We start from the raw sequence: 222804 nt of genomic DNA, 5'->3' as shown, positions 1-222804 counted from the left end.
CAGGCGATCCGATGCGCGTCGCCGAGCTCGGGGCGGCGGACGTCGCGATCGTCAAGGTGGCCCCGCTCGGCGGCGTCCGCGCGGTGCTGGAGGTGGCCGATGCGCTGAAAGCCGCTGCGGGCGTGCGGGTCACCGTCTCCTCTGCGCTCGACACGGCGGTCGGGCTCTCGGCCGGGATCGTCGCCGCGGCCTGTATCGAGGACGGCAACGCCGCGGGCCTCGGCACGGGCGGCTTCTTCACCGCCGACCTCGGCGAGCACCCGCTCGTGGACGGCGCACTGCGGGTGCGGACCGTCGCGCCGGCACCGGAGCGCCTGGCGGCGGTCGAGGTGACGGGGGAGCGGCGCGCCTGGTGGCTGGACCGCCTGCGCCGCTGCCACGCCCTGCTCCGGTAGCTACTTCCAGGGCGCGTGGGCCCAGCCGAGGAGGCGGTGCGGGCGCGGGTTCGGGGCGTCGATGACCTGGATCTGGCTGCCGTCGCCGTAGCCCCGCTTGAGCCCCTGCACGGCGCCGCTGAGGTACGTCCCGTCGCCCAGGGAGATGTCCACGTGATAGCCGTAGTCGCTCTGGGTGAAGACGAGAGCGCCCCGCGGCGCGGGCAGATCCGGGTGACCGAGGCCCTTGGCGGCCAGCGCCTCGTAGAACGAGCGGGCGTGGTCGCGCGGGATCCCGGTGGCGGTGGTCCTCCCGTACGCGAAGTCGACGAAGTCCTCGCAGCCGTACTCGCCGAAGGTGTCGGTGCCGACGAGCGTCATGCCCCGCGCGATCGCGGCCTCGACGTCGGCGGCCTGCGCCGGTGGCGCGCCGATCAGCGCGAGCATCAGCGCGGACAGGGCGGCCACCAGCGTGCGTCTCATCTTTTCTTTGTAGTCCCGGGTACGCCGTCCGCGGGGGATTTCGGGGTCCGCGTCCGTCGGGAGCGACCTGTCGGTGGCGCGCGCTAGGGTGCGGGGCATGGAGAACCTGATGACCGAGCTCGGCGCCGCGATGACGGGAGAGCCCTCGGAGCGCAAGCAGAAGCTCGAGGCGACCTGGGCGCGGATCGCGCCCGGTGACCACGCGGCGCGGTGCATCGCCGCGCACTACATCGCGGACGTCCAGGAGGAGCTGGACGCCGAGGTGGAGTGGGACGAGGTGGCCCTCGCGGAGTCCGCGCACGTTTCGGACGCGGAGCTGCAGGCCGTTCATCCGTCGCTCAGCGTCGCCGGGTTCATGCCGTCGTTGCACCTCAATCTCGCCGAGGGGTACCGGCGCCAGGGGCGGTTCACCGACGCCTCGGACCGGTTGCAGACCAGCCGCGAGTTCGACTTCGCGCTGGATTCGGCGATCGATCCGGCCTACGCGTCCGGGATCCGGGAGGCCCAGGAGCGGATGGCGGCGCGCATCGCGGCGCGGGACATCACGGGGACGCTCGCGCCGGACGCGGGCTAGCCGTCGCGCAGCGCGCGGGCCGCGTCCTCGTGGCCCTGCTCGAACAGCGCGCCGATCAGCATCGTGCGCAGGGCGCGCTGTTTGACCGCGATCTCGGTGGTCTCGGGCAGCGCCGACTCGATCATCGTGAAGCCGTTGATCAGTGCGACCGCGCCGCGGGCCGTCTCGGCGTCGATCCGCGCCCCCGCGAGCGCTGACGCCGCCTGCGCGAGCTTGTCGGCGGCCTCGACGTACTCCTGAACAACGACGCGGGCGCCAGGGTCGCGGGCGGCCCGCAGGTAGGCCTCGATGAGGGCGAGGGAGTCGGGCCGGCGTGCGCGGGCGGACTCGGCGAACGCCGCGATGACCTGGTCGGGGGTGGCGTCGGTGGTGTCGAGGTACGCCGCCAGCTGCTCGAGCCGGGCGAAATCCTCCGCCACGAAGACGCGCATGGCCTCCTGCGCCAGCTCGTCGATGGAGGAGAAGAAGTAGCCGATCGACGTGGTCGGCAGCCCGGCGCGGGCGGTGACGGCGCGGTGCGTCACGGACGCGTATCCCGATTCGCCGACGATCGCCACCGCCGCGTCGATCAGCGTGCGCTTGCGCTCCAGCGTGCTCTGCCGGTGTCTGCGCTCGTCCACGCCTCCCAGTCTAGGGCTCCCGCAAAGTCTGTACAAATTTGCAGACTCGGCCTATCGTCGATCTCTGTAAGTTTGTACAAACTCGGCGTCGAGCCGGGGAGAGGGACGGCCATGACCATCGACACCACCGACGACGCCACCCGCGTCCACGCGTACGCCGACGACGTGCTCGGCACGCTCGACGCCACTGGCGTCGCCGAGGCGATCGCCGCGGGGGAGTTCGCCTCACGCGAGGCCGCGGACGCCGCGACCGCGCGGATCCGCACCGTCGACCCCGAGGTTGCGGCGGTGCGCTGGTGGGCGCGCCCGGAGGCGGCACCGCCGGCACCGTCGAGCGCTGCGCTGTACGGCGTACCGTCGGCGATCAAGGAGAACGTCCCGTACGCGGGCCTGGCCACCACCGTGGGGTCGACGGCGTTCGGCACAACTCCGGCCAAGCGATCGAGTCCGGTCGCGGAGCAGCTGCAGGCCACGGGCCTGACGATCCTGGCGTCGACGAAGATGCCCGAGTTCGGGCTGACCGCCAGCGCGGAATTCGCGAGTGGGCGTGCGCCCGTGCGGAATCCGTGGAACATCGGGTACAGCGCGGGCGGCTCGTCCTCGGGGGCGGCGGCGCTGGTCGCGTCGGGCGCGCTGCCGATCGCGCACGGCAACGACGGCGGCGGGTCGATCCGGATCCCCGCCGCGCTGAACGGCCTTGTGGGGCTGAAGGTTACGCGCGGGCGGATGGTCGGCATGCCGGAGATGCGGGTACTGCCGGTCAACGTGGTGTGCGAGGGTGTGCTGACGCGCACCGTTCGCGACACGGCCCGGTACGTCGCCGCCGCGGAGCGGCACCACCGCAACCCGGCGCTCCCGCCCGTCGGTCACGTGCGCGGGGCCGGGCGGCGCCGGCGGATCGGGCTGGTCACGGAGTCGGTGACCGACTACGGCATCGCCGACGAGTGCATCGCGCCGGTCCGCGCCCTGGCCGACGAGCTCGCCGGGCAGGGGCACGAGATCGTCGAGCTGTCGATGCGCGACCTGCGGCTCGGTGACCTGCAGCTCGATGACGGATTCGTCGATGACTTCCTGCACTACCTCGATAGCGGATTCGTCGAGGACTTCCTGCACTACTGGGGCTTCCTCGCCGCGGCGGAGCTCGCGGCCTCGGCGGTCGCCGCGGGAGGCCGGATGTCCGTCGGCGACCTGGACCCCGTGACCCGCAGCCTGCTCCGGTCCGGGCGGGAGAGCATACCGTCGATGCCCGGGGCGATCCGTCGATTGCGGCGTGTGGCAGCCGGTTACGAGCGGGGGTTCGTCGAGCAGGGGGTGGACGCGATACTGTCGCCGACGATGACCCGCACCGCGCCGAAGATCGGCGTGCTCGATCCCGCGCTGCCGTTCGACGAGTTCATGTCCCGCACTATCGCGATGGTCGGCATCACCCCGCTCAACAACGTCTCCGGCGGCCCGGCGATCTCCGTGCCGTGCGGGTTCGACGGTGCCGGGCTCCCGCTGGGCGCCCAGTTCGCGGGCCCCGCGGGAATGGAGGCGACGCTGCTCGAGCTCGCCTACGAGGTGGAGGAACTGCGCCCCTTCGCGCGGATCGACGGGTAGCGGTCGGCGAAAGTCTCGTTCAGCCGGGCGGCGCGGCGATATACGCCGTGCCGCCCAGCTGACGTGGAAATCGTGGAACCGGAGCGACGGATCAGCGGCGGAACCACCCGCGCTTGGCGGGCTGCTCGGCGGGCGCGACGTGACCGTCGCACCAGTCCTCGGGGCGGACGGTCGCGCGGACGGCGTCGACGTGGGAGCCGCATCCCGTCCAGGTGGTCTTGCCGCACACGCGGCACGTGATCGCACTGCACATGGGCCGGACCTTACGCGCTCGGCTCGGCGACGATGCCGCGGTAGTCCCCGCGATCGTCAGTCATGCGCGAACCTGATGGCCGGCAGCGCGCGGGCCAGCCAGGCGGGACAGGCCCAGGCGCGGGCACCCAGGAGACGCAGTGCGACGGGGAGGAGCACCAGCCGGACCAGGAACGTGTCGAGCAGGACGGCGACGCCGAGGATGACGCCCATCTCCTTGGGCGGCAGAGGGCCCGACAGGGCGAAGGTGAAGAACACCGCGACCATGACGCCGCCCGCCGCGAAGATCACCCGGCCGGAGTGCGCGACGGCGCCGACCATCGCGTCGCGCGCATCGCCCGTCCGCTCCCAGTGCTCCTTCGCCGACGACAGCAGGAACACGGTGTAGTCCATGGCGATCGCGAAGATCATCGCGAAGAAGAACACGGGCGCCCAGGCGTCCAGGAATCCCTGCGACTCGAATCCGAGCAGGCCGGCCCCGATGCCGTCCTGGAAGATCAGGCGGGCCACGCCGAAGGCGGCCGCGGTCGACAGCAGGCTGACCGCGGTCCCGACGAGCGCGATGAGCGGAGCGCGCAGCGCCACGAGGAGCAGCAGGAACCCGAGGGCGAGCACCACGCCGATCACGAGCGGCGTCGACGCGTCGAGTTGGTCCTTCAGGTCGAGGTTCTCGACCGCGGCGCCGCCGACGAGGGCGCCGTCGGGCAGCCCGGACCGCAGCCGGTCGACGGTGTCCGCGAGCGCCGGGTCGGAGGGGTCGACGGTGGGGACGGCGGTGATCATCGCCAGGTCGCCGTCGACGGCGGAGACGGCCGCGGGCATCGCGGCGGCGATCCCCGGATCGGCGCCCACGAGGCGGGCGACGTCGTCGGCCGCCGACGTGGGCGCGATGATCTGGAGCGTTCCCGGCGCACCGGGCCCGAAGGCGGCCTTGACCTCGTTGTACCCGATGCGGGCGCTGGCGTCGGCGGGGAGCACGGCGATCGACGGCATCGCGGTCCTCAGGCCGACGAGCGGGATCGCGAGCGCGATCAGGGCGACGAGTGCGCCCGCGCCGAACGCCACCGGCCGGCGCCACAGGAGGGCGCCCCACCGGGCGAACGACGCCGACCGGGGCTCCGACGCCTTGGACCAGGGCAGCGCGAGGGCGTCGATCCGGCCGTTGAGCTTGACCAGCACCAGGGGCAGGAGGGTCAACGTCGCGGCGAGGACGAAGACGACGGACAGCATGATCCCGCCCGCCATCGAGCGGAACGAGGGCGAGGGGACGAGCATCACCGCGGACAGCGAGATGAGCACGGTGATTCCGGAGAGGAGCACCGCCTTGCCCGCGGTGTCCATGGTCTGCGCGATGGCCTCCTGCGGGGTGCGCGTCCCACCCGCCCGGGCGGCGCGGAAGCGGGCGACGAGGAACAGCGCGTAATCGATGCCGAGGGCGAGCGAGAACATCATCGCGAAGTTCATCGCCCAGATGGAGACCGGGACGAACTCGTTGATGAGGACCAGCGAACCGGCCGAGGCGATCAGGCCGGCGAGGGTGAGGAGCAGGGGGAGCCCGGCGGCGACCAGCGCCCCGAAGGCCACGACCAGGATGGCGAGGGTCACCGGCCACGACAGCATCTCCGAGGTCAGCATCGCCTCGAGGTTGGCCGCGTTGAAGTCCGACCAGAGCATCGACGAGCCCGTCGGGTGCACCGTGACCGATTCCGTGGAGAGGGCGCCGAGCGGCCCCTTGAGGTCGGTCGCGGCGCGCACCATCTCGTTGGTGTCGGCGCCGGCGCCGCCCAGGACGACGGCGGTGCGGCCGTCGGCGCTGAGGCTCGCACCGGGCTGTGGTGCGACCACCTGTGCGATACGGGGGTCGTCCCGCAGGATGCGGGTGACCTCGGCGAGGATCCGCGGCCCGTCGCCCTCGGTGAGTGCGGTGGTGTCGCTCCGGACCACGACCTGGACGGCGTGACTGGCGTTGCCGCCGAAGTTCCGCTCCGCGAGGTCGCGGACCTGCACCGACTCGGACCCGTCGGCCTGCCATCCCGCGCCGGACAGATTCTTCTCGACGAACGGCGCGAAGATCCCCAGGCTCACGACGACCGCGATCCAGGCGATCGCGACGATCCTGCCGTGCCCGGCGACCCAGACGCCGAGACGGCCCAGCGGGCCCGGGCGCCCGGTCGAGGTCGCGGCCGCGCCGGGCGGCGTCGTGTCGGTGGTCGATGGCATGCCGGCTCCTTCGGTGTAACCCCCAGGGGGGATGCTAACGGGCCGAAGCTAGCATCCCCCTGGGGGGTTATGCAATACTGGAGCGAACGGCGAAAGGATGGAATCCATGGCGGAATTCACGATGAGCGCGACGATCGACGCGCCGTACGACGAGGCGGTGGCGCGGGTGCGCGCGGGCCTCGCGGACGCCGGCTTCGGCGTGCTGACCGAGATCGACCTCCGGGCCACTCTCAAGGCGAAGCTCGACGTCGACGTGCCGCCGAAAGTGATCCTCGGGGCGTGCCGGCCGCAGCTGGCGCACGAGGCACTCGGCATCGACCCGCGCGTCGCCGCGCTGCTGCCGTGCAACGTCGTGGTCTCGGCGGACGATGCGGCGGCGGGGGCCTCGCTCGTGGAGGTCATGGATCCGAAGGTGATGCCCGACTTCACCGGCACCGCGGCGCTGTCGCCGGTCGCCGAGGACGCGCGGCAGCGCCTCGGCCGCATGCTCGAGGGGCTGGCCGCGTGAAGATCCCGGAGGAGGGCGCGAAGCCCATCGTGACGCGGCTCAAGCGGGCGCACGGCCATCTCGCGACGGTCATCCGCATGCTCGAGGAGGGGGAGGAGTGCGAGGACGTGCTCACCCAGCTCGCCGCCGTGAACAAGGCGCTCGGCCGCAGCGGCTACGCCCTCGTCGCCACCGGCCTGCAGCACTGCATCGTGACCGAGGGGCCCGAGAACGTGGATCAGAAGAAGCTGGAGAAGCTGTTCCTCGCCCTCGCCTGAGCGGGGGCTACGCCAGCTCGTCGACGGTGACGGTGAAGTTCTGCGCGCGCAGGCGATCCGCGAGCACGTCGCCCAGCGCGACGGCCGGCGTGAGGACGCCCGCCCGCTCGGGGAGCGGCGCGCCGCCGCGGGCGGTGTCGCCGTCGAGCGCCAGTGCCAGGCTGGACTCGCCGAGCATCACCGCGGTGCCGCTGTAGCCAGGGTCCAGGCGCGCGCCGATGGTCGACCGGTAGCGCCGGCCGCCCGTCGTGCGGGTGTAGACGTCGGCGATGAACGAGCCCTTGGCTTGGGACTTCTCGCTCGGCCCCTCGCCGGGCGACGGGAGGACCCGGTCGAGGACGGGGCGCAGCGGCTTGATCGCGAGCGCCGCCATGCCCACGGCGAGCGCGCCCTGCACGGCGCGGGCGGCCACCGCCGTGACGACGGGCGGGCCGGGCACGGCCATCGTCTCGCGGTACGTGAAGTCGGGGCCGTAGGCGAAATCGAGCAGGCCGTTGGAGCGGCGCACCACGCGGGTGTTGTAGCTGGCCATAAAGAACGGCGCCAGTTTCCCGGTCAGCGACGGGTCGACGGTCTTCGCGTCCACGACCGACAGATCGCCCGGCTGCTTCGGCGTCTCGCGGGTGTGGTCGACGCTCAGCGAGTGCGGGCGCCCGGCGACGCGTCGCGCGTCGCGGTCGGTGCTCACCTCGTCGGCCAGGCCGATCGCGGAGGCGATGGTGCCGCCGCTCGCGCCGCCGCGGATCGAGCGGATGACCAGCGTCGTGGCGCCGAGCGTGCCGGCATCGTCGGCCCGGGCCCTCTCGTAGAGGAGGAAGGTGCCGAGGTCGGACGGGATGGAGTCGAAACCGCAGGAGTGCACGATCTTGGTGCCGTTCGCGACGGCCTGCTCGTGGAACTTGTCGATCGAGCGGCGCGCGAAGAGGACCTCGCCGGTGAGGTCGGTGTAGTGCGTGCCCGCGTTGACGCACGCGCCCACGACCGTCTCGCCGTACAGCGCGTAGGGGCCGACGGTGCTGCACAGCACCGTCGTGCGGGCGACCATCTCGTCGAGGGTGGAGGGCTTGTCGACATCGGCGACGACGATGCCCCACTCCCGCGCCCGCTCGCCCAGCTCGGCGCGGACCTTCTCCAGCTTGGCCTGCGTGCGGCCCGCGAGCGCGATGCGCACCCCGTCGGGCGCGTGCTTGGCGAGATGGCGCGCCGTCAGCAGGCCGACGAAGCCCGTCGCGCCGAAGACGATGAGGTCGAACTCCCTGGTACCCGCAGTCATGCCGCGATGTTAGCAGTGTTCGCACGGTTGCGCTCGCGCGTCGCCCGCCATTTCTGGAAGGCGCGGGCGGCGGCGGGGGCGAGGAAGAGCATGAGCAGCACGCGGATGAGCTGCGCGGCGACGACGAACGTGATGTCGACGTTCGACGACGCGGCCACCGCGAGCACCGCGTAGATGCCGCCGGGCGTGGTCGCGAGATAGCCGTCCAGGGCGGAGACGCCGGTCACCGCCGAGAGCGCGAACCCCAGCCCGGCGCAGCCGATCCCGACCCCCACGATGAGCAGCGTCGCCCACGGCAGCAGCCGCGCCATCGCCGTCAGTGACTCCCGGGTGAAGCCGACCCCCGCCTGCCAACCGATCACCAGGTACCCGGCGAAGACGAGCGCGAAGGGCACCGTCGCCCCCGCGGCGACGCCCGACAGCGACAGTGCGGCGGAGGCGACCAGCGGGCCGAGCAGCCCGCCGGCGGGGAGCCGCGTCGCGAGCCCGACGGCCAGGCCACCGCCCACGCACAGCGCGGTGAAACCGAGGTCGAACCACCAGGCGCGCTCCGAGCCCGAGGCGACCGACGAGGAGCCCGGCGTGTGCGGGTACAGCGCCGCGACCAGCGGCAGCGAGACCGTCACCAGCCCGACGCGCAGGTACTGGATCACGGCGACCACCCGCTCGTCGCCGCCCAGTTCCCGCGCGATCGCGACGAGCCCGGACGCGCCGCCCGCGACCAGCGCGAGCGAGCCGGTGATCGAATCGGTGTCGCGGTGCCGGCCCAGCAGCGCCCCGGCGCCGACGGACAGCAGCAGCGTCGCGAACCCGACGAGCAGCGCCGCGGGCCACCGCGAACCCAGTGCCGCGACGGTGTGCGCCTGCATGAGCGTGCCGATGTACGCGCCGAGGACGCCCTGCGCGCCCAACTGCAGCGGCCGCGGGATGGGTCCCGGCGCCCGGCCCGCGAGCGCCGCGACCACGGCGCACGCCAGGGCCGCGAACAGTGGCGCGCTGGGCACGCCGGCGGCGCTCAGCGCGGCGGAGAGGGCGCAGGAGGCGACGATCAGGCCGGTCCACCGCGTCAGCTCGCTTCGCATGACTACAAGTATCTGCTTGTGGAACACGGCGTGCAACTCGCGAAATGCGCAAAAGTATGAAGTAAAATCTTGTTATGTCCGATGTCAGCGACCTCCGCTACGGCGTCCACTCCCTGAGCCGGGAGATCCGCGCGCACCGCCGCCCGGGCCCGCTCACCGAGACCCAGTACCTCATCCTCGGCAGCCTCGACCGCGGCGGACCGGCCACTCCCGCCGAGCTGGGGGAGGCGCACCACGTCCGCGCGCAGACCCTCACTCCCGCGCTCAACGCGCTCGCCGACGCCGGTCTCGTGCGCCGCCGCCGGGACGAGACCGACCGTCGCCGGCAGTACGTCGAGCTGACCGCGGCGGGCCGCGGCGTCATCGAGGAGGACCGGGAGATCCGCAACGCCTGGCTCGAGACGGCCATGGCCGAACGGCTCACCGACCTCGAGCGCGGCGTGCTCCTGCTCGCCGGTCCGGTCCTGGCGAAGCTGGCGGACGGGTGATGCGGTCGTAAGGTGGTCCGCATGCAGAAGCCGCCGAACCCGTCCACGCTCCAGGCGCGCGTGATCGTGGACGAGCTGGTCCGCGGCGGCGTCACCGACGTGGTGCTGTGCCCCGGCTCGCGCAACGCGCCGCTCGCGTTCGCCGTCCACGCGGCCGACGCGCGCGGGGAACTGCGGCTGCACGTGCGCATCGACGAGCGCACCGCGGGCTTCCTCGCCGTCGGCCTCGCCGCCGCGTCGCGGCGCCCCGTCCCCGTGATCATGACCTCCGGTACCGCGGTCGCGAACCTCTCGCCGGCGGTGTTCGAGGCCAACTACGCCCGCGTCCCGCTGCTGGTGGTGAGCGCGAACCGGCCCTACGAGCTGCTCGGCTCCGGCGCCAACCAGACCGTCGAGCAGTTCGGGATCTTCGGCACCCAGGTCCGCGCGTCGCTGTCCCTCGGGCTCGCCGAGCCCGGCCTCGACCGCAACTCCCAGTGGCGCAGCGCCGTGTGCCGCGCACTCTCGGCCGCCCGCGGCGCCCGCACCGGCAACGCCGGCCCCGTCCAGTTCGACATCCCGCTGCGCGAGCCCCTCGTCCCCGACGACCCGGCGCCCGAGTTCGCCCACGGCCGGCCCGACGGCGGACCGTGGACCGTCGCGCCCGTCGCCACCCTCGACGTGCCGCTGCCGATCGACCTGACCCCCGACACCGTCGTCATCTCCGGGCACGGCGCCGGCGAGAACCCCGCTCTCGCGGGGCTGCCCACCGTCGCCGAGCCGACCTCGCCGCAGGCGAGCAGTTCGGCAGAGGCCGGACCCCGAATGCTCCTGCACCCGTGGGCCCTGCCGGCCCTCAAACCGCGGCAGGCCATCATCTGCGGCCGCCCGACGCTGCACCGCGAGGTGAGCGCCCTGCTCGCCGACCCCGAGGTCACCGTCTACGCCGTGACGACGGGCCCGCGCTGGCCCGACGTCTCCGGCAACGTCGCCGCCACCGGCACGCGGGTGCTGCCCGTCGGCGAGCCCGACGACGCCTGGCTGCGCCGCTGCGCCGACGCCGACGCCGCCGCGCGGGCCGCCGTCACGGAGGGACTGCAGGGGGGCCTCGACCGCGGTTCCATCACCGGCCTGCACGTGGCCCGCGCCGTCTGCGCCGCGCTGCGCACCGGCGACCAGCTGGTGGTCGGCGCGTCCAACCCCGTCCGCGACGTCGCCCTCGCCGGCGAGGTGCCCACCGGCGTCCGCGTGCTGTCCAACCGGGGCGTCGCCGGGATCGACGGCACCGTGAGCACCGCCGTCGGCGCCGCGCTCGCCTTCCCGGACCGGCGCACCGTCGCGCTGATGGGCGACCTGACCTTCGTGCACGACGCCTCCGGCCTGCTCATCGGACCCCAGGAGCCGCGGCCGGCCAACCTCACCGTCGTCGTCGCCAACGACAACGGGGGCGGCATCTTCAACCTGCTCGAACAGGGCGAGGAGCGCTACTCCGGGGCGGAGTACGACGGTGCCGCCGCCCGCGTCTTCGGCACGCCGCACGGCACCGACATCGGCGCCCTCTGCGCCGCCTACGGCGTCGAGTACGTGCGCGCCGACCTGGGCGACCTCGCCGAGGCGGCCCGCGCCGACGGCCTCCGCGTCGTCGAAGTGCGCACCGAACGCACCGGCCTGCGCGCGCTGCACGCCGGGATGCGGGCGCGGATCAGCGCCGCAGCGGGCACGACACCGGGCGGGACGGCCGGCGGACCGTCGGGCTCGGAGGACCGCGGATGAGCCGGACGGCCCTGCGGCGCGTGCAGATCGTCCTGCTGAGCGCGGCCATCCTCATCACCGGACTGTGCGTGGTCCTCGTGGCGGCCGCCGTGCGCGACGACCGCACCATCGACGCCGACCGCGGCACCGCGACCGCCGAGGTGCTCTCCGCCGGACCGCGCCGCTCGACGATCAGCTTCTACACGACCGACGGCGTCAACCACAATCCTCCGCTCGGCGTCCTGTACCCCAGCGAACTCAACGTCGGCGACCGCATCCAGGTCGAGTACAGCCGCTCGGATCCGGAACTGGTGCGCGTCGCCGGACGGTCCGCCGTCGTCGCCATCCTGCCCGCCGCGTCCGTCGCCGCCGGGACGTGGCTGGTGGTGGGCGCGATCATGCTGCTCATCGCGGCCGGCTACCACCGGGGCGAGAGTTCACCTGACGTTCCGCGCACCGTCGACCGGTAGGGAACCTCACGGTCACCGCCCCGGGCGACACTGCTGACGTGCGTATCGCGATCGTGGCCGAGTCCTTCCTGCCGAACGTCAACGGGGTCACCAACTCGGTGCTCCGCGTCCTCGAGCACTGCCGCCGCACGGGCGCGGAGGCGATCGTCATCGCACCCGACAGCGTGCCGGGCGAGCCGCCCGCGTCGCTGGAACACCTCGGCTTCCCCGTGCACCGCGTGCCCGCACGGATGCTGCCGAAGATCTCCTCGCTGCCGATCGGCCAGCCGAACATGCGCATCGTCGAGGTGCTGCGCGAGTTCCGGCCCGACGTGGTGCACCTCGCCTCGCCCTACTTCCTCGGCGCGGGCGGCCTCGCCGCGGCGAAGCGCCTCGGCATCCCGACCGTCGCGATCTTCCAGACCGACGTCGCCGGATTCGCCGGCTCGTACGGGCTCGGGCCGCTCGAGCGCGCCGCCTGGTGGTGGACCCGGCAGATGCACAAGCAGTGCGACCTCACCCTCGCGCCGTCGTCGGCGTCGGTCGCCGACCTCGAGGCGCACCGCATCCCGCGGGTCAAGACGTGGGCGCGCGGCGTCGACGCGGAACGCTTCGCCCCGTCGCACCGCTCGGCCGCGCTGCGCGCATCCTGGCTGGGGGACCGGCCCGACCGGCTGATCGTCGGCTTCGTCGGGCGGCTCGCCGCCGAGAAGCACGTCGAGCGGCTCGCCGGCCTCGCGCACCGCGACGACGTGCAACTCGTCATCGTGGGCGACGGCCCCGAGCGGGCGCGGCTCGAGAAGCTGCTGCCCGGAGCGGTCTTCACCGGCCAGCTCGGCGGGGCGGACCTCGGCGCCGCCTACGCCTCGCTCGACGTCTTCGTGCACGCCGGCGAGCACGAGACGTTCTGCCAGGCCGTCCAGGAGGCGCTCGCCTCCGGCGTCCCGTCGATCGCGCCCGACCAGGGCGGGCCGCGCGACCTCGTCGCGCACTGCCGCAACGGCTACCTGCTGCCGACCGCCGAGTTCGCCGAGCTGCTGCCCGGCGTCATCGACACCCTGGCCGATCCCGCCCTGCGCGCCCGGTTCGGCGAGGCCGCCCGCAAGTCCGTCCTGGCCCGCACCTGGCCCGCCCTCTGCGACCAGCTGTTCGGCCACTACGCGAGCGTGATCGCCGGACCTCCCGGCTTCTCGATGGGCCGGGCCGTCTGAGACGTCGTGTAGCTTTCGGGACATGGCAAGGGCCTCCCTCGACAAGAAACCGGGCGACGTCGCGTCGATGTTCGACGGTGTCGCGCGCCGGTACGACCGGACCAACACGCTCATGACGGGCGGGCTGGACCGGTACTGGCGTGCCCGCACCCGGCGCGCGCTCGACCTCAAGCCGGGGGACCGCGTGCTCGACCTCGCCGCCGGCACCGGCGTCTCGACCGTCGACCTGGCCCGATCCGGCGCCTGGGTCGCGGCCTGCGACTTCTCGACGGGGATGCTGCAGGCCGGCGCGTTCCGGCGGGTGCCCATGGTCGCGGGCGACGCCATGGCGCTGCCGCTCGCCGACGCCTCCTTCGACGCCGCCACCATCTCCTTCGGCCTGCGCAACGTGCAGGACACCGTCGCGGGGCTGCGCGAGATGGCGCGCGTCGTGCGGCCCGGCGGCCGCCTCGTGGTGTGCGAGTTCTCCACCCCGACCAACGGCGCCTTCCGGGCGCTGTACGAGAACGTCGCGCTGGAGGCCATCCAGCTGGTGGCGAAGGGCTCGTCGAACCCCGAGGCCTACGAGTACCTCGCCGAGTCGATCCGCAACTGGCCGGCGCAGGCCGAGCTCGCGGAGCGGGTCCGGGAGGCCGGCTGGGGCGACGTGGCCTGGACGAACCTGACCGGCGGCATCGTCGCTCTGCACACCGCGACCCGCCCGCTAGGCTGAACACGTGGAGAAGACGGTAGCCGGGGTCTCGCTGGGATCCGACGAGTTCGCGGCGGGCATCCGCGCGGACCTCGCCCGCGTGGAGCAGGTCATCGCCGACGGCATCGCCGAGGCCGACGGATGCGTGATCGAGGAGGCCCTGCACCTGTTCCAGGCCGGCGGCAAGCGGTTCCGGCCCATGTTCACGATCCTCTCCGGCCGCATCGGCGGCACCCCGTCCGAGCAGGTCATCACCGCCGCCGCGGCGATGGAACTGACCCACCTCGCCACGCTGTACCACGACGACGTGATGGACGAGGCGGACACGCGCCGCGGCGCACCGTCGGCCAACGCGAAGTGGGGCAACTCGATCGCGATCCTCGCGGGCGACTACCTCTTCGCCCGCGCATCGGCGTACGGCGCCGACCTCGGCCCCCGCGCCGTCGGCGTCATCGCCACGTGCTTCGGCGAGCTGGTCACGGGCCAGATGCTGGAGTTGAAGGGGGCCGGCTCCGGGGACCCGGTGCAGCACTACCTCGACACGATCTGGGGCAAGACCGGCAGCCTCATCGCGACCTGCGGCCTGCTCGGCGCGCTGCACGGCGGCGGCGACGAGGAGACGGCGCAGCGGATGTACCGCATCGGTGCCGCGATCGGCATGGCCTTCCAGATCAGCGACGACATCATCGACATCAGCTCCGTCGCGCAGGAATCCGGCAAGACGCCCGGCACGGACCTGCGCGAGGGCGTGTTCACCCTGCCGGTGCTCTACGCCCTGCGCGACGAGGGACCGGACGCCGACCGGCTCCGGGAGATCCTCGTCGGTCCCGTCACCGACGATGCGCTCGTCGACGAGGCCATCGAGCTGCTGGGCCGCTCCGCGGGCATGAAGGAGGCGCAGGCCACGTTGGCCCGGTACGCCGACGACGCCCGCGCGGAGCTGGCCGAGCTGCCCGAATCCGAGCCGCGCGCCTCGCTCGAATCGCTGGTCACCTTCACGGTCGCCCGCCTGGGCTGAGGTTCGTCCGTGCAGGGCCTGGGGAGTAGGACCGGCAATCAGATCCGCACCGCGCTGCTGCTGGCGCTGGTCGCGGGCTTCCTGATGGCGACCGGTGCGGTCTTCGGGCAGACCGCGTTCGTGCTCTCGATCGTCCTCGCCGCCGGCGTGTGCGCCTACCTGTACGTCAGCGGGCCGTCGCTGCCACTGCGCGCGATGCACGCGCGGAGCGTCTCCGAACTGCAGCAACCCGCGCTGTTCCGGATGGTCCGCGAACTCTCGACGTCCGCCCGGCTGCCCATGCCCGCGATCTACGTCTCACCCACCGCGGCGCCCACCGCCTTCGCCACCGGTCACGGCCCCACCCACTCCGCGGTCTGCGTGACCATCGGTCTGCTGGAACTGCTCACCGAGGACGAGCTGCGAGCCGTCCTGGCCCACCAGCTCGCCCGGATCGGTTCCCGCGACACGCTGACCGCGTCGGTCGCGGGGGCGCTCGGCGCCGTGATCTGCGGTTTCGCCGGATTCGGCTACCTGCTCGGCTTCGGTGACGGCGGCGCGCGGCGCAGCCGGGTCGTCGACGCCATGCTCTCCGTGCTCGCGCCCATCGCCGGTGCGCTCATCCGTCTCGGCGTCTCGCGGACCGTCGACTACCGCGCCGACCACACCGGGGCGCTGCTGACCGGGGCCCCGTCGGCGCTGGTCAGTGCCCTGCAGAAGACGTCCGACGGTGCCGCCCGCGCGCCCCTGCCGCCCGAGCCCGAGATCGCGGTGCACGCCAACACCATGCTGGTGTGCCCCTTCCTGGACAGCGACCGCATGGGGCGCCTCTTCCGCACCCAGCCGCCCGTCGACAGCCGCGTCGAGCGCCTGCAGGCACTCACGTCGTAGCCCGACGGTCCGCCGCCCTCTCTCGATGTGAGGAAACACACAGCTGAGATCACCGATCCGCCGGCCACCGCCGGCCGCCGGGGCGACGGAGAACCGAACGAGGGACGAAGGGCGGCGATGCCGCCCTTCGGCCCGGCCGCACGGCACCGTCGCGCCGCCGCGGCGCGACGGTCACCGTCGGGCCAGGAGACCTAGCGGTAGTTGACGAACTGCACCGCGATGTCGAGGTCGGCGTTCTTGAGCAGCGCCTGGACGGCCTGCAGGTCGTCGCGCGACTTGCTGGAGACCCGCAGCTCGTCGCCCTGGATCTGCGCCTTCACGGACTTGGGGCCCTCGTCGCGGATCAGCTTGCTGATCTTCTTGGCGTTCTCGCTGGTGATGCCCTCGACCAGGGTGCCGGTGATCTTGTACGTCTTGCCGGAGGCGACGGGGTCGCCGGCGTCGAAGGCCTTCAGCGACAGGCCGCGCTTGATGAGCTTCTCCTGGAACACCTCGAGGCCGGCCTTGGCGCGCTCCTCGGCGTCCGAGGTGATGACGATCTTGTCCTCGCCGGACGCCTCCACGGTGGTGTTGGTGCCGCGGAAGTCGTACCGCTGGCTGAGCTCCTTCGAGGCCTGGTTGAGGGCGTTCGCGACCTCCTGGCGGTCGATCTTGCTCACGACATCGAACGACGAATCGGCCATCTCGGCTGGACTCCTAATCAGTTGACCTGCGGGTTTGCGCGCCCCCCACGGGGGCGTTGTAGTCTATCGTCCGCTGCCCTCACCGGCAGCGAAAGGCACGTTGCCCGAGCGGCCAATGGGAGCGGACTGTAAATCCGTCGGCTTTGCCTACGTAGGTTCGAATCCTACACGTGCCACCCGCTGCGGCCTCCGGCGTTCATTCGCCGGAGGCCGCAGTGATAACGAGCTGACCTGCGGATTTGGATGAACTCCGCCGCGGTGTGTAATCTCGTTGAGGCTCTTGGAGCGCCGGGAACGGCGGCCTGAGGCACGCCCCCTTAGCTCAGTCGGCAGAGCGTTTCCATGGTAAGGAAAAGGTCGACGGTTCGATTCCGTCAGGGGGCTCGCTAGACCAGTGCTAAGTGCTGATAGCTCAGGGCGGTGTAGCTCAGCTGGTTAGAGCGCACGACTCATAATCGTGAGGTCGGGGGATCGAGCCCCCCCACCGCTACAACAGACACAAGATCGCGAAAGAGGAACCGTCGTGGCTTCATCGACAGATGTTCGCCCCAAGATCACCTTGGCGTGCGAGGTGTGCAAGCACCGCAACTACATCACCAAGAAGAACCGTCGCAACGATCCCGATCGCCTCGAGCTGAAGAAGTTCTGCCCGAACTGCGGATCGCACCAGGCGCACCGAGAGTCGCGCTGACGTCAACGTCGACAAGGGGGAGGGCATCCGATGGGATGCCCTCCCTTTTGGCATACTGCCCTTCAGCCCATTCACGATAGGTAGGTTCGACACGTGAGCAAGGACATCGATGTGCCGGGTGGACCGGTCACCGAGCAGCTCAGCCCCGAAGAAGTCGCGGAGCGCACGCGCGCCGCTGTCGGTTACAACTACGAGTACTCCGAGAAGTACTACGTCAGCCGTGAGAAGGTGCGGGAGTTCGCGAACGCGTCGCAGCTGACCGATCCGGTGCATCACGACGTCGAGGCCGCCCGCGCGGCCGGGTACGCCGACATCGTGGCGCCCCCGATCATGTTCTCGCTGATCGGCATCATCGCCCACCGCCCGCTGTTCGAGAACGCGATCGTCGGCTACGGCCGCCGCCCCGTCGTGCAGTCGGCGCAGGAGGTCAAGTTCCACGCGCCGATCGTCGCGGGGATGACGCTGACCACGCACGTGCACTTCGACGCGTTCCGGCAGGCCGCGGGCGCCGACCTGATCGTGACCCGCAACGAGATCTCCGACCAGGACGGCAACCCCCTCGTCACGTCCTGGACCACCCTGGCCGGCCGGTCGGGCGAGGACGAGGACGCCGAGTTCGTCGGTGCAATGGAAAAGGTGATGATGTATGGCGCTTCGTAACTTCGCGGACGTGACGGTGGGCGAGGAGCTCCCGGAGCGCACCTTCGAGCTGACCCGCGGTGACCTGGTGAACTACGCCGGCGTCACCGGCGACCCCAACCCCATCCACTGGTCCGATCACATCGTGAAGCTGGCCGGCATGGAGGACGTCGTCGCGCAGGGCATGCTCACGATGAGCCTGGGCTCGAACTACATCACCGAGTGGCTGGGCGATCCGGGTGCGCTCAAGGAGTACAGCGTGCGCTTCACCGCGCCGGTGTTCGTCCCCGCCGACCAGAAGGCGGAGCTCCTGTACTCGGGCAAGATCAAGTCGCTCGACGCCGAGACCAAGACGGGTGTCGTCTTCCTGACGGTCAAGCAGGGCGAGCGCAAGATCTTCGGCAAGCCGGTCGCCACCGTCCAGTTCGCCTGACGGTCCGCGGCCCGTGCGGGCCGCATGACCGTGCGTTTTGAGGTGCGGCACCGATGTGCCGTACACTGAACTGTCCGCACAAAACGGCGGGCGTGCGAAAGCGCGCCCTCGAACGGTGTGGATGCGGGGCCGGAAGGTCCCGCAAAGGGGTGTAGCTCAGTTGGTAGAGCAGCGGTCTCCAAAACCGCAGGTCGCAGGTTCGAGTCCTGTCGCCCCTGCATAGGCGGGCCCCGGGCCCGGCTGTCGAAATCGGCGGGCCGACGCCCGCTGGAAGATCCAGCGGAGGGATGTGCGTGAGCGACGAGAAGGACGACGCGACCACCGGCGAGACCGCCGGCGACAGCGCCGCCGAAGACGCCCAGCAGGCCCGCCCTTCCGGTAAGCGCTCCAGCGGCCGTCGCAGCCGCACCGCGCTGGCCGAGGCTCCGGAGCCCGGTTCGGCGGTCGAGTCCGGCACCGCGAAGAAGTCCGCGGACGCGAAGCCCTCGCGCAACCCGTTCGCCGCCATCTGGCTGTTCATCCGCCAGGTCGTCGCGGAGCTGCGGAAGGTCATCTGGCCGACCCGGAGCCAGATGATCAACTACACGATCATCGTGCTGGTCTTCGTGGTGGTCCTCACCGCGATGATCAGCCTCCTCGACCTCGGCTTCGCGAAGCTGATGTTGTGGGCGTTCGGCAAATAGCCGGACCACACGAGTAGACGAGACGGAAGGAACTTCGGCGCTGTGAGCACCCCGGAGCACAACGAGGCAGAACTGGACTCCCCCGAGGGCGTGCAGGCCGATGACGCTGCCGTGGCGACCGAGGTCGAGTCGGCCGAGGACGAGGCGTTGATCGAGGTCGAGGAGAGCGTCCTCGGCGCGGACGAGCCCGGCGACGGTGCCGAGATCGTCGCGGAGGAGGCCGAGGAGGAGATCGACCCCGTCGAGGAGCTGAAGGCGCAGCTGCGCACCGCCCCCGGCGACTGGTACGTGATCCACACCTACGCGGGCTACGAGAACAAGGTCAAGGCCAACCTCGAGACCCGCGTCCAGAACCTCGACGTCGGCGACTACATCTTCCAGGTGGAGGTCCCCACCGAGGAGGTCACCGAGATCAAGAACGGCCAGCAGAAGCGGGTCAACCGCAAGGTGCTGCCGGGCTACATCCTGGTGCGCATGGACCTCAACGACGAGTCCTGGGGCGCGGTGCGCAACACCCCCGGCGTCACCGGCTTCGTCGGCCTGACCAGCAAGCCGTCGCCGCTCACGATGAACGAGGTCGTGAAGTTCCTGCTCCCCGAGAGCGCGCGGACCAAGCCCGCCAAGGACAAGGCCGGTGCCGCGTCCGACGGTGCCGCCGCCGCGTCCGGCGCGGCCGTCTCGCAGGGCCCCGCGGTCGAGGTCGACTTCGAGGTCGGCGAGTCGGTCACCGTCATGGACGGCCCGTTCGCCACCCTGCCCGCGTCCATCAGCGAGATCAACGCCGAGCAGCGCAAGCTCAAGGTGCTGGTGTCGATCTTCGGTCGTGAGACGCCCGTCGAGCTGGCCTTCAACCAGGTCGAGAAGATCTCCTAGCGAGACCCACATGCTTCCCGCGCCGGTGCAAGGGCGCGGGGTGAAGAAAAAGGAAACTGAGGATGCCCCCGAAGAAGAAGAAGGTCGCCGGGCTCATCAAGCTGCAGATCCAGGCCGGGCAGGCCAACCCTGCTCCGCCCGTGGGTCCCGCGCTTGGTCAGCACGGCGTCAACATCATGGAGTTCTGCAAGGCGTACAACGCCGCGACCGAGTCGCAGCGTGGCAACGTCATCCCCGTCGAGATCACGGTCTACGAGGACCGGTCCTTCGACTTCAAGCTGAAGACTCCTCCGGCCGCCAAGCTGCTGCTCAAGGCAGCCGGCGTGCAGAAGGGCTCGGGTGAGCCGCACAAGAACAAGGTCGCCAAGGTGACCTGGGATCAGGTGCGCGAGATCGCCGAGACCAAGAAGGAAGACCTGAACGCGAACGACATCGATCAGGCCGCGAAGATCATCGCCGGCACTGCTCGCTCGATGGGTATCACCGTCGAGTAGGTCGCCGGGACGCCTCTGCGCGTCCCGTGGGAGGGCCGGCTCGGCCCGCGGAACCACTCACTGCCCCTGAGCTGGGCAAGAAACGAAAGAGCTACACATGAGCAAGAACAGCAAGGCCTACAAGGCCGCTGCCGAGAAGGTCGACAAGGACAAGCTGTACAGCCCGCTCGAGGCCGTCACGCTCGCCAAGGAGACCTCCTCCACCAAGCAGGACGCCACCGTCGAGGTCGCCATGCGCCTCGGTGTCGACCCCCGCAAGGCCGATCAGATGGTGCGCGGCACCGTCAACCTGCCGAACGGCACCGGTAAGACGGCCCGCGTGATCGTCTTCGCCGTCGGCGACAAGGCCGAGGAGGCCAAGGCCGCGGGCGCCGACGAGGTGGGCGCCGAGGACCTGATCGAGAAGATCCAGGGCGGCTGGCTCGAGTTCGACGCCGCGATCGCCACCCCGGACCAGATGGCCAAGGTCGGTCGCATCGCTCGCGTGCTCGGCCCCCGTGGCCTGATGCCGAACCCGAAGACCGGCACCGTCACCCCCGACGTGACCAAGGCCGTGGGCGACATCAAGGGCGGCAAGATCACCTTCCGCGTCGACAAGGCCGCGAACCTGCACTTCGTGATCGGCAAGGCGTCCTTCGACGCCAAGCAGCTGGTGGAGAACTACGGCGCCGCGCTGGACGAGATCCTGCGCGCGAAGCCGTCGGCGGCCAAGGGCCGGTACCTGAAGAAGGTCACCGTCTCGACGACCACCGGACCGGGCATCCCGGTGGACCCGCAGCGCGTGAACAACCTCACCGAGGAAGAGGCGTAAGCCTCCCTCATCAGGGTCTGAACCACGAAGCCCCCGATCTCCGCGAGGAGGTCGGGGGCTTCGTCGTGCCCGGGGTCAGAGCAGCGAGCTGCCCGACGACGCGACGGCGAAGAAGAACAGCAGCATGGCGCCGTACGCCAGGAGCGCGAGCAGCGTGAGCCCCGTGAAGACGCCGCCGATGACCATGCCCACCGTGGCCAGGGTGTTCTTGTACCCGCGGTCCCGCGACTGCCGGTGCGCGATCCAGCTCACGATCAGGCCCACGGGGTAGCAGCCCAGGACCGACAGGACGAGCCCGACGATGCCCATCGCCTGGTCCGGGTCCTGCAGCTGCTGGGGCGGCGGGTAGCCGGGGTAGGGCTGGTGGGCGCCCGGGTAGGGCTGGGCGGGGTACGACGGTGGCTGCCCGTACGGGTCGTAACCGTACGGGTCGTATCCGGACGGATCGTTGGGCGTCGACATCGTGAACGCTCCCTTTGTCACTGCGGAGATCGGTGTGCGCCAAGCGTAGCCGAGCGCGGAGACGGGCGGTGTGCTGCGGACCGGGCTCAGAGGATCAGCAGGAGCCGGAGGAGGGTGGACACGAGCGCGGTCATCAGGAGCATCGTGCACAGGACCATGGTGATGATGGCGATCACGTTGGTGTGCCCGTGCCGCTTCGAGAGGGTGAAGGAGTGCACCGCGACGAACAGCGTCGATGTCGTCGCCGACAGGTAGAGCAGGGGACTCAGCTCGGCCACCGTGCCGAGCACGTAGATCGGCAGCGTGATGAGGAAGAACAACACCAGGCCGGCGATCGCGGTCATCGTTCCGGGATCGCGGGTGGGGTACGCCGCCCGGGGTGGGGTCGGGGCGTACGACCGGCCGTAGGGGTGGGGGAATCCTCCGCGGGGCACGAACGCCCGAGCGGGCTGCGGGTAGTGCGGGTAGTGCGGGTACTGCTGGTACGCACCGGGTGCGGGCGGGGGAACCGACACGGACGCCTCCTTCGACGTGGTTCCGGGGAACTGGCATCGACGGTAGGGCGCGGGGCCCGGTGATCCGCTTGGCGTTCGCTTGGACCGCCGCGGAACGACCGCGCAGCCCGTGGTGCCGGGCGCGGAAACGTGTCGGTCGGCGCCGGTAGTCTCGCCCCCATGGACGACGACAGGCTGCTCGCCCGCATCGGGGCCCTGCTGCGGCAGGCGGAGGGCACCGACAACGAGCACGAGGCGGCCACGTTCACGGAGGCGGCGCAGCGGCTCGCCACGGCCGCGTCGATCGACCTCGCCGTCGCCCGCGCGCACCAGCGCGGCGCCGAGCGGGCCCGCGCGGTGCCCGAGCAGCGGACCGTCCGGATCGGGGAGGCGGGCCGGCGCGGCCTGCGCACCTTCGTCGAGCTGTTCGTCGCCATCGCGCAGTCCAACGACGTGCGGTGCGACGTGGCCTCCAACTCCACCTTCGTCTTCGCCTACGGCTTCGCGGAGGACGTCGACGCGTGCGAGGCGTTGTACGCCTCCCTGGTGATCCAGATGGTCCGCGCGTCGGACGCCTACCTGCGGTCCGGCGCCTACAAGTCGGAGACGGTGCAACAGCTCTACGAGGACCGGCGGACCCGGCGCCGCTGGGTGGAGACGAAGCCGGTGGCGGCGGTCACCGCCCGGATCAACTTCCAGTCGGCGTTCGCAGCGCGCATCGGGGCGCGGCTCGCCGAGGCGCGGGCCGAGGCCACCGCGCAGGCCACCGAGCGGGATGAACCGGGTACCGCGCTCGCCCTGCGCGACAAGGAGGTCGAGCTCGCGTCGTTCTACCGCGAGGAGTCGACGGCGCGGGGCCGGTGGCGCGGTTCCACCGCCTCGGCCGGGTACTCCGACGGTGCCCGCCGTGCCGGCGATCGCGCGGGGCGGTCCGCGCGTCTGGGGGCCCACTCGGAGGTGGGCGGCAGCCGCGGGGCATTGGAGCAGGGCACGTCGTGAACCCGTACCCGCCGCCTCCGCAGGTCCCGCCGCCGCCACCGGCCCGCGGGAACGCGGGGCTGTGGTGGGCGATCGGGGGAGCGGTGCTCGTCGTCGTGCTGGTCGCGGTGCTCGCGGCGTTGCTGCTGGCGCGGGGATCCGCCGGCCCGTCGACGTCGGCCGGCCCTGCCGCCGCGGCTTCGTCGGGGAAGGCGAGTGCGTGCGGCCTGCCGGGCTCGGGCTCGACCACACCGATCACCGACCGCGTGGTCTCGGGGCCGGTGTCCTTCCCCGTCTCCGCGGCGCCGGGGTGGACGCCGCAGCGGTACCAGCTGTTCTCGCCCGGCGCGCAGGCGGCGGGATTGCGGACCGGGGTGCCCGGCCACTCGTGGGACGCGCACGTCGAGGTCGGGCTCACGACCTTCGCGCCGCGGGTCCCGGTCGCGGAGGCCGCGCGGCGCATCATCCCGTGCATCGTCGCGAGCAGCAGGTACGACGCGTACCGGCCCCGGCTCGACGGTGCGTCCGAGCCGGAGGCGCTGACCGTGGATGGGGTGCGTGCGGCGCGGGTCGTCGGCCGGATCCTCGTCAGCCGCGAGGGCCTCGCGATTCCCGGGGACGTGGTTACTGTTGTGGTGATCGACTCGGCTCCCCAGGCATACTTCGAGTCGGACACCCCGATCGGGGACACCGCCCTCGCGGCGGTGGCCCAGCAGGTCTTCGAGCAGCTCAAGGTGGCGAGGGACGTATGAGCAACCCGCAGGATCCGAACGGGCAGCAGCCCGACCCGTACGCGCAGCCGGACCCGTACGCGCAGGGCGGCTACCAGTACGGATACGGGCAGCAGACGAATCCGTACGGTCAGCAGCCGTACCAGCAGGGATACGGGCAGCAGGCGTTCCAGCAGGGCTACCAGTACCCGGGTCAGCAGTATCCGGGGCAGTACCCCGGCCAGGGGCAGCCGCCGCAGAAGCCGAACCGCACGGGCCTGTACGCCGCGATCGGGATCGCGGTGGTGCTCGTGATCGCCGTGGCGGTCGCCGCCGGCTTCCTCGTCCTGCGGTCGGGCTCCGACGAGGCCGATCGCACCGCGTCGCCGGACACCTCGGCGCAAGCGGGGTGCGGACTTCCGGGGACCGGCCAGGCGTCCCCGATCAGCGACCGCGTCGCGTCGGGTCCGCTGTCCTTCCCGGTGTCCGCAGCGCCGGGGTGGACCGCGGAGACGTACACGATGTACGCCGAGAGCATCGGCGCCGCCGGCCTGATCAAATCCCTGGCAGATGGCCAGCCCTGGCAGGCCAGCGTCGAGGTGGGGCAGACCAACTTCCAGCCGAAGGTGGAGCCGGCGGAGGCCGCCACTCGGATGATGCAGTGCATCGCCGACGGGCAGGGGTTCAAGAACGCATCGCCTCGGGTCGAGGGGCTGTCGAAGCCCGAAGCCATCACGGTGGACGGTGTGGCCGCGGCGAAGGTCACCGCGAAGATCATGGTCAGCAGGTCCGACATCACGGTTCCGGGCGACGAGATGACGGTGATCGTGGTCGCGTCGGCGCCGCAGACCTACCTGGCTGTCGACATCCCGATCGGCTATCCCGATCTGACGGCGGTCGGGCAGGCCGTGATCGCGCAGCTCAAGGTCGCCAAGGAGGTGTGACCGCGCTGGCGAGGGACGTGCAGCGGGCCGCGGTCTACCGTGCGGAGGAGATGGTCCGCGGCCTGTTCGAGCACGCCGGGGCGGGGCGCACCGTCGACGTGCTGGGCGTGCCGCTGACGCTGCCGCCCGAGGCGCGGTTCGCCTCCGTCGACGCGGTGCAGGCCTACGCCGATCGCGTGCTCGGCCCGCGCGCGGTGCGGGTGCGGGCCCGGGCGGGCGCCGCCGGCGCGCACTACGAGCGCGGCCCGGGCGGTCCGGTCGTCGCCGTCCCCGCCGGGCGCGACGGTGCCTGGGCCCTCCGCGAGCTGGTGATCCTGCACGAGCTCGCGCATCACGTCGTCGCCGAACAGGGCGCCGACGGCGCCGCCCACGGACCGTCGTTCACGCGCGCCTTCGTCGACCTCGCGGCGCAGGTCATGGGCCCCGAGGTGGGCCTTGCCCTGCGCATCGTCTACACCGAGTCCGGCGTCGCCGTCGGCTGACCCGGGCTGATCCGGCGCTGCGTGGGGGACAGCCGGCCCCGCCGTTTCGCTCCCACCGGGGAGCCGGCTGCCAGGGACACCCGCTCCCTGCAGGGAGCGGCGGGTGGCGGAGACCATCCGGCCCGGTGGAACGGCACCGTCGAACGACGATTTGGCGACGGACCGGTGCTCGCGTACTCTGGTCCCCTGGAATCCGGTGACAACCGGATCGTTCCACCGAAGACCGTCGGTCATCAGGCGCGAGCCTGATCGAAGGTCCGGCCCCGAGCCGGCGACCCACGCAGGAGGACGAGGATTCTTACAGGTTCCCCGTGCGCCCTGCGCCCGGGGATTTCGTCGTTTCAGGGCAAGGCCTCCCAAGACGGATGACACGTAGAGAGGAGGCGAAGTATGGCAAACGCCGAGAAGGTCGCAGCAGTCGCTGAGATCGCCGAGAAGTTCTCGAAGTCCACGGCCACCGTGGTCACCGAGTACCGCGGGCTGTCGGTCGGTTCCATCACCGAGCTGCGTCGTTCGCTCGGAGCTGGTGCCACCTACTCCGTCGCCAAGAACACCCTGGTCAAGCTCGCCGCCAAGGATGCTGGCGTCGAGGGCCTGGACGAGCTGTTCGAGGGCCCGACCGCCATCGCCTTCATCGAGGGTGAGCCGGTCGAGGCCGCCAAGGCGATCAAGAAGTTCGCCAAGGACAACAAGGCCCTGGTCATCAAGGGCGGCTACATGGACGGCAAGGCGCTGTCCGTGGCCGAGGTCGAGCGTATCGCCGATCTCGAGTCGCGCGAGGTGCTCCTGGCCAAGCTCGCCGGTGCCATGAAGGGCAACTTGGCGAAGGCCGCTGGCCTGTTCAACGCTCCCGCCTCGCAGGTGGCCCGCCTGGCCGCCGCGCTGCAGGAGAAGAAGGCCGCCGACGAGGCTGCCGCGTAAGACCGCTGATCCAGCGAACCCCCGCGCGCACCGCTCGCGGGAACCATCACCACCTTGCCTCGCGGATCAGCGAGCAAGACTGAACGGAAGGACGCCACCATGGCGAAGCTCACCACCGACGAGCTGCTTGATGCTTTCAAGGAGCTGACCCTGCTCGAGCTCAGCGAGTTCGTGAAGGCTTTCGAGGAGACCTTCGAGGTCACCGCTGCTGCTCCGGTCGCCGTCGCGGCTGCCGGTGCTGCCCCGGCTGCCGGCGGCGACGCCGGCGCGGCTGCCGACCAGGACGAGTTCGACGTCATCCTCGAGGGTGCCGGCGACAAGAAGATCCAGGTCATCAAGGTCGTCCGCGAGCTGGTTTCGGGCCTCGGCCTGAAGGAGGCGAAGGACCTCGTCGAGGGCGCCCCCAAGCCGATCCTGGAGAAGGTCGACAAGGAGGCCGCCGACGCCGCCAAGGCCAAGCTCGAGGAGGCCGGCGCTTCGGTTTCGGTCAAGTAATAGCCGAACCGCACGTCAGTGCTGTCAACCGCCCCGTCGCCCCGTGCGACGGGGCGGTTCTCGTTCTGCGACGGTGCCACCGGGTCCGAATAGAACAGGTCCGGTACCGCCACCAGCGGGTACTGGGGTACTGTGCTCCCAGCGGTCTGTGGCGCGAGCCACACCATGGAGTGCGACGAAAGGTCTCCGACAGTGGGTGTCGAAGTAACTACCAAGAACCTGACGAAGTCGTTCGGGTCCCAGAACATCTGGTCCGACGTCTCGCTGACCCTGCCCGCCGGCGAGGTCTCGGTTCTGCTCGGCCCGTCGGGTACCGGCAAGTCGGTGTTCCTGAAGTCGCTGATCGGTCTGCTGCGCCCCGAGGAGGGCGAGATCATCATCGACGGCACCGACATCCTCACCTGTACGTCGTCGGAGCTGTACGAGATCCGCAAGATGTTCGGCGTGCTGTTCCAGGACGGCGCCCTGTTCGGCTCGATGAACCTGTACGACAACACGGCCTTCCCGCTTCGTGAGCACACGAAGAAGAAGGAGAGCGAGATCCGTCAGATCACGATGGAGAAGCTCGAGATGGTCGGTCTGATTGGCGCGGAGGACAAGCTCCCCGGTGAGATCTCCGGCGGTATGCGTAAGCGCGCCGGCCTGGCCCGCGCCCTCGTGATGGACCCGCAGATCATGCTCGTCGACGAGCCGGACTCCGGTCTCGACCCCGTGCGTACCACCTACACCAGCCAGCTGCTGATGGACATCAACGCGCAGATCGACTGCACCACGCTGATCGTCTCGCACAACATCAACATCGCCCGCACGGTGCCCGACAACATGGGCATGCTCTTCCTCAAGCACCTCGTCATGTTCGGCCCCCGCGAGGTGCTCCTCACCTCCGAGGAGCCGGTGGTCAAGCAGTTCCTCTCGGGCTCGATGATCGGCCCGATCGGTATGTCGGAGGAGAAGGACTCGGCGCAGATGGAGGCCGAGATGGCACGCGTCGCCGCGGGCCACTCCGACGGTGGCGTCGACGTTCCGGACGAGATCGCGCCGCAGATGCAGCCCACGCCCGGCATGCCGCCCCGCAAGGGGGAGCAGCGGCGCAAGGCCCGCGTCCGCCAGATCCTCCCGACGCTGCCGGAGAAGGCGCAGATCGCCATCCGCAAGGACCTCGGCGACGATCCGGCGGACTACGCCACCACCGCGCCGGCGGTCGCTGCGCAGCAGCAGTACCAGCAGGCCCCGGAGACGGCTCCCGTCTCGATCCAGAAGGAGTACGCGGGCGACGAGTCCCCGACGTCGGCCTACGAGGTCACGCAGGCGGACGAGAATCCCACCGATCACCTGCCGAAGGTGGAGGACGGGCGCTGACCGCACCGTCGTCACACTGACCGAACACCGGCCCGGGAACCATTCCCGGGCCGGTGTCGTCGTCTCCGCGGGTGAGTCGTCTCCGATATTCGAAGGAAATCGGCGCTTTCGCTTGACGTTCGCGCGGATTCGGGTCAGAGTTATCGGCAGGACGCGATGTGCTCGTGTCCACGTGAGAGCATCCTCGGGTGCCTTCGGTCCGCACGGCAGCCAGCCCGCGGCCGGGGCTACGGCAGGGCCGACCGACGATGCCGGTGTTCGAAGAACGGCGCGCGTCATGCTTGCGCGCGAGCCCGGTGGGGCTTAGTCTGGACTGCCCCTTGCGGGGCGGTCATTCCTCTGTTAATGTTGGACGTTGCGCTGGCTGCCTCCTGCCCATCTGAATATTCGCCCTTCGTAGGGGCCGTACTCTGCGGGTTGCCGTCAGCACAGTTTTGGCAACGTTACTAGTCACAGCAGAGGACGCATCTTGGCAGTCTCCGTCTCCAGCCAGACTCAGAACGATCAGAACGACGCCGTGGTGCCCGGAGCGCCCAAGCGTGTGTCGTTCGCGAAGATCTCCGAGCCCCTTCCCGTGCCGGGCCTGCTCGACCTGCAGATCGACTCGTTCGAGTGGCTCGTCGGTACGCCCGCTTGGCGGGAGAAGGCCGCCGCGCGCGGCGAGGCACAGCCCACCGGCGGTCTGGAGGACATCCTCGCTGAGCTGTCGCCCATCGAGGACTTCTCGGGCTCGATGTCTCTCTCCTTCTCCGATCCGCGCTTCGACGAGGTCAAGGCCTCGATCGAGGAGTGCAAGGACAAGGACATGACGTACGCGGCGCCGCTGTTCGTCACCGCCGAGTTCATCAACAACAACACCGGCGAGATCAAGTCGCAGACCGTCTTCATGGGCGATTTCCCCATGATGACGGACAAGGGCACGTTCATCATCAACGGCACCGAGCGCGTCGTCGTCTCGCAGCTCGTCCGTAGCCCGGGCGTGTACTTCGACGAGACCATCGACAAGTCGACCGAGAAGCCGCTGCACAGCGTGAAGGTCATCCCGGCCCGCGGCGCGTGGCTCGAGTTCGACGTGGACAAGCGCGACACCGTCGGCGTCCGCATCGACCGCAAGCGTCGCCAGCCCGTCACCGTGCTGCTCAAGGCCCTCGGTTGGACCAGCGAGCAGATCCTCGAGCGCTTCGGCTTCTCGGAGATCATGCGGTCCACCCTGGAGAAGGACAACACCGCCGGCACCGACGAGGCGCTGCTCGACATCTACCGCAAGCTGCGCCCGGGCGAGCCGCCCACGAAGGAGTCGGCGCAGACCCTGCTGGAGAACCTGTTCTTCAAGGAGAAGCGCTACGACCTGGCCCGCGTCGGCCGGTACAAGCTGAACAAGAAGCTCGGTCTCCCGGCGAACTCCGACGGCACGCAGCCGCTGGTGCTCACCGAGGAGGACATCGTCGCGACGATCGAGTACCTCGTGCGCCTGCACGAGGCACCGTCGGAGCAGCTGACCTACATGACCGTCCCGGGCGGCGAGGAGGTGCCCGTCGAGGTCGACGACATCGACCACTTCGGCAACCGTCGCCTGCGCACCGTCGGCGAGCTGATCCAGAACCAGCTCCGCGTGGGCCTGTCCCGCATGGAGCGCGTCGTCCGCGAGCGCATGACCACGCAGGACGTCGAGGCGATCACCCCGCAGACCCTGATCAACATCCGCCCGGTCTCGGCGGCGATCAAGGAGTTCTTCGGCACCTCGCAGCTGTCGCAGTTCATGGACCAGAACAACCCGCTGTCGGGCCTGACGCACAAGCGTCGCCTCTCGGCGCTCGGCCCCGGCGGCCTGTCGCGTGAGCGCGCCGGCCTCGAGGTCCGCGACGTCCACCCGTCGCACTACGGCCGCATGTGCCCGATCGAGACCCCTGAGGGCCCCAACATCGGCCTGATCGGTTCGCTGTCGGTGTACGCGCGGGTCAACCCGTTCGGTTTCATCGAGACGCCGTACCGCAAGGTCGAGAACGGTCAGACCACCGACGAGATCGTCTACATGACGGCCGACGAGGAGGACCGCTACTACATCGCGCAGGCCAACGCGGCCACCGACGCGAACGGTCGCCTGACCGACGAGAAGGTGCTCGTGCGGAAGCGCGGCTCCGAGGTGGAGTTCGTCCCCGTCTCCGCCGTGGAGTACATGGACATCTCGCCGCGCCAGATGGTCTCGGTCGCGACCGCGATGATCCCGTTCCTCGAGCACGACGACGCCAACCGTGCCCTCATGGGCGCGAACATGCAGCGCCAGGCCGTGCCGCTGGTCCGTTCCGAGTCGCCGCTGGTCGGCACCGGTATGGAGCTGCGCGCCGCGGTCGACGCCGGTGACGTCGTCATCACCGAGAAGTCGGGCGTCGTGGAGGAGGTCTCGGCCGACTTCATCACGGTCATGGCCGACGAGGGCACGCGCAAGACCTACAAGCTGCGCAAGTTCGCGCGCAGCAACCAGGGCACCTGCGCCAACCAGCGTCCGATCGTGAACGCCGGCCAGCGGGTCGAGAGCGGCCAGGTCCTGGCCGACGGCCCCTGCACCGACAACGGTGAGATGGCGCTCGGCAAGAACCTGCTCGTGGCGATCATGCCGTGGGAGGGCCACAACTACGAGGACGCGATCATCCTCTCGCAGCGCCTGGTGGAGGAGGACGTGCTCACGTCCATCCACATCGAGGAGCACGAGATCGATGCCCGCGACACGAAGCTGGGCGCGGAGGAGATCACCCGGGACATCCCGAACGTCTCCGACGAGGTGCTGGCCGATCTCGACGAGCGCGGCATCATCCGCATCGGCGCCGAGGTCCGCGACGGCGACATCCTGGTCGGCAAGGTCACCCCGAAGGGCGAGACCGAGCTGACCCCGGAGGAGCGGCTGCTCCGCGCGATCTTCGGTGAGAAGGCGCGCGAGGTCCGCGACACCTCGCTCAAGGTGCCCCACGGCGAGACCGGCAAGGTCATCGGCGTCCGCGTCTTCTCGCGCGACGACGACGACGAGCTGGCCCCCGGCGTGAACGAGCTGGTCCGCGTGTACGTGGCCCAGAAGCGCAAGGTCCAGGACGGCGACAAGCTGGCCGGCCGCCACGGCAACAAGGGCGTCATCGGCAAGATCCTCCCCGCCGAGGACATGCCCTTCCTGCCCGACGGCACCCCGGTCGACATCATCCTGAACACGCACGGCGTGCCGCGTCGTATGAACATCGGCCAGATCCTGGAGACGCACCTCGGGTGGGTCGCCAAGACCGGCTGGGACGTGCGCGACGAGAACGGGAACATCCCCGAGTGGGCGGCGCAGCTGCCCGAGGAGATGTACAGCCAGCCGAAGGACACCAACACCGCCACCCCCGTCTTCGACGGTGCGCGGGACGAGGAGCTGGCCGGCCTGCTCGGCTCGACGCTCCCGAACCGCGACGGTGACGTGATGGTCCAGGCCGACGGCAAGGCGACCCTGTTCGACGGCCGCTCGGGCGAGCCCTTCCCGTACCCGGTGGCCATCGGCTACATGTACATCCTCAAGCTGCACCACCTGGTCGACGAGAAGATCCACGCCCGTTCGACCGGCCCGTACTCGATGATCACGCAGCAGCCGCTGGGTGGTAAGGCGCAGTTCGGTGGTCAGCGCTTCGGCGAGATGGAGTGCTGGGCCATGCAGGCCTACGGCGCCGCCTACACCCTGCAGGAGCTGCTCACCATCAAGTCGGACGACGTGGTCGGCCGCGTGAAGGTGTACGAGGCGATCGTCAAGGGCGAGAACATCCCCGAGCCCGGCATTCCCGAGTCGTTCAAGGTGCTCCTCAAGGAGCTCCAGTCGCTCTGCCTGAACGTGGAGGTGCTGTCGTCCGACGGTGCCGCCATCGAGATGGCGGACGGCGACGACGAGGATCTCGAGCGCGCTGCTGCCAACCTCGGCATCAACCTCTCGCGCAACGAGAACGCCTCCGCCGAAGACCTCGCCAACTAGTCCCCGCCAACCGAACGAATTAGGAGAGAAGTGCTCGACGTCAACTTCTTCGACGAACTGAAGATCGGTCTGGCGACCGCCGATGACATCCGTAACTGGAGCTACGGCGAGGTCAAGAAGCCCGAGACCATCAACTACCGCACGCTCAAGCCCGAGAAGGACGGCCTCTTCTGCGAGAAGATCTTCGGCCCGACCCGCGACTGGGAGTGCTACTGCGGTAAGTACAAGCGCGTCCGCTTCAAGGGCATCATCTGCGAGCGCTGCGGCGTCGAGGTCACTCGCGCCAAGGTGCGTCGTGAGCGGATGGGCCACATCGAGCTGGCCGCGCCCGTCACCCACATCTGGTACTTCAAGGGCGTCCCGTCGCGCCTCGGGTACCTGCTGGACCTGGCGCCCAAGGATCTCGAGAAGATCATCTACTTCGCCGCCTACGTGATCACGGAGGTCGACGAGGAGCAGCGCCACAACGAGCAGTCCACGCTCGAGGCCGAGATCGAGTCCGAGAAGAAGGTCATCGCCGACCAGCGCGACGTGGATCTCGAGAACCGCGCCAAGAAGCTGGAGGACGACCTGGCCGTCCTCGAGGCCGAGGGCGCCAAGGCCGACCAGCGCCGCAAGGTCAAGGACGGCGGCGAGCGCGAGATGCGGCAGATCCGCGACCGCGCGCAGCGTGCCATCGACGAGCTCGACGAGATCTGGTCGACCTTCGTCAAGCTGGCGCCGAAGGACATGATCGTCGACGAGAAGCTCTACCGTGAGCTGCAGGACCGCTACGGCGAGTACTTCAAGGGCGCGATGGGCGCCGAGGCGATCAAGAAGCTCATCGAGAACTTCGACATCGACGCCGAGGCCGAGTCGCTGCGCGAGACGATCCGTTCGGGCAAGGGACAGAAGAAGCTCCGGGCGCTGAAGCGACTCAAGGTCGTCGCGGCGTTCCAGCAGTCGGGCAACTCGCCGCTGGGCATGGTCCTCGACGCGGTGCCGGTGATCCCGCCGGAGCTGCGCCCGATGGTCCAGCTCGACGGTGGCCGGTTCGCCACGTCCGACCTGAACGACCTCTACCGTCGCGTGATCAACCGCAACAACCGCCTCAAGCGACTGATCGACCTCGGCGCGCCCGAGATCATCGTCAACAACGAGAAGCGGATGCTGCAGGAGTCCGTCGACGCGCTGTTCGACAACGGCCGCCGCGGCCGTCCGGTCACCGGACCGGGCAACCGCCCGCTGAAGTCGCTGTCGGATCTGCTCAAGGGCAAGCAGGGCCGGTTCCGCCAGAACCTGCTCGGCAAGCGCGTGGACTACTCGGGCCGTTCGGTCATCGTCGTGGGTCCGCAGCTCAAGCTGCACCAGTGCGGCCTGCCGAAGCTGATGGCGCTCGAGCTGTTCAAGCCGTTCGTGATGAAGCGCCTGGTGGATCTCAACCACGCGCAGAACATCAAGTCGGCCAAGCGCATGGTCGAGCGGCAGCGCCCGCAGGTGTGGGACGTCCTCGAAGAGGTCATCGCCGAGCACCCCGTGCTGCTCAACCGTGCGCCCACGCTGCACCGACTGGGCATCCAGGCGTTCGAGCCGCAGCTCGTCGAGGGCAAGGCGATCCAGCTGCACCCGCTCGTCTGTGAGGCCTTCAACGCCGACTTCGACGGTGACCAGATGGCCGTGCACCTGCCGCTGTCCGCGGAGGCGCAGGCCGAGGCCCGCATCCTGATGCTGTCCTCGAACAACATCCTGTCGCCGGCGTCGGGCCGTCCGCTCGCCATGCCCCGTCTGGACATGGTGACCGGCCTGTACCACCTGACGACCGAGAAGAAGGACGCCGTCGGGCACTACGAGCCCGCCGCGAAGGATCAGCCGGAGAAGGGCGTGTACTCGTCGCCGGCCGAGGCCATCATGGCGGTCGACCTGGGTGACCTGTCGATCCAGGCGCCGATCAAGGTGCGGCTCACGCAGCAGCGTCCGTCGGCCGAGATCGAGGCCGAGCAGTTCGACGGTGCGTGGGAGCGCGGTCAGGCCTGGACGGCCGAGACCACGCTGGGCCGCGTGCTGTTCAACGAGCTGCTCCCGGCGGACTACCCGTTCATCGACGAGCAGATGCCGAAGAAGCGTCAGGCCGTGATCATCAACGACCTGGCCGAGCGGTACCCGATGATCGTGGTCGCGCAGACCGTCGACAAGCTCAAGGACGCCGGCTTCTACTGGGCCACGCGGTCGGGTGTCACGGTCTCGATGTCCGACGTGCTCGTTCCGCCGAGCAAGAAGGAGATCCTCGACCGCTACGAGGAGCGCGCCGACGGCATCGAGCGCAAGTACGCCCGCGGTGCCCTCACCTCGGGTGAGCGGCGCGACGCGCTGGTGGAGATCTGGAAGCAGGCCACGGACGAGGTCGGTAAGGCGATCGACGACTTCTACCCGGCCGACAACCCGATCACGATGATCCCGAAGTCGGGTGCTACCGGCAACATGACCCAGGTGCGGAACCTGGCGGGCATGAAGGGTCTGGTGACGAACCCGAAGGGTGAGTTCATCCCGCGTCCGATCAAGTCCTCGTTCCGCGAGGGCCTGACGGTGCTGGAGTACTTCATCAACACCCACGGCGCGCGTAAGGGTCTGGCCGATACCGCTCTGCGTACCGCCGACTCGGGCTACCTGACCCGTCGTCTGGTCGACGTCTCGCAGGACGTCATCGTCCGCGAGACCGACTGCGGCACGAGCCGCGGCATCGTCGTCCCGCTGGCGGAGGTGCAGGCCGACGGCTCGCTCATCCGCGACGCGCACGTCGAGACCTCGGCCTACGCCCGTACCCTCGCCGAGGACGCGGTGGCCAAGGACGGCACCGTCGTCGTCGAGCGCGGTCACGACCTGGGCGACCCGCAGATCGAGGCGCTGCTCGAGGCCGGCATCGCCGAGGTGAAGGTGCGCTCCGTGCTCACCTGCACCACCGGCACCGGCGTCTGCGCCACCTGCTACGGCCGCTCGATGGCGACCGGCAAGCTCGTCGACATCGGCGAGGCCGTCGGTATCGTCGCCGCGCAGTCGATCGGTGAGCCCGGTACCCAGCTGACGATGCGTACCTTCCACCAGGGTGGCGTCGGTGACGACATCACCGGCGGTCTGCCGCGAGTCACCGAGCTGTTCGAGGCCCGTGTCCCCAAGGGCAAGGCCCCGATCGCCGAGGTCTCCGGCCGCATCCGCCTGGAGGACGACGACCGGTTCTACACGATCACCATCACGCCGGACGACGGCAGCGACGAGGTCGTGTACGACAAGATCAGCAAGCGCCAGCGTCTCCGCGTGTTCAAGCACGAGGACGGCAGCGAGCGCCTGCTGGCCGACGGTGACCACGTGCAGGTGGGCCAGCAGCTCCTCGAGGGCGCTGCCGATCCGCACGAGGTGCTGCGCGTCATGGGCCCGCGCCAGGTGCAGGTGCACCTGGTCAACGAGGTCCAGGAGGTGTACCGGTCGCAGGGTGTGTCGATCCACGACAAGCACATCGAGACGATCGTCCGGCAGATGCTGCGTCGCGTCACGATCATCGACTCGGGTTCGACGGAGTTCCTGCCCGGTTCGCTGACGGAGCGCTCGGAGTTCGAGGCGGAGAACCGTCGCGTCGTGGCCGAGGGCGGCGAGCCCGCGGCCGGCCGTCCGGTGCTCATGGGCATCACCAAGGCCTCGCTCGCGACCGACTCGTGGCTGTCGGCGGCCTCCTTCCAGGAGACCACCCGCGTGCTCACGGACGCCGCGATCAACACCCGCTCCGACAAGCTGGTGGGCCTCAAGGAGAACGTCATCATCGGTAAGCTCATCCCGGCCGGTACGGGCATCAACAAGTACCGGAACATCCAGGTGCAGCCGACCGAGGAGGCCCGCGCGGCCGCGTACTCGGTGCCGACGTTCGACGACCAGTACTACGGCCCGGAGGGTGCGTTCGGCGCCCCGTCCGGCGCTGCGGTGCCGCTCGACGACTACGGCTTCTCCGACGGTTACCGGTAAGCCCTGAACTCGGCCCCCGATCTGCGCAAGCAGGTCGGGGGCCGTTTTCATGTCCGACGGTGCGCCGGGCCGGGCGGCAATAGGCCCGCGACGCCGTCGACACACATCCCCTACGCTGCCGATTCTCTCGAGCGCTGCCGATCGTGCGGCCGGCGCTGCCGAAGTCCGCGAGCGCTGCCGGTACTCGGCAGCGCTCGTGGGCGTCGGCAGCGGGAATGCTTGGTGCGCCGTTCGCGGCGGTTGCGAGCGATGTCGGTGGCGTTGACCGGCGCCGCGCCGATTCCCCGCCGGACGCCACCCCCTTCACCACGACACGGCGCATTGACGCACCCGACCAGTCGTGTGTACGGTGTGAACATTACTGATGTTCACACCGTGAACACTGAGCCGAGGAGCTGTCATGACCGCCGCCACCGCCACGGATCCCACCGCCGAACCTCGCGCCGCCCGCTCGAAGTCCTGGATCGCGGGCATGGTCATCACCGTGCTGGTCTGGGCGTTCCTTGTCTTCGACGTCCTGGGCAAGCTGACGAAGCCGCAGGCGGTGATCGACGGCACCCTGAAGCTCGGCTTCCAGGAGAAGCACATCCTGGTCATCGGCGTCGTGCTGCTCGTCGGTGTCGTGTTGTGGACGATCCCGCGCACGGCGGTGATCGGCGCGATCTACCTCACCGGCTACCTCGGCGGCGCCGTCGCGATCAACCTCCGCGCCGAGCAGCCGATCGCCGGCTTCGTCCTCTCGGGCGTCTATGTGGGCGTGCTGATCTGGCTGGCGATGATCCTCCGACGCCCCGACCTGCGCCGCGCGATCCTCGGCCGCTGACCGGGACCGCTACGACGTGGGCACGATCTCCGAGCCCAGCGGCAGCAGCGACAGGCGGATCATCTTGAAGTTCGCGACGGCCATGGGGATGCCGATGATGGTCAGGCACAGCGCGATACCGGTCACGATGTGCCCGATCGCCAGCCAGATCCCCGCGACCAGCAACCAGATGATGTTGCCCAGCAGGGACGCGGCGCCGGCGCCGGGGCGATCCACGACGGTCCGCCCGAACGGCCACAGCGCGTAGTTGGCGATGCGGAACGAGGCCAGCCCGAAGGGGATCGTCACGATCAGGAGGCAGCAGATGATCCCTGCGACCGCGTAGCCCACGGCCATCCAGAACCCGCAGAACACCAGCCAGATGATGTTGAGGATCAGCTTCACCACCCCAGTATGCCGACGCGGCTACCGTGGTGGCATGAACCTGTTCCAGCGCTCCGCCAAGCTGTTCAACACCGCCTTCACGCCGTTGCTCTCGCTGCCGGTCATCGGACCCGCGCTGGGGAAGTCGATGGTCACGGTGAGTTACACCGGGCGCAAATCCGGCAAGCGGTTCTCCCTGCCGGTCGCGTACCGCCGCACGGGCGACGAGGTCGTCATCGGCGTCGCGATGCCGGAGCAGAAGCAGTGGTGGCGCAACTTCGCCGGCGAGGGCGCCGATCTCACGCTCCATTTCCCCGACGGTGACCGCACGGGCCGCGCCGTCGCCACGAGCGGGCCGGACGGCACCGTCGTCCGGGTCGCCCTCGCCTGATCAGGCTCCGAGCCGGTACACGCGTCGGGCGGTCCCGCCGAGCACGGCCTCGCGTTCGGTCGGCGACGCACCGTCGAGCAGGTCGACGGTGAGCGTGAGCACCTCGGTGTACGAGGCCTGCAGCAGGCAGACCGGCCAGTCGGAGCCGAACATGACCCGATCGGCGCCGAAGGACTCGAGCACGTGCCGTGCGTAGGGCTCGATGAGCTTCCTGCTCCACGGCCGGGGCGGGCACTCGGTGACCAGTCCCGACAGTTTGCAGGTGACGTTGGGGAGCGCGGCCATGTCCGTGATCCACGAGGCCCACGGCTCCCACTCGCCGGCGCCGATCGCGGGCTTCCCCGCGTGATCGATCACGAACGAGGTCCCGGGGGCGAGGCGCGCCGCTTCCAGGGCGGCGGGCCGTTGCGGCCCACGGACGAGGAGGTCGAAGGCGAGCCACCGGTCGGCGGCCGCGGCGAGCCCGCGGAGCACGGCCGGGCGCACGAGCCATCGCGGGTCCGGCTCGTCCTGTACCAGGTGACGCAGCCCGCGCAGCGTTCCGCCGCCGGGTGCGGCGGCCAGCTGGTCGAGCCGGGTGGCGCACCGGGAGGAGATCAGGTCCACCCACCCGACGACGGCGTCCGCGGGGCCGGAGGCCGCGAGCAGGTCGTGCGTCTCCGCGGAGGAGTTCAGCGCCTGGACCGCGACGGTCCTGGTGATCGGGCCGGCGACGGTACTCGCCGCCGTCCTGGCCGCGGCGAGGTCGGCGGGGGAGAAGTCGCGGCGGATGGCTTCGAGGCCGGGCGAGTCGAGCCAGCGGTGGTCGAGCCGCGCGCGGTCCCAGAGGTGGTGGTGGGCGTCGACGGTCATGCGGGGTCGAGGGGGAGGGCCCACACGAGGGGGATGCCGCGGTCGTCGCCGGAGTAGTCGTCGGGGACGTCGAGCAACTCCGCCATGCGGGCCTGCCAGGGCACGTTCGCGGGGTGGTCCGCGAGCCGCTTCCGCATGGCGCGGTAGTCGTCGACCTCGACGAGGTGGAAGAGCTCGCGCCCGTCGCGCCAGATCCGCCACGAACGGACCCCCGCCGCGCGGAGCGCGCCGTCGAGATCGGCGGGGATCGCGGCGTGCACCCGGTCGTACTCCGCCTCGGCTCCCGCCTTGAGGCGGGTGTGCAGGGCGATCGTCTCCGACACTATTCCTCCGATCACTTCTCGAACTCGTCCCACAGTCTAGGGTGGCTGTCCCTGTTGTGCAGCGTGTTGACCAACAGAGGTCCGATGTTTAGAGTCGGTGAGTGTGACTCATGACACGGCGTGAACCGCTGTGGCGGAGGTACCCGGGGCCGCTCCGGGTGGATCACTCTAGCGCGAGAGGACGTCGATGAGACTGCGACGAGTCGGAGAAGCGGGCGCGGAGCGGCCGATCGTGTCCCCGGGGGACGGGCGGTGGTACGACGCTTCCGCGGTGGTCTCCGACTACCACCCGGGCACAGTCGGCGACGCGCAGCGCCTGCTCGCGGAGGCCCTGCGCGCGGGGCGACTGCCGGCGTTCGATCCCGCGGGGCTCCGCGTCGGCGCTCCCGTCGCGCGGCCGGGCAAGGTCGTGTGCATCGGTGTGAACTACCTGGCTCACGCCGAGGAGACCCGGCACGAGAAGCCGGCCGAGCCCGTGATGTTCCTCAAGACGTCGGCGACGATCGTCGGCCCGTACGACGAGGTCCTGATCCCGCGGGGCTCCGTCGCCACCGACTACGAGGTGGAGCTGGCCGCCGTGATCGGCAGCACCGCACGCTATCTCGACGATGCGGAGCAGGGGCTCGCCTGCGTCGCCGGGTACACCGTCTCCGACGACGTCTCCGAGCGGGACTTCCAGATGAACCGCGGCGGCACGTGGGACAAGGGCAAGAACTGTGAGACCTTCAACCCGCTCGGCCCCGAGCTGGTCACCGCCGACGAGATCCCCGATCCGCAGCGGCTCGACATCCGGCTGTCGGTCAACGGCGAGATCCGGCAGCGAGCGAACACCGCGCAGATGATCTTCGGCGTCGGCGAGATCATCCGGTATCTCAGCCGGTTCATGGTTCTCGAGCCCGGTGACGTGGTGAACACCGGTACCCCGGCGGGCGTCGCCTTCGGGTACCCGGATCCGAAGCCCTACCTGCGCCGCGGCGATGTGATCGAGACGCACATCGAGCTGCTCGGCGGGCACCGATCCGTTCTCGGGGAGGCCTGAGATGTCCGGTGTCTTCACCGGGTTCCGCACCCTCGACGTGCGGTTCCCCACCTCCGCCGAACTCGACGGCTCGGATGCGATGAACGTCGATCCCGACTACTCGGCGGCCTACCTGATCCTGGAGACGGACGCGGGCGACGGGCTCGAGGGGCACGGCTTCGTCTTCACCATCGGCCGGGGCAACGACGTGCAGCGGGCCGCGATCGAGGCCCTCGCGCCGTACGTCCTCGGGCGCGACGTCGACGCGGTCCTCGCCGACCTCGGCGGAATGTGGCGCGAGCTGGTCTACGACGCCCAGCTGCGCTGGCTCGGGCCGGAGAAGGGCGTCATGCACATGGCGATCGGCGCGGTGGTCAACGCCCTGTGGGATCTGCGCGCCAAGCGGGCCGGACTGCCGCTGTGGCAGGTGCTCGCCGGGCTGAGCCCCCAGGAGATCGTGGATCTGGTCGACTTCCGGTACCTCACCGATGCCCTCACGCCCGACGAGGCCCTCGCCCTGCTCGAACGTGCGGCGCCGGGCCGGGCGGAGCGGGCCGCGGCGCTCCGGGCCGAGGGCTACCCGGCCTACACCACCTCGCCCGGCTGGCTCGGATACTCCGACGAGAAGCTGGTGCGGCTCGCGAAAGAAGCGGTCGCCGAGGGGTTCACGCAGATCAAGCTCAAGGTCGGCGCCGATATCGACGACGACGTCCGGCGCTTCGCGCTCGCGCGCTCGGCGGTCGGCGACGACGTGCGGATCGCCGTCGACGCGAACCAGCGGTGGGACGTCGACGACGCGGTCGCGGCGATCGACCGGCTCCGCGAGTTCGATCCGTGGTGGGTGGAGGAGCCGACCGCCCCCGACGACGTGCTCGCGCACGCGGCGATCCGGCGCCGGGCGACACCGGTCCGGATCGCCACGGGCGAACACGCCCACAGCCGGGTGCTGTTCAAGCAGCTCCTCCAGGCCGAGGCGCTCGACGTCCTGCAGCTCGACTCCACGCGCGTCGCGGGCGTCAACGAGAACATCGCGATCCTCCTGCTGGCGGCCAAGTTCGGGGTTCCGGTGTGCCCCCACGCGGGGGGAGTGGGACTGTGCGAGCTGGTGCAGCACCTCGCCATGTTCGACTTCGTGGCCGTCTCGGGAACGGTCGCCGACCGCACCATCGAGTACGTCGATCACCTCCACGAGCACTTCCTCGACCCGGTGCGCATCGAGAACGGCACCTACGCGGCGCCCGCCGCGCCCGGCTTCTCGGCGCAGATCCGGCCGGAGACGCTCGTGCGGTACGGCTTCCCGGACGGGGAGGCCTGGAAGGGAGCATCATGAGCAGCGCAGACGAATTCGCCGGATTCCGGGCCGTGGTGACGGGCGGCGCCTCGGGGATCGGGCGCCGGACGACGGAGGAGCTCATGGTGCGCGGAGCGGTCGTCGCCGTGCTCGACCTGCAGCCCGACGACGCCCCGACCGACTCCATGGGCATCGCGTGCGACGTCGCGGACGAGGAATCGGTCGCCGCGGCCGTCGCGACCGCCGCGGAGTACCTCGGCGGGATCGACGGCCTGGTGAACAATGCGGGGATCGGCGCGCAGGGCACCGTCGAATCGGGGACGCTCGACGATTGGCGGAAGGTGTTGGACGTGAACGTGCTCGGCACCGTGCGGGTGACCCGCGCGAGCCTGCCGCACCTGCGTCGGTCGCCCAATCCGGCCGTGGTCAACACCTGCTCGATCGCCGCGACGGCGGGCCTGCCCGGCCGCGCGTTGTACAGCGCCTCCAAGGGGGCGATCGAAGCGATGACCCGCGCGATGGCGGCCGACCATGTGCGCGAGGGCATCCGCGTCAACTGCGTCAACCCGGGCACCGTCGACACCCCCTGGGTGCGGCGCCTGCTGGACGCGGCCGCCGACCCCGAGGCGGAGGCCGAGTACCTGCGGCAGCGACAGCCCACCGGGCGACTGGTCACGGATGCCGAAGTGGCGGGGGCGATCTGCTACCTGCTCAGTCCTACCGCCTCCGCCACGACGGGCACTGCGCTGGCCGTCGACGGCGGCATGAGCGGCCTCCGCATGCCGCCCCCGAGGTGACCGTGGCGAACCTCGATCCCCTCGGTGGAACCCGCCCGGCGGCACGGCCGTTCGGCCGCGGCGGCCTGCGGGTGGCGCCGCTCGCCTTCGGTGCGGCGGCGATAGGGAACCTGTACACCGCCGTGGACGACGCGGAGGCGGTGGACGCCGTGCGCGCCGCGGCCGACGCGGGCGTCGACTACTTCGACACCGCCCCGCACTACGGCCTGGGACTGTCGGAACGCAGGCTCGGTGCTGCGCTGGCGGATCGACGGGGTGTGGTGCTCTCCACCAAGGTCGGCCGGATCCTGCGCCCCGCGCGCGTCTCCGCGGACGCCACGGACTCCGAGGGGTTCGCGGTCGCCGCGGACGTCGAGCGCGTGTGGGACTTCAGCCGCGACGGGGTGCTGCGCTCGCTCGAGGCCAGCCTGGAACGCCTGGGCCGCGACCGGATCGACGTCGTCTACGTCCACGATCCCGACGATCACGCGGCGGAGGCCTTGGACGGCGCGTTCCCGGCGCTGGACGAATTGCGCAGGCAGGGCGTCATCACGTCGTACGGCGCCGGAATGAACCAGTCGGCCATGCTCACCCGCTTCGTCCGGGAGACGGACCTCGACGTGGTCCTGGTCGCGGGGCGGTACACGATCCTCGACCGCAGCGCGGGCGAGGATCTGCTCCCGGCGTGCCTGGAGCGCGAGGTGTCCGTGGCGGCCGGCGGGGTCTTCAACTCCGGCATCACCGCCTCGACGGCACCGCGTCCGGGAGCGACCTACGACTACGCGCCCGCCGCACCCGACGTGCTCGACCGGGCGCGCCGGCTCGCGGCGGTGTGCCGCGAACACGGGACGACGCTGCCGCACGCCGCGGTGCACTTCCCCCTGCGCCACCCGGCGGTGCGGACGGTCCTGCTCGGCATGCGGTCCGCGGCCGAGGTCCGCGCCGACGCCGCCCTGCTGGCGGCACCTCCACCGGATGCTCTCTGGGCCGATCTCGAGGCGGCGTTGTGAGTCCCTCCGGGCCGGCGCGTCGGTACGATTGACCGATGTCGACCAACGAGGGTGCCGGGCGGATCTCGCGGACGGACGACGCGATCCTCAAGCTCAAGGCGATGATCACCGACGGGGAACTGCCCGCGGGGAGCCGCCTCCCGCGCGAGGCGGACCTCGCCGCGAGGCTCGGCCTGTCGCGCAACTCGTTGCGCGAAGCGATCCGCGCGCTCGCCATGCTGCGGATCCTGGACGTCCGGCAGGGCGACGGCACCTACGTGACGAGCCTCGAACCGACCCTGTTGCTCGACACGATGGGCTTCGTGGTCGACTTCCAGCAGGAGGACTCGGTGCTGCACTTCTTCGAGGTGCGCCGCATCCTGGAGCCGGCCGCCACGGCGATGGCGGCGGGGCGGATCACCCCGGAGAAGCTCGCGATCCTCGAGGAGACCCTGCCCCTCGGCGGCCCCGACGCGTCGATGGAGACCCTGGTGCAGCAGGACATCCTGTTCCACCAGACCATCGCCGAGGCGTCGGGCAATCCTGTACTGCGGGCACTCATCTCGGGCCTGTCGGCACCCACTCTGCGGGCCCGGATCTGGCGCGGCCTCGAGCAGGAGGACGCCCGCGCGCGGACCGCGGCCGAGCACCGTCAGATCTACGACGCCCTGGTCGCCGGGCAGGCGGACGTCGCGGAGGCCTGCGCGATCGTGCACATCGCCGGCGTCGAGAACTGGATCCGCCGCGCGATGGCCGAGGAGTCGTCCTAGGCGGTGCCGAGAGCCTCGGCGGCGTCGGCGAGGCGCGCGAGGAGAGCGGCGCGCACCGCGGGCGGCCCGAGCACCTCGACGTGCGGCAGTGCGCCCCACAGGGTCCAGACCGCGCGCCCGAGGTCGGTGAACCCGAGGGTGCCGGCACCGTCGGGCCCGGGCGGGGTGACGACCGTCCCGAACGAGCACAGCTTGGTCCAGCCGTACTCGTCGGCCCGCAGGTCGACCCGGACGCCGTCGTGCCCGGAGCGGAAGGACGCGCGGGACTCCTCGAACTCGGCCGCGAGGTCCACCTCGGCGGGCCGCCGGGCGGGCTCGGCCAGCACGGTGACGGCGGAGAACCGCGAGGTGCGGTAGGTGCGCCGGGAGCCGTCGCGCAGGGCCATGAGGTACCAGGCCTGCCCGGCGTGCACCAGGCCGACGGGATCGAGCACGCGCTCCGACGGTGCGCCTCCGCGCGCGGTGTAGGTGGCCCGCACCCGCAGCCCGTCGATGACGGCGCGCTGCAGCTCGCCGAGGTGCGGCTCCGGCTCGGGGACGCGGACGAATCCGTCGGGGCGCACGTGGATCCGTTGCGCGGCGGCCGCCGCTTCCCGACGGTGCGCCTCCGGCAGCGCCGCCGCCACCTTGCGCATGGCGCCCGCGAAGGCGGGGGAGTCGGGGGCGCCCGCGAGGAGCGCCTTCGCCTCGTCGAGGGTGAGGCCCGTGAGGTCGGTGCGGTAGCCGGGGAGCAGGCTGATGCCGCCGCCGCGGCCGCGGTCGGTGTAGACGGGGACGCCCGCGACCCCGAGCGCCTCGACGTCGCGGAGCACGGTCCGGGTGGAGACCTCGAGTTCCGCGGCGATCTGCGCGGCCGTCATGGTGCCGCGGTGGCGCAGCAGCATGAGGACGGACAGGAGACGGTCGGCGCGCATGGATCCGAGATTGCCAGACAAACATGACAGAAGGTGTCATGTTTGGCCGGTTGAATCGCTTCCATGACCAACACAGCCACTGACCCCCGCCCCGCCTACGCCGCCGTCACCGCCTGGGTGCAGTCCCTGCTCGCGAACGTGACGGAGGAGCAGCTCGCCCTGCCCACGCCGTGCGACGAGTTCGACGTCCGCGCCCTGGCCCAGCACATGAACGCCGTCGGCCTGCGCGCCGTCGCGCTGGCCGAATCCGCCACCGTCGAGGGCCAGCCCTTCCTCGCGGAGGACCACGACGCCGCCACCTACGGGGCCACCCGCGAGCGCGCCCTCGCCGCGTGGGACGCCGCCCCGCTCGAGCGGGAGGTCGCCGTGCCGTGGGGCGTCGTCCCCGGCTTCGCGGCGCTCGGCATGTACGTCAACGAGACCCTCGTGCACGGCTGGGACCTCGCCGTCGCCACCGGGCAGGATCCGGAGTTCGGCGACGCGGCGATCGTCGAGCGCGCCCTCGCCGTTGCCGAGGCGTCCATCCCCGCCGCGATCCGCGGCGCGGAGGGCGTCCCGTTCGGCCCCGTCGTCGAGCCCCGCGAGGGCGCCGGCCCCACCGAGCGCCTCGCGAACTGGAGCGGCCACCACTGGGCCGCAGCATGAGCACGGTTGCACTGTTCCACTCCGTGCTCGGCGTGCGCGAGGGCGTTCGTGACGCCGCGGCCCGCCTGCGCGCCGCCGGGCACGTGGTGCACGTCGTCGACCAGTACGACGGGCGGGTCTTCGAGTCCTATGACGAGGCCTCGGCCCATGTCGAGGGCATCGGCTTCCCGGCGCTCATGGCGTCGGCGCTCGCCGCGGTCGCGGGGCTGCCGGAGGATCTCGTGGTCATGGGCTTCTCCAACGGCGGTGGCATGGCGACGTACGTCGCGGGCAACCGGCCCGTCGCGCGGGCGGTGCTCTGTTCCGGCGCGCTGCCGCTGGACATGATCGGCCAGGATCACTGGCCGCAGGGTGTGCCGGCGCAGTTGCACTACGCGCTCGACGACCCGTTCCGGCAGCCCGGCTCGGTCGAATCGGTGCTGCGCTCGGTCGGGGAGGCGGGCGCGATCGGCGAGTTCCTCCAGTACCCCGGCGCCGGTCACCTGTTCACGGATCCGTCGCTCCCGGCGGAGTTCGACGGTGCCGCCACCGAGGCCTTCTGGACGGCGGTGCTGCGGTTCATCGGTGCCGCGAATCCGATCGTGAGCCGTTGACATGAACGCTGGTTGAGGTCCTAGCGTCGAGGCATGAGCATCGAACTGAACCACACCATCGTCGCCGCCTCCGACAACCTCGAGACCGCGCGGTTCCTCACCGAACTGCTCGGTCTCGAGGACCCGGTGGACATCGGCGGCGGGCACTTCCAGCAGGTCCGCCTTGCCAACGACGTCGTGCTCGACGTGATGACGGTGCCCGCGCCGATCCATCCGCAGCACTACGCGTTCCTGGTCTCCGAGAAGGAGTTCGACGAGATCTTCGCGCGGATCACCGAGCGGGGCCTGAGCTACCACGCCCACCCCGACGGTTCCGGCGTCGGCGAGATCAACCACCGCTTCGGCGGCCGCGGCGTCTACTTCCGCTCGCCCGACGGCCACGCCCTCGAGGCCCTCACCGCGGCCTGAGTCATCGCTCTCGCCCGGTCCTCAGTCCTCGAACAGCGCGCGGATGTCGGCGGCGGCGAGCCGGGCGTCGAAGCCGCCGTCGCCGCCCACGACGGACTCGAACAGCGCGGCCTTGCGCTCCTTGAGCGCCATGACCTTGTCCTCGATGGTGTCGGCGGAGACGAGCCGGTAGACCATCACGCTGCGGGTCTGGCCGATGCGGTGCGCGCGGTCGATGGCCTGCGCCTCCGCGGCGGGGTTCCACCACGGGTCCAGGAGGAAGCAGTAGTCGGCCTGCACCAGGTTCAGGCCGAAGCCGCCGGCCTTGAGCGAGATGAGGAAGACCTGCACGTCGCCGGAGGTGAACTTCTCGATCGCCGCGGCGCGGTCGGTGGTCGAGCCGTCGAGGTAGGCGTACTCCACGCCCTCCTCGTCGAGCCGCTCGGCCGCCTTGCGCAGGAAGCCCGTGAACTGGCTGAACACCAGCACCGCGTGCTGCTCCTCCAGTAGCTCGTCCAGCTTCTCCACCAGGTAGTCGAGCTTGGCGACGTCCTCGACCGCCAACTCCTCGTCCACCAGCGACGGGTCCAGCGCGAGCCGCCGCAGCATGGTCAGCGATCGCAGGATCTCGAAGCGGTTGCCCTCGAAGTCGTCCAGCAGGCCCAGCAGCTTCGCCCGCTGGTCGGCGAGCACGCGATCGTAGGTGTGCCGATGCTCCTCGGAGAGCTCCACCTGCACAACCGATTCCGTCTTCTCCGGCAGGTCCTTCGCGACGAGGTCCTTGGTCCGCCGCAGCATGAACGGGCGCACCCGGCGGCGCAGCCGCGCGAGCCGGTCGTCGTCGCCGCCGCGCTCGATGGGCCGCCGGTACTCCTCCGCGAACCACGACCGCCCGGGGAACAGGCCCGGCACCGTCAGCGCGGTGAGCGCCCACAGTTCCTCGAGATGGTTCTCCATCGGGGTGCCCGTCACGGCCAGCGTGAACGCGCGGTCCAGCAGCGAGACCGCCGCGAACGCCTTCGAGCGCGGGTTCTTCACGAACTGCGCCTCGTCGAGGATCACGCCCGCCCAGGAGACCGCCGCGTACTCCTCGGCGTCCAGCCGCAGCAGGGTGTACGACGTCAGCACCAGATCGGCGTCCGCGACCACCGAGGCGATCGACGAGCCGGACTTGCGCGCGGTCTCCGACACCACCGCCACGGTCAGGTGCGGCGCGAACCGCCGGCACTCCGCGGCCCAGTTGCCCACCACCGACGTCGGCGCGACCACGAGGAACGGGCCGGGCCGGGCCTCCGCGCGCTCGTGCGCGCGGCAGATCAGCGCGAGCGTCTGCACCGTCTTGCCGAGGCCCATGTCGTCGGCCAGGATGCCGCCGAAGTCGTTGTCGTACAGGAACGCCAGCCAGTCCAGGCCGTCGCGCTGGTAGGGCCGGAGCTCGGCCCGCAGGGTCGACGGTGCCTCCTGCCGCGCCAGGTCGCCCGCCGTCAGGGCACCCACGCGGCGGGACCAGTCACCGTCGAAATCGGTGGCGTCGGCGAGGTCCGCGAGGTCGTCGACGAGCCCCGCCTGGAATCGGCTGATACGCAGGCCGTCCCGGTCCGCGGAGCCCGGCGCGCCGCGGGAGGAGCGCTTGGCGCCGCGCGCCGGCAGGTCCCGCGCCTCGCCGATCAGCTCCCGCAGCCGGTCGAAGCGCTCACCGTCGATGCGGGCGAGCACGCCGCCGGGCGTGACGAGCGTGTCGTGGCCCGCGGCGACGGCGGTGAAGACGTCGCGGAACGGGACCTCCTCGCCGTCGACCTCCACGGCGACCTCGAGGTCGAACCAGTCCGTCGACGGGTTGTCGGACTCCGACCGGACCCGCACGGACACCGAGGCCGAGCTCTCCGCCCAGCGGAACCCGGGATCGTCGGTGACCTCGACGATCACCGACGGCACCGAGCGCAGCACCGGCGCGACCTCGGCCAACCACACCGCGGCCTCGGTGCCGCGGTAGAAGCCCTGCGAATGGTCCACGCCGACGGCGGCCTCGCGCAGCGCCACGGCCATCGCGCGGGTGATCCGCTGCTGCCCGACGGCGTCGGCCAGTCCGGCGGGCTCGCGGCCGAGCACGTAGTCGCGGGCCTCGTCCCCGACGGTGTAGCGCCACTTCCAGTCGACCTCGAGCTCCGCGGCCTCGGGGAAGTAGCGGGCGGTGCAGAGCAACTCGGGCCCGGAGACCTCCACCTCGCCGACCAGCTGGTCGGGGTCGCGCACCGGCGCCACCGCCGCGAGGTACGGCAGGTACTTCTCGCGCAGCTCCGGAACCGCGGCGGTCGGCACCCGGACCGGGGTGAACCGGCGCAGCGCGGTGGTGTGCTGCGGGGACAGCGGCGGATCGAGCGGCGCGAGCCGCAGCACGTCGCCGTCCTGCTGGAAGACGCCGAGGGCGCGGTGCGCGCCGAGCAGTCCGCCGGTGAACGGCCGCGGACCGTCGCCGAAATCGACCTCCCGGTCCAGCTCGACGGTCCCGTCCACCGAGCGGGTGACCAGGCCGAGCCGCGTGGGCGGGCCCAGGATCACGCTGCCGCGGGGTTTCTTGCTCAGCAGCGGCACGCCCGCGTCGCGGACGGCGCGCAGCTGGTCCCACAGCAACGGGGTGTCGACCATGCCGAGGTCGGCCCAGGCGTCCACCCCGTACAGCGACCAGGTGATGAGCTGCGCGAGCGGCGCGAGCACGTCGCGCTGCGCGGGCGCCACCCGCGGCGCGGTGGCGATGGTGCGCCACCGGACGTCGCCGGCCACCCACGAGCCCTCCCGCATGCCGGGCGTCGCGAGCCGTACCTGCAGGCGCTGCCCGGAGACGACACCGCGCTCGTCGACGTCGAACTGCAGCGCGACGGGCAGCACCGCGGCGCTGGTCCGCGGGGCCTCGGGCAGCAGGGCGGCGAGCTGCCGCTCCCAGGGATCCGGCTGCGGGACCTCGCTCTCCTCGACGTCCTCCGCGGTGAGCTCGAGCAGCAGCGCGGCACCGTGTTTGCAGTTGAGGGCGACCGGGCAGGTGCAGAGGCTGCGCACGGGACGCCAGCCGGAGCCGCCGGGCTCGATCCACACCTGGGTGTCGTACTCGCGGGTGCCGGCCACGACGCCCGTGACGAGGCGCTTCTCGTCGTCCCACTCGAGGTCGCCGATGAGGCCGCTGCCCACGTACTCGCCCGCGCGGCGCACGGTCGGCCCCCCGAAGAAACCGATCAGGTCCTCGGGGGTGAACGAGGGCCCTCCGCCGGCAGTCGATGCGCTCATGGTCAAGCGGACAGTCTAGCGCGGTGCGGTGTCGTCGCGCCTCCGCGGCGGGTGCGGCGGCGGTCGCGGTGGCGGTCCGGGGGCGGCGGTCGGTCGGCCGTCAGTCGAACGGCGCGGGCGGCAGCTTCACGACCTGCGCGGCGTAGCTCAGCCCGGCTCCGTAGCCGAGGAGCAGCGCGGTCTGCCCGGGCTTCGCCCGGCCGCTGGAGAGCAGGTCGTCCATCGCCAGCGGGATGGATGCGGCGGAGGTGTTGCCGGTGCGTTCGATGTCGTCGGCGATCACAGTGTGCTCGGGCAGGTGCAGGCTGCGGGCCAGGACCTCGTTGATCCGCGAGTTCGCCTGGTGCGGGACGAAGACGTCGACGTCGGCGGCGGTGACGCCCGCGGCGTCGAGCGCGCGCTGTGCCGCCTTGCCCATCTCGAACGCGGCCCAGCGGAACACCGCGGTGCCCTCCAGGCGCAGGTACGGGCGGTCCTCGTGGTCGTCGCCGTCGAGGTAGCTGATCCAGTCGATGTCCTGCCGGATCGCGTTGAACTGCGTGCCGTCGCTGCCCCACACCACGGGGCCGAGCTGCTGTTCCTCGGCCGGGCCGACCACGACCGCCCCCGCGCCGTCGCCGAAGATGAAGCAGTTCCCGCGATCGGTCATGTCCATGCTCACCGACAGTTGTTCGGCGCCGATCACCAGGACCCGCGTCGCACTGCCGCCGCGCACCATGTCCGACGCCAGGGCCATGGCGTAGCCGAAGCCCGCGCAGCCCACGGTGACGTCGAAGGCCGGGACACCGTTGGCGCCCAGCTCCGTCGCGACCTTCACGCCCGCGGCGGGGGTCTGCAGGTAGTGGGTGTTCGTCGCCACGATCACGGCGTCGATGTCCGCGCCGGTGAGGAGGGCGTTCGCGACGGCGCGACGGCCCGCCGCCGTCGCCATCTCCACGACGGTCTCGTCCCGGCGCGCGAACCGGCGCGATTTGATGCCGGTCCGGGTGAAGATCCACTCGTCGGAGGAGTCGATGCCCGCGCAGATCTCGTCGTTGGTGACCACCCGCTCCGGACGGTACGCCCCGATCCCCAACAGTCCGATGTTCCGCGTCCCGGTGGTCTCGGCGAGAACGGTCATGGGAACCCCCTTGTTCGGCACTGCGCGACGCGCGGTTTGCAATTCCACATTAGCCGTGGCGGAGGCTTCGCGGGCGGTGTCGGGGCAGCGGGGTGCAGCGCGCCGCGCGGGCGGTGTCGCTCAACCGTGGGGGATCGCGCCCAGGAGGACCGCCCGCATCGCCGCCACCTGCGCGCGCAGCGCGGTGACGACGGCGGCGACCTCGCGCCGCTGGGCCGCCTCCGGCCGCACCACCATCCAGTACTCGAGCTGCACGGAGACCTCGTCGGGGAGGACGCGCACGAGGTCGGGGCGGCTGTCGGCGAGGAAGCAGGGGAGCAGGCCCAGGCCGGCGCCCGCGCACGTGGCCTCGACGTGCACCAGCACGTTCGTCGAGCTGAGCCGGTCGGTCATGTCGGGCACGAGCACGCGGGCGAGGTCCAGGTCGTCGACGGTGAGCATCGAGTCGATGAAGTACACGAGGGGTCGGCCGGCGAGGTCGCGCGTGTGCTCGGGCGTCCCGTCGGTGGCGAGGTACTGCCGCGAGCCGTACAGGCCCAGCCGGTACGGCGCGAGGAGTTCCGGTTCCACCCGGTAGGTCTCCGGTCGGCCCACGACGACCTCGATGTCGACGCCCGAGCGGGTCGACGGTGCGCGGCGCGTCACCGTCAGCAGGTCGACGGACAGCCTCGGGTGCGCGCGCCCGAGTTCCGCGATCGCGGGCGCGACGACGCGGGCGCTGAAGCCGTCGGTCGCGGCGATGCGCACCGTGCCGTGCAGGTCGTGGGCGGTGTCCGCGTCGAGCCCGTGGAGCACCGCCTCGATCCGCTCTGCGGCGGCCGCGCCCGACCGGCCGAGTTCGGTGAGCTCCCAGCCCGCGGCGCCGCGGGCCAGCAGCGGCCCGCCGAGCGCCTGCTCCAGCGCGGCGACCCGGCGCGAGGCGGTGGTGTGGTTGATGCCCAGGAGGTCGGCCGCGGCGGTGTAGCGGCCGGTGCGCGCGACGGCCAGGAGTGTGAGCAGTCCGTCGGCGCTCGGCTCAGGAGTGTGCATGAACGCAGATCCGATCCGCAGATATGGGCATTGTGTGTGCGATTTTATCCATACATACTGCGGTGAGCATGGCGCGCGTCACACTCGATCGCGGCCGTGATCCGTCGCACAAGGAGTGGGTATGGCGCAGACCGACCAGGAGCAGTCCCTCGAACGCCCCGGGGGCCTCCGCAAGATCGTCGCCGCGTCGATGGCCGGCACGGTCGTCGAGTGGTACGAGTTCTTCCTCTACGGCATCGCCGCCACGGTGGTGTTCAACAAGATCTTCTTCAAGGCGGGCGCCAGCGAGTACGACGCCATCATCGCGGCGTTCGTGACCTACGCGGTGGGCTTCGCGGCCCGCCCGATCGGCGGCATCGTCTTCGGTCACCTGGGCGACAAGCTCGGCCGCAAGAAGCTGCTGCAGGTCTCGATCCTCATGGTCGGCGTCGCCACCTTCCTCATGGGCTGCCTGCCCACCTTCGACCAGATCGGCTACTGGGCGCCCTTCCTGCTCGTGGTGCTGCGCTTCATCCAGGGCTTCGCGGTGGGCGGCGAGTGGGGCGGCGCCGTACTGCTCGTCGCCGAGCACAGCCCGAACAAGTCCCGCGGCTTCTGGGCGTCGTGGCCGCAGGCCGGCGTGCCGGGCGGCAACCTCGCCGCCACCGTCGTGCTGCTGATCCTGACCAACGCGCTGTCCGAGGACGACTTCCTCGCGTGGGGCTGGCGCATCGCGTTCTGGCTGTCCGCGGTGATCGTGCTCGTGGGCTACTACATCCGCACGCAGGTCGACGAGTCGCCGATCTTCAAGGAGGCCCAGCAGCAGATCGAGCAGGAGAAGGCCGTCTCGTACGGCGTCGTCGAGGTGGTCAAGCGGTACCCGCGCGGCGTGCTCTCGGCGATGGGCCTGCGCTTCGGCGAGAACATCTTCTACTACCTCGTGGTCACCTTCTCGATCACGTACCTCAAGACCGTCGTGAAGATGGACACCTCGGACATCCTCATGTGGCTGCTCATCGCGCACGCCGTGCACTTCGCGGTGATGCCGTACGCGGGTGCGCTGACCGACCGCGTCGGCCGCAGGCCCGTCTACTGGGCGGGCGCCGCGCTCGCCGCGACGTGGGGCTTCTTCGCCTTCCCGATGTTCGACACCGGCCACGGCGCGGTCGTCGTCGCCGCGGTGACCATCGGCCTGGTCTTCCACGCGCTGATGTACGCGCCGCAGCCCGCGATCATGGCCGAGTCGTTCCCGACGCGCATGCGCTACTCGGGCGTCTCGCTGGCCGCGCAGGTCACGTCGATCGCCGCCGGTTCGCTCGCCCCGATCATCGCGACCAAGCTGCTCAAGGAGTTCGGCTCCGCCGTGCCCGTCGCCGTGTACCTGGCGATCGCGTGCGGCATCACCTTCCTCGCGGTCTTCTTCGTCCGGGAGACGAAGGGGATCGACCTCGCCACGATCGACGCGGAGGACCGGGCGATGCTGGACCGCGCAGCGCAGGACGTGCGCGCGTGAGGGCGATGGTGACCGGCGGCGCCGCGGGGATCGGGGCGGCCGTCGCGCGCCGCCTCGCCGCCGACGGTGCCGCCGTCACCGTCGTGGACCGGGACGGCGCCGCGGCCGCGGACCTGGCCGCGGAGATCGGCGGTACCGCGCTCGAGCTCGACCTCACCGACACCGCGGCGCTCGCGGACCTGCACCTCGACGTCGACGTGCTGGTCAACAACGCGGGCGTGCAGCACGTCGCGCCGATCGAGGAGTTCGACCCCGCGTGGTTCCACCGCATCCTCGCGCTGATGCTGGAGGCGCCCTTCCTGCTCACCCGCGCCGCCCTGCCCGGCATGTACCAACGCGGCTTCGGCCGGATCGTGCACGTCTCCTCGGTGCACGGGTTGCGCGCGTCCAAGTACAAGGCGGCCTACGTCGCGGCCAAGCACGGTGTGGAGGGCCTGTCCAAAGTGACCGCACTCGAGGGCGGGGAACACGGCGTCACCAGTAACTGCGTGAACCCCGGCTACGTGCGCACCGCGCTGGTGGCGCGGCAGATCGCCGAGCAGGCCGCGGCGCACGGCATCAGTGAGCAGCGCGTGACCGACGAGGTCTTCCTCGCCCGCCCGGCGATCAAGCGGCTCATCGAGCCCGAGGAGGTCGCGGGCCTGGTGGCGTGGCTGTGCAGCCCCGCCGCCGCGATGGTCACCGGGGCCTCGTACACGATGGACGGCGGCTGGACCGCCAACTGAGTTCGCGGTCCGGACGGTGCTGGATTCCCTGCGGTTTCGGAGAGCGCGACCTGCGATCTCGCCGCCGAAACCGCCGGCAACCCGCGCGCCGTCGTCTCCCGCGCGGCGGGTCTCTCGGCACGGTCGGGCGGGGGACGAGCCATGCGGGGCGCGCATTGCCCACCTGCTCACAACCTCTTCGGCCGCGGGACGGGCCGTGCGGGGCGTCCTGGCAGTCTCCTGGCAATGCGCGTCTGAGTTGGAGCGGCGCAGTCGCAACGGCTACCGTACGAAGGGCCTGTGACCAGGTATTGCTGTGCTGTAGTCAGGATTGTGATCAGTGGGTGTGGACCAGACGATGAGCGACCGCGGCGTCGAACCGACGCCTGAGCCCGTGGCGGTACCCGCGCCCGAGCAGCCCGTGCCCGATCGGCCCGTGCCCGCGACCGATGGGGCACCGTCGAAGCCCAAGCGCGGTGGCGGGCACCTCTACGAGCTCGACATCGTGCGGATCGTGACCTTCGCGGGCGTCATCTTCGACCACTGCGTCTCGGGCACCACGTTCCCGTTCAGCGTCGCGTCGAACGCGATCCAGACGATCTTCCACTACACCCGCAACGCCTTCTTCGCGCTCACCGGCTTCGTCCTGGTGTACCAGTACCGCGACCGGAAGCTGGACCCGATCGACTTCTGGCGCCGCCGGTACAAGGCGGTGGGCCTGCCCTTCCTGACCTGGAGCGTCTTCTACTGGCTCTACCACATGTACGTGATGTGGCCGCCGGCGTTCTCCAACGTCACGCGCACCTTCGAGACGTGGGAGTCGACGAAGGCGGCGCTCAAGGTGCTCGCCTACGACCTGCTCACCGGCGACGCCTGGTACCACCTCTACTTCGTCTTCGTGACGATGCAGGTGTACCTGATCTTCCCGTTCCTGCTGAAGTTCCTCCGCTGGACCATGGGGTACCACAAGTACATCCTGGCGGCGAGCTTCGTCTTCCACCTGGTCCTGCTGCACTACATGACCACCGCGCGCCCGGAGATGTTCAACTACGGGCTGCTCGCGAAGCTGTGGAACCACCTGCCGGCGACGATCTTCCCGTACCAGTTCTTCACCCTGCTCGGCTGCATCGCGGCCATGCACCTCGGCGAGGTCCGGGCGTGGTTCTCGCGTTTCCGCGGGCGGGTCATCACCGTCGCGATCGGCGTCGTGATCGTCACCCTGATCGCCTACGGGTACAAGGTGAGCATGGTCGGCCTGTTCCCGACCGACGCGGCGAACGTCTTCCGCCCCTACGCCGCGGTGATGTTCGTGATGATCATCATGGCGCTGTACGCGGCGGGGACCTACTGGTCCGACTACCGCACCGCCGGCTCGTTCTGGGACAAGTTCCTCACGACCGCCTCCGATCGCTCGTTCGGCATCTTCCTGGTGCACGCCTTCGCGCTGCAGGAGCTGGCGCCCACGATCCAGCGCTTCCGCTTCGACGTCTACGCCCCGATCCTCACCATCTGCACGTTCATCGTGACCGCGTTCTTCACCGTCGCGATCAGCGAGGTGCTGCGCCGCACGCCCGTGAGCCTGTGGACCACGGGCCGGAAGATGATCCCGATGGCCAAGCAGGACCTGACGGTCTCGGTGGGGATCGGCGTCGCGATGATCGTCGCCGGCGCGATCGCCTACTGGCCGCTCGACGTCCCCGCCGGCGCCGTCTCGGTGACCCTCGGCATCGTCCTGCTGGTCTGGCAGGGCCTGGGCCGGACGGTGTTCGCCGGCCCCGCGGGCGCCCGCCCCGCGATCAAGGTCTGACGGAGGCACAGCTCCCGGTCGGGGCGCATCACATGTCGTAGCCGCCGTTGACACCCCACACCTGACCGGTGATGTAGCCCGAGGCGTCGGACGCGAGGAAGTGAACGACGCGCGCGACCTCCGACGGGTCGGCGATGCGACCGACCGGGATCTGTTGACGCAGTTTCGCGATGACTCTGTCGGGCATGGAGTTGACCATCTCGGTGCCGACCATTCCAGGGCTCACGGTATTCACGGTGATGCCGATGTCGTTACCGTCCAGCTTGCCTAGGCGTGAGAGCGCGAACGCGGCCTCCCGGGCGAGTGTCTTGGTGAGGCCGAAGAGCCCGGACTTCGACGAGGCGTAATTCGCCTGGCCGACGTTGCCCGTTTCGCCGACGACGGACGACAGGTTGATGATCCGCCCCGTGCCCCTGTCGACCATGTGCGCGAGCGCTGCCTGTGCGATGTAGAAGGAGCCGGAGAGATTGACCCGGAGCACGGACTCCCAGTCCTCGTCGGTGAGGTCCAGGATCACCTTGTCCGCGGTGATCCCGGCGTTGTTGACGAGGATGTCGAGCCGGCCGTGCGTGTCGATCACCTCTGCCACGGTGCGGCGGCAGTCGTCGGCATTACCCACGTTGCCGACGTGCCCGGACGCGGTGGCGCCCGAGGCCGCCGTGAGGTCGCGCAGCTCGTCGATGAAGGCGTCGGCCTGGGTGCTCTCGCGGCTGTGCCCGACGGCGACGCTCGCGCCCTGTTCGGCGAGGCGCCGGGCGATCGCGGCACCGATGCCGCGGGTGCCTCCGGTCACGAAGGCGACCTGCCCGGTCAGGTCGTCGGTGCGGGTCGGGATGGCGGTGGTCATCGTGTTCTCCTAGGCCTCGGTGGTGTCGCTGATCGCCTGCGGGGAGCGGTGTCCCAGCTTCTTCAGCGCGCGGGTGGCGGCGTGGTAGCCGCACATGCCGTGTGCTGCGGGTCCCGGTGGTGTGGCGGCGGAGCAGATGTACATGCCGGAGACGCCGGCGTCGTAGGGGTGGGCGGTGATCCGGGGGCCGAAGACGAGTTGGAGGAGGTCCTTGGATCCGGTGTTGATATCGCCGCCGGTGAAGTTGGCGTTGTACCGCGACATCTCGGTGGTGGTGCAGACGGCGGTGCCGATGATGCGGTCGCGGAAGCCGGGGGCGAAGCGTTCGATCTGGGCGATGATGGCTTCGGTGGCGTCGCCCGTGTAGCCGTGGGGGACGTGGGCGTAGCTCCAGACGGGGTGGATGTCTCCCGCACTCCGCGACGGGTCGGCGAGATACTGCTGGCCGACGAGGACGAACGGCCGTCGCGGCATCCGGCCGGCGGCTATCTCCCGTTCTGTCGCGGCGACCTCGTCGTACTTGCCTCCGAGGTGGACGGTGCTGGATCGACGTGCGTCGGGGTTGACCCAGGGAACGCCGCCTTCGACGGCGAAGTCGACCTTGAAGGCGCCGGGTCCACGACGGAATCGATTGTAGGCACGGCGAATCCGGGACGGCATGCGGTCTCCGACGATTCGCGCGACCTGCGCCGGATCCAGGTCGAAGAGCACGGTGTCGCTCGGTGGCAGCTCCGCGAGGGACGTGATCCGCGCACCGGTCTCGATGTCGCCGCCCAGGCCTTCGAACTCGGCGGCGAGGGCCGTTGCGATCGCGCCCGACCCGCCCTCCGCCACCTTCCACCCGTACGCGTGCCCGGCAGACAGCAGGCCCAGGCCGATGGCCGAGGTCATCGGCTGGTGCAGGGGCCGGAAGGTATGGGCTGCAACGCCTCCCCACAGGGCGCGGGCCGCAGGGGTGCGGAACATCCGCGCCAGCGCGGAGGCGGGGAGCGGTGCCGGGGCGCCGAACCGGGCCAGTGCCAGCGGGTGCCGCGGTACCCGGACGAGCGACGAGAGGATCGCCGGGCCCACCTTGTCGATGTTCTCGACGGTGCTGCCGAACAGTCCCCGCCAGAGCGCACCGTCGGCCCCGAGGCCGGCGGCGGTGTCCGCGACGCCGCGCCGCAGCACGCCCGCGCTCCCGTCGTCGAGGGGGTGGACGCAGTCGATCTCGGCGTCCAACCAGTGCAGACCGTGCCGGCCGAGGTCCATCGAGTTCAGGAAGGGGGAGCCGACGGCCATCGGGTGGATCGCCGCGCAGTGGTCGTGGATCAGGCCGGGGATGATCGCTTCGAACGATCGGGTGCCACCGCCGACGGTGTCGGCCGCCTCGAGGAGCGTGACGTCGACTCCTGCGCGGGCCAGAGTGATCGCCGCGGCGAGGCCGTTGGGGCCGGCACCGACGACGGTGGCGGTGCTCATGCGTTCTCCCGCGTTCCGGTGCGGATCCGGGACCAGCTGACGGTGTGCTTCGCGGGGCCGTTGGGCAGCCACGGCTGGTGCTCGACCAGATCGGCGACCACCCAGGTGCCCTCCTCGACGACGCCCAGGGCGGCGTCGATCACCTTGTAGCGCTGGAAGTTCTTGTGCACAGGCTGGGACTCGGCCCAGACGATCAGGCACTCACCTGGCTCGAACTGCGCCTCCTCCTGGACGGCGGCGATCATGTCCTCGCGGTGCATGTGTCCATCGCCGAAGTTCCAGCCGAGGATCGAGTTGCACAGGAACTCGGCCTCGCGGACGTTGCGCCGATCGATGTCCGGGGCCACCGAGTGCATCACGGAGAACAGGCCACGGCCCTGGCTGTGCAGCGAGCGCCAGCCGATGGTCATCTGCAGGGTGATCTCCGCCCAGTCCGGCGGGTATCCGGCGGCGATGAACTGGTCGATCTGGTTGGGTGCGGAGCGGGTGACGCGGTTGAGCTTCTCCTCGGCTCCGGGCGCGAAGGCCCACAGGCCCGTGGCCCAGTTGCCGGCGTACTGCCGCATGGAGGGGAGGAAGGAGACGAGGTCGGGGCGGAAGTTGCCGAGGATCGGGAAGAACAGCAGTAGGGCGGCGACGATGATCGCGAGCCAGGCCGGGTTCATCTGCCACAGGGCGAATCCGTCGTTGGCGGGGAAGCCGAGGAACAGGATCGCGGTGGCGTAGGCGAAGATCAGGTTCCACTCGAGAGGCACGGCGAGCGGGAACGTGGAGATGATGAACAGGTGGTAGCCGATCATCAGCAGGCCGGCGGCCAGCGTGACGTACCAGTTGTTCGAGAACAGCAGCACGAGCGGTGCGACGATCTCGACGACGGCGCCCGGGCCGTGGGCCATGAACTTCGCCAGGCCCGAGGGGCGGACGTCGTCGGGGTAGTTCTTGTACATCGCCTTGCGGATCCCGGCGAACGGGTTGACCGGGGCGTTGCTCACCATCGGCGGAATGACCATGGTGAAATGCACGTTGAGCTTGGAGAATCCGGCGCCGACCCACACCACGCCGATGAGGATCTTCAGCGCGATGATCACGTTCGTGACCCCCGAGCCGTCGGGGGAGATCGTGGGCAGGAGGGCGAAGAACACGAGTGCGGGGAACCACTGCTCGCCGCGGGCGGCGAGGAAGATCACCTTGTCCCGCAGGCCCATGATCACCAGCAGGACGATCGGCGCGATCAGCAGCTTCGGATCGACCAGGCCGTGCGTGGATTCGACGCCGACCTTGGTCATCGCCTCGGTGAATCCGTTCACGTCGGTCGTACCGGGAAGCACCATCGGCACGACGTAGGACACCAGCAGGAGGACGTAGATCGCGATGTCGAACATCGTGCGCCGGTTGCCGGCGGTACCGGGCACCCACTTCCACGGGCGGAGCCGGATCGTGTTCGGCTTGATCCAGAACTGGATACCGCCGGTCATCGGCTTCGCCTTGCCCGCCAACGGACCCCAGGATCCGCCGATGCCGATGGTCTCGAGGAGGAGCGTCCAGAGGATGAGCTTCTCGTAGACGATCGGCTCACGCCACCACTCCGCGATGTTCCAGGGGCTCAGGCCCGAGGTCCAGGTCGCGATCATGACCCCGAACAGGCCGTAGAAGACGAAGAGCTTGACGATGTAGATGCAGTGGATAATGTACGGCGAGCCGAAGCCGAAGCCGGCCCACTGGGTGGACACCACCTTGATGCGGTCGCGCAGCGGGGACGTCAGGAACTCCTGGGGGTCCACCGCTGGGAAGACCGGGTCCTTGAAACCCATTGTTACTCCTTGGTCGACAGGGCGGGGCGGGAATGGATCGGTTATGCGCCGGCGGGCGCGTCGAGCTTCCGTAGGGTGGGCTTGTCGAGCTTTCCGACGGCGTTCTTGGGCAGGGTGGGAAGACTCGTGATCTCCACGGGAAGCTTGTATTTGGCGAGCCTGGTCGCGGCGTGCGCGAGGATCGCATCGGGATCGAACGGGGCACCGTCGGACAGTGCGACGTACAGCACCGGAACCTCGCCGAACTTCGGGTCCGGCCGGCCGACGACGGCGGCTTCGGCGACCTCGGGGAGTTGATAGACGACGGACTCGATCTCCTTGGGGTAGATGTTCTCCCCACCGCGGATGATGATGTCCTTCGCGCGGTCGACGAGAGTGAGATAGCCGTCCTCGTCGAGGAATCCGATATCGCCGGTGTGCAACCAGCCGTTCACGAGGGATGCGGCGGTGTCCTCGGGGCGGTTGAGGTAGCCGCGCATCACGTTCGGGCCGGCGATGAGTACGGCGCCGGGATCGCCCGCGGGAAGGGGCTCGTCGCCAGGCCCGATGATCCGCAGGGTGACCCCGGGGATGGCGGGTCCGACGGAGCCGGGCTTGCGGACCCCGTCGTACGGATTGACGGTGGCGACGCACGTGCACTCCGACAGTCCGTACCCCTCGACGAGAGGGAAACCGAAGCGCCGCTCCACCTTCCCGAGCAGTTCGACGCTTGCAGGCGCGGCGCCGCAGATGCCGTACCGCAGCGACGAGGTGTCCGGGTGCACGTCCGCGGGCAGGTCGACGAGCATCTGGTAGATCGTCGGCACCGCCGAGAAGTAGGTGGGCCGCACCCGCTCGACCTGGTCGAAGAAGGTTGCGGGCTGGAACCGTCCGGCCACCGTGGTGCGGCCGCCGGCGAGGAGCGGGGTGAGCGTCCCGGCGATGATGCCGTTGGCGTGGAACAGCGGCAGGATCAGGAGGCTGTGGTCCTCGGCGGTGACGCCGAGCGCCTCGATCAGGGAGGTGCACTGCGCGGTGAGGTTGGCGTGGTCGAGTCGCACGCCCTTGGGGCGTCCGGTGGTGCCCGAGGTGTAGATCAGCAGGGCCAGGTCGTCGTCGGCGACCGGCTCCGGCGCCGGGGCGTCCGCGTACAGGTCGGAGGTGAGGAGGAGCGGTGCACCGAGATCCTCCTCGCGGACGTTGTCGGTGACCAACACCGCCGACCGTGCGTCGGTCGCCTGGTACCGCACCTCGTCGGCGGTGAGCGCAGGGTTGATCGGTGTGGCCGCGGCGCCGAGTCGCCAGGCGGCGAAGAGGGTAACGATGAGGTCGGCCGTGTTGGGGAGCAGGACGGCGACGATGTCGCCGCGGCGGACGCCGTGGGCCGCGAGCGTGGCGGCAGCGCGCTCCGTGAGCTGGTGGAACGCGGCGTTGTCGAGGGTCCGTACGTCGTCGGCGACGGCGGGGTCCGACGGCGCCGTCCGGGCCCGGGCGCCGGGTAGGAGTGCGAAGTGCATCGTGACCTCTCAGGTGACTTCAGTGATGGGGCTCACAGTCGAACGTAGGACTCCGTGATCGGGATCACATCGTGCGTCCGGGCCAACGTTCGGCTCCGTTTTGTCCTCGACGAACAACCGGCCGATCTGCGCGATCGCCGGATCGCGCGCGTCGTCGTGGCTAGGCTCGGCGGCATGCCCGACATCCCGAACGCGTCGGCGCCGATGGAGCCGGCATCCGCGGCGGCCGCGGTCATCCGGCGCATGGAACCGCGGGTCGCCGAAGTCACCGATGCGGTGCAGCAGGTCATCCTCGCGGAGATCGCCGAGCTCCGGGGCGATCCGCAGCTCATCGAGTTGCTCCGGGCTAGCGTCGAGGGGAACGTCACGACGATCTTCGCCGCGATCCGGCACGGTATCGATGTCGCGGGCGTGACGGCGCCCGTCGCCGCTGTGGAGTACGCGCGCCGGCTGGCGCAGCACGATGTGACGCCCAATGCGCTGGTGCGCGCGTACCGCCTCGGACAGCAGGAACTGCTGCGCCTGGTGTTCGCCGAGGTCCGCGCGGGCGGAAGTGGCCATGACACGGCTCTGGAGGTGTTCGAGGCCACCTTCAATGCGACGTCGCAGTACATCGACTGGATCTCCGAGCAGGTGATCGAGGTCTACCGGCTCGAGCTGGATCGGTGGCGGGAGGGCCGTGAGCGGATCCTCGGGGATCAGGTACGACGCATCCTCGACGGTACTGTCGGCCACGTGGACGATCTGTCCTCGGCGTTGCGGTATCCGTTGCGGCAGCACAGCCTCGCGGTGATCCTGTGGTACCCGCAACCGGTGCTCGAGCGGGGCGAGCTGATCGGGATGGAGCGGTTCCTCAGGGCGGCGGCGAAGCACGTCGGAGCGACGACGGCGCCGCTGTTCCTGGCCCATGACAGATCGACCGCCTGGGGGTGGATCCCCCTGTCCGCGTCGTCCGTCGACGGTGCCGTGACCGCGCTGCGCGAGATGGCCGACCGCGACGGCTCGGCTCCCTCGGTCGCTATCGGCGCTCCGCGCAGCGGGGTCGAGGGCTTCGTGCGGTCGCACGAGCTGGCCCAGCACGCCCGCGCGGTTGCGCTGCGGGCGGCGGGCCACGATCGAGTATCGGTTGCGAGCGGCGACCCGGGGGTGGTGATCGCGGCGATGCTCGACGGCGATCTCTCCACCGCCGACGTGTGGGTACGGGAGGTCCTGGGGCCGCTCGCCGAGCCCACAGAATCCGATGCGCACCTGCGGCACTCACTGCAGGTGTTCCTGGAGGCCGGGGCGAGTTTCACCGCCGCGGCGCCGCTCCTGCACCTCCATACCAACACCGTCAAGTACCGCGTGCGCAAGGCCGTCGAACGCCGCGGCCGCCCGATCGAGGAGGGGCGCCTCGACGTCGAGATCGCGCTCCTCCTCTGCCGGCGCTTCCCCGCGATCCTCGAACCGAACTGGCACTGAGGGGCATCGGTTCGTCGCGGACGACAAAGCCGCGCCCGGGTTCGGTGCGCTGCGGACATGGTGGGGCCCCGTCCGACAGTCCTAGCGTGGGCGCAGAGCAATCCGCTGCACGGAAGGAATCCCATGTCCGCCACCCTCATCACCGAGCCCGGCCCGGGGGCGTTCGCCGGCCGCACCGTCGTCATGTCCGGGGGCAGCCGTGGGATCGGTCTCGCGATCGCCGTCGCACTCGCGGAGCGGGGCGCGAACATCGTGCTGCTCGCCAAGACCGACGATCCCGATCCGCGCCTTCCCGGCACGATCCACACCGCGGTCGCCGAGATCGACGGTGCCGCCGGCCGCGAGGGCGCTGCGGTCGGCGTGGTCGGCGATCTGCGCTCCGACGACGACATCGACCGCCTCGTGGCGACCGCCGTCGACCGGTTCGGCGGCATCGACGTGTGCGTCAACAACGCCAGCGTGCTGAGCACTATCCCCACCGCCGAGATCACCATGAAGCGCTACGACCTGACACAGCAGGTCAATACCCGCGGCACCTTCGCGCTGACGAAGGCATGTCTGCCGCACCTCGAGCGGGCAGAGGAAGGACGGGTGGTCACGCTGTCGCCGCCGCTCAACCTGTCGCCCGACTGGTTGGGTCGTTACCCGGCGTACATGCTGGGTAAGTACGGGATGTCGCTGCTCACCATGGGATTCGCGGCGGAGTTCGCGGATCTGGGGATCGCTGCCAACTGCCTGTGGCCGGAGACGACGATCGCGACGGCTGCGGTGCAGAACCTCCTCGGCGGCGACGAGGCGACGGCGCACGCCCGCGACCCGCAGATCATGGCCGATGCCGCGGCGGTGCTGCTGGCGCAGCCGTTGTCGGTGACCGGGCGGTGCTTCCTCGACGCAGAGTTGGTACGCGGCGCGGGCGTTACGGACCTGCGCCCGTACGGTGGCGCGGTGCCCATCGACTACGACCTGTTCGTCGATCCGCCCGCGTGACCGCGCGCGTCAGGGGAGGAGGCGCCGCAGGCGCTCGCGGGTGGGGGAGTCCGCGTCCGCGGAGTTGAGCACCAACTGCTGGTCGGGCGCGCCCGCGTAGCGGAAGATCTCCCAGTCGAGGACGAGCTCGCCCACCTCGGGGTGGTTGAGGACCTTGGTGCCGAAGTCCTGCCGTGCGACGTTGCGCATCGCCCACCACTGGCCGAACTGCTGATCGGCGATGGTGAGCTCGCCGACCAGCGCGGACAACGCCGGATCGGCCGGGTTCGCGGCCGCCTCGCGGCGCAGGATCGCGACGCACGACCGGGCGACCGCGGGCCAGTCCACGAACAGCTCGCGCATCGCCGGGTTCGTGAAGATGAGGCGGACGTAGTTGAGCTCACGGGGATCCATCGCGTCGAAGTCCGCATAGACCCTGGCGGCCAGGGGGTTCCACGCCAGGATGTCGGTGCGTGGTCCTAGCACGAGTGAGGGGGTCTCGGTGAGCTGGTCGAGCAGTCGCAGGACCTGCGGCCGGACGCGCGCGGGGCGGCGTTTCACCTGTCTTGCAGGCGCCTGCGCGGCGTGGTCGAGGAGGCTGGCCGCGTAGTCCACCTGGTCGGGGTCGAGCCGGAGGGCCTGTACGAGGGCGTCGAGGACGTGAGCCGTCGGGCTCAGCCGGCCCTGCTCGATGCGCGTGTAGTAATCGGTGCTGATCGATGCCAGCTGCGCCACTTCCTCTCGCCTCAGCCCGGAGACGCGTCGCGTACCGATGTCCGCGAGGCCGACATCGGTCGGCGAGAGGCGCCCGCGGCACGTGCGCAGGAACTCGCCGAGTTCTTTCAGGTGCGGTGTGGCACTCGCGGATCCAGCCATGTCGCCAGGCTAGTCCCGGATCCGCGCCGTCTGCCTGGGAAGGATTCTTCCTAGGCAGGATTCGAGCCTTCCTGGGTGCGGAGCCTCTCTCTAGCGTGGTTGGCACAGCCACCACCGACGAGAGGAAACGTCATGGCAGAGAACATCACCACCGTCGCGGCCAAGGGATGGGCGTGGGACATCGCCGTCGATCTCCACTTCCCGCCCGGGTTCGACGAGTCGAAGACGTACCCGACGGTCGTCTCGGCCCATCCGACCGGCAGTTGCAAGGCGCAGACCTCGGGCAACGTCTACGGCGCGGCGCTCGCCGAGGCGGGATTCGTGGTCGCGGCCTTCGATGCGTCCTTCCAGGGCGACAGCGGCGGCGATCCGCGATCGGTGGAGGATCCCGGCTTCCGGACCAGCGACTTCAGCTTCGTCATCGACCACCTGGTGACGCTGCCCTACGTGGACGCCGACAACATCGGCGTGCTGGCGATCTGCGGCGGCGCGGGATACGCGGTCGCGGCGACCAAGATCGACCGCCGGATCAAGGCGCTGAGCACCGTCGTCGGCAGCAATGTCGGCCGGCTCATGCGGGAGGGCTTCTCCGAGTACAACCCGATGGGCATGCTCGAGGCGATCGCGGCGCAGCGCACCGCGCAGGCCCGGGGCGCCGCCGAGCAGATCAACGATCTGCTGCCTCCGTCGGTGGAAGCGGCGAAGGCGGCCGGTGTCGGCGACATCGACGTGCTCGAGGCCACCGACTACTACAAGACCGACCGTGGCCAGGCGCCGGGCGGGAAGACCAGCTTCAACTTCGCGCTGCAGGGCGCGCTGGCGGACTGGGACGCCTACGACCGCGTCGAGACCTTCCTGACCCAGCCCCTGATGGTCGTGATCGGCGACAAGCCGGGCGCCTTCGCGTCGCAACGCCTCGGCATGGAGCTGTACGGCCGGGCGGCGTCGAAGGACAAGCAGCTCGTCGTCGTCGAGGGAGCCTCGCACTACGACCTCTACGACCAGCCGGGCCCCACCGGCGTCGCGCTCGAGAACCTCGTCCCGTTCTTCCGGGAGCGGCTCACCTAACGGTTCGCAGCCGCGGCCTCGAACAGCCAGGACATCACCAGCGCACCGGGATCCGGCACGCCCTTCACGGCGTCGCCGAGGTAGCTGGCGCGGCCGCGTGAGGCGGTGCTGTCCGCGGTCGCGGCGACGCCCTGCGCCGCGGCCGCCGCCGCGTCGGCGAGCGAGCCGCCACCGTCGAGCACGTCGGCCGCGGGGGAGATCGCGTCCACCACCGTCTTGTCGCCGACCCGCGCGCCGCCCAGGTCGACCACGGCGTCGAGCCCGGCCCGCACCCCGCGGCCGAAGGCGGCACCGTCGGCCTGCAGGGCCCGGCCGAGCTCGGTGAAGAAGGTCCCGAAGACGGCGCCGGAGGTGCCGCCCGCCCGCACCAGATACGAGGTCGCCATCGCCTCGAGGACCTCGCCGTCCGTGCCGCGCAGCGGCAGCGGGAAGTGGCCGAGCGCGGCGGCCATGTTGGTGCCGAAATCACCGTCGCCGGCCTTGCGGTCCAGCTCGGTGAGCTCGTCGACGGACCGCTGCACCCGCCCCACGAAGTCCGAGAGCCAGGCGTTCGGCTCGCCGGTGTCGGCGGCGTCGTCCGGGCGGGCGTGCGCCAGCGGGTCCAGGTTCGACGGTGCCGTCGCCGCGTGCGGCCAGCCCGGCGCGGAGGTCGGCGCGTCCCACAGCGCGAGGAGCTCGTCGTCCAGCGGGACCACGGTGAGCGAGGCACCGGCCATGTCCAGGGCCGTGACGAAGCGGCCGACCAGCGAACGGGTGACCTCGATGCCGCGCTCGGCCAACTGCTTCACGGCCTCGGCGAAGAGCACGCCCGTCTCCAGGTCGGTGACGGCGCCGAGGTTGTTCACCACGACCAGCGCGCGGTCGCCCGAGGCGAGGCCGGTGCCGGGGAGGATCCGCGCGAGCAGGTCGGTGACGATCTCCTCGGCGGCGGTCGCGGGCCGCTCGTCGCGGGCGCGCTCGCCGTGGATGCCGACGCCGAAGGCCATCTGGCCGTCGGGCAGGTCGAAGGACGGCGCGTCGGCGCCGGGCACGTTGCAGGCGGAGAAGGAGACGGCCATCGACCGGGCGCGAGCCGCGGTGCGGCGCCCGACCGCGGCGACCTCGGCCAGCGACGATCCGCGATCGGCGGCCGCGCCGCAGATCTTCTCCACCACGACCGTGGCGGCGGTGCCGCGGCGCCCGGGCCCGGAGGTGTCCTCGGTGGCGACATCGTCGTCGACCAGCACGAACTCCGTGGCGACGGCCGGTGCGTCGCCGTCGGGTGCGGCCACGAGGCGGCGGGCGACGGCGAAGTTCATGACGTCGCCGGTGTAGTTCTTCACCACGTGCACCACGCCGGCGCCGGTGTCCACCGCGCGCGTCGCGGCCGCTACCTGCACCGCGTTCGGGGACGTGAAGATCAGGCCGGGGCAGGCGGCGTCGAGCATGCCCGCGCCGATCAGCCCGACGTGCATCGGCTCGTGCCCGGAGCCGCCGCCGGAGACCACGGCGACGCCGGAGGTGCGCGGCGTGCGGCGGGCGACGAAGCCCGCATCGTGCCAGGCGGCGTCGGGGTGGGCCGCGAGGACGCCCCGCAGCCCGTCGGTGAACAGGGATCCGGCGGAGTTCTCGAAGCGCGCGCGATGAGTCACGACTTCACGTTAGCGAGGGATGTGCAACTCCGCGTGTCCTTCCCGGATGACCGTGAAGGCCGAGGTCGGGAACTTGGCGAAGGTGAAGGTGGGGTCGAGGATCTCTGCGGCCTCCGCGACCCCGGGGTCGTGGCCGACGACCAGCACCGTGTCGGCGTCGCCCCGTTCCGCGTCGACCAGCGCCAGGATCTCCTCGCCGGTCGCGCCGTACAGCGCCGGCAGGTACCGCACCGGCGCCTCGACGGCGGCCTGCTCCAGCGTGGCCCGGGCGCGCTCCGCCGTGGAGCACAGCACGAGGTCCACGGCGTGCCCGAACCGGCGGATCGCCTTGCCGGCGAGCCCGGCCTGCCGGACGCCGCGCGGTGCCAGGGGCCGGTCGTGATCCTTCACCTTGTCGGGGTACGCGGACTTGCCGTGCCGCAGCAGGATCAGGGTGCCCATATCGGACATCCTACGGGGTGAACCAGGACAGCATCCGTCCCGAACCGGGCGCCGCCGGTCCGTCGTCGAGGTCCAGCAGCACGACGGTGCCCGGCGCGAAACCCGGGAGCTCGGCGCCCGGGTCGAGCTCCGCCGCCGCCTCCGGCAGGCCGGGGAAGTGCGCCACGACCAGCAGGACGTCGACGTCGCCGGGAACGCCGTTGATCTCCTCGAGCACGCGGCGTCCGGTGCACTCGTACAACTGCTCGGTGGCGGTCATCGGGCAGGGCAGGTCCATCGCGTGGAAGGTCTCGACGGTGCGCCGCGCCGCGGAGACCAGTGCGTGGCCGGGCGCGAGACCCTGCTCGGCCAGCCAGGCGGCGGACCGTCGGGCCTGATCGCGCCCGTTCGCGCTGATCGGGCGGGCCTCGTCGGGGATCGACATGCCCGACTCTCCGTGTCGCATGAGCGCCAGCACCGTCATGCCCCGATCTTGCCCTGCCGGGAATGCGTACATTGGTGACATGGCTGGAAAAGAGCTCGATCCCGCGCGTAAGAAGGCCGCGCTGGACGTCGTGAAACAGCACCCCGGAATGGTCGCGGCGATGGCTGCGCCCGCGGTGGTGGTCGTCGCTGTCGGCTGGCTCATCGGCGGCGCGGGCCTCGGCCTGCTCCTGCTGGTGGCGTTCGGCGTGCTCGGCGCCGTCGGGCTGTCGCGGCTGCTCCGCGCGCGGTAGCCGTGCGGGTCGACGCCTGGCTGTGGGCGGTGCGGCTGACCAAGACCCGGTCGGCCGCCGCGACCGCCTGCCGCGGCGGGCACGTGCGGGTCAACGGCGCGACCGCCAAGCCCGCGCAGCACGTCGTGGTGGGCGACGAGGTGCGGCTGCGGCTCGGCGGCCGCGAACGGATCGTCGAGGTGACCACGCTGATCCCCAAGCGGGTCGGCGCGCCCGTCGCCGCCACCTGTTACATCGACAACAGCCCGCCGCCCCCGCCCCGGGAGATCGTGCTGTCCATGCCGCAGCGCGACCGGGGCGCGGGTCGCCCCACGAAGCGTGAGCGGCGCGAGACCGACCGGCTGCTGGGGCGCGGATGACGGCGCCGATCCGGGCGCGCGTGCGGCGCGCCGGGCCCGGCGAGGCCGCGGCGGTGGCCGCGCTCGCGGCCCGCACCTTCCCGCTGGCGTGCCCGCCCACGCTGTCGCCCGAGCACATCGACGATTTCGTGGCGGCCCACCTCAGCGAGGCAGAGTTCGACCGGCACCTGGCCGATCCCGCGCACCGCGTGCTCGTCGTCGACGGGCCGGACGGCCCCGTGGGCTACGCGCTGGTGCTGCACGGCGTGCACGACGAGGGCCCCGCGGCGCTGCGCGGCGCACCGTCGGCCTACCTGTCCAAGCTCTACGTGGACCCGGGCCACCACGGCGGCGGGGTCGCCCGCGCCCTGCTCGACGCGGTCCGCGCCGACGCGGGCGGCCTGCCGGTGTGGCTCGGCGTGAACGCCGACAACGCCCGCGCGAAGCGGTTCTACGCCAAGTCGGGGTTCGTGGCGGTGGGGGTGCGGGAGTTCACCGTCGGCGGCACGACCTTCGTCGACGACGTGCTCGTTCTGGACGCCGGCGGCGAGTAGAGCCGGGTGTTCTCGTCGCGGCCCCGCAACTCCAGTTCGTCGGTGAACCGCCAGTGCTGCGACTCGGCCTCGCGGGCGCCCATGACCGCCGGCTCGGACGCGATCGGCAGGGAGGTGTCGCGCTTGGCGACCTCGGACAGGCGCGCGGACTCGTTGACGGGGTCGCCGATCACGGTGTACTCGTAGCGCTCGATGGCGCCCACGTTGCCCGCCACCACCACGCCGTAGGAGACGCCGATACCGGCCCGGAGGTCGGGCACCGCGGACGGCAGGCGCTCCGCGATGAGCCGGGAGGCGCGCAGGGCGCCGCCCGCCGGGTCGGGGTGGGGCAGCGGCGCGCCGAAGACCGCGAGCACGGCGTCGCCCTCGAACTTGTTGACCAGGCCGTCGTTCTCCTCGACGGCGGTCACGATGACCTCGAAGAACCGGTTGAGCAGCTCGACCACCTCGGTCGCCGGGCGCTGCCGCGCCAGTGTCGTCGAGCCCACGACGTCGACGAACAGCACGCCGACCACCTGCTCGGAGCCGCCCAGCTGCACGCCGGCGCCGAGCGCCGACTCGGCGACGTCGCGGCCCACGTGCCGGCCGAACAGGTCGCGCAACCGCTCCCGCTCGGCGAGGCCGGCCGTCATCTCGTTGAACCCCGCCTGCAGCTCGCCCATGTCGGAACCGTCGAAGATGCGGACGGCCACGTCGGTCTCGCCGTCTCGGACGCGGCGGATCGCGCCGCCCAGCACGCGCAGGGGAGCGGCGAGGGCGTCGATGTTGAGCAGGGCGATCAGGGGACCGGTGAGCAGCGCGATCGCGGCCAGCGCGGCGACGGCGACGAAGATGTCGAGCTTGGTGGTGTCGTCGCGGAACGTGCCGAACAGCACCACGAGGAAGATGCCGAGGATCGGCACCCCGGAGCCGATCGCCCACGCGGTCACCGCCCGCATCCGCAGCCTGCCCTTGCGGGGCGCGCGGTACCCGGCCTCGAGCGCCTGCGCCGCCGCGGGCCGCAGCGCGAACTCCGTGATCTGGTAGGAGATCGCGCACACCACGACTCCGGACAGGCCCGTGACCAGCGCGATCTTGGGGATCAGGTCGGGGTCGATCATGCCGTAGCCCACGGTCATCACGACCGTGCCGCAGCCCCACAGCAGCGCCTCCAGGGCGGTGAGTCGCCACGGGCCGACGATCGCGGCCCGCGCCTGCGCGGCGGTCGGCTCCTCCCGGCGGATCGACCACCGCAGCGATCGCACCAGGCGGACGGTCCCGATCGTCGCGCCGAGCACGAAGGCGATCGCGATGTACAGCGGGACCACCAGGTAGTTCATCCACCAGGCGTCCCAGGGGATCGACGGTTCCGGGATGCCGACGGTGGCCAGCGCGATGGCCAGGCCCACGCCGATGAGGTTCGCGACGATGACGCCGATGGTGATCACCAGCTGGACCCGCACCCGGGTCAGCCGCGAGCTGTCGTCGGCGGACCCCAGCAGGATCGACCCGTAGTCGGCGCGGAGCCGAGGCAGCTTCATGCTGCTAAGTTACCGGGTCATCATCGCCAGACGGGGTCGCGCTTCTCGAGGAACGCCGTCATGCCCTCCTGCGCGTCCGGGGTCATGGCGTTGGTCGCCATCACCTCGGCCATCGCGGCGTAGGCGTCCGGCTCGGTGCGGTCGATCTGGTCGTAGAAGGCGCGCTTGCCGATCGCCAGCGTTGCGCCGCTCGACTGTGCGATGCGGTGCGCCAGGTCGGTGACGGTCGTTTCGAGCTGGTCGGCGGGGACCGCGGCGTTGATGAGGCCCCACTCGACGGCGGTCTCGGCGTTGATCATCTCGCCGGTGAGCAGCATCTGCATCGCCCGCTTGCGGCCGACGGCGCGCGTGAGCGGGATCATCGGCGTCGAGCAGAACAGTCCGATCTTCACGCCCGGTGTCGAGAACCGGGCATCGGAGGCGGCGATCGCCAGGTCGCAGGTCGCGACCAGCTGGCAGCCCGCGGCCAGGGCCATGCCCTGCACCTGGGCGATCACGGGTTGTCGCGCGCGGTGCACCGCGGCCATGAGATCGGTGCAGGCGGCGAAGATCTCGCGCTCCTCGTCGAGGGTGCGGCCGACCATCTCGCCGAGGTCGTGCCCGGCCGAGAACGCCGGCCCCTCGGCGCGGATCACGATGACCCGCACCGCGGGGTCGGCGTCGAAGCCCTCGAGCGCGGTGGTGGCCGCCCGCATCGTGGCGAGCGAGAGGGGGTTGCGCCGCGCGGCGGCGCCGAGGGTGAGCACCCCCAGCCCGTCGGCGACGTGCGTGCGTACCGGTGCCGTCATACCCCGACGGTAACCGCTACACCTCGCCGTCCGCGAGGAGTCGGTCGAGCTTGGCGTAGCCCTCGACGATGCCGGCCTCCATGCCGCTGGCGAGCATGCCGTCGCGGCTCTCGAAGCTGTCGAGCAGAGAGACGGCGCGCAGCCGCGTGCGGCCGTCGCCGAGGTCCTCGAACGTCATGGTCTCGAGCGAGACGGACTCGGGCATGTCATCGTAGGTGAAGGTCTGCACGATCCGGTCCTCCGTGACGTCGTGGAAGCTGCCGTGGAAGGCGTAGCGCTCGTCGCCGCTCTTGCTGACGTACGCCCAGCTGCCGCCGGTGCGCGCGTCCCAGTGCTGGATCTCGGTGTCGATGCTCGACGGTCCGACCCAGCGCGCGTAGATCTCGGGGTCGGTGTGGGCGCGGTGCAGCTGCGCCGGCGTCGCCTGGAAGTCGCGGGTGATGGTGATGGTGGGGAGGGTGGTGGAGGCCTCGATGCCGGCCTCGGCGTTGATGATGGTCACGATGCAGCTCCTTCTTCGGTGATGGGGGTGGGGTTCTCTTCGGCGTTCATCTCGGCGAGGACCGCGTCGAGGCGCTGGTAGCGCTGTTCGGCGCGGCGCCGGTATCGCTCGATCCACCCGTTCATGAGGTCGAAGACCTCGGCCTCGAGGTGGGCGGGGCGAGCCTGGGCACGGCGGGTTCTGCTGATCAGGCCGGCGTTCTCCAGCACGGTCAGGTGTTTCGAGACGGCCTGGATGCTCACGTCGTAGCGCTCCGCGATCTCCGTGAGGGTGGCGTCCCCGTCGGCGAGGCGCGCGACGATGTCGCGGCGCGTGGGGTCCGCGAGTGCCGCGAACGCCTTGGACAGGTCGTCGGTGTCGTCGTTCGTGGTGCACCTCCTTCGTGTTCAACCATTCCGTTGAATACGACGGTACGCCGCCGTCGCGCATTGTTCAACCCCTGAGTTGAAAAAAGATTCGACACGGCTGTCGCGCCGCGCGCGACCGGCGCCGGTGCTAAGAACGACGCATGCGATCAGCCGCCCGCACCCTGCACCGCGCCCTCCTCGTGGTGCTCGCACTGCTCGTGGTCGCGGCCCCGCTGCCGGCGCAGGCCGACCCGGTGCCGCCGCCGAACGGCGTCCTGCGGGTCGGTACCGAGGGCGTCTACCAGGTGTACAGCTACCACGACGACGCCGGGAAGCTCACCGGCTACGACGTGGAGATGATCACCGCCATCGCCGAGAAGATCGGCCGGCGAGTCGAATTCGTCGAGACGCCGTGGGACTCGATGATGGCGGGCCTGGAGGCGGGGCGGTTCGACCTGGTCGCCAACCAGGTCTCGGCCAGCCCCGAGCGCGCGGCGAAGTACGACCTGTCGGACACCTACCTGCAGACCGGCGGCTCGATCCTGGTGCGCAAGGGCGACACCTCGGTACGCTCGCTCGCCGACATCCGCGGGAAGACCGCCGCGCAGAGCATCACCAGCAGTTGGTCCGGCGTCGCCGAGAAGGCGGGCGCACGGATCGAGGCGGTCAACAGCTTCACCGACGCGGTGAACGTGCTCGCGCAGGGCCGGGTCGACGTCGTCGTCAACGACACGGGCGTCGTGCGGAACTACCTGACGGTCACGCCCGGCGCGCCCGTCGAGATCGCCGCGGAGACACCGGACAAGTCCGATTCGGTGTTCGCGGCCCGCAAGAACTCCGGGCTCATCACGGAGATCAACCGCGGCCTGGCCGAGATCCGCGCCGACGGCACGGCGCAGCGCATCTCCGACCGGTTCTTCGGCGCCGCGGCGCAGGAACAGCACGGCTCCAGCACGTGGGACATGGTGCGCCGCAACCTGGTCCCGATGCTCAAGGCCACGGTGACCAAGACGATCCCGCTCACCGCCATCAGCTTCGTGATCGGGCTGGCGATCGCGCTGGGCGTGGCGCTGGCGCGGATGTCGAAGCGGCGCGGGGTGAGCGGGGTGGCCCGCGCGTACATCTCGATCATCCGCGGTACGCCGCTGCTGGTGCAGCTCGTCATCATCTTCTACGGCCTGCCGCTCGCCGGCGTCGTGTTCGATCCGTTCCTCGCGGCGGTGATCGCCTTCTCGCTCAACGTCGGCGGGTACGCGGCGGAGATCATCCGCGCGGCCATCGGCGCGGTGCCGCGCGGGCAGTGGGAGGCCGCCACCACGATCGGCATGGACTACCGCACCTCGCTGCGCCGGATCATCCTGCCGCAGGCCGCGCGGACCGCCACGCCGCCGCTCGCCAACACCCTGGTCTCGCTGGTCAAGGACACGTCGCTGGCGTCGGCGATCCTCGTCACCGAGTTGTTCCGGCAGGCCCAGATCGCCGCGGCGCCCACCTACGACTTCTTCGTCATGTACGTCGTCGCGGCCTGCTACTACTGGGTGATCTGCCAGGCGCTCAGCCTCGTGCAGTCCCGTCTCGAGGATCGATTCGAAAGGTACGTGGCGCGATGACCGACCTGATCTCGGTGCACGACCTCACCAAGTCCTTCGGGGACGTGGCGGTCCTGCGCGGCATCGACTTCACCGTCCCGGAGGGGACGGTCACCGTCATCATCGGCCCGTCCGGCTCGGGCAAGACGACGGTGCTCCGCTCGCTCAACGCGCTGGAGCTGCCGGACGGGGGCGTCGTCACCGTCGGCGAGGCGACGGTGGACTTCGGTGCCGGCGCGCCGAGCAAGGCGGAGCTGCAGCGCTACCGCGCGCAGAGCGCGATGGTCTTCCAGTCGCACAACCTCTTCCCGCACTTCAGCGCGCTGCGGAACGTGACCGAGGGGCCCGTCGTGGTGCAGAAGCGCCCGGCCGCCGAGGTGGAGGCGGAGGCGCGCGATCTGCTCGCCCGCGTCGGGCTCGAGGACCACGCGGACAAGTACCCGCACCAGCTCTCCGGCGGGCAGCAGCAGCGAGTGGGGATCGCGCGCGCCCTCGCGCTGCGGCCACGGGTGGTCCTGTTCGACGAGCCGACCTCGGCCCTCGACCCGGAGCTGGTCGGCGACGTCCTCACCGTGATGCGGGACCTGGCGACGGAGGGCCGCACGATGGTCGTGGTGACGCACGAGATGACCTTCGCCCGCGAGGTCGCCGACCAGGTGCTCTTCGTCGACCGTGGAACCGTCCTGGAGGCGGGCCGCCCCGCCGACGTGATCGGCTCTCCCCAGCACGCGCGCACGCGCGAGTTCCTCGACCGCATCCTGCGCCCACTGTAAGGGGGACCATGCACCGCTTCCGCCAGGTCGACGTCTTCTCCTCCGAGCCGCTGCGGGGTAACCCGGTGGCGGTGGTGCACGACGCCGACGACCTCACTGACGAGCAGATGGCGTCGTTCGCACGCTGGACCAACCTCAGCGAGACGACATTTCTGCTGCGTCCCACCGATCCCGCCGCCGACTACCGGCTCCGGATCTTCACGCCCGGCGCCGAGCTGCCCTTCGCGGGGCACCCGACGCTCGGCACCGCCCATGCGTGGCTGGAGGACGGCGGCGTCCCCGCCACGGCGGGCACCGTCGTGCAGGAGTGCGCCGCCGGGCTGGTGCGGCTGCGCCGCGGTGCGACGCTGGCCTTCGCGGCGCCGCCCCTGATCCGGTCCGGCCCGGCGGATGCGGCCACCGTCGACCGGGTCGCCGCGGGCCTGCGCGTCCCGGCGGCGGAGATCCTCGCCGCGCAATGGGTGGACAACGGCCCCGGCTGGGTGGCGGCGCGGCTGCGCGACGCCGACGCGGTGCTCGCGCTGGAGCCGGACTTCGCGGCGATGGGGGAGCTGCAGATCGGCGTGGTGGGCGCGTACCCGGAGGGCGCGGACGCCGACGTCGAGGTTCGCGCCTTCTGCCCGGACCTCGCCGTGCCCGAGGACCCGGTGACGGGCTCGCTCAACGCGGGCATCGCGCAGTGGCTGACCGGCGCCGGCGCGTTGCCCGACCGCTACACCGCGTCGCAGGGCACCGTGCTGGGCCGGCGCGGCCGCGTGCAGGTCGAGCGGGACGGCGACGCGATCTGGATCGGCGGTGCCACGAGCACGACGATCCGCGGCGAACTCTCCGTGTCCTGAGCCACGTCAGTCCTCGATCGCCGAGGCGATGCCGTAGGTCGCCGCCCCGGCGCGCAGCCGCGCGTCGAAGGTCGCCACGGACACCGGGCCGGTGCCCGCCTCAGCCGCGTCGACGGCGGTGAGGATCACCGCGGCGGCCGGGAGCTTCACACGCGCGCGATGGCGGATCGTCGCGAGGCGGGGCGCGAACGAAGCGGGGAAGTCGCGGCGGCCGACCCCGAGCTCCGACAGGCGTGCTTCCGCTCGCTCGACGATGCCGGACCGCGCGGGTCCGACGAGGAACTCGGCGACGGTGAGCTCGTTCGCGACGAGGTGATCGCCCCGCTCGGTGGCCGCCATCACGATCTGGATCGCCCGGCTGTGGAACGGATCGCTGCTCTCGAAGAACGCGATGAGCACACTCGCGTCGAGAACGACTACTCTCGCCACTCGGACCTCAGTTCCTCGAGGTAGCCGTCCGGGTACACACCGCTGAGGCTTCCGGCAAGCCGCGCGACCGCTGCGAGTCGCCGCTCGATCTCGCTGTCGGTCGACTCCTCGACGGCTTCCGCGCCCGCGGCGATCAGCTCGCGGAGCAGGCGCGACGGACTCTCGGCGTGCGCCGGCCACCTCCTCCGTGCGACCTCCAGCGCGCGCGTGACCTCGGGAGTCTCCGTGATCGCGTGGCGGGGCCGGGTGGTGGGCATGACCCAGTGTAGCACCGGAGAGAGGGGTGTTACACCTGCTCGCCGGCCCGGAGCACGCGCAGGAGGGCCAGGTCGGCCGAGAGTTCCAGCACGTCGGCACGCAGGCCGGCGGAGAGCTCGCCGCGGTCCTTGAGGCCCAGCAACCGGGCCGGGGTGGTGGCGCCGGCGCGCGCGGCGTCGGCGAGCGACACCCCCGAGTGCCGGACGGCGCGCACCACCACGTCGAGCACCGACGAGGTGCCGCCCGCGATGGCGCCCGGCGAGCCGTCGGGCGTGGTCAGGCGTGCGACGCCGCCCCCGACGGTGACGTCCAGGGGGCCGAGCGAGTACTGGCCGTCGGGCATGCCGGCGGCCTGCATCGCGTCGGAGACGAGCGCGACGTGGTCCGGCCCGACGGTCGCGAAGACCATCGCGACCGTGCCGGCGGCGAGGTGCACTCCGTCGCCGATGATCTCCGCGACGGCGCGGCCCTCGCCCGCGACCTTCAGCGCCGCGCCCACGGCGCCGGGGTGGCGGTGGTGCATGGGGTGCATGCCGTTGAACAGGTGGGTGATGCTCACCGGGCCGTCCGGGGTGCCGAGCGCGGCGGCGACCGTGTCGTAGTCCCCGGCGGTGTGCCCGACGGAGACGACGGCGCCCGCGTCGGAGAGCTGGCGCGCGAGGTCGGCGAAGTGCGGTGTCTCCGCCGCGACGGTCATCGACCGGATCCGGCCGCCCGCGGCGTCGAGGAGCGTGGCGAGCAGGGCCGGGTCGCCGTCGATGATGTACCGCGGGTCCTGCGCGCCGCACACCTCCTGCGCGAGGAACGGGCCCTCGAGGTGCAGGCCCGCGACGGTGCCGTCGTCGACGAGCGGCGTGAGCGTCGCGATCCGCTCCAGCAGTTTCTCCGGCGCCGCCGACACCAGCGAGGCGAGGAGCGTCGTGGTGCCGCGGCCGAGGTGGTGCGCGGCGGCCGCGCGGGCCCCGTCGGCGTCCGAGTCGGGGAAGCCGAAGCCCCCGCCCCCGTGGCAGTGCACGTCGATCATGCCGGGCAGGTACACGCGATCCGACGGTGCCGGGAGCGTCGCGGGCGGGAATGCGGAGGCCGGCCCGACCTCCGCGATCCTGCCGTCCGCGAGTGCCAGGACACCGTCGTCGATCGCCCCGGAGGGGGTGACGACGGTGCCGCGCAGGAGCTCGCTCAAGCCGTGGCCTCCGCTTCCATGTCCTCGTCCTCGCGACCGGGTGTCTTGAGGTTGCGCCGCTTGATGATGAAGCTGAACGAGAAGTAGTAGATCACGGCGTAGACCAGGCCCATGGGGATGAGCCACAACGGATTGGTCGCCTTGCCGAAGTTGAGCACGTAGTCGATGGCGCCCGCCGAGAACGTGAAGCCGTGGTGGATGTCCAGCCAGTTCGCGATGAGCAGGGAGCTGCCGGTCAGCAGTGCGTGCACGATGAGCAGCGGCCAGGCCACGAAGATGAAGGAGAACTCGAGCGGCTCGGTGATGCCGGTGAGGAAGCTGGTGAGGGCGACCGAGAGCATGATGCCGCCGACGGTCTTGCGGTTCTCGGGCTTCGCGCACCGGTAGATGGCGAACGCCGCCGCGGGCAGACCGAACATCATGATCGGGAAGAAGCCGGTCATGAACGTGCCGGCGGTGGGGTCGCCCTGGAGGAATCGGGAGATGTCGCCGTGCACGACCTCGCCGTTCGCCGCGGTGTAGTCGCCGAGGATGAACCACACGACGGAATTGATGATGTGGTGCAGGCCCAGGGGGAGCAGCAGGCGGTTGACGGTGCCGAAGACGCCGCCGCCCACGACGGAGTGCTCCGTCACCCAGGTGCCGAGGCCGGTGAGCGCCCAGTTGAAGAGCGGGTAGACGAAGGACATGAGCACGCCCACGACGATCGCGCCCGAGGCCGTGAGGATCGGGACGAGGCGCCGGCCGGAGAAGAAGCCGATGTAGTCGGGGAGCTTCGTCTTGTAGAACCGCTGCCACAGCATCGCCGACATGATGCCGATGACGATGCCGCCGAGGACGCCGAAGTCGACCAGCGCGGGTTCCCCGGCCTTGTCGACCTTGCCCGCGAGCACCACGGGCGACATGGCCTTCTCGACCGCCTGGAACGAGAGGTACCCGACCAGCGCGGCGAGCGCGGTGGAGCCGTCGGCCTTCTTCGCCCAGCCGATCGCGATGCCGACTGCGAACAGGATGGGGAGGTTCGAGATGAGCGCGTTGCCGGCCCCGCCGATCACGGCGGCGACGGTCTTCATGGAGTCGAACCTGCCGAGGAGATCGTCCTGGCCGAGGCGCAGCAGGAGACCCGCCGCGGGCAGCACCGCGATGGGGAGCATGAGGCTGCGGCCGAGTTTCTGGAGACCGCTCAGATCGAGCCGCCGTGCTGATATACCGGATCCGGATGAGGAACTCATTTTTCGCTCCTGTCGAGGGACGAGTCCACTAGGGTGACGACAGGTTATAACCAGTTCGGTCCGACGCGCGTCGGTTTCCCCGAACCTCTCCGAAAGGCGGCAGGCATGTCGAAGGCGCAGGACATCGTGAACGGTCTCGGCGGGGCCGACAACATCGACGAGGTGGAGGGGTGCATCACCCGCCTCCGCTGTGAGGTCAAGGACACCGGCCTGGTCGATCAGGCCGCGCTCAAGAAGCTGTCGCACGGGGTGATGGTCGCGGGGTCCGCCGTGCAGGTCGTCGTCGGCCCGACGGCGGACGCGCTCGCCGAGGAAGTGCAGGACCTCCTGTGACCGATGTGCTCGCGCCGGTGGCTGGGCGGCTCGTGCCGCTCTCGGCCGTGCCGGATGAGGTCTTCGCGGGGGAGATGGTGGGGTCGGGCGTCGCCATCGAACCATCCGTCCCCGCCGACGGTGCCGACGCCGTCGTCGCCTCGCCCGTGTCCGGGACGGTGCTCAAGCTGCATCCGCACGCCGCCATCGTGCTCGCGGACGGCGGCGTCGGTGTTCTCGTGCATATCGGAATCGACACTGTGAACCTGAATGGCGAGGGCTTTACTGTCCTGGCCGCGGAGAAGGCGAAGGTGGCTGCCGGCGATCCGCTGATCTCGTTCTCCCCGCAAGGGATTCGCGACCAGGGGTTGAGTGCCATCTGTCCCGTCGTGGTGATGGACTCCCAACCCGGGTCCATCGCGAATCTGGAGGAACGCGATGTGGCGACGGGGGATTGGATCTTTACTGTGTGAATGACGCGTCGCTCCGGCGTGTTCATCTGGTCACAGTGATCGATTGGAGGCGTAATCCTCTCACAATCTTGAGTACCGTGAGCGCGAATGTTGTCGGACGGGGAAAGGTGGACGACCTGTGGTGAGCTCGACGGGACGCCTCGGTGCGGGAGGCGTGCGATGGATGCGAACCTGATCCAGCACCTCATCACCGTTCCGCTGTTCACCGGCATCATCGGCTACATCACCAACTGGACCGGCATTCTCATGCTGTTCGAGCCGAAGAAGTTCTACGGCGTCAAGGTGCCCGGCATGGCCACGCTCTATCCGCTGCTCCCGCGGCGCGTCCAGGTGATCCCCGCGATCCAGCCCGACGGCCGCGTCGGCTGGCAGGGGATCGTGCCCTCCCGAGCGGAGAAGATGGCGAGCATCGCCGTCGACAAGTCGCTCAACAAAGTGGGCAGTATCGCCGAGTTCTACGAAGTGATGGATCCGGAGCACGTCTCCGAAGTGCTCACGCGGGCGTCGCTGCCGATGATCCCGTCGATCGTCGAATCCGTGATGCAGCGCGAGAATCCGCGCCTGTGGTACTCCCTGCCCGAGGACGTCAAGCTCCTCGTGTACCGCCGCGTCTCCGCCTCGCTGCCCAAGGACGTCCGGAAGATCACGTCGACCATCGGCGAGAACATCGACGACTACATCGACGCCAAGCTCATGGTGATCCGGTACCTGACGAACAACCCGGCGGTGCTGAAGGACATCTTCTACAACATGGGTCGCAAGGAGCTGAAGTTCATGCAGAACTTCGGTTTCTACTTCGGGTTCCCCATGGGCTTCCTGCTCGTCGCGCTGCTGCACTTCTTCCCGTACTGGTGGCTGCTGCCGCTCGGCGGGATCGTGATCGGCTACGTCGTCAACTACATCGGCATCCTGATGATCTTCGAGCCGATCCATCCGACCTGGTGGGTGCCGTGGAAGCAGGGGCTGTTCCTCAAGCGGAAGAAGGAGATCGCCGAGCAGTACGCCATCGTCATGGCCGACAAGGTGATCACCATCGAGAACATCTGCGACGAGTTGCTGCACGGCCCGCGGTCCGACCGGACGCGCGCGACCGTGGAATCGGTGCTGCGCGAATCGATCGACAACGCGGCGGGCTGGGCCCGGGGGTTCGTCAAGCTGTCGGTCGGCTCGGAGGCGTACGACCGGGTGCCGCAGCTCGTGGGCGCCGAGGCGCTCAAGGTCGCGCAGGCGACGGTCAGCGAGCCGCAGTTCGTCGCCGAACAGCAGACCAAGGTCCGCGAGTTCGTGATCGAGCGGATGAACAAGCTCAGTCCGGAGGACCTCAGCGAGTTGCTCCGGTCCGCGATCAAGCAGGATGAGTGGCTGCTGTTCCTGCACGGCGCGGTGCTCGGCTCCTTCGCCGGGTTCCTCCATCTAGCGATATTCGGGGTGTGACAGACGTGAGTGAGAAGTCCCGTGCCTCCGCGGCATCCGGCGACGAGGGTGCAGACGCGAACCGCGAGGTCGCGGTACGTGACGGGGGAGAGATCGCCGCGTCGGAGAAGCAGGAGTCCGGCGGGTTGCTGGGCCGCCTCGGCCGGGTGTCGAACTCCGCGTTCAGCGTCACGCGGGAACTCGGCGGGTCGGCCCAGCGCCTCACCCAGCAGTTCGTCAGCGAAGCCGGCCATCTCGTGGACGTGGCGCTGACCACCGAGGTCGCCCCGCGCGTCGTGGTGCACGGCGAGGTCGTCGACGAGCTGCTCGAGCAGGCCGCGCCCGAGCCCGTCGCGACCGCGGAGGAGCTCCGCCGCAAGGGCGATCGTCTCCTCGCGCAGTCCGCGGAGCCCGCCGGCGCGCAATCGCCGCACCCCGCCTACGAGCACATCCTCGATGAGCTGTGCCCGGACGAGGCCCGCATCCTGCGGCTGCTGTTCAACGACGGTGCGCAGCCCGCGATCGACGTGCGCACCAACCGGCCGTTCGGCGTGGGCGCCGAGACGGTGGCCGCCGGCGTGTCGATGATCCCGGAGGTCGCGGGGTGCCGGAATCCGGACCGGATCGCCGAGTACCTGGGCAACCTGCACCGCCTCGGCCTGATCTGGTTCTCCAAGGAGCAGGTGGACGTGCGGCGCTACGAGCTGCTGCAGGTGCAGCCGCAGCTGATCGACGCGCTCAGCAGCGCGGGTCGGTACGCGAAGACCATCCGTCGCCGGATCGAGATCACCCCGTTCGGCCGCGCCTTCTACTCCACCTGCTTCTCCCCGTCGTCCGGCTTCTCGGAGTAGGGGCGCGCGGTCCCGGCCGCTGGTCGCGGGTACGCCAGGTGCCGGAGCAGGCGCTCCGCCGGTCCGCGCCGGCCGGCGAGGTCCAGGTGCACGGCCAGGGCCACGGTCGCCGCCCACACGACGATCGCCAGCAGCGTCGCGGACCAGTCAGACAGGTACTGGCCGAGGCCCAGCCCCCACGCCGCGAGCAGCGGCGAGAACACCAGGGACTGCGCGAGGTACCCGCTCATCGATCGCTTGCCCAGCGCCTGCACCGCCGACGCGAACGCCGGGCCGCGGCCGACCGCACCGTCGGCCCGCCGCGCCCGATCGAGGCGTACCGCGACGAGACCGAACACCGCCACGTAGCCGAGCCCGCCGAACAGCCCGCCGAGGACGTACAGGGGCAGGAAGGCCCAGTCGGTGCTGCGGCTGATCGGCAGCACCTCCAGGTTCTGGAGCGCCAGGATCAGGCCCGTCGCCCAGCCCAGTCCGATGCCGGCGACGGCGCACCGGCGGAGCAACGGCACGTGCGCTGCCGGTGCGTCGAGTACGCGGTGCCGGGCGGCGAGCATGCCGAGCAGAATCGCGGCGGGCACGAGGAGCCCGAGGACCGCCGTCGGCAGCACGATGACGGCCCACGTCACGACCCGCTCGGTCAGCGCCGCCCAGTACTCGGGGATGGCGTTCGCGTCCGTCGTCGCGGGCGCCGCGCCGCCGTCCACCCCGTCCGATGCCGCCCCTATCAGGGCGAGCACCGAGGACGCGGCGGCGAGGAGGACCAGGATCCCGGCCCAGATCGCCAGCGTCCGATCCGAGCGACGGAGGAACAGCCACACCAGGAGGAGTCCGGCGAGCGCGTAGCCGCCCAGGATGTCGCCGTACCAGAGCAGGGCGGCGTGGACGAAACCGAACACCACCATCCACCAGTGCCTCCGGCGCAGGAGTCGCCGCGCGGCGGCGGGCGCGGTGCCCGCGCCGAGCTGACGCGCGTACAGCTGGACGATGCCGTAACCGAAGAGGAACGCGAACATCGGGTACACGCGGCCGTCGACGCCCGTGATCGCGACGGTCTGCACCACGCGGTCGGCGAAGGAGCCGTCGGCGCCGTGGCCGCCGGTCCCCGTGGGGCGGGCCCACAGGAAGTACGGCACGTTGGCGACGGCGATGAGGGCGAGCATGAAGCCGCGCGCCAGATCGGGCGCGACGCTGCGGTGCCCGCGAACGGGCGTCGGCGCGGCGACGGAACGGTGGGCGTCGTCGTCGGGGGGTGAGGTCACGATGTCCGCCGTCCTACGGTGCGTCGGCCGTCTCGGTGACCGTCATCTGCACCTGGTACCGGTCGGAGCGGTACCAGGAGTAGCTGTGCTCGACTCGCCGGGCGCCCGCGAAGGCGACCCGATCGAACGCGAGCAGCGGTGTGCCGGAGGGGACGCCGAGCACGCGCGCGAGCTCCCCGCTCGACGAGATCGCACCGATGGACTGCTCGGCGCGGTCGATGGCCTGCCCGTACTCGGTGCGCAGCAGCGTGTAGATCGACTGCGTCAGGTCGTGCGCGTCGAGGCCCGGCGCGATCGCCTGCGGGTACCACGCGTCGTCGACGGAGATCGGCACGCCGTCCGCGAGGCGGAGGCGTTTGACGTGGTAGGCCTTGTCGGCCGCACGGATCTGCAGGGCCGAGGTGGTCGACGGTGGCGGCACCCGCAGTTCGGTCTGCAGGACCACGGTCGACGGGGCGCGGCCCAGCCGGCGCATGTCCTCGTGGAAGGAAGCGAGGTGCAGCCGTGACCGTGCGGGCCGGTCGGCGACGAAGGTACCCTTGCCGCGGATCCGCACCAGTGTGCCCTCGGCGACGAGCTGCCGCAGCGCCTCGCGCACGGTGATCCGGGAGACGCCGTACTCCTCGCACAGCTGCCGCTCGCTGGGGAGTGCGGCGCCGGGCTCGAGGTCCTCCATGCACCGCTGCTCCAGGAGTGCCCGGAGCTGCTCGTGCTTCGGAATCGGACCGTCCGCGATCATGCCTGCATCTTGTCACACCAGGTCATGACCAGTGAGCTATCGGACGCCCGAGGCGCGGAACTGCACGCTGATCCGCGGTCCCGCGTGCGGCACCTTGGGCACCGCGTGCTCCCAGGTGCGCTGCGCGGAGCCACCCATGGCCAGCAGGTCGCCGTGGCCGACCGTCAGCTTCGTGGACGCGCCGCCGCCGCGCGGGCGCATCAGGAACGGGCGGGCGGCGCCGAGCGAGACGATGGCGACGATCGTGTCGTGCGTGGCGCCGCGGCCGATGGTGTCGCCGTGCCAGGCCACCGAGTCCGCGCCGTCGCGGTACAGGCACAGCCCCACCGAGGTGAAGGGCTCGCGCAGGTCCTCCCAGTACAGCTCCGTGAGCTGGTCCCGCGCCGCGGTGAGGGCCGGATGGGGGAGCGCCGCCCCGTCGCCGTAGTAGCGCAGCAGGCGGGGCACGGGCAGCGTCCGCTCGTACATGCGCCGGCGCTCCTCGACCCACGGAACGTCCCGCTGGAGGGCGGCGAACAGCTCGTCCGCGCCGGGCTGCCACCCGGTGCGCACGTCGAGCCACGCACCGTCGGACAGCTCCCGGCGATGCGGGGCGAGCGGTGCGGCACCGTCGAACAACGAATCCTGCATCGCTCGCGACGATACGAGGACCGACTGACAAGTTCGTCGTGGCCTCCGTAGGGTTGAGGCGTGCGATTCGGACTCTTCCTCCCGCAAGGCTGGCGCTTCGACCTCGTCGGCATCGACCCGGCGGACCACTGGTCCGTCATGAACGGCCTGGCCCAGCGCGCCGATACGGGCCCCTGGGACTCGGTGTGGGTGTACGACCACTTCCACACCACCCCGGTCCCGAGCCGCGAGGCGACGCACGAGGCGTGGACGCTGATGTCGGCGCTGGCCGCGACCACGAACCGCGTCAAGCTCGGCCAGATGTGTACGGCCATGAGTTACCGGAACCCGGCCTACCTGGCGAAGGTCGCCGCCACCGTCGACCTGATCTCCGGCGGCCGCACGCAGATGGGCATCGGCGGCGGCTGGTACGAGCACGAGTGGCGGGCGTACGGCTACGGCTTCCCGTCGGCGGGCGAGCGGCTCGGCCGCCTGGACGAGGGCATCCAGATCCTGCGGCAGGCGTGGACCGAGGGCTCGGCGACGCTCGACGGAAAGTACTACCAGGTGGACGGTGCCCTCTGCGAGCCCCGGCCGCCGCAGGACGGCGGCATCCCGCTGTGGGTCGCCGGCGGCGGCGAGAAGAAGACGCTGCGGATCGCCGCGCAGTACGCGCAGTACACCAACTTCGACGGGACCTTCGAGGGCTTCGCCCACAAGTCGGAGGTGCTGCGGAAGCACTGTGCGGACGTGGGCACCGATTTCGACGCGATCACCCGCTCCGCGAACTACAACATCACGATCGGCGAGGCCGCCCGCGACGTGCAGACCCGCCTCGACGAGACGCGCAACCGGCTGCTTGAGCACGTACCGGAGGCGGCGGTCGACGCCGAGATGGGCGCCTACCTCGGGATGCCGGGCGTGGGGACGCCCGGGGACATCGTGGCCAACCTCAAGCGACTCGAGGCCGAGGGCATGACCTACGCGATCTGCTACTTCCCCGAGATCGCCTACGACACCTCGGGACTCGAGCTGTTCGAGCGCGAGGTCATCCCCGCCTTCGCCTAGGTCCGGCCGCCCGGTCCGAGCGCGCGGAGCCGCTGCGCGCCCTCGGTGAGCACGTGCTCGCGCTTGGCGAAGGCGAAGCGCAGCAGGTGCCCCCAGCGCCGCTGGTCGTCGGCGAGCGCGCTCACCGGGACCGCCGCGACGCCGATCCGCGCGGGCATCGCCCTGCACAGGGCTCCGGCGTCCTCGAAGCCGAGCCCGCGCGCATCGGCGACGACGAAGTAGGTGCCCTCCGACGGGTGCACCGTGAACCCGGTGGCGCGCAGCGCCTCCGAGAGGAGGTCGCGATTGTCCTGCAGGGCCGGCGCGAGCTTCTCGAGCCAGGACGACTCGGTGTCGAGCGCGTGCGCGACGGCGCGCTGGAGCGGCGTCGCGCCCGTGAAGGTGAGCCACTGCTTCGCGGACCGGCAGGCGTCCGCCAGCTCGCGCGGCGCCGTGATCCAGCCGACCTTCCAGCCGGTCACGTTGAACGTCTTGGCGGCGCCCGAGATCCGCACGGTGCGGTCGCGCATCCCGTCGAAGGCGGCGAGCGGCCGGTGCACGCGGCCGTCGAAGAGCAGGTACTCGTAGACCTCGTCGGTGAAGCAGAGCAGATCGCGCTCGACGCACACGTCGGCGATGAGCTGCAGGTCCGCATCGGAGAGCACCGTGCCGGTGGGGTTGTGCGGCGAGTTCACGATGATCGCCGCGGTTCGCTCCGTGACCGCGCCGCGCAGCAGCTCGGGGTCGAGGACGTAGCGGCCGCCGTCCTCGACGAGCGGCACCACCACGCGGTGCGCGCCCGCCATCGCCACCGTTGCGGCGTACGAGTCGTAGAAGGGCTCGATCAGGATCACCTCGCGGCCGGGCTCGACCAGCCCCAGCACCGCCGCCGCGATCCCCTCGGAGGCACCGACGGTGACCAGCACCTCGCCGTCGGGGTCGTAGCGCAGGCCGTACTCGCGCTCCACCTGCGCGGAGACGGCGCGGCGCAGCTCGGGCAGGCCGTCGCCGGGCGGGTACTGGTTGAGGCCTCCGTCGATGGCGTCCTTCGCGGCCTGGAGCATGCCCGCCGGACCGTCCGTGTCCGGGAAACCCTGCCCCAGGTTGACCGCGCCGGTCTCGGCGGCGAGCGCCGAGATCTCCGCGAAGATCGTCGACGTGAAGGGCTGGAGGCGTCCGACGGTGCGCATGCCCCGCAGCCTAGTGGCCCGCACGGCTACCGTGGGGGCATGACCTCCGCCGTCGTCGTCGGATCCGGCCCCAACGGGCTCACCGCAGCCGCGCGCCTGGCCCGCGAGGGACTGGATGTGACGGTGCTCGAGGCCGAGGCCACCGTGGGCGGGGCGTGCCGTTCCGACCGGCTGCGCGGCACCGTCGTCGACCGGTTCTCGACGGGACACCCCCTCGCGTACGCCTCGCCCGCCCTCCGCGAGGTGGGGGTCGAGATCGAATGGGGCACGGCGGAGATCGACGTGGCGCACCCGTTGTCCCCGGAGCCGGCGGACGCCGTCGGCACCCTTGCGGACGTGCCGGACTGCGGGCCGGAGGCCATGCCGGTCTTCTTCGGGCCCCTCACGGACGTGCCGCGGCACCCCGTCGTCGCGACGCGGTGGGGCCCGCGGTTCCTGCTCCCGGCGTCGGCGACCGCCGCCGCGCTCGGACGCACGGGCGGCGCCGTCTTCGCCGGGGTGGCAGCGCATTCCATCACCCCGCAGCACCTGCCGATGACGTCGTCGATCGGGTATCTGCTCGCGGGCGTGCGGCCGTGGCCCGTTCCCCTCGGCGGCTCGCAGCGCATCTCGGACGCGCTCGCCGCGATCGCGCTGGCGCACGGCGCCAGCATCCGGACGGGGGAGCGGGTGACGACGCTGCCCGACGCGGACCTCGTGGTGCTCGACACCGGCCTGCCCGCGGCGCGGGACCTGCTCGGCGACCGTGCGCCGCGGTGGTTGCGACGGCGCGCCCGGCAGTGGCGGTTCGGGCCGGCGGCGTTCAAGGTGGATCTGGTGGTCGACGGCGGAATCCCGTGGGTGCACGAGGCCCTCAGACGGTCCGCCTTCGTCCACCTGGGCGGCACGGCGCGGGAGATCGCCCGCAAGGAGCTGATGGTGAACCGCGGCCGGATGCCGGAGCGGCCCGTGATCATCCTGTCGCAGCAGTACCTCGCCGACCCGTCGCGCTGCGCCGGTTCGCTTGCGCCGGTGTCGATGTACGCGCACTGCCCCAACGGTTTCCCCGGCGATCTCACCGAGTCGATCGTCGCGGAGGTCGAGCGACACGCGCCGGGCGTGCGGGAGCGGATCGCCCTGACGCGGTCCGTCGGGCCCGCGTCCCTGCAGGCGGGGAACGCCAACCTCGTCGGCGGCGACATCGCGGCAGGCGCCGCTCTGCCCGCGCAGTTGGTGCGCCGGCCGAAGCTGGTGGATCCCTATCGCCTCACGGACCGCGTCTTCCTCTGCTCCTCCGCCGCCGGTGCGCCCGGCGTGCACGGCATGGTCGGATGGCACGCCGCGGCGTCGGCGCTCCGCTCGGTCTAGTTCGGTATCACGACCCCGCGCCGGAGGTCGGGATCGCGGCCACCGCGGCGGCCGTCGTCGCGACGACGACGGCCCGTCGAGCGGCGGCGCCGTTGGTGGGGTCGCTCGTGACGGAGAGCGAGGTCAACGCGGGGGAGGCGGAGAACCAGGCCGTGACCAGGCCCAATGTGAGCACGAGCGCGTCGACGGCGGCATCGCCGTAGGCCGGACGCAGGGCATCGACCTTCTCACGGTAGGTGGTGCCCTCGTCGTCGGTGCTCGTCGGCCGTTCCAGGTTCGCCCACGTCGAGAGCCGTAGCGTACTGGGCTCGGCGAGTAGGTAATCGTAGAGCCGGCCCGCGTAGCCCGGCAGGTCGTCGGCATCGAACCGGACCGCGTCGGCCATCGTGCGGAGGGCGTCGACGACGATCAGGTCGAACAGGTCCTCCTTGGGGCCGAAGTGCACGTAAATCGAGCGCTTGTTGGCCGACGCGTGCTCGGCAATGCGGTCGATCCGCGCCCCGGCGAGCCCGAATTCGGCGAACTCCCGGCGCGCGGCGTCGAGTATTCGCCGCTTCGTCTCCGTGGCGTCGGGTGGCACAGGAGGAGGATACCGTCCACGCACATAGAAGGTAACTAACTAGTTATTGACAAACGGTGTGACGTGTTGCAGGCTCGGAGTCGGCGCTCGCGGTGCGCGGGCGGAACTAAGGAGGCGCGATGCCGAAGAAGATTCTGATCACCGGGGCCAGTTCGGGTTTCGGTGCCGGCGCAGCCATCGAACTCGCCCGGCGGGGGCATGAGGTGGTAGCGACGGCGGAGACCTGGCCACAGGTGCGGAGCCTGCGCGCGGAGGCGGCGGAGGCCGGTGTGCGGTTCGAGGTGATCAAGCTCGATCTGCGCGACGAGATCGATATCCGGCACGCCGCGTCGTTCGACCCCGATGTGCTGGTGCTCAACGCCGGCGTGATGGAGAGCGGGTCGATCGTGGACGTGCCGCTTCAGCGGATGCGGGAGTCGTTCGAGATCAACGTCTTCGGGCACGTGGCGCTGGTGCAGGGAATCGTGCCGAAGATGGTCGCACGGAAATCGGGCAAGGTGGTGTGGACCTCCTCGATGGGCGGAATCCTGGTGGTGCCCTTCGTGGGCGCGTACTGCGCGACGAAGCACGCGATCGAGGCGATCGCCGGTTCGATGAAGGCGGAACTCGAGCCGTACGGCGTGCAGGTGGCCACTGTGAACCCCGGCGTCTTCGGTACCGGGTTCAACGACACGGGTGCGGAGAGCCACGTGCAGTGGTACGACGCCGGTGCCGCGGTGGTACCGATGCCGGACTTCGGCGACAGCCTCGCCGACCAGGCCGACCCGCAGGAGATGGTCGATGCGATGGTCGAGATCATTCCCGCCGACGAGCATCTCTACCGCACCATGCGTCCGCTCGCGACCATCGACGCCGCGAAGCAGTGGCAGGAGAAGGAATGGACGCAGAATGTCTGACATCACGCTCACGCGCGCACAGGAACTCATCGCCACCGCCGACCGCGCCGCCCGGGAGGCGGGCGTCAAGGCGGTCTTCGCGGTACTCGACAGGGGCGCGAACCTCGTGGCCTTCGCCCGCACTGACGGTGCGTGGCTCGCGTCGAACGAGCTCGCCATCGCCAAGGCGCGGACCTCTGTGATGTTCCAGGCCCCGACCGCGGGGCTCGCCGCTCCGCTCCAGATCGGGCAGCCCGCCCTGCACTTCGACCACATCCACGCCGGCGGCCTGCTCCTCGTGGGCGGCGGCGTGCCACTGTTCGGCACCGACGGACAGTTGCTCGGCGGGCTGGGCGTCTCGGGCGGAGCCCCCGAGCAGGACGCCGCGATCGCGGAGGCCGCCCTCGCCTGAGGCGCGAAGAAGAGTCGCCGAACCTATGCGCGGCGAACATCTTTGCGTTCGAAGATGATTCGACGCCGTGAGTGGTGGTAGCAACTACCGGACCGGTCCTGCGGTGTTGGATTCTGACGATGCGCTGAAGTGAATTCTGGGAATAGGCTGCACCTGGCGGGATGGGGGGAGGACCCGGCCCGTGGTCGACGTTTCGGGATTGGGGGGCCTGTGGAGTGGGGGCGCGGACGTGTCCTGAGGCTGTGCGTCGGCGCGCTACTGATCGTGATGGCGAACTCGGGATGTGCGGTGCCCGGCATCGCGTCTCCTGAGCCGTCGGTATCGATCGGGGCGTCGATGCCGTCCGGTCCGGCACCGGTGCGGCCGGCGAGCAACCTTCCGATGCGGCGCCTCGCACCGGGTGAGCGCCCGCCCCAGTTCGTCCTGTTCTCCTTCGACGGGGTGGGTGTCAGTCCCAACTGGGATCTCTTCCTTCGCACCGCGGAGCGGAGCAATGCACGGTTCACCGCGCTGATGACAGGCCTCTACTTCCTCACCGACGATGCTCGGCGGCAGTACCGGGGCCCAGGGCACCGCCCCGGGGAGGCGGCGATCGGTTTCGGGGGCACGAAGGCCGAGGTGGTTCAGCAAATCCACTATCTCAATCGAACGTGGTTCGGCGGCCACGAGCTCGGTACGCATTACGTGGGGCATTTCTGTCGTGGTGATCGGTATCCGGGAGAACGATGGTCCACCCGGGATTGGAATCACGAACTGGATCAGTTCTTCGCATTGATGCAGAACTGGAGGCGCAACACCGGAATTCTCCACGGCCCGGATCTCGCGTTTCCCCGCACTGTCGTGAAGGGCGGCCGGACGCAGTGTCTCGAGGGGGCTCCCGGCACGCTGTTCCCCGCCCTGATGGCGCACGGAATGACCTGGGATTCCTCGCAGCCGGCGGAGGTCACGGGGCTGGCATGGCCGAAGAAGGTCCGAGGGATCTGGGAATTCGCGATCCCGTACGCATACTCGCCGCCCTTGAAGCGTGCACAGACGGCGCTCGACTTCAATTTCTGGGTCTCGGTCAATGGTGCGAAGAACATTCCGGGCGACGCGATTCGGCTGCGGCGCATCGTCAAGGAGACCTACCATTACATGTACGATCGGGCCTACGCGGGAAATCGTGCGCCCCTCGTGATCGCGAACCATTTCAACGAGTGGAACGGCAACGCCTTCAATCCGGCGACCGCTGATTTCATGGCGGACGTCTGCGGTCGTGCCGAGACCCTGTGCATCACGCACGTCGACCTCGTCGCATGGCTCGAGCTCCAGGACCCCGCGGTCCTCGGTGCGCTCTCGCGGGCACCGCTGTCCGCCGTCGACGGGAGGAGATGAGTGGTGGGCCGGCAGGTGGACGGCGCCGCGCGACGCATCGCGGAGCTCGGCGCGGTCGTCGACGCAGTGCGCGAGGTGAGCACCGCGAACGGCGTCGAAGAAGCCTGCCGAGCCCTCGTCAAGGCGGCCGCCCGAGCGGTTCCCCGCGCCGAGATCGTCTTCGTGGCTCTGGCGTCCGTCGAGACCGGCGATCTGGCCGTCGCCGCGTCGACCGGCCTGATCTCGCCCGAATTCCGGTTCGGGAGGGCCCCGCGCGGCCACGGCCTGTGGGGGAGGGCCGCCGAGCAACTCCTTCCGGTTCGCACCGGCGACTACGCGGCCGACAGATCCTTCGAACACGACGACCTGCTCGACGATGCATGCCGGGCGGACGGCGTGGTCTCCGCGATGTGCGCACCGCTCGTGGTGGGAGGAGTCGCGATCGGCGCGGTGTTCACGAACGGTCGCGCCACCGACATGTTCGATGAGGGCGATACGACGCGGTTGGCGGAGATCGCGCATGCCACAGCACCTGTCATTCAGCGTGCCGAGTCCCTCGCACGTCTGGAGGCTGCGGTGTCCGGCATCGCCGCAACGCGGAACCGGCTGACGCGCTCGGTCACCGCGCACGACGCCCTGCTTGCGCGAATCCTGCGCGGGGCGGGGCGGGCCGAAGTGGTCGACACCATCGTCGACACGTGCGAGGGGGTCGTGGCGGCGCTCGGCGTCGACGCCGCTGATCGAGCGGTTGCCACGGCCCCGGAGGGTTCGGAGTTGGATCCGCTGCGGGACAGGTGGATCCTGGACGGAATATCGGACGTGCGACGGACAGAGGGGACTGCGCTCGTCGAACACCGCGAGGGATTCGCGCTTTTCGTGCCGGCCCGGGCCGCCGATCGTTACGTCGGTGCCGTTGTGGTCGTCTTCGAGCGCCCCGTCGACGACACCGATATCCGAGCGGTGCAGCGCTTGGTGACGCTGTTCGCGCTCGTGGCCGTGCGGCGGCTCGAGCCACCCGATGCACCGAACGGGGCCATCGACGGAGTCCAGTTGCGCGCCTTGGTGGCCGGACGCGGTCCGGTGAGCGACGCGGCGAGAGCGCGTCTCGCGCGGCGGGGCTTCGCTCTGGATGCCGATCGCGTCGTCGCGGTCGTTGCGGTGCCCCTGCGGAGTGATCCCGAGCAGTTCGCCGGTGCGCTCCGCGCGGGCGGCCCGGCGCACGATGCCGTTCTCGTGGTCGATCACACGGTGGTGATCCTCACGGAGCGCGACGGTGCGAAGAGGGTCGCGACGGAGGTCGCGGCGACGGTACGGAGCCGGACGGGTGTCGGGACTCTCGTCTGTGCCGCCGCCGTAAGCGACCCCGTGGGCGGTGGACTCGGGGACGCGCATCGGACGGCCGGAGCCGCGTTGGAACTGCTGCAGTCGCTGGGCCGTACCAGTGGTGCCTTCGACGTCGATGAGTTCCCGGCGCATCTGCCGCTCCTACGGTCAGTGACAGTCGACTCGGTCGTCCGCTTCCTCGACGACACCATCGGCCCGGTCATCGAGTTCGACCGGCACAGTACGTCGGAGCTGGTGCGGACGATGCAGGTCTTCTTCGCGGAGAACATGAACACCGCGGCCACTGCGCGGACGCTGGACTTGCACCCCAACACGATCATCAAGCGACTCCGTCGTGTGACCGAGTTCCTCGGGCCGCGGTGGCAGGGCGATCCGGAATCGCTCGCGATCCGGATCGCCCTGAACCTGCACACCCTCGCGGTCGGCACCGATGACGACGACGCCTGATTCCGCGGTGGATCAACCGATCTGGCAGACCCACCCGCCGCTGTCGTCGGCGACGTAGACGCCGGACACGCCCATGCCGGTCGTGCAGGGCTTTCCGCCCGGGTCATCGTCGCGGACCTGCGGCGCGGTCGTCGTCGGGGCGGTTCCGTTCTCCTCCGGATCGTCTCCTGCACCGTGGTTCGGATTGCAGATGGTGCCCCGATCGGGTCCGTTGCAGTCCGGCTCCTGCTGGCCGCCGTCGCCGGGCGTCTGCGGTTTGGCCGTGCCGGGCTTCGCGGTCACGGTGCGAGCGGGGCCCGGCTTCTGCGTGACGGTCTTGGTGGTGCCGCCGTTGCCGCCGTTCCCTGTCACCGGCTTGGCCGGCTGTTCTGCTGCCGGCGTCTGGTGGTGGGCCGCAGTTGTGGAACTGGGCGACGCCGAGGATGTCACCGACGCGGGTTTCGAGTCGTTCGAGCACCCTGCGCCGAGCAGCGCGAGCGCGGCGATGCTCGCGAGCATCGCGGTCCTGTGCTTGCGCACCATTGTTCGTTCTCCTCCTTCGTGGGGGGTGGGGTTCTCCGTGGTCAGTTGTGTGTCTCCCGGTTATCACCGCCCTCGGCCGAGCGGTCCCGCCGCTCGACGACGAACCCGCCGAGGACCGCCGAGATGAGGGACAGGGCCACCACCGCCTCCGCTGGGAAGAAGGCGATGAAGTCGATGAACGAGCCCATCGGCGGCGCGGGGTCGCCGGGGACCTGATGCCGTAGCGGCGGTAGGGCGAAGAGCATCGCGGCGAGCATGGAGCACGCCGGGAACAGAAGTCCGCGGTGCAGGTGCAGGACGTAGTACGCCGCCGTGCCGGCGGCGGCCGCGATGCCGTACATCAACAGCATCACGAAGCCGGCGAAGACGATGGATGGAAGGGTGCGTTTCGCGATGAGGTCGATCTCGAGCACGCCGCCGTCGGAATCCTGGGATTCCGGCGTGATCGTGAAGGAGTCGGCCGAATCCCCCACGACCAGCGCGACGGGCACCGCCCCGCCGTCGGCCGAGGCGGCGGTAGCGGTGACGGCGACGCGATAGCGGTCGAAGGGGTAGTCGATGGCGGTTCCCGAGACCGCGATGCGGCGCTCCTCGACCGACGGGCGCGATGATCGGATCGGTGCGGTAAGTGGACAGCTCGATGGAGGTGGCGCGCGCGAATCGCCCTCGCTGATCGGCGAGAGTGCCGACCGGCTCGACGAGGATATCGGCGACGGCGGTGCTCGAGGTGGTGTCCAGCCGTTTGAGGAGCACCGTGACCCGCACTGCATCGACCCGGGCCAGTTCCTCGTCGGTGGGGCCGGCGGCCGCGCCCGTATCGCTGTGTGCGCGGTCGATCAGGAAGAGGACTGTGGTGGTGGTCAGGACGACGAGCAGTGCGCCGACAACGAGTGCGAGCCGCCGCGCCGTCACGAGCTCACGCTCCCGACCCGGCTGGAACCGCGCGTGGCCCGTGCTCGGCGACCGTCGAGATCGCGCTGAGGATCATCGGCCACCACGCGTTGCGGACGTCGATCACGTCTCCGTGACCGGTCTGGGGGATCTCGATCAGGGCGGTGCTGCCGCCCTTGCGACGGAGCGCCTCGACGTACTCCGCCGCCTCACGCGGTGGCACGACGGAGTCGTCCGTCCCCGTGATCGCCACGACGGGCACTCGTGGATCCATCCGCTCGAGCGGGTCCACCAGCAGGTAGCGGTCCGGGTACTGCTCCGGCGTGCCGCCCATGACCCGCAGGACGTGGTCGTTCTTGGTCAGGGACAGTCGCATGTCGAGGACGCCCGCCAGGGAGACGGCGGCGTGCGGCCGAACCGCCGGGTTCGAACCCGGGGCCCCGTCGGGAAGGGTGCCCCGCCCGGCCGTCCACGCCGCGAGTTGGCCACCGGCGGAGTGCCCGACGACCGTGACGCGCGTCAGATCGATCTCGGGCGCATCCGACTGCAGTCGGGTGAGGTGATCGACGCCGGCGGCGAGGTCGGTGAACGTGGTCGGCCACCCTCCGCCGTCGCCGACACGGCGGTAGTTGAGGCTCCACACCACGAATCCGCGCGCCGCTAGCGCCTGGGCGGCGGGCCGCACGTACTCGGCGGTCGCGCCCTTGAGCCAGCCGCCGCCGTGGATGAGAACGATCGTCGGTGTGGTTCCGGTCCCGCCGCGTGCAGGCGGCCGGAACAGGAAGCCGCTCAGCGTGTCCGGTTCGACACCGGGGACGGTGAGGTACTGGTGTTTCGTCTCCTCTACCGAGCCGGCGGGCGAGGGCGGGTCGTCCGACGTCGTGCGACCGAATGCGGCGACGACGGCTGCGGCGAGCAACAGGAGGGCCACGACGGCGACCGTGGCCCATCGTCGCGGGCTCACCGTCCGTCGTGTGTCGCGGGCGCCGGTCTTCGGTGCTGTCATCCGTGGCCGTCCGTGCAGACCCACGCCTGAATGGCGCCGCCACCGTTGAGCCGGAGCGCCGATTCCTGCGCGGCGGCCAGAGTCGTGCCGTGCCCGCCGTGCCATTGCCGGTCGTTCCAGGCCACTGCGCCGCACCCGTCGTAGAACGTCACGAGGACGTCGCAACCGTTGCGACCGCCGCAGTAGGCCTTCGCGTCCGCTTCTGCGGCCTCTGCACTCGGGTGGTTGGTCGTGGGCCAGGCCGTGCCGTCGTCGTCGACCGCGATCGCGCCCCAGAGCGTCGCCGCCTGGGCCGGCGCCGGTGCCGAGAGGGTGATCGCGGCGGCCGCTGCGACGACGAGAGTGATGGTGCGTTGCTTCATGGAATGTCCTCGTCTTGAGGGGTCACTTCGCCGGCTTGGCGCTGACGCCGGGCGGAGTGGACGTCGGTTCCGCGGGCACCGCGCGGGTCGTGGGCGCGGCGATGGAGGGGCGGACGCCCCAGTTCGACAGTGCGACTCGTACTTCGGTGTTCGGCTGCGGTGTCCCGGAGATCCGGACGACGTTGTGAGGAGCCGACGTCTGGATCCAGACGGTCACCGGCGCCGGTCGAGAGGAGGCGCCGTGTGCTGCCCGAATGCCCGCCAGTTCCGCGAGGTCGGAGGACTTCGCGGTGCCGGTCACCCTGGTCGCCGGCGTACCGTCGACCAGTTCCTCCCCGGCGATCGCGAGGTCCCGGAGCGTTCGGAGGAGGTCGGGGATGCCGTCCTTCGCATCGAACAGCGCTCCCACGTCGTAGAACGACGTCCCGGCTCGGTGTGCGATGAAGCCGGCGCCGCCGATGTCCGCGTACATGGTGCCGTCGACGAGGACGAAAGCGGCGGGCGTGTCTCCGTTCGCGCGTACGGTGGCCGTGCCCTGGGCACTCGGCTTCGGCCGCACGATGAGATCGCCCTGCGCGGCGACGACCTGCTGGCGATCGAGCTGCCCGGACGTGCTCAGGACGAATCGCACAGACTCGACGGCGCTCGCCGTGTGGAGAGCCGACCGGACGAGCGAGGCGGCCGTATCCGGGCCGGCTGCGGAGCTGCTCGCGGCCACCTCGTCGCCACCGCCCCCGCAGGCGCTCACTCCGATCGTCGCCGCGGAGGTGAGCGTGGCGATGGCGATTCGGGAAACAGACCTCATGTCACTCCGTTCCATGTGCTGGATCCGTCCGGATCCGCCTCATGCTAACCACATTTCGAAGCGCTTCTGGAATTCGCAGATGTATTGTGCTGCTGCAAAATTCGCGAGTATGAGAGGCCCACACCGTACCCGCTCGCCGGTAGTGGAACGGGACACTCCTCGATGCCTCGAAGCCGCGTTAGGGTGCAGATCCGGTGGTCCGACGGAGTGGTCGCCGCGGGGAATGAAGGGCAGTCATGAGTGCACCCGTGTACGGAACCCCTGAGGGGCGGCCGCCGCGCGTACGTACCCGCCGCAGGTGGCCCTGGGCGGTCTGCGGCGCGCTGGGCGTGATCGTGCTCCTGGTCGTGGTGTTCGTCGGGTGGGTCGTGCTCTCCGACGACCCTGCCACCGAGGCCGGAGCGCAGCCCGCGGCTGCACTGCTGCCGAAGCCGGATGTCGAGAGGATCACGAGGGCGACCTTCGCCACCGAGACGGACGACGATCCCCGCCAGGAGCCGGACGAGTACCGGGGCCCCGAGGTGTGCCGCACGGCCTGGCAGCCGTTACGCGGAGCGGTGGTGGGCACCGCGGTCACGGCCGACCGCAGCTACGACAGCGGGTCCGCCGAGAGGCCACAGGTCGAGCTCGGGGTGGCTCGGTTCGCGGACGAAGCGGCCGCACAGGCGGTGGTGGACAGAATCAACAATGATGTCGCGCGGTGCGCGCAGAACTTCTTCGTCCGTGAGGACCGCGAGGCGAACGAGTGGCGGGTTCAGCAGTCCGCTGGGGAGTGGTACCTCCGGCCGGTCGTGGCGCGTGAGGGGGATTGGTACTGCGCCGCTGGAGTCCGTTCGGAGGCGCGGTATGTGCTGCGCGCGGTGCAGTGCGGATCGGGCGCCAACTACGTTTCTGCATTGCTGGACGCCATGGCCCGGAGAATCCCGGCTCCGTGAGGTCCGGGACACGATGCGGCGATCCCGCGGGTCCCACACAGTAGAATCATCGGATGCGTGGAATGGACGTCCGGTTCTTCCGCCAGGAATTCGCGGAGAACGCCGAGTGGACGATTTCGGGGCAGCGCCACGAGGTGCTGATCTGGCGGTCGGGCACGGTGCGGTCGAAGGAGTTCGCCTTCGACAGCGGGGCGTCGGGGTGCGTCGTACCCCGCGTGAGCAATGTGTGGGTCGTCCCGGCCGGCGACAGATCCACGATGTCGGCCGAGCACGCCGAGTACGAATTCGCCCGGGTGTCCCTCCCCGCGGCACTCTCGGCGGCGACCGAGTTGCGCCCGGTAGTGGCGCAGCGGGATCCGTTGCTGCACCACGTCGTCGAGAGGGTGGCGAGCACCTGCGGGCGAAGTGATGCCGTGTCGACGATCCTGCATGAGTCCCTGCTCGACGTGATGCGACTGCACATCCTCGATCAGTACGGGCTCAGGAAGGCCCCGCCGCGACCGGTACGGTCGTTGGACGTCGCCGCCCAACGACGGATCATCGAGCGGCTCAACGACGGGGGTGCGCCCGATCTCGACCTCCGAGCGCTGGCCGAGGCGGAGGACATGTCGATCGACGCGTTTCGCCGCGCGTTCGTTCGCGCATTCCGGACGACGCCGCACCGGTATCTCCTGGACCGCCGGATCGCGCGCGCGAAGGAATTGCTGGTATCGACGACGTTGTCGATCACCGAGATCGGGGAGATGCTCGGATTCTCGAGTCCGAGCCATTTCGCGACGACCTTCAAACGGCGGGTCGGCGAGAGTCCTTCTTCGTATCGGGCCACGCCCTGAACCGGTTTCGTGAAGTCGCGTCATTTCGTGGAAGCGTCGAGGCGGAAGCCCGCCTATCGTTCGGGGCGTGCTCGCGACCGATCGAGCCGTAGCGAAAGGAATCGGCTGTGTCCGTCGAGAGCATCGAGCCGACGGAGCGGACGAAGGATCTCTACGACGAGTTGTTCGCGCGTGTCCTCGCGGGGGCGGGGACGACCGAGATCGTGGATGCCGTCGTGGAGGCGTGCCCGGCGATCACCCAGATCCTCGTGGTGGATGACGCCGACTGCGAAGTCGCGCGCTCGCCGCTGACGTCGACGCTCGACCCGCGGCGCGATCGGTGGGTCCTCGACGTCGTCACGCAGGGCCGTCGGCTGGGTCGACCGATCGTCGTACCACGACGGGAGGGGAGGGCGATCTACCATCCGGCGGCCGTGGCGGGTAGGTACGTGGGCGGGCTGCTCGTCGTCGTTCCACTCGACATCGACGACGCGTTCGTCACCGTCGTCGGTCGTTTCGCCGGGTTGTACGCCCTTCTCGCAGCGCGTGATCTGGAGTTGATGAGGCCGGGGGTGGGAATCGACCTGCCCGTCGTCAGAGACCTGCTCGTGCACCGCGGGGTTCTGGGGGCGGACCTCCGCGTGCGCTCGGAGCGGGCAGGTCTCGACCTCACTGCCGAATGGGTGGTCAGCGTCATCGGGCCGTCCGCGCGGGTCGACCTGCGGGGGATGTGCGACGCCGTCACCGCCGGTTTCGGCTACGTGGCGGTCGTCGGCGGAGCGGTGGCGGTGCTGGTCGCGGGGGACGATCCGGCGGGAGCGGCGGCGGACATCGGTGCGGAGATCCAGCGCGCGCTCGGCACGGACGCATTGGTGTGCGCCGCTTCAGCGGAGGATGTCCTGTCGGGCGGCATGGCGCGTGCGTACTCGGCGGCCGCGACTGCAGCCCGGGTGCTCCGGACGATCGGTCGGAGCAGCGGAGCGGTGGACGCGGCGTCGCTACCGGCTTTCGTGCCGCTGCTGAAGTCGGTCACATCCTCGGAGATGGACGGGTTCCTGGATTCCATGCTGGGACCGATCCGGGAGTTCGATGACGCGACCTCATCGGAATTGCTCCGCACACTGCGGGTGTTCTTCGACGAGAAGATGAACACGGCCGCCACCGCCCGACGGCTCGGCCTCCATCCGAACACCGTGATCAAACGGCAGCGGCGACTCACCGAGTTGCTGGGTGGCGGCTGGGCGGACGGTGCAGGAGCAGTGAGTCTTCGACTGGCGCTGAGTATCGACCGGCTCGCGGCGGACCAGCGCGACTAGATGGACAGGACGGTGGTCGTCGGGTCGTTCACCGGGGTGTCGTCGTGGTCGGGGTGCTGGTGCCGTACGGATCGTCGCCGGCACCGTGATTGGGGTTGGTGCAGATCGTGCCCTCGTCCGGCCCGCCGGTGCAGGTCACGTCGTACTCGCTACCCGGGCCGGTGGGCTCGGTCGGGCGGGGCGCCGTCGGCGGGGCGGGCCGCGGGGGCGATTCCGTGACGGTCATGGTCGACGGTGGCGCCGGTGAGGTCTCGGCCCCGTCGGCACATCCCGCGCCGGCGGCGAGCAGGGCGGCGATGCCGGCTGCGCTCGCGAACGTTCGGTTGAACAACATGGTGTGTCTTCTCCGCTCTGGGGAATCCCGCTCGGGTGGACGCCCCCAGGGTAGATCGTTCAGTAGAGCCACCGGGTGCCGGTAGAAATACTCGCTGGACCTCTCGGTCGCCGTCGCCCAGGATCGTGGGTGACGCTGCGATCGGATGAAAGAGGCGGGTGACCATGCGATTCCACGACTACCTGGCGGCGCTCGTTGCGCGGTTCGGCGAATTCCGGCGTGCTCACGTCGAGATGTACGAGCGACACCACATCCTGCTCGAGCCGTGGACGCACGACATCCTGCACTGGGGAGCCGACGGGACGTTGCACGGCAGCGTCGTGGCCGGCCGCGCCCGCCCGCCCGTGACCCGCGGTGGATGGTGTCCGTGCCGTCCGCTGGACGCACCCGGCGCGAGCGCCCGGCCCGACGCGGTTCCCCGGGCGCCGCGGGGTTGTAATCAGTAGTTAGTAAATACTAATCTATCCGGGTGGCAACCCGGATGAGCGGACCCGAGCGCAGAGCGCAGGTGATGGAGATCGCCGCGCGCGAGTTCGGCGCACACGGACTCCACGGCGCATCCATCGACGAGGTCGCCCGGGAGGCCGGGATCACGCAGGCCTACGTCTTCCGGATGTTCGGCACGAAGAAGGCGCTGTTCCTCGCGCTCGTCACCGACGCCTTCGGCGGGCTCGTGGAGGCCATGGCGCGCGCGGCCGACGGCACCGTCGGGATCGAGGCGCTCTCGCGCATGGGCGCCGAGTACTACGAGAACCTCGCCGACGACACCGCGCTCCGGCTGCAGCTCCAGGGCTTCGCCGCATGCGGCGACCCCGAGGTCCGCGACGTCGTGCGCGGCTGCTTCGCGCGGCTGTGGGACACAACGGCCGGCGGCACCGGACTCGACCCGGTCACCGTCAAAACCTTCCTGGCGTTCGGCATGCTGCTCAACGCGGGGGCCGCGCTCGGCGTCGCCGACGTCGACGCGCCGTGGGCCGACGGCGTCCGCACCCTCATCCGGCCCGGGCTGTTCGAGCACATCACCGCCGAGACCAACCGCGAGGCGTCGCCGTGACGGTGCGGCTCTCCGGTGCGCTGGTCACCGTCGCCCTCTGCGCGGCGGTGGTCGGGAGCGTCGGCGCGCCGCTCATCACCGCGGTGGCGCGGTCCGAGCACGTGTCGCTCGGCGCAGCGCAATGGACCCTCACGATCACGCTGTTCACCGGTGCGATCGCCGGGCCGGTGCTCGGCCGGCTCGGTGCCGGGCCGGCGCGCCGCCGCGCCATCCTGGGGACGCTCGGCGTCGTCGCCGCCGGTGGGGTGCTGACGGTGCTGCCCCTGCCGTTCGGCGCCCTGCTCGTCGGACGGGCGTTGCAGGGGGTGGGCATCGCGCTGGTACCCCTGCTGGTGAGCGTGGCGCGCAGCGCCCTTCAGGCCGACCGGGCGGCGAGCACGATCGCCTCCCTGTCCGTCGCCTCCACCGTCGGCATCGGCGTGGGATACCCGCTGATCGGCCTCGTCGACCAGATCCTCGGGCTCCGGGCCGCCTACGGGACCGGCCTCGCCATCACGTTGCTCGCCCTCGCGGTCGCGTGGCGCTCGGTCCCCGTCGACGAACCCGGGCCGCGCCCACGGATCGACGTCCCCGGGGCCGTGCTGCTTGCTGCGGGCACCCTGGGGGTGCTGCTCCTCGTCGCGGAACCCGCGCTGTGGAGTCGGCCGGTGGCGGTTGCGGGTGTGCTCGGGTGCAGCGTGGTCGTGCTCGCGGCGTGGGTGCTGGTCGAGCTGCGAGTCTCCTCGCCCCTGGTGGATCTGCGGCTGGTCGCGCGCCCCTCGGTGGCGGCCGCCAACGCGGCGATGCTCGTCGCCGGTATCGGGATGTACCTGCTGTTCAGCGATCTCACGCGGTACGTGCAGGCACCCGCCGGTGCGCCGTACGGCTTCGCGCTGCCCGGCGTCGCCGCTGGGGCTGCTCTCATACCGTTCTCCGTTCTCGGATTCGTTGCGGGGCGGGTGATCCCGCGGTGGGTGACGCGACTCGGCGCGCGCGGAGCGTTCGCGGCGTCCTCGGGCCTGGTCGTGGTGGCCGCGGTGGTCTTCGCGATCGGCCGGGACGGCCTGGTCGCGGTGCTCGTGGCGTTGGCGATCCTGGGGCTCGGCGTCGGCGGCGCCTCTGCCGTGATGCCGCGGCTCGTACTCGACGGCACGCCGCAGTCGGAGACCGCGAGCGTGATGGCCGTCAACCAGATCGCCCGGGCCGTAGGCTTTTCGATCGGCAGTGCCCTCGCGGGGTTCCTCCTCGCGCGCGCCACACCCGACGGTGCGCTCCTTCCCGCGCAGAGCGGGTACGTCGCGGTCGCGCTCTGGTCGACGGTCCCTGCGGTGCTCAGTGTGATGGTGCTGATGGGTGGGCGCAAGGGGGCGGCGCGCGCGGCCTGATGGGTGGGCGCCCGACGTCGCGCTCCGGCCGGGACGCCGCGCTCCGGCCGGGCCGATGGGCGCAGTCCGGGCCGCGCGGTCGTCGGCCGCGGGCGGACGTCGGGATTCTCGCGTTCGATGTGCTCTTGCGATCTCGAAAACTTGTCGGTGGGTGGGCGTAGCGTCAGGGTATGGACGAAGACGGTGGGGTGGGCGAGGATCGGCCGCCTGATGGCGGCGTTGTGGAGCGGTTGCGTTCGATGGAGCGGCAGCGGTGCCGGACGGTGTTCGAGCAGTACCGGTTGGCTGTGGAGCTGCTGCGGCAGCGGGTGTGCGAGCGTGTCGCTGCCGGGGTGCCGCAGGGGCGGTGGCAGCAGGGCGTCGCTGCGGAGGTGGGGTTGGCGTTGCGGATGTCGCCGCACACCGCCGCACGACTGCTCGCACGCGGGGTGGAGTTGGAGAAGAACCTGCCGCACACCCGCACCCGGCTACGCGACGGTGACCTGTCTCCGGAGGCGATCCCGGTGATCGTCGGCGGCCTGGCCCACCTGGATGCCTCGGACCGGCGCCGGGCGGATGAGCTGTTGTGTGCCGATCCGGGCACGCTCGCCGGGTGCGGGTTGCGCCGAATCGCTGACCTGGTCAAGAAGCTGGCCTACGAACTGGACGCGCGGGGCACGGTGGACCGGGACGCGGCGGCGGAGAAGGACCGCACGGTGACGATCCGGCCGTTGCCGGAGGGCATGGCGCGGGTGTCGTTGCTGCTGCCGGTCGCTCAAGGGGTCGGGGTGTATGCGGCGTTGCGTAAGCATGCCGCGACGTTGATCGGGGTAGCGGGGGACCTGCGGACGCGGGGGCAGATCATGGCCGATACCGCGTTCGCGCGGATCATCGGCCGCGAGGCCGCCGAGGGCCAGCCCGTGTTGGTGAATCTCACCATTCCCGCGACGGTGCTGCTCGGTGACCGGCCCGGCACCGCGCACCTCGACGGGGGTGGGACGATGCCGGCGGAGATCGCCCGCAACCTCATCGGACGGGCCACCGCCGCGGGCATCGCGTGGGTCAAACGCCTCTACATCGCCCCCGAGTCGGGTGCGATCGTCGGCATGGACTCACGGGCGCGGTGCTTCCCCGACGGGCTCGCCGAGCTGATCCGGGCGCGGGACCGGTACTGCCGCACCCCGTACTGCGACGCACCGATCGCGCACACCGACCACATCATCGCCCACGCAGCCGGTGGACCGACCGAGTTCGTGAACGGGCAAGGCCTGTGCGCGGCATGCAACTACGCCAAGGAAGCCGCGGGCTGGCGCAGCGCCGTCGTCGAGGATCCGAGCGGGCGGCACACCGTCGACACCCGAACACCGAGCGGACACCACCACCGATCCACCGCACCGGACCAGGCGGCGTGAGTCAGCCGGCCTCGCCGATGGCGGGGCCGAGGATGTCGTCGGCGTCCACGATGCGGTAGGCGTACCCCTGCTCGGCGAGGAAGCGCTGGCGGTGCGCGGCGTAGTCGGCGTCGAGGGTGTCGCGCGCGACGACGGAGTAGAAGTGCGCCGTGCCGCCGTCGTGCTTGGGGCGCAGGAGCCGGCCGAGGCGCTGCGCCTCCTCCTGCCGCGAACCGAACGTGCCCGAGACCTGCACCGCCACCGAAGCCTCCGGCAGGTCGATGGAGAAGTTCGCGACCTTGCTCACCACCAGCGTGGAGATCTCGCCCGCGCGGAAACGGTCGAAGAGTGCCTCGCGCTCCTTGTTCTTCACCGAGCCGGTGATGACCGGGGCGTCGAGCTCGCGGCCCAGCTCCTCCAATTGATCGAGGTATGCGCCGATCACAAGAGTGGGTGCGCCCTTGTGCCTCTCCAGGATCGACTTCACCACGGCGATCTTCGTGTGGGCGGTGGAGCACATCTGGTAGCGCTCGTCGGGCTCGGCGGTCGCGTACTGCATGCGCTGGTTCTCGGTGAGCGTGACCCGCACCTCGACGCAGTCGGCGGGCGCGATCCATCCCTGAGCCTCGATGTCCTTCCACGGCGCGTCATAGCGTTTCGGCCCGATGAGTGAGAAGACGTCACCCTCACGGCCGTCCTCGCGCACGAGTGTTGCGGTGAGGCCGAGGCGACGGCGGGACTGCAGATCGGCCGTCATCCGGAACACGGGTGCGGGCAGCAGGTGCACCTCGTCGTAGATCATGAGGCCCCAGTCGCGCGAGTCGAACAGGTCGAGGTTCTTGTACTCGCCCTTCGACTTCCGCGTGAGCACCTGGTAGGTGGCGATGGTGACCGGACGGATCTCCTTCTTCTCGCCCGAGTACTCACCGATCTCCTCCTCGGTGAGCGACGTGCGCGCCAGCAGCTCCCGCTTCCACTGCCGGCCCGCGACCGTGTTCGTCACCAGGATCAGGGTCGTCGCCTGTGCCCGCGCCATCGCGGCCGCGCCGACCATCGTCTTGCCGGCGCCGCAGGGCAGCACGACGACACCGGAGCCGCCCAGCCAGAACGAATCCGCCGCGGTCTTCTGGTAGTCGCGCAGCTCCCACGGCTCGGTCTCGGTGTCCAGCGCGATCGGGTGCGATTCGCCGTCCACGTAGCCGGCGAGATCCTCGGCGGGCCAGCCCACCTTGAGCAGCAGCTGCTTGAGGTGGCCGCGCTCGGACGGGTGCACCACGACGGTGTCGTCGTCGATGCGGGCCCCCACCATCGGTGCGATCTTCTTGTGCCGCAGCACCTCCTCCAAGACCGCCCGATCCAGCGAGACCAGCGTCAGGCCGTGCACCGGGCTCTTCACCAGTTGCAGCCGGCCGTACCGGCTCATGGTGTCGACCACGTCCACCAGGAGGGGCTGCGGCACGGGATAGCGGGAGAAGCTGACGAGGGCGTCGACGACCTGCTCCGCGTCGTGCCCGGCGGCGCGCGCGTTCCACAGCGCCAGCGGCGTCACGCGGTAGGTGTGCACGTGCTCCGGGGCGCGCTCGAGCTCCGCGAACGGTGCGATCGCCGCGCGCGCCGCGTCCGCCAGTTCGTGGTCCACCTCCAGCAGGAGGGTCTTGTCGGACTGGACGATGAGGGGTCCGTCGGTCATCAGCAGGCATCCGTCCGTGTTCGTGCTGTCGGCGACCGTCGAGGTCGCGAGATTTCGGGAGTGCGCGCCGCACAGGGGCGCAGGTGCCGGTGCCGTCGGCGCTCGTCACCGCCGCAGACGCACCCGTATCCCACCTCGGACACTATAGACCTCAGCGGTATCGCAGCAGGTCACGGAGCATTCGCCGCGGTCGGTCGGCGCGCTGGTCGAGCCGTTCGACGACCCGTGCGCACCAGCCGTGCGGGCGCCCTTGATCCGTTGGGTTGCGCTCGATGAGGAGCTTCACCTGCAGATCAGGCGACTCGCCCGACGAGTGCCTACCCATAACCGAATGGTAGATCGAAGCAGGCGAACTCCAACGGATGCAGGTGGCGATCGAGGTACGAGCGATGCCGCTACTGCAGCGGGAAGTCGACTCCGCGCTCCTTCGTCGGTCGAGGCCCGAAAATGCGACGCTCGGAGGCGGTGATCGCCACGTCGTTGATGCTCGCTTCGCGCCGTGACATCAACCCTTCGGACGTGAACTCCCACAGCTCGTTGCCGTAGCTGCGCCACCACTGGCCATCGGCGTCGTGCCACTCGTATTGAAAGCGCACCGCGATGCGGTTCTCGGTGAATGTCCACAGGTTCTTGCGCAGGGCGTAGTCCAGCTCGCGCTCCCATTTCGCCGTGAGGAACTCGACGATCTGCTCGGTGCCGTCGATGAACAGATCGCGGTTCCGCCAGCGTGAGTCGTCGGTGTACGCACCCGCGACGCGACGGGGATCGCGGGTGTTCCAGGCGTCCTCTGCTGCTTGCACTTTCTGGGCTGCAGTCTCAGCGGTGAACGGCGGGAAGGGCGGGCGTGGCTCGGGCATGGTGTGGTCTCCAATCGGGGCAGGTGCGGAGCGGACGAGCATCGGCTACCTCGCAGGGCGCGGAATCCGGAACATCCGACTGGTCCGAACAGTGCCGTCGCTCCTGATCTTCTCGGGTTCGAGCAGTGAGGGCAGCTCGACCGCACCCGGGAGTTTGAGGATCGCCGCCGCGGATCGCCCGTTTCGCTCGTCCGTGCGGAACTGCACCCATTGTGCTCCTGCGGCGAAGGCCGCGCCGATCATCGAACCCTTGACTGCGGTGTTGACCCCCGAGCCCCACAGCGCGGGTGCGTACAGCGTGGCACCGATCTCGACGCCCTCCGGGGCATCGTGGTCGAGAAAGTAGGACGACGTTCCGGCGACTCGTCCGCGCGCATGTATCACCAGTGCCTGCTTCCTGGACTCGTCACCGGTGAGCAGGGTGGCGAGATCGGTCGGCGATGCAGGGTGCGGCCCGGGATGTGAGCCCACACATCTGCGTGATCGAGGGCGGCGAACAGTGCTCCGGCTGCGTCGACCGAGAAGGCGGCGAGTCGCACATCCGCCGCGGGGGCGGCGAGATTCACAGCGATGGGCAGCCTCATGGCGGACACGGTACGTCGCCGCACCGCCGACGAGAACTGTTTCGCTCAGCGACCTGGTCGTCGGGTCGACGACGTCGCGCGCGCCGGGCGGAACTCCTGCTCGTCGCCGCGATCACGGACCACGACGCCGGCCTCGCCGAGCCGCAGCCGCAGGTCGTGGGCACTGGGTGCGCGCTTCTCGGCCCGGGCCACGGCGCGCTCGCGCAGCAGCGACTCGACGTCGGGCTCCACGTCGCCGCGGCCCTGCACGAACCGCGTGTACTCGGCCTCGTACGGATCGGCATCGCCGCTCCACGGGTAGCCCGCGTCGGTGAGGGCCCGGGCGATCCCGGCCTTGGGCACGCCGTCGGTACCTGCGGCGGCGAGGAGGCGGCCCCGTCGGTCCAGGAAGGTCAGCTCCCCGCCCCGCCCGAGGAACACCTCGCCGATCTCGTCGCGCCCCATCCAGCGGCGATGCCCACCCGCGGCGAGCTCCACGTGATCCTCGGCCACGGTCAGCGCCGCGACCTCGTGCTGCCACGCCGCGACCAGGACGATGCCGCCGATGAGCCCGGCGACGGTGAGCACCCCGGCGGCGACGCCCACGGGCAGCTGCGCGGCGATCCGCAGCGGGCCGGGCGAGCCGTCCACCGTGCGCTCCAGCCAGCCGACGAGGCCGCGGACGACCAGCCCGAGGACGGCGCCGAGGGCGGTGGTGGCGGAAACGGTCGCGAGCTGCAGCGCGCGGGAGACGCCGATCGTCGTGGTGGGGGCGGCGGTGGTGGTCATGCGTTCTCCGTTCGCAGGTAGGCGAGAGCGGCACGGCGCACGTCGGGCCGGACATCGCCGTCCGCGAGATGCGCGCCGTCGGTCAGGGCGACGAGGAAGGCCGCGGCGTGCGCGGGCTCGAGCGCGGGATCGAAGGCACCGTCGGCCTGGCCCCGCGCGATGATCTCGGCGAGCGCATCCCGGACCAGACCGTCCGCGGTGGCGACGATCTCGGCGAGCGCGGGGTCGGCCGGCACGCGACGGATGACCTCGGCGACGAGGCCGGGGGCCACGGGATCGACGGCGGACTCGGCGAGCGCGTCGACCACGAGAGCGATACCGGCGCGCGGGTCCGGCTCGGCGAGGGCGCGCTCCCGGAGCTCGGTGTTGCGCTCGATGTCGGCGCCGAAGAGCGCGCGGAACAGGCCCGCCTTGTCCGTGAAGTAGTAGAAGACGGTGCCCGAGCTGACGCCGGCCCGGGTCGCGATGTCCGCGGCGCGGGCCCGCTCGAATCCGGCGGCGGAGAACTCCGCGGCCGCCGCCTCCAGGATGGCGGCGCGGCGGCGGGCGGTGAGGGCGGGGTCGACGGTACGGGCCATGCACCGAGAATAGCTATAACTGACCAGTCAGTCAATCAATTGGCGGCGAGGCGACGGGCGAGCGCGGGCACCACGATCGCGGCAGCGGCGACGTGGGTGAGGATCAGGACCGCGGCCGACGCCGCGTCGAAGCCGAAGGTCAGGTCCGGCATGACGGACAGCACGAGCAGCGCGACACACACGCGGACGAACGTCGAGCGCGGGTGCCGGGCGCGCCGCGCCAGGACGGCGGCGATGCCCACGGCGATGAGCGAGAAGATCATCGTGAGCTGGGCGAACCCGAGCAGGGGGATGGCCGAACCGTCGGGCCCCGCGAACGTGACGCCCGCGGCGGACGCGACGGCGGCGATCGCGGTGATGGCGACCGACGCGACGACGGCGGCGCCGATGCCGTGCTTCCACACGGGCAGGCGGTCGGCGCGGACGGGTGCGGTGGTGGCGGCGATGGTGCTCATGGCGTGCTCCTCAGCGGTGGTGACGGTGCCCGGGGCGGGCACCTCCTACCCCTTCCACGAACGGGGCCGACGGATTTCGACATCGGCGCTGCGAAGAATTTCCGGGGGTGGTGTCGTATCGGTACGCCTGCGTTCGTGGTGAGGGTGAAGGGCGGCCACCGGGGCCGCCCGACGACCGAGAGGAACGAGATCATGACGCACTACCTGCTCTCCGTGCACGGCCCCGTCGAGCGCGGCGACTTCGGCGACTACGGCACCAAGGAGGCGATGGAGGCGGCCTTCGCGCGGACCGACGCCTTCAACGAGCAGCTCAAGGCCGACGGCTACTGGGTGTTCGCGGGCGGGCTCGCCGAGGCGACCACCGCCACCGTCGTCGACGGCCGCGGCGACAAGCCGATCATCACCGACGGCCCGTACCTCGAGTCGAAGGAACTCATCGGCGGGTTCTGGGTGATCGACGCCCCCGACCTCGACGTCGCGCTGCGGCTCGCGGCCGAGGGCTCCAAGGCCTGCGGCGGCACCGTCGAGGTCCGCGCCTTCGACGGGCTGGCGTGACGGAACCCGGCACCGGGAGCGGACCGAGCGGGCCGAATCAGCACGGCGCCGCCCTCGACCGGGTCTTCCGCGAGGAGTACGGCCGGGTTATCGCCTCGCTCGTCCGCCGCTTCGGCGACATCACCATCGCCGAGGACGCGGCGGGCGAGGCGATCCTCGCCGCCGCCGAGAAATGGCCCGCGTCCGGCATCCCGCCGAATCCCGGCGCCTGGCTCACCACGACCGCGGGCAACCGCGCGATCGACCGGATCCGGCGCGAGAACCAGCGCGACGCCAAACACCGGGCGGCCGCGATGATTCACGACGACTCCGACCCCGAACCGCTCGGCGCGGTCGAGGACGACCGGCTGCGGCTGATCTTCACCTGCTGCCACCCCGCGCTGGCACCCGAGGCGCGCGTCGCCCTCACCCTGCGGCTGCTCGGCGGCCTGACGGTGCCCGAGATCGCGAGCGCCTTCCTGGTCGCCGAGACCACGATGGGGCAGCGCATCACCCGCGCCAAGAAGAAGATCGCCGCCGCCCGCATCCCGTACCGGGTGCCGGCCGCCGGCGACCTGCCCGACCGCGTCGCCGGGGTGCTGACGGTGCTCTTCCTCGTCTTCAACGAGGGCTACCTCGCCAGCGGCGACGGCGCGCCGATCCGCGCGGAACTCAGCGCCGAGGCGATCCGCTTGACGCGGCTGGTCCGCGAGCTCCTGCCCGACGACCCCGAGATCACCGGCCTCCTGGCCCTGATGCTGCTCACCGAGGCCCGCCGCGCGGCCCGGGTGCGCGGCGGCCAGCTCGTGCCGCTCGACGAGCAGGACCGCGCAGGCTGGGACCGCGCCGCCATCGCCGAGGGCCACGCCCTCGTCCGCGAATGCCTGGCGCTGAACCGGCCCGGCCGGTACCAGATCCTGGCCGCGATCAATGCCGTCCACACCGATGCGCCCAGCGCCGACACCGTCGACTACGCGCAGGTCGTCGCGCTGTACGACCAGCTGCTGACGATCGACGGATCCCCGATCGTGCGACTCAACCGGGCGATCGCCGTCGCCGAGCTCGACGGGCCGGAGGTCGCGCTCGCGCTCGTCGACCCGCTCCCCCTGGACGGCTACCACCCCTGGCACGCCACCCGCGCGCACCTCCTGCGGAAACTCGGGCGCACCGCGGAGGCGAAGGACGCCTACGACGCGGCGATCGCCGCCACCGGCAACACCGCCGAGCGCGCCTACCTCACCCGCAAGCGCGGCGAGCTGGTCTGAGCTACTCCACCGGCTCCGCGGTGGTCACGCGGTGCAGGGCGAACCGGCGGGTCGCGTCACCGTCGAGCGCGGCGAGCTGCCCGTGCCGCACCGACTCGGGCACCACGACGTGCCGCGTGAACACCCCGTTCGCGTCCACGTAGCCCAGCCGCACCGGACGGCCCTCGCCCGCCGCGGACTGCAGCAGCGCCATCAGCTCCGGGCCCGACGTGCGGGGACCGTCGTCCGACGGCGCGTCCTGCCGCCGGATCTGCACCGCAGCGTCGGCGAGCTGCTCGAGCGTCGGCTGCGCCGCCGGGGGACGGGGGCGCGGCGACGGCAGCCGGATCGCGGCGGGCCGCAGGTCCACGACGACGCCCCGCGAGTCCTCCGCGGCGGCGTTGAAGCCGGCGGCCGCCAGCCCCGCCACCAGGTCCGACAACGGGACCTGGGCGACGAGCACCGTCGGCGCGACGGCCCGCAGCGCGAGCGCCTCCGCGGCGGGGGAGGAGAGGACCGCGGCGATCAGCGCCGGATCGTCGGACCGCAGGAACGAGCCGGCGACGCCCGCGCGCAGCGCCCCGTGCCGCCGCGCGACGTCGTCGACCAGATAGGTCAGGCCCTGCGGCACCGGCGTCACCGAGTGCGCGACGAAGAAGGCGTGCACCTCCGCCGACGTGCGGCCGGCGTCCAGCGCGCGGCGCACCGACGCGTCCGTCACCCGGTACACCGCGGCGCCGCCCGCCGACTCCAGGTCGGCGACCAGAGCGACGGCCGCCGCGAAGTCGTGCGTCGTGGGGCCGGGGATGGTCAGCGTCAGATCGGCCTGGAGCAGGAACTCCTCGACGGGCTTCGGCAGCGCCGCGGCCATCGCCTGCGCGGGGTCGGTGGTGCGGGCAGCGCGGCCGGCCGAGGTCAGGGCACCGCCCGCCACCAACCCGACGATCTGCGCCTGCTCCACGATGCCCGCGATCGCGTCCAGCGTGAGCCGGCGGAACCAGGCGGGATGCGCGAACCGGACGGCGGCGTGCAGGTCCGCCGCCGCCGGGGCGGTGCCGGGCGGCGCGAGGGCCAGCGCGTCGAGCACGGCCGCGCGGTCCTGCGGGGCGACGGTGCTGCGCGCCGCCCGGTGCAGCGGCCCGACGATGCCCTCCTCGCCGCGGGTGCCGATGAGCGCCGGCTGCCGGCGCAGCTCCAGCCACGTCCGGGCGAGCAGCGCCCACCGGTCGGCCGGCGCGGCCCGCTGCCACTCGTCGACCGCGACGGTCGGCGCGAACACCGAATCCTCCTCGCCGTCGAGCTCGCCCTCGGCGATCAGGCCGGCCGCCGCCAGGAGCTCCAGCAGCAGCGCGGCGCGGTCCTCCGCCAGCCCCGCTGCCTTCGCGACGCGGCGCAGCTCACGGATGCCGATGCCGCCCGCCTTCACCCGCTGCGCCGGGACCGCGCCCAGCACGTCGAGGACGTCGTCGGCGTGCCGCAGCAGCTCCAACGCGGCGACCGCCCCGGCCCCGTCGGCGCCGGGGACGGGCGGACCGTCGAGCACGGGCGGCTTGAGGGAGGCACCCAGGGGGAGCTCGCCGCGCAGCCGCGCGCGCACCTCCCACGGCAGCTCCACCGTCTGATGGTCGACGCGGGCGAGCAACCCCGAGGCGAGCAGGCGCTGCACCGGATGGTCGGGGGAGGTGCCGGGCCCCGCGGCGGCGGTGCGGCCCAGCGGCGACCCCTCGGCGAGACGGTCCAACAGGTCCCGCTCGTCGGGGCCGACGGCGGCCAGGGCGGCGTCGATCGCGTCGAGATCCGGCGGGGTCGTCAGCTGGGACGAGCGCCAGGGCAGCGCCTCGCGGGCGGCGGCGTAGGTGTGCAGCACGTCGTCGCCCCAGGCCAGCGCCAGGCCGCGGAGCTCGTCCACCGACGCGAGCACCTGCTTCTTCAGCGCGCGGCCGCGCAGCCTCCGGGCCAGCGCGTCGGCGTCGAGGGGCTCGGCGAGGAGCAGCTCGAGGACCGCGAGGTCGAGCAGCGTGAGGCGCTCGGCGACGCGGCCCAGCGACGACGGGCTGTTCAGCCGGCTCGCGAGGACGGCGAAGCCGGCGGGGACGGGCGTCGCGACGTCGCGCCGGGCGTCGAGCAGCGCCGCGATCTCGGCGTCGGTGCGCGCGCGCAGCCACGCCGCGGGCCCCGTCGACGACGTATTACTGCTCACCGATACAGCCTAGACACCGGGGCATGTCAGAATAGCGGCGTGTCTGAGACCTCGAATGCGAAGAAGGCCGAGTACGTCGACAACGGCTGGCCCGGCGCCGACCAGGGCACGGCCGATCACGCCGTGACCGAGCTGGTGGCCCCGGTGGTCGGTGCGCTGTCGCCGTTCGGCGAGCTGGAGTTCCCGCAGCAGCACATCCCGTATGTGCACCCCGCGACCCGGATCAACCGCTGACTCCGAGCTCCGCTCCCCGCGACCACGGCGCGGCGACCCCACGGCACGGCGATGTGCGCGAGGACGGCCTCTCGCACATCGACGCCACGGGAGCCGCCCGCATGGTCGACGTGTCCGCCAAGGCCGTCACCGCCCGCACAGCGGTCGCGGCCGGGACCTTCCGCACCACGGAGGCGGTCGTCGCCGCCATCGCCGACGGTGCGATCCCCAAGGGCGACGTGCTCGCCACCGCCCGCATCGCGGGCATCATGGCGGTCAAGCGCACGGCCGACCTGATCCCGCTCTGCCACCCGCTGCCGATCTCCGGCGTGACCGTCGACCTCGAACCGTCGGGCGCGGAGATCGCCGTCACCGCCACCGTGCGCTGCACGGGCCGGACGGGCGTCGAGATGGAGGCGCTCACCGCCGTCGCGGTGGCCGGGCTGACCCTGCACGACATGGTCAAGGCACTCGACCCCGCCGCCGTCATGACGGACGTCCGCGTGCTCACCAAGGACGGCGGCAAGACCGGCCACTGGGAGAGATCAGATGACTGAACCGCTCCGACCGTCCCGCGACCGCTGCGCCACCGTCGTGGTGGCCTCCACCCGCGCCGCCCTCGGCGAGCGCGAGGACACCACCGGCCCCGCCATCGCGGCGTGGCTCGGCGACCGCGGCTTCGAGGTCTACGGGCCCGTCGTGGTGCCCGACGGCGAGGAGGTGGGCGCCGCCATCCGCTCCGCCGTCCGCCGCGGCGACGCGGTGGTCCTCACCACCGGCGGCACCGGCCTCACACCCACCGACCGCACCCCCGAGGAGACCCGCGGCGCGCTGACCTTCGAGATCCCCGGCCTCGCCAACGCCATCCGCGCCGCCGGCCTGCCGGACGTGCCGACGACGGTGCTCAGCCGCGGGCTGGCGGGCGTCGCCGGCTCCTCACTGGTGGTGAACCTGCCCGGTTCGTCGGGCGGGGTCCGCGACGGCCTCGCCGTGCTCGACGGCGTCCTGCTGCACGCACTGGATCAGATCCGCGGCGGCGACCATGGCTGACGAGCCCGGGGCCGAGCAGCCCGCCGCGGAGGTCGTGTTGGCCCGGGTCACCGAGGAACCGATCGACCTGGCCGCGCACGAGGCGGCGGTGACGCGCCCCGAGGCGGGCGCGGTCGTCGGCTTCATCGGCGCGGTGCGCGATCACGACGGCGGCCGCGACGTCACCGGGCTGGAGTACTCCGCGCACCCCACCGCCGAGCGCGTGATCGCCGAGGTCGTCCGGCGCGAGGCCGACGCCGCACAGGGCGTGCGGGCGGTCGCGGTCTCGCACCGCGTCGGCCCGCTGGCGATCGGGGACGCCGCGCTCGTCGTCGCCGTCTCGGCCGATCATCGCGCGGCGGCCTTCACGACCTGCGCGCGGATCGTCGACGCGGTCAAAGAGGCGCTCCCCGTCTGGAAGCACCAGCTGTTCCGGGACGGAACAGACGAATGGGTCGGCAGCGCGTAGCCGCCGACCCATCCGATACCGGTTCTGGTTACTTCGTCACCGGACCCGCGCACGTGGCGACCTTCGTGGGGTCGCACGCGAGCGGGTTGATCAGGGGGACGCCGACACCCGCGGCGCCACTCACACCGCGGGCACCCGCGCCCGTGCCGGCGCCGCTCGCGCCGACGCCGGCGGCGCCGCCCACGCCGCGGGCACCGATGCCGGTCGTCGTGACGCCCGCTGTGCTGCCGATGCCGGTCGCGCCGACGAGGGGGATGCCGGCGCCGCCGATACCGACGGGGACCCTCGCGCCGCCGACGCCAACAGGGACTGTCGCGCCGCCGACGCCCACGGGGAGCGTCGCGCCGGCGGGGACGCCGGGGACGACGGCCGCGCCGGCCGCGGCCGGCGACGGCTTCGCGGCGCCGGGCCGCGCCGGGGCGGGCTTCGCGGTACCGGGCCGTGCAGGCGTGGCGGTGGGTGCCGCGCCGACCGGCTTCACGGCGATGGGCTTCGCGGGGGCCGCGGGGATCGGCAGGGGCACCACCGGCACCCCGATGGGGCGGACGGGGCCCGGAGCGGGCGCGACAGGGTTGCAGGGGCAACCGGGCGCCGCTGCCGCGGGAGCCGCGACGACGAGGCCGACGGCGGCGATCAGGGCGCCGAGCGAGGCGAGCCGACCGGCGGCGCGCGAGGGGCGATGGCGAGCGATCATCCGGTGCTCTCTTTCCTGCGGAACGTCACGTTCACGAATACGAACGAAGAGAACGTAGCAGATCCGTTGCGATCGCAAAGCGATACCGACCCGGTGCTTCGCCGATGTGGTGTCGCGCGCCTTCGCTGCGCACCCCGCGGACAGCGCACCCCGCGGACAGCGCGGCGAGAGGGGCCGCCGGCGTGATGCCGGCGGCCCCTCTCGGACGCTCTGGTGCGGGTCGGGCTCAGTAGCCCTTGGCCGCGGCCTGCTGCAGCATGGCGAGCACGGCCGGGTCGACCTGCTGGCCGCCGCTCTGGGCCTGCGAGATGACCTGGTTGATGTACTGCGAGTTCACCGACTGACCGGCCTGCGCGGCGGGCTTGGCCGGCTTCGCGGCGGGCTTGGCGGCCGGCTTCGCCGCCGGCTTGGCGACGGGCTTCGCGGCCGGCTTGGCGGCGGGCTTCGCCACCGGCTTGGTGACCGGCTTCGTGGAGCCGGTGTCGGTCGGGGAGACGGTGCGCGGGGTCGGCGCGCCGAGGCCGGTGCCGCAGGAGGGCCATGCACCCTTGCCCTGGCCGGCGAGGACCTTCTCGGCGATCGCGATCTGCTGCGCGCGGCTGGCCTGGTTGGCGGTCGGGGCGTACTGGGTGCCGCCGTACGCGGCCCAGGTCGACGGGCTGAACTGCAGGCCGCCGTGGTAGCCGTTACCGGTGTTGATCGACCAGTTGCCGCCGGACTCGCACGCGGCGACCTGGTCCCACTGGGAGTCGGGGGCGGCGTTCGCGGCGGGGGCGGCGAGTGCGAGACCCGCGCCACCCAGCATCGCGCCGGCGGCGGCGACCTTGGCGGCGCTCAGGCTGGTGGTGGACTGCTTGCGGTGACGACCGGTCATCGTGTGAAGTCTTTCCTCTCTACGCGCGTGCGAAGTTAGCTGTCGGGTTCGAGCGAGAGGCTGCTCGGCCGGTTGCCCGGCTTGACCCCTAGGGCGTGCGCCCTGCGGCCTCGCGGCCGCGGATGGTTCCTCCGCCTTCGTCCAGGTGTAGATCGTGGTGCACGTCCCGATTCGGTCGCTGGACGAAGCTCTGCGCTGCGAACGATCGGGTGGCTGCTGCTGCGGCCCTCAGCGACGGTAACAGAACCCGCCCCGTGGCCCAACCGTTACCGGACCGTGATTTTGCGATGTGTGACTGATGTCACTCCGCGTTCCGGGACGATCAACCGCCCGCGAACGGGGGCAGGACGTCGAGCATCGCGCCCGCCGCGGGCGCCGCGACGTCGCGCACCGCCACCTCGTCGAGCAGGTAACTGCACCGCGTGAGCACCCGCCCCAGGTCGGGGTGGCGGGCCGCCAGGAGGTCGGCGACCTCGGCGACCGTCGCCCCGTCGGGCACCTCGACGGTCTCCTCCGCGACGCCGGCCGCGGCGCGCGCGGCCGCGAAGTAACGGATCAGCACCCGTCAGCCCCCGATCGCGCTCATCGGGCGCGCCGGCTGCAGGAAGGACGGGTCGTCGATGCCGTGGCCCGCCTGCTTGCCGAGCATCGCCGCGAGCCACGCGTCGGCGATCTCCCCGTCCGTCGCGCCGCCGCGCAGCAGCGGCTTGAGGTCGGTCTCCTCCGTCGCGAACAGGCAGGTGCGGATCTGGCCGTCGGCGGTGAGGCGTACGCGGTCGCAGTCGCCGCAGAACGGACGCGTGACCGAGGCGATGACGCCGACCGTCGCCGGGCCACCGTCGACCGTGAACCGCTCGGCGGGCGCGCTGCCCCGGTCCTCGCCGTGCGGCGCGAGCGTGAACTCGCGGCGCAACTCGGCGAGGATCTGCTCGGCGGTGATCATGGTGCTGCGATCCCAGGTGTGGTCCGCGTCGAGCGGCATGTGCTCGATGATCCGCAACTCGTACCCCGCCTCGAGGCACAGGCGCAGCAGCGGGCGCGCGTCGCCCAGGCGCCCCGGGCCCAGGACGGCGTTGACCTTCACGGGGGTGAGGCCGGCGTCGGCGGCGGCCCGCAGGCCGGCGAGGGCGTCGTCGAGGCGGTCGCGGCGCGTGACCTTCGCGTACTCCGCGCGGTCGACGGTGTCGAGGGAGACGTTCACCCGGTCCAGTCCGGCACTCGCCAGCTTCGCCGCGTGCCGCGCCAGCGACAGGCCGTTCGTGGTGAGCGAGATCTCGGGCCGCGGTTCCAGGGCGGCGGCGTGCGCGACGATGCGGTCGAGGTCGGCGCGGAGCAGCGGCTCGCCGCCGGTGAATCGGATCTCCGTGATTCCGAGGTCGCGGACGCCGATGGCGATGAGCCGGTCGATCTCCGGCCCGGTCAGCACGTGCTCGTTCGCGAGCCACGGCAGACCGTCGGCCGGCATGCAGTACGTGCACCGCAGGTTGCACCGGTCGGTGAGGGAGACCCGCAGGTCGCGTGCGACGCGTCCGTAGCGGTCGACCAGCGGCTTCATGGCCGCGGCTCGCCGTCCCCGGAGCGTCCGCCGAGGATGACCGCGATCACACCCACCAGGAAGCCGACGGGCGTGAGCGGCGTCAGCGCGTAGACCCAGGTGGGGGCGGTGGCGCCGCCCGCGAGGAGCGGCGTGAGGAACAGGGCGGCGATCGCGATCAGCCCGATCGCGAAGAGCGCGATCGCGACGGAGACGGCGACGGAAACGGACTTGCCCACCCGTCTAGACTAAACCCAGTGCGTCTCGCCGTTCGCGGGGCGCGTTTTGTTGTTCTTGAGAGCAGAGCAGGTGACGACGGTGCCTACCGGCAAGGTCAAGTGGTACGACACGGACAAGGGCTTCGGCTTCCTCTCCCAGGAGGGCGGGGAGGACGTGTACGTCCGGTCGTCGGCGCTGCCCGACGGCACCGACGGGCTCAAGCAGGGCCAGCGTGTCGAGTTCAGCATGGCCGCGGGCCGCCGCGGCCCGCAGGCGCTGACGGTGACCGTGCTCGAACCCGCGCCCAGCGTCTCCCGCGGCGCCGCCGCCCAGCGCGGCCGCCGGCCGGCCGCGAACCGTCGGCCCGCCGACGAGCTGCACGGCATGATCGAGGACATGATCCAGCTGCTCGACGTGGGTGTGCAGTCCGAGCTGCGCAAGGGCCGCTACCCCGACCGCAAGGCGTCCGAGCAGATCGCCAAGGTGCTCCGGGAGATCGCGCGCGAACTCGACTCCTAGCCGGCCGCGCCGTCCTTCACCGCGCGACGAGCAGCGGAAGGAAGCACTCGTCCACGATCTCGGCGATGTCCTCGGGCGGCACCGGGAGCAGGGTCATCGCCATCTGGTGGCGCACGAGGTCGGCCGGCAGGCGCACGATCCGGTCGGTGACCCGCGCCGGGTCGACCTCGCCGCGCGCGACCGCCCGGGCGACGGCGTCGTGCATCGATCCGCCTCGGGTTCCGACCAGCAGTTCGCGCAGGTCCGCGGGGGAGTCGCCGGACTCGGCGAAGAAGTCGCCGAGCCGTGTCTGCAGCAGGATCATCAGCTCGACGCGGTGGTCCGTCATCGCCGTCAGGAGCGCGATCGCGTCGCCGCGCAGTGAGCCGGTGTCGGGCGGCTCGGCCACGGGTGCCTCGCCCCGGTGGGCCAGGGCGGCCCGGAGCAGCTCCACCCGGCCGGGCCAGCGCCGGTAGAGCACCGAGCGGGACGTCCCGGCGCGGGCGGCGACGGCCTCCAGTGTGAAATCGCCGTAACCGCCCTCGGTCAGCTGGTCCCACGCGGCCTCCAGGATCGCGCCCTCGAGCGCCGCGCCGCGTCGGCGCGTGCGGGGAGCCTCCGGCTTTGGGTGCACTTGCGTATCTTATCAACATGGCGCACATTAGATACATGACTGTATCTAATGTGCGGGAGGCGGCGAGCCCGACGCGGGCGCTCGTCGCGACCCTGGTGCTCGGCGCCTTCGCCCCCATCCTCGACACGACGATGCTGACCATCGCGGTGCACGCGCTCGTCGTCGACCTGCACACCGACGTCGCGACCATCCAGTGGGTGAGTACCGCCTACCTGCTCGCCCTCGTGGTGTCGATCCCGCTGTGCGGCTGGCTGGACGCCCGCCTCGGGGGCCGGCGAGCGTGGCTGGCGGCGCTCGTGGTGTTCGCCGCCGGGTCCGCGCTGTGCGCCGTCAGCTGGAGCCCGGTGAGTCTCGTCGCGTTCCGCACGCTGCAGGGCGCCGCGGCCGGCGTGCTGATGACGAACATGCAGACGATCGCGGTGCGCGCGGCCGGCGGCGGCTCCGTCGCGCGGGTGACGGCGGCGCTCGGCGTCCCCATCGCACTCGGTCCGCTCATCGGCCCCGTGCTCGGCGGCGCACTCCTGCACTGGGCGGACTGGCGCTGGATGTTCGCCTTCAACGTGCCGCTCTGCGCGGCGGCCGTCGTCGCCGCGCTGCGGGTCCTGCCCGACGACGCGCCGGCGGAGGGGAGTGCCCCGCCGCTCGACCGCACCGGCCTCGCACTGCTCGCGCCGGGGATCGTCCTCACGTTCTACGGACTCGCCGAGCTCGCCGGGACCGGCGCGTCGGTCGGCGTCCTCCTCGCCGTCGGGGTGGGAGCGACGCTGATCGCGGCCTTCGCGGTGCACGCGCTGCGCGTGGGCGACGGAGCGCTCGTGCGGGTGCGGCTGCTCCGCGTCCCGACGGTCGCCGCGTCCACGCTGGCGGGCCTCGTCGCGGGTGGGGCGCTCATGGGGACGATGTTCCTGCTGCCGCTGTACTGGCAGACGGTGCGCGGCGACGGTGCCCTCGCCACCGCGCTGCTCCTCGCGCCCCAGGCGGTCGGAGCGTTCGTGCCGCGGTTCTTCGTCGGCGGCCTGGTCGACCGCTTCGGGCCGCGCCCGGTCGCGGCGGCCGCCTTCGCGGTGATGGCGGTCGCGACGGTGCCGTTCGCCTTCGTCACGGCCGGTACGAACCCGGTGGTGCTCGCGGTCGTGCTGTTCGTGCGGGGGGTGGGGCTGGGCGCGGTGCTCGTCCCGATCCTGTCGTCGGCGTACACCGGACTCTCGCGGGATCAGTTCCCCCACGCCTCGATGTTCACCCGGGGTGCACAGCAACTCGGCGGGGCCGTCGGCGTCGCCGCGGTCGCCGTGATCCTGCAGGCGGGGCTCGCGCACGCCCCCGCCGCGACCGCGTTGCATCCCGCGTTCTGGGTGATGGTCGTGGTCACCGCGCTCGGCGCCGTGCTCGCGCTCCGCCTGCCGGGCCGCGCCGGCCGCGCGGCGTGAGGCTCACTCGGTCACGGCTTCTGGACCAGCGCGAAGTCCTTGGGCGTCGTGTCGATGCCCCAGACCGCCTGGGCGATGAGGTTGCCCTGGGCGTCCTGGTACTGCGAGGGCACGTTGATCTCGACCGCGGCGACCCACAGCTCCTCGGTCGACTTGAGAACCAGCGTCGCGGACGCGGGATCGACGTGGGTGATCGTGTCGAGCTTCGCCTCTCCGCGCTTCGCGTCGTAGCGCTGGACGGTGAGGAACCAGGGGCGCTCGGTGATGTAGTCGGGCAGCGAGATGACGATCGCCTGGCCCGCCTCGACGGGAAGCTTGGCGGGGTACTGCGCGGCGTCGCACTGCGCTGCCCGCACGTTGGTGCAGAACTGCATCGGCGCGACGTTCAGCATCGTCTTCCCGACGGTGGCCTGCAGCGCGGGGCGCGGACCGGGCTGATCCCGCTTGTCCAGGCCCGCGACGATCGCGTACGCGAGCAGCACCGCGGCCGCGACGACGAACACCGCCCCGGCGAGGAGCAGCTTCGGGCTGGGCTTGATCATCGAGGGACCCCGTTCATCATGAGTGCGCGTTCATCGTGGGTGGGACGTGTTCCGGCCGCTTGCCGCCGAAGTTCGGGATCAGCGAGCCGCCGCGATAGGTGAGCACCGTCTGCACGGTGCCGGCGACCATGATGGCCGCGACGGTCGCGAAGCCGATCCACAGCGTGGGCGGCAGCAGCACGCCGAGCGCGGCGCCGCCCACCCAGCCGAGCTGCAGCGCCGTCTCCGAGCGACCGAAGGCGGACGCGCGGGACTCGTCGGGCAGGTCGTCCTGGATCGACGCGTCGAGCGAGACCTTGCCGAGCGCCGACACCCCGGACGCCAGGAAGGTCACGGCCGCGACCACGATCAGGTTGCCGAACACCGCCGCGACGATCGCGCCGACCGTGGCCGCGACCGTCGCCTGCACGACGATGCGCGCGGGCCGCGGCAGTTCAAGGCGCGCGCCGATGCCGTTGCCGATGAAGTTGCCGATGCCGGCGGCGGCGCCGACCGCGCCGATCATCATCAGCGACTCGGTGGCCGAGCCGCCCGACGCCTGCTGCGCCTTGCTGTAGAAGGCGATGTAGAGGGTGAGGAAGCCGGTGAGGATGCGGATCGTGGTGTTGCCCCACAGCCCGGTGACGACGCTGCGGCCGAGCGGTGCCCGCAGGTTCTTGAACGCCGCGCCGAAGCCCGCCCGCTCGCCCGACCCGGCGGCCGAGACCGACGCCGCGTACTCCGCGTTCCGCGCCATCGCGCCGGTGTACGACAACGTGGTCGGCACCTCGCCCGCCGTGCTCTCCACCCGCTTCGGGATGCGCATGCACAGCACCGCGCCGAGCACGGCGAAGACCATCAGGGCGTACATGCCGCCCGGGATGTGCAGCATCCGGCTCAGTCCGAACTCCGCGCCCGAGGCGATCGCTCCGCCCACGCCCGAGCCCACGACCAGCCCGAACAGCGTGAGCCGCGAGTTCACCCGCGCCAGGTCGATCGACGGTGGCAGCACCCGCGGCACCACCGCGGATTTGAGCACCGAGAACGATTTACTCATCACCATCATCGCGAGCGCACAGGGATAGAGCACCCACGGATCGAAGTTCACCGTGTTCGCGACCGGGTCGTACGAGCAGTTCGTGATGAGCAGCACCGCGAGCACCACGCGGATCGCGAAGGACGCGGCCAGCGCCACCCGCCGCCCGTGCTGGATGCGGTCGAGCAGCGGCCCCATGAACGGCGCGATGACCGCGAACGGCGCGATGTTCACCAGCAGGTACAGCGCGACCTTCGACTTGGACTCGGCCTGCGCGGCCGCGAAGAACAGGGTGTTCGCCAGCGCGACCATCATCGCGGCGTCGACCGCGTTGTTGAGGATCACCGGGTAGGTGAGCGCGGTCAGGCCGGACTTGTCGGCACCGTCGGCGGTGGTGGCCTGCCGCCACTTCGCGATCCCGGCCTCGGTGATCTCGCGGCTGCGCATCGCCGCCACCCGGGTCACGGTGATCTTGCGCGGCATGCGCCGCTGCTCCGCCCCGGCTGCGCGCCGGTCCGCGGCCGACGGGGTGTCCTCGAGCGGGGGGAGGTGGTGGTTGGCGGTGTACTGCGGGCGCGTCGGGCCGGCCTGCCCACCTGCCCCGCGCCGCGCGGACTGCCCGCTGTGGGCATGCGGCGTCGGCCCCGGACGGCGCCGGGGCTCGTCGGGGGGATACTGCTGCTGCCCCGGATGACCGCTCACGCGGACCATTGTTCCGCATCCGCGGGAGTGCCGTCCGCAGGGGCGTGTGCCGCCCGCCTGCACCTGCGCGCCCGCCATCCGGCACAATCGGACGGGTGAGTTCCGCATTGCAGTCAGGCGCCGCGGTCGACCTCGCGCGCGCCGTACTGGAGGCAGACGAGGGCGCCCGGGTTGGCGCGCACGTCGCCACCGTCGTCGAGGACGAGTTCGCGGTGGCCCATTACTTCGAGGCGGACCTGCCCGCGTACCGCGGGTGGCAGTGGTGCGCCGTGATCGCCACCACCCCGGGCGGCGAGCTCACGGTCTCCGAGACCGCGCTGCTGCCGGGCCCCGGTTCGCTGACCGCCCCCGAGTGGGTGCCGTGGGAGGAGCGCGTCCGCGCCGGCGACCTCGCGCCCGGCGACGTGCTGCCGCCCCGCGAGAACGACGTGCGCATCGAGCCCGGCCACGCCCTCTCCGGCGACCCGGCCGTCGACGAGGTGGCCGGCGAGATCGGCGTCAACCTCGAGCGCGTGATGTCGCGGATCGGCCGGATGGAGGCCGCCGAGCGCTGGCTCGCGGGCGACTTCGGCCCGGACTCGGAGATGGCGCGCGCCACCCGGTACCACTGCGGCGACTGCGCCTTCTTCCTGCCGCTGGCCGGCGCGCTGGGCGCGGCCTTCGGCGTCTGCGGCAACGAGTACTCGGCCGACGGGCACATCGTGCACGCGCACTACGGCTGCGGGGCGCACTCCTCGGTGACGGCACCGTCGGGCCAGGGGAGCCCCGCGTACGAGCCCTACGACGACGGCGCCGTCGAGAAGGTCCCCGTCGAGCAGGCCTGACATGGCCGCCGACCCGTTCGGTACCGCCGCGCTGCGCCGCGCGACCCTCGCCGGCTGGCGCGACTCGCCCACGCGTGCCGCGGAGGACCTGGCCGCCGAGCGGGACCTGGTCACGGTCGGCTACCGCGACCGCGTCGCCGTGGAGCTGGCGCAGAACGCCGCGGACGCCGCCACCGCCGCCGGGATCCCCGGGGAGCTGGCCGTCTGGGGCGAGGCCGACGGGGTGCACGTCGCCAACACCGGCGCGCCGCTGACGAAGGCCGGCGTCGCCTCCCTCGCCGCGCTGCGCGTCTCGCCCAAGTCCGACGGTGCCTCCGGGCGCACGATCGGCCGGTTCGGGGTCGGCTTCGCCGCGGTCCTCACGGTGACCGACCACGTCGAGATCCGCTCCGCCGACGGCGGCATCGCCTTCTCCGCGGAGCGCTCCCGCGCGGATTCCGGCCTCGACGAGGTCGCGGCGATGCGCCTGCCGTACCCCGTCGACACCCCGCCGCGCGCGGGTTTCGCGACCGAGGTGGTGCTGGTCGGCGCCGACCCCGCGCTGCTCGCCGAGTTCGCCGGCCAGGCCGCGGACCTCCTGCTCGACCTGCCCGCGCTGGCGGCGGTCACCGTCGGCGACGAGCGGTTCACCACCCCGGACCTCGTGACGGGGCACGGCCCGCACGCCCGCTGGGTGATCGGCGCGGACGCGCGCGTCCTGCACGCGCCCACCCGCACCGACGAGCCGCTGACCCTGCCCGTCCGGGTGATCGCCGACCTGCCGACCACCCCGGACCGGAGGCGGCTGCACCCCGACGCCGACGTCGCGCTCGCCGCCCGCGGCTACGCCGCCTTCGTCGCCGCGCAGCCCGACCCGATGCCGCTGCTGCCGCCGCGCCGCCCGCCCGCCGGGCCCGTCGACGCCCTGCTGCGCGAGGCGGTCGAGGACGAGTTGCGCGGGCACGCCTGGGTCCCCGGGCCCGACGGTGCGCGGCTGCGCCCGGACCGCGCCGCCGTGCTGCCCGGGCTCACCCCGGAGCTGCACGGCCTGCTGCGCGACGTGCTCCCGCTGGTCGCGCCGGAGCTGTCCGCGGTGCCCGACGCGGCGCGGCTGGTCGCGCTGGGCGCCCGCGAGCTGACCGCGGCGGACGTCGCCGACGCGGTGCCCCGCGACCGCGACCCGGCCTGGTACGGGGAGCTGTACGCCGCGCTCGACGCCGCACGCCTGCCCGCCGACGACCTCGGCGCGCTGCCCGTCCCGCTGGCCGACGGCCGGGTGGTGACGGGCGCGCGCGGCGCGGCGCTCGTCGCGGGCGACGCCGCGGCGCTGGCGCTGGTGACGTGGGCGCGGCTCGTGCACCCCGCGGCGCAGCACCCCCTGCTCGAACGCGCGGGCGCGCGCCGGCTCGAGCCCGCGGACCTGCTCGGCGACCCCGCGCTGCGCGAGGAGGTGGGGCGCATCGACTGGGAGGCCGGCGCCGCCGACGAGGACGTCGAGCTGACCGAGGCCGTGCTGGGCCTGCTCGGCGACGCCGGCAGCGTCGGCCCGAGCTTCCTCGGCGCCCTTCCCGTCCCGGGCGACGACGGCGCGCTGTACCCCGCGGACGAGCTCCTCGCCGCCGCTGCGCCGGTGCGCGACGCGCTCGGGGAGGACCACCCGTACGGCACCGTCGACCCCGGGTTCGAGGCGCGGTACCCGGCGTCCGCACTGCGCGCGATCGGCGTCGGCTGGTCCTTCGGGGTGCTCCGGGAGCCGCTGCCGACCGGGCCGGATCCCACCCTGGACGGCGCCGACGAGTGGTGGGCGCAGCTGCCGGCCGAGCCCGACGAGCTGATCGCGGTCCGCGACCTGGACCTGGTGGAGCACTGGGAGCCCGCCTACGCGCTGCTCGCCGACCTGCCCGGCGTGCTGGACGATCCGGACGGCTACACCGCCTGGTGGCTGCACACCCGCACCGAGCTGGGGCGGCTGCGGTCCCCGGACGATCCGGCGTTCGCCGGGCTGCTGGACCCGTGCACGCACCCCGCAGCGCCGCGGCTGCGGGCCGCGCTGCTGCACGCCGTGCGCACCGACGCCGACGCGCAGGTGCTGGCCGACGCCCTCGCCGACCCCGCCCGCACGCCCGCGCCCGGCGTGGTGATCGCCGCGCACCGGGCGATCGCCGGGCACCGGCTCGCCGCACTGCCCGCGCGGGTCCGCGGCATCGACGGGGCGGTGCTCGACGCCGACGACGCCGCCGTGCTCGATGTGCCGCACGCCCGGTTCACGGCGACGGGCCTGGTGTTCGGCGGGCTGGACGTCGCCGCGGCGCTCGCCGACACCCTGGACCTGCCGCTCGCGGGCGACGAGCCCGTCGGGACCCCGGCCGGCGGCGCGCGGTACGCGCGCGGCGCGCACCCCGGTGTCACGCTCGCGCAGCAGCTCGGCGAGCTGCCCGACGCGAGCGAGGTGCACGTCCACGACGACCTCGTGGTCACGGTGGCCGGGGCGGAGCGCCGGGTGCCGTACGTGGTGGCCGACGGTGTCCTGCACGTACAGTCGGGACGGTGGTGACCGACGGCGATGCATGGCCCAACCCCGTCGATCAGGGTGCGCTGGACTGGATGCTCTCGATCCGGGACGGGCCGCTGACGACGGCCATGCGGATCGTCACGACCGTGGGCAACACCGCGTCGATGTGGGCGATCGGCATCGCCGGGTTCCTCTACCTGCTGCTGCGCCGCAAGCGGCCGGACTGGGCGCTCTACTGCGGCCTCACCCAGTTGTTCGGGCTCGGGCTGATGGTCGTGCTCAAGAACGCCTTCGGGCGGGAGCGGCCGCCGTTCCCGCCGCGCCTCGTGGTGATCTCCTCGGAGAGCTTCCCGTCGGGGCACGCGCTGAACTCGATGGTCGTGTTCGGGACGTTCGCCGTGGCCGCCTTCGCGTTGACCGGCCGGATGTGGCCGTTCGCGGCGGCGCTGCTGGGGACGTGCGCGATCGGACTGAGCCGGGTCTACCTCGCCGCGCACTGGTTGCTGGATGTGGTGGCGGGCTGGGCGATCGGGGCCGTGGTGGTCGCGGCGGGGCTGATGGTGTTGCGGCTCACACGAGGCCGCGCTGGGCTCCCCGATCGCCGCGCAGGGCCGCCCGCCGCTGCAGGGTGAGGACGGTGGCGCCGAGCACGCCGACGCCGACGCCGCACGCGCACACGATCCACGCCGCGCCGAACGTCTCCCGGGCCAACAGGGTGACCACGAGGGCCACCGCGAAAAGGATGGTCCCGGCCATGACGACCGGTCGGGGTTCCGTCATGGCGCGGGGCAGTTCCGGCGCCGTCACCGCGTTTTCCGGCGCGTTCCTTTGAAGGTTCACAGTTGACTCCCGGGGTTCATGCGCGGAATTGCACGTGCCAGATGTACTCTAGCGCCGTGACTGACAATGACGATCGGCTGGCGGGAGATCTCGCTCTTGCCACCGTGCGGTTCGCCCGCCACCTTCGCGGCCGGCGTCGCGATTCGCTCGTCTCCTTGACGCAGCTCTCCGCGCTCAACGCGCTCGCGAACGACGGGCCGCTCACGCCCGGGCAGCTCGCGGCGCGTGAGCGCGTCCAGCCTCCGTCGATGACGCGGGTCATCGCATCCCTCGCGGACCTCGGGCTGGTCCGCCGCGCCCCGCACCCCACCGACGGCCGCCAGGTGATCGTGAGCCTCTCCGACGAGGGCGAACAGGTCATCACCGGCGAGGCGCGGGCGCGCGAGGCGTGGCTGCGCGGCAAGCTCGACGACCTGACCTCCGAGCAGCGCGCGACGCTCGACGACGCGGTGGGCATTCTCAACGGGCTCATCGCCGCCGAAGAGAAGCAGGCCTGAATCCGCGCCGGATTCTCCGATCGATAATCGAACGGCCCTATCGGATTGATTCCGATAGGGCCGTTCCTTTTCCGGTATTGATTCGTCAGTGCGTTGTTTTCAGAAGGAGGTCCCGAGTTCAGGCTGCCGATCTGTGCGGAAAAGCGACAGCGCGCCGAAATCGCCCTCGATCCGGCCGGCGCGCGCCATCGTGCTCGGCGCCACCGCGCCGAGGTACAGGCCCGCCAGCGTCGGCCCTGTCAGCGCGACCGACGGCGCCTCGTCCGTCGCGCGGCACCGTGCGACACCGCCCGTCACGGTGAGCCGGTAGGCCGTGCCGTCGACGCCGAGCACGACGTCGCCGTCGGTCTCGTAGGTGCGGGCCTCCAGGGCCGCCGGCACGTCGAGGAACGCCAGCCACAGCCGGTCCTTCCGGCCCGTGACCTTGACCGACCGCGGGTCCATCAGCATCTCGCGCAGCGGGTGGTCGGGCGGCAGGTCGACGAGCACCTCGTCGAAGGTGTCCAGGCCGAGCACCGTCTGCCACAGGTCGGCGGCGGCCTCCGCGGTGAGCGCCTTGACGTCCTCGAGCTCCGCGCGGTCCTTCTCATCGACCCGGTAGGTCACATAGCCGTCCGGGTGCAGGAGGAACCGCCGCGCCGAGCCGCCCCACCGCGCCCACTCGGGGTCGGCGTGGAAGAGCTCCCAGAACTGCTCCGCCGAGGCGGATCCCGGCGTCGCGGCGTGCCAGCGGCGGTACAGCTCCTCGACTGCCTCGCGCGCGGCCGCGCCCTCGGTGATGCGGGTGCGCAGCGGGCCGGGGAGCGGGTCGCGCAGCCGGGCGGTGCGGCGCGCGATGGTGACCTCGTCGACGTACGTCGCGACGCCGTAGCCGAAGCGCTCGTAGATGGTGCCCTCGCTCGCGGTGAGGATCGCGACGGCGTTGCCGGCGGCCCGGTAGCGGGAGTGCAACTCGTCCAGCATCTTCCGCAGCACGCCGATGCGACGGTGGCTGGGCGCCACCGACACCCACGTGACGCCCGGAGCGTCGAGCTGGGCGCCGCCCGGCACTGTCAGGGTGAGGTCGAACGAGCCGGCGACGCCGACGAGCGCATCGTCGGTGGTGTCGCGCGCCACGACGAAGCGGTCCAGGTCCAGGGTGCGCCGGATGAGCGGTGCGGCTTCGGCTTCGAACGGGGAACCGAAGGCGTGCACGTCCTGTGCGTACATCGCGGGCCAGTCGGCCTCGGTGGCGGTACGGATTTCGATCACGTAGTTCGATATTAGGCTGGTGGGGTGCCGGTGCAACCGATTTATCCGATTCACGACGCGGATGACCCGCGGCTCAGCGACTTCCGCGACCTGTCCGCCGCCGACAAGCGGCCGGACCTCGCGCGCGGCGTCGTGCTGGCCGAGGGTGTGCCGGTGGTGGAACGGATGCTGGCCTCGCGGTTCGTCCCGCACGCGATCATGGGCGTCGAGTCGAAGCTCGCGCGGCTCGACGGCGTCGCGCCCGGCGTGCCGCGCTACCTCGTGACCGCGGACCTGATGGCGCGGGTGGTGGGCTTCCACCTCAACCGCGGGGTGCTCGCGGCCGCGCGGCGCCCCGCGCCCCTCGAGGCGGGGGAACTGCTCGACGGCGCGCGCACCGTCGTCGTGCTCGAGGGCGTGAACGACCACGAGAACCTGGGGTCGATCTTCCGCAACGCCGCGGGCCTGAGCGCCGACGCCGTGCTCTTCGGTCCCCGGTGCTCCGATCCGCTCTACCGGCGCGCCGTCCGGGTGTCCATGGGGCACGTGCTGTTGGTGCCGTTCGCGCACCTGCCCGCGTCCGGGTGGCCGGCGGAGGGCCTGGAGGTGCTGGCCGGCCACGGCTTCCGGACGGTCGCCCTGACCCCGTCGGGCGGGGCGACGGTGGCGGAGGCCGTCGCGGGTGGGCCCGAGCGGGTGGCCTACCTGGTGGGCGCCGAGGGGCCCGGCCTCGCGGCGGAGACGATGGCCGCCGCCGACATGCGCGCGCGGATCCCCATGTCGCGCGGTACCGATTCGCTCAACGTGGCCACCGCCGCCGCGCTGGCCCTGTACGAGCGCGCCCGCACGTGACGCCCCGGTACACGCCCTGGATCACCGGCACCGCGGTCGCGGTGGTGGTCGCGCTGCTCGGCGGCGGCGTGCTCTCCGGGCTCTTCGTGGCGGTGATGGCGGTGAACCGATGGCTCGGGCTGTTCCTGCTCGCACTGGGCACTGCGGGCGCGGTGCCGGTGCTGGCCGCGTACCGTCAGCGGCCCGTGGCGCGGTTCTTCTGCGCGGGCGTCGCGGGGGCGGTCGTCATCGCCTGGCTGGGTGCGGTCGTGGCGGTGTCGAGCGGGCTCGTCTGAAACCGGGGCGGGAAACTTAGGACTACTATCGGATGGGTGCCGAGCGTCTTCGTTTCCCTGCGAACGAGGAACTACCGACTCTGGGCCGGCGGCCAATCGGTGAGCCTGGTGGGCACGTGGATGCAGCGCGTCGCCGAGGATTGGCTGGTGCTGGACCTGGCGCACGGCCGCGGTTGGGTGCTGGGCGTGGTGATGGCGCTGCAGTTCGGCCCGACGCTGTTCCTCTCCGCCTGGGCCGGCCTCCTTGCGGACCGGTACGACAAGCGCCGCGTCCTCATGTGCACGCAGACCGCGGCGGCGGCGTGCGCGGCGGTGCTGGCGCTGCTGACGCTGACCGGGGTGGTCGCCCTGTGGCACGTCTTCGTGCTCGCCTTCGTCTTCGGCTGCGTGACGGCGATCGCCGGTCCCTTCCGGCAGGCATTCACGATCGAGATGGTGGGGCCGGAGCTGCTGCCCAACGCTATCGGCCTGAATTCCATGGTGTTCAACGCCGCCCGGATCGTGGGGCCCGCGATCGCCGGGCTGCTCATCGCCGGCGTGGGCACCGGGTGGGTGTTCGCGGTCAACGCGGTGTTCACCGGCGCCATCGTCGCGGCGCTGCTCGCGATGCGGGTGGGGGAGCTGTTCCCGTCGCCGCCGGTGGAGCGCGCTCGCGGCCAGTTGCGGGCCGGCTTCGCGTACGTGCGGCGGCGCCGCGAGCTCACCCTGGTGATGATCGCGGTGTTCTTCGTCTCCACCTTCGGCATCAACTTCCCGCTGGCGCTGTCGCTGCTGGCGCGGCAGGGGTTCGGGTTGGGTGCCGACGCCTACGGCCTGCTGTCGACGGTGCTCGCCGTCGGGACGCTGACCGGGGCGCTGTTGGCCGCCAAGCGCACGGGCATGGCGTCGCTGCGGACCTGCCTCGTGGGTGGCTGCGCCTTCGGCGTGGCGTCCGTGCTGGCGGGGCTGGCGCCGTGGTTCTGGCTCGTGGCGGTGCTGCTGGTCTTCGTCGGCCTGTTGCAGATGTCCTTCACCACCTCGGCCATGAGCATCATGCAGTTGTCGGTGGATCCCGAGTACCGCGGCCGCGTGATGGGCATCTACATGCTCGCCTTCCTCGGCGGCACACCCCTGGGCGCGCCCCTGCTCGGCGCGATCGCCGACGTGACCACGCCCGCCGCGCCGCTGCTCGTGGGCGGCATCGTCTCCGCGGTGACCTGCGCGGTGTGCGGAGGCTACGCGCTGCGACGGTCCGCGGCGGCCGAGGCGCTGCGGGCTGAGGGCGTGCGGGGCGCATCGGTGGGCGCAGCGGGCAGCGGAGCGGCCGGCGGAGAGCAGTAGTCGCCCGAACAGTGATGCGCGTCGCGCATACCGCCTGTTCAGTGAGGATCGGACGGCGATTCCGTGACGTTCCGGTCGTGCATCTCACCGCTGCGCGAATGCGTGATACAGCTAGAATGGATTCATGTTCGTGTACTTGCTGAGGTGAGCGGAGGGGCCGGCGTCTCGAACTCGCTCCGCGCACTGGCGGGGTGACCGCGGCACACCCCGAGCGCCCCTCGTCGGCGCGATCGCGGCCCTCCGCCCGCTGAAGGGCTGCGGGAGTGCTTGGGGCCTCGGTGGGCGCAGCGGGCAGCGAAGCGGCTCACTCAGAGCAGGACGCGGACGAGCGGCTGGTCGGCGGGAGTGAGAACGGGGCGGATCCTGGTGTCGAGGGTGACGAGCACGCCGGAGTGCCGTGCCATCAGGTTCACGAGATGCAGGTCGGTGACCTGCTTGTGGCCGGCGAGCCCCACGAGATCGATCGACGGGGCGGCGAGCGACGATTCGTCCGGCACGAATTCGGCACGGTCGTCCGCGCGGAGGGAGGCGAGTGATGCGAGCGCCTGCTGTGCGGTGATCGCGGTTCCCATGACGGCCCGGTTCAGCGCCATCCGAACGAGCCCGGCCTCGGTGATCGGTGTCGTGGCGAACCGCGGCGTCGATGCGAACCAATCGCGTGCCGTCGTGTGATGGACGTGGTTGGCGCTCAGCAGGGCGACGAGGACGTTGACGTCCGGTAGCTCGACGTCACTCATCGAGCAGCGCATCCTCGACCATCTCGCTGGTGATGACGTGATCGGGTGCCGACGGCAGCATGACGAGGCCGTGATCGGTCGGTCGGCGGCTCGCCGTGGCGGTCTCGAGCCCGAGGGCGGCCAGCTCCGACACAGCCTCGCCGATGCTCTTGTTCTGCCCGGCGTTCACCCGCGCTCGCGCGGCGGCGAGAACGCGGGGGCTGATATCCAGGGTCGTACGCACACCCCCAGAATACGCGCATCACGCATCACACATCATCAGTTGGGGTGAGGAACGACACCACGTGGCGAGCGCGGGCGCTGCGACGTCGGCTCACGGAACGGTGGGGTTGCTCTCGTCGGCGATGTAGGGGAGCGCGGAGTGCGAGGCCCACCAGGCCTTTCCGGCGGCGAGGTGCGCGCGGGCGAGAGCGAGGTCGGCCTCGTCGACTCGTCGGCCGAACGGCCCGACCCAACTGCGGATGGTGTCGAGCAGTACGTCGGTCATCCGCGCGTCATCGCCTTCGATACGGCTCCACTGTCCGCCCTTACCGGTGTACTCCACGGTCCATAGGCCGTTCCGGTCCCGCCTCCACTCCGTGACGCCATCGCCGAGATCGACCACGATCAGGCCGGGTGCGACCTCCGAATGATCAGGATTCAGCCCCACCGACGTCCGGCGCATCTCGGCAGCCAATTCTTCCGGTCGCCAGCCCAGCGGGAACCGGGCGAACAGCGCCACCCGCAGCACCGTCGGGCAGGGGTACGGATCGGCGCATAGTGCGCACCGCACCGAGGGCGCAGCGGAATTGTCGAACCAGTACGGGGATTCGGGCTGGTGATGGTCGACGACACCGAGCAGGAGGAAGCGTGCCGCCGAGTCGACGGCGGGCGCGGGATCGAGCTCGTACAGGTACAGGCTGAGCACGCGCGCGAACCGGGCGGCATCGCCGGCGGACGTGAACGGCGGTGTCAACGGGCTCGTCATGGCCGGTGGCGCGTGTCAGAAACCGAAGAAGCTGCGAACCTTGCCGCGGTCCTCGTAGGTCTGCTCGGGCTGCTCGACCGGGGGCTGCGGCGCACCGTCGGGACCGGGGGCCTGGGCCTGCTGCGGGGCGGGACCGGGGACGCCGGAGGCGGGCACGAAGTCGATGACCTGGATCCGTGCCGGGTCGAGATCCGTGGGCGCGAGCGGGTGCGTGAAGCGGAAGCCGAGGATCTCGCGGTTCGCCTGCTCCGCGAACTCCATCGGATGGAAGGGCAGCGCCCGCGGGTCCGGGGTCACGCCCTCGGCGTAGGTGAGCGGGTGCTCGCCGGCCCAGAACGGCCCCTCGAACAGCTCGGGCAGGCCCTCGTCCTCCAGGATGTCGACGGGGTGCGCGGAGAACGACCGCTTCGGCGCACCGTCGGCGCGGAGCGCGAAGCCGCCGACGGCGCGCTCCTGCGCCGTCACCAGCAGGAACGCCCGGTGCGCGGGCACCAGGTTCCACCAGGACTCGTCAAGCTCGCTCGGCCGGTCCACGCGCAGGCCGGCGTGCGTCACGACGGTCAGCCCGCCCCACGCGGCGACGTAGACGTGCCCGGGCAGCGGATCGGCCGCGCGGGCCAGGGACTCGGGGCGACCCACCACGGGCTCGCCGAGCACCCGCTCGGCGATCGCGCGGGACGCGGCCTCGTCGGGCCGACCGACGATCGCGAGGATGCCCTTCGGCTCCGCGACGTCGATGAACCAGAGCGTCGCAGCAGTAGCGCCCACGCCCCTATCCGTTCTTCCCGCCGCGGACGCCGAGGAGCACGTCCTCCCAGGACGGCATCTCCGGGTGCCGGCGGCCGTGCTGGCCCACCGCCGCCGCGGGCGCCTGCGCGGGGCGGCGCTCGGCGTGGTCCTCGACGGTTCCCTCCACGACCGGCGCGGCGCCGGGGACCGCGCGCAGCGGCTCGTCGGCGGACCGGTCGATGCTCCGCAGACCCTGCCGCGCATCGGGATCGAGCAGGCCGCGGGCCGTCTCGTCGACGGGGCTGGCGGTGCCGCCGTGCGCGCCCGGCGCGTACTTGAAGTGCGCCTGGTTGCGCGACTTGCCGACGCTCCAGCTGATCGAGACCACCCACCGGTTGTCGGCGCCCTTGAAGGCGTCCCACTCGGTGGTGTCGGCGTGGCCGCGCTCGGCCAGCGCCGTGCGGATCACGTCGGCGAGGGTGGCGTGCATCGGGCCGTCGCCGCGCACGGGGTGCGCGAGCTGCGCCATCTCCGCCGCCCGGGACCGCTCCAGCAGCACCGGACCGGCGAAGCGCTTGATCCGGTGGTTCGGGGCGCCCGTGAGTTCCGCGATCTCCTCGATCGTGGCACCCGCCCGGATGCGGGCCTGGATCTCCCGCGGCGACAGATCGGCGCCCAGTTCGAGCTCCGTCTGTGTGCCGCTTCCGAGTTCACCGCTCACGGCTGCCTTCAAGGTGTCGTCGATCGGCAGGCGGAAACGTCCCGCGGGGCCCTCGCAGACCACCGACGTCCCGTCGTCGTCCAGTCCCACAACCCGCAGCTCCTGCATGGTGCAAGGGTAGTTCTTCGATTCGCTACGCGTCGGCCGACACGCGCTCGACCACGAAATCGATGCACTTGGTCAAAGCGGTGACGTCCTCGGGATCGATCGCCGGGAACATGCCGATGCGGAGCTGATTGCGGCCCAGCTTGCGGTACGGCTCGGTGTCGACGATGCCGTTCGCGCGCAGCGTCTTGGCCACGGCGGCGGCGTCGATCTTCTCGTCGAAGTCGATGGTGCCGACCACCTGGCTGCGCAGCGCGGGATCGGTGACGAAGGGCGTCGCGAACTCGCTGGCCTCGGCCCACCGGTACAGGCGGTCGCTCGAATCCTTGGTGCGCGCGACGGCCCAGTCGAGGCCGCCGTTGCCGTTGAGCCACTCGATCTGGTTCGCGAACAGCAGCAGCGTCGCCAGCGCGGGGGTGTTGTACGTCTGGTTCTTGCTCGAGTTGTCCACCGCGATGGGCAGCGAGAGGAACTCGGGCGTGTACCGGCCCGAGGCCTTGATCTCCTCGACCCGCGCCAGGGCGGCGGGGCTCATGAGCGCGACCCAGAGGCCGCCGTCGGCGGCGAAGCACTTCTGCGGCGCGAAGTAGTAGACGTCGGTGTCGGCGACGTTCACCGGCAGGCCGCCGGCGCCCGAGGTGGCGTCGATCGCGATGAGCGCGTTCTCGCTGCCCGCGAGCCGGCTGACCGGCACCGCGACGCCCGTCGAGGTCTCGTTGTGCGCCCAGCCGATGAGGTCGACGGAGCCGTCGGCCACCAGCTCCGGGGCGCTGCCGGGATCGCTCGACACGACGACCGGGTCACCGATGAACGGGTTGCCCTTGGCGACCGAGGCGAACTTGTTGGAGAACTCGCCGTAGGTGAAGTGCTGGCTGCGCTCGCGGATCAGGCCGAAGGCGGCCGCGTCCCAGAAGGCGGTGGTGCCGCCGTTGCCGAGCACCACCTCGTAGCCCTCGGGGAGGTCGAACAGGTCCTTCAGGCCCTCGCGCACGCGGCCCACGACGTTCTTCACGGGGGCCTGGCGGTGGCTGGTGCCGAACACCGAGGCGCCGGTATCGACGAGCGACTGCAGCTGCTCGGGGCGGACCTTGGACGGGCCGCAGCCGAAGCGGCCGTCGACGGGCTTGAGCGCGGCGGGGATCTCGATCGTCATGCCCTAAATCCTAATGGTGTCCCATCCCGGCACGTCCTCCGGCTGCCGCGGGCCGTGGCCGGTGTACTGGGCGGACGGGCGGATCAGCTTGTTCGTGCGCTTCTGTTCGAGGATGTGGGCGCACCAGCCCGCGGTGCGCGCGCACGTGAACATCGCCGGCATCATCCGCGGCGGCACCCCCGCGTAGTCGAGGATCACGGCCGCCCAGAACTCGACGTTGGTCGAGATCGCCCGGTCCGGGCGGCGCTCGGCGAAGATCGCGTTCGCCTCGCGCTCCAGCGCGGCCGCCGCCTCGTAGCGCGGAGCCTGCAGGTCGCGCGCCACCGAGCGCAGCACGTCGGCGCGGGGATCCTCCGCGCGGTACACGCGATGGCCGAAGCCCATGATCCGCTCGCCGCGATCCAGCCGCGCGGTGACCACGCCCCGGGGATCGTCCGTGCGGGCCACTTCGTCGAGCATCGGCAGCACGCGCGACGGTGCGCCGCCGTGCAGCGGCCCCGACAGGGCCCCGACCGCGCCCGAGAGCGCCGTCGAGACGTCGGCCCCCGTCGAGGCGATGACCCGCGCCGTGAGCGTCGACGTGTTGAGCCCGTGCTCCGCGGCCGCCACCCAGTAGGCGTCGATCGCGCGCACGTGGTCGGGGTCGGGCTCGCCGTGCCAGCGCGTCATGAACCGGTGCGTGATGGTGGGGGACTGGTCGATGATCCGCTGCGGCACCGCCGGCCGCTCCAGGCCGCGGGCGGACTGCGCGACGAAACTCAGCGTCATCACCGAGGCCCGCGCCAGGTTCTCGCGGGCGGTCGCGTCGTCGATGTCGAGCAGCGGCTCGAAGCCCCACAGCGGGCCCAGCATGGCGAGGCCCGCCTGCGCGTCCACGCGGACGTCGCCGCTGTGGATCGGCAGCGGGAACGGCTCGGCGGCCGGCAGCGGGTTGCCGAACTCCCCGTCGACCAGCAGGCCCCACACCTCGCCGTAGGTGACCCGGTCGCGCACCAGGTCGGCCACGTCGACGCCCCGGTACCGCAGCACCCCGCCCTGCTTGTCCGGCTCCGCGATCTCCGTGGAGAACGCGACGACGCCTTCGAGCCCGCCCGGAATCTCAGTCATGCTGCGTAAGCCTAGTGAGTAGTCTCGGCTCCGTGGACCTGACGGCGATGCGCGAGAAGTACGACGGCGACTCCTTCGACCTCCAGCCCGAGGACCTGGCGGGGGACGGGCGCACGGCGTGGGTGACGCTCTGGCGCTCCTGGTTCGACGATGCCGTGGCCGCGAACGCGCCCGAGCCCAACGCGATGGTGCTCGCCACCATCGACGAGACGGGGCTCCCGGCCACCCGCACCGTGCTGTGCAAGGGCCTCGACGAGCGGGGCGTGGTCTTCTACACCAACTACGGCTCCGACAAGGCCCACGCCGTCGAGGCGAACCCCGTTGCCGCCGTGACCTTTCCGTGGATCGCGATTCATCGGCAGGTACACGTGCGCGGCGCCGTGACGAAGGTGACGCCCGAGGAGACCGCCGCCTACTGGGCGCAGCGGCCGCGGGGGTCGCAGCTCGGGGCGTGGGCGTCCGACCAGTCCCGGCCGGTGGCCTCGCGCGCCGCGATGGCGGAGCGGTTCGCCGAGGTCGAGGCGCGGTTCGAGGGGCGGGACGTGCCGGTGCCCCCGGAGTGGGGCGGCTACCGGATCGCGCCGCAGGTCGTCGAGTTCTGGCAGGGCCGGGAGAACCGGGTGCACAACCGGGTGCGCCTCGTCGCGCCCGAGTACACGCCGGTGCGGCTGCAGCCCTAGAGCTCGCTGTGGGTGATCCCGCCGGCCACCAGCGTGAGGTCGACGGGCATGGTGCGCAGGCGTTCCGGCGTCGGGTCGGCGCCCAGCGCCACCAGGTCGGCGGGCGCGCCGACACCGATCCGGGTGCGGGAGGACAGGCGCAGCGCGGTCTCCACGTCGACCGCCTCCCACGGCTGCCACGGCGGATCCCCGTCGCGGCTGCGGGTGACCGCCGCGGCGATCGCGAACCACGGGTCCAACGGCGTGACCGGGGCGTCCGAGCCGAACACCACGTCGACGCCCGCGGCCAGCAACGAGCCGACGCGGAAGGCGTCCGCGGCGCGGTCGCACCAGAACCGGGCGACCAGGCCGCGGTCGTCGAGCATGTGCTCGGGCTGGATCGACGCGCCGATCCCGAGCGCCGCCATCCGCGCCAGGTCGGCCTCCGTCAGCAGCTGCGCGTGCTCGATCCGGCCGCGGACCCCGGCCCGGGCGAAGGCGTCGATGGCCAGCGCGTTCGCGGCGTCGCCGATCGCGTGGATCGCCGGGGTCAGGCCCAGCGCGGCGCCGCGGCGCAGCAGCTCGACGAGCCGCTCCGGCGGGACCTCCAGCACGCCGCGGTCGCTCGTGCCGGGATACGGCGCATGGCAGTAGGCGGTGCGGGTGCCGAGGGAACCGTCGGTGATGACCTTGAGCGGACCCACGCGGGCCAGCCCGGTGATCGGGGCGCCGGTGCCGGCGCCGCGGGCCTCGGCGGCATCGAGGTGCTGCGGGTACACGCCCGCGTCGATCCGCACCGGCGGGGCGGGCCGCCGCTCCCAGGCACCGGCGGCATCGTCGAAATCCAGGTCGACGACGCCGACCACGCCGCGCCCGCCCAGCCCCGCGAGGGCCTCGATCACCCAGGCGTCGGCGCGGTCCGCGACCAGCGACTCGACGCGGGTCGCCGCCGCGAAGCTCGCCGCCTCGCGGAGCATCCCCGTCTCGTCGAGCTCGATGCCCAGCAGCCGGCCGAGCGCCGCGTTCGACCAGGAACTGTGCAGGTCCGACGAGACGACCATGACGGGGACGTCCGGCGCGATCTCGTCGAGCAGCCGGCGCGACGGTGCGCCGCCCCACAGCCCGTCGCGCATGCCGGCGGCGACGACGGGCAGGCCCGGCTCCGCCTCGGGGAGGGCGGCGCGGACCAGCGCGGCGACCTCCTCCGGGCCGGTCGCGGACCGCACGTCGATCCGGCGCGTGGAGACGGCCCACGTCCGCACGTGCACGTGCTCGTCCCACAGGCCCGGGATCAGGCGGCGGCCGTCGAGGTCGAGCACGTCGCCCGGGGCGCGGGTGGTGCCGGCGGGGGAGAGCGCGACGATCCGGCCCCCGTCGACGTCGACGTCCACGAGGGCGGCACCGTCGATGCGTGCGCGGGCGAGCCTCATCACCGGCGCCACGGTAGCGGGTGCGCGGGGTCGCGGGCGATCGTGAGGTAGTCGTAGGATCTTTCGAGTGCCGAGACTCCTGGCCGACACCCGGCCGTTGCAGAACCCCGACTACCGGCGGTTGTGGTGGACGGGCATCGTCACCGTCATCGGCGCGCAGCTCACCGCCGTCGCGGTGCCCGCGCAGATCTACGCGATCACCGGCTCCTCGGCGTACGTCGGCCTGACCGGCGTCTTCGGCCTGGTCCCGCTCGTGATCTTCGGCCTGTGGGGCGGAGCGATCGCCGACGCGCTGGACCGGCGGCTGGTCATCATCGGCACGACGCTCGGCCTCGCCGGCACCGCGCTGACCCTGGCGCTGCTGCCCGACAACGTCTGGCTCGTCCTCGGGGCGTTCGCGCTGCAACAGGCGTTCTTCGGCGTCAACCAGCCGACGCGCTCCGCGATCTACGCGCGGCTCGTGCCGCCGGAGCAGCTGCCCGCGGCGAATTCGCTCAACATGACCGTGATGCAGTTCGGGGCCATCGCCGGCCCGATGCTCGGGGCGCCGCTCATCCCCGTCGTCGGCGTGCACTGGCTGTACGCGATCGACGCCGCCTCGCTCATGCTCACGCTGTGGGCGGTGTGGCGGCTGCCGTCGATCAAGCCGGAGGACAAGGGGCAGTCGCTGGGCCTGAGCTCGGTGATCGACGGCTTCCGGTACCTCGCGGGGCACAAGGTGCTGCTCATGAGCTTCGTCGTGGACATCATCGCGATGGTCTTCGGCATGCCGCGCGCCCTGTTCCCGCAGATCGCGCACGAGAACTTCGGCGATCCCATCGAGGGCGGCTTCGTCTTCGGCGCCCTGTTCGCCGCGATGTCGGTGGGCGCGGTGCTCGGCGGCGTGCTGTCGGGCTGGACGTCGCGCGTCGCTCGGCAGGGCCTGGCTGTCGTGGTGATGATCGTGCTGTGGGGCCTCGCGATCGCCGGGTTCGGCGTCGCGGCGCACGTCAGCTGGCTGTGGGCGGCGCTGGTGCTGCTCGCCGTGGGCGGCGCGGCCGACATGTTCTCCGCCGCCTTCCGCTCGACGATGCTGCAGGAGGCCGCGACCGACGACATGCGCGGCCGGCTGCAGGGCGTCTTCATCGTGGTCGTCGCCGGCGGCCCCCGCATCGGCGACGCGCTGCACGGCGCGGCCGCCGCCACCGCGGGCGCCGCGATGGCCGCGGCGGGCGGCGGCGTGCTCGTCGTCGTGTTCACCGTGCTCGCGGCGCTGGCGGTGCCCGCCTTCGTCCGCTACCGCGTCGCCCGGTGACTACCCTGAACCCATGAAGACGAATCGTGGAGTCATTGCGGTTGTGCTGGCCGTCGTCGCCGTCCTCGCGCTGACCGGTTGCTCTCGCTCGATCACCGGGTCCGCCGTCGCTGACCCGGGTGCCGCGCGACCGGTGGCGTCCGAAGGAGCGATCACGGTCGGATCAGGCGGCCGCGAGATGACCGTGTACGTCGACTTCCTCTGCCCGGCCTGTGCGCTCCTCGAGCGGGAGAACGGTGCCGCGATCTCCTCCGCGGTCGCCGCAGGCAGGCTCACCGTCGTGTACCGGCCGATGGCCTTCCTCGACCGGATGTCGGCGAGCGGCACGTACTCGTCGCGAGCGCTGGCGGCGTTCGCCGCCACAGCGAAGGCGTCCTCGTCCGCGACCACTCAGCGGTTCGTCGCGGCACTGTTCGACGCGCAGCCGCGGGAGGGTGGCACCGACGATCTGAGCAACGCCGGGATCGCGGACATCGCTGCGAAGGCCGGCGTCGCCGCTGCGACGGTCGCGAAGATCCGCGAGGGGAGGACCGGCGTCGACGCCGCCGCCATCGACAAGGCCAACGGGACGTCGTTGGCCGCCATCGGGTCCACCGGCACCCCGACGGTCGTGCACGACGGCCGGCGGGTCGACCTCGGCGATCGCGCCTGGCTGCAGAAGATCGTCGGCTGATCCGAAACTTCACTCCAGCGGGCCGCCGCGACGATATGTGTCGCGCTGGCCCGCTGAGAGGGAAATCGTGTGACTACACGGGGAAGGCGACGCCGGTGAGCTCCTCCGACACCGCCCACAGGCGGCGCTGCAGGTCCAGGTCGTAGGACTGCTCGCTGGACGCCACGACCCGCGGGGCCCCGCGGCGCTCGCCGAGACCGTCGGGGCCGTAGTACTGGCCGCCGAGGGCGCCGGGGTCGGTCGCGGCCCGCAGCTGCGGGAGTGCGCCGTGCTCCGCGTCGTGCGAGAACAGGGGCGCCACCGCCTGCGCCTTCTGCAGCAGCGCCGGCAGGTTGCGGACCAATTCGGTATCGGCGATGCCCGGGTGCGCGGCCAGCGCGACGGTGCCGCGCTCGGCGCCGCGGGCCTCGAGGCGGCGCTGCAGCTCGTAGTGGAACAGCAGGTTCGCGAGCTTGCTCTGCCCGTAGGCGGCGACCCGGTCGTACGAGCGCTCCCACTGCAGGTCGTCGAAGTGGATGGCGGCACGGATCCGGTGCGCGATGCTCGCGACGGTCACCACGCGGGAGCCGGGCACGTCCAGCAGGAGGTCGAGGACCTGCGCGGTCCACGCGAAATGGCCCAGGTGGTTCGTGCCGAACTGCAGCTCGAAGCCGTCCGCGGTGGTCTGCTTCGGCGGGTACATGACGCCGGCGTTGTTGACCAGCAGATCCACCCGCGGTGTGCTCGCGCGCAGTTCGGCGGCGGCCTCGCGCACCGCGGCGAGCGAGCCGAGGTCCAGGCGCTGGACGCGGACCGTCGCGCCCGGGGCCACGGCGGCGATGCGCCGGGCGGCCTCGGCGCCCTTGGCGGTGTCGCGCACCGCGAGCACGACCTCGGCGCCCTTCTGCGCGAGGACCCGCGCGGTCTCGAAGCCCAGGCCCGTGTTGGCGCCGGTGACGACGGCGACCCGTCCGGTCTGGGTGGGGACGTCGTTCTCGGTCCAGCTCATGGCTACTCCTCGGGATGCGGCAGTTAAGAGACCGTCGGTCTGTTGTGTGCTCCACGCTAAGAGACCGGCGTTCTACTGTCAAGAGAACAACGGTCTGTAAAATCGGCCCGTGGGTTTCCAACGGGCGCGCAGCGCGGAGCAGCGGCAGGAGCGGCGCGAGGCCATCCTCGCGGCCGCCGCCGCGATGCTCCGCGAGATGCAGGTCGCCTCCCTCACGCTGAGCGAACTCAGCCGCCGCGTCGGCCTCGCGAAGTCGAACGTGCTGCGCTACTTCGAGTCCCGCGAGGAAGTGCTGCTCGAGGTGCTCGTCCGGTCCGCGTCCGGCTGCATCGCCGAACTCGGCGAGGCATGGACGGCCGAGGGGCGCGACGACGCGCCGCTCGCCGCGCGGGTCGAGGCCTTCGCCGCCGTGTACGCGCGGGTCGCGGCCGCCCACCCGGACCTGCTCGACCTGGTCTCCGCGCAGGCCTCGGTCCTCGAACGCAACGTCTCCACCGACGCGATCGTGCGGTTCAAGCGCGCCGCCCTCGCCGGGCTCGACGCCCTCGCGGGCGTGCTCACCCGCGCCGTCCCCGAACTGGGCGACGCCGCCCCCGGGGCGGCCTCCCTGATGCTCACCCTCTCCGGCGCGGTCTACACGCAGGCCGAGCAGTCCCGGCTGTGCGAATCCGCCTACGTCGTGGACCCCGCGCTCGCCGTGTTCCGGACCGAACTCGTGCCCGCGCTGCAGTCCGCCGTCGCGACCGTGATCTCCGGCACGCTCGCCCGCTGACCCGCCGGCCGCGGAAACGGGCGGAGGTTGCGCGGGGTTGCACGGGGCGCCCGTACCGCGGACGCCGCTCGCCGCACCCGTGCACGCCCGTACTATTGCGGCCATGTCGGTGCAACCCGGGTTCACGATCGCGGCCGGCGGCTACGTCGCGGAGATCGCACGGAACGGCGCGGGCCTGCGCGGGCTCCGCCACGACGGCGTCGCCCTGACCGAGGAGTGGCCGCTCGGCGCGAAGCCGCCCCTCTCCGCGGGGCTGGTCCTCGCGCCCTGGCCGGGCCGCACCGAGGACGGCCTCTACTCCTGGGACGGCGAGGTCTACCGCCTCACCGTCACCCATCCGGACACCGGCACCGCGAACCACGGCCTCGTGCGCGCCGTGGACTGGGACGACGTGGAGGTCGCGCCCGACGCCGTGACCCTGGTCCGCGACGTCGGGCACCACCCCGGCTGGCCCTTCGACCTGCACCTGCGGATCCGGTACAGCGTCGCCGCCGACGGGCTGACCTGCACGTTCGAGGCCCGCAACGACGGCGACCGCGATCTGCCGCTCGCCGTCGGATTCCACACCTACCTGCGCGTGGGCGACGACCCCGTCGACTCGTGCACCCTCGAGCTCGGTGCCGGGCGGTGGCAGCCCCTCGACGGGCGGCTGCTGCCCGACGGTCCGCCCCGCACCGTCGACGGGACCGAGTACGACTACCGCACCCCGCGCTCCCTCGACGGTGTGCAGATCGACACCCCGTTCACCGACGTGGCCCGGACCACCGTGCTGCGCGGCCCGTCGGGGGAGACGGAGCTGTGGACCGCACCGTCGCTGCCCTGGGTCCAGGTGTTCATCGCCGACCCCGCCGGCGGCAAGGGATACCCCGGTCGCGGCCGGGCCCTGGCCGTCGAGCCGATGTCCGCCCCGGGCAACGCCCTCCACACCGGAACCGACGTGATCCGGCTCGTCCCCGGTGCCGTGTGGGGCACCGAATGGGGCATCCGGTGACACCCTCGTTTTCGCGAGGAACCGCGATACCGCTAGGTTCTAGCCAGGTAGCTTTTATCCGCCGACTACAGCGAGGGGATACGAACATTGTCCACTGATGACAACACCGCGAACGCTACGGTCGCCTACCCCGGCGGCCAGATCGAGCTGCCGATCGTCAAGGCGACCGAGGGTGCAGACGGCATCGCGCTCGGTAAGTTCCTCGCGCAGTCCGGCTACAGCACGTTCGACAACGGCTTCGTCAACACCGCCTCGTGCAAGTCCGCGATCACCTACATCGACGGCAACGCGGGGATCCTGCGCTACCGCGGCTACCCGATCGAGCAGCTGGCGGAGAAGTCGACCTTCATCGAGGTCAGCTACCTGCTGATCCACGGCGAGCTGCCGACCCCGGAGCAGCTGGCGGAGTTCACGGCGAAGATCCAGCGGCACACCCTGCTGCACGAGGATCTCAAGCTGTTCTTCAACGGCTTCCCCCGCAACGCGCACCCGATGCCCGTGGTGTCGTCCGCCGTGAACGCGCTGAGCGCCTACTACCCCGACTCGCTGGACCACAACGACCCGGCGCAGGTCGAGCTCTCGACCATCCGCCTGCTCGCCAAGTTCCCGACGATCTGTGCGTACGCCTACAAGAAGTCGGTCGGCCAGCCCTTCCTCTACCCGGACAACTCGCTGAGCCTGGTGGAGAACTTCCTGCGGATGACCTTCGGTTTCCCGGCCGAGCCCTACGAGGTGGACCCGGAGATAGTCAAGGCCCTCGACATGCTGCTCATCCTGCACGCCGACCACGAGCAGAACTGCTCCACGTCGACCGTGCGCCTGGTGGGCTCGTCGAACGCGAACCTGTTCACGTCGATCTCCGGCGGCATCAACGCCCTGTGGGGCCCGCTGCACGGCGGCGCCAACCAGGCCGTCCTCGAGATGCTCGACGACATCAAGGCTTCCGGTGGCGACACCACGGCCTTCATGAACAAGGTCAAGAACAAGGAAGACGGCGTGAAGCTCATGGGCTTCGGGCACCGCGTCTACAAGAACTACGACCCGCGTGCGGCGATCGTGAAGCAGACCGCGGACCGCATCTTCGAGCTGCTCGGCGTGTCCGACGAGCTGCTCGACATCGCCAAGGGCCTGGAGGACGTCGCGCTGCACGACGACTACTTCATCGAGCGCAAGCTCTACCCGAACGTGGACTTCTACACCGGCCTGATCTACCGCGCGATGGGCTTCCCGACGCGCATGTTCACGGTGCTGTTCGCGCTCGGCCGGCTCCCCGGCTGGATCGCCCACTGGCGTGAGATGCACGAGGACCCGACCACCAAGATCGGCCGTCCTCAGCAGATCTACACGGGCTCGACCGCCCGTGACTACCCCGGCGCGTAGATGCCGCCCATCCGGCGCGACAATCTGCACCGCCTGATCAAAGGAGTCTCTATGACCAAGCCCGAGATCGAGTTCATCGAGGGCCCGGCGCCCACCGAGCTCGTCATCAAGGACATCGTGGTGGGCGACGGTGCCGAGGCCCAGCCCGGCAGCGTCGTGGACGTGCACTACGTGGGCGTCGAGTTCGACAGCGGCGAGGAGTTCGACTCCTCGTGGAGCCGCGGCGAGTCCATCAACTTCCCGCTGCGCAGCCTCATCGCCGGCTGGCAGGAGGGCATCCCGGGCATGAAGGTCGGCGGCCGTCGCCAGCTGATCTGCCCGCCGGCCCTGGCCTACGGCCCCGCCGGCGGCGGGCACCGCCTGTCCGGCAAGACGCTGGTGTTCGTCATCGATCTGCTCGGCGTCAAGTAGCTCGACGTTCGTCGAGCACGGGGCCTCGTCCCCGTCATGATCTGCTCGGCGTCAAGTAGCTCGACAACGCTGCAGGGCCCCGTACCGTCGTTCGACGGTGCGGGGCCCTCGCGTTCGCGTGGGGCCGCGCGCCGGCGCGCGGTCACAGCGGCACTGCTGTCGGTCTCGAATAGGTCCCGATCCCGTCCCGGCGATGGCGCGCGCACCGTCGGCCGATAAGAATGGGTGGATATCGCCGCGAATCGTGCCGGCGGTCGGGGTCGGAGGACAGATGAACAGGGTCAGGGTCTCAGCTGCGGCGGTCGCGGTGCTCTCGGTGGCGGGGATGGTCGCGGGCTGCGGCAAGGATGCGGCGAACGACGACTCGCCGGTGGCGTTCACCCCCGTGACGGGCGACCAGTACACCTCGAACCCCGGCGCGTTCCAGACCGACGGCGTGGTCGTCCCGCCCAAGGACGTCATCATGATGGGCGACCCGATCCCCGCGCAGGCCGCGGTCAACGCGGGCCTGCCGCAGGGCACGATCACCTCGACGAGCAACAACACCACCGTCTACTACCCGCCGGCACCCCCGGTGCCGGGCCTCGCGGTGGCGCCGCAGCCCGCTCCGCCCGCGCCACTGTCGCGGCCCGCGAACACGCGGCCCTGGCAGTACACCCAGCCGCAGATCGACGCCTACCGCACCATCTGCGAGACCGGCCGCTGGGGCTCCTGGATCGCGGGGATCGAAGCGCAGACGCAGACCTGCTGGACCCTGTACGGCCGCCAGCTCGGCGTGCGCCCGTGGACGCCCGACCAGCCGCGCCCCTGGCTGCGGCCCGGCTACCCCAAGCCCTGGTTCGACCCCGGCTTCCGGGCCGACGTGCCCATCATCTGGGTGTACCCGCGCAACTGGACCCGGCCGCGGCCGCAGCCGATCATCTCCGTCTCCATCACGATCAACATCGGCACCAACCCGTACCGGCGGGTCAACCCGCGCTACACCGAGCCCTTCTACCCGGTGTGGGCGGTGACGCCCGGTCGCGCGGTGGACGTTCGCGACCAGGCGCGCATCGTCGCGCCGGTGTACACCGTCACGTCGAGCACGACGACCACGACGACCACCGTGACCGCCCCGGTCGCGCCGGGCGTCGTGCTGCAGCCGCTGCCGACGTCGCCGCGGGTCGCCCCCGTCGTCGCGCTGCCCGGCCAGGCCGTGCCCGGCAACGTGAACACCGACCCCGCCGTCACGGTGCCCGTCGCCGCGGCGCTGCAGGGCGCCACGGTGCAGGCAGGCAGTCCCTCGGCCGTCGAGCAGGCGATCGGCACCAGCGTCTCCGTCGCCGTCGCGAGCCCGCCGACCACCACCACCGCGGCCGGCACGACCACCGCGGCGGACACGTCGGCGGCGGCGGGCACGTCGGCCGCGCCGGGCGGCACCGGTGGGGCCGTCGCACCGTCCGCGGGCGCCCCGACGTCCGCCGCACCGTCGTCGACGGCGCCCGCGCCGGGAGCCTCCTCGCCGGCCGCCCCGGTCACTCCGCCGGCGGGTGCCCCCGCGCCGACCACCGTCGCGCCCGCGCCGACCGCCACCGTCGCGCCCGCGCCGACGACCGCGGCTCCCGCTCCGCAGACGACGGTCGCTCCGCCGCAGACGACGGTCGCTCCGCCCGTCACCACGCAGGCGCCGGTCGTGACCCGGCCGCCCGCGACCACGCAGGCGCCGGTGGTCACGCCGCCGCCGACGACGCAGGCGCCGGTCATCACGCCGCCGAAGATCACCACCACGGTCGCGCCGGTGCCGACCACGACCGTCGCCCCGAAGCCCGTGGCGCCCAAGCCGACCGTCGCCCAGCCGGTGCCGGCCACCACGACCACCCCGCCGCCGAGCTGACGTCCCGCCCGCGGCGCGGGCCGGCGGCCTACCGTCCGGCGGCCAGCCGGGCGAGCGCGACGGTGGCCTGCCGCAGCTCGCCGGCCGCGCCGAGCGGCTCGCGGAAGCCCGCTCGGGTGACCGCCCAGCCGCGCGGGGTGTCCACGCGCAGATCCAGGCCGTACCGGTCGGCCCGCTCGCAGCGCGCCGCCGTGGCGTCGGGGTAACCGCCCAGCGCCCGGGCCATGTCCAGCAGCGCGGCGGCGTGATCGTCGTTGAGGTGGCGCACCGCGCCCGCGGCGTGCGGCGTCACCGGGTCCGGCTCGGCGGCGGCGTACTCCCCGCGGGTCGCCGAGTCCATCCGCCCGTAGCCGCCCACCCAGCGCACCCGCTCCACCTCGAGCAGCCACACGGTGAAGTCGCTGTAGTCGAGGTAGTACTTCGCCGCGGGCACGGCCGCCAGGTGGGCCTCCCGGGCCGCGGCGAGGCGCTTCCCGTCAGGGCGGATCACTCTGCCCGCCAGCGTGATCCGCGCGTTCGCCAGGGGGTCCGACGGGGCGTCCGGCGCGACGATCGAGACGCTGGCGCGGGGGTCGCGCTGCAGGTTCCGGCCGTGCTCGGCCATGTGTGAGACGCACAGCACCGGGTCGCCGCCGAGCAGCCCGTACGTGACCAGCGAGGCCCACGGCGCACCGTCGGCGGAGAGGCTGCCGAGCGTCGCGGTGTTGGTGGCCGCGGCCACCGTGCGCGCCTCCTCGGCGGCGGTGGGTCGCCGCGGCTCGGCGACATCGGTGAGGGGCGGGGCGATGGTGGGGGCGTCGCCGGGATCGCCGTGGTCGCGTGTGGTCATGGGTGCAGCCTAGGGGCGCAGCGGGTCCCGCCCCGCCGCACCACAGATTTCGGTTGACCGAAAACTCTTATTCGCATAGCCTCGCAGTGTGCTGACCGATACCGCCGTGCAGAAGAAGCAGCCCCCGGTGCGCGCCATGATGTTGCTCGGACCGGCGTTCGTCGCCGCCATCGCCTACGTCGACCCCGGGAACGTCGCCGCGAACGTCACCGCGGGCGCGAAGTACGGATACCTGCTGGTCTGGGTCCTGGTGCTGGCCAACGTGATGGCGGTGATGATCCAGTACCAGTCCGCCAAGCTCGGCGTCGTCACGGGCCGCTCGCTGCCGCAGGTCCTCGGCGACCGGCTGCCGCGCCGCTCGCGCCTCGCGTTCTGGGGGCAGGCCGAGCTGGTGGCCGCGGCGACGGACATCGCCGAGGTGATCGGCGGCGCGCTGGCCCTGAATCTGCTGTTCGGGGTGCCGCTCGTGTGGGGCGGGCTCATCGTCGGCGTGATCTCCACGGCGCTGCTCGTGCTCGCCGACGGTCGCCGCCAGTACCGGTTCGAGCTGGTGATCGTCGGACTGCTCGCGATCATCGTGGTCGGCTTCCTCGCGGGCCTCATCGTCGCGCCGCCCGACGGCGGCGCCGTCCTCGGTGGGCTCGTCCCGCGCCTGCAGGGCACGGAGACGGTGCTCCTCGCCGCGTCGATGCTCGGCGCCACCGTGATGCCGCACGCCATCTACCTGCACTCCGCGCTCGTCGTCGACCGGCACGGCGCGCCGCCCGCCGAGGGCCGCGCCGAGCGGGCGCGCCACCTGCTCAAGGTCACCCGGGTCGACGTGATCCTCGCGCTGGTGATCGCGGGCGCCGTCAACATCGCGCTGCTCGTGCTCGCCGCGAGTGCCCTGTACGGCCGCGAGGGCACCGACTCCATCGAGGGGGCGCACGCCGCGGTGCGGGACGCGCTGGGGCCGGTGGTCGCCGGGCTCTTCGCGGTCGGGCTCCTCGCGTCGGGCCTCGCGTCCACGTCGGTGGGCAGCTACGCGGGCGGGACCATCATGGCCGGCCTGCTGCGCAAGCGGATCCCCGTCGTGGTGCGGCGGCTCGTGACGATGGTGCCCGCGATCGGCGTGCTCGCGGTCGGCGTCCCGCCCACCGAGGCGCTCGTGATCTCGCAGGTGGTGCTGAGCTTCGGCATCCCCTTCGCGCTGCTGCCGCTGCGCCGGTTCACCGCGGACCGCGCGCTGATGGGGGAGTTCGCCGACCGTGCCCCGCTGCGGTGGGCGTCCGCCGCCGCGGGCGCACTGATCGTCGTGCTCAACGTCGCGCTGATCTACCTGACCGTCACCGGCGCCGGCTGAGCGGCGACGACCGAGACGCGGCTCACGTTCGTGTTGAGATCGCAACCGGACCGTGATTCAATAAACACAATTCACATGTGGTGAAGATGGAGTTTAGTTACGGAAAAGAGTCGCGATGGGTCTGCGGGCGGTGGCGGTCGTCGTCGGCGGTGCCGGCGTCGCGATCGCCGCGTGCTGGACGATGCTCGCGCCCGGCGAGGTGGCCCAGGACCAGGTCGAACGCGGCACCCTCGCGCAGGTGGCCGCGGCACCGTCGGACGCCCTGCACTGCGACGGCGGCCTGAAGGCCGAGGTCGGCGCCGGTCAGTCCTGCGTGCTGCACCGCGGCGGCGAGGACTTCGCGGTGCAGCTGCGCGTCACGGACGTCGACGGCGACCGGGTGAACTGGGACTCGACTGTCGCCGGGGCGCCGCGGTCCGGGCAGCGCGTCGCGGTCCGCGAACTCGAACGCCGCACCCGGGAGGTGCTCGCCCGCGAGCGCCACGTCGACGCGGTGACCTGCGACGGCGCGCTGGCCGGCATCGTCGGGGCCCGGCAGAGCTGCGCCATGACCGCCCGCGGCCACCGGCACGACGTGACCGTCACCGTCACCACCGTCGACCCCTCCCGCGTGCAGTGGGGAGTGACCGTCCGCGACTGATCAGCGTCCGCCCAGGAACCGGTAGCGGTCCAGCCGCCGGCTGATCCGGATCGAATCGGGGATGAGGGAGAGCTCCGCGAGGGCGTCGCTCACCGCCAGTCCCACCCGGCGGGAGAACTCCGTCGGCTCGTCCGCGGCGTTCGGGCGCTCCGGGATGACCCGGTCCACGATGCCGTCCTCCAGCAGGTCCGCCGCGCGGATCCGCTGCCGGTCGGCCATCTCCGCGGCGTGGTCGGTGTCCCGGTACATCACCGCGCTCGCGCCCTCCGGCGGCAGCGGCGCGAGCCACGCGTGCTGCGCGCACAGCACCCGGTCGGCGGGCAGCATCGCCAGCGCGCCCCCGCCCGTACCCTGCCCGAGCAGGACGGACACCGTCGGGACCGTGAGGGTCACCAGGTCGGACAGGCTGCGCGCCACCTCCCCGGCGAGGCCGCCCTCCTCCGCCTCGGGGGAGAGGGCGGCGCCCCAGGTGTCGATGACGAGCACCAGTGGCAGGCTCAGCTCGGCGGCCAGCCGCATGCCCCGGCGCGCCGCGCGCAGCGCCGCCGGGCCGAGCAGCGGGGGAGCGGCACCGTCGGCGCGCGTGGTGTCCTGCCCGACCACGACGCACGGATAGCCCTGCACCCGCGCGAGGGAGAGCAGCAGCGTGTGGTCCGTCTCGCCCTCGCCGGTGCCCGAGAGCGGCAGCCGATCCGTGGCCGAGTGCCGGAGGAAGGCGCGCACACCGGGCCGCCCGGACTCCCTGCTGATCCGCACCGAGTCCCAGGCGGGGATGTCGTCGTCGGCGGTGTCCAGCTCCTCGACCACCCCGAGGTGCGGGGCCAGCGGGTCGGCGTCCTGCGCCCCCGCGAGGACGCGCAGCGTGCGGTGCGCCAACAGCCGGACGAACCGGAGCGGCACCACCCCGTCGATGAGGCCGCGCTCGAAGAGGTGCTCGGCGGTCTGCACCCCGTCGGGGAACGGCTCGCCGCGCAGCGCCTCGTACACGCGCGGGCCGAGGAAGCCGATGCGCGCGCCCGGCTCCGCGATGGTCACGTGGCCCAGCGAGCCCCAGGACGCGAACACCCCGCCCATCGTGGGGTCGCGCAGGTACACCAGGTACGGCAGTCCCGACTGCTTGTGCAGGGTGATCGCCGCCGAGATCTTCACCATCTGCAGGAAGGCGACGGTGCCCTCCTGCATGCGCGTCCCGCCCGACGTGGGCGTGGCGAGGAGCGGCAGCCGCAGTGCGGTCGCCCGCTCGACCGCGGTCACGATCCGCTCGGCCGCGGCCACGCCGATCGAGCCGCCGAGGAAGGCGAAGTCGCACGCGATGAGGGCGACCCGCTGCCCGCGGATGCGGCCCTCGCCGGTGATGACGGCCTCGTCGTGGTGCGACCGCTCCCGCGCGCGGTGCAGCGCGGCGGCGTACTCCGCGTCGGGCCCGACGTCCGGCAGCGGGCCGTCCCAGCTGGTGAAGGTGCCGCGGTCGAGGATCGCATCGATGAGGTCCTGCGCCGTGATCGCCATGGAATTCAGGTTACTGGGAACACCGCGCGCGCCGGCCGCGTTGTTCGGGCCATGACCGTACCGAACGTGAAGCTCAAGAACGGAACCTCGATCCCCCAGCTCGGCTTCGGCGTCTGGCAGGTGCCGGACGACGGTGCGCGCGACGCCGTCGCCGAGGCCCTGCGCGTCGGGTACAGGAGTGTGGATACGGCCAAGGTCTACGAGAACGAGACCGGCACCGGGCGCGCGATCGCGGAGAGCGGCCTCGCCCGCGACGAGGTCTTCCTCACGACCAAGCTGTGGAACTCCGACCAGGGCTTCGACGAGACCCTGCGCGCCTTCGACGGCTCCCTCGAGCGCCTGGGCACCGACTACGTCGACCTGTACCTCATCCACTGGCCCGTTCCCGAGTACGACCGCTACGTCGACACCTTCAAGGCCTTCCAGAAGCTCCGCGACGAGGGCCGGGCGAAGGCCATCGGCGTCAGCAACTTCACCGTGGAGAACCTGCGCCGCCTCATCGAGGAGACCGGTGAGACCCCGGCGATCAACCAGATCGAGCTGCATCCGGGCCTGCCGCAGGACGAGCTCCGCGCCTTCCACGCCGAGCACGGCATCGCCACCGAGGCGTGGTCGCCGCTGGGGCAGGGCGAGTCGCTCAAGGACGCGGCCGTCACCGAGATCGCGTCCGCCCACGGCGTCACCCCCGCGCAGGCGATCCTGCGCTGGCACCTGCAGCTCGGCAACGTCGTGATCCCCAAGTCGGTGACGCCCGCCCGCATCGCCGAGAACTTCGACGTCTTCGGCTTCGAGCTCTCGGACGACGAGGTCGCCCGGATCAGCGCGATCGAGGGCAAGCGCATCGGCCCCGACCCGGCCGTGTTCAACCTGCACTGATTTCCCCGTCCAGCCCCGGGCGCCGCGATGCGGCGCCCGGGGTGCGATGGTGCCCTGCGGCCGACTCTCGGATCCTGTCCGGATCGGACAGCCCGTGCTGGCGCCTCTCACCGCCGGCGCCGGCGCTGGCGTGCGGTGGGGATCCGGCGCGGCGCGGGGGACGACACCCATACCGCCGCAACACACATCTTTCGAAGCGTTCTGCGACGAATCCGACGCGGAACATCGCAGAACCCTTCGAAAGATGATGGGCACCGGGCCTGTCCGTCTCGGACACAACCGGAGAGCCGCCCGCACACCAACCTCGGGTCCCAACGCCAACGTGGGACGGCGACCGTGCCGGACGCGACCCCGAAGGAAACGAGGGACGGGTGGGGGAGACGCCGTCGAGCGCATCGGACGACCCGAGCCGCTAGGCGAGGCGAGGAGGTCTAAGCGAGCGGCGTCTCCCCCACCCGTCCCGGTCGAGGCCCGCCGGCCCCGCCCACGACCTCGGCAACGGCTCGCGCCGCCTCCCTCCCCGCACGATTCGCCCCGATCGTCGACGCCGACGGCCCGTAGCCCAGCAGGTGCAGCCGCGGCTCGCCGGCGACCTCGGTCGCCAGCCGCCCGGTCATCACGATGCCGCCGCCGGGGGACCGCAGGTTCAGCGGCGCCAGGTGGTCCATCGAGTAGCGGAAGCCGGTGCACCACAGGATCACGTCGGCGGGGACGAGCGTGCCGTCGGCCAGCAGCGGACCGTCGGGCGAGAGCGAGGCGAACATCGGGCGCCGGACCAGCACCCCGGCCTCGATGCCGCGGCGCATGGCGTCGGTCATCGGCAGGCCCGTCACCGAGACCACGGATCCGGGCGGCAGGCCCGCCCGCACCCGCTCCTCGACGCGCGCGACGGCGCGGCGACCCTTGTCGGGATCGAAGGGCGTGGTGTCCCACTGGACCTCGCGGCGGGTGAACCAGGCCGTCTCCGCGACCTCGGCGATCTCCAGCAGCAGCTGCACCGCGGTGATCCCGGCGCCGACGACGGCCACCCGCTTGCCCGCGAAGGGTTCGGCGGTGCGGTAGTCGTGCGCGTGCAGCTGGGTCCCGCGGAACGACGGTCCGCCCGCCACCGTCGGCCAGAAGGGCCGGTCCCACGTGCCGGTGCAGTTGATGACGGCGGCGGCCCGGTACTCGAACGGGCCCTCGGCGCCGTGTCCGGCGACGAGGTAGCCGCCGTCGCATCGCGAGACCGACGCGACGTGGGCGGGCCGGTGCACGTCGATCCCGAACCGGCGTTCGTACTCGCCGAAGTACTGCGCGACGCCGGTGGCGGCCGGAATGTCATCGCAGTCGGTGCCGAGCGCGTCCTGCAGGCCCCAGCCCGGCAGGTCGTGCACATGATTCGCCGAGCGGAGCGTCAGTGACGGCCAGCGCTGGCGCCACGCGCCGCCCGGACCGGCGTTGTGATCCAGCACAACGAAATTCTCGATACCGAATCGAGGGAGGAAGTAAGCGGCCGAGAGACCGGCCTGGCCAGCACCGACCACGACGACATCCTTCACCCCCGTAGCGTAGATTGCGGGCCATGATTGGTTACACGCTGGAGGAGAAGGTCGCCGTCATCGAGTTCCAGCGCCCCGAAGCGCGGAACGCTCTCAACCCCGAGATCATGGACGGCCTGGAGGCGGCGTTCGACCGCGCGGAGGCCGACGAGGTCTTCGTCATCGTGCTCACGGGGCAGGGCACCGTCTTCTCCGCGGGGGCGGATCTGCGGTCGGGGGCCGTGCTCGACAAGAACTTCATGGAGCGGGTCATCCGCTTCTACCGCCGGGTCGAGGCGATGAAGCAGATCGTGGTCGCCGCGCTCAACGGGCCGGCCGTCGGCGCGGGGGTGCAGATGGCGATGGTCGCCGACCTGCGCGTGCTGGACCCCAGTGCCACCATCGCGATCCCGGCCGCGAAGCTCGGCGTCACCATCGACAAGTGGACGCTGCGCCGCCTCGAGGACCTGGTCGGCGGCGGCCACGCCCGCGGCGTGCTCATGGCCGCGCAGAAGATCGGCGCCGAGAAGCTCGCCGAGCTGGGCTTCGCCAACGCGATCGGCGACCGCGAGGCGGCCCTCGAGTTCGCCCGCGGCATCGCCGGCCTCGCGCCGCTGTCGCTGCAGAACTACAAGGCGCTGTTCAAGAGCGACGTCGCCGTCGAACCCCTCACCGAGGCCGAGGAGGCCCGGCTGCACGCGGTGTGGGACTCCGAGGACCTCAAGGAGGCCATCATGGCCCGCATCGAGAAGCGCGAGCCGCGCTTCCAGGGCCGCTGACATGCGGCTGAGGACCGTCGCGACGTTCGCGGCGGGCGCGCTCGCGGGGGTCACCGGCGGCACGCTCGTGCGCGCCGGCCGGGGCCTGCGTCGCTCGATGGGCGCCCGCGTCGACACCGTCTACACCAACTCGGACCCGGACAGCCCGCACGAGCGCTTCGACGCCGGGAAGATCGCCCGCGGCGTCGTCGGCCGCGCCCGGCACGGGCAGGGCCGTCCGTCGAAGCCGATCCCGTTGGTCGCGGTCCCCGCGCCCGACCAGGCCTCCGACCTCGCCGTCACCTGGTTCGGGCACTCGTCGGTCCTCATCGAGGTCGACGGTTTCCGCATCCTCGCCGACCCCGTCTGGGGCGAGCGGGTGTCCCCGTCGCCGACGATCGGCCCCGCGCGGCTGCACCCCGTGCCCGTCGCGCTCAGCGCGCTCCCGGAGATCGACGCGGTCATCATCAGCCACGACCACTACGACCACCTCGACCTCCCCACCATCGACGAGCTCACCCGCGACCGCGACGTGCCCTTCTGCGTCCCCATCGGCGTGGGCGGCCACCTGCGCGCGTGGGGCGTGCCGGAGGACCGGATCGTCGAGCTGGACTGGGACCAGGCGCACACGCTGACCCGCGACGGGAAGAGCCTCAAGGTCGTGTGCACCGAGGCCCGGCACTTCTCCGGCCGCGGCCTGACCCGCAACTCCACGCAGTGGGCGTCCTGGTCGCTCGTCGGGCCGGAGCACTCCGTCTTCTTCGGCGGCGACACCGGCTTCACGGAGCGGTTCAAGCTGGTCGGCGACCACTTCGGCCCGTTCGACCTCACCCTGCTGCCGATCGGCGCCTACGACCCGCTCTGGCCCGACGTGCACACCAACCCGGAGGAGGCCGTCGCGATCCACGCGATGATCGCCAAGCCCGGCGCCCCGCTCGTGCCCGTGCACTGGGCCACCTTCAACCTCGCCTTCCACGACTGGTCCGAGCCCGTCGAGCGGCTGCTCGCCGCCGCGGAGGAGGCCGGGGTGGCCACGATCGTCCCCATGCCGGGCGGCCGGGTCGACGGTGCCCGCGCGGCCGCCGATGGTGGGATCGCACCTGGTCCGCACGACTGGTGGTCGACGGTCCGCTAGCCTGTCACGCATGGATTTCAAGGACCTCGCGAACAAGGCCAAGGACGCCCTCGGCAAGAACCCGAACCTCATCGACAAGGCGGGCGACTTCGTCGACGGCAAGACCGACGGCAAGTTCGCCGCGCAGGTCGACAAGGCGCAGGACGCCGCGAAGAAGTTCGTCGCCGGCGGCGAGCAGAAGTAACCCCACCAGCACCACCTCGCAGAGAGCGGCACCGCACACATGGGTCGTCATTACGCGCCGGGTGACCCGGCCGCGGAGAAGCCGCGCGGGCGGAACGTCGCGCGGCTCCTCGTGGGCGCCGCGCTCGTCGCGGTCCTCGTGGCCGGGCTGGTCGCCATCGTCGGCGGCAGGTTCGCGGGCTGCGGGGAACAACGCACCGTGACCGTGCTGGCCGACCCGGCGCTCGCGCCCGCCATCCGCTCGCAGGCGGCGCTCGCCTCCGGCACGTGCACCACCCTCGCGGTCAGCGAGGCACCGGATCGCGAGGCGGCCGGGCGGCTGGCGAGCGGCGCGGCCGACCTGTGGATCGCTCCGTCGCGGCTGCGCGCCGACGCCGTGTCCGCCCAGCTCGGCCGGGAGCTGCCGACCACCGTCGTGGCCGGATCCCCGATCGTCCTCGCGGGCGCCGCCGTCCCGCAGCCCGCGAGCTGGGCCGAGGCGATGACGCAGGCCACGATCCGCGCCGTGCCCGCGGACTCCCCCTACGCGGAGGCGCCCGTCGCCGCGGCCGTGGCCGAGGCCTCCCGCCCGGGCGGGAGCGACGATCAGGCGCTCAACTCGGTGCTGGCCCAGTACGCCCAGGCGGCCAAGCGCGTGAGCGGCGACCCCGTCGCGGCCGCGGCCGCGGACGGCGGCGTCGTGGCCGTCCCCGAGTACGCGTACCTCGCCGAGAAGAAGACCCGCGGCGACCTCGCGGCCCTCGTGCCGAAGAGCGGCGCGCCCCGCGACGAGCTGCTCCTCGCGGTGGCCGCCACCGGCGACCGGAAGGCCGCCGCCACCGACGCCGGCGAGCGGCTCGCGGGCGCCTTCACCTCCGACGACGGCCGCGCCGCCCTCGCCCGCGACGGCCTGCGCGGCACCACGCTGGCGGAGGCACCGTCGGGCGGCGTGGGCGCGGTGACCGCGCTCCCGGACCCCGATCGCTCCCGGCTCACGCGCGCCGAACAGACCTACTCCACCCTCGCGGTGCCGCTGAAGGCGCTCGTGGTCGTCGACACCTCGGGGTCGATGGACGAGAAGGTGGGGGACACCACCCGCATCGGGATGCTCGCATCGGGCTTCACCAAGGTGGTCACCCAGATCCCCGACGCCAACGCCGTCGGCCTGTGGACCTTCGCGCTCGCGACGAACGGCGGCAAGGACTGGACCGAGGTCGTGCCCACCGCGCGGCTGTCCGACAAGCGGGGGGACAAGACCCAGCGGCAGGCACTGCTCGACGGGGTGAACTCGCTGCCCGGCCGCGTCCGCGGCGGCACCGGCCTCTACGACACGACGCTGGCCGCCTACCGGCAGGCCGTCAAGGACTTCGACCCGGCCTACTCCAACTCGCTGATCCTGCTCACCGACGGCGGCAACGAGAAGGACGGCGGCACCACCCTCGACCAGCTCGTGGCCGAGCTGCGCAAGCTCGTCGACCCGGCGCGGCCGGTGAACATCCACACCGTCGGCATCAGCAAGGACGCCGACCTGCCGGCGCTGAAGAAGATCGCGGACGCCACCGGCGGCACCGCCCAGTCGGCCGATACGGAGCAGCAGATGCTCGCGGACTTCGTCAACGCGGTCGCCAAGCGCGCCAAGTAGACGTCGCGCGCGGAGTGCCCCCGACAGGAATCGAACCTGCGACCTGATCTTTAGGAGAGATCCGCTCTATCCGACTGAGCTACGAGGGCGTGCGGCACGAGTGTAGCCAGGAGACCCCCGCCGGGTACATTCGGATGTCCGGGTTTGCATCATCACGAGGGGGAGACGCGCGTGCCCACCGGCGTCATCGTGGTTCTCATCGTCACTGTCGGGGCGCTGGCCCTGGTCCAGTGGCGCGTCGTGCGCCGCTGGGGCGCCCGTCCGGCGCGCGCCGCCGGCACCGCCGCCGTGGCGATCGCGGTCCTGCTCACGCTCGCCGCGCCCGTCGGCCTCCTGGCCGGCAACGGCCGCATCGACCCGGACCGCGTGCGCTGGATCAGCGCCGCCGGCCTCACCTGGCTCGCGACGGTCTTCTACCTGCTGCTCACCCTGCTGGTGCTGGGCGTGCTGTGGGTGCTCACCCGCTTGATCCGGCTGGTCCGGCCCGGGTTCGACGGTGCGCCGCTACGCCGGGTCGTCGCGCTGGTGGGCGTGGTCGGTGCCGTCGGCGCCACGCTGTACGGGCTGGTCGAGGCCGCGACGCCGCGGGTCACGCACACGCAGATCCGCCTCACGTCGATGCCCGCGGTGCTGGAGACGGTGAAGGTCGCGCTCATCACCGACATCCACGCCGGGCCCGTGCGCACGCGGTCGTTCGTGCAGGACGTCGTGGACCGCACCAACGCCGAGGAGCCCGACCTGGTGATCCTCGGCGGCGACCTCATCGACGGCACCGTCGCGCAGATCGGCGAGGACCTGGCACCGCTGCGCGACCTGCGCGCCCCGCTCGGCGTGCTGGCCGTGACCGGCAATCACGAGTACTACGCGGGCGACGCCGTGAACTGGGTGCAGCGGTGGCGCGACGTGGGGGTGCGACCGCTGACCAACGAGTCGGTGCAGCTGTGGCGCGACGGCGCGAACGGCGGGTCGGCGATCACGGTGGTCGGCGTGAACGACCGCAAGGGCAGCCCGCCGCTCGCCGCGGACTACGACGCGGCTTTCCAAGGGGTGCAGCGGTCGGAGTTCGTGCTCGCCGTCGCGCACGAGCCGCTGCAGGGCCGCGAGTTCGCCGCGCGCGGAGCGGATCTGCAGGTCGCCGGCCACACGCACGGCGGGCAGATCTGGCCCTTCCGGTACCTCGTGACGCTGCAGCAGCCGGCGCTGCAGGGACTCGAATCGGTCGACGGCATGCCCGTCTACACCAGCCGCGGTGCCGGGGCGTGGGGCCCGCCGGTGCGCGTCGCCGCGCCCCCGGAGATCGCGATTCTGGAGCTCAGCGCGGCCTGATCGGGGCATGATCCGGGTATGGCGATACGCGCGAGCACCGAGGTCGGGCCGGTGCGGGTCAGCGTCGCACCGGCGCGGACCCGCCGCCCGCCGGCCGCCGCTCGTCGGGTGCCCGTGCTGAAACTGCCCGCGGCCCGCGTCCCCGGGGGCCTTCCACTGCCGCGCAGGGCCGAGCTGCCGCCGCCCGTCGCCCCCGCCGGCTGGTATCCCGATCCCGAGGGCGCCGCGCGGATGCGCTGGTGGAACGGCACGAAGTGGACCCGCCGGTTCGCCGATCCCGGCGTGCCGCCGGTCGCCGCCCCGGGCACGCGGGTCCGCGCTCGCACGGCCGACGCTCCGCCGCGGTTGCGCCCCGCGGCGAAGCCGGCGAAGCGGCGATTGCTTCCCACCGTCGAGTTCTCGGGCCATCGAGGTGCGCAGGGACCTGTCCTGCGCCGCAGTACTCGACGTTCGGAGCGCGGCTAGGCGTCCCGGGCCTCCTGCGCGCCGCGGGAGGCCAGCTGGTCGGCCAGCTCGTTGCCCTCGTTGCCCGCGTGTCCCTTCACCCAGCGCCAGTCGATGTCGTAACGCGCCGCGGCCTGGTCCAGGCGCTGCCACAGCTCGGCGTTCTTCACCGGCTGCTTGGCGGCGGTCTTCCAGCCGTTGCGCTTCCAGCCGGCGATCCACTTGGTGATGCCGTTCTTCACGTACGAGCTGTCGGTGTACAGCACCACCGGCAGCGGTCGCGTGATGGCCTCCAGGGCGGAGATGGCGCCCATGAGCTCCATGCGGTTGTTCGTCGTGTCCTTCTCGGCGCCGTACAGCTCCTTCTGGTGCTCGCCGAAGCGCAGCACCGCGCCCCAGCCCCCGGGCCCGGGGTTTCCCAGGCACGCGCCGTCGGTGTAGATCACGATCTCGTCCGCCACGAGGAGCCATCCTAGCGGGGCGCGCTACCGTGAAGCCGTGCCGAACAACCACTACCACCACCTGGTCTTCGGCGACGACGCCCTGGAGCGTCAGCGCCGCAACGGCAGTTACGTGGCCTACGGCCGGCAGCTCGAGCGCGGCGACGACGGTCCGCAGGCGCTCACCGACCGCGAGCTGCTCATGATCACCCGCGCCGACCAGTTCTGCCTCGCCACGATCACCCCGCAGGGCTGGCCCTATCTGCAGTACCGCAGCGGCCCGGCGGGCTTCGTGCAGCACGACCCGGCGACGGGGCGGCTGGGCTTCATCGACGTTCCGGGCAACAATCAGTTCGTCACGCTGGGCAACCTCGCGGGCGACGACCGGCTCGCCATGTTCTTCGTCGACTACCCGCGGCGGGTGCGGCTCAAGGTGTTCGGGCGCGGCACGGTCCGCGAGACCGAGGACCGCCGGGTGATCGAGATCGCCGTCGAGGCGTTCGACTGGAACTGCCAGCGCAGCATCATCCCGCGCTTCGACCGCGAGTACATCAAGCAGCTGGGGGAGGCCTATCAGAAGGTGGCGGCGGAGCGCGAGGCCGAACTGCAGGCCGAGATCGACCGGCTGCGCGCCCGCGTCGCCGAGCTGGAGGGCTGACCCCCGGATCTCAGGGTTGCGTGGGGCTGTCGAACCGCGGATCGCGGCGGGGCAGCGTCCCGGTCTCGGGTTTGGGTGACACCTTCACCGGTCGCGGCGGCCGCTTGACCACCTGGGTGTGCTGCTCCGACGGGGTGGGCGGTCCCGGCTTCGGCGGCACCGTGCCGGGCCAGTTCCGGTCCCAGTCGGGCTGCGGCCGCCGCCGTGCGACCGGCGCGACCGCGGTGCGGGTCTGCTCCGCGGGCACCGGTGCGGGGAGCGGGGGCGGCGCCTGCGCCGGCATCGGCGGTGCGACGGGGCGCGCCCACCCCGCGTCCGCCGGGACCTGCTGGTTCGACGGTGCCTGGGGCATCGGCGCGCCCGGCATCGGGGCGGGAGGCATCGGCGGCCCGGGCACGTGGGGGCCGGGCACCCCCGCGGCGGCGGCCGGGGAGCCGGGTGTCGGGGAGCCGGGCGGGGTGAACGCGGGTGCCCCGGCGACGGGGCCGAAGGGCGACGACGGCGGCTGCGGCGCCGACGGGGCCTGCTGCGCGGCGGGGGGCGGACCGTCGGGCCCGATCCAGCAGCACCGCGCCGAGCAGCACGGGCAGCGCGGCGATCCACACGACGGGCGGCCCGACCGAGGCGGCGGTGTCGACCTGCAGGGTGAAGCCGCCGACGGACACCGGCTGCGTTCCGACGGGGACGAGCTGCGCGTACAGCCCCAGGGCGGCGCCGAGCACGCCGCCGGCGAGCGTGCCCCACGCGCCGGCGGGGCGCCACCGCGCCGGGCCGAGGGCCGCGGCGGCCGCGGTGACGACCGTCGCGACGGCGAGCACGATCGCGGCCCATCCGCCCCACGCCACGTCGTTCGGCACCGAGGAGGAGACGTCGAGGTTGCCGTACGCGGGCATGGTGACCGTGCCGATCCCGTTGATCCTGGCTTCGATCTCGGAGGGCAGATCGCCCAACCGGGCGATGTCGGGCAGGGGCGCGGTCACCCGGTACCAGGTGGTGAAGGTCGCGGCGGCGAAACCGACGGCGCCCAGCACGGCGAGGCAGAGCCCGGCGATCCGGGTCGCGCCGGGTGCGGATGCGGGCGGTGAATCGGGCATTGCGGACCTCCTACGACGTGATGCCCACAACGCTAGGGCGTCGCGGTTGGCGGTCGCTGAAGTACTGCTGAAGGCGTGGCTACCGACGGGTACACTGAGCCGATGACACAGCGACGCGAATTCTGTCCCACGGGGACGGCCGGATGACCGCGGCGCTGCAACCGACGGACGACCCCAAGGGGCGCGCGAAGACCCGTCGGCGACTGATCCGGGCGGCCTATCTGGTGTTCGCGCAGCACGGCTACGGCTCGACGAACGTGACCATGGTGTGCGAGGCGGCGGGCTTCACGCGCGGCGCGTTCTACTCCAACTTCACCAGCCTCGAGGAGCTGTTCATCGAGGTCTGGCGGTTCCACGTGCAGTGGATCATGGACGTCATGGCGAAGGTCGTCGACACCTACGTGGTGCAGGGCGCCGACTACGGCAAGCTCATCGAGATGGCGGTCCGCGCCATCCCGGTCAACGAGCGCTGGCAGCGCGTGAACGGCGACTTCGTGGCGCTGTGCACCCGCACGCCGGAGCTCAATCAGACGGTCCGCGACGCCCAGCAGATGCTCCTGGCGAACATGATCCCCACCGTGATGCACGTGCTCGAGGCGGCCGGCCGCCGCGTGACCAAGCCCGAGGCGCTGGGCTACGCCCTGCTCGCCGTGCACGAGGGGACCGCCTCGTACTGCGTCATCGACCCGGACAACGCGACCCTCAAGCAGAACCGCATCGACCTGCTCACCGCCACCCTGAACATGTACAGCGAGCCGATCGCGTGACCCGCACGGCGCTGGTCATCGGCATCGGTGCCGGTGACCCGGGGCACGTCACCGTGGGCGCGATCGAGGCGATGCGCTCCGCCGACGCCCTGTTCGTCCTCGACAAGCCGAACGCGGGAACGCTCACCGGCATCCGGCAGGAGATCGTCGACCGGCACGCGCCCGACACCCCCGTCGTGCTCGTGCCCGACCCGCCGCGGGACCGGTCCGCCGAGCGCGGCGCCTCCCGGCCCGACGGTGCCTACGCCGCCAACGTCGCCGAGTGGCACGACGCCCGGGCGCGGGCGCTGGCCGCGGCCATCGCGGAGCATGTGCCGGACGGCGGGAACGCCGGCTTCCTCGTGTGGGGCGATCCGTCGCTGTACGACTCGACGCTGCGGGTCGTCGAGCGCGTGGCCCGCACGCTCCCGCTGGTACCGAAGGTGATCCCCGGTATCACCAGCGTCCAGGCCCTGACCGCCGCGCACGCGATCCTGCTCAACCGGGTGGGCGAGCCGATCCACATCACCACCGGCCGGCGCCTGCCCGAGGACGACGGCCGCAACACCGTCGTGATGCTCGACGCCGACTGCACCTTCCGCGAGACCGCCGAACCCACGGACCACATCTACTGGGGCGCCTACCTGGGCACGCCCGAGGAGATCCTGATCGACGGCCCCGTCGGCGAGGTGGGCGAGCGCATCGCCCGCACCCGCGCCGAGGCCCGCGCAGAGCACGGCTGGATCATGGACGTCTACCTGCTCCGCCGCCCCGCCGACTGAATTCGCTGCCGCACCGTCCGGCGCGGCAGCGGGCCCATTTCCCCGCAGCCACCGGCCGCCGTGAACGGCACGACGAGCTGCGCGCGGTACGCCGTCGGATAGTCCGGCTTGGCGGCCATGCCGAGGTCGGCGCTGGTGAACCGGCGCCGGCGATCGAGCACGTAGGTGCCGAATGCGTGGTCCCAGAGCAGGGTGAACAGGCCGAAGTCCACATCACCCGCCCCCGCCTCGCGCTGGTGGTGGAACCGGTGCCCCTCGTTGAGGGCGAGCACGGACCGCAGCGGCCCCACCCGGTAGTCGGCGTTCGAGTGCTGCATCAGCAACTGCACCGCGACCATCGCGGCCAGCGCCGAGGCGACCGGCACGGGCATCCCCAGGACCAGCAGTGGCGTCACCCCGCCGAGCGTCTCCAGCGTCTGGTGCAGGGGATGTTTCATCAGTCCGTTGAGCCCGTAGCACCGGGTGATGCTGTGGTGCACCGCGTGCAGCCGCCACAGCCAGCCGTACCGATGGCTCGCCATGTGCACCACCGTGATTCCCAGGTCGGCTACCACCACCGCGAGCAGCACCTGCGCCCAGAACGGCAGCGCGTGCGGCCACCACGAGCCCGGGCCGCGCACCCCTGCCACCAGTGGGATCACCGCCAGCGAGGCGAGCATCAGCGACTCGTTGACCAGGACGTGCGCCACGTCGCGGCCCGCGTCGTCGTGCGAGCGGTTCCAGTCCCGCTCGTAGGGGACGGCCCGTTCGGCGGCGAACGACAGGACGATGGCGGCCAGGACCACGCCGATCAGGGTGAGCTTCGGGGCGCCCGAGCCGGCAAGCGCGATGATCGTGCCGTTCACGCCGACCAGCATGAGGAGCGGATAGCCGTAGCGGAGAAGGTTCTTCATGCCGTCCACCCTCGCCGCAGGGCGCGCTGCGGGGCTTGAACGGATCGATCCGATCAGCCCAGAGCCACCAGCAGCTGCTGCGGCGATAACCCGAACATCTCCCGGCAGACCCGACTGGCGTGCGCCCCGTCCGCGAAGCCCGCGGCGTGTGCGGCGTCCGTGATCGACGCGCCGTCCCGTACCCGCTCGGCCATCGCGCGCAGGCGCGACCAGCGCACCCAGGCGGGGAAGGCGAGGCCCAGGTCGCGGCGCCACAGCCGGCTCAGGTGCGAGGCCGACACCCCGATCTCCGCGGCGACGACGGTGAGCGACAGCGCCTCGGACCGCCGCCGCGCCACGACATCCAGTGCCGACCGCACGTACGGATGCACCGGCCGCAGCCGGTCCCGCGCCGTCGCCAGCGCTCGCAGCTCGGCCTCCGTGGGCGCCTCGGGGAGCGTTGTCGGCACCGCGTCGGGATCGAGGTAGACGGTGATCCCCGCCGCGTCCGGCGCGACCGGGCCGATCGCGTGCACAGTTCCCGCCGGGATCACGAAGGCGGTCAGCCCCTCTCGGCCCTGCGGCGGACCGTCGGGCGGCCAGACGGTGACGGTGACCGTCCCGGACCGCAGCGCGAGGAACTGCCACGCCGCATGCCGGTGCCGCCCCGTCGTCCCGACGGGGCCGTCGTAGGCCAGCGCGCCGACACCGAGGTGCACAGTCCCCGTCCACCCGCTCATCGGTTCAGTTCAGCGCGTCGAGGACCTTCTCCGCCAGCTCGGGGCGGCAGACGACGAGATCGGGGAGGTAGGGATCGGGGTTGTTGTAGGTGAGATCGCTGCCATCGAGGCGCGAGCAGTGCAGGCCCGCGGCCCGCGCGACCCCGACGGGCGCGCACGAGTCCCACTCGTACTGGCCGCCCGCGTGCAGGTAGACGTCGACCTGCCCGGTCACGACGGCCATCGTCTTCACCCCGGCGGAGCCCAGCGAGACCGGCGTGAGGCCCAGCGCGTCCGCGACCCGGAACATGCCGGGCGTCGCGCGGCTGCGCGACAGGGCGAGGTTGCCCGTCAGTGCGCCGGTGGGCGCGGTCACGGTGTCGGAGCGGAACACCCGGTCCATCGCGGGCAGCGAGACCGCGCTGTGCACGGGCTGCCCGCCCTGGGTGAGCGCGACGTGCACGGCGTAGTCGGGGCGGTGTGCCGCGTAATCCCGCGTGCCGTCGAGCGGGTCGATGACCCACACCCGGTCCTCGGTGAGCCGATGCGTGGAGTCCGGCGCCTCCTCCGACAGCACCGCGTCGTGCGGCCGGTGCCGGCGCAGGACCCGTGCGATCCAGGCCTGCGCGAGCCGGTCGCCGGTGTCGCCCAGCACCCCGTCGTCGAGCAGCGAACCGTGCCGGATGGCCTGCAGGATCCGCCCGGCACCGTCGGCGATCTCGGCCGCGAGCTCGATGTCGGACAGGGCGCCACCGTCGGAACGGCCGAAGAACGTCATACCCCCACCCTAGAGTGGGGTCATGCCGGAGCTTCCCGAGATCGCCGCGATCGCGGACTACGTGGCCGCCAAGGCCGTCGGCACGCAGGTGCGCCGGGTGGACGTGGCGGCGCTGTCCGTGCTCAAGACCTATGCGCCGGGCCCGCACGACCTGGTCGGCGCCACCGTGACCGGCACCCGCCGGATCGGCAAGTACTTCGTCCTCGATGCGCGGAAGGGCGACGATGCGCTCGCCCTCGTCGTGCACCTCTCGCGCGCCGGGTGGCTGCGCTGGTCCGAGAAGCTCTCGCCGACGCCGCTCAAACCCGGCGGTAAGTCGCCGATCGCGCTGCGCGTGCACGTCGGGCCGCCGGGCGAGGGCTTCGACCTCACGGAGGCGGGCACGCAGAAGCGGCTCGCGGTGTGGATCGTGCACGATCCGCAGGAGATCGAGATGGTCGCGACGCTCGGCCCGGATGCGCTCGACGTGACCCGCGACGAGTTCGCCGCGATCCTCGCCGGCTCGCGGGCGCAGCTCAAGACGCTGCTGCGCGACCAGCGCACGATCGCCGGCATCGGCAACGCCTACTCCGACGAGATCCTCTTCGCCGCCAAGCTCTCGCCCTTCGCGGCGGCGAAGTCGCTCGACGAGGCGCAGGTCGACGCCCTGTACGCCGCCATGCGGTCCGAGCTCGAGGACGCGGTCGAGCGGTCCGTCGGGCAGCACGTCGCCACGCTCAAGGCGGAGAAGCGCTCGGGCATGAAGGTGCACGCCCGGACCGGCAGCCCGTGCCCCGTCTGCGGCGATGTGGTGCGTGAGGTCTCGTTCGCCGACCGCTCGTTCCAGTACTGCGCCACCTGCCAGACGGGCGGCAAGGTGCTGGCGGACCGTCGGATGTCCAAACTCCTGAAATAGGCGAAACCGCCCTGAGGGTAGGCATCGCTTGGCGTCGACAGGCAGGCGTGCCTTACCTTAATAGGCATGAACTGGGGTGATGCCGTCCCGAACTTCCTCATCGGCCTGCGTGAAGGCCTGGAAGCGGGACTGATCGTGAGCATCCTGCTCGCCGCCGTGAAGAAGTCGGGCGGTTCGCGGGTGCCGGTGTGGTTGGGCGCGCTGGGCGCGGCCTCGTTGTCGGTGAGTTTCGGTGCGGTGCTGACCTTCACCACGTCGGAGCTGTCGGCCACCGCACGCGAGGTCGTCGCGGGTGTGCTGAGCGTGCTCGCGGTGCTGCTCGTGACCATGATGATCTTCTGGATGCGGCGCACCGCCGCGTCGCTGTCGAAGGGGCTGCGCGCCGACGTCGAGACCGCGATGGTGCTCGGCGCGGGCGCGCTGGTGCTCACCGCGTTCTTCGCCGTCGCGCGCGAGGGCCTGGAGACCACGCTGTTCCTGTGGACCGCGGCCCGCGCCTCGGGCGACGCGGTGGCCCCGGCGGTCGGCGCCGCGCTCGGCCTCGCGGTCGCGTTCGGGATCTGCGTGCTGCTCTACCGGCAGGCCGTGCGGCTCAACCTCGCGACGTTCTTCCGGTACACCGCGATCCTGCTCATCGTCGTGGCCGCGGGTGTCCTCGCCTACGGCCTCGGTGACCTGCAGAACGCCGGCGTCCTGCCCGGCCGCACCTGGATCGCCTTCGACCTCACCGGCAGCATCAGCACCGACTCGTGGTGGGTGGCGCTGATCGGCGGCATCACCAACCTCGCCCCGAAGATGACGGTGCTGCAGGTGTTCGCGTGGCTCGCCTACCTGGTGATCGTGCTGGGGATCTTCCTCGGCACGACGCCCGCGCCGGCGACGCCCGAGGAGAAGGGCCGCTTCGAGGCCTGGGCGGCCCGCCTCGCCGGGACCCGCACCGGCCTCGCGGCCGCCGTCGTCGTGCTGGTGCCGCTGCTGGTCGCGGGCCTCATCATCGCGATCCTGCCCGGCAAGCCGGCCGCCGCGGGCGCGGTCACCGTCACCGAGGCGGACTGCGCCAAGGGCTTCACCGGCGCCTCCGCCGGGCAGCAGCGCATCACCGTCACCAACAAGTCCGGCAAATCCGGCGAGATCACCCTGGTCGACAGCGGCGACGCCGTCGTCGGCGAGATCGAGACCCTCGGCCCCGCCACCACCGCCGACCTGTCGGCGACGCTGGGCAACGGGGGCTACCAGTTCGTCTGCTACCTCGCCGGCCAGAAGGAGACCCGCTCCGAGCAGTTCACCGTGACCGGCGGCGGGGGCGATGCGCCGAAGCCCGTCGCGCGGGTCACCAAGGACGACCTCGACGGCGCCAACGCGAAGTACCAGGACTACGTGCTCACGGTGCTGCCCGCCGTCGAGTCGGCGCTGAACCGCGTGCGGGCCGCGCTCGGCGGCGGCGACACCGCGGGCGCCAAGGCCGCGTGGCTCGACGCCATGACCGCCTGGGAGAAGGTCGGCGCCTCGTACAACAGCTTCGGCGAGGCGGGGACGGCCGTCGCCGGCCTGCCCGACGGTTTCGCCGACGGCGTTCGCGATCCGGAGTTCTCCGGCATCCGGCGGATCGAGTACGGGCTGTGGACCGGCGAACCGTCGACCGCCCTGATCGCGCAGGTCGACAAGACCCTCGAGGGCCTGACGAAGGTCCGCGCGGACCTGCGCACCGACGACATCGCGGGCGACCCGATCACGCTCACCAAGCGCGCCCAGGAGATCCTCGAGGACGCGCTGCGCGACCACCTCACGGGCGTCAGCGACCAGGGCGCGCACGCCGGCTACGCCGCGACCGCCGCCGACGTCGAGGCCACCCGCGCCGTGCTCCGCGTCCTCGAGCCGCTGCTCGCGCCCCGCGTGCCCGACCTGCTGCCCACGGCGCGCCGGGAGCTGGACGACATCGTCAAGGCCCTCGACGCCGTCAAGCGGCCCGACGGCACCTACCCGCCGCTCGAGCAGCCCGCGCTGGCGCTGCGGCAGAAGATCAACGGCACCGTCGGGCAGGCCCTCGAGACCCTGTCCGCCGTGCCCAACCTCCTGGAGATCCCCAAGCATGAGCGATGAGCAGATGACCGCGCCGGAGGAGTCCGGGACCGGGCGGCGGAAGTTCCTGCAGGGCGCGGCGGTCGGCGCCGTGGGCGTGGCCGCCGTCGGCGGCGTGCTGGCCGGGGGTGCGCGCAGCGACGCCGCACAGTCCTCGGGCCCGACCGTGCGCGATTCCTACCCGTTCGAGGGCGAGCACCAGTCCGGCATCCTGACCCCCGCCCCGGCGGAGAAGCAGGCCGCGCTCATGGTCGCGGCGTTCGACGTGATCGCGCCGGACCGTGCCGGACTGGAGCAGCTGCTGCGCACCATCACCGACCGGGCGCGGTTCCTCACGGCGGGCGGCACCCCGGCGAACCTGGGGGTGGGCAAGCCGCCCGCCGACAGCGCGGTGCTGGGTCCGGTGGTCCCGGCCGACGGGCTCACCGTCACCCTCGGCGTCGGGGCGTCGCTGTTCGACGACCGGTTCGGGCTGGGCGGCCGCAAGCCCGCGAAGCTCAAGCCGATGACGGTGTTCCCCAACGACCAGCCCGATCCCGCGCAGATGCACGGCGACCTGGTGCTGCAGCTGTGCGCCAACAACCCCGACACGGTGCACCACGCGCTGCGCGACATCGCGAAGCACACCCGCGGCGCGATGCAGCTGCGGTGGAAGATGCAGGGCTACGGCGCACCGCCGCGGCCCGAGGGCGCCGCCCGCAACCTCATGGGCTTCAAGGACGGCAGCGCGAACCCCGTCGGCGCGCAGGCCGAGGAGCTGATCTGGGTCACGGGTGGCGGCGAGCCCGCGTGGGCGACGGGCGGCACGTACTTCGTGGTGCGGCTGATCCGGATGATGGTCGAGTTCTGGGACCGCGTCTCGATCGCCGAGCAGGAGGGCATGTTCGGGCGGCGCCGCGACTCCGGCGCCCCGCTCGACGGCGCCGCCGAGACCGACGAGCCCGACTTCGCCGCCGATCCCGAGGGCGACGTGATCCCCATGGACTCGCACATCCGCCTGGCGAACCCGCGCGAGGGCGAGAAGACGGAGAAGCAGCGCCTGGTGCGCCGGTCGTACAACTACGACCTCGGGCTCGACATGAACGGCAACATGGCCTGCGGCCACGTCTTCCTGTGCTTCCAGCAGGACGTCGAGGCGCAGTTCGAGGAGGTGCAGAAGCGCCTGATCGACGAGCCGCTCACCGATTACGTGACGCCCTTCGGCGGCGGCTACTTCTTCGCCGTCCCCGGGGTGCGGGGTGCGGACGACTTCCTGGGGGCCGGTCTGTTCCGATAGGGCCGGTTCGGCTCACGATGTCGAGTTCTGCGCAGTCGCGCGTGCACTGGAACACGTGTGGCCCCGCAGAACTGGAAATTCTGAACCGGGTGCCCCTCTCAATGACGATGCCGCCGGACCCTGGGTGAGGGGTCCGGCGGCATTCGTGTTCAATTCGCGGCCGGTGAGTGCCGCGGCGGCGGGACTACTTGATGAGCTTGTCCGCGCCGTCGTTCTTGCCCGTCTCCGGGTCGTAGTCGCCGAGCAGGAAGTCGCCCTCGGCGGCCTCGTCCTCGATCTCCTGGGAGACGGCCTCGGCCTGCGCGAGTGCGGCGTTGCGGCGGGCGATGGTGACCGCGCCGCCGGCGACGGCGCCGCCCAGCGCGAGCGCGGCGAGCCACGGCTTGTTGAGGCGGTCGCCCAGCAGGTGGTCGACGGAGAAGCGGCCGGGACCGGTGAGGGCCAGCGCGGCGGCGGCGACGCCGAGGGTGATCGGGTACTCGTTGCCGCCGCTCTGCGCGGCGAAGCCCTGCGGGCGGTGGACCTCGGCGGCGACCAGCATCGCGCCCACGCCGCCGGCCGCGGCCAGCGGGGTCGCGGCGCCGAGCGCGAGGGCGGCACCGGCCAGCTCGCCCGCGCCGGCGAGGGCGGCGTTGGGCTTGCCGGGTGCGAAGCCCATGGACTCGAAGCCCTGGGCGGTGGCGTCGAGGCCGCCGCCACCGAAGGCGCCGAACAGCTTCTGCGCGCCGTGGAAGGCCAGCGCGCCGCCGACGGCGGTACGCAGGGCGAGGAGTCCGAGGTCACGTGCGGTGTTGTTCTGTCCCATGTCGGGGTCCTTCCAGCGGAGGTCGTCGGTTCTGCTGACGTTCAACCGGACCGTGGTCCCGATGATTCCGGGGAGTGGCGATTGTGGCGGACGTCACGCGGACGGGTCGGCCCGGTAGGCGGCGGCGTGACGGTGGCTCACGAGCAGTGCGCCGTTCGCCAGCAGTGCGTAGGCGACGAACGCCACGACCTCAACGACCGTCGGACCGCCCTGGCGGACGAACACGCCTGCGACCAGAACCGCCACGACGGGGGTGCCGACGACCGGTGCGAGGGCGGTCGCCCTAGGGGTGACGAGGGAGACGTACGGCGCCCAGGTGTTGTCCGGGCGCAGGATGTAATACGCCGGCCTGCCGTCGCGCTGACTCCCGGTTCCCACCGCTTGCGCGATGCATCCCGCTGTCGCGACGACGAACGTCGCGAGAATGATCGCCGACGTGAGCCCGCGGGGTGCCGACGCGGCGACCCAGGCCCACGCGGCCGCGGCCATGAGTGCGATCCAGGAGAGCAGGGCGAGGTACACGATCCAGTTGCCTGAGCGCCGGTCGAAGAGCGGGTTCGGATGATCGGTGAATTCAGTGTTCACGTGAACAATGTACGGGCGTCGATCGAGGCTCCGGCGCGGCAGCCGTGCGCGAGGCGAATTCAGATTGCATTACCATTTCTTCATGAAGACGAAGATCGTCGCGATGTCGCTTCTGGCGGCACTGACGGCGGCATGTTCGCCGGCGGAGCCGATCATCGATTACTGGGTGCCGCCCACCGCGTCATCGACGGCGTCGGCCGCGCCCGCGCCGACGCAGGACCTCGATCGCGTCCGCGACCTCCTCGTCGGCACCTGGGTGCGGACGGAGGAACCCGCCGAAGTGTGGGATCGCTACCTCCCCGACGGCACGCGGCAGACCGTCGACTTCTCCGGCCGCGTCGTGAACATCGACCGGTGGGAGCTCGTGACGGAGCCCGGATTCGCCGGCGGGACGATCGCGGCCCTGCAGACCGAGGGCGACCCGCGCACCCGCATGCTGATCGGCGCGATCGACTGGGAGGCGATGACGCTGTCCATCCCGAACCGCGGCACGAGCTACCACTACACCCGGGTGCGTGCCTCAATGCTCCGTGGTTGGTACGGCGGGCACGGGCGTGGGCTCACGATCCGCGCGGACGGCACGGGCACGGGGTACTACAAGGACCTCTGTGACGAGAGCGGCGTGAACTGCATCGAGAACGTCTCCTACGGCTTCGTCCTCCAGAACGAGGTCGCCGTCCCCGGCGCCGAGGTCATGGGTCCCGGCACCGTGATGGCGGAGCAGAGGATCACGGGCGTGCGTCCGGCGAGCGCCTACGCGCTCGTATCGCCTGAAAAGCTGCGCCTCGACCTCGAGGCCGACATCATCTCCACGGCACCGACGTTCGATGACGCGGCGTTCTGCGGGGCGCGTGCCCGCCCGTCCGCCTGCGGCGCGTAGGTCACACGACGAGCTGGCCCGCAAGATCGGGCATCGTCGCGCCGCCCGTCGCCCGACGGTACGCCGCCCCCACCAGCTCGATGGCCTGGGCCAACTGGTCGGGAGGCAGCGAATAGGGGATGCGGATGTTGCGCTCGAGGGCACCGTCGACCCCGAAGGCCGAGCCGGCGGCGATGCGCACGCCGAGGGCGGCGGCCGCGGCGGCGGTGGCGGTCCCGACGGGCCGCGGCAGCGTCACCCACAGGCACAGCCCGCCGACGCCGGGGGAGACCATCGCGCCTGGGAGGTGCTCGGCGACCGCGTCCCGCGCGACCGTCCGCGCCACCCGCAGCGAATCCAGCCGCCCGGGGAGGAAGTCGGCGAGGTGGTCGAGGGCGTAGCCGGCGGCGAGCTGCTCGAAGACGGCGCCGGCGAGGTCCATGTCGTACCTCGCCGCGGTGAGTGAATCGGGGGAGGTCTCGGTGCGGATCCAGCCCACCCGCAGGCCCGCCCAGATCGTCTTGCTCGCGGATCCCAGTGTGATGATCCGGGCGCCGCGCGGTGCGAAGGACGCGACGGGCGGGGGAGCGGGAACGTCGAGGGCCAGTTCCGCCATCGTCTCGTCGACCACCACGGGCACCCGGTAGCGCGCGGAGATCTCGCCGAGCCGCCGCCGTCCGGCCTCGTCGAGGAGCAGACCCGTCGGGTTGTGGAAGTCGGGGATGGTGAAGATGATCCGCGGATTCTGCTGCTTCACGACGGCTTCGAGCTGGTCGAGGTCCCAGCCGTGCTCCGGGTGCAGGCCCACGGCGACGGGCCGCGCATTGTGCCGGCGCAGCGCGAGGATGGTGCCGTGGTGCGTGGGCTGCTCGACGATCACGCGGTCGCCGGGGTGCACCAGCGTGTCCAGCACGACGCGCAGCGCGTGCTGCGCGCCGGAGGTGACCAGCACCTGCTCGGAGTCGGTCGGCAGCCCGCGGTCGGTGTACCGCCGCGCGATCGATTCCCGCAGCGCCCGCACGCCGCCGGGGTAGAGGCCGATCCCCGCGAGGTAGGGCGGCGCGCACTCGAGCGCGTGCCGGTAGCCGTCGTGCACGATCTGGTCGGGGGCCGACGGTGCCGCGATGTTCAGCCGGATCAGGTCGGCCTCGGGGCCGGTGTCCGCGGGCTCGGCCGGCACGGCGTGCGGCAGCGAGAGCACGCTGCGCGCGCCCTGCCGGGACTGCAGGTGCCCGCTGTCGCGCAGCTCGGCGTACGCGGCGGTCACCGTCGTGCGGCTGACCTCGAGGTGTGCGGCGAGGGCGCGCTCGCTCGGCAGCGCGGTCCCGACGGGGACCCGCCCGTCCAGGACCAGTAGGCGCAGCGCCTCGGCGAGCGCCAGGTACGCCGGGCGTGCGCCGGAGGGGCGCCACGAGCCGAGCTGGCGCACCAGGGCGGCCGCGCCGACAGAGCCAGTTGCGGGGAACATGAGGCCAGTATTTCAGAACTGGCTATGGATTGTCATGCCACTTGCGAGCAGGGTGAGTGTCATGATGATTCGACTCGGGAAGCTCTTCGTGGGCCTGTGGCTGTACGGCACGGCGATGGTCGCGATCCTGCGCGCCGGCCTCGGCAACATGCCGTGGGACGTCCTGCACCAGGGGCTCGCGCAGCGGATCGGCCTGTCGGTGGGGGTGACGTCGATCGTGATCGGCGCGCTGGTGCTGCTGGCGTGGATCCCGATCCGGCAGAAGCCGGGCTTCGGCACCGTCGCCAACGTGGTCGTCATCGGCGTCGCCTTCGACACCATGGCGCCGCTCTTCCCGGAGAACCCCGCGCTGGTCGTCGCGGTCCCGATGATGCTCGGCGGCATCGTGCTCAACGCCTTCGCGACCGTGCTCTACATCGGGGCGGGCATGGGGCCCGGGCCGCGCGACGGCTTGATGACGGGGCTGGTCGCCCGGACCGGGGGTTCGGTGCGGGTGGTGCGTACGGCGATGGAGGTCGCGGTGGTCGTCGTGGGCTTCCTGCTCGGCGGCACCCTCGGCATCGGCACCGTGCTCTACGCGGTCGGCGTCGGACCGCTCATCCAGGTGTTCGCCCGGACCGGCCTGGGCGGCCCGGCGCTGGCCCGCGGCGGCGGGCACGGCCACGCGCCCGGCGATCGGGAGCCGCACGGGGCCCCGGACCGCGACGCGCACGACGGTGCCGCCACCGGGCCGTGCGCGCACGGCGTGGATATGGTGGGGGAATGCGGATCCTCATCACCGGAGCCAGCTCCGGTCTCGGCGAAGGCATGGCTCGGACGTATGCGGAGCGCGGCGAGGACGTAGGGCTCCTCGCGCGCCGCCTCGACCGGCTGGAGGCCTTGCGCGCGGAGCTGACCAGCTGCCCCAGGGCGGGCGCCGTGGAGATCGGCCGGCTCGACGTGACGGACTTCGCCGCCGTGCCCGTGGCGATCGACGACGTGGTGCAGCGGCTCGGCGGGCTCGACCGCGCCATCATCAACGCGGGCATCGGCAAGGGCGCACCGCTTGGCACCGGCAAGGCCCACGCCAACCTGGAGACGGTGCAGACCAACCTCACCGGTGCGCTCGCGCAGGCGGAGGCGGTGCTCGAGGTGTTCCGCGCGCAGGGTCGCGGCCACCTCGTGCTCATCTCCTCGATCGCCGGTCAGCGCGGCATGCCGAAGGCGCAGGCCGCCTACTCCGCCAGCAAGGCGGGGCTCACGGCGCTCGGCGAGGGCCTGCAGGCGGAGTTCGCGGGAAGCGACATCACGGTCACCGTAATCAAGCCGGGGTTCATCGAGACCGACATCAACAAGGGCGTGAAGACGTCCATGAAGTCGTCCCTCGAGGACGGCGTGAAGGCCCTCGTCAAGGCGATCGACCGCGAGCCCAAGGAGGCCGCCGTCCCGTCGTGGCCGTGGACGCCGCTCGGTGCCGTGCTGCGGCACGCGCCCGACGAACTGACCCGCCGCCTCATCTGAACCGAGCGGCGTCAGCCGACGACCTCGACGCGAAGCCCGTTCACCGCGGACTGCAGGAGCTGCGGCAGCTGGAACAGCGGGCGGTGCGACTGCATCTGCACCTCGTACGGGGTGCGGAAGATCCGTTCCAGCGACGGCCAGTCGTGGCGCACCGCCCACTGGTACTTCGGCACCAGCTGCTCGGTGATGTAGCTCCAGCGATCGGCGAACACCGCCCAGTTCCAGTCCGGCAGCGGCAGGGTCACGACGGCGCGGCGGCCGTCGGGCGTGGTGACCGGGTACCGCACGGACCGGTACTCGCGGGGCGGGATCACGCCCGCCACCGACGGTGAGCCCGCGACGGTCGACAGGTAGGTGATGGCCTCGCCGACGTCGCCCCGATAGCGGCGCACCTGCTCCCACTGACGGCCGATGTTGTCGTGCTGCTCACGGCGCAGGAGTGCGGAGTTGCCGGCCGTGATCCGCGCCTCGTCGCCCGACGCGACGTCGCGCCAGGCGGCCATGATCGCGCCGTCGAACAGCCCGGCGCGCCGCATCTCCTCCAGTGCGGGCAGCCCGCCATCGACGTACGCGATGTGCATCGGCATCAGGTCCGAGAAGATGTTCTTCTGCATCACCAGGATCATTCCGGTGCTCCACGCGATGTCCCGGGGCGTGATGCTGCGCATCGCGCGGAGCACCGCGGCGAGCCCCTCCGGAAGCAGGGCCACGCCCTGCGGCCCGAGCCGATCCACCAGCGCCGTCGCGAGCGCGTTCGTCGCGGCCTGCAGGCCCGGTAGCGCGAACACCCCGCCGCCGAGTTCGAAGTCCAGCAGACCGCCGCCGAAATCGGCGCCGACCTGCCCGCCCTGGCCCGACCAGCGCAGCTCCCGGTGCTCGAGCTGCAGCCGCTCGTACAACGCGTACGAGCGGTTGAGATTGCCGTAGTTCGCGGCCACCCCGGCGCGCGGATCCCACCCCGCCAAGTCGATCCCGGCGCGCTCGGTGGCGCGCACGAGCCAGTACTGCTGCAGCAGGGCGGCGTACCGCCGGGGCGCGGTGCCGGCGGCGCGCGCGGCGGCGAGAGCCCGGCCCAGCGGCGCACTCGTCGTGGGCAGCGCGGGATGCACCCCGCCCGGCGCGACGGAGGCGTCGCGGTTGGGCATCGGCAGGTCGAGGTACGACGGTGCCGCGGTCGCCGCGGGTGCGAGCGGGGCGAGCAGCAGCGCGCAGGCCAGCACGGCACCGGCCGTCCACCGTCGCGGTCGGCGGTTCGGGCCGCGCGCCGGCCGCGGCGATGAGCACCTCGTCATGGCGGTCACTATCGCAGTCGGGGGAGAGGGTCTCACGACCGGGTGTTGCGAATGCAACGAGCGGCTATGTGGGGCGTCCCCCGAACGGACTAGGGGATCAGCCCTGAGGCGTCGCGCCGAAAGCTGGGGGATCGGCCCGGATGTGCCGCGACGTCGCGATTCCTAGCGTGAGAAGGGACGAAAGGTGGTGCGAAATGCGCACATTCATCAAGACCGCAACGATTGCCTCCGCAGCCGGGGTTGCCCTCCTCGTGGCCGCCGCCCCCGCTCACGCGGACCCGGACATCAGCGACTACGCCCGCGGCAGCATCGGCGAGAGCTGCGCCGGATACCCCCTCGGGAAGCTCGCGCTCGAGCGTAACCAGGGCTTCGTGCTCAGCTGTTCGTCCAACGGCACCTGGCAGATCCCCACGGAGCCGTGAGCCGTGAGCCGTCAGCCCCGGCCGGCTCCGCCCGGCTTCCGCTCGGCCACGAACCGCCGCGTCACGGACATGTCGCGCTCGCCCAGCCCCGCGGCGACGATCTCCTCGAACTCGGCCAGCAGGGCGGGCAGCAGGGCTGCCTCCGTACCGGTGGCGGCCGCGACCTCCGCGCCCGACCGCAGGTCCTTGAGCAGGTACTTCGCCATTCCCGACGGGGTGTCGTCGCCGCTGACCAGCTTCTCCTTGCGCGTGTCCAGTAGGCGCGAGGCGGCGTAGCCCCCGCCGAGCAGGTCCCACATCGTGCCCAGGTCGATTCCGGAGCGGTCGGCGAGCACCGTCGCCTCGCCCAGGGCGGCGATCGTGGCGGCGACCACCAGCTGATTGCAGGCCTTCGCGACCTGTCCCGCCCCGAGCGGCCCGAGGCGCACCGGGGTGCCGCAGGGCGCCAGCACCGCCGCGGCGAGGGCGCAGTCCTCCTCGGTTCCGCCCATCATGATCGACAGCGTGCCGGCGATCGCGCCGTCGTCGCCGCCGGAGACGGGGGTGTCGGCGACGCGGACCCGGCCGCCGGTCTCGCGGTCGAGGCGCTCCGCCAGCGCGCGGACGCCGGGCGCGGACGAGGTGGAGCCGATGAGCAGCAGCAGGGGGCGGTCGCCCGCGAGCAGCCCGCCCGCGAGCACCTCCTCCACCTCGGGCAGATCTGGCAGCATGAGGAGCACGACGTCGGCGACGGCGGCGAGCGATGCGGCGTCGTCGTGCTGGACGGCACCGTCGGCCACGAGGTCGGGGCGCGGGCGCCGGGCGGTGATGTGCACGGTGCCGTGCTCGCGGGCCAGGTGCCGCGCCATGGGGGCGCCCATGGCGCCGAGTCCGATCACGCCGACCGTCACCCCGCTCGAGGGGGTCGCAACCTCCGTCATTCGTCCAACCTAGCGAATTGCGTTCAATATGTTGGCCGAATGACTAGACTCGCGGTATGACCGCCACGCTCCGCGCCGCCCTCGCCGTCGACCTGCCCGAGGACGACTGCCTGCTCATCGAGCGGCTCGAACCCCGCGTCGAGCTGCTGCGCGACCATTCCCTGAACCGGCCGGCCCGCTGGGACGCCGACTGGGAGGGGGACCCCACCTTCGCCCGCACCCCCGAGCAGGAGGCCGCCTTCACCGCCCTCCTCGACGGCGCCGACGCCCTGTTCGGCATCCCCGACGTGCAGCCCGCGCGGCTCGCCGCCGTCGTCCGCGCCAACCCGTCGCTGCGCTGGGTGCACGCGACCGCGGCCGGCGGCGGCGCCCAGGTGCGCGCCGCGGGCCTGACGTCCGCCGAACTGGAGCGCGTCGCCTTCACCACCAGCGCGGGCGTGCACGGATCGACGTTGGCCGAGTTCGCCCTGTTCGGGATCCTCGCCGGCGCCAAGGACCTGCGTCGCCTCGAGGACGATCAGGCCGCCCGGCACTGGCCCGCCGAGCGCTGGGCCATGCGCCACCTCGACGAGATGACGGTGCTCATCGTGGGCCTCGGCGGCATCGGCGCGGCGACCGCCGCCCGGTTCAAGGCCTGCGGTTCGACGGTCTGGGGCACCTCCCGCAGCGGCCGCCCCGTCGAGCACGTGGATCGCGTGGTCCCGCTCGACGAGCTCGCCGCCGCGGCCGCGCAGGTCGACGCCATCGTCGTGACGCTGCCCGGCACCGCCGCCACCGAGAAGCTCATCGGCGCCGAACTCCTCGCCGGTGTCCGCCCCGGCACCCTGCTCGCCAACGTGGGCCGCGGCACCGTCATCGACGAGGACGCGCTGCTGCGGGCCCTCGACGACGGGCGGATCGGCTTCGCCGCCCTCGACGTCTTCGCGACCGAACCGCTCCCGCAGCAGAGCCCGCTGTGGGGCCACCCGCGGGTGCTCGCCAGCCCGCACACCGCGGCGCTGAGCCGGCAGGAGGGTAGGCGCATCGCGCGGCTCTTCGCCCGCAACGCCACCGCCCTGCTCGACGGTGCGCCGATGGCGAACGTCGTCGACACGGTGGAGTTCTACTGATGGCCTCGCCCGAGGGCACGCGCGCCCCGGCGCCCGCGGTGACCCGCGCGATCGGCATCCTCGCGCTGCTCGCGGAGTCCGAGAGTCCGGCCCTGAGCCTCAGCGACCTGGCCCGCGGCCTCGGCATCGCCAAGTCCTCGTGCGCCAACCTCTGCCAGGCCCTCGAGGACGGCGACATGATCCGCCGCGTGCCCGGCGGCTTCTCCCTGGGCCGGCGCACGGCGGAGATCGGCGGCGCCTACGCTCTGCAGTTCAACCAGGTCCGCGAATTCTTCCCGGTCATCTCCGCCTCGCCCGTGCTGCGCCGCGAGCTGGTCCAGATCGCGATGCTCGACGGTGCGCACGCCCTCTACCTGGCGCGGCACGAGGGGCGCGTGCCCTACCGGTTCGGCACCCCGCTCGGCTCCCGGCTCCCCGCGGTCTTCACCGCCACCGGCCACGCCCTCCTGGCCGGCCTGCCCGACGACGAGCTCGACGCGACCCTCGCGGACGCGGTGCCCGCGCGCAGCGCCGTCGACGGCAGCGAGGTGACCGACGCCGCGATCCGCGCCGAGCTGGCGCGCGTGCGCGAGCGCGGCTACGCCCTGGACCCCGGCCACGGCACCCTCGGCGTCACCGGCATCGCGGTCGCACTGCCCGCGTGGGCGCCGGGCGACCCGCCGCTGGGTCTGGGCGTCGCCATCCCGTCCGAGCAGGTCGACGAGGCGCGGATCGCGACCGTCGCCGAGGCGCTCGCCGACGCCGCCGCGCGCCTCACCAACCCCTGGCGCGAGCGGGCGGCGACGGAACGGCCTTAGGCCTGCGGGTCAGACGGTGCGGCCGCGCTGCGCGCGGTACCAGCGGACCTGCGCGCCGGTCGACGAGTCGAGGTCGGCGGCGGGGGCACCGTCCGATGCGATGACGGGCAGCAGCGCGTTGGCTTGCACCTTGCCCAGCTCGACGCCCCACTGGTCGAAGGCGTTGATGCCCCAGACCGCGGCCTCGGTGAACACCTGGTGCTCGTAGAGCGCGATGAGCTGGCCCACGACCGACGGGGTGAGTCTCGGCGCGAGGATCGTGGTCGTGGGCCGGTTCCCGGGCATCACCTTGTGCGGCACGACGGCCGGATCGGTTCCCTCGGCGGCGATCTCGTCGGCCGTCTTGCCGAACGCGAGCACCTTGGTCTGGGCGAACAGGTTGCTCATGAGCAGGTCCTGCATGGTGCCGACGCCGTCCGTCGTGGGCAGGTCGTCGGTGGACTGCGCGAAGCCGAGGAAGTCCGCCGGCACCAGCCGGGTGCCCTGGTGCAGCAGCTGGAAGAACGCGTGCTGGCCGTTGGTGCCCGGCTCGCCCCAGAAGATCTCGCCGGTGTCGACGGTGACGGCCGTGCCGTCGACCCGCACCGATTTGCCGTTCGACTCCATCGTCAGCTGCTGCAGGTAGGCGGGGAAACGGGCCAGGTCCTGCGCGTAGGGGAGCACCGCCCGGGACTGCGCGCCGAAGAAGTCCGAGTACCAGAGCCCGATCAGCCCGAGCATGAGCGGCGCGTTCGACGCGGCGGGCGCGGTCGCGAAATGCTCGTCGACGGTGCGGAACCCGGCGAGGAACTCGGCGAACCGTTCGGGCCCGACGGCGATCATCACCGACAGGCCGATCGCCGAGTCCACCGAGTAGCGCCCGCCGACCCAGTCCCAGAAGCCGAACATGTTCGCGGTGTCGATGCCGAACGCCGCGACCCGCTCCGCGTTGGTCGAGACGGCGACGAAGTGCTTGGCGACCGCCTCCTCCCCGACGCCCAGCTTCTCCAGCAGCCAGGCCTTCGCCGCGTGCGCGTTGGTGAGCGTCTCCTGCGTGGAGAAGGTCTTCGAGGCGACGATGAACAGCGTGGTCGCGGGGTTGAGCTGCGCCAGCGTGGCCGAGATGTCGGCCGGGTCCACGTTGGAGACGAAGTGGCACGTGAGGCCGCGCTGCACGTACGCGCGCAGCGCCTGGTAGACCATCGCGGGCCCCAGGTCGCTGCCGCCGATGCCGATGTTCACCACGTCGGTGATCGGCTCGCCCGTCGCGCCGCGCCAGCGCCTGGAGCGGACCTCCTCGCTGAACGCGCCCATCTTCTCCAGCACGTCGTGCACGTCGCCGGTGACGTCCTGCCCGTCGACGTGCAGGTCCCGGCTCGACGGTGCGCGCAGCGCGGTGTGCAGCACGGCGCGGTCCTCGGTGGCGTTGATGTGCTCGCCGGCGAACATGGCGTCGCGGCGCGCGGCGACCCCGGCCTCGTCGGCGAGCGCGGCCAGCAGGCCGAGCGTCTCCCGGGTCACGCGGTGCTTGGAGTAGTCGATGTAGAGGTCGCCGACCTCGAAGACGAAGTCCGAGCCCCGGTCCGGGTCGGCGGCGAACAGCTCCCGCAGGGTGGTGCCGGCGATCTCGCGGTGGTGATCGACGAGGTTCCGCCAGGCGGTGGACGCGGTGATGTCGCTGTCGCTCATGGCGGCCAGCCTAGTGTCCGCAGCGCCGCCGCGGGCGGTTCACGGACGAGGTCACAGGCGGTGCCCGGACAACGCCCTGCGCGCACGCTCGGCCCGGAGCTAGGGTGGCGGTATGGCAACCGAACAGCGCGTCCGTGATCTCCTCGACCGCATCCCCACGGGGATCTTCGTGAGCGGAGCGTTCCGCGATTCGAGTTCGGGCGCAACCTTTCCGGTGCACGACCCGGCCACCGAGGAGGTGCTGGTCGAGGTCGCCGACGCCACGCCCGAGGACGGCGCCGCCGCGCTCGACGCGGCCGTCGCCGCGGGTCCCGCGTGGGCCGCGACGCCCGCCCGGGAGCGCGGCGAGATCCTCCGCGCCGCCTACGAGGGACTGCACGCCCGGGCCGACGACTTCGCGCTGCTGATGACCCTCGAGATGGGGAAGGCGCTGCCCGAGTCGGCCAACGAGCTCAAGTACGGCGCGGAGTTCTTCCGCTGGTTCTCCGAGGAGGCCGTCCGCATCGCGGGCCGGTACACGCCGGCGCCCGCCGGCACCGGCCGGATCCTGGTGAGCAAGGCCCCCGTCGGGCCGTGCCTCGCGATCACCCCGTGGAACTTCCCCCTGGCGATGGGCACCCGCAAGATCGGGCCCGCGCTGGCGGCCGGCGCCACGATGGTGGTCAAGCCCGCCGGCCTCACGCCGCTGACGATGCTGCTGCTCGCCGAGGTGCTCAAGGACGCGGGCGTGCCGGACGGGGTGATCTCCGTGCTGCCCACCTCGAAGTCCGGCGCGCTGACGGGGCCGCTGCTCGCCGACCCGCGGCTGCGCAAGCTCACCTTCACCGGGTCCACCGAGGTGGGCGCCGCGCTCGTCGCGCAGTCGGCGCCCGGCATCCTGCGCACGTCGATGGAGCTGGGCGGCAACGCGCCGTTCGTCGTCTTCGACGACGCCGACGTCGACCACGCCGTCGCGCAGGCCCTCCTCGCGAAGCTGCGCAACGGCGGCGAGGCGTGCACCGCCGCCAACCGCTTCCACGTGCACGAGTCGGTGCTCGAGGAGTTCACCGACAAGCTCGTCGAGGGCATGGCGAAGTACGTCCTGGGCCGCGGCATCGACGAGGGCGTGACCATCGGGCCGCTGGTCTCCGCCGACCAGCAGGCCACCGTCTCGGAGCTGGTGCAGGACGCGGTCGCCAAGGGCGCGACGCTGCGGCTCGGCGGGGTCGCGCCCGACGGCCCCGGCCACTTCTTCCCGCCGACGGTGCTCGCCGACGTCCCCGCCGACGCCCGGATCCTCACCGAGGAGGTCTTCGGCCCCGTCGCCCCGATCGTCTCCTTCGCCGACGAGGACGCGGGAGTCGCCGCCGCGAACGCGACCCAGTACGGCCTGGCCGCCTACATCTTCACCAAGGACCTCGACCGCGCACTGCGGGTGGCCGACCGGATCGAGTCCGGCATGGTCGGCGTGAACCGCGGAGTCATCTCGGACCCCGCCGGCCCGTTCGGCGGCGTGAAGGCCTCCGGCTTCGGCCGCGAGGGCGGCAGCGAGGGCATCGAGGAGTACCTGGAGACCCGCTACATCGCCCTCCAGTGACCGCCCATCGCAATTGAATACCGTTTACGATCACCGCGACCTGCGGTTTCTCTGTCGGAAACAGTGTTCAATTGCAGTCGGGGTGATCGCAAACCTCACCGCGGCGCAGCGGTCTGTGGCACCGTCGAGGGGTGGTGGACGAGCAGGCGGGTAGCGGCACGCGGGAGAACGTGATCCTGGTGCACTGGCACGACCTGGGTCGCCACCTCACCTGCTACGGCGCGGAGGGGGTCGTCAGCCCGAACCTCGACCGCCTCGCGGCCGAGGGGATCCGGTTCACCGACGCCCACGCGACGGCGCCGCTCTGCTCGCCCGCGCGCGGATCGCTGTTCACCGGCCTGCACCCGCACCGCAACGGCCTCGTCGGCCTCGCGCACCACGGCTTCGAGTATCACGACCACGTGCGGACCCTGCCCGCGCTGCTCGGCGAGGCGGGCTACCGCAGCGCCCTGTTCGGCATGCAGCACGAGAGCGCCGACCCGAGCCGGCTGGGCTTCGACACCGCCGACGTCTCGGACTCGCTGTGCGACTACGTCGTGGCGCAGTCGCAGGGATGGCTGGCCGACGCCGCCACGCGCGACGAGCCCTTCTTCCTCACCGCCGGGTTCTTCGAGACGCACCGCCCGTACCCCGTCGACCAGTACGTGCCCGCCGACCCGGACGCGATCGGCGTGCCCGGCTTCCTTCCCGATACCCCGCAGGTCCGCGAGGATCTGGCCGGGCTGCACGGCAGCATCACGCAGGCCGACGCCGCGGTCGGGCGACTGCTCGACACGGTCGACGAGCTGGGGCTCGCCGAGAACACGTGGATCCTGTTCATCACCGACCACGGCCTCGCCTTCCCCCGCGCCAAGTCCACGCTCTACGGCGAGGGCACCGGCGTCGCCTTCATCGCCCGGCCGCCCCGCGCCCTGGGCCTCGCGCCGCGCGTGTACGACGACCTGTTCTCGGGCGTCGACCTCACCCCGACGGTGCTCGACCTCCTCGGCCTGCCCCTGCCGGAGGACCTCGACGGCGAGACCCACGCGGCCGAACTCCTCGAGCCCACCGGCGAGCAGGTGCGCGCCGGGCTGTTCACGCAGAAGACCTACCACGACGCCTACGACCCGATCCGCGCCGTGCGCACCAAGCAGTTCAGCTACATCGAGAACTACGCCGACCGGCCCGCGCTGCTGCTGCCGCTCGACATCGCGGACAGCTCGTCGGCCGCGTCGCTCGACCCGTACGCGACGGCCGCGCCGCGGCCCCGTCGGGAGCTGTACGACCTGGTCGTCGACCCGTACGAGCGGCACAACGTGATCGATGAGCCGGCCTACCAGTGGGTGGCCCGGCGCCTCGCCGGCGTGCTCGCGAACTGGCGCGAGACGACCGGCGACGTGCTGCCGTCGGAGGCCGAGGGCACCAAGATCGCCGAGGCGTTCATGGCCGCCTTCTTCGCCGGCCGGGCCGAGCCCGACGCCGACGAGGTTCCGCTGCCGTCGCGCCGCCCGCAGGGCGAGCGCCGCGAACTGGTCCCGCGCGAGTCGGCCGAGCGGGCCCGCGCCGACGCAGCGAACGCCTGATCTACACCCGCACCTGCCGGAACTCCGGCGCCACCTCCGCGATCCGCTCGTAGTCGCTGTCGCGATGCACTACGACCGCGTCGTGGCGGATGGCGATCGCGGCGATCATCGTCTCGACGGGGCCGGCCGCGCGTACCTTGCCGGAGTGCCAGAGTCGGCGCTGCAGCTCGACGGAGACGGCGTGGGTTTCGACGCCGGGATGCAGCACGTCGAGGAACTCCCAGTTCGTGGCGTATTCGGAGTCCCACTCCCGGGGAGAACGTGTGGAGTAGAGCGCTTCCAGGAGCTGCGGCGCGCATGCCGCGAGGAAGTTCCCGCCCGTCGTGAACGATGTCAGCGCGGTGCTGCCGATCTCGCCGGTCTGGATCCTCGACCACACGGAGTTGTCGACGATGTGCGGCACAGGGCGCTCGTCGACCGGAAGCGTCACCGCCTCGCCTCCTTGAGGAACTCGGGATCCGCGAGCGCGGCGTAGGGACCGTCGGGATTCGATGCGATCCGCTCGATCATGTCCCGCTGGAGCTTCTGCTTGAGCGCCAGCTCGACGAGGCTGACCACCATGTCCTGATTGGATGCGTAGCCCAGCTCCTCCCGCGCCCGGTCGAAGAGGCCCTCAGGCGCGCGCAGGGAGGTGAGCTTCAGCGGTGCGTCGCGGAATTCGGGCAGTGTCGCGGACATGTCGCACCTCCGGTGTATATCGGATCTATGGAATCACGATATCAGAATCGGACACGGTGCGGAATCCGATGTTGCTCGCCGTCGAGTTGGGGGTGTTGTGGCTGCGGGCCGCCGTGCGATAGCGGTAGCAGTAGGAGTCGTGGCAGAGGTGGCTGCCGCCGCGCAGCACCCGGGCGGTCCCGCGGTCCGGCCCCGTCGGCGAAACCTCCGGTGACGCACGGTAGTAGCGCGCCGAGAACCGGTCGGCGCACCACTCCCACACGTTCCCCACCGCCTGGTACAGGCCGTAGCCGTTCGGCGCGTACGAGCGCGCCGCGACGGTGCCGACCGCACCGTCGGGCTTGGGGAAGTCCCCGACGAAGATGTTGCAGTCCCGCCCCGGCACGGGGTGCTCGTCGCCCCAGGGGTAGCGGGCGCCGTCCAGGCCGCCGCGCGCCGCGTACTCCCACTGCGCCTCGGTCGGGAGGGCCCGGCCCGCCCACGCGCAGTAGGCGCGGGCGTCCGCGTGCGAGACGTGCACGACCGGATGGTCGTCGAGGGCGACGGTGCCCGGCCCGCCCGGCGCGCGGAACGTCGCGCCCGGCACCGTCAGCCACCACGGCGTGCCCGGGACCGGCACCCCGGCGGACGGGTGCTGGACGGATTCGGCCCGTTCGCTGCGCTCCCGGCGCCGGGCGGCGCTCGCGTGGAAGACCGCCGACGCGCCGAACCGCTCGGCGTCGGTGACGTACCCCGTCGCGTCGGCGAAAGCGGCGAACGCGGCGACGGTCACCGTCGTCGCGTCGATCGCGAAGCCCGGCAGCACGACCCGGTGCACCGGGAGCTCGCCGTCGGCGCGGTAGCCGTCGCCGTGGTGATCGCCCATCGCGAACGCACCGGCCGGGACACGCGCCTGGGGGATCGGATGCGCACCGCCGCCCGGCACCGCACCGTCGCCCGGCACCGCACCGCCGCCCGGCACCGCACCGGCATGCGGCGGCAGGTCCGGGCCCTCGGGCGTGCAGCAGTTCACTCCTCGAGTATTCCCCGCTCCACGAGCAGCGCGATCACCCGCTGCGCGAGCTCGTCGGTGTCGGCGCCGGTGGTGTCGAAGCGCAGGTCCGGGTTCTCGGGCTTCTCGTACGGCCCGTCGACGCCCGTGAGGCCCCGCAGCTCGCCGCGGTCCGCGCGGGCGTAGAGGCCCTTCGGGTCGCGCTTGCGGCACTCGGACACCGGCGTCGAGACGTGCACCTCGAGGAAGTCGATGTCGGCGGCCCGGTTCAGCTCCCGGGCGATCTCCCGGTCGGATCGCAGCGGCGAGACCAGCGAGGCGATCGAGATCACCCCGGCGTCCGCGAACAGGCGCGTCAGGTGCCCCACGCGGCGAATGTTCTCCGCCCGGTCGCCGGGGGAGAAGCCCAGGTCGTCGGAGATGCCGTGGCGGATGTTGTCGCCGTCGATGAGGTAGGCGACGCGGCCCCGCGAGACCAGCGCCCGCTCCAGGGCGACCGCCACCGTCGACTTGCCGGAGGCGGGCAGGCCCGTGAACCACACCGTCGCGCCGCGCTGCCCGGTCCTCGCCCAGCGCTCCGCCCGCCCCAGCGAGCTGGGGTGCCAGCGGATGTCGTTGCGGGTCGCCTGCCCGGGAACCACCTCGCGGGCCTCCGCGATCGTGCCCGCGCCCACCGTGTCGTAGCTCGCCTCGTCGATGAGGATCAGCGCGCCCGTATCCCGGTTCTGCGCGTACGGGTCGGCCACCACCACCGACGAGGTCCGCAGCGTCACGGTGCCGATGTCGTTGAGCGCCAGCTCACTCGGCCCGACCTGCTCGATGAGCGTCTCGGGGTCCAGGCGGCGCTCCAAGGACTGGACCGTCGCGCGGACCGTCGCCGTGGCGTGCTTGAGCGCCACGCGGTCGCCCGCCCGCAGGGGCTTCTCGGCCAGCCAGCAGACGGTGACCTCCAGCTCGCGGGCGTTCACCGGCAGGTGCGCGCCCTCGGCGCCGGAGACGAGGACGTCGCCGCGGCCCACGTCGATGTCGTCGGCCAACTCGACCGAGACCGACAGCGGGGCGACCGCCGTCGCGCGGTCGTCGTCGAGCGTGTCGAGCGCGGTCACCGTCGAACGGCTGCCCGACGGCAGGACCAGCACCTCGTCGCCGACGGTCAGCGTTCCGGCGGCGACGCGGCCGGCGTACCGTCGGCGCCGCTCGGCGGTGGGCCGGGAGACCCACTGGACCGGCAGGCGCAGCTCCGTCGCGACCGCCGACGGTGCCCGCAGCGGCACGCCCTCGAGGTGCTCGAGCAGCGTCGGGCCGTCGTACCAGGGGGTGTGCGCGGACCGGTGCACGACGTTGTCGCCGAGCTTGGCGGCCAGCGGGATCGCGGGGATCGCGTCCAGGCCGAGCCGCACCGCGAGCTCGGCGAGCTCCGCCTCGACCTCCGCGAACCGCTCCGCGGAGAAGTCCACGAGGTCGATCTTGTTCACCGCGGCGATGACGTGCGGCACGCCGAGGAGCGTCGCGATGCGGGCGTGCCGGCGGGTCTGGCGCAGCACCCCCTTGCGGGCGTCCACCAGCAGGATCGCGACGTGCGCGTTCGAGGCGCCCGTGAACATGTTGCGGGTGTACCGCTCGTGGCCGGGGGTGTCGGCGAGCACGTAGCTGCGGGTGGCGGTCGAGAAGAAGCGGTAGGCCACGTCGATGGTGATGCCCTGCTCGCGCTCGGCCCGCAGGCCGTCGGACAGCGCCGCCAGGTCCACCTCGTCGCCGTCGGTGACGGCGTCGAGGTGGTCCGTGGGCAGGCTGCCGGTGTCGTGCAGCAGGCGGCCGATGAGCGTCGACTTGCCGTCGTCGACCGAGCCCGCGGTGGCGAGGCGCAGCAGCTGCCGGGTGGTGTTCCTGATGAGTACCTCGGTCATCAGAAGTACCCCTCCTTCTTCCGGTCCTCCATGGCGGCGGCGGACGTGCGGTCGTCGGCGCGGGTCTCGCCGCGCTCCGAGACGGTGGCGGCGGAGATCTCCGCGATGACGTCGGCGATGGCGGTGGCGCGGCTGCGGACCGCGCCGGTGATGGTCAGGTCGCCGACGGTGCGGTAGCGCACCCACTCCCGGTTCACGGTCTCCCCGTCGCGCGGCGGCGTGAACTCCGAGACGGTGAGCAGGATCCCGTCGCGCTCGAAGACCTCCCGCTCGCTCGCGTAGTAGATCGACGGCAGCTCCAGGCCCTCGAGTTCGATGTAGCGCCAGATGTCGAGCTCGGTCCAGTTGGACAGGGGGAACACCCGGACGGACTCGCCGCGGCGGATGCGGCCGTTGTACAGCGACCAGGGCTCGGGGCGCTGCGCCCGCGGGTCCCACTGGCCGAACTCGTTGCGGAAGCTGAACACCCGCTCCTTGGCGCGCGCCCGCTCCTCGTCGCGGCGGGCGCCGCCGAACGCGGCGTCGAAGTTGCCCGCCTCCAGGGCGTCCAGCAGGGTGCGGGTCTGCAGCCGGTTCCGCGAGCCGGAGGACTCCGTCGACTCCGCGACCCGGCCCGTGTCGATCGACTCCTGCACCGAGGCGACGATGAGCTCGATCCCGTCGGGGTTCTCCGCGGTCGGGGTCACGCGGCGGTCGCGGAACTCGATCACCTCGGGGAAGTTGTGCCCCGTGTCCACGTGCAGGATCGGGAACGGCAGCGGCGCGGGCCGGAACGCCTTCTCCGCGAGCCGCAGCAGCACGATCGAGTCCTTGCCGCCGGAGAACAGGAGCACGGGGCGCTCCAGCTCGGCGACGACCTCGCGGATGATGTGCACCGCCTCGGCCTCGAGGACGCGGAGTTCGTCGACGGCGGCGATCGGTTCGGGCGTCAGTGTGCTCATAGGGGGTATCCGTTCTCGGCGGCGTCGGCGCGGTAGCGCTCCGCCCACTCCTTCGAGCGGGCGTTGGACTGGGGTTTCAACGGCGGCGGGGGAGCGAGATCCGGGTCCTGCCCGATCGCGTCCAGCACGCGGGCCGTCGTCTTCCGCGGGTCGGCGGTCAGCTCGTGGAAGTCGATCTCGAGGGGGGTGATGCCCTCGAACGCGAACCACGCCCGCCAGGCCCGCTCCTGCTCGCGGAGGATCCCCGCGAGGTGGGCGATCCCCTCGGCGCGGTACACGGCGCGCTCGTCGCGTTCCACGTCGTGATCGGGATCGTCGCGCCAGACGCGGGTCTGCACCGCGCGCCACATGGAGACGGCCTGGGCGACCACGTCGGGCCGGTGCACGTGCACGTAGAGGGGGTCGGCGCCGTCGAACAGGGACCGGATGGCCGTCCGGACCGAGCCGGACGCCGTGCGCGTGCGGGCGACCAGCACGGGGGTCTGGTTCCACATGATTTTGCCGCCCCACACGCCGTTGGGCGTCCGGCCCTCGCGCAGCACGTCGGCGCGCCACTGCTCCGGACCGCGCGGGTCGACGGTGCCGGGATCGATGGGGTCGAGCAGGTCGAGCAGCGACGGATCGTCGACGCCGGCGAACCACTCGCGGGGCTGCGGCGACAGCGACGAGGACGGGTAGTACTGGAAGAACTCCTGCGGCCGCCCGGCGACGCCGGTGGCCGCGAGGGACTCCACGAGGAGTGTGCTCCCGCTGCGCTGGGTGGCGCACACGAGATAGTCGTCAGGGCTGGGCATGCCCGCTAGTCTGGCGGAGAAAGCCCCTTCGACCTGGGGTTCGATGGCACCGTGAACGTGATCCTTGACGGATCGCAGTGGGTGTGGTGCAGCCGCTACAGGGCGTCGATGCCCGCCAGCAGCAGGTCGAGTCCCGCCAGGAACTGGGCGCGGTCGTCGTGGCCCGCAATGGTGGCGGCGATGCGGCGCAGATACGGGAACTCGTCGGGGTCGAGCTGTTCGATGCGGGAGGCGACGCCGCCCAGCAACTCCGCGCGGCTGGGCCCGCTGCGCGCGAGATCCGAGCGGGCGTTCGCGGCGTTCTGCGCGGCGGAGCCGAGCACGTAGCCGACCACGGCGGTGGCCGCGTCGAACAGCGCCGCCTCCGGCGTGCCCATCGCCAGCACCGCGCCGCCGATCCGCTCGCTCAGCAGCAGGTTCGCCGGCCGGCCCGGGTCGGCCATCACCTGCGCGGCCAGCCACGGGTGTGCGTCGATCGCGTCGAACAGGGCCAGCGCCAGCGCGCGGATCGTCTCCCGGGGGTCGGCGCCGCCCGGGGGCGCGGCGAGGATCGGCCGCAGCACCGCGTCGGTCGCGGCGGCGAGGAGCTCGTCCTTCCCGGCGACGTGGTGGTAGATCGCGCCGCTGCCGGTGTTCAGGGCGCCTCCGAGTGCGCGGAAGGTCAGCGCGTCGGGGCCGCTCGCGTCGAGCAGGCCGATCGCGGCCTCCACGATGCGCTCGCGGGAGAGGGCGTCGGTGCGGCGGCTGCGGGGTGGCACGCGTCCATCTTGACACAATTGGAACATTGTTCCAAACTCGGTTGGAACGATGTTCCAACCGAAAGGGGAGTGCCATGCGGACACCCATCACGATCATTGGCGCCGGGCTCGGCGGCCTCGCCCTGGCCCGCGTCCTGCACGTCCACGGCATCGACGCCGTGATCTACGAGGCCGAGCCGACGCCCATGTCGCGCACCCAGGGCGGCCAGCTCGACATCCACGAGGCGGACGGCCAGGCGGCGCTCGAGGCCGCCGGCCTCACCGCTGGGTTCCGCGCCCTGATCCACGAGGGCGGCGAGGCCACCCGGGCGCTCGACCGCGACGGCACCGTCCTGCTCGACCTGCCCGACGACGGCGACGGCGGCCGGCCCGAGGTGCTCCGCGGCGACCTGCGCCGCCTCCTCCTCGACTCCCTCCCGGCGGGCACGATCCGCTGGGGCGCCAAGGTGACGGCGGTGCGCGCGCTCGGCGGCGGGCGGCACGAGGTGACGTTCGCCGACGGGACCACCGTCCCGACCGGCCTGCTGATCGGGGCCGACGGTGCCTGGTCCAGGGTGCGCGCTCTGGTGACGGAGGAGGCACCGTCGTACTACGGCACCACCTACGTCGAGACCTACCTGCACGACGTCCGGCGCCGGCACCCCGGCATCGCCGAGCTGGTCGGGGAGGGTGCGATGTTCGCCCTCGCGCCCGGCCGCGGGATCAGCACCCACGCCGAGGCCGGCGACATCGTGCACACCTACGCCCAACTGCACGTCGCCGAGGACTGGGCCGACGGGATCGACTGGGCGGATCCGGCGGCGGCCGATCGCGTGATCGCCGAGTACCCGGGCTGGTCGGAGGACCTGCTCCGGCTCATCGCCGAATCGGATACGCCGCTCGTGCCGCGGCGGCTCTACACGCTTCCCGTCGGGCTGCGCTGGGACCACGTCCCGGGCGTCACGCTGGTCGGCGACGCGGCGCACGTCAGCCCACCCGCCGGCGAGGGCGCCAACATCGCGCTGTTCGACGGTGCCGAGCTGGCCCGGCACCTCGTCGAGAACCCCGGCGATCCCGAGGCGGCGCTCGCCGCCTACGAGAGTGAGATGTTCGACCGCGCCGCGGAGTCCGCGGCCGCCGCGGACGCGATGGCGACCCTGCTACTGGGCGACGCCGCGCCCGGCGCCCTCGTCGACTTCTTCACGGGGATCCCGGCCCGCGCCTGACCGCGGACCGTCGGGCGCTACCGGCCGAGCGGGCCCCGCCCCAGGCGGAGCAGCAGCATCGCGAGGGTGTGGCCCTCCCGGCCCAGCTCGGAGAACCGCTCGAGCACCTTCATCTCCCGCGAGTGCACCAGCCGCGTACCGCCCGACGCCATGCGCGTGCGGCCGATGATCTGCGAGACCTCGCTGCGGCGCTTGACCGCGGCCAGGATCTCCGCGTCGAGTCGGTCGATCTCCTCGCGCAGGGCCTGGATCTCCTCGTCGGCGAGCGGCGTCTCGGCGCCGGTGTCGTCCGGTGTGCTCATGGCTCAAGTTTTCCACAGCCGTGGGATCTACCATCGAGCACCGTGCTCCGTTGGCCCCGACTCCCCGCACCGCGGCGACAGCTGTGGATCGGCGCGGCGGTCCTCATCGTGCTGCAGCTCGCGGTCCGCGGGTACGTGCTGGCGCGCGGGAACTTCTACTGGGACGACGTGGCCTTCATCGGCCGGGCGGCGCGCCCGCTCACCGACCTCGGCGGGTGGTTCGTCGACTACGACGGGCACTTCATGCCCGGCACGCTGTTCGCGGCCGCCGCGATCACCAAGGTCGCGCCGCTGAGCTGGCCCGCGGCCGCCGCGTCGATCCTGCTGCTGCAGCTGGTGGCCTCACTGCTCTCGTTGCGCGCACTCGTGATCGTCGCGGGCCGGCGCCCCGGGGTGCTGATCCCCTTCGTCTTCCTGCTGTTCACGCCGCTCACGCTCACCGCGACGGCCTGGTGGGCGTCGGCGCTCAACGCGCTGCCGCTGCAGATCGGGCTCGCGGTGGTCGTGGCCGAGACGATCCGGTACCTGCGGGGGAGTCGGAGGTCCGGCGCGTACGCCGTCGCGGCGCTCCTGGTCTCCCTGCTCTTCTTCGAGAAGGCGCTGGTCATTCCCTTCGTCGCGTTCGCGGCGGCAGGCCTGCTGCCGTACGTGCGCGGTCACCGCCGGCCCGTGCGGACCGTGCTGCGCCGCGGCCGGTGGCTGTGGGCGGCGTTCGCGCTGGTCGTCGTGGCGTGGGTGGTGCTGTGGCTGTCGGTCACCGCGTCGCGGCCGGGCACGCACACCGTCGGGTTCACGGCGCGGGTGCTGTGGCGGTCGGTGAACGCGGTGCTCGCACCCGCCGCGGTGGGCGGGCCGTGGACGTGGCGACGCGAGAACCCGGGCCCGCCGCTCGTGGTCACCGACGTGACGATCACCGTCGTGGGGCTGGTCGCGATCGTCGCGATCCTCGCGGTCACGTGGTGGCGCGCCCCGCGGGGGCTCGCGGTCTGGGGCGCGGCCGCGGTGTACTTCCTCGGCGCCTCGTCGACCGTCTTCTTCCTGCGCAGCTCGGAGTACACGTCGGCGCTGCTGCCGCTCTCCCTGCGCTACTTCGCGGACTTCGCGTGGGTGCTCACGCTGGCCGCGGCGATCGTTCTGCGGTGTGACACCGGCGGATTCCGGGGCCACGGGGCCGGATTCGGCCTCGTGAGGTCGAGAGTCGCCGGATTCACGAGCGGCCGGCGGTTCTGGGCGGCCGTCGTGATCGCCTTCGCGGTGAGCGGCACCCTGTCCGCGGTCCGCTTCGCGCCCCTGTGGCACGACAACCCGACCGGTCCCTACCTGCAGAACCTCCGCGCCGGATCGGCCGCCTACGCCGACCGCGAGGTGCTCGACCAGGAGGTGTACGGCGACGTCCTGGCCCGGCTCGCCGGCCCGAACAACCGGCTGTCGCGGATCCTGGCCACGCAACCCACGCACCCGCGGTTCGCCGAGTACGCGCGGGAGGCCACCGTCGTGGACCAGCAGGGGCGCTTCCAGCCCGGGCGGGTCACACGCGTCCGCAGCCTGCCGCTCGGTCCGTTCCCCTGCGGCACCCGGGTCGACGACGGTGCGCCGGTGACGCTCGCGTACGAGGGGCCGCTCGCCTTCTGGGACTGGGTGGTCGAGCTCAACTACCTCGCCTCGTCCGACGGGGTGGTGGTGCTGCAGCAGCAGCGCGGCGCGACGCCGGTGCGGGTGCCCGTCCGTCGAGGAGCGCACACCGTCTACGCCCGTGTCACGGGGACCGGCGACGGTCTCGTCGCGCGCGCGGAGACACCGGGCCTGGTCGCCTGCGTGGGGAGTGGGCCGATCGGCCTGCTGGTGCCCGCGTCGGCCGCCCGCTGACCGACGGACCATGTCCTGACGAGCGCAACCTCTGACCAGCAATTAACCCCCACTGTGGATCAACTGTTGCGACACATCAACGTCTGATGTCGCAAAGTTTCCAAAATTCGGACGTATATCCACGGTGTGGGTTGTATGGTGCGCTGGTCCGAATCTGCTGTGATCGGACTCACTCCAGCCGAAGGGTGCTGCCTGACATGCAAGCCGTCGTCCGTCGATCCGTCCCGCGCCGCTACGCCGGCGCCTCCCTCGCCATGGTCACCGCCGCGGCGATCGCCGTCGCGCCCGTGACCGCCTCCGTCGGCGCGGTCACCGCGCCGGCCTCCACCGTTCTCGTGAACCCCGCGAAGCTGGTGAATCTGCAGACGCAGGTCGCCGGTTCCGTCGCGAACCTCCTGCCCGGCGCCGCCGGCCCGGCCGCCGCCGCGGCCGCGCCGACCTGGGGCTGGGGCGACGTCACCTTCCTCGCGGAGACGCTGCAGGAGGCCTTCAAGCAGGTCCAGGCCAGCCTCGCCGGAACGGGTGAGGGCGGTGGCGGGCTCCCGAACGCGTTCGAGCAGGCGCTCGCGTCGATCAAGGCCGGCAGCGTCGCCGGCGCCTACCGGCCGATCGGCAGCGCCATCGAGGCCGCGGCCCTCATCGGCCTGATGTCGGTGCTCTTCCCGATCGCGGACCAGTTCAACCCGAAGCTCGGCGCCCTGGGCAAGGGGCTCGAAGCCGCCTTTCCGCACCTGATCCCGCTCGGCCAGTCCGCGTTCGCGCTCGCGCTCCGCCTGCCCTACGAGGTGCTCGCCGCGGGTGAGGGCATCGCCAAGGCCGTCCTCTCGGGCGACGTCACCAAGATCGGCGCCGCCGTCTCGACCGGCGTCGCCGGCATCGGCAAGTTCCTCGAGGCCAACATCACGAACGCGTCGACGGGGCTCATCCCCAACCTGGTCAAGGCCGGTTCCGCGGTGCTGGGCGAGCTGATCCCCAAGCTGCCCGCCTCCGCCCAGGCCGACGCCATGGCTGCCCGCGCCGCCGTCGCCTCCGCCCCGGCGCTGGGGATGCCGGACTTCGCGACGCTGTTCGAGGCATGGAAGGCGGGCTTCGAGATGTTCGCCGCGAGCGTCAAGGGCGATGAGTGGACGCCCGGCGTACTGAAGACGATCACCGACGCGTTCGGCAAGCTCGGCAAGGGCGACCCGGCCGGTGCGATCGGCGACGTCACCGACAAGGCCAAGGCGCTGTCGATCATCGTCCTGCTGGGCGGCGTCATGCCGATCACCGATCTGGTGAACCCCTACCTCGGCCCGATCGGCGTCGGCCTCACGAACTCCCAGGCGGACTTCATCGGGCTCGGGAACTCCGCGCTGGCGGTGCTCTTCGACACCCCGGGCAAGGTGGTCGCGATCGGCCAGAACCTGGTGACCGCGCTGCTCTCCGGCGATCCCGCCAAGGCGCTCACCGGGCTCGCGGCGGACGTCGGCGCACTGACCACGTTCCTCAACGACCGCCTGTTCGTCGCCAAGGACAATCCCTTCGACAACGCGGTCTTCCCGGGGCTGGCGAACATCGGCAAGAACATCCTCGACGCGTTCAAGCCCGCCGCGGAGTCTCCGACGTCCACCGACTCCGTCGCGAGCACCGCCGCGCCCGCGACGACCGCCGTCGCCGTCGAGGCGTCGACCCCGTCCGTCGGCACTCCGTCCGTCGGCGCTCCGACGGGCGGCACGGTCGCCGAGGATGACGCCGCCGCGCCGACCGCGCCGACCGCGCCGACTGCGCCTGCGGAGCCGACGACGCCTGCGGAGCCGACGACCCCGGCGGAGCCGACGACCCCGGCGGAGCCGACGACCCCGGCCGAGCCGACCGTCGAGGCCCCGACGGGGGTCGAGGCGGGTGCGCCGTCGGGTGCGACTGACGGCGCGTCGGAGGGCGGCGCTTCGGAGGGCGGCGCGGATGACGCCGCGACGGGCGCGGAGGCCGACCCCGACGTCTGATCCCGGGTGCGACCCGGTGCGACACCGCTCCCCGGCGCCGACGCGTGGAACTACCGGCCACGACTTCCCCCGCCGGGGAGCGGTCCCGTACCCGGGGCAAAAAATGTGGCGCTGACCAGGCGTGTTCAGAAACGTGCAGACCGCATTGAGACAGATTGACGTGTGGTGTCGCAAAGCTTCTTCGAAAGCGGTCCGATAATCCACGACGTGGGCGTATGTTCCGTTCGTCCGGTTCGTGTGTGATCCGGCTCACTCCAGTTGAAGGGTGTTTCTCCATGCTCGCAGCAGATCCTCGGTCCTCCCACCGTCGTTACGCCGCACCCGCCGTCGCCCTGGCCGCGGCGGCGGCCGTCGCGGTCGCGCCCGTCGCCACGTCGATGGGCGCGGTGACGGCACCGTCGCTCCCGCCGATCGTCCAGGACCTCGGCGGCGCCGCCAGTGCCGTCGCGAACTGGGCCACGGCGATGGGCCTGAAGTTCGTCACGGACCCGGTCACCGGCCTGACGAAGCTGGTGCAGGACCAACTCGGCAACGCCGCCACGATCGCGGGCGCCGCCGGCGACGCCGGCAAGGCCTTCTTCGAATACCTCGAGGACAACCTGCTGGTGAACCTGGAGAAGATCCAGGCCGATCTCGCCGCGGGCAAGGTGGGCGACGCGTGGACGACCTTCGTCACGACGATCACCGGCTCGATCCTCACGCCCGCGATCAGCCTGCTTCCGGTGATGGACGCGATCGGCGGCCAGCTCGGGCCGATCGGCGACGGTCTGACGGCCGCGCTGGGGCCGCTCCTGGGTCTCGCGCTCGGTCCGCTCCAGGCGGGCGTCGAGGTGCCGGCGCTCCTCGCCGACGGCGTCACCGCCGCGCTGAAGGCGCTCGGCACCGGCGGCCCAGCCGCGGCGCTGACGTCCCTGTTCGGCACGGCGTCCGTCGTGAACGAGAAGGTCATCGGCGCGCTGTTCGGCGAGTACGGCGCGATCCCCAGCCTGATCAACCTGCTCCCGACGGTCCTCGGCGGGATCGCCGGATCCGACTGGGCGAACGCGGGGCCGTTCACCCTGCCGACGGGCAATGAGGTCACCTTCGCGTCCGCGTCGGCGTCCACGCTCGCGGCGTCGCCGACCGCACTGCCCGACTTCGGCGCGATCGGCGGGATCTGGACGGATACGCTGACCCGGATCGCGACCAACCTCGCCGGACCCGACGGCGTACAGCGGATCCTCAGCACCCTGCTCAGTGGCGTGCCGAGCGGGAACTGGTCGCAGTCCTACGAGGTCATCCACGGCATCCTCGCCGCTCCGCTGCTCGAGCTCGGCGGCGCCGTGCTCCAGACCGGAGACAAGCTCAACCCGTTCCTGGGCCCGCTGGGCAAGGGCCTCGACGGTGCCGCGGAGCCGCTGCTGTACCTGACGCTCGGGCTCTACAACGCGACGCGGATGGTGCCGTCGGCCGCGCTCACCGGTGTCGAGAACGCGGTGAAGGCGCTCGCTACCGGCGATCCGATCGCCGCGATCAACGCCGCGGTGGCGGGCCTGGGCGCCACGCTGACCGAGGGCAACAACGCGCTGTTCTCGGACAACCCGTTCACCATCGGCCTGCTGCCGGGCCTGCTCGGTGTCGGGACCGGCTTCCTCGACGGGCTCACCGGCAAGACCGCGGACGCGGGTGTCGCCACGGCCCGTGCGGACGCTCCGGCGAAGGCCGCGGTCGAGACCTCCGTCGTCGACACCACCGACGACGCGGTGTCCGAACCGTCGACGGGCGGCGCTTCGCAGCCCTCGACCCCGACGGTGCCCGACGCGCAGGCTCCGGCGGCCGGCACACCGACCACCGAGGCGCCCGCGGAGACCCCGGTGGAGACTCCCGCCGAGTCCCCGACGACGGACTCCCCAGTGACGGAGGCTCCGGCAACGGACACCCCGGCGGAGGACGCGTCGGAGGAATCCGCCGCATCCGAGGAATCCGCGGGCGCCGACGCCACCGCTGGTGCGGACGTGCCGGTCACCGAGGAGTCGGCAGGTGCCGACAGCGACGAGGCCGCTCCCACCGCCGCTTGACGCCGACATCTTTCGAAGCGTTCTGCGAGGATCCTGCGCCGGAATCTCGCAGAACGCTTCGATTGTTCGCACCCACCTGCGCCCACGCGCTTCCGCGGCTGTTCCCGATCGTCCCGCGGCCCGCGCGCGGCGGGCGAAACTTGTCGGCCTCCCCGGCTAGGCTGGACGGGAGATGAGTAACCCAGCACCGCAGCAGTCCGGACTCCGCCAGCGTCAGCCCTTCTCCCGCACGAAAGCGCAGGCGGAGCGGAAGGAACGCGGTCAGGAACTGCTCGACGGGCTCAACCCGCAGCAGCGGGCGGCGGTGCTGCACGAGGGCTCGCCGCTGCTCATCGTCGCGGGCGCGGGATCGGGCAAGACGGCGGTGCTCACGCGCCGCATCGCCTACCTGCTGGCGGCGCGCAACACGCATCCGGGGCAGATCCTCGCGATCACCTTCACCAACAAGGCCGCCGCGGAGATGCGGGAGCGCGTCACCGGTCTCGTCGGCAACCGCGCGAAGATCATGTGGGTCTCCACGTTCCACTCCACCTGCGTGCGCATCCTCCGCGCCCAGGCCGGCCTGCTGCCGGGGATGAACTCCAACTTCTCCATCTACGACGCGGACGATTCCCGCCGCCTGCTCACCATGATCGTCAAGGAGATGGGGCTGGACGCGAAGAAGTTCGCGCCGCGGGCGCTCGCCACCCACATCAGCAACCTGAAGAACGAGCTGATCGACCCGGAGCAGGCGTCGGCGGACGCGGCGAAGACGGGGGAGCCGTTCGCGGCCACCGTCGCCGAGGTGTACGGCACCTACCAGTCCCGGCTGCGCGGCGCGAACGCCTTCGACTTCGACGACCTGATCGGGGAGACGGTGGCGCTGCTGCAGTCGCACCCCAACGTGGCGCAGTACTACCGCCGCCGCTTCCGGCACGTGATGGTCGACGAGTACCAGGACACCAACCACGCGCAGTACGTGCTGGTCCGCGAGCTCGTGGGCCTGGAGACCGACGCGGACGGGGTCGAGCCCAGCGAGCTGTGCGTGGTGGGCGACGCCGACCAGTCGATCTACGCCTTCCGCGGCGCGACGATCCGCAACATCGAGGAGTTCGAGCGCGACTTCCCGAACGCGGAGACCATCCTGCTGGAGCAGAACTACCGCTCCACCCAGACCATCCTCTCCGCGGCCAACGCGGTCATCGCCCGCAACGCCGGGCGTCGCGAGAAGAAGCTCTGGACCGACCAGGGCGACGGTGACCTCATCACCGGCTACGTCGCCGACAACGAACACGACGAGGCGAGTTTCGTGGTCTCGGAGATCGACGCGCTGGCCGACAAGGGCGTCAAGTACAGCGACGTCGCGGTCTTCTACCGCACCAACACCGCCGCGCGCGTGCTGGAGGAGGTCTTCATCCGGCACGGCGTGCCCTACAAGGTGGTCGGCGGCGTCCGCTTCTACGAGCGCAAGGAGGTGCGCGACCTCGTCGCCTACCTGCGCGCCATCGACAATCCGAACGACACCGTCAGCCTGCAGCGCATCGTCAACACGCCGCGCCGCGGCATCGGCGACCGGGCGCAGGCCTGCCTCACGGTGCACGCCGAGAACCGTGGCGGCACGTTCGCCAGCGCCATCGAGGACGCGGTCGACGGCACCGTCGCCATGCTGAATCCCCGCTCGCGCAACGCGATCGCCTCGTTCGCCGGCCTCATGGCGGACCTGCGCCGCATCGCCGCGGACGAGGATCAGGACTTGGGCGACCTGCTGGAGGCCGTCGTCGAGAAGACGGGCTACCGGGCCGAGCTGGAGGGCTCGTCGGATCCGCAGGACGGCGCGCGCCTCGAGAACATCGAGGAGCTGATCAGCGTCGCTCGCGAGTTCTCCGCGCAGGACTTCACCGATGTCGTCGTCGACGAGGGGGCGCCGGAGCCCGGATCGCTCGCGGCGTTCCTGGAGCGGGTCTCACTGGTCGCGGACGCCGATCAGGTGCCGGACAGCGACGCCGGCGTCGTCACCATGATGACCCTGCACACCGCGAAGGGCCTCGAGTTCCCGGTGGTCTTCGTGACCGGCTGGGAGGACGGGCAGTTCCCGCACATGCGTGCGCTGGGCGACGAGTCCGAGCTCGCGGAGGAGCGCCGCCTCGCCTACGTGGGCATCACCCGCGCCCGCGAGCGACTGTACGTCTCCCGTGCGATGGTCCGCTCCACGTGGGGCGATCCGATGCAGAACCCCGAGTCGCGCTTCCTCACGGAGATCCCGCAGCACCTCATCGACTGGCGCCGTCTCGAGCCCAAGCGCAGCCAGTTCGGGGGCTCGCGGGGTGTGTTCGGGCAGGACCGCCAGTCCTGGGGCGGGCAGAACGGGGGCGGCCAGTACGGCGGTCGGGGCCGGTCCTCGGGTTCCGACGGTGGCTGGACGCCCAAGCGTGCGCCCAAGCCGACGCGGCGCGCGAACAAGCTCACGCTCGCCGTGGGCGACCGGGTGTCGCACGACTCGTTCGGGCTGGGCACCGTCACCGCCGTGACGGGCGCGGGGCCGATGGAGCGCGCGACGTTCGACTTCGGCTCGTCGGGCACCGTCACCCTGATGACCTTCGGCGGCCTGCCGATGGAGAAGCTGTAGCGGCGGCCGCTCCGGCCGGGCGAAGCCCCCCGACGACGCGAAAGGCGCCCCGGGTGCTCCGGGGCGCCTTGTCAGCGTTTCTGGGGTCCTAGACGCGGATGCCGCGCTCGGCGAGCCAGGCCTGCGGGTCCATCTTGGCGCCGCCGGGGCTGTGCACCTCGAAGTGCAGGTGCGGGCCGGTGGAGTAGCCGTTGTTGCCGACCCAGCTGATGAGGTCACCGGCCTTCACGGTCTGGCCGGCCCGGACGTTGACGTTGTACATGTGGCCGTAGACCAGCACGGTGCCGTCGGAGAGGCGGATCTTGATCCAGATGCCGAAGCCCGAGGCGGGGCCGGCGTCGGTGACCACGCCGTCGGCGGCCGCGAACAGCGGGGTGCCGAGCGGGGCGGCCAGGTCGAGGCCGCCGTGCATGGCGCCCCAGCGGGTGCCGAAGTTCGAGGTGAGGGTGGCGCCGTTCACGGGGGCGGTCACCTTCGGGCGCATCGAGTCGATGATGCGCTTGTCGTCGGCGTCCTTGCGGGCCTTGCCACCGGCGAGACCGGCGGCGAACTGCTCGGAGTCCTGCGCGGCGGGCAGGGGCGCCTGGCGGCCGGCGTTCGCCTCGGGGCCCGCGGGCGGGGTGATCGGCTGCTGCGAGGTCGACGGGGTGTCGCTGCCCGTGGCGTTGACCACGGCGGCACCGGCGACGCTGGCGCCCGCGGCGAGGGCGAGCAGCGCGGCGCGGCCCTTGAGGGCGTGCGGCGCGGTGGGGACGCGGTGCTTGCCGCCCTTGCGGACGGGCGTCGGGATGAGTTCGGGGGCCGCCTCCGGCGCGCCGAGGAGCGCGGTGTCCTCGAGCTCGTCGAGCTCGGGCGCGTCCAGCTCCGTGTCCCCGGTGAACAGCACCTCGGGGATCATGAGGTCCTGCGTGACCTCGGAGCTGGAGGGGCGGTAGACCAGCGCGGTGTCGTCCGGCGTGTCGGACCAGTTCTCGGAATAGGCCTCTTCGAGGCGGGTCTCGAGCTCATCCAGGGGGATGATCGCGGTGATCGACTCATCATCGAGGACCTGCGTGCCGCCTTGCCAGCGCACGTGGCTCTCGCGACTCCGTGTCATATCTCGCCTACTCCAACCGTAAAACCGCACTTCGGACCACGTGGTGATCCGACGATGTCCTCATCGTGACCGCTTCGTGATCCGCGTCCCGCCGACGATAACGAAATGATTGCGACGAGACAACCTCTAGGGGAGCGGTTCGGGGGAATGTGCGATTGGTCACAATGAGATCACAAACTCTCAGATGACGATGCATCATCGCTGGTCCAGGCGGATCCGGCCACCGTCGGCGTCGTAGTCGTAGAGCTCGCCGTACCGCCCCCAGTCGACGGCCAGCCGCAACTGGCGCGCCGCATCGTCGGGACCGAACCCGCGACGCAGCAGATCCAGGAAGAAGCCGCTGCGCAGCGCACCGTCGGGTGCCGTGCGCAGGGCCCGGAGGACGGTCCGCACCAGTGGGGCACGCGCGGCCGCCTGCCGGGCGAACACCTCTTTCGCCTCGGTGAGCGGGACGCCGACGAAGGTGGCGCCGCGCTCGGTGAGGACGATGTCGTTGCCGGCCACCTCCACGAAGTCGAGCATCGCTGCCGCGTCGACGAGCGGCATGATGTCGTCGAGCTCGAAGTTCAGGTCCGCCGCGAGGTCGGGCAGGTCCGCCTGCTCGCCGTGCGCCGCGACCAGCTCCAGGAGGCCGGCGATGCCGTCCACGGTCGCGTCCGGCAGCGGGCGGCTCACGGGCGTCGCCTCGACGGGGTCCGGCTCGTGCTCGATCTCGGCCGCGCGGCCGGTCAGTGCGCCGTACAGCTCGTCGACGATGGCCTCGAACTCCGGCGCGGTGCGCGTGCGCGGGCGCGGCAGGTCGATCCGGGTCTCGTGGACGACGCGGCCGGGCTTGGAGCCGAGCACCACGACCCGGTCGGCGAGTAGTACCGCCTCCTCGATGTTGTGGGTGACGATGCAGACGCTGCGGGTCGGGAAGCCCTCGCGGCCCCACAGCTCCACCAGCTCGCCGCGCAGGTTCTCGGCGGTGAGCACGTCCAGGGCGGAGAACGGCTCGTCCATGAGCAGGAGGTCGGGTTCGAGCACGAGCGCGCGGGCGAAGCCGACCCGTTGCCGCATACCGCCCGACAGCTCGCGCGGATACGCCGACTCGAAGCCGTCGAGGCCGATGGTGTCGATCGCCTCGAGGGCGCGGGTCCGGCGCTCGGCGCGCGGCACGCCGCGGGCGGTCAGGCCCAGCTCGACGTTGTCCTGAACGGTCAGCCAGGGCATGAGGGCGAAGGACTGGAAGACCATCGCGGCGGCGGGGTTGGGCCCGGACAGCGGCGCACCGTCGGATTCGACGGTGCCGGACGTCGCGGGGATCAGGCCGGCCATGATGCGCAGCAGGGTGGACTTGCCCGATCCGGAGCGGCCGAGCAGGGCGACGATCTCGCCCGGCTCGACGGTGAGGTCGATGCCGTCGAGCACGGTGAGGGTATCGCCGTGGGCGCCCTCGAAGCTCTTGGTGAGCCCCTGCAGCCGGATCAGCGGGGTGGCGAGCGTGGTGGTCATGGAACTGCTCCTAGTAATAAGGGGTCGGCCGGCTAGAGCGAGTAGCGGCGTTCGGCCGTGCGGTAGAGGCGGCGCCACAGGGCGGCGTTGGTGCCCACGACGAACAGGCACATCACGACGATCCCGAGGAGGAGGTGCGGGCCGTGCTCGGGCCCGGTGGCGGCTGTGGCCTGTGCGATGTAGTCGCCGAGCCCGTACGCGTGGTGCGTCGTCCCGTCGTACGAGACGACCTCCGCGACGATCGACGCGTTCCAGGCACCGCCGGCGGCGGTGATCCCGCCGGTCACGTACCCGGCGAAGACGCCGGGCAGGAGGACGTAGCGCCATTTCAGCAGCCGGGGCAGCCGCATGTCGTCGGCCGCCTCCAGCAGGTCGCCGGGGATGGCGCTGGCCGCGGCGATCACGTTGAACAGGATGTACCACTGCGTGCCGAGCGCCATGAGGACGACGCCGCCCAGGTCGAGCGGGATGTTCCACGCCACGAGGACCGCGGTGACCAGCGGGAACAGGAAGTTGGCGGGGAAGCTCGCGCACACCTGCACGACGGGCTGCAGGGCCCGGGTCAGGCGCGGGCTGCGGCCGACGATCACGCCGATCGGCACCCACACGACGGTGGCGAACACCATCACCACCGCGACCCGCGCCATCGTGGCGAGGCCCAGCAGGAGCACGTGCCCGACCTCGGCGGGGCCGGCGTCGCGCAGGATCACCTCCAGCGCCCGCCACAGCCCGTACGCCAGGACGGCCAGCACGACGGTGCCGAACGCGATGTCGCCGAGGCGGGCGCGGCGCGGGTCGGCCGGCGCGGCGTGCCCGGTGCGGCCGAGCGCGCCGAAGACCCGGTCCAGTCGCGTCACCACCGGCGCGGCGGCGCGGCGCACCCCGTCGGCGACGTGCGAGCGGCGCAGGAGCGTCAGCACGGCCGAGCGCGGGATGCGGCCGGTCGCGGAGTCCTCGAGCCGGAACCGCTCGGCCCAGGCGGTCAGTGGGCTCCAGAACAGGAGGTTCACCCCGACGATGACCACGATCATCGCCGCGATCGCCCACCCGACGCGGGCGAGGTCACCGTCGGCCGAGGCGGTGGCGACGTAGGCGCCGATGCCGGGTAGGGCGTACTCGTCGCCCGCCACCGAGACGGCCTCCGACGCGGTGAGGAAGAACCAACCGCCGCCGAAGCTCATCATCGCGTTCCAGACCAGCGGGATCATGCCGCTGGGCACGTCGAGCCGCCAGAACCGCTGCCACCGTGAGAGTCCCAGGTCGCGGGCGGCCTCGCCGAGTTCGCGCGGCTGGCTGATGAGGCTCTGGTAGAAGGCGAAGGTCATGTTCCACGCCTGCGAGGTGAAGATGGCGAACACGGCCGCGCACTCGAGGCCCAGTGCGGACCCCGGGAACAGCGCGAGGAAGACGGTCACCGTCACCGACAGGAACCCGAGGATCGGCACGGACTGCAGCACGTCGAGCAGTGGTAGCAGCACCGCGCGCGCCCGCCGCGACCGCGCCGCGAGCAGCGCGTAGCCGAAGGTGAAGACGATCGACGCGGCGAGCGCGAGGAACATGCGCAGTAGGGAGCGCAGCGCGTAGTAGGGCAGGTTCGACGGGTCGGTGTCGACGCGGGTGCTGCTGTGCGCCAGGTCGATCGGCGCGCCCATGCCCTGGCCCACGCGGATCGTCAGCCAGATCAGGGCAGCCGCGCCCGCGAGCACCAGCACGTCGGCGGCGATCGAGCGGCGGCCTGCGCGTTCGGTCCGCCGGCGGCCGAGCAGGGGAGCGAAGAGGGAGCTCACAGGTCCGCCTCCTCACGCTCGGGCAGCGCGTCCCAGCGCACCGCCGTGACCGATGGCTCCATGCTGAGCTGGCTGATCGCGGTCTCGAGGGCGCGGTCGTCGCGACCGTCGGCGGCGAGCGTGGCCCGTACCTCGACGCGGCCGTCCTCGGTGTCCACGCTGCTGATGGACTGCAGGTGGAAGACGGTGCGGCTCAGGGCCTGCACGAGCATCACCCGCACGTGCGCCTCGTTCTCGTCGCGCGTCACGGCGACGAACTCGTAGCGGCTCGGCGCCTCCTTGCCGGTGTCGGGTGCGCGGTCGACGGCGTGCCCGACCGAGCGCAGTGCCGTGTTGACCCCGATCACCACGGCGGTGCCGATCGCGGCGGGGACGTACATCCCCGAGCCGGACAGGGCGCCGACCGCGGCGGAGCACCACAGAGTGGCGGCGGTGTTCAGGCCGCGGACGGTGAGGCCGTCGCGCAGGATCACGCCGCCGCCGAGGAAGCCGATCCCGGAGACGATCTGCGCCGCGACGCGAGTGGGATCGCCGCCGGCGAAACCGTAGGCGGACAGGACGACGAAGAGCGCGGAGCCCACCGAGACCAGTGCGTTGGTGCGCAGGCCGGCCATGCGGGCGCGGTACTGGCGCTCGAGTCCGATCAGGGTGCCGAAGCCGACACCGGCCGCGATGCGCAGCAGGATGTCGAGCAGGTCGATGTTCGTGGCGTGCATGGTGATTCCCCTCGTCCGGGCACGCGCTACCGCGCCGCTGCCCGAGGGGCGCGGCGGAGCAGGGTGTGGCAGGTGTCAGTGGAACGGAGGCAGCGCGGCGCGGCCGACGGCGCACCGTCGGCGGGGCGGGCCTCCGGCCCGGATCATGGTGCGCTCAGCGGCTTCCCACGGTGATGCGGGAAGCGCCGAGCGATCGACTACGACTGTCGTCGGGCATTGCATCACCTCCACGGGTCGACGGTTCCGCGCGCCGGAGGGAGGGTGACGAAGCGCGCCCCTCCACGTCAGACCTTCAGCACTTCGCGGCGTGAACCCGTGAACGGGAGCCAATCGGGGAGCACCCTTAAGCCGGATGCGCCTGTCCTGACCCGGGGCGTCTCTCGACGTTCGGGGTCGCTGGCCTGTTTCCGCGAAGGAGCCTCAGCGAACGATTGGCGCCTTGCGCAACAAGCATGACACGGGGTCGTGAGCGGGGCAAGCCGAGTAGTGTGGCCCGCCATGGAGGTACCGACGACCCGCCGGAGCGGCGCGGCAGGGGCCGAGGCGGGGACGGCGCGCGAGCGCGCCAAGGCGGCCCGCCGCCGCGAACTACTCGCCGCCGCGGCGGCGCTGATGGCCGAGCGCGGTTTCGCCGGCGTGCGCCTCGAGGACATCGGCGCGGCCGCGGGCGTCTCCGGTCCCGCCATGTACCGCCACTTCGCGGGTAAACAGGACGTGCTCGCCGCGCTCCTGGTGGAGATCTCCGAGTACCTGTACGACGGTGGCCGCCGGGTCGCGGAGGAGCGCGCCGGCGACCCGCGGCAGGCGCTGCGCGATCTCGTCGACTTCCACGTGGACTTCGCCGCGTCGGAGCCGGACCTGATCCGCGTGCAGTACCGCGACATGTGGTCGCTCGCGCCGGAATCGGCGCGCCGCGTACGGCGCCTGCAGCGGCAGTACGTGGAGATCTGGACCGATGCGCTCACCGCGCTCGGCGGCGATCCGGTGGACAACCGCGCCGTGGTGCACGCCGTCTTCGGCCTGATCAACGCCGCTCCGAGCCTGCCGGCGCTGCCGCAGCCGCGGCTCCGCGCACTGCTGCGCGACAAGGCCCTCGCGGCCCTCGGCGTCTGACTTTCCGCCCCACCGGCCCCACCCGATTGAACACCGTTTCGGATTTTCCGACCTGCGGTTTTCCTGTCCGTAACGGTGTTCAATCGACGTGGGGTAGACAGGTGGCGCGCGTCACAGCTACTCTGGGATTCAGTTAATGGTGAATAACCCAAAGGAGCGGGCGTGACATTCCGCGAGGAACACGAGGCGAACGTCGCCGAGCTGCGGGAGCGGCTCGACAGGGTGGCGCAGGGCGGCGGTGAGCGCGCACGCGCCCGCCACGAGGGCCGCGGAAAGCTGCTGGTCCGCGAGCGGATCCGCAGGCTGCTGGACACCGGCAGCCCGTTCCTCGAGGTGGCGCCGCTCGCCGCCGAGGACATGTACGACGGCAAGGCCCCCGCCGCGGGTGCCGTCGCCGGCATCGGCACGGTGTCCGGCCGCCAGGTGATGATCGTCGCCAACGACGCGACCGTCTCGGGCGGCACGTACTACCCGATCACCGTCAAGAAGCACCTGCGCGCGCAGGAGATCGCGATGCAGAACCGGCTGCCCTGCGTCTACCTCGTGGACTCGGGCGGCGCCATGCTGCTCAATCAGGACGAGGTCTTCCCCGACCGGGAGCACTTCGGCCGCATCTTCTACAACCAGGCGAACATGAGTGCCGCCGGCATCCCGCAGATCGCGGCGGTGCTCGGCAGCTCCACCGCCGGCGGTGCCTACGTGCCCGCCATGAGCGACGAGACGGTCATCGTCCGGGACCAGGGCACCATCTTCCTCGCCGGCCCGCCGCTGGTGAAGGCCGCGACGGGCGAGGACGTCACGGCCGAGGACCTCGGCGGCGGCCTCATGCACTCCACCAAGTCCGGCGTCACCGACCACCTCGTCGACTCCGACGACGAGGCGCTGGAGAAGGTCCGGCAGATCATCGGCCGCCTCGGCCCGGTCGGCGAGGTGCAGTGGGACGTGCGTCCGGCGCTGCCCCCGGCGCGCCCGCAGACGGATCTGTACGACGTGGTGCCGACCGATCCGAAGATCGGCTACGACGTGCGCAAGGTCATCGAGATCATCGCCGACGGCGGCGAGTTCGACGAGTTCAAGGAGCTCTTCGGCACCACGCTGGTCACCGCGTTCGCGCGGATCCACGGCCATCCGGTGGGCATCATCGGCAACAACGGCGTGCTGTTCGCCGAGGCCGCGCAGAAGGGCGCCCACTTCATCGAGCTGTGCGACAAGCGCCGCATCCCGCTGTTGTTCCTGCAGAACATCACCGGGTTCATGGTGGGCCGCCAGTACGAGGAGGGCGGCATCGCCAAGCACGGCGCCAAGATGGTGACCGCCGTGGCGTGCGCCCGCGTCCCGAAGTTCACCGTGATCGTGGGCGGCTCCTTCGGCGCCGGCAACTACTCCATGTGCGGCCGCGCCTACTCGCCGCGGTTCCTGTGGATGTGGCCCAACGCGCGGATCTCGGTGATGGGCGGCCCGCAGGCGGCCGACACCCTCGCCTCCGTCCGCCGCGATCAGGAGGGCGTGGAGGAGTTCAAGCAGGGCGTGCGCGACCAGTTCGAGCGGCAGTCGCAGGCGTACTACTCCACGGCCCGGCTGTGGGACGACGGCGTGATCGATCCCGCCGACACCCGCACCGTCCTCGGCCTCGCGCTGGACGCGGCGTCCCGTACGCCGCTGCCCGAGGTCTCCTACGGCGTCTTCCGGATGTGATGAGAGATATGAGCAAGATCGAGAAGGTCCTGATCGCGAACCGCGGCGAGATCGCCTGCCGCGTCATCGATACCCTGCGCACCCTGGGCATCGCCAGCGTCGCGGTGTACTCCGATGCGGACGCGGACGCCCGGCACGTGAAGCTCGCCGATGAGGCCGTGCGCCTCGGCCCGGCGGCCGCGACCGAGAGCTACCTGCGCATCGACAAGGTCGTCGAGGCGGCCCGCGCCACCGGCGCCGACGCGGTGCACCCCGGCTACGGCTTCCTCTCCGAGAACGCGGCGTTCGCCCGGGCACTCTCGGAGGCGGGGATCGAATTCCTCGGCCCGCCCGTCGAATCCATCGAGACGATGGGCGACAAGATCACGGCGCGTGCCGCGGTCGTCGAGCGCGACGTGCCCGTGGTCCCCGGCATCAGCCGCCCGGGCCTCACGGACGCCGACCTCATCGACGCGGCCGAGGGCATCGGTTTCCCCGTGCTCATCAAGCCCAGCGCGGGCGGCGGCGGCAAGGGCATGCACCGGGTGGAGAACCCGGCGGACCTGCCCGCCGCGGTCGCGGCCGCGCGCCGGGAGGCCGCCGCCGCGTTCGGCGACGACACGCTGTTCATGGAGCACTTCGTGGACACCCCGCGCCACATCGAGGTGCAGGTGCTCGCCGACAAGCACGGCAACGTGATCCACCTCGGGGAGCGCGAGTGCTCGCTGCAGCGCCGCCACCAGAAGGTGATCGAGGAGGCGCCGTCGGCGCTGCTCGACGAGGCCACCCGCGCCGAGATCGGCCGCGCCGCCTGCGACGCCGCGCGCTCCGTCGGGTACACCGGCGTCGGCACCGTCGAGTTCATCGTCTCGGCCCGCCGCCCCGATCAGTTCTTCTTCATGGAGATGAACACCCGCCTGCAGGTCGAGCACCCGGTTACCGAGCTGGTGACCGGCGTCGACCTGGTGGAGCAGCAGATCCGCGTCGCCAACGGCGAGAAGCTGGCGCTGACCCAGGACGACATCGTGCTCACCGGTCACGCCGTCGAAGCCCGCGTCTACGCGGAGGACCCGGCGGCCGGCTTCCTGCCCACCGGTGGCACCGTCACGGCCCTGCGGTACCCCCGCAGCGATCGCCGCGGCCCCGTCCGCGTCGACACCGGCATCGAGGCGGGCAGCGTGGTCGGTAGCGATTACGACCCGATGCTCGCCAAGGTGATCGTGCACGCCGACGACCGCGAGCAGGCCCTGCGGCGCCTCGACGAGGCCCTCGCCGGCACCCAGCTCACCGGCCTGCGCACCAACGTCGACTTCTGCCGGTTCGTCCTCGCGGACGCCGGCGTCGTCTCCGGCACGCTCGACACCGAGCTGCTGGATCGCCTGGCGCCCACCTACACCCGCCCCGAGCCGACGGTCCGCGCGTACGCCGCCGCCGCGGTCACCGCGGTCGCCGCGGCCCGTGGCGAGGGGGCCTGGGGCACCGAGACCGGGTGGCGCATCGGGGGCGCGCAGCCCACCGTCGTGCGCTTCGACGGTGTCGACGCGTCCGTCCTGGGCGACGCGGTGACGGTGCGCAGCACCGGCGACGAGCCCCGCCTGGACTGGTCGGGAACGGCCCGGATCGTCGGCGAGCGCCTGGTGGTGGACGGCTTCTCCACGCCCGTCACCGTCGCACTCGATCGCGGAACCTACTGGGTCAGTGGGGAGGACGGCACGTACGAGCTGCCGCTGGCGAGGTCCACGTCGAAGGACCGCGACGGCGCCCACGGCGGCGAGGTCGTGAGCCCCATGCCGGGCGCCGTGGTCGCGGTGCCGGTCGAGGACGGCCAGGCGGTGACCAAGGGCGAGACCCTGGTGATCATCGAGGCGATGAAGATGGAGCAGCCGCTGACGGCGCCGCACGACGGTGTGGTGTCGATCGCGGTGCGCGCAGGAGACAAGGTGACCGCGGCCCAGGTGCTCGCGACCGTCACGGCTACCGAAACGGAAGAGAACTGACATGGAACTGACCCAGGACTACGCCGACCTGCGGGACACGGTGCGCGACTTCGCCAACCAGGTGGTCGCGCCCGTCTCGGCCAAGCACGACGAGGAGCACTCCTTCCCGTACGAGGTCGTGAAGCAGATGGGGCAGATGGGCCTGTTCGGCCTGCCCTTCCCCGAGGAGTACGGCGGCATGGGCGGCGACTACTTCGCCCTCGCCCTCGCACTGGAGGAGCTCGGCCGCGTCGACCAGTCGGTCGCGATGACGGTGGAGGCCGGCGTCGGCCTCGGCGCCATGCCGATCTACAAGTTCGGCACCGAGGAGCAGAAGCAGAAGTACCTGCCGTCGCTCGCCGCGGGCGAGAACCTGGCCGGCTTCGGCCTCACCGAGCCGGGCTGCGGCTCGGACGCCTCCGGCACCCAGACCACCGCCAAGCTCGACGGCGACGAGTGGGTCATCAACGGCTCCAAGCAGTTCATCACCAACTCGGGCACCGACATCACCAGCCTGGTGACCGTGACCGCGGTGACCGGCACCAAGCCCGACGGCCGCAAGCAGATCTCGACCATCATCGTGCCCAGCGGCACGCCCGGGTTCACCGTGGAGCCCGCGTACAACAAGGTCGGCTGGAACGCCTCCGATACGCACCCGCTGAGCTTCTCCGACGTGCGCGTCCCGAAGGAGAACCTCCTCGGCGAGGAGGGCCGCGGCTACGCCAACTTCCTCTCCATCCTCGATGAGGGCCGCATCGCCATCGCCGCCGTCGCGACCGGCGCCGCGCAGGGCTGCGTCGACGAGTCGGTGAAGTACGCCAAGGAGCGCAACGCCTTCGGCAAGCCGATCGGCGAGTTCCAGTCGATCGCCTTCGCCATCGCCCGGATGGAGGCGCGGGCGCACACCTCGCGCGTCGCCTACTACGAGGCGGCCCGGCTGATGCTCGCCGGGAAGCCCTTCAAGAAGGAGGCCGCCATCGCCAAGATGATCTCCTCCGAGGCGGCGATGGACAACGCGCGCATGGCCACCCAGATCCACGGCGGCTACGGCTTCATGAACGAGTACCCCGTCGCGCGGCACTACCGCGATTCGAAGATCCTCGAGATCGGCGAGGGCACCACCGAGGTCCAGCTCATGCTGATCGCGCGCTCGCTGGGGCTGCAGGCATGAGCGAGCAGGAGCCCGTGCGGCGGGTCACTCAGCGCGGCCTGTGGTTCGACGAGTTCGAGGACGGCGTGCTGTACGAGCACCGGCCCGGCGTCACCGTCACCGAGGCGGACAACATGCTGTTCACCAAGCTGACCATGAACACCCAGGCACTGCACCTCGACGCTCACTGGTCCGCGCAGCAGCCGGGCTTCGGCGGCCAGCGGCTGGTGAACTCGATGTACACGCTCTCCACGCTGGTGGGCCTGTCCGTCGCGCAGCTCACCCAGGGGACCCTGGTCGCGAACCTGGGCTTCTCCGAGATCGCCTTCCCCGCGCCGGTCTTCGCCGGCGACACCCTGTACGCGGAGACGTTGTGCACGGGCAAGCGGGAGTCGAAGTCGCGGCCCGGCGAGGGCATCGTCAACCTGCGGCACGTCGCGCGGAACCAGGACGGCGCCGTGGTCGCCGTGGCCGAGCGGTCGACGCTGGTGCGGAAGGCTCCGGCGGATTCGGCGGGGGAGGGCGCGTAGATGTTCCACCACGACGACCTGAGCGCTCCCGCGTGGCGGCCACCCGGCCCCGCGATCCTGTTCTGCCCGGCGGATCGGCCCGAGCGGTACGCCAAGGCGGCCGAGCGCGCCGACGCGGTGATCCTCGACCTCGAAGACGCGGTGACCGCCGACGCGCGGCCCGCGGCGCGTGAGGCCCTGATCGACAACGACCTCGACCCGGCGACGACGATCGTGCGGGTGAACGCCTTCGGCACCTACGACTTCGCCGAAGACATCGAGGCGCTGCGCCGCACGGCCTATCGTGTGGTCATGCTCGCCAAGACCGAGTCGGCGCACCAGCTGGACCGGCTGGCGCAGGTCGACGGGTTGCAGGTGATCGCGCTCATCGAGACGCCCCTGGGCGCCGTGAACGTGAACGAGATCGCCGCCCACCCGCGGTGCATCGGCCTCATGTGGGGCGCGGAGGACCTGGTGGCCGCGATGGGCGGGCGGTCCAGCCGCTTCGCGGATCAGACGTACCGCGACGTCCCCCGGTACGTCCGCTCGGCGACCCGGCTCGCGGCGGCCGCGCACGGCAGGTTCGCGCTCGACGCGGTGCACATCGACATCGCCGACACCGAGGGGCTCGCCGCCGAGGCGGAGGACGCCGTGGCGCTCGGCTTCGCCGCCACCGTCTGCATCCATCCCTCGCAGGCGGCGGTGATCCGTGCCGCCTATCGGCCCACGGACGACGAGATCGCCTGGGCCCGCGAGGTGCTCGAGGCGGAGGCCGGCAACAACGGCGTCTACCAGGTGCGGGGTCAGATGATCGACGCGCCGCTGCTCGCCCAGGCCCGCGCGATCGTCGCCCGGGCCGACTGAAGAGATCAGTAGGAGTGAAGAGATGACCACCCCGTCCTACGACCGCGGCGAGGCCGAGCCCGCGCTGCTCACCGCCACGATCGGCGCCCAGCTCGAGATGACGGCCGATCGGTTCGGCGAGCGCACCGCGCTCGTCGACGTGCCGTCGGGCCGGCGCTGGACCTACGACGAGCTGCTCGCGGACTCCCGCGCTTTCGCGGCCGGGCTGCTGCGCAACGGAATCCGGCGCGGCGATCGCGTGGGCGTGTGGGCGCCCAACACGCCGGAGTGGGTCATCGTGCAGTTCGGCACGGCGCTGGCCGGCGTCATCCTGGTCAACCTCAATCCCGCGTACCGGCAGCGCGAGCTGGAGTACGCCCTGAACCAATCGGGCATCGTGGCCGTGTACTCGATGACCAGCTTCAAGACCTCCGAGTACGCGGCGATGCTGGAGGCCGCCCGGCCCGAGGCGCCCGCGCTGCGTGACGTGGTCACCTTCGGCTCGCCCGCCTGGGAGGCGTACCTGGCGGCACCGTCGGACAACGAGCTCGACGCCCTCGCGGACCTCGGTGACGAGCTGCGCGCCGACGACCCGATCAACATCCAGTACACCTCGGGCACCACGGGATTCCCCAAGGGCGCCACGCTGACCCACGGCAACATCCTCAACAACGGCTTCCTCGTGGGCGAGCTGCTGAACTACACCGAGCAGGACTCGATCTGCATCCCGGTGCCCTTCTACCACTGCTTCGGCATGGTGATGGGCAACCTCGCCGCCATCACCCACGGCGCCGCCATGGTGATCCCCGGCCCGGCGTTCCTGCCCGCGGACGCGCTGGCCGCCGTCGCCGCCGAGAAGTGCACCAGCCTCTACGGCGTGCCCACGATGTTCATCGCCGAGCTCGCCCTCGCGGATTTCGACTCCTACGACCTCTCCAGCCTGCGCACCGGCATCATGGCCGGCTCACCGTGCCCGGAGGAGGTCATGCGCAAGGTGGTCGACCGGATGGGTATGAGCGAGGTCTCCATCTGCTACGGCATGACGGAGACCTCGCCCGTGTCCACGCAGACCCGCGTCGACGACGCCCTGGAGCTGCGCGTCGGCACCGTCGGCCGGGTGGGACCGCACCTGGAGATCCAGGTGATCGACCCGATCGACGGCACCGTGATGCCCCGCGGCGAGGTCGGGGAGCTCTGCACCCGTGGTTACTCCGTGATGAAGGGCTACTGGAACAACGAGGAGAAGACCGCCGAGGCCATCGACGCGGACGGCTGGATGCACACCGGTGACCTCGCGACCATGGACGAGAACGGCTACGTGCGCATCACGGGCCGCATCAAGGACATGGTGATCCGCGGCGGCGAGAACATCTACCCGCGCGAGATCGAGGAGTTCCTCTACACCCACCCGGACATCCTGGACGCACAGGTGATCGGCGTGCCCGACGAGAAGTACGGCGAGGAACTGATGGCCTGGATCCAGCTCCGCGAGGGGGTGGAGTCCTTCACCGTGGACGACCTGAAGGCGTTCGCGGAGGGGAAGATCGCGCGACACAAGATCCCGCGGTACGTGCACGTGGTATCGGCCTTCCCTATGACGGTATCGGGAAAGATCCGCAAGGTGCAGATGCGAGAAGAGTCCGTGACGCTGCTCGGTCTGGAAGGGTGACGGGGTGCATTCGATCGATCGCTTCGCAGAGTCCGTCGGCCTCCCCACGGGGGACTACGGCGCCGTGTACCAGTGGTCCGTGTCCGAGCCCGAGGCGTTCTGGGGCGCGGTGTGGGACTTCTTCGAGCTGGGGGAGCGGAGCGGCCCGGTGCTGGCGGCGCGGGAGATGCCCGGAGCCCGCTGGTTCCCCGAGGTGGAGCTGAACTACGTCGACCGGGTGCTGCGCTTCGCCTCACAGCCGGGCGCGGCGATCGTCGGTCTGTCGGACGACGGTGCGCGGGTGGAGATCCCGTGGTCGGAGTTGCCGGCGCGGGTCTCCGCGGTCGCGGAGCTGCTGCGCTCGCTGGGCGTGGGTGTGGGCGACACCGTCGCCGCGTATCTGCCCGACGAGCCGTTCGCGGTGCTGGCGTTTCTGGCGACGGCGTCGATCGGTGCCGTCTGGTCCGGCTGCGGGCAGGACTACGCCCCGGAGGGCGCCGCGGGCCGGATGGCGCAGCTGGAACCGAAGGTGCTCTTCGCCCGCGACGGCTACGCCTTCGGCGACAAGCGCATCGACAAGCGCGCCGACACCGCGGAACTCGCCGGGCTGCTGGGGGTTCCGGCCTCGCACGTCATCACGGAGCTGCCGGAGCCGGGCCCGGACACCCCGGAGCTGAAGCCCGTCCGGGTACCGTTCGATCACCCGCTGTGGGTCCTGTTCTCGTCGGGTACGACAGGTAAGCCCAAGGGCATCGTGCAGGGGCACGGCGGCATCCTCGTCGAGCATGTGAAGGTGCTCGGCCTGCACAACGAGATCGGCCCCGGCGATGTCTTCTTCTGGCACACCGCCCTGTCGTGGATGATGTGGAACTACCAGGTGGCCGGGCTGCTGGTGGGTGCCACGATCGTCACCTTCTCCGGCCACCCGCTGGCGCCGACGGCGGACCGGCTGTGGCAGGTGTGCGAGGACGAGAAGGTCACCTTCTTCGGCACCAGCCCCGGGCAACTGCAGGCCTCCCGCAAGGCAGGCCTGAACCCGGGCACCGAACACGCGTTGGTGCTCAAGACGATCGGCAGTACCGGCTCTCCGCTCGCGCCGGACCTGTTCACCTGGGTCGACGAGCACGTCGCCGCCGGACTGCCGGTGAGCTCCGTCTCCGGCGGTACGGACGTGTGCAGCGCGTTCTGCGGCGGCACCGCCTCGGTGCCGCACGTGCCGGGCGAGCTGACGGTGCGTTACCTCGGGTGCGCGCTGCAGGCGTGGGCGCCGGACCGGACGCCGCTGATCGGCGAGGTCGGCGAGATGGTCATCACCGTGCCGATGCCGTCGATGCCCACGAACTTCTGGAACGACCCGGGCGACGCGAAGTACCGCGCCGCCTACTTCGAGCACGAGTGGACCGACGGGATCGCGCCGAACGTGTGGCGCCACGGCGACTGGGTGGAGCTGACCGACCGCGGGTCGATCACCATCCACGGCCGCAGCGATGCGACGTTGAACCGCAACGGCATCCGCATGGGTTCCGCCGACATCTACGAGGTGGTCGAGGCCGTCCCCGAGGTCGCCGAGGCCATGGTCGTCGGCGTGGACGGGCCCGACGCGAAGTACTGGATGCCGATGTTCCTCACCCTCGTTCCCGGCAAGGAGCTGACGGAGGAGCTGGTGCAACGCATCCGCACCGATGTCCGCACCAGGCTCTCCCCGCGGCACGTGCCCGACGAGGTGATCCTGGCGCCGGGCATCCCGCACACCAAGACGGGGAAGAAGCTGGAGATCCCCGTGACCGGCATGCTCGCCGGCCGCGACGTGAACGTCGACCCGAAGTCCGTCGACGATCCGGACCTGCTCAGCTGGTACGAGGAGCAGGGCCGCGCCCACGTGTGGTGATCAGTTCTCGCCGACGGTCCTGTTGATCAGGTAGGTGGCGGAGATCGCCTGGCGGGCGAGGTCGAGGGTCGTCGACTCCGCCTGGAGGACGTACCGCCCGACCGTGGCGTAACACGTGTATGGCCGCGTGAGCACTGAGTCGTAGGTGCACCCCGCGTCGTCGCGGGACAGCCCTGGTACCTCGTACGCCTGGGTCGATCCGGGATCGACGCGGACCTCGACCAGGTAGACCTTCGCCGACGCCCGGTCCCGGGCGCGTAATACCGAAGTCCGGTTCGTCTTACCGATGAGATCGATGCCGTTGCGGGTCGCCACGCGGAGCCAGCCCGGATTGCGGTTGATCAGGTACGCCGTGCGTGCGGTGAAGTACCCGTCGCCCAGTTCGAACCCACTCGACAGTCCGAAGGCCGTCCTGGTCTTGTTCTGGTTGTCGTTCTGCGACTCGAGCGTGCGCGACATGATCCCGTCCCGGTCCATCGGAACGGCTGGAATCACGACGCTGGAGAGCGCGATCGACGGGCGATACGTGCGGGCGCGCTCCAGTTGGGAGGTGAGCCCGCGGATCGCCAGGTCCGCACTGTCGGTGCCGCGCGTAGTCGCCCACACGAGGGCGACGAGGTTGTTCACCGGCGCAGCGACGACGGTCTTGGTCACCCCGCCGCCGCTCGCGCTCGACACCAGGACGGCGCCGGGGATGCGCGCCAGCGCCGCGGGTGCGGGTGGGTCCGCCCGGAGCGTGATCACCGCCTTCTCGGCGCCCGCATCGGTGGAGAAGCGCAGGAGTGTCGCCGACAGTTGGGTCCTAGGCGTGGTCGCAGAATCGCCGGCGGTGCTCATGAACCCGACGTCGAACTTCGTGTTCAGTTCCAGACTTGCAGCCTTGGCGGGCGGGATCCCGCCGACCGGGACGCCGCGCAGGCTGTTCCTCTCGATGATCTGGCCGATCCGGAGGAGCGGCCCGCCGGCACCCTCGAACTCGTCGGTGACCAGCGCAGTCAGGGCGGCGTCCACGTCGGACGGTGCGATGACGGCGTCCGCGAGGATCATGCCCTCCTGCTGCCACGCGTCGGCGGCGGACTCCGCGGTGACGGTGCGCGGTGTGGTCGGGAAGTTCCCCGGGTCGAGTCTCGCCACGGTGGTCTCGGCGACCGGCGTGCCGGCCACCACCGTGGAGCAGGCCGAGACCAGCGCGGCGACGAGAGCGATAGCGGGCGGCGCGGCGCCGAGACGTGTGTTCATGGTCCCCCCGAACTCCGACACATCGAGTATTCGGGCCGGCGGCCAGGGGCGCCCGGCGACCCGGACATTCGTGTTCGAATCGCAACAGTGCGCCCGTTGAGTCTTGGGAGACGCTGAAGTCCGGCTTGCCGGCCTGGCGTCAGGTGCTCGCGGCGGAATGTCCGATCAGGGCACAATACGGACTGTGTACCGCGCTCCACTCGTGATAGCCGCACTCGCGGCCCTGCTGGTCGCCGGGTGCGCCACGACGGTCGACGGGACCGCGACCGCACCGGCGTCGATCTCGTCCGCCTCTGCGATTCCGTCCGGACTGGATACCGGTGACTTCCCGACCGAGCCCGCGACGGTCCGCCAGGGGGACGTCGACACCGCGTGGATCACCGAGGGCAACCGGATGCTGGAGGCCATCGTGCTGCCGTCGGACGTGGACCCGGCTCTCGGGGCGGAGGTGGCCGGGCAGGAGGCGGCGCCAACGCTGACGACGGCCGATGTGACCGCCGTGCCGGACGCGCTGCGTTCACCTCTGACTCGGATGAAGGTCGGGGTCGCGCTCGCACGGGCGGACCGACCCCAGGCGGCCGAGCGGGAGCTGCGGATCGGGCTCTACCGGTTCGACGACTCCTCGATCGCGCGTCAGGTCGTCGATTCCGAGTCCTTCGAGCAGCGGCCCCTGCCGCGCGTGACCGTCGCCGGGGCAGGCGAGGGCGCGGTGGCGGAGACCGCGCCCGGGACGGTGGATGCGTTCCTCGCGGTCGGGCCCCTCGTCGTGCACGTCCACGCCCGGGCGAAGGACACCGCAGCGGCCACGGTGCTGGCGGAGCGGACCGTAGCCCGCCAATTGCCCGTGCTGCGGGCGTTCACGCCGACCCGGACGGACCGCATCGCGGCGATCCCCGTCGACGAGCCCGGCGTGCTGCGGCGCACCGTCTGGATGACCGGCCCTCCCCGTGACGCGATCCGGTGGATAGGCGCGCTGACGATGCCGATGTACGAACGGCGCGTGGGAGACCCCGTCGGTACGCAGAAGCTCCGCGCGGCCGGCGTGGACGCGGTCGGGTGGAACCTCGGCCGGCTCTACCGCGCCAGGGACGAGGCGGCGGCCCGCGGGCTGCGCCCCGATCCTGCGAGGAACCCGGCGATCACCGCGGTCGGCGGAGTGCCGCAGCTCGGCGATGCCGTGGCCTGCTACACCCACCAGGGCGGCGACCCCTTCTGCGACGTCGTCGTGGGCCGGTACTTCGCCCGGATACCTGCGGGTACGGTGACGTTCGCGCGGCAGGCCGCCGCCGCGCAATGGGTGATCCTGACCACGAATCCGTAGGGGGACGAGACCATGGGCCGACGCAGTCGCACGGCGCTGTCGATCGCGATGACCGCCGCCCTGGCAGCGGGCTGCAGCACGACGGTCGCAGGCACCGCCGTGCCGGATCCGAGTGAACCGGCGGTCGCGCTGGACACCGGTGGAATCTCCACCAGGACCCGGACACCGGAGACCTCGGAGGCCCAGCAGAAGGTCCTGGCGTCGAACGTCCTGGCCGAGAAGACGCTGTACGCCTGGGACATCGATCCGGCCTACGTCGAGCTCCGGTCGTTCGGCGTCCGCGCCGTCGCCCAGGCGTCCAACCTGTCGGACACGGTCGACGATGCGGACGGCGCCGCGATCGGCAGGCGGGGCCTGCTGTACGGATTCGTATCGGGCCGGACCAATAACGCCGCCGGGGAGTGGGACGGCCTGTCCTCGGCGGTGCTCCGGATGGCGGACGACGCCGCGGCCCGGGGAGCGCTGGACGATCACCGGACGCGTGTGGGCGCCGCGGCCGAGAAGATCGGCGACCGGTCGGACATCGTCGTGACCAGGTTCGCCCCGCGCGGCTCCGCGACGACCACCGGCTACCGGGTTCACGCGATCGCCGGGTCGCATCTCATCGTGATCAACACCAAGGCGGTCGACCCGGTCAAGGCGCGCGACCAGGCGGTCTCCGCCGCGGACCGCCAGCGGGACCTGCTGGCCGGCTTCGACTCCCCCGGGGCGGACCGCGTCGCGGCCCTGCCCGCGGACAAGGACGGGATCGTCAGCCGCACGGTCGCCCCGGAGGCGCTGGAACAGGGCACGATGACCCTCGACTACGGATTCCGGGAGGGAAGCGCACTGCTCCACTGGGACACCGACCCCATCGCCTCGGCGCGCCTGTTCGAGGAAGCCGGGATCGATCTGACCGGCATGGGAAGGAATGTCGTCCACCGCGCACGGGACGCGTCGGCGGCCAAACGCTTCGTGCAGGGGGCGAGTAACCTGCTGAGCAAGGAGGAGGAGTCGACCGAGTTCACGATCGACGGGCTTCCCGCCGCGAAGTGCCGCTCGTACAAGGTCAGAGGGCTCATCGACATGGAAGCCAGATACACCTGCTACGTGAGCAGTGGCCGTTACGTAGCGGAATATCTGGACACCCAGATCGCGCGCGTCAAACAGGTCACCGCGGCCGGCTACCTCATCCTGCGCCGCGCGGGGTAGGCCCGGTCAGCGGAAGGCGGCGCGCAGCGCCTCCCAGGCGGGCTTGGGACGGTAGTCCCGGTCCAGGAGGTTGGCGCTGCCGTAGCCGGAGAAGGTGTCCGGGTAGTCGGTGATCCAGGAGCGGCGGTCGGTGAAGGCCCTCACCGTCATTCCGGTGCACCGACTCAGTTCCCGGCACAGGCCGGCCATCGTCGAGTACACGCGCGCCTGCCGCTGCAGGTCGGCGTCGGCGCCACTTCCGCGAGCGTACCGAGAACGGCAGAGGCGGCACCGTCGGGCATCGACGGTGCCGCCCTGCGCTACCGGACCTGGTCAGAGGTGGCCGGACGTGCACTGCCAGACCTTGATGGTCCCGCCGCCGGCGAGTGAGGTCGCGCTGCGCTGCGCTGCGTAGAGGGAGCGGCCGGTGCCGCCCTGGAAGCGGGTACGGGTCTCCGCGACGGCGCCGCAGCCGTTCGCGAAGGAGGCGAGGACCCGGCAGCTGCCCCAGCCGCACGAGTTCAGGGCGGCGCGCTCGGCGGCGGCGCGGGACGGGTAGTCCCACGACCGGCCCGACGCGCCGTTGCTGGCGACGGCGATGGCGCCGAAGTTGACCGCCGCGTTCGCGGCGGGGGCCGCCACGGCGACCTGGATGCCGCCCGCGACACTCGCGGTGGCGACGGCGGCGACGAACGCCTTCCGGGTGAGCGTCTTCATGGTGGTGCCTTTCTCAGGGCTCTCGGGGGAGAGATGGGGAAACGGTGGTGGGTGATCAGCGCGGCAGTGACTCGCCGGCCTCGGGCTTGTCGGTGGCCTCGATCGGGGTCACGTTCGGCTTGGTGACCGTGACCTTCTCGCCCCACTTCGAGAAGGTGAGCGTGATGGTGCCCTCGGTGGAGGGCTTGACCTCGATGCGGACGAGCTGCTTGTCCCCGGAGTTCTGGACCCACAGGGTGGTGGGGACCGGGACGCTCTTGTCCGGGTCGACGCGCGAACCGGAGATCGCCGCGATCTCGGTGGCGGGCACGGTGCCGGTGATCTTGGTGGTCTCCTGGCCGTCGATCGTCTCGGTGCCCGCGGCCTTCGCGCCGGTGACCTTCGTGAGGATGTTCGGGATGCCGCGCTTCTCGTCGAAGAGCGCGGAGACGTCGTAGATCGAGGCGCCGTCGCCGTAGTCGACGTACTTGTCGCCGAGGATCGCGGCGTACATCTTCCCGTCGACGTAGGTGAACCTGCCCTCGGAGGTGCCGCCGATGTCGATCGTCGCGGTGCCGGTCGCCTGCGTGACGGGCTTGACCTGGAGGTCACCGTCGACCTTGGTGACGGGGAGGTTGGGCACCTTGCCTGCCACGGCGACGGTGAAGTGGGTGGTCGTGACCTTCTTCGAGGCCTCGGCGGCCGAGGACAGCAGGGCGGAGGCGTCCGCGGCGGAGGCGGACGCGGCGGGCGTGTCCGAGCCGTTCGACGGCGTGCCCTTGTCGGCGCAGCCGGTGAGCACGACGCTCAGCGCGACGGCAGCCGAGGCCGCGATGAGGGCGGGGCGGGAAGTGCGCTTCATGGGTGTGGTTCTCCTTCAGTGGGACTGAGGAGAGCATCGGCGGCGGGCCTTAACCGGTGCTTGCCGTCGCCTGAAGCGCCGCGCGGGGCCGATTGCCTGGGCGGATCCCAAAACTTACCGACGGGTAGGTTGCGAAGACTGATAACCGCAGGTCAAGTGAGATACGTCATTGAACAAGGGTCGGCGCCCGAGCGGATTCGCGGAGGCATAGAGTCGACTCCGGACCCGTGAAGACTGCGGGTGGACCGAGTAACCAGACAGATGGTGAGCTGATGGATCTCTTCGAATACCAAGCGAAGGAACTGTTCGTCAAGCACGGCGTGCCTACCTCGGCCGGCCGCGTGACGGACAATGTCGCCGACGCCCGCGCGATCGCCGAGGAAATCGGCAAGCCGGTGATGGTCAAGGCGCAGGTCAAGGTGGGTGGCCGCGGCAAGGCCGGCGGCGTGAAGTACTCCGCCGACGCCGATGCGGCGCAGGCCAACGCCGAGGCCATCCTGGGCCTGGACATCAAGGGTCACGTCGTCAAGAAGCTGCTGGTGGCCGAGGCGAGCGACATCGCCGAGGAGTACTACATCTCCTTCCTGCTCGACCGCGCGAACCGCACCTACCTGGCCATGTGCTCGGTCGAGGGCGGCGTGGAGATCGAGGTCACCGCCGAGGAGAACCCGGACGCGCTGGCGAAGATCGCCGTCGACGCGACCAAGGGCGTCGACGTGGCCTTCGCGCGCCAGATCGCCGAGGCCGGCAAGCTGCCCGCCGAGGTGCTCGACGCCGCGGCCGTGACCATCGCCAAGCTGTGGGAGGTGTTCGTCAAGGAGGACGCCACCCTGGTCGAGGTCAACCCGCTCGTCCGCACGCCGGACGACCAGATCCTCGCGCTGGACGGCAAGGTCTCGCTGGACGACAACGCCGACTTCCGCCACCCCGATCACGAGGCCTTCGCCGACGCCGGGTCCACCGACCCGCTCGAGCTCAAGGCCAAGGAGAACGACCTCAACTACGTCAAGCTCGACGGCCAGGTCGGCGTCATCGGCAACGGTGCGGGCCTCGTCATGTCGACCCTCGACGTGGTCGCCTACGCCGGCGAGAACCACGGCGGCGTCAAGCCCGCCAACTTCCTCGACATCGGCGGCGGCGCCTCGGCCGAGGTCATGGCCGCCGGCCTCGACGTCATCCTCGGCGACGAGCAGGTCAAGAGCGTCTTCGTCAACGTCTTCGGTGGCATCACGGCGTGCGACGCCGTGGCCAACGGCATCGTCGGCGCCCTGAACACGCTGGGCGACACGGCCTCCAAGCCGCTCGTCGTGCGCCTCGACGGCAACAAGGTCGAGGAGGGCCGGGCGATCCTGGCCGCCGCGAACCACCCGCTGGTGACGCTCGCGGAGACCATGGACGAAGGCGCCGACAAGGCCGCCGAGCTGGCGAACAAGTAAGGGAGACAACAGAAAAATGGCTATCTTCCTGACCAAGGACAACAAGGTCATCGTCCAGGGCATCACCGGCGGCGAGGGCACCAAGCACACCGCGCTGATGCTCAAGGCCGGCACCAACGTCGTGGGCGGCGTGAACGCGCGCAAGGCGGGCACCACCGTCAAGCACGTCGACAAGGACGGCAACGACATCGAGCTCCCCGTCTTCGGCTCCGTCGCCGAGGCCATGGAGAAGACCGGCGCCGACACGTCGATCGCGTTCGTTCCGCCGGCGTTCTCCAAGGACGCCATCGTCGAGGCCATCGACGCCGAGATCCCGCTCCTGGTGGTCATCACCGAGGGCATCCCGGTGCAGGACTCGGCGTACGCCTGGGCCTACAACGTGGAGAAGGGCAACAAGA

General features: G+C 71.6%; 227 protein-coding genes, 5 tRNA genes, 3 pseudogenes and 2 riboswitches (2 of these 237 cut by a window edge). Of the genes and pseudogenes, 134 read left to right on the top strand and 101 right to left on the bottom strand.

Annotated features, from left to right (window positions below; translation table 11 throughout):
• Positions 1 to 395, top strand: partial view of an o-succinylbenzoate synthase gene (locus ELY19_RS04365; RefSeq protein ID WP_232015617.1) — the 3' portion only. 529 nt of this gene lie to the left of the window's left edge; 395 of the gene's 924 nt are visible here — the last part of the coding sequence; the start codon falls outside the window, past its left edge; its stop codon occupies positions 393 to 395.
• Here the strand turns inward: ELY19_RS04365 and ELY19_RS04360 are convergent, their stop codons facing one another.
• On the bottom strand, positions 396 to 857 hold the full coding sequence (locus tag ELY19_RS04360; protein ID WP_126195114.1) for a C40 family peptidase: 462 nt from the start codon (positions 855 to 857) through the stop codon (positions 396 to 398). It abuts the gene before it with no gap.
• A gap of 97 nt (positions 858 to 954) precedes the next feature.
• Between ELY19_RS04360 and ELY19_RS04355 the strand changes: the two genes are divergently transcribed.
• The gene (locus tag ELY19_RS04355) at positions 955 to 1431 is read left to right on the top strand and encodes a hypothetical protein (RefSeq protein ID WP_126195113.1); all 477 of its coding nucleotides are present in this window, start codon (positions 955 to 957) and stop codon (positions 1429 to 1431) included.
• On the opposite strand, the gene ELY19_RS04350 is transcribed toward ELY19_RS04355, so the two are convergent.
• Positions 1428 to 2051, bottom strand: coding sequence for a TetR/AcrR family transcriptional regulator (locus ELY19_RS04350; RefSeq protein WP_164711510.1), 624 nt, complete (start codon positions 2049 to 2051; stop codon positions 1428 to 1430). The two genes, ELY19_RS04355 and ELY19_RS04350, sit on opposite strands and share 4 nt — an antisense overlap.
• Before the next feature lie 111 nt (positions 2052 to 2162).
• Between ELY19_RS04350 and ELY19_RS04345 the strand changes: the two genes are divergently transcribed.
• Complete coding sequence (locus ELY19_RS04345; protein WP_126195111.1) at positions 2163 to 3650, top strand: amidase; 1488 nt, start codon at positions 2163 to 2165, stop codon at positions 3648 to 3650.
• 91 nt (positions 3651 to 3741) lie between these two features.
• On the opposite strand, the gene ELY19_RS23345 is transcribed toward ELY19_RS04345, so the two are convergent.
• Together ELY19_RS23345 and ELY19_RS04340 are read right to left on the bottom strand one after the other, a co-directional pair.
• Complete coding sequence (locus tag ELY19_RS23345; RefSeq protein WP_164711509.1) at positions 3742 to 3903, bottom strand: DUF8730 family Cys-rich protein; 162 nt, start codon at positions 3901 to 3903, stop codon at positions 3742 to 3744.
• A gap of 56 nt (positions 3904 to 3959) precedes the next feature.
• Positions 3960 to 6122 (bottom strand): MMPL family transporter, encoded by a 2163-nt coding sequence (locus ELY19_RS04340; protein WP_126195110.1) that lies wholly within the window; start codon positions 6120 to 6122, stop codon positions 3960 to 3962.
• A gap of 106 nt (positions 6123 to 6228) precedes the next feature.
• Here ELY19_RS04340 and ELY19_RS04335 point away from each other — a divergent pair, with 106 nt between their 5' ends.
• The gene (locus tag ELY19_RS04335) at positions 6229 to 6630 is read left to right on the top strand and encodes a DUF302 domain-containing protein (RefSeq protein ID WP_126195109.1); all 402 of its coding nucleotides are present in this window, start codon (positions 6229 to 6231) and stop codon (positions 6628 to 6630) included.
• Positions 6627 to 6887: a metal-sensitive transcriptional regulator gene (locus ELY19_RS04330; protein WP_126195108.1), complete on the top strand. Its 261-nt coding sequence runs from the start codon at positions 6627 to 6629 to the stop codon at positions 6885 to 6887. The genes ELY19_RS04335 and ELY19_RS04330 overlap by 4 nt, the downstream gene beginning before the upstream one ends.
• Positions 6888 to 6894: 7 nt before the next feature.
• On the opposite strand, the gene ELY19_RS04325 is transcribed toward ELY19_RS04330, so the two are convergent.
• On the bottom strand, positions 6895 to 8160 hold the full coding sequence (locus tag ELY19_RS04325; RefSeq protein ID WP_126195107.1) for a saccharopine dehydrogenase family protein: 1266 nt from the start codon (positions 8158 to 8160) through the stop codon (positions 6895 to 6897).
• Entirely contained in the window at positions 8157 to 9242 is a 1086-nt protein-coding gene (locus ELY19_RS04320) for an AbrB family protein (protein ID WP_126195106.1), read from the bottom strand. Before ELY19_RS04320 ends, ELY19_RS04325 begins: the two co-directional genes overlap by 4 nt.
• A 74-nt stretch (positions 9243 to 9316) precedes the next feature.
• Between ELY19_RS04320 and ELY19_RS04315 the strand changes: the two genes are divergently transcribed.
• Genes ELY19_RS04315 through ELY19_RS04285 form a run of 7 tightly spaced genes read left to right on the top strand, consistent with a single transcriptional unit; the run spans position 9317 to position 15700 of the window.
• Complete coding sequence (locus tag ELY19_RS04315) at positions 9317 to 9730, top strand: MarR family transcriptional regulator (protein WP_126195105.1); 414 nt, start codon at positions 9317 to 9319, stop codon at positions 9728 to 9730.
• Between the two features lie 21 nt (positions 9731 to 9751).
• Positions 9752 to 11482, top strand: coding sequence for a 2-succinyl-5-enolpyruvyl-6-hydroxy-3-cyclohexene-1-carboxylic-acid synthase (menD, locus tag ELY19_RS04310; protein ID WP_126195104.1), 1731 nt, complete (start codon positions 9752 to 9754; stop codon positions 11480 to 11482).
• The gene (locus ELY19_RS04305; protein ID WP_126195103.1) at positions 11479 to 11931 is read left to right on the top strand and encodes a DUF3592 domain-containing protein; all 453 of its coding nucleotides are present in this window, start codon (positions 11479 to 11481) and stop codon (positions 11929 to 11931) included. Before menD ends, ELY19_RS04305 begins: the two co-directional genes overlap by 4 nt.
• A 38-nt stretch (positions 11932 to 11969) precedes the next feature.
• Positions 11970 to 13121, top strand: coding sequence for a glycosyltransferase family 4 protein (locus ELY19_RS04300; protein WP_126195102.1), 1152 nt, complete (start codon positions 11970 to 11972; stop codon positions 13119 to 13121).
• Positions 13122 to 13143: 22 nt separating this feature from the next.
• Positions 13144 to 13833: a demethylmenaquinone methyltransferase gene (locus tag ELY19_RS04295; RefSeq protein WP_126195101.1), complete on the top strand. Its 690-nt coding sequence runs from the start codon at positions 13144 to 13146 to the stop codon at positions 13831 to 13833.
• A gap of 4 nt (positions 13834 to 13837) precedes the next feature.
• Complete coding sequence (locus ELY19_RS04290; protein ID WP_126195100.1) at positions 13838 to 14830, top strand: polyprenyl synthetase family protein; 993 nt, start codon at positions 13838 to 13840, stop codon at positions 14828 to 14830.
• 9 nt (positions 14831 to 14839) lie between these two features.
• Positions 14840 to 15700, top strand: a complete 861-nt coding sequence (locus ELY19_RS04285; RefSeq protein WP_227967181.1) for a M48 family metalloprotease — start codon at positions 14840 to 14842, stop codon at positions 15698 to 15700.
• Between the two features lie 191 nt (positions 15701 to 15891).
• On the opposite strand, the gene ELY19_RS04280 is transcribed toward ELY19_RS04285, so the two are convergent.
• Positions 15892 to 16383: a YajQ family cyclic di-GMP-binding protein gene (locus tag ELY19_RS04280; RefSeq protein WP_126195099.1), complete on the bottom strand. Its 492-nt coding sequence runs from the start codon at positions 16381 to 16383 to the stop codon at positions 15892 to 15894.
• Between the two features lie 94 nt (positions 16384 to 16477).
• On the opposite strand from ELY19_RS04280, the gene ELY19_RS04275 reads away from it, so the two are divergent.
• The 11 genes from ELY19_RS04275 to rplA all read left to right on the top strand — a co-directional run bounded on the left by ELY19_RS04275 (position 16478) and on the right by rplA (position 21007).
• Positions 16478 to 16559: transfer RNA gene (locus ELY19_RS04275), tRNA-Tyr, on the top strand.
• Positions 16560 to 16694: 135 nt separating this feature from the next.
• Positions 16695 to 16767, top strand: a tRNA-Thr gene (locus ELY19_RS04270).
• A 32-nt stretch (positions 16768 to 16799) separates the two neighbouring features.
• A tRNA-Met gene (locus tag ELY19_RS04265) sits at positions 16800 to 16873 on the top strand.
• A 33-nt stretch (positions 16874 to 16906) separates the two neighbouring features.
• Positions 16907 to 17074 carry a 50S ribosomal protein L33 gene (rpmG, locus tag ELY19_RS04260; RefSeq protein WP_013125415.1) on the top strand — a complete coding sequence of 56 codons (168 nt, stop codon included), beginning with the start codon at positions 16907 to 16909 and terminating at the stop codon, positions 17072 to 17074.
• Between the two features lie 93 nt (positions 17075 to 17167).
• Entirely contained in the window at positions 17168 to 17734 is a 567-nt protein-coding gene (hadA, locus tag ELY19_RS04255; RefSeq protein ID WP_126195098.1) for a (3R)-hydroxyacyl-ACP dehydratase subunit HadA, read from the top strand.
• A complete protein-coding gene (gene hadB / locus ELY19_RS04250; RefSeq protein WP_126195097.1) occupies positions 17721 to 18146 on the top strand; it encodes a (3R)-hydroxyacyl-ACP dehydratase subunit HadB in 426 nt (141 codons plus the stop codon). The genes hadA and hadB overlap by 14 nt, the downstream gene beginning before the upstream one ends.
• Before the next feature lie 145 nt (positions 18147 to 18291).
• Positions 18292 to 18364, top strand: a tRNA-Trp gene (locus tag ELY19_RS04245).
• A 69-nt stretch (positions 18365 to 18433) separates the two neighbouring features.
• Complete coding sequence (secE, locus tag ELY19_RS04240) at positions 18434 to 18829, top strand: preprotein translocase subunit SecE (RefSeq protein ID WP_126195096.1); 396 nt, start codon at positions 18434 to 18436, stop codon at positions 18827 to 18829.
• 42 nt (positions 18830 to 18871) lie between these two features.
• The gene (gene nusG, locus ELY19_RS04235; protein ID WP_126195095.1) at positions 18872 to 19702 is read left to right on the top strand and encodes a transcription termination/antitermination protein NusG; all 831 of its coding nucleotides are present in this window, start codon (positions 18872 to 18874) and stop codon (positions 19700 to 19702) included.
• Positions 19703 to 19764: 62 nt separating this feature from the next.
• Positions 19765 to 20196, top strand: a complete 432-nt coding sequence (gene rplK / locus ELY19_RS04230) for a 50S ribosomal protein L11 (protein ID WP_126195094.1) — start codon at positions 19765 to 19767, stop codon at positions 20194 to 20196.
• 97 nt (positions 20197 to 20293) lie between these two features.
• Positions 20294 to 21007, top strand: a complete 714-nt coding sequence (gene rplA / locus ELY19_RS04225) for a 50S ribosomal protein L1 (RefSeq protein ID WP_126195093.1) — start codon at positions 20294 to 20296, stop codon at positions 21005 to 21007.
• A gap of 75 nt (positions 21008 to 21082) precedes the next feature.
• Here rplA and ELY19_RS04220 read toward each other — a convergent pair whose 3' ends face one another.
• Positions 21083 to 21469, bottom strand: coding sequence for a DUF4190 domain-containing protein (locus tag ELY19_RS04220; protein WP_126195092.1), 387 nt, complete (start codon positions 21467 to 21469; stop codon positions 21083 to 21085).
• An 86-nt stretch (positions 21470 to 21555) separates the two neighbouring features.
• Complete coding sequence (locus tag ELY19_RS04215; protein ID WP_126195091.1) at positions 21556 to 21984, bottom strand: hypothetical protein; 429 nt, start codon at positions 21982 to 21984, stop codon at positions 21556 to 21558.
• A 159-nt stretch (positions 21985 to 22143) separates the two neighbouring features.
• Between ELY19_RS04215 and ELY19_RS04210 the strand changes: the two genes are divergently transcribed.
• The 10 genes and pseudogenes from ELY19_RS04210 to ELY19_RS04165 all read left to right on the top strand — a co-directional run bounded on the left by ELY19_RS04210 (position 22144) and on the right by ELY19_RS04165 (position 36647).
• Positions 22144 to 22962, top strand: coding sequence for a DUF2786 domain-containing protein (locus tag ELY19_RS04210; protein ID WP_126195090.1), 819 nt, complete (start codon positions 22144 to 22146; stop codon positions 22960 to 22962).
• Positions 22959 to 23693, top strand: coding sequence for a hypothetical protein (locus tag ELY19_RS04205; RefSeq protein ID WP_126195089.1), 735 nt, complete (start codon positions 22959 to 22961; stop codon positions 23691 to 23693). The genes ELY19_RS04210 and ELY19_RS04205 overlap by 4 nt, the downstream gene beginning before the upstream one ends.
• Positions 23690 to 24595, top strand: a complete 906-nt coding sequence (locus tag ELY19_RS04200; RefSeq protein ID WP_126195088.1) for a hypothetical protein — start codon at positions 23690 to 23692, stop codon at positions 24593 to 24595. Before ELY19_RS04205 ends, ELY19_RS04200 begins: the two co-directional genes overlap by 4 nt.
• Positions 24592 to 25077: a TIGR04338 family metallohydrolase gene (locus tag ELY19_RS04195; RefSeq protein ID WP_416222720.1), complete on the top strand. Its 486-nt coding sequence runs from the start codon at positions 24592 to 24594 to the stop codon at positions 25075 to 25077. Before ELY19_RS04200 ends, ELY19_RS04195 begins: the two co-directional genes overlap by 4 nt.
• A gap of 390 nt (positions 25078 to 25467) precedes the next feature.
• Positions 25468 to 25998, top strand: a complete 531-nt coding sequence (rplJ, locus tag ELY19_RS04190; protein ID WP_126195087.1) for a 50S ribosomal protein L10 — start codon at positions 25468 to 25470, stop codon at positions 25996 to 25998.
• Between the two features lie 99 nt (positions 25999 to 26097).
• Positions 26098 to 26493, top strand: coding sequence for a 50S ribosomal protein L7/L12 (gene rplL, locus ELY19_RS04185; protein ID WP_126195086.1), 396 nt, complete (start codon positions 26098 to 26100; stop codon positions 26491 to 26493).
• Positions 26494 to 26685: 192 nt separating this feature from the next.
• Positions 26686 to 27852: an ABC transporter ATP-binding protein gene (locus ELY19_RS04180; RefSeq protein ID WP_164711508.1), complete on the top strand. Its 1167-nt coding sequence runs from the start codon at positions 26686 to 26688 to the stop codon at positions 27850 to 27852.
• 434 nt (positions 27853 to 28286) lie between these two features.
• Positions 28287 to 31837 (top strand): annotated as a pseudogene (gene rpoB, locus ELY19_RS04175) (DNA-directed RNA polymerase subunit beta).
• A gap of 30 nt (positions 31838 to 31867) precedes the next feature.
• Positions 31868 to 35824: a DNA-directed RNA polymerase subunit beta' gene (locus ELY19_RS04170; protein WP_126195083.1), complete on the top strand. Its 3957-nt coding sequence runs from the start codon at positions 31868 to 31870 to the stop codon at positions 35822 to 35824.
• A 400-nt stretch (positions 35825 to 36224) separates the two neighbouring features.
• Positions 36225 to 36647: a DoxX family protein gene (locus ELY19_RS04165; protein ID WP_126195082.1), complete on the top strand. Its 423-nt coding sequence runs from the start codon at positions 36225 to 36227 to the stop codon at positions 36645 to 36647.
• A 9-nt stretch (positions 36648 to 36656) separates the two neighbouring features.
• Here the strand turns inward: ELY19_RS04165 and ELY19_RS04160 are convergent, their stop codons facing one another.
• A complete protein-coding gene (locus ELY19_RS04160; RefSeq protein WP_126195081.1) occupies positions 36657 to 37031 on the bottom strand; it encodes a YccF domain-containing protein in 375 nt (124 codons plus the stop codon).
• Positions 37032 to 37065: 34 nt separating this feature from the next.
• On the opposite strand from ELY19_RS04160, the gene ELY19_RS04155 reads away from it, so the two are divergent.
• Complete coding sequence (locus tag ELY19_RS04155) at positions 37066 to 37401, top strand: hypothetical protein (RefSeq protein WP_126195080.1); 336 nt, start codon at positions 37066 to 37068, stop codon at positions 37399 to 37401.
• On the opposite strand, the gene ELY19_RS04150 is transcribed toward ELY19_RS04155, so the two are convergent.
• Both ELY19_RS04150 and ELY19_RS04145 read right to left on the bottom strand, forming a co-directional pair.
• Positions 37402 to 38253 carry an amidohydrolase family protein gene (locus tag ELY19_RS04150; RefSeq protein WP_126195079.1) on the bottom strand — a complete coding sequence of 284 codons (852 nt, stop codon included), beginning with the start codon at positions 38251 to 38253 and terminating at the stop codon, positions 37402 to 37404.
• Complete coding sequence (locus ELY19_RS04145) at positions 38250 to 38576, bottom strand: L-rhamnose mutarotase (RefSeq protein WP_197715980.1); 327 nt, start codon at positions 38574 to 38576, stop codon at positions 38250 to 38252. Before ELY19_RS04145 ends, ELY19_RS04150 begins: the two co-directional genes overlap by 4 nt.
• 187 nt (positions 38577 to 38763) lie before the next feature.
• Here ELY19_RS04145 and ELY19_RS04140 point away from each other — a divergent pair, with 187 nt between their 5' ends.
• From ELY19_RS04140 to ELY19_RS04120, 5 genes are read left to right on the top strand one after another with little or no spacing between them, the layout of a single operon-like run.
• On the top strand, positions 38764 to 39615 hold the full coding sequence (locus ELY19_RS04140; RefSeq protein ID WP_126195078.1) for a fumarylacetoacetate hydrolase family protein: 852 nt from the start codon (positions 38764 to 38766) through the stop codon (positions 39613 to 39615).
• Between the two features lies 1 nt (position 39616).
• Positions 39617 to 40924, top strand: a complete 1308-nt coding sequence (locus ELY19_RS04135) for an enolase C-terminal domain-like protein (RefSeq protein WP_126195077.1) — start codon at positions 39617 to 39619, stop codon at positions 40922 to 40924.
• The gene (locus ELY19_RS04130) at positions 40921 to 41682 is read left to right on the top strand and encodes an SDR family NAD(P)-dependent oxidoreductase (RefSeq protein WP_126195076.1); all 762 of its coding nucleotides are present in this window, start codon (positions 40921 to 40923) and stop codon (positions 41680 to 41682) included. The genes ELY19_RS04135 and ELY19_RS04130 overlap by 4 nt, the downstream gene beginning before the upstream one ends.
• 2 nt (positions 41683 to 41684) lie before the next feature.
• Positions 41685 to 42671 (top strand): aldo/keto reductase, encoded by a 987-nt coding sequence (locus tag ELY19_RS04125; RefSeq protein WP_126195075.1) that lies wholly within the window; start codon positions 41685 to 41687, stop codon positions 42669 to 42671.
• A 35-nt stretch (positions 42672 to 42706) separates the two neighbouring features.
• Positions 42707 to 43420, top strand: coding sequence for a FadR/GntR family transcriptional regulator (locus ELY19_RS04120; protein WP_227967179.1), 714 nt, complete (start codon positions 42707 to 42709; stop codon positions 43418 to 43420).
• Here the strand turns inward: ELY19_RS04120 and ELY19_RS04115 are convergent.
• A complete protein-coding gene (locus ELY19_RS04115) occupies positions 43417 to 44334 on the bottom strand; it encodes a helix-turn-helix transcriptional regulator (protein WP_126195074.1) in 918 nt (305 codons plus the stop codon). The genes ELY19_RS04120 and ELY19_RS04115 overlap by 4 nt on opposite strands.
• 63 nt (positions 44335 to 44397) lie before the next feature.
• Between ELY19_RS04115 and ELY19_RS04110 the strand changes: the two genes are divergently transcribed.
• The 3 genes from ELY19_RS04110 to ELY19_RS04100 are packed head-to-tail and all read left to right on the top strand — an operon-like array spanning position 44398 to position 45980.
• Positions 44398 to 44979: a TIGR03086 family metal-binding protein gene (locus ELY19_RS04110; RefSeq protein ID WP_126195073.1), complete on the top strand. Its 582-nt coding sequence runs from the start codon at positions 44398 to 44400 to the stop codon at positions 44977 to 44979.
• Positions 44976 to 45572 (top strand): dienelactone hydrolase family protein, encoded by a 597-nt coding sequence (locus tag ELY19_RS04105; protein ID WP_197715979.1) that lies wholly within the window; start codon positions 44976 to 44978, stop codon positions 45570 to 45572. Before ELY19_RS04110 ends, ELY19_RS04105 begins: the two co-directional genes overlap by 4 nt.
• A 33-nt stretch (positions 45573 to 45605) precedes the next feature.
• Positions 45606 to 45980 (top strand): VOC family protein, encoded by a 375-nt coding sequence (locus ELY19_RS04100; RefSeq protein WP_126195072.1) that lies wholly within the window; start codon positions 45606 to 45608, stop codon positions 45978 to 45980.
• 21 nt (positions 45981 to 46001) lie between these two features.
• On the opposite strand, the gene ELY19_RS04095 is transcribed toward ELY19_RS04100, so the two are convergent.
• The 3 genes from ELY19_RS04095 to ELY19_RS04085 form a co-directional block, all read right to left on the bottom strand.
• Positions 46002 to 49238, bottom strand: coding sequence for a DEAD/DEAH box helicase (locus ELY19_RS04095; protein WP_126195071.1), 3237 nt, complete (start codon positions 49236 to 49238; stop codon positions 46002 to 46004).
• Positions 49239 to 49338: 100 nt separating this feature from the next.
• Positions 49339 to 50358 carry a beta-ketoacyl-ACP synthase III gene (locus ELY19_RS04090; RefSeq protein ID WP_126195070.1) on the bottom strand — a complete coding sequence of 340 codons (1020 nt, stop codon included), beginning with the start codon at positions 50356 to 50358 and terminating at the stop codon, positions 49339 to 49341.
• Positions 50359 to 50478: 120 nt separating this feature from the next.
• Complete coding sequence (locus ELY19_RS04085) at positions 50479 to 51387, bottom strand: LysR family transcriptional regulator (protein ID WP_126195069.1); 909 nt, start codon at positions 51385 to 51387, stop codon at positions 50479 to 50481.
• Between the two features lie 121 nt (positions 51388 to 51508).
• On the opposite strand from ELY19_RS04085, the gene ELY19_RS04080 reads away from it, so the two are divergent.
• From ELY19_RS04080 to ELY19_RS04070, 3 genes are all read left to right on the top strand, one after another.
• Positions 51509 to 52879 (top strand): MFS transporter, encoded by a 1371-nt coding sequence (locus ELY19_RS04080; protein ID WP_126195068.1) that lies wholly within the window; start codon positions 51509 to 51511, stop codon positions 52877 to 52879.
• 5 nt (positions 52880 to 52884) lie between these two features.
• Positions 52885 to 53604 carry a 3-hydroxybutyrate dehydrogenase gene (locus ELY19_RS04075; protein ID WP_126198685.1) on the top strand — a complete coding sequence of 240 codons (720 nt, stop codon included), beginning with the start codon at positions 52885 to 52887 and terminating at the stop codon, positions 53602 to 53604.
• Between the two features lie 319 nt (positions 53605 to 53923).
• On the top strand, positions 53924 to 55390 hold the full coding sequence (locus tag ELY19_RS04070) for an acyltransferase (protein WP_126195067.1): 1467 nt from the start codon (positions 53924 to 53926) through the stop codon (positions 55388 to 55390).
• Between the two features lie 28 nt (positions 55391 to 55418).
• On the opposite strand, the gene ELY19_RS04065 is transcribed toward ELY19_RS04070, so the two are convergent.
• From ELY19_RS04065 to ELY19_RS04050, 4 genes are read right to left on the bottom strand one after another with little or no spacing between them, the layout of a single operon-like run.
• A complete protein-coding gene (locus tag ELY19_RS04065) occupies positions 55419 to 56237 on the bottom strand; it encodes a 3-oxoacyl-ACP reductase family protein (RefSeq protein WP_126195066.1) in 819 nt (272 codons plus the stop codon).
• Positions 56238 to 56246: 9 nt separating this feature from the next.
• Positions 56247 to 57698, bottom strand: coding sequence for a phytoene desaturase family protein (locus ELY19_RS04060; protein WP_126195065.1), 1452 nt, complete (start codon positions 57696 to 57698; stop codon positions 56247 to 56249).
• A complete protein-coding gene (locus ELY19_RS04055) occupies positions 57695 to 59509 on the bottom strand; it encodes a DUF3556 domain-containing protein (RefSeq protein ID WP_126195064.1) in 1815 nt (604 codons plus the stop codon). Before ELY19_RS04055 ends, ELY19_RS04060 begins: the two co-directional genes overlap by 4 nt.
• 41 nt (positions 59510 to 59550) lie before the next feature.
• The gene (locus ELY19_RS04050; RefSeq protein WP_126195063.1) at positions 59551 to 61005 is read right to left on the bottom strand and encodes a class I adenylate-forming enzyme family protein; all 1455 of its coding nucleotides are present in this window, start codon (positions 61003 to 61005) and stop codon (positions 59551 to 59553) included.
• 54 nt (positions 61006 to 61059) lie between these two features.
• Between ELY19_RS04050 and ELY19_RS04045 the strand changes: the two genes are divergently transcribed.
• Together ELY19_RS04045 and ELY19_RS04040 are read left to right on the top strand one after the other, a co-directional pair.
• Complete coding sequence (locus tag ELY19_RS04045; RefSeq protein WP_227967177.1) at positions 61060 to 62466, top strand: PucR family transcriptional regulator; 1407 nt, start codon at positions 61060 to 61062, stop codon at positions 62464 to 62466.
• Between the two features lie 123 nt (positions 62467 to 62589).
• Positions 62590 to 63453, top strand: coding sequence for an SDR family oxidoreductase (locus tag ELY19_RS04040; protein ID WP_126195062.1), 864 nt, complete (start codon positions 62590 to 62592; stop codon positions 63451 to 63453).
• A gap of 9 nt (positions 63454 to 63462) precedes the next feature.
• Here the strand turns inward: ELY19_RS04040 and ELY19_RS04035 are convergent, their stop codons facing one another.
• Positions 63463 to 64308 (bottom strand): helix-turn-helix domain-containing protein, encoded by an 846-nt coding sequence (locus ELY19_RS04035; RefSeq protein ID WP_126195061.1) that lies wholly within the window; start codon positions 64306 to 64308, stop codon positions 63463 to 63465.
• Positions 64309 to 64440: 132 nt separating this feature from the next.
• On the opposite strand from ELY19_RS04035, the gene ELY19_RS04030 reads away from it, so the two are divergent.
• The gene (locus tag ELY19_RS04030) at positions 64441 to 65376 is read left to right on the top strand and encodes an alpha/beta hydrolase (RefSeq protein ID WP_126195060.1); all 936 of its coding nucleotides are present in this window, start codon (positions 64441 to 64443) and stop codon (positions 65374 to 65376) included.
• Here ELY19_RS04030 and ELY19_RS04025 read toward each other — a convergent pair.
• Genes ELY19_RS04025 through ELY19_RS04015 form a run of 3 tightly spaced genes read right to left on the bottom strand, consistent with a single transcriptional unit; the run spans position 65373 to position 67911 of the window.
• Positions 65373 to 67007, bottom strand: coding sequence for a dihydroxyacetone kinase family protein (locus tag ELY19_RS04025; protein WP_126195059.1), 1635 nt, complete (start codon positions 67005 to 67007; stop codon positions 65373 to 65375). The two genes, ELY19_RS04030 and ELY19_RS04025, sit on opposite strands and share 4 nt — an antisense overlap.
• Before the next feature lie 9 nt (positions 67008 to 67016).
• Positions 67017 to 67448, bottom strand: coding sequence for a SixA phosphatase family protein (locus tag ELY19_RS04020; protein WP_126195058.1), 432 nt, complete (start codon positions 67446 to 67448; stop codon positions 67017 to 67019).
• A 10-nt stretch (positions 67449 to 67458) separates the two neighbouring features.
• Positions 67459 to 67911: a SixA phosphatase family protein gene (locus ELY19_RS04015; RefSeq protein WP_164711507.1), complete on the bottom strand. Its 453-nt coding sequence runs from the start codon at positions 67909 to 67911 to the stop codon at positions 67459 to 67461.
• A gap of 40 nt (positions 67912 to 67951) precedes the next feature.
• Between ELY19_RS04015 and ELY19_RS04010 the strand changes: the two genes are divergently transcribed.
• From ELY19_RS04010 to ELY19_RS04000, 3 genes and pseudogenes are all read left to right on the top strand, one after another.
• The gene (locus tag ELY19_RS04010) at positions 67952 to 68164 is read left to right on the top strand and encodes a hypothetical protein (protein WP_126195056.1); all 213 of its coding nucleotides are present in this window, start codon (positions 67952 to 67954) and stop codon (positions 68162 to 68164) included.
• A 2-nt stretch (positions 68165 to 68166) separates the two neighbouring features.
• Positions 68167 to 68514 (top strand): annotated as a pseudogene (hslR, locus tag ELY19_RS04005) (Hsp15 family ribosome-associated heat shock protein); the annotation flags it as partial.
• Positions 68515 to 68519: 5 nt separating this feature from the next.
• Entirely contained in the window at positions 68520 to 69056 is a 537-nt protein-coding gene (locus ELY19_RS04000; protein ID WP_126195054.1) for a GNAT family N-acetyltransferase, read from the top strand.
• On the opposite strand, the gene ELY19_RS03995 is transcribed toward ELY19_RS04000, so the two are convergent.
• From ELY19_RS03995 to ELY19_RS03980, 4 genes are read right to left on the bottom strand one after another with little or no spacing between them, the layout of a single operon-like run.
• Positions 68954 to 70576, bottom strand: coding sequence for an adenylate/guanylate cyclase domain-containing protein (locus tag ELY19_RS03995; RefSeq protein ID WP_126195053.1), 1623 nt, complete (start codon positions 70574 to 70576; stop codon positions 68954 to 68956). The two genes, ELY19_RS04000 and ELY19_RS03995, sit on opposite strands and share 103 nt — an antisense overlap.
• 20 nt (positions 70577 to 70596) lie before the next feature.
• Positions 70597 to 71364: an enoyl-CoA hydratase gene (locus ELY19_RS03990; RefSeq protein WP_126195052.1), complete on the bottom strand. Its 768-nt coding sequence runs from the start codon at positions 71362 to 71364 to the stop codon at positions 70597 to 70599.
• Positions 71365 to 71380: 16 nt separating this feature from the next.
• The gene (locus ELY19_RS03985) at positions 71381 to 71866 is read right to left on the bottom strand and encodes an SRPBCC family protein (RefSeq protein WP_126195051.1); all 486 of its coding nucleotides are present in this window, start codon (positions 71864 to 71866) and stop codon (positions 71381 to 71383) included.
• Positions 71863 to 72213 carry an ArsR/SmtB family transcription factor gene (locus ELY19_RS03980; RefSeq protein WP_126195050.1) on the bottom strand — a complete coding sequence of 117 codons (351 nt, stop codon included), beginning with the start codon at positions 72211 to 72213 and terminating at the stop codon, positions 71863 to 71865. Before ELY19_RS03980 ends, ELY19_RS03985 begins: the two co-directional genes overlap by 4 nt.
• A 161-nt stretch (positions 72214 to 72374) precedes the next feature.
• Between ELY19_RS03980 and ELY19_RS03975 the strand changes: the two genes are divergently transcribed.
• From ELY19_RS03975 to ELY19_RS03965, 3 genes are read left to right on the top strand one after another with little or no spacing between them, the layout of a single operon-like run.
• Positions 72375 to 73823: an ABC transporter substrate-binding protein/permease gene (locus tag ELY19_RS03975; RefSeq protein ID WP_126195049.1), complete on the top strand. Its 1449-nt coding sequence runs from the start codon at positions 72375 to 72377 to the stop codon at positions 73821 to 73823.
• The gene (locus ELY19_RS03970; RefSeq protein ID WP_126195048.1) at positions 73820 to 74575 is read left to right on the top strand and encodes an amino acid ABC transporter ATP-binding protein; all 756 of its coding nucleotides are present in this window, start codon (positions 73820 to 73822) and stop codon (positions 74573 to 74575) included. The genes ELY19_RS03975 and ELY19_RS03970 overlap by 4 nt, the downstream gene beginning before the upstream one ends.
• An 8-nt stretch (positions 74576 to 74583) precedes the next feature.
• Complete coding sequence (locus tag ELY19_RS03965) at positions 74584 to 75414, top strand: PhzF family protein (protein WP_126195047.1); 831 nt, start codon at positions 74584 to 74586, stop codon at positions 75412 to 75414.
• A 6-nt stretch (positions 75415 to 75420) separates the two neighbouring features.
• Here the strand turns inward: ELY19_RS03965 and ELY19_RS03960 are convergent, their stop codons facing one another.
• The 4 genes from ELY19_RS03960 to ELY19_RS03945 are packed head-to-tail and all read right to left on the bottom strand — an operon-like array spanning position 75421 to position 78516.
• Positions 75421 to 75843 (bottom strand): type II toxin-antitoxin system VapC family toxin, encoded by a 423-nt coding sequence (locus tag ELY19_RS03960; RefSeq protein ID WP_126195046.1) that lies wholly within the window; start codon positions 75841 to 75843, stop codon positions 75421 to 75423.
• Complete coding sequence (locus tag ELY19_RS03955) at positions 75831 to 76100, bottom strand: hypothetical protein (RefSeq protein ID WP_126195045.1); 270 nt, start codon at positions 76098 to 76100, stop codon at positions 75831 to 75833. The genes ELY19_RS03960 and ELY19_RS03955 overlap by 13 nt, the downstream gene beginning before the upstream one ends.
• Before the next feature lie 29 nt (positions 76101 to 76129).
• Positions 76130 to 77284 (bottom strand): N-acetylglucosamine-6-phosphate deacetylase, encoded by a 1155-nt coding sequence (locus tag ELY19_RS03950; protein ID WP_126195044.1) that lies wholly within the window; start codon positions 77282 to 77284, stop codon positions 76130 to 76132.
• Positions 77281 to 78516, bottom strand: a complete 1236-nt coding sequence (locus ELY19_RS03945) for a PTS transporter subunit EIIC (RefSeq protein WP_126195043.1) — start codon at positions 78514 to 78516, stop codon at positions 77281 to 77283. The genes ELY19_RS03950 and ELY19_RS03945 overlap by 4 nt, the downstream gene beginning before the upstream one ends.
• Before the next feature lie 105 nt (positions 78517 to 78621).
• Here ELY19_RS03945 and ELY19_RS03940 point away from each other — a divergent pair, with 105 nt between their 5' ends.
• The 4 genes from ELY19_RS03940 to ELY19_RS23705 all read left to right on the top strand — a co-directional run bounded on the left by ELY19_RS03940 (position 78622) and on the right by ELY19_RS23705 (position 81565).
• The gene (locus ELY19_RS03940) at positions 78622 to 78849 is read left to right on the top strand and encodes a PTS sugar transporter subunit IIB (protein ID WP_126195042.1); all 228 of its coding nucleotides are present in this window, start codon (positions 78622 to 78624) and stop codon (positions 78847 to 78849) included.
• Positions 78846 to 79301: a PTS sugar transporter subunit IIA gene (locus ELY19_RS03935; RefSeq protein ID WP_126195041.1), complete on the top strand. Its 456-nt coding sequence runs from the start codon at positions 78846 to 78848 to the stop codon at positions 79299 to 79301. Before ELY19_RS03940 ends, ELY19_RS03935 begins: the two co-directional genes overlap by 4 nt.
• 159 nt (positions 79302 to 79460) lie before the next feature.
• A complete protein-coding gene (locus ELY19_RS03930; RefSeq protein WP_126195040.1) occupies positions 79461 to 80735 on the top strand; it encodes a DUF445 domain-containing protein in 1275 nt (424 codons plus the stop codon).
• Entirely contained in the window at positions 80732 to 81565 is an 834-nt protein-coding gene (locus ELY19_RS23705) for an Abi-alpha family protein (protein WP_227967176.1), read from the top strand. The genes ELY19_RS03930 and ELY19_RS23705 overlap by 4 nt, the downstream gene beginning before the upstream one ends.
• Here the strand turns inward: ELY19_RS23705 and ELY19_RS03920 are convergent.
• The 3 genes from ELY19_RS03920 to ELY19_RS03910 are packed head-to-tail and all read right to left on the bottom strand — an operon-like array spanning position 81523 to position 84193.
• Positions 81523 to 82824 (bottom strand): DUF418 domain-containing protein, encoded by a 1302-nt coding sequence (locus tag ELY19_RS03920; RefSeq protein ID WP_227967174.1) that lies wholly within the window; start codon positions 82822 to 82824, stop codon positions 81523 to 81525. The genes ELY19_RS23705 and ELY19_RS03920 overlap by 43 nt on opposite strands.
• Before the next feature lie 13 nt (positions 82825 to 82837).
• Positions 82838 to 83563, bottom strand: a complete 726-nt coding sequence (locus tag ELY19_RS03915; RefSeq protein WP_126195039.1) for a GntR family transcriptional regulator — start codon at positions 83561 to 83563, stop codon at positions 82838 to 82840.
• 36 nt (positions 83564 to 83599) lie between these two features.
• Complete coding sequence (locus ELY19_RS03910) at positions 83600 to 84193, bottom strand: alpha-ketoglutarate-dependent dioxygenase AlkB (protein ID WP_126195038.1); 594 nt, start codon at positions 84191 to 84193, stop codon at positions 83600 to 83602.
• Between the two features lie 60 nt (positions 84194 to 84253).
• Here ELY19_RS03910 and ELY19_RS03905 point away from each other — a divergent pair, with 60 nt between their 5' ends.
• Positions 84254 to 85240, top strand: coding sequence for an LLM class F420-dependent oxidoreductase (locus tag ELY19_RS03905; RefSeq protein WP_126195037.1), 987 nt, complete (start codon positions 84254 to 84256; stop codon positions 85238 to 85240).
• Here the strand turns inward: ELY19_RS03905 and ELY19_RS03900 are convergent.
• The gene (locus ELY19_RS03900) at positions 85237 to 86409 is read right to left on the bottom strand and encodes a pyridoxal phosphate-dependent aminotransferase (RefSeq protein ID WP_126195036.1); all 1173 of its coding nucleotides are present in this window, start codon (positions 86407 to 86409) and stop codon (positions 85237 to 85239) included. The two genes, ELY19_RS03905 and ELY19_RS03900, sit on opposite strands and share 4 nt — an antisense overlap.
• Positions 86410 to 86448: 39 nt before the next feature.
• Here ELY19_RS03900 and ELY19_RS03895 point away from each other — a divergent pair, with 39 nt between their 5' ends.
• Positions 86449 to 87756 carry a phytoene desaturase family protein gene (locus tag ELY19_RS03895; protein ID WP_126195035.1) on the top strand — a complete coding sequence of 436 codons (1308 nt, stop codon included), beginning with the start codon at positions 86449 to 86451 and terminating at the stop codon, positions 87754 to 87756.
• 7 nt (positions 87757 to 87763) lie between these two features.
• Here the strand turns inward: ELY19_RS03895 and ELY19_RS03890 are convergent, their stop codons facing one another.
• Positions 87764 to 88336 (bottom strand): TetR/AcrR family transcriptional regulator, encoded by a 573-nt coding sequence (locus ELY19_RS03890; RefSeq protein ID WP_126195034.1) that lies wholly within the window; start codon positions 88334 to 88336, stop codon positions 87764 to 87766.
• 119 nt (positions 88337 to 88455) lie between these two features.
• Between ELY19_RS03890 and ELY19_RS03885 the strand changes: the two genes are divergently transcribed.
• The 4 genes from ELY19_RS03885 to ELY19_RS03870 all read left to right on the top strand — a co-directional run bounded on the left by ELY19_RS03885 (position 88456) and on the right by ELY19_RS03870 (position 92767).
• The gene (locus ELY19_RS03885) at positions 88456 to 89232 is read left to right on the top strand and encodes an SDR family oxidoreductase (RefSeq protein ID WP_126195033.1); all 777 of its coding nucleotides are present in this window, start codon (positions 88456 to 88458) and stop codon (positions 89230 to 89232) included.
• Positions 89225 to 89623 (top strand): GlcG/HbpS family heme-binding protein, encoded by a 399-nt coding sequence (locus ELY19_RS03880; RefSeq protein WP_126195032.1) that lies wholly within the window; start codon positions 89225 to 89227, stop codon positions 89621 to 89623. The genes ELY19_RS03885 and ELY19_RS03880 overlap by 8 nt, the downstream gene beginning before the upstream one ends.
• A 288-nt stretch (positions 89624 to 89911) precedes the next feature.
• On the top strand, positions 89912 to 90997 hold the full coding sequence (locus ELY19_RS03875; RefSeq protein WP_227967173.1) for a polysaccharide deacetylase family protein: 1086 nt from the start codon (positions 89912 to 89914) through the stop codon (positions 90995 to 90997).
• Positions 90998 to 91000: 3 nt separating this feature from the next.
• Positions 91001 to 92767, top strand: a complete 1767-nt coding sequence (locus ELY19_RS03870) for a helix-turn-helix domain-containing protein (RefSeq protein ID WP_164711506.1) — start codon at positions 91001 to 91003, stop codon at positions 92765 to 92767.
• A gap of 12 nt (positions 92768 to 92779) precedes the next feature.
• Here the strand turns inward: ELY19_RS03870 and ELY19_RS03865 are convergent, their stop codons facing one another.
• The 6 genes and pseudogenes from ELY19_RS03865 to ELY19_RS03845 all read right to left on the bottom strand — a co-directional run bounded on the left by ELY19_RS03865 (position 92780) and on the right by ELY19_RS03845 (position 96368).
• Positions 92780 to 93289, bottom strand: coding sequence for a hypothetical protein (locus tag ELY19_RS03865; protein ID WP_126195029.1), 510 nt, complete (start codon positions 93287 to 93289; stop codon positions 92780 to 92782).
• Between the two features lie 41 nt (positions 93290 to 93330).
• A complete protein-coding gene (locus tag ELY19_RS03860; RefSeq protein ID WP_126195028.1) occupies positions 93331 to 94059 on the bottom strand; it encodes a DUF8686 domain-containing protein in 729 nt (242 codons plus the stop codon).
• Positions 93959 to 94201, bottom strand: a pseudogene (locus tag ELY19_RS24170) (hypothetical protein); the annotation flags it as partial. The gene ELY19_RS03860 and the pseudogene ELY19_RS24170, both read right to left, overlap by 101 nt.
• A 4-nt stretch (positions 94202 to 94205) precedes the next feature.
• Entirely contained in the window at positions 94206 to 95186 is a 981-nt protein-coding gene (locus ELY19_RS03855) for an alpha/beta hydrolase family protein (protein ID WP_164711505.1), read from the bottom strand.
• Positions 95183 to 95548: a DUF4189 domain-containing protein gene (locus ELY19_RS03850; protein ID WP_126195026.1), complete on the bottom strand. Its 366-nt coding sequence runs from the start codon at positions 95546 to 95548 to the stop codon at positions 95183 to 95185. Before ELY19_RS03850 ends, ELY19_RS03855 begins: the two co-directional genes overlap by 4 nt.
• 22 nt (positions 95549 to 95570) lie before the next feature.
• Positions 95571 to 96368, bottom strand: coding sequence for an LppX_LprAFG lipoprotein (locus ELY19_RS03845; RefSeq protein WP_126195025.1), 798 nt, complete (start codon positions 96366 to 96368; stop codon positions 95571 to 95573).
• Between the two features lie 221 nt (positions 96369 to 96589).
• Here ELY19_RS03845 and ELY19_RS03840 point away from each other — a divergent pair, with 221 nt between their 5' ends.
• The 3 genes from ELY19_RS03840 to ELY19_RS03830 all read left to right on the top strand — a co-directional run bounded on the left by ELY19_RS03840 (position 96590) and on the right by ELY19_RS03830 (position 99416).
• Positions 96590 to 97288 (top strand): sensor domain-containing protein, encoded by a 699-nt coding sequence (locus ELY19_RS03840; RefSeq protein WP_126195024.1) that lies wholly within the window; start codon positions 96590 to 96592, stop codon positions 97286 to 97288.
• 62 nt (positions 97289 to 97350) lie between these two features.
• Positions 97351 to 98121 carry a helix-turn-helix transcriptional regulator gene (locus tag ELY19_RS03835; RefSeq protein ID WP_164711504.1) on the top strand — a complete coding sequence of 257 codons (771 nt, stop codon included), beginning with the start codon at positions 97351 to 97353 and terminating at the stop codon, positions 98119 to 98121.
• A gap of 107 nt (positions 98122 to 98228) precedes the next feature.
• Positions 98229 to 99416: a PucR family transcriptional regulator gene (locus ELY19_RS03830; RefSeq protein WP_126195022.1), complete on the top strand. Its 1188-nt coding sequence runs from the start codon at positions 98229 to 98231 to the stop codon at positions 99414 to 99416.
• A 28-nt stretch (positions 99417 to 99444) separates the two neighbouring features.
• Here the strand turns inward: ELY19_RS03830 and ELY19_RS03825 are convergent, their stop codons facing one another.
• Positions 99445 to 99750, bottom strand: a complete 306-nt coding sequence (locus ELY19_RS03825) for a hypothetical protein (protein WP_126195021.1) — start codon at positions 99748 to 99750, stop codon at positions 99445 to 99447.
• A 164-nt stretch (positions 99751 to 99914) separates the two neighbouring features.
• On the opposite strand from ELY19_RS03825, the gene ELY19_RS03820 reads away from it, so the two are divergent.
• From ELY19_RS03820 to ELY19_RS03805, 4 genes are all read left to right on the top strand, one after another.
• Positions 99915 to 100196 carry a hypothetical protein gene (locus ELY19_RS03820; RefSeq protein WP_126195020.1) on the top strand — a complete coding sequence of 94 codons (282 nt, stop codon included), beginning with the start codon at positions 99915 to 99917 and terminating at the stop codon, positions 100194 to 100196.
• Positions 100197 to 100219: 23 nt separating this feature from the next.
• Complete coding sequence (locus ELY19_RS03815; protein WP_227967170.1) at positions 100220 to 100804, top strand: TetR/AcrR family transcriptional regulator; 585 nt, start codon at positions 100220 to 100222, stop codon at positions 100802 to 100804.
• Positions 100801 to 102168 (top strand): MFS transporter, encoded by a 1368-nt coding sequence (locus ELY19_RS03810; RefSeq protein WP_126195019.1) that lies wholly within the window; start codon positions 100801 to 100803, stop codon positions 102166 to 102168. The genes ELY19_RS03815 and ELY19_RS03810 overlap by 4 nt, the downstream gene beginning before the upstream one ends.
• Before the next feature lie 170 nt (positions 102169 to 102338).
• The gene (locus ELY19_RS03805; protein ID WP_126195018.1) at positions 102339 to 103559 is read left to right on the top strand and encodes an HNH endonuclease; all 1221 of its coding nucleotides are present in this window, start codon (positions 102339 to 102341) and stop codon (positions 103557 to 103559) included.
• A 1-nt stretch (position 103560) separates the two neighbouring features.
• Here ELY19_RS03805 and ELY19_RS03800 read toward each other — a convergent pair whose 3' ends face one another.
• The 6 genes from ELY19_RS03800 to ELY19_RS03775 form a co-directional block, all read right to left on the bottom strand.
• Entirely contained in the window at positions 103561 to 105228 is a 1668-nt protein-coding gene (locus tag ELY19_RS03800; RefSeq protein ID WP_126195017.1) for a DNA repair helicase XPB, read from the bottom strand.
• Positions 105229 to 105623: 395 nt separating this feature from the next.
• Positions 105624 to 106085, bottom strand: a complete 462-nt coding sequence (locus ELY19_RS03795) for a nuclear transport factor 2 family protein (RefSeq protein WP_126195016.1) — start codon at positions 106083 to 106085, stop codon at positions 105624 to 105626.
• A 45-nt stretch (positions 106086 to 106130) separates the two neighbouring features.
• The gene (locus tag ELY19_RS03790; RefSeq protein ID WP_164711503.1) at positions 106131 to 106556 is read right to left on the bottom strand and encodes a GNAT family N-acetyltransferase; all 426 of its coding nucleotides are present in this window, start codon (positions 106554 to 106556) and stop codon (positions 106131 to 106133) included.
• A 158-nt stretch (positions 106557 to 106714) separates the two neighbouring features.
• Positions 106715 to 107437: a YqeB family protein gene (locus tag ELY19_RS03785; RefSeq protein ID WP_126195014.1), complete on the bottom strand. Its 723-nt coding sequence runs from the start codon at positions 107435 to 107437 to the stop codon at positions 106715 to 106717.
• Entirely contained in the window at positions 107434 to 108015 is a 582-nt protein-coding gene (locus ELY19_RS03780; RefSeq protein ID WP_126195013.1) for a TetR/AcrR family transcriptional regulator, read from the bottom strand. The genes ELY19_RS03785 and ELY19_RS03780 overlap by 4 nt, the downstream gene beginning before the upstream one ends.
• Before the next feature lie 35 nt (positions 108016 to 108050).
• Positions 108051 to 108470 (bottom strand): DUF6069 family protein, encoded by a 420-nt coding sequence (locus tag ELY19_RS03775; protein WP_227967169.1) that lies wholly within the window; start codon positions 108468 to 108470, stop codon positions 108051 to 108053.
• 192 nt (positions 108471 to 108662) lie between these two features.
• On the opposite strand from ELY19_RS03775, the gene ELY19_RS03770 reads away from it, so the two are divergent.
• On the top strand, positions 108663 to 109025 hold the full coding sequence (locus ELY19_RS03770; RefSeq protein WP_126195012.1) for a YciI family protein: 363 nt from the start codon (positions 108663 to 108665) through the stop codon (positions 109023 to 109025).
• Positions 109022 to 110269 (top strand): RNA polymerase sigma factor, encoded by a 1248-nt coding sequence (locus tag ELY19_RS03765; protein WP_126195011.1) that lies wholly within the window; start codon positions 109022 to 109024, stop codon positions 110267 to 110269. The genes ELY19_RS03770 and ELY19_RS03765 overlap by 4 nt, the downstream gene beginning before the upstream one ends.
• A gap of 1 nt (position 110270) precedes the next feature.
• On the opposite strand, the gene ELY19_RS03760 is transcribed toward ELY19_RS03765, so the two are convergent.
• Positions 110271 to 112448, bottom strand: coding sequence for a helicase-associated domain-containing protein (locus tag ELY19_RS03760; RefSeq protein ID WP_126195010.1), 2178 nt, complete (start codon positions 112446 to 112448; stop codon positions 110271 to 110273).
• A 39-nt stretch (positions 112449 to 112487) separates the two neighbouring features.
• Here ELY19_RS03760 and ELY19_RS03755 point away from each other — a divergent pair, with 39 nt between their 5' ends.
• The 4 genes from ELY19_RS03755 (at position 112488) to ELY19_RS03740 (ending at position 114159) form a co-directional block, all read left to right on the top strand.
• Positions 112488 to 112682 (top strand): hypothetical protein, encoded by a 195-nt coding sequence (locus ELY19_RS03755; protein ID WP_126195009.1) that lies wholly within the window; start codon positions 112488 to 112490, stop codon positions 112680 to 112682.
• A 101-nt stretch (positions 112683 to 112783) separates the two neighbouring features.
• Positions 112784 to 113218, top strand: coding sequence for a cyclic pyranopterin monophosphate synthase MoaC (moaC, locus tag ELY19_RS03750; RefSeq protein WP_197716031.1), 435 nt, complete (start codon positions 112784 to 112786; stop codon positions 113216 to 113218).
• On the top strand, positions 113211 to 113711 hold the full coding sequence (locus ELY19_RS03745; RefSeq protein ID WP_126195008.1) for a MogA/MoaB family molybdenum cofactor biosynthesis protein: 501 nt from the start codon (positions 113211 to 113213) through the stop codon (positions 113709 to 113711). Before moaC ends, ELY19_RS03745 begins: the two co-directional genes overlap by 8 nt.
• Complete coding sequence (locus ELY19_RS03740) at positions 113704 to 114159, top strand: molybdenum cofactor biosynthesis protein MoaE (RefSeq protein ID WP_126195007.1); 456 nt, start codon at positions 113704 to 113706, stop codon at positions 114157 to 114159. Before ELY19_RS03745 ends, ELY19_RS03740 begins: the two co-directional genes overlap by 8 nt.
• Positions 114160 to 114187: 28 nt before the next feature.
• Here ELY19_RS03740 and ELY19_RS23340 read toward each other — a convergent pair whose 3' ends face one another.
• The 5 genes from ELY19_RS23340 to ELY19_RS03715 all read right to left on the bottom strand — a co-directional run bounded on the left by ELY19_RS23340 (position 114188) and on the right by ELY19_RS03715 (position 117500).
• A complete protein-coding gene (locus tag ELY19_RS23340; RefSeq protein ID WP_164711502.1) occupies positions 114188 to 114853 on the bottom strand; it encodes a hypothetical protein in 666 nt (221 codons plus the stop codon).
• Between the two features lie 226 nt (positions 114854 to 115079).
• On the bottom strand, positions 115080 to 115727 hold the full coding sequence (locus ELY19_RS03730; RefSeq protein ID WP_126195006.1) for a transglycosylase family protein: 648 nt from the start codon (positions 115725 to 115727) through the stop codon (positions 115080 to 115082).
• A 10-nt stretch (positions 115728 to 115737) separates the two neighbouring features.
• A riboswitch (cyclic di-AMP (ydaO/yuaA leader) is annotated at positions 115738 to 115894 on the bottom strand.
• Positions 115895 to 116049: 155 nt separating this feature from the next.
• The gene (locus tag ELY19_RS03725; protein ID WP_126195005.1) at positions 116050 to 116289 is read right to left on the bottom strand and encodes a MoaD/ThiS family protein; all 240 of its coding nucleotides are present in this window, start codon (positions 116287 to 116289) and stop codon (positions 116050 to 116052) included.
• Positions 116290 to 116292: 3 nt separating this feature from the next.
• Positions 116293 to 117282 carry a GTP 3',8-cyclase MoaA gene (moaA, locus tag ELY19_RS03720; protein WP_126195004.1) on the bottom strand — a complete coding sequence of 330 codons (990 nt, stop codon included), beginning with the start codon at positions 117280 to 117282 and terminating at the stop codon, positions 116293 to 116295.
• Positions 117279 to 117500, bottom strand: coding sequence for a hypothetical protein (locus ELY19_RS03715; protein WP_126195003.1), 222 nt, complete (start codon positions 117498 to 117500; stop codon positions 117279 to 117281). The genes moaA and ELY19_RS03715 overlap by 4 nt, the downstream gene beginning before the upstream one ends.
• 79 nt (positions 117501 to 117579) lie before the next feature.
• Here ELY19_RS03715 and ELY19_RS23970 point away from each other — a divergent pair, with 79 nt between their 5' ends.
• Complete coding sequence (locus ELY19_RS23970; RefSeq protein ID WP_164711702.1) at positions 117580 to 117999, top strand: cold-shock protein; 420 nt, start codon at positions 117580 to 117582, stop codon at positions 117997 to 117999.
• Between the two features lie 16 nt (positions 118000 to 118015).
• Here the strand turns inward: ELY19_RS23970 and ELY19_RS03705 are convergent, their stop codons facing one another.
• Entirely contained in the window at positions 118016 to 118612 is a 597-nt protein-coding gene (locus ELY19_RS03705) for a TetR/AcrR family transcriptional regulator (RefSeq protein ID WP_126195001.1), read from the bottom strand.
• A gap of 35 nt (positions 118613 to 118647) precedes the next feature.
• Between ELY19_RS03705 and ELY19_RS03700 the strand changes: the two genes are divergently transcribed.
• Positions 118648 to 120039 carry a DHA2 family efflux MFS transporter permease subunit gene (locus ELY19_RS03700; RefSeq protein ID WP_197715978.1) on the top strand — a complete coding sequence of 464 codons (1392 nt, stop codon included), beginning with the start codon at positions 118648 to 118650 and terminating at the stop codon, positions 120037 to 120039.
• An 11-nt stretch (positions 120040 to 120050) separates the two neighbouring features.
• On the opposite strand, the gene ELY19_RS03695 is transcribed toward ELY19_RS03700, so the two are convergent.
• Together ELY19_RS03695 and ELY19_RS03690 are read right to left on the bottom strand one after the other, a co-directional pair.
• Positions 120051 to 120581, bottom strand: coding sequence for a DUF2771 family protein (locus tag ELY19_RS03695; RefSeq protein WP_126194999.1), 531 nt, complete (start codon positions 120579 to 120581; stop codon positions 120051 to 120053).
• Between the two features lie 16 nt (positions 120582 to 120597).
• Positions 120598 to 122307 carry an MFS transporter gene (locus ELY19_RS03690; RefSeq protein WP_126194998.1) on the bottom strand — a complete coding sequence of 570 codons (1710 nt, stop codon included), beginning with the start codon at positions 122305 to 122307 and terminating at the stop codon, positions 120598 to 120600.
• Between the two features lie 86 nt (positions 122308 to 122393).
• Here ELY19_RS03690 and ELY19_RS03685 point away from each other — a divergent pair, with 86 nt between their 5' ends.
• Genes ELY19_RS03685 through ELY19_RS03675 form a run of 3 tightly spaced genes read left to right on the top strand, consistent with a single transcriptional unit; the run spans position 122394 to position 126245 of the window.
• A complete protein-coding gene (locus ELY19_RS03685) occupies positions 122394 to 123122 on the top strand; it encodes a DUF3027 domain-containing protein (protein ID WP_126194997.1) in 729 nt (242 codons plus the stop codon).
• 1 nt (position 123123) lies between these two features.
• A complete protein-coding gene (locus tag ELY19_RS03680; protein ID WP_126194996.1) occupies positions 123124 to 125655 on the top strand; it encodes a sacsin N-terminal ATP-binding-like domain-containing protein in 2532 nt (843 codons plus the stop codon).
• Positions 125649 to 126245 (top strand): phosphatase PAP2 family protein, encoded by a 597-nt coding sequence (locus ELY19_RS03675; RefSeq protein WP_126194995.1) that lies wholly within the window; start codon positions 125649 to 125651, stop codon positions 126243 to 126245. Before ELY19_RS03680 ends, ELY19_RS03675 begins: the two co-directional genes overlap by 7 nt.
• On the opposite strand, the gene ELY19_RS03670 is transcribed toward ELY19_RS03675, so the two are convergent.
• Positions 126184 to 126393, bottom strand: coding sequence for a DUF2530 domain-containing protein (locus ELY19_RS03670; RefSeq protein WP_126194994.1), 210 nt, complete (start codon positions 126391 to 126393; stop codon positions 126184 to 126186). The genes ELY19_RS03675 and ELY19_RS03670 overlap by 62 nt on opposite strands.
• Before the next feature lie 116 nt (positions 126394 to 126509).
• Here ELY19_RS03670 and ELY19_RS03665 point away from each other — a divergent pair, with 116 nt between their 5' ends.
• A complete protein-coding gene (locus ELY19_RS03665; RefSeq protein WP_374101502.1) occupies positions 126510 to 126950 on the top strand; it encodes a MarR family winged helix-turn-helix transcriptional regulator in 441 nt (146 codons plus the stop codon).
• 99 nt (positions 126951 to 127049) lie between these two features.
• On the opposite strand, the gene ELY19_RS03660 is transcribed toward ELY19_RS03665, so the two are convergent.
• Entirely contained in the window at positions 127050 to 128201 is a 1152-nt protein-coding gene (locus tag ELY19_RS03660) for a GNAT family N-acetyltransferase (protein ID WP_126194992.1), read from the bottom strand.
• 30 nt (positions 128202 to 128231) lie between these two features.
• Between ELY19_RS03660 and ELY19_RS03655 the strand changes: the two genes are divergently transcribed.
• Genes ELY19_RS03655 through ELY19_RS03645 form a run of 3 tightly spaced genes read left to right on the top strand, consistent with a single transcriptional unit; the run spans position 128232 to position 130627 of the window.
• Positions 128232 to 129032 (top strand): TrmH family RNA methyltransferase, encoded by an 801-nt coding sequence (locus ELY19_RS03655; RefSeq protein ID WP_126194991.1) that lies wholly within the window; start codon positions 128232 to 128234, stop codon positions 129030 to 129032.
• Complete coding sequence (locus ELY19_RS03650) at positions 129029 to 129307, top strand: DUF2537 domain-containing protein (protein ID WP_126194990.1); 279 nt, start codon at positions 129029 to 129031, stop codon at positions 129305 to 129307. The genes ELY19_RS03655 and ELY19_RS03650 overlap by 4 nt, the downstream gene beginning before the upstream one ends.
• A 36-nt stretch (positions 129308 to 129343) precedes the next feature.
• Entirely contained in the window at positions 129344 to 130627 is a 1284-nt protein-coding gene (locus ELY19_RS03645; RefSeq protein WP_126194989.1) for an MFS transporter, read from the top strand.
• A gap of 308 nt (positions 130628 to 130935) precedes the next feature.
• On the opposite strand, the gene ELY19_RS03640 is transcribed toward ELY19_RS03645, so the two are convergent.
• The 7 genes from ELY19_RS03640 to ELY19_RS03610 all read right to left on the bottom strand — a co-directional run bounded on the left by ELY19_RS03640 (position 130936) and on the right by ELY19_RS03610 (position 136146).
• Entirely contained in the window at positions 130936 to 131364 is a 429-nt protein-coding gene (locus ELY19_RS03640; RefSeq protein WP_164711501.1) for a TA system VapC family ribonuclease toxin, read from the bottom strand.
• Positions 131357 to 131587, bottom strand: a complete 231-nt coding sequence (locus ELY19_RS03635; RefSeq protein ID WP_126194987.1) for a hypothetical protein — start codon at positions 131585 to 131587, stop codon at positions 131357 to 131359. Before ELY19_RS03635 ends, ELY19_RS03640 begins: the two co-directional genes overlap by 8 nt.
• A gap of 90 nt (positions 131588 to 131677) precedes the next feature.
• Positions 131678 to 132331: a hypothetical protein gene (locus tag ELY19_RS03630; RefSeq protein WP_126194986.1), complete on the bottom strand. Its 654-nt coding sequence runs from the start codon at positions 132329 to 132331 to the stop codon at positions 131678 to 131680.
• A gap of 15 nt (positions 132332 to 132346) precedes the next feature.
• A complete protein-coding gene (locus ELY19_RS03625) occupies positions 132347 to 133099 on the bottom strand; it encodes a DUF6928 family protein (protein ID WP_126194985.1) in 753 nt (250 codons plus the stop codon).
• A 4-nt stretch (positions 133100 to 133103) separates the two neighbouring features.
• Complete coding sequence (sepH, locus tag ELY19_RS03620; protein WP_126194984.1) at positions 133104 to 133889, bottom strand: septation protein SepH; 786 nt, start codon at positions 133887 to 133889, stop codon at positions 133104 to 133106.
• Between the two features lie 25 nt (positions 133890 to 133914).
• Entirely contained in the window at positions 133915 to 135039 is a 1125-nt protein-coding gene (serC, locus tag ELY19_RS03615) for a phosphoserine transaminase (RefSeq protein WP_126194983.1), read from the bottom strand.
• Positions 135040 to 135042: 3 nt separating this feature from the next.
• The gene (locus tag ELY19_RS03610) at positions 135043 to 136146 is read right to left on the bottom strand and encodes a citrate synthase 2 (protein WP_126194982.1); all 1104 of its coding nucleotides are present in this window, start codon (positions 136144 to 136146) and stop codon (positions 135043 to 135045) included.
• A 47-nt stretch (positions 136147 to 136193) separates the two neighbouring features.
• On the opposite strand from ELY19_RS03610, the gene pdxH reads away from it, so the two are divergent.
• Positions 136194 to 136826, top strand: a complete 633-nt coding sequence (pdxH, locus tag ELY19_RS03605; protein ID WP_126198678.1) for a pyridoxamine 5'-phosphate oxidase — start codon at positions 136194 to 136196, stop codon at positions 136824 to 136826.
• Here pdxH and ELY19_RS03600 read toward each other — a convergent pair.
• Complete coding sequence (locus ELY19_RS03600; protein WP_126198677.1) at positions 136823 to 138235, bottom strand: amidohydrolase; 1413 nt, start codon at positions 138233 to 138235, stop codon at positions 136823 to 136825. The genes pdxH and ELY19_RS03600 overlap by 4 nt on opposite strands.
• Positions 138236 to 138302: 67 nt before the next feature.
• On the opposite strand from ELY19_RS03600, the gene ELY19_RS03595 reads away from it, so the two are divergent.
• Both ELY19_RS03595 and ELY19_RS03590 read left to right on the top strand, forming a co-directional pair.
• A complete protein-coding gene (locus ELY19_RS03595; RefSeq protein ID WP_126194981.1) occupies positions 138303 to 139529 on the top strand; it encodes an MFS transporter in 1227 nt (408 codons plus the stop codon).
• Positions 139530 to 139542: 13 nt separating this feature from the next.
• Positions 139543 to 140202 (top strand): DsbA family protein, encoded by a 660-nt coding sequence (locus ELY19_RS03590; protein WP_126194980.1) that lies wholly within the window; start codon positions 139543 to 139545, stop codon positions 140200 to 140202.
• A 73-nt stretch (positions 140203 to 140275) separates the two neighbouring features.
• Here ELY19_RS03590 and ELY19_RS03585 read toward each other — a convergent pair whose 3' ends face one another.
• Positions 140276 to 141190 (bottom strand): SDR family NAD(P)-dependent oxidoreductase, encoded by a 915-nt coding sequence (locus ELY19_RS03585; protein ID WP_126194979.1) that lies wholly within the window; start codon positions 141188 to 141190, stop codon positions 140276 to 140278.
• Between the two features lie 109 nt (positions 141191 to 141299).
• Here ELY19_RS03585 and ELY19_RS03580 point away from each other — a divergent pair, with 109 nt between their 5' ends.
• The 5 genes from ELY19_RS03580 (at position 141300) to ELY19_RS03560 (ending at position 146617) form a co-directional block, all read left to right on the top strand.
• Positions 141300 to 141962, top strand: coding sequence for a TetR family transcriptional regulator (locus tag ELY19_RS03580; RefSeq protein ID WP_126194978.1), 663 nt, complete (start codon positions 141300 to 141302; stop codon positions 141960 to 141962).
• Between the two features lie 103 nt (positions 141963 to 142065).
• Positions 142066 to 142953 (top strand): aldose 1-epimerase family protein, encoded by an 888-nt coding sequence (locus tag ELY19_RS03575; protein WP_126194977.1) that lies wholly within the window; start codon positions 142066 to 142068, stop codon positions 142951 to 142953.
• Between the two features lie 87 nt (positions 142954 to 143040).
• A complete protein-coding gene (locus tag ELY19_RS03570) occupies positions 143041 to 144333 on the top strand; it encodes a citrate synthase (protein ID WP_068524148.1) in 1293 nt (430 codons plus the stop codon).
• 51 nt (positions 144334 to 144384) lie between these two features.
• The gene (locus tag ELY19_RS03565) at positions 144385 to 144744 is read left to right on the top strand and encodes an FKBP-type peptidyl-prolyl cis-trans isomerase (protein WP_126194976.1); all 360 of its coding nucleotides are present in this window, start codon (positions 144385 to 144387) and stop codon (positions 144742 to 144744) included.
• A gap of 271 nt (positions 144745 to 145015) precedes the next feature.
• Complete coding sequence (locus ELY19_RS03560) at positions 145016 to 146617, top strand: hypothetical protein (RefSeq protein WP_126194975.1); 1602 nt, start codon at positions 145016 to 145018, stop codon at positions 146615 to 146617.
• Between the two features lie 28 nt (positions 146618 to 146645).
• Here ELY19_RS03560 and ELY19_RS03555 read toward each other — a convergent pair whose 3' ends face one another.
• A complete protein-coding gene (locus ELY19_RS03555; protein WP_126194974.1) occupies positions 146646 to 147446 on the bottom strand; it encodes a HugZ family pyridoxamine 5'-phosphate oxidase in 801 nt (266 codons plus the stop codon).
• 136 nt (positions 147447 to 147582) lie between these two features.
• On the opposite strand from ELY19_RS03555, the gene ELY19_RS03550 reads away from it, so the two are divergent.
• Positions 147583 to 148788, top strand: a complete 1206-nt coding sequence (locus ELY19_RS03550; protein WP_232015615.1) for an Nramp family divalent metal transporter — start codon at positions 147583 to 147585, stop codon at positions 148786 to 148788.
• A gap of 115 nt (positions 148789 to 148903) precedes the next feature.
• Positions 148904 to 149428, top strand: a complete 525-nt coding sequence (locus ELY19_RS03545; RefSeq protein WP_126194973.1) for a DUF4333 domain-containing protein — start codon at positions 148904 to 148906, stop codon at positions 149426 to 149428.
• Here ELY19_RS03545 and ELY19_RS03540 read toward each other — a convergent pair whose 3' ends face one another.
• A complete protein-coding gene (locus ELY19_RS03540; RefSeq protein ID WP_126194972.1) occupies positions 149429 to 150937 on the bottom strand; it encodes a carboxyl transferase domain-containing protein in 1509 nt (502 codons plus the stop codon). It lies immediately after the preceding gene.
• Positions 150938 to 150988: 51 nt separating this feature from the next.
• Between ELY19_RS03540 and ELY19_RS03535 the strand changes: the two genes are divergently transcribed.
• Positions 150989 to 151813 carry an aldo/keto reductase gene (locus ELY19_RS03535; protein ID WP_164711500.1) on the top strand — a complete coding sequence of 275 codons (825 nt, stop codon included), beginning with the start codon at positions 150989 to 150991 and terminating at the stop codon, positions 151811 to 151813.
• 431 nt (positions 151814 to 152244) lie between these two features.
• On the opposite strand, the gene ELY19_RS03530 is transcribed toward ELY19_RS03535, so the two are convergent.
• Entirely contained in the window at positions 152245 to 153354 is a 1110-nt protein-coding gene (locus ELY19_RS03530) for an NAD(P)-binding domain-containing protein (RefSeq protein WP_126194971.1), read from the bottom strand.
• Between the two features lie 23 nt (positions 153355 to 153377).
• On the opposite strand from ELY19_RS03530, the gene ELY19_RS03525 reads away from it, so the two are divergent.
• Genes ELY19_RS03525 through ELY19_RS03510 form a run of 4 tightly spaced genes read left to right on the top strand, consistent with a single transcriptional unit; the run spans position 153378 to position 157030 of the window.
• A complete protein-coding gene (locus tag ELY19_RS03525; protein WP_126194970.1) occupies positions 153378 to 154112 on the top strand; it encodes an enoyl-CoA hydratase in 735 nt (244 codons plus the stop codon).
• 1 nt (position 154113) lies between these two features.
• Positions 154114 to 155226: an MBL fold metallo-hydrolase gene (locus ELY19_RS03520; protein WP_126194969.1), complete on the top strand. Its 1113-nt coding sequence runs from the start codon at positions 154114 to 154116 to the stop codon at positions 155224 to 155226.
• Between the two features lie 10 nt (positions 155227 to 155236).
• On the top strand, positions 155237 to 155410 hold the full coding sequence (locus ELY19_RS03515; protein WP_126194968.1) for an antitoxin: 174 nt from the start codon (positions 155237 to 155239) through the stop codon (positions 155408 to 155410).
• Positions 155411 to 155449: 39 nt separating this feature from the next.
• Positions 155450 to 157030, top strand: a complete 1581-nt coding sequence (locus ELY19_RS03510; RefSeq protein WP_126194967.1) for a VWA domain-containing protein — start codon at positions 155450 to 155452, stop codon at positions 157028 to 157030.
• A gap of 15 nt (positions 157031 to 157045) precedes the next feature.
• Here the strand turns inward: ELY19_RS03510 and ELY19_RS03505 are convergent.
• Positions 157046 to 157119, bottom strand: a tRNA-Arg gene (locus ELY19_RS03505).
• 82 nt (positions 157120 to 157201) lie between these two features.
• Between ELY19_RS03505 and ELY19_RS03500 the strand changes: the two genes are divergently transcribed.
• Complete coding sequence (locus ELY19_RS03500; protein ID WP_227967162.1) at positions 157202 to 158356, top strand: metallophosphoesterase; 1155 nt, start codon at positions 157202 to 157204, stop codon at positions 158354 to 158356.
• A gap of 18 nt (positions 158357 to 158374) precedes the next feature.
• On the top strand, positions 158375 to 158821 hold the full coding sequence (locus ELY19_RS03495) for a DUF2510 domain-containing protein (protein ID WP_126194966.1): 447 nt from the start codon (positions 158375 to 158377) through the stop codon (positions 158819 to 158821).
• On the opposite strand, the gene rnhA is transcribed toward ELY19_RS03495, so the two are convergent.
• Entirely contained in the window at positions 158818 to 159261 is a 444-nt protein-coding gene (gene rnhA, locus ELY19_RS03490) for a ribonuclease HI (protein ID WP_126194965.1), read from the bottom strand. The genes ELY19_RS03495 and rnhA overlap by 4 nt on opposite strands.
• A 37-nt stretch (positions 159262 to 159298) precedes the next feature.
• Between rnhA and ELY19_RS03485 the strand changes: the two genes are divergently transcribed.
• Positions 159299 to 159898: a pyridoxamine 5'-phosphate oxidase family protein gene (locus ELY19_RS03485; RefSeq protein WP_126194964.1), complete on the top strand. Its 600-nt coding sequence runs from the start codon at positions 159299 to 159301 to the stop codon at positions 159896 to 159898.
• Here the strand turns inward: ELY19_RS03485 and ELY19_RS03480 are convergent.
• Positions 159814 to 160992 (bottom strand): hypothetical protein, encoded by a 1179-nt coding sequence (locus ELY19_RS03480; protein WP_126194963.1) that lies wholly within the window; start codon positions 160990 to 160992, stop codon positions 159814 to 159816. The two genes, ELY19_RS03485 and ELY19_RS03480, sit on opposite strands and share 85 nt — an antisense overlap.
• A 143-nt stretch (positions 160993 to 161135) precedes the next feature.
• Here ELY19_RS03480 and ELY19_RS03475 point away from each other — a divergent pair, with 143 nt between their 5' ends.
• Positions 161136 to 161759 (top strand): TetR/AcrR family transcriptional regulator, encoded by a 624-nt coding sequence (locus ELY19_RS03475; RefSeq protein ID WP_126194962.1) that lies wholly within the window; start codon positions 161136 to 161138, stop codon positions 161757 to 161759.
• Positions 161756 to 162520, top strand: coding sequence for a precorrin-6A synthase (deacetylating) (gene cobF / locus ELY19_RS03470; RefSeq protein ID WP_126194961.1), 765 nt, complete (start codon positions 161756 to 161758; stop codon positions 162518 to 162520). The genes ELY19_RS03475 and cobF overlap by 4 nt, the downstream gene beginning before the upstream one ends.
• Here the strand turns inward: cobF and ELY19_RS03465 are convergent.
• The 3 genes from ELY19_RS03465 to ELY19_RS03455 are packed head-to-tail and all read right to left on the bottom strand — an operon-like array spanning position 162493 to position 164889.
• The gene (locus tag ELY19_RS03465) at positions 162493 to 163413 is read right to left on the bottom strand and encodes a sterol desaturase family protein (RefSeq protein WP_126194960.1); all 921 of its coding nucleotides are present in this window, start codon (positions 163411 to 163413) and stop codon (positions 162493 to 162495) included. The genes cobF and ELY19_RS03465 overlap by 28 nt on opposite strands.
• Positions 163414 to 163466: 53 nt before the next feature.
• Positions 163467 to 164132: a helix-turn-helix transcriptional regulator gene (locus tag ELY19_RS03460; protein ID WP_126194959.1), complete on the bottom strand. Its 666-nt coding sequence runs from the start codon at positions 164130 to 164132 to the stop codon at positions 163467 to 163469.
• A 4-nt stretch (positions 164133 to 164136) separates the two neighbouring features.
• A complete protein-coding gene (locus ELY19_RS03455; protein ID WP_126194958.1) occupies positions 164137 to 164889 on the bottom strand; it encodes a 3'(2'),5'-bisphosphate nucleotidase CysQ in 753 nt (250 codons plus the stop codon).
• Positions 164890 to 164911: 22 nt separating this feature from the next.
• Between ELY19_RS03455 and ELY19_RS03450 the strand changes: the two genes are divergently transcribed.
• The 3 genes from ELY19_RS03450 to efeB all read left to right on the top strand — a co-directional run bounded on the left by ELY19_RS03450 (position 164912) and on the right by efeB (position 169139).
• Positions 164912 to 165784, top strand: coding sequence for an Fpg/Nei family DNA glycosylase (locus ELY19_RS03450; RefSeq protein WP_126194957.1), 873 nt, complete (start codon positions 164912 to 164914; stop codon positions 165782 to 165784).
• Positions 165785 to 165850: 66 nt separating this feature from the next.
• Positions 165851 to 167884: an iron uptake transporter permease EfeU gene (gene efeU / locus ELY19_RS03445; protein ID WP_126194956.1), complete on the top strand. Its 2034-nt coding sequence runs from the start codon at positions 165851 to 165853 to the stop codon at positions 167882 to 167884.
• Positions 167874 to 169139 (top strand): iron uptake transporter deferrochelatase/peroxidase subunit, encoded by a 1266-nt coding sequence (gene efeB / locus ELY19_RS03440; protein ID WP_227967160.1) that lies wholly within the window; start codon positions 167874 to 167876, stop codon positions 169137 to 169139. Before efeU ends, efeB begins: the two co-directional genes overlap by 11 nt.
• Before the next feature lie 184 nt (positions 169140 to 169323).
• On the opposite strand, the gene ELY19_RS03435 is transcribed toward efeB, so the two are convergent.
• Together ELY19_RS03435 and ELY19_RS03430 are read right to left on the bottom strand one after the other, a co-directional pair.
• Positions 169324 to 169944 (bottom strand): DoxX family protein, encoded by a 621-nt coding sequence (locus ELY19_RS03435; RefSeq protein WP_126194955.1) that lies wholly within the window; start codon positions 169942 to 169944, stop codon positions 169324 to 169326.
• A gap of 93 nt (positions 169945 to 170037) precedes the next feature.
• Positions 170038 to 170529, bottom strand: coding sequence for a hypothetical protein (locus tag ELY19_RS03430; protein ID WP_126194954.1), 492 nt, complete (start codon positions 170527 to 170529; stop codon positions 170038 to 170040).
• Between the two features lie 82 nt (positions 170530 to 170611).
• Here ELY19_RS03430 and ELY19_RS03425 point away from each other — a divergent pair, with 82 nt between their 5' ends.
• Positions 170612 to 171409 carry a hypothetical protein gene (locus tag ELY19_RS03425; protein WP_126194953.1) on the top strand — a complete coding sequence of 266 codons (798 nt, stop codon included), beginning with the start codon at positions 170612 to 170614 and terminating at the stop codon, positions 171407 to 171409.
• Between the two features lies 1 nt (position 171410).
• On the opposite strand, the gene yczR is transcribed toward ELY19_RS03425, so the two are convergent.
• On the bottom strand, positions 171411 to 172856 hold the full coding sequence (gene yczR, locus ELY19_RS03420) for a MocR-like transcription factor YczR (protein ID WP_126194952.1): 1446 nt from the start codon (positions 172854 to 172856) through the stop codon (positions 171411 to 171413).
• A gap of 61 nt (positions 172857 to 172917) precedes the next feature.
• On the opposite strand from yczR, the gene yczE reads away from it, so the two are divergent.
• Both yczE and ELY19_RS03410 read left to right on the top strand, forming a co-directional pair.
• Positions 172918 to 173700, top strand: coding sequence for a membrane protein YczE (gene yczE / locus ELY19_RS03415; protein WP_227967158.1), 783 nt, complete (start codon positions 172918 to 172920; stop codon positions 173698 to 173700).
• Entirely contained in the window at positions 173619 to 174356 is a 738-nt protein-coding gene (locus ELY19_RS03410; protein ID WP_126194951.1) for an SDR family oxidoreductase, read from the top strand. The genes yczE and ELY19_RS03410 overlap by 82 nt, the downstream gene beginning before the upstream one ends.
• Before the next feature lie 11 nt (positions 174357 to 174367).
• Here the strand turns inward: ELY19_RS03410 and ELY19_RS03405 are convergent, their stop codons facing one another.
• Complete coding sequence (locus tag ELY19_RS03405) at positions 174368 to 175648, bottom strand: hypothetical protein (protein WP_126194950.1); 1281 nt, start codon at positions 175646 to 175648, stop codon at positions 174368 to 174370.
• A gap of 194 nt (positions 175649 to 175842) precedes the next feature.
• On the opposite strand from ELY19_RS03405, the gene ELY19_RS03400 reads away from it, so the two are divergent.
• Positions 175843 to 176070 (top strand): hypothetical protein, encoded by a 228-nt coding sequence (locus ELY19_RS03400; RefSeq protein ID WP_126194949.1) that lies wholly within the window; start codon positions 175843 to 175845, stop codon positions 176068 to 176070.
• Positions 176071 to 176081: 11 nt separating this feature from the next.
• On the opposite strand, the gene ELY19_RS03395 is transcribed toward ELY19_RS03400, so the two are convergent.
• Positions 176082 to 176990, bottom strand: a complete 909-nt coding sequence (locus ELY19_RS03395; RefSeq protein ID WP_126194948.1) for an NAD(P)-dependent oxidoreductase — start codon at positions 176988 to 176990, stop codon at positions 176082 to 176084.
• Positions 176991 to 177046: 56 nt separating this feature from the next.
• Here ELY19_RS03395 and ELY19_RS03390 point away from each other — a divergent pair, with 56 nt between their 5' ends.
• Positions 177047 to 178099 (top strand): D-2-hydroxyacid dehydrogenase, encoded by a 1053-nt coding sequence (locus tag ELY19_RS03390; RefSeq protein ID WP_126194947.1) that lies wholly within the window; start codon positions 177047 to 177049, stop codon positions 178097 to 178099.
• Complete coding sequence (locus tag ELY19_RS03385) at positions 178099 to 178896, top strand: IclR family transcriptional regulator (RefSeq protein ID WP_126194946.1); 798 nt, start codon at positions 178099 to 178101, stop codon at positions 178894 to 178896. The genes ELY19_RS03390 and ELY19_RS03385 overlap by 1 nt, the downstream gene beginning before the upstream one ends.
• Before the next feature lie 9 nt (positions 178897 to 178905).
• Here the strand turns inward: ELY19_RS03385 and pgi are convergent, their stop codons facing one another.
• On the bottom strand, positions 178906 to 180564 hold the full coding sequence (gene pgi, locus ELY19_RS03380) for a glucose-6-phosphate isomerase (protein ID WP_126194945.1): 1659 nt from the start codon (positions 180562 to 180564) through the stop codon (positions 178906 to 178908).
• Positions 180565 to 180676: 112 nt separating this feature from the next.
• Here pgi and ELY19_RS03375 point away from each other — a divergent pair, with 112 nt between their 5' ends.
• Positions 180677 to 182140, top strand: coding sequence for an NAD-dependent succinate-semialdehyde dehydrogenase (locus ELY19_RS03375; RefSeq protein ID WP_126194944.1), 1464 nt, complete (start codon positions 180677 to 180679; stop codon positions 182138 to 182140).
• Positions 182141 to 182274: 134 nt separating this feature from the next.
• Positions 182275 to 183702, top strand: coding sequence for a sulfatase family protein (locus ELY19_RS03370; protein WP_126198672.1), 1428 nt, complete (start codon positions 182275 to 182277; stop codon positions 183700 to 183702).
• Position 183703: 1 nt separating this feature from the next.
• Here the strand turns inward: ELY19_RS03370 and ELY19_RS03365 are convergent, their stop codons facing one another.
• The 7 genes from ELY19_RS03365 to ELY19_RS03340 form a co-directional block, all read right to left on the bottom strand.
• A complete protein-coding gene (locus tag ELY19_RS03365) occupies positions 183704 to 184132 on the bottom strand; it encodes a PIN domain-containing protein (RefSeq protein WP_164711499.1) in 429 nt (142 codons plus the stop codon).
• On the bottom strand, positions 184129 to 184380 hold the full coding sequence (locus ELY19_RS23335) for a hypothetical protein (protein ID WP_164711498.1): 252 nt from the start codon (positions 184378 to 184380) through the stop codon (positions 184129 to 184131). Before ELY19_RS23335 ends, ELY19_RS03365 begins: the two co-directional genes overlap by 4 nt.
• 25 nt (positions 184381 to 184405) lie before the next feature.
• Positions 184406 to 185392, bottom strand: a complete 987-nt coding sequence (locus tag ELY19_RS03360; RefSeq protein ID WP_126194942.1) for a formylglycine-generating enzyme family protein — start codon at positions 185390 to 185392, stop codon at positions 184406 to 184408.
• Positions 185389 to 187278: an adenylyl-sulfate kinase gene (cysC, locus tag ELY19_RS03355; protein WP_126194941.1), complete on the bottom strand. Its 1890-nt coding sequence runs from the start codon at positions 187276 to 187278 to the stop codon at positions 185389 to 185391. The genes ELY19_RS03360 and cysC overlap by 4 nt, the downstream gene beginning before the upstream one ends.
• The gene (cysD, locus tag ELY19_RS03350) at positions 187278 to 188219 is read right to left on the bottom strand and encodes a sulfate adenylyltransferase subunit CysD (RefSeq protein ID WP_126194940.1); all 942 of its coding nucleotides are present in this window, start codon (positions 188217 to 188219) and stop codon (positions 187278 to 187280) included. Before cysD ends, cysC begins: the two co-directional genes overlap by 1 nt.
• Positions 188216 to 189013 (bottom strand): trehalose 2-sulfotransferase, encoded by a 798-nt coding sequence (gene stf0 / locus ELY19_RS03345; protein ID WP_126194939.1) that lies wholly within the window; start codon positions 189011 to 189013, stop codon positions 188216 to 188218. Before stf0 ends, cysD begins: the two co-directional genes overlap by 4 nt.
• A gap of 95 nt (positions 189014 to 189108) precedes the next feature.
• A complete protein-coding gene (locus ELY19_RS03340) occupies positions 189109 to 189771 on the bottom strand; it encodes a TetR/AcrR family transcriptional regulator (protein ID WP_227967156.1) in 663 nt (220 codons plus the stop codon).
• Positions 189772 to 189845: 74 nt separating this feature from the next.
• Between ELY19_RS03340 and ELY19_RS03335 the strand changes: the two genes are divergently transcribed.
• Positions 189846 to 190976, top strand: coding sequence for an FAD-dependent oxidoreductase (locus ELY19_RS03335; RefSeq protein WP_126194937.1), 1131 nt, complete (start codon positions 189846 to 189848; stop codon positions 190974 to 190976).
• Between the two features lie 17 nt (positions 190977 to 190993).
• On the opposite strand, the gene ELY19_RS03330 is transcribed toward ELY19_RS03335, so the two are convergent.
• Positions 190994 to 191278 carry a chorismate mutase gene (locus tag ELY19_RS03330; RefSeq protein ID WP_126194936.1) on the bottom strand — a complete coding sequence of 95 codons (285 nt, stop codon included), beginning with the start codon at positions 191276 to 191278 and terminating at the stop codon, positions 190994 to 190996.
• 42 nt (positions 191279 to 191320) lie between these two features.
• Between ELY19_RS03330 and ELY19_RS03325 the strand changes: the two genes are divergently transcribed.
• The 4 genes from ELY19_RS03325 (at position 191321) to pcrA (ending at position 199788) form a co-directional block, all read left to right on the top strand.
• Entirely contained in the window at positions 191321 to 193144 is a 1824-nt protein-coding gene (locus tag ELY19_RS03325) for a hypothetical protein (RefSeq protein WP_126194935.1), read from the top strand.
• Positions 193145 to 193341: 197 nt separating this feature from the next.
• Positions 193342 to 195126 (top strand): hypothetical protein, encoded by a 1785-nt coding sequence (locus tag ELY19_RS23600; protein WP_197715976.1) that lies wholly within the window; start codon positions 193342 to 193344, stop codon positions 195124 to 195126.
• Between the two features lie 275 nt (positions 195127 to 195401).
• Entirely contained in the window at positions 195402 to 197183 is a 1782-nt protein-coding gene (locus ELY19_RS03315) for a hypothetical protein (RefSeq protein ID WP_126194934.1), read from the top strand.
• Between the two features lie 172 nt (positions 197184 to 197355).
• A complete protein-coding gene (pcrA, locus tag ELY19_RS03310) occupies positions 197356 to 199788 on the top strand; it encodes a DNA helicase PcrA (RefSeq protein WP_126194933.1) in 2433 nt (810 codons plus the stop codon).
• Between the two features lie 88 nt (positions 199789 to 199876).
• Here the strand turns inward: pcrA and ELY19_RS03305 are convergent, their stop codons facing one another.
• The 4 genes from ELY19_RS03305 to ELY19_RS03290 form a co-directional block, all read right to left on the bottom strand.
• Positions 199877 to 200884 (bottom strand): M23 family metallopeptidase, encoded by a 1008-nt coding sequence (locus tag ELY19_RS03305; RefSeq protein WP_126194932.1) that lies wholly within the window; start codon positions 200882 to 200884, stop codon positions 199877 to 199879.
• Between the two features lie 195 nt (positions 200885 to 201079).
• On the bottom strand, positions 201080 to 202378 hold the full coding sequence (locus ELY19_RS03300; RefSeq protein ID WP_126194931.1) for an ABC transporter ATP-binding protein: 1299 nt from the start codon (positions 202376 to 202378) through the stop codon (positions 201080 to 201082).
• Between the two features lie 32 nt (positions 202379 to 202410).
• The gene (locus tag ELY19_RS03295) at positions 202411 to 204165 is read right to left on the bottom strand and encodes an ABC transporter permease (RefSeq protein WP_227967148.1); all 1755 of its coding nucleotides are present in this window, start codon (positions 204163 to 204165) and stop codon (positions 202411 to 202413) included.
• Positions 204162 to 204881 (bottom strand): MgtC/SapB family protein, encoded by a 720-nt coding sequence (locus tag ELY19_RS03290; protein WP_126194930.1) that lies wholly within the window; start codon positions 204879 to 204881, stop codon positions 204162 to 204164. Before ELY19_RS03290 ends, ELY19_RS03295 begins: the two co-directional genes overlap by 4 nt.
• Positions 204882 to 205151: 270 nt before the next feature.
• Positions 205152 to 205320: riboswitch (M-box (ykoK) riboswitch) on the bottom strand.
• A 59-nt stretch (positions 205321 to 205379) separates the two neighbouring features.
• Here ELY19_RS03290 and ELY19_RS03285 point away from each other — a divergent pair.
• The 8 genes from ELY19_RS03285 to ELY19_RS03250 all read left to right on the top strand — a co-directional run bounded on the left by ELY19_RS03285 (position 205380) and on the right by ELY19_RS03250 (position 215682).
• Entirely contained in the window at positions 205380 to 205994 is a 615-nt protein-coding gene (locus tag ELY19_RS03285) for a TetR/AcrR family transcriptional regulator (protein WP_126194929.1), read from the top strand.
• 162 nt (positions 205995 to 206156) lie between these two features.
• Positions 206157 to 207689 carry an acyl-CoA carboxylase subunit beta gene (locus ELY19_RS03280; RefSeq protein WP_126194928.1) on the top strand — a complete coding sequence of 511 codons (1533 nt, stop codon included), beginning with the start codon at positions 206157 to 206159 and terminating at the stop codon, positions 207687 to 207689.
• An 8-nt stretch (positions 207690 to 207697) separates the two neighbouring features.
• The gene (locus ELY19_RS03275; RefSeq protein ID WP_126194927.1) at positions 207698 to 209665 is read left to right on the top strand and encodes an acetyl/propionyl/methylcrotonyl-CoA carboxylase subunit alpha; all 1968 of its coding nucleotides are present in this window, start codon (positions 207698 to 207700) and stop codon (positions 209663 to 209665) included.
• 1 nt (position 209666) lies between these two features.
• Positions 209667 to 210815: an acyl-CoA dehydrogenase family protein gene (locus ELY19_RS03270; RefSeq protein ID WP_126194926.1), complete on the top strand. Its 1149-nt coding sequence runs from the start codon at positions 209667 to 209669 to the stop codon at positions 210813 to 210815.
• Positions 210812 to 211324, top strand: a complete 513-nt coding sequence (locus tag ELY19_RS03265; protein WP_126194925.1) for a MaoC family dehydratase — start codon at positions 210812 to 210814, stop codon at positions 211322 to 211324. The genes ELY19_RS03270 and ELY19_RS03265 overlap by 4 nt, the downstream gene beginning before the upstream one ends.
• On the top strand, positions 211325 to 212167 hold the full coding sequence (locus ELY19_RS03260) for an HpcH/HpaI aldolase/citrate lyase family protein (RefSeq protein WP_126194924.1): 843 nt from the start codon (positions 211325 to 211327) through the stop codon (positions 212165 to 212167). It begins immediately after the preceding gene.
• A gap of 22 nt (positions 212168 to 212189) precedes the next feature.
• Positions 212190 to 213815 (top strand): AMP-binding protein, encoded by a 1626-nt coding sequence (locus ELY19_RS03255; protein ID WP_126194923.1) that lies wholly within the window; start codon positions 212190 to 212192, stop codon positions 213813 to 213815.
• Between the two features lie 4 nt (positions 213816 to 213819).
• The gene (locus ELY19_RS03250; protein ID WP_126194922.1) at positions 213820 to 215682 is read left to right on the top strand and encodes an acetoacetate--CoA ligase; all 1863 of its coding nucleotides are present in this window, start codon (positions 213820 to 213822) and stop codon (positions 215680 to 215682) included.
• Here the strand turns inward: ELY19_RS03250 and ELY19_RS03245 are convergent, their stop codons facing one another.
• Positions 215683 to 216921: a DUF7373 family lipoprotein gene (locus tag ELY19_RS03245; protein WP_126194921.1), complete on the bottom strand. Its 1239-nt coding sequence runs from the start codon at positions 216919 to 216921 to the stop codon at positions 215683 to 215685.
• A 202-nt stretch (positions 216922 to 217123) separates the two neighbouring features.
• Here ELY19_RS03245 and ELY19_RS03240 point away from each other — a divergent pair, with 202 nt between their 5' ends.
• Together ELY19_RS03240 and ELY19_RS03235 are read left to right on the top strand one after the other, a co-directional pair.
• Entirely contained in the window at positions 217124 to 218242 is a 1119-nt protein-coding gene (locus tag ELY19_RS03240) for a DUF7373 family lipoprotein (RefSeq protein WP_164711497.1), read from the top strand.
• Between the two features lie 12 nt (positions 218243 to 218254).
• Positions 218255 to 219433 carry a DUF7373 family lipoprotein gene (locus tag ELY19_RS03235; RefSeq protein ID WP_126194919.1) on the top strand — a complete coding sequence of 393 codons (1179 nt, stop codon included), beginning with the start codon at positions 218255 to 218257 and terminating at the stop codon, positions 219431 to 219433.
• Between the two features lie 6 nt (positions 219434 to 219439).
• Here the strand turns inward: ELY19_RS03235 and ELY19_RS03230 are convergent, their stop codons facing one another.
• From ELY19_RS03230 to ELY19_RS03220, 3 genes are all read right to left on the bottom strand, one after another.
• Positions 219440 to 219622, bottom strand: coding sequence for an endo-1,4-beta-xylanase (locus tag ELY19_RS03230; protein WP_126198670.1), 183 nt, complete (start codon positions 219620 to 219622; stop codon positions 219440 to 219442).
• Between the two features lie 123 nt (positions 219623 to 219745).
• Entirely contained in the window at positions 219746 to 220129 is a 384-nt protein-coding gene (locus ELY19_RS03225; RefSeq protein ID WP_126194918.1) for a DUF4189 domain-containing protein, read from the bottom strand.
• Positions 220130 to 220184: 55 nt separating this feature from the next.
• Positions 220185 to 220970: an LppX_LprAFG lipoprotein gene (locus ELY19_RS03220; protein ID WP_126194917.1), complete on the bottom strand. Its 786-nt coding sequence runs from the start codon at positions 220968 to 220970 to the stop codon at positions 220185 to 220187.
• Between the two features lie 272 nt (positions 220971 to 221242).
• Between ELY19_RS03220 and sucC the strand changes: the two genes are divergently transcribed.
• Positions 221243 to 222406, top strand: a complete 1164-nt coding sequence (gene sucC / locus ELY19_RS03215; protein ID WP_126194916.1) for an ADP-forming succinate--CoA ligase subunit beta — start codon at positions 221243 to 221245, stop codon at positions 222404 to 222406.
• Between the two features lie 16 nt (positions 222407 to 222422).
• Positions 222423 to 222804: the start of a succinate--CoA ligase subunit alpha gene (sucD, locus tag ELY19_RS03210; protein WP_126194915.1), read on the top strand. It continues 521 nt past the right edge of the window; only the first 382 of its 903 coding nucleotides appear in the window; the start codon lies at positions 222423 to 222425; the stop codon falls past the right edge of the window.

Source organism: Tsukamurella paurometabola (assembly GCF_900631615.1).
Classification (GTDB): Bacteria; Actinomycetota; Actinomycetes; order Mycobacteriales; family Mycobacteriaceae; genus Tsukamurella; species Tsukamurella paurometabola_A.
This window is presented reverse-complemented; position numbering and strand designations above follow the sequence as displayed.

Bases quoted from the DNA above. Each gene is read 5' to 3' on its own strand.
- ELY19_RS04360 (WP_126195114.1), bottom strand. From the start codon at position 857: ATGAGACGCACGCTGGTGGCCGCCCTGTCCGCGCTGATGCTCGCGCTG.
- ELY19_RS04355 (WP_126195113.1), top strand. From the start codon at position 955: ATGGAGAACCTGATGACCGAGCTCGGCGCCGCGATGACGGGAGAGCCC.
- ELY19_RS04345 (WP_126195111.1), top strand. From the start codon at position 2,163: ATGACCATCGACACCACCGACGACGCCACCCGCGTCCACGCGTACGCC.
- ELY19_RS23345 (WP_164711509.1), bottom strand. From the start codon at position 3,903: ATGTGCAGTGCGATCACGTGCCGCGTGTGCGGCAAGACCACCTGGACG.
- ELY19_RS04340 (WP_126195110.1), bottom strand. From the start codon at position 6,122: ATGCCATCGACCACCGACACGACGCCGCCCGGCGCGGCCGCGACCTCG.
- ELY19_RS04335 (WP_126195109.1), top strand. From the start codon at position 6,229: ATGGCGGAATTCACGATGAGCGCGACGATCGACGCGCCGTACGACGAG.
- ELY19_RS04325 (WP_126195107.1), bottom strand. From the start codon at position 8,160: ATGACTGCGGGTACCAGGGAGTTCGACCTCATCGTCTTCGGCGCGACG.
- ELY19_RS04320 (WP_126195106.1), bottom strand. From the start codon at position 9,242: ATGCGAAGCGAGCTGACGCGGTGGACCGGCCTGATCGTCGCCTCCTGC.
- ELY19_RS04315 (WP_126195105.1), top strand. From the start codon at position 9,317: ATGTCCGATGTCAGCGACCTCCGCTACGGCGTCCACTCCCTGAGCCGG.
- menD (WP_126195104.1), top strand. From the start codon at position 9,752: ATGCAGAAGCCGCCGAACCCGTCCACGCTCCAGGCGCGCGTGATCGTG.
- ELY19_RS04305 (WP_126195103.1), top strand. From the start codon at position 11,479: ATGAGCCGGACGGCCCTGCGGCGCGTGCAGATCGTCCTGCTGAGCGCG.
- ELY19_RS04295 (WP_126195101.1), top strand. From the start codon at position 13,144: ATGGCAAGGGCCTCCCTCGACAAGAAACCGGGCGACGTCGCGTCGATG.
- ELY19_RS04280 (WP_126195099.1), bottom strand. From the start codon at position 16,383: ATGGCCGATTCGTCGTTCGATGTCGTGAGCAAGATCGACCGCCAGGAG.
- hadB (WP_126195097.1), top strand. From the start codon at position 17,721: ATGGCGCTTCGTAACTTCGCGGACGTGACGGTGGGCGAGGAGCTCCCG.
- secE (WP_126195096.1), top strand. From the start codon at position 18,434: ATGTGCGTGAGCGACGAGAAGGACGACGCGACCACCGGCGAGACCGCC.
- rplK (WP_126195094.1), top strand. From the start codon at position 19,765: ATGCCCCCGAAGAAGAAGAAGGTCGCCGGGCTCATCAAGCTGCAGATC.
- rplA (WP_126195093.1), top strand. From the start codon at position 20,294: ATGAGCAAGAACAGCAAGGCCTACAAGGCCGCTGCCGAGAAGGTCGAC.
- ELY19_RS04220 (WP_126195092.1), bottom strand. From the start codon at position 21,469: ATGTCGACGCCCAACGATCCGTCCGGATACGACCCGTACGGTTACGAC.
- ELY19_RS04210 (WP_126195090.1), top strand. From the start codon at position 22,144: ATGGACGACGACAGGCTGCTCGCCCGCATCGGGGCCCTGCTGCGGCAG.
- ELY19_RS04200 (WP_126195088.1), top strand. From the start codon at position 23,690: ATGAGCAACCCGCAGGATCCGAACGGGCAGCAGCCCGACCCGTACGCG.
- rplJ (WP_126195087.1), top strand. From the start codon at position 25,468: ATGGCAAACGCCGAGAAGGTCGCAGCAGTCGCTGAGATCGCCGAGAAG.
- rplL (WP_126195086.1), top strand. From the start codon at position 26,098: ATGGCGAAGCTCACCACCGACGAGCTGCTTGATGCTTTCAAGGAGCTG.
- ELY19_RS04165 (WP_126195082.1), top strand. From the start codon at position 36,225: ATGACCGCCGCCACCGCCACGGATCCCACCGCCGAACCTCGCGCCGCC.
- ELY19_RS04155 (WP_126195080.1), top strand. From the start codon at position 37,066: ATGAACCTGTTCCAGCGCTCCGCCAAGCTGTTCAACACCGCCTTCACG.
- ELY19_RS04150 (WP_126195079.1), bottom strand. From the start codon at position 38,253: ATGACCGTCGACGCCCACCACCACCTCTGGGACCGCGCGCGGCTCGAC.
- ELY19_RS04140 (WP_126195078.1), top strand. From the start codon at position 38,764: ATGAGACTGCGACGAGTCGGAGAAGCGGGCGCGGAGCGGCCGATCGTG.
- ELY19_RS04135 (WP_126195077.1), top strand. From the start codon at position 39,617: ATGTCCGGTGTCTTCACCGGGTTCCGCACCCTCGACGTGCGGTTCCCC.
- ELY19_RS04130 (WP_126195076.1), top strand. From the start codon at position 40,921: ATGAGCAGCGCAGACGAATTCGCCGGATTCCGGGCCGTGGTGACGGGC.
- ELY19_RS04120 (WP_227967179.1), top strand. From the start codon at position 42,707: ATGTCGACCAACGAGGGTGCCGGGCGGATCTCGCGGACGGACGACGCG.
- ELY19_RS04115 (WP_126195074.1), bottom strand. From the start codon at position 44,334: ATGCGCGCCGACCGTCTCCTGTCCGTCCTCATGCTGCTGCGCCACCGC.
- ELY19_RS04110 (WP_126195073.1), top strand. From the start codon at position 44,398: ATGACCAACACAGCCACTGACCCCCGCCCCGCCTACGCCGCCGTCACC.
- ELY19_RS04105 (WP_197715979.1), top strand. From the start codon at position 44,976: ATGAGCACGGTTGCACTGTTCCACTCCGTGCTCGGCGTGCGCGAGGGC.
- ELY19_RS04100 (WP_126195072.1), top strand. From the start codon at position 45,606: ATGAGCATCGAACTGAACCACACCATCGTCGCCGCCTCCGACAACCTC.
- ELY19_RS04095 (WP_126195071.1), bottom strand. From the start codon at position 49,238: ATGAGCGCATCGACTGCCGGCGGAGGGCCCTCGTTCACCCCCGAGGAC.
- ELY19_RS04090 (WP_126195070.1), bottom strand. From the start codon at position 50,358: ATGACCGTTCTCGCCGAGACCACCGGGACGCGGAACATCGGACTGTTG.
- ELY19_RS04085 (WP_126195069.1), bottom strand. From the start codon at position 51,387: ATGCACACTCCTGAGCCGAGCGCCGACGGACTGCTCACACTCCTGGCC.
- ELY19_RS04080 (WP_126195068.1), top strand. From the start codon at position 51,509: ATGGCGCAGACCGACCAGGAGCAGTCCCTCGAACGCCCCGGGGGCCTC.
- ELY19_RS04075 (WP_126198685.1), top strand. From the start codon at position 52,885: ATGGTGACCGGCGGCGCCGCGGGGATCGGGGCGGCCGTCGCGCGCCGC.
- ELY19_RS04065 (WP_126195066.1), bottom strand. From the start codon at position 56,237: ATGACCACCGCCATCCCGACCCGCACCGACGACCTGACCGGGCAGGTC.
- ELY19_RS04060 (WP_126195065.1), bottom strand. From the start codon at position 57,698: ATGAGCACCGCCACCGTCGTCGGTGCCGGCCCCAACGGCCTCGCCGCG.
- ELY19_RS04055 (WP_126195064.1), bottom strand. From the start codon at position 59,509: ATGGGTTTCAAGGACCCGGTCTTCCCAGCGGTGGACCCCCAGGAGTTC.
- ELY19_RS04050 (WP_126195063.1), bottom strand. From the start codon at position 61,005: ATGCACTTCGCACTCCTACCCGGCGCCCGGGCCCGGACGGCGCCGTCG.
- ELY19_RS04040 (WP_126195062.1), top strand. From the start codon at position 62,590: ATGTCCGCCACCCTCATCACCGAGCCCGGCCCGGGGGCGTTCGCCGGC.
- ELY19_RS04035 (WP_126195061.1), bottom strand. From the start codon at position 64,308: ATGGCTGGATCCGCGAGTGCCACACCGCACCTGAAAGAACTCGGCGAG.
- ELY19_RS04030 (WP_126195060.1), top strand. From the start codon at position 64,441: ATGGCAGAGAACATCACCACCGTCGCGGCCAAGGGATGGGCGTGGGAC.
- ELY19_RS04020 (WP_126195058.1), bottom strand. From the start codon at position 67,448: ATGGGCACCCTGATCCTGCTGCGGCACGGCAAGTCCGCGTACCCCGAC.
- ELY19_RS04015 (WP_164711507.1), bottom strand. From the start codon at position 67,911: ATGACGGTGCTGGCGCTCATGCGACACGGAGAGTCGGGCATGTCGATC.
- ELY19_RS04010 (WP_126195056.1), top strand. From the start codon at position 67,952: ATGGCTGGAAAAGAGCTCGATCCCGCGCGTAAGAAGGCCGCGCTGGAC.
- ELY19_RS04000 (WP_126195054.1), top strand. From the start codon at position 68,520: ATGACGGCGCCGATCCGGGCGCGCGTGCGGCGCGCCGGGCCCGGCGAG.
- ELY19_RS03995 (WP_126195053.1), bottom strand. From the start codon at position 70,576: ATGAAGCTGCCTCGGCTCCGCGCCGACTACGGGTCGATCCTGCTGGGG.
- ELY19_RS03990 (WP_126195052.1), bottom strand. From the start codon at position 71,364: ATGACGGCACCGGTACGCACGCACGTCGCCGACGGGCTGGGGGTGCTC.
- ELY19_RS03975 (WP_126195049.1), top strand. From the start codon at position 72,375: ATGCGATCAGCCGCCCGCACCCTGCACCGCGCCCTCCTCGTGGTGCTC.
- ELY19_RS03970 (WP_126195048.1), top strand. From the start codon at position 73,820: ATGACCGACCTGATCTCGGTGCACGACCTCACCAAGTCCTTCGGGGAC.
- ELY19_RS03965 (WP_126195047.1), top strand. From the start codon at position 74,584: ATGCACCGCTTCCGCCAGGTCGACGTCTTCTCCTCCGAGCCGCTGCGG.
- ELY19_RS03955 (WP_126195045.1), bottom strand. From the start codon at position 76,100: ATGCCCACCACCCGGCCCCGCCACGCGATCACGGAGACTCCCGAGGTC.
- ELY19_RS03945 (WP_126195043.1), bottom strand. From the start codon at position 78,516: ATGAGTTCCTCATCCGGATCCGGTATATCAGCACGGCGGCTCGATCTG.
- ELY19_RS03940 (WP_126195042.1), top strand. From the start codon at position 78,622: ATGTCGAAGGCGCAGGACATCGTGAACGGTCTCGGCGGGGCCGACAAC.
- ELY19_RS03930 (WP_126195040.1), top strand. From the start codon at position 79,461: ATGGATGCGAACCTGATCCAGCACCTCATCACCGTTCCGCTGTTCACC.
- ELY19_RS03915 (WP_126195039.1), bottom strand. From the start codon at position 83,563: ATGATCGCGGACGGTCCGATTCCGAAGCACGAGCAGCTCCGGGCACTC.
- ELY19_RS03910 (WP_126195038.1), bottom strand. From the start codon at position 84,193: ATGCAGGATTCGTTGTTCGACGGTGCCGCACCGCTCGCCCCGCATCGC.
- ELY19_RS03900 (WP_126195036.1), bottom strand. From the start codon at position 86,409: ATGCGCACCGTCGGACGCCTCCAGCCCTTCACGTCGACGATCTTCGCG.
- ELY19_RS03895 (WP_126195035.1), top strand. From the start codon at position 86,449: ATGACCTCCGCCGTCGTCGTCGGATCCGGCCCCAACGGGCTCACCGCA.
- ELY19_RS03885 (WP_126195033.1), top strand. From the start codon at position 88,456: ATGCCGAAGAAGATTCTGATCACCGGGGCCAGTTCGGGTTTCGGTGCC.
- ELY19_RS03880 (WP_126195032.1), top strand. From the start codon at position 89,225: ATGTCTGACATCACGCTCACGCGCGCACAGGAACTCATCGCCACCGCC.
- ELY19_RS03865 (WP_126195029.1), bottom strand. From the start codon at position 93,289: ATGGTGCGCAAGCACAGGACCGCGATGCTCGCGAGCATCGCCGCGCTC.
- ELY19_RS03860 (WP_126195028.1), bottom strand. From the start codon at position 94,059: ATGCAGTGCGGGTCACGGTGCTCCTCAAACGGCTGGACACCACCTCGA.
- ELY19_RS03855 (WP_164711505.1), bottom strand. From the start codon at position 95,186: ATGACAGCACCGAAGACCGGCGCCCGCGACACACGACGGACGGTGAGC.
- ELY19_RS03850 (WP_126195026.1), bottom strand. From the start codon at position 95,548: ATGAAGCAACGCACCATCACTCTCGTCGTCGCAGCGGCCGCCGCGATC.
- ELY19_RS03845 (WP_126195025.1), bottom strand. From the start codon at position 96,368: ATGGAACGGAGTGACATGAGGTCTGTTTCCCGAATCGCCATCGCCACG.
- ELY19_RS03840 (WP_126195024.1), top strand. From the start codon at position 96,590: ATGAGTGCACCCGTGTACGGAACCCCTGAGGGGCGGCCGCCGCGCGTA.
- ELY19_RS03835 (WP_164711504.1), top strand. From the start codon at position 97,351: ATGGACGTCCGGTTCTTCCGCCAGGAATTCGCGGAGAACGCCGAGTGG.
- ELY19_RS03825 (WP_126195021.1), bottom strand. From the start codon at position 99,750: ATGTTGTTCAACCGAACGTTCGCGAGCGCAGCCGGCATCGCCGCCCTG.
- ELY19_RS03820 (WP_126195020.1), top strand. From the start codon at position 99,915: ATGCGATTCCACGACTACCTGGCGGCGCTCGTTGCGCGGTTCGGCGAA.
- ELY19_RS03805 (WP_126195018.1), top strand. From the start codon at position 102,339: ATGGACGAAGACGGTGGGGTGGGCGAGGATCGGCCGCCTGATGGCGGC.
- ELY19_RS03800 (WP_126195017.1), bottom strand. From the start codon at position 105,228: ATGACCGACGGACCCCTCATCGTCCAGTCCGACAAGACCCTCCTGCTG.
- ELY19_RS03795 (WP_126195016.1), bottom strand. From the start codon at position 106,085: ATGCCCGAGCCACGCCCGCCCTTCCCGCCGTTCACCGCTGAGACTGCA.
- ELY19_RS03785 (WP_126195014.1), bottom strand. From the start codon at position 107,437: ATGACCACCACCGCCGCCCCCACCACGACGATCGGCGTCTCCCGCGCG.
- ELY19_RS03780 (WP_126195013.1), bottom strand. From the start codon at position 108,015: ATGGCCCGTACCGTCGACCCCGCCCTCACCGCCCGCCGCCGCGCCGCC.
- ELY19_RS03775 (WP_227967169.1), bottom strand. From the start codon at position 108,470: ATGAGCACCATCGCCGCCACCACCGCACCCGTCCGCGCCGACCGCCTG.
- ELY19_RS03770 (WP_126195012.1), top strand. From the start codon at position 108,663: ATGACGCACTACCTGCTCTCCGTGCACGGCCCCGTCGAGCGCGGCGAC.
- moaC (WP_197716031.1), top strand. From the start codon at position 112,784: ATGGTCGACGTGTCCGCCAAGGCCGTCACCGCCCGCACAGCGGTCGCG.
- ELY19_RS03745 (WP_126195008.1), top strand. From the start codon at position 113,211: ATGACTGAACCGCTCCGACCGTCCCGCGACCGCTGCGCCACCGTCGTG.
- ELY19_RS03740 (WP_126195007.1), top strand. From the start codon at position 113,704: ATGGCTGACGAGCCCGGGGCCGAGCAGCCCGCCGCGGAGGTCGTGTTG.
- ELY19_RS23340 (WP_164711502.1), bottom strand. From the start codon at position 114,853: ATGATCGCTCGCCATCGCCCCTCGCGCGCCGCCGGTCGGCTCGCCTCG.
- ELY19_RS03730 (WP_126195006.1), bottom strand. From the start codon at position 115,727: ATGACCGGTCGTCACCGCAAGCAGTCCACCACCAGCCTGAGCGCCGCC.
- moaA (WP_126195004.1), bottom strand. From the start codon at position 117,282: ATGAAGCCGCTGGTCGACCGCTACGGACGCGTCGCACGCGACCTGCGG.
- ELY19_RS03700 (WP_197715978.1), top strand. From the start codon at position 118,648: ATGACTGTATCTAATGTGCGGGAGGCGGCGAGCCCGACGCGGGCGCTC.
- ELY19_RS03695 (WP_126194999.1), bottom strand. From the start codon at position 120,581: ATGATCAAGCCCAGCCCGAAGCTGCTCCTCGCCGGGGCGGTGTTCGTC.
- ELY19_RS03690 (WP_126194998.1), bottom strand. From the start codon at position 122,307: ATGGTCCGCGTGAGCGGTCATCCGGGGCAGCAGCAGTATCCCCCCGAC.
- ELY19_RS03680 (WP_126194996.1), top strand. From the start codon at position 123,124: ATGGCCGCCGACCCGTTCGGTACCGCCGCGCTGCGCCGCGCGACCCTC.
- ELY19_RS03670 (WP_126194994.1), bottom strand. From the start codon at position 126,393: ATGACGGAACCCCGACCGGTCGTCATGGCCGGGACCATCCTTTTCGCG.
- ELY19_RS03640 (WP_164711501.1), bottom strand. From the start codon at position 131,364: ATGAGTGACGTCGAGCTACCGGACGTCAACGTCCTCGTCGCCCTGCTG.
- ELY19_RS03630 (WP_126194986.1), bottom strand. From the start codon at position 132,331: ATGACGAGCCCGTTGACACCGCCGTTCACGTCCGCCGGCGATGCCGCC.
- sepH (WP_126194984.1), bottom strand. From the start codon at position 133,889: ATGCAGGAGCTGCGGGTTGTGGGACTGGACGACGACGGGACGTCGGTG.
- serC (WP_126194983.1), bottom strand. From the start codon at position 135,039: ATGACGATCGAGATCCCCGCCGCGCTCAAGCCCGTCGACGGCCGCTTC.
- ELY19_RS03610 (WP_126194982.1), bottom strand. From the start codon at position 136,146: ATGACTGAGATTCCGGGCGGGCTCGAAGGCGTCGTCGCGTTCTCCACG.
- pdxH (WP_126198678.1), top strand. From the start codon at position 136,194: ATGCGCGAGAAGTACGACGGCGACTCCTTCGACCTCCAGCCCGAGGAC.
- ELY19_RS03600 (WP_126198677.1), bottom strand. From the start codon at position 138,235: ATGAGGCTCGCCCGCGCACGCATCGACGGTGCCGCCCTCGTGGACGTC.
- ELY19_RS03590 (WP_126194980.1), top strand. From the start codon at position 139,543: ATGAAGACGAATCGTGGAGTCATTGCGGTTGTGCTGGCCGTCGTCGCC.
- ELY19_RS03585 (WP_126194979.1), bottom strand. From the start codon at position 141,190: ATGAGCTGGACCGAGAACGACGTCCCCACCCAGACCGGACGGGTCGCC.
- ELY19_RS03575 (WP_126194977.1), top strand. From the start codon at position 142,066: ATGTCGGTGCAACCCGGGTTCACGATCGCGGCCGGCGGCTACGTCGCG.
- ELY19_RS03565 (WP_126194976.1), top strand. From the start codon at position 144,385: ATGACCAAGCCCGAGATCGAGTTCATCGAGGGCCCGGCGCCCACCGAG.
- ELY19_RS03560 (WP_126194975.1), top strand. From the start codon at position 145,016: ATGAACAGGGTCAGGGTCTCAGCTGCGGCGGTCGCGGTGCTCTCGGTG.
- ELY19_RS03555 (WP_126194974.1), bottom strand. From the start codon at position 147,446: ATGACCACACGCGACCACGGCGATCCCGGCGACGCCCCCACCATCGCC.
- ELY19_RS03550 (WP_232015615.1), top strand. From the start codon at position 147,583: ATGATGTTGCTCGGACCGGCGTTCGTCGCCGCCATCGCCTACGTCGAC.
- ELY19_RS03545 (WP_126194973.1), top strand. From the start codon at position 148,904: ATGGGTCTGCGGGCGGTGGCGGTCGTCGTCGGCGGTGCCGGCGTCGCG.
- ELY19_RS03540 (WP_126194972.1), bottom strand. From the start codon at position 150,937: ATGGCGATCACGGCGCAGGACCTCATCGATGCGATCCTCGACCGCGGC.
- ELY19_RS03535 (WP_164711500.1), top strand. From the start codon at position 150,989: ATGACCGTACCGAACGTGAAGCTCAAGAACGGAACCTCGATCCCCCAG.
- ELY19_RS03525 (WP_126194970.1), top strand. From the start codon at position 153,378: ATGATTGGTTACACGCTGGAGGAGAAGGTCGCCGTCATCGAGTTCCAG.
- ELY19_RS03520 (WP_126194969.1), top strand. From the start codon at position 154,114: ATGCGGCTGAGGACCGTCGCGACGTTCGCGGCGGGCGCGCTCGCGGGG.
- ELY19_RS03515 (WP_126194968.1), top strand. From the start codon at position 155,237: ATGGATTTCAAGGACCTCGCGAACAAGGCCAAGGACGCCCTCGGCAAG.
- ELY19_RS03510 (WP_126194967.1), top strand. From the start codon at position 155,450: ATGGGTCGTCATTACGCGCCGGGTGACCCGGCCGCGGAGAAGCCGCGC.
- ELY19_RS03495 (WP_126194966.1), top strand. From the start codon at position 158,375: ATGGCGATACGCGCGAGCACCGAGGTCGGGCCGGTGCGGGTCAGCGTC.
- ELY19_RS03480 (WP_126194963.1), bottom strand. From the start codon at position 160,992: ATGCCCGATTCACCGCCCGCATCCGCACCCGGCGCGACCCGGATCGCC.
- ELY19_RS03475 (WP_126194962.1), top strand. From the start codon at position 161,136: ATGACCGCGGCGCTGCAACCGACGGACGACCCCAAGGGGCGCGCGAAG.
- ELY19_RS03465 (WP_126194960.1), bottom strand. From the start codon at position 163,413: ATGAAGAACCTTCTCCGCTACGGCTATCCGCTCCTCATGCTGGTCGGC.
- ELY19_RS03460 (WP_126194959.1), bottom strand. From the start codon at position 164,132: ATGAGCGGGTGGACGGGGACTGTGCACCTCGGTGTCGGCGCGCTGGCC.
- ELY19_RS03455 (WP_126194958.1), bottom strand. From the start codon at position 164,889: ATGACGTTCTTCGGCCGTTCCGACGGTGGCGCCCTGTCCGACATCGAG.
- ELY19_RS03450 (WP_126194957.1), top strand. From the start codon at position 164,912: ATGCCGGAGCTTCCCGAGATCGCCGCGATCGCGGACTACGTGGCCGCC.
- efeU (WP_126194956.1), top strand. From the start codon at position 165,851: ATGAACTGGGGTGATGCCGTCCCGAACTTCCTCATCGGCCTGCGTGAA.
- efeB (WP_227967160.1), top strand. From the start codon at position 167,874: ATGAGCGATGAGCAGATGACCGCGCCGGAGGAGTCCGGGACCGGGCGG.
- ELY19_RS03435 (WP_126194955.1), bottom strand. From the start codon at position 169,944: ATGGGACAGAACAACACCGCACGTGACCTCGGACTCCTCGCCCTGCGT.
- ELY19_RS03425 (WP_126194953.1), top strand. From the start codon at position 170,612: ATGAAGACGAAGATCGTCGCGATGTCGCTTCTGGCGGCACTGACGGCG.
- yczR (WP_126194952.1), bottom strand. From the start codon at position 172,856: ATGTTCCCCGCAACTGGCTCTGTCGGCGCGGCCGCCCTGGTGCGCCAG.
- yczE (WP_227967158.1), top strand. From the start codon at position 172,918: ATGATGATTCGACTCGGGAAGCTCTTCGTGGGCCTGTGGCTGTACGGC.
- ELY19_RS03410 (WP_126194951.1), top strand. From the start codon at position 173,619: ATGCGGATCCTCATCACCGGAGCCAGCTCCGGTCTCGGCGAAGGCATG.
- ELY19_RS03405 (WP_126194950.1), bottom strand. From the start codon at position 175,648: ATGACGAGGTGCTCATCGCCGCGGCCGGCGCGCGGCCCGAACCGCCGA.
- ELY19_RS03400 (WP_126194949.1), top strand. From the start codon at position 175,843: ATGCGCACATTCATCAAGACCGCAACGATTGCCTCCGCAGCCGGGGTT.
- ELY19_RS03395 (WP_126194948.1), bottom strand. From the start codon at position 176,990: ATGACGGAGGTTGCGACCCCCTCGAGCGGGGTGACGGTCGGCGTGATC.
- ELY19_RS03390 (WP_126194947.1), top strand. From the start codon at position 177,047: ATGACCGCCACGCTCCGCGCCGCCCTCGCCGTCGACCTGCCCGAGGAC.
- ELY19_RS03385 (WP_126194946.1), top strand. From the start codon at position 178,099: ATGGCCTCGCCCGAGGGCACGCGCGCCCCGGCGCCCGCGGTGACCCGC.
- pgi (WP_126194945.1), bottom strand. From the start codon at position 180,564: ATGAGCGACAGCGACATCACCGCGTCCACCGCCTGGCGGAACCTCGTC.
- ELY19_RS03375 (WP_126194944.1), top strand. From the start codon at position 180,677: ATGGCAACCGAACAGCGCGTCCGTGATCTCCTCGACCGCATCCCCACG.
- ELY19_RS23335 (WP_164711498.1), bottom strand. From the start codon at position 184,380: ATGTCCGCGACACTGCCCGAATTCCGCGACGCACCGCTGAAGCTCACC.
- cysC (WP_126194941.1), bottom strand. From the start codon at position 187,278: ATGACCGAGGTACTCATCAGGAACACCACCCGGCAGCTGCTGCGCCTC.
- cysD (WP_126194940.1), bottom strand. From the start codon at position 188,219: ATGAGCACACTGACGCCCGAACCGATCGCCGCCGTCGACGAACTCCGC.
- stf0 (WP_126194939.1), bottom strand. From the start codon at position 189,013: ATGCCCAGCCCTGACGACTATCTCGTGTGCGCCACCCAGCGCAGCGGG.
- ELY19_RS03335 (WP_126194937.1), top strand. From the start codon at position 189,846: ATGCGGACACCCATCACGATCATTGGCGCCGGGCTCGGCGGCCTCGCC.
- ELY19_RS03330 (WP_126194936.1), bottom strand. From the start codon at position 191,278: ATGAGCACACCGGACGACACCGGCGCCGAGACGCCGCTCGCCGACGAG.
- ELY19_RS23600 (WP_197715976.1), top strand. From the start codon at position 193,342: ATGCAAGCCGTCGTCCGTCGATCCGTCCCGCGCCGCTACGCCGGCGCC.
- ELY19_RS03315 (WP_126194934.1), top strand. From the start codon at position 195,402: ATGCTCGCAGCAGATCCTCGGTCCTCCCACCGTCGTTACGCCGCACCC.
- pcrA (WP_126194933.1), top strand. From the start codon at position 197,356: ATGAGTAACCCAGCACCGCAGCAGTCCGGACTCCGCCAGCGTCAGCCC.
- ELY19_RS03305 (WP_126194932.1), bottom strand. From the start codon at position 200,884: ATGACACGGAGTCGCGAGAGCCACGTGCGCTGGCAAGGCGGCACGCAG.
- ELY19_RS03300 (WP_126194931.1), bottom strand. From the start codon at position 202,378: ATGACCACCACGCTCGCCACCCCGCTGATCCGGCTGCAGGGGCTCACC.
- ELY19_RS03290 (WP_126194930.1), bottom strand. From the start codon at position 204,881: ATGCACGCCACGAACATCGACCTGCTCGACATCCTGCTGCGCATCGCG.
- ELY19_RS03285 (WP_126194929.1), top strand. From the start codon at position 205,380: ATGGAGGTACCGACGACCCGCCGGAGCGGCGCGGCAGGGGCCGAGGCG.
- ELY19_RS03275 (WP_126194927.1), top strand. From the start codon at position 207,698: ATGAGCAAGATCGAGAAGGTCCTGATCGCGAACCGCGGCGAGATCGCC.
- ELY19_RS03270 (WP_126194926.1), top strand. From the start codon at position 209,667: ATGGAACTGACCCAGGACTACGCCGACCTGCGGGACACGGTGCGCGAC.
- ELY19_RS03265 (WP_126194925.1), top strand. From the start codon at position 210,812: ATGAGCGAGCAGGAGCCCGTGCGGCGGGTCACTCAGCGCGGCCTGTGG.
- ELY19_RS03260 (WP_126194924.1), top strand. From the start codon at position 211,325: ATGTTCCACCACGACGACCTGAGCGCTCCCGCGTGGCGGCCACCCGGC.
- ELY19_RS03255 (WP_126194923.1), top strand. From the start codon at position 212,190: ATGACCACCCCGTCCTACGACCGCGGCGAGGCCGAGCCCGCGCTGCTC.
- ELY19_RS03245 (WP_126194921.1), bottom strand. From the start codon at position 216,921: ATGAACACACGTCTCGGCGCCGCGCCGCCCGCTATCGCTCTCGTCGCC.
- ELY19_RS03235 (WP_126194919.1), top strand. From the start codon at position 218,255: ATGGGCCGACGCAGTCGCACGGCGCTGTCGATCGCGATGACCGCCGCC.
- ELY19_RS03230 (WP_126198670.1), bottom strand. From the start codon at position 219,622: ATGGCCGGCCTGTGCCGGGAACTGAGTCGGTGCACCGGAATGACGGTG.
- ELY19_RS03225 (WP_126194918.1), bottom strand. From the start codon at position 220,129: ATGAAGACGCTCACCCGGAAGGCGTTCGTCGCCGCCGTCGCCACCGCG.
- ELY19_RS03220 (WP_126194917.1), bottom strand. From the start codon at position 220,970: ATGAAGCGCACTTCCCGCCCCGCCCTCATCGCGGCCTCGGCTGCCGTC.
- sucC (WP_126194916.1), top strand. From the start codon at position 221,243: ATGGATCTCTTCGAATACCAAGCGAAGGAACTGTTCGTCAAGCACGGC.